192 protein-coding genes, 4 tRNA genes and 2 pseudogenes are annotated in these 226,076 nt (G+C 71.1%); 115 read left to right on the top strand and 83 right to left on the bottom strand.

What is annotated here, in order from left to right; all coding sequences use genetic code 11:
- Window positions 1-151: 151 nt before the first annotated feature.
- The 7 genes from ACZ6SQ_RS19860 (at window position 152) to ACZ6SQ_RS19830 (ending at window position 8,374) form a co-directional block, all read left to right on the top strand.
- Window positions 152-811: an SCO family protein gene (locus ACZ6SQ_RS19860; protein WP_469563580.1), complete on the top strand. Its 660-nt coding sequence runs from the start codon at window positions 152-154 to the stop codon at window positions 809-811.
- A complete protein-coding gene (locus tag ACZ6SQ_RS19855) occupies window positions 808-1,263 on the top strand; it encodes a copper chaperone PCu(A)C (RefSeq protein WP_469563577.1) in 456 nt (151 codons plus the stop codon). The genes ACZ6SQ_RS19860 and ACZ6SQ_RS19855 overlap by 4 nt, the downstream gene beginning before the upstream one ends.
- Before the next feature lie 13 nt (window positions 1,264-1,276).
- Window positions 1,277-3,250 (top strand): copper resistance CopC/CopD family protein, encoded by a 1,974-nt coding sequence (locus tag ACZ6SQ_RS19850; protein WP_469563574.1) that lies wholly within the window; start codon window positions 1,277-1,279, stop codon window positions 3,248-3,250.
- 6 nt (window positions 3,251-3,256) lie between these two features.
- Entirely contained in the window at window positions 3,257-4,546 is a 1,290-nt protein-coding gene (gene efeB, locus ACZ6SQ_RS19845; RefSeq protein WP_469563570.1) for an iron uptake transporter deferrochelatase/peroxidase subunit, read from the top strand.
- 113 nt (window positions 4,547-4,659) lie between these two features.
- Window positions 4,660-5,592, top strand: coding sequence for a prephenate dehydratase (gene pheA / locus ACZ6SQ_RS19840; RefSeq protein ID WP_469563568.1), 933 nt, complete (start codon window positions 4,660-4,662; stop codon window positions 5,590-5,592).
- Window positions 5,593-6,296: 704 nt separating this feature from the next.
- Window positions 6,297-7,574: a serine--tRNA ligase gene (serS, locus tag ACZ6SQ_RS19835; RefSeq protein ID WP_469563566.1), complete on the top strand. Its 1,278-nt coding sequence runs from the start codon at window positions 6,297-6,299 to the stop codon at window positions 7,572-7,574.
- Window positions 7,571-8,374 carry an HAD family hydrolase gene (locus tag ACZ6SQ_RS19830; protein ID WP_469563563.1) on the top strand — a complete coding sequence of 268 codons (804 nt, stop codon included), beginning with the start codon at window positions 7,571-7,573 and terminating at the stop codon, window positions 8,372-8,374. The genes serS and ACZ6SQ_RS19830 overlap by 4 nt, the downstream gene beginning before the upstream one ends.
- A gap of 328 nt (window positions 8,375-8,702) precedes the next feature.
- Here ACZ6SQ_RS19830 and ACZ6SQ_RS19825 read toward each other — a convergent pair.
- The 5 genes from ACZ6SQ_RS19825 to ACZ6SQ_RS19805 all read right to left on the bottom strand — a co-directional run bounded on the left by ACZ6SQ_RS19825 (window position 8,703) and on the right by ACZ6SQ_RS19805 (window position 12,623).
- Window positions 8,703-8,787 (bottom strand) — tRNA-Ser (locus ACZ6SQ_RS19825).
- Between the two features lie 265 nt (window positions 8,788-9,052).
- The gene (locus ACZ6SQ_RS19820; RefSeq protein ID WP_469563560.1) at window positions 9,053-9,772 is read right to left on the bottom strand and encodes an ABC transporter permease subunit; all 720 of its coding nucleotides are present in this window, start codon (window positions 9,770-9,772) and stop codon (window positions 9,053-9,055) included.
- 10 nt (window positions 9,773-9,782) lie between these two features.
- Complete coding sequence (locus tag ACZ6SQ_RS19815; protein WP_469563557.1) at window positions 9,783-10,694, bottom strand: ABC transporter ATP-binding protein; 912 nt, start codon at window positions 10,692-10,694, stop codon at window positions 9,783-9,785.
- The gene (locus ACZ6SQ_RS19810; protein WP_469563554.1) at window positions 10,691-11,599 is read right to left on the bottom strand and encodes an ABC transporter permease; all 909 of its coding nucleotides are present in this window, start codon (window positions 11,597-11,599) and stop codon (window positions 10,691-10,693) included. Before ACZ6SQ_RS19810 ends, ACZ6SQ_RS19815 begins: the two co-directional genes overlap by 4 nt.
- Window positions 11,589-12,623 (bottom strand): ABC transporter ATP-binding protein, encoded by a 1,035-nt coding sequence (locus tag ACZ6SQ_RS19805; RefSeq protein ID WP_469563597.1) that lies wholly within the window; start codon window positions 12,621-12,623, stop codon window positions 11,589-11,591. Before ACZ6SQ_RS19805 ends, ACZ6SQ_RS19810 begins: the two co-directional genes overlap by 11 nt.
- Before the next feature lie 423 nt (window positions 12,624-13,046).
- Here ACZ6SQ_RS19805 and ACZ6SQ_RS19800 point away from each other — a divergent pair, with 423 nt between their 5' ends.
- The 5 genes from ACZ6SQ_RS19800 (at window position 13,047) to ACZ6SQ_RS19780 (ending at window position 18,271) form a co-directional block, all read left to right on the top strand.
- A complete protein-coding gene (locus ACZ6SQ_RS19800; RefSeq protein ID WP_469563552.1) occupies window positions 13,047-13,889 on the top strand; it encodes a M24 family metallopeptidase in 843 nt (280 codons plus the stop codon).
- Window positions 13,890-13,891: 2 nt separating this feature from the next.
- The gene (locus ACZ6SQ_RS19795) at window positions 13,892-15,643 is read left to right on the top strand and encodes an SDR family oxidoreductase (protein WP_469563548.1); all 1,752 of its coding nucleotides are present in this window, start codon (window positions 13,892-13,894) and stop codon (window positions 15,641-15,643) included.
- A 225-nt stretch (window positions 15,644-15,868) separates the two neighbouring features.
- Window positions 15,869-16,417, top strand: coding sequence for an RNA 2'-phosphotransferase (locus ACZ6SQ_RS19790; RefSeq protein ID WP_469563546.1), 549 nt, complete (start codon window positions 15,869-15,871; stop codon window positions 16,415-16,417).
- A gap of 234 nt (window positions 16,418-16,651) precedes the next feature.
- A complete protein-coding gene (locus ACZ6SQ_RS19785; RefSeq protein ID WP_469563543.1) occupies window positions 16,652-17,095 on the top strand; it encodes a hypothetical protein in 444 nt (147 codons plus the stop codon).
- A gap of 231 nt (window positions 17,096-17,326) precedes the next feature.
- Entirely contained in the window at window positions 17,327-18,271 is a 945-nt protein-coding gene (locus tag ACZ6SQ_RS19780; protein WP_469563540.1) for an HAD-IIB family hydrolase, read from the top strand.
- A 105-nt stretch (window positions 18,272-18,376) separates the two neighbouring features.
- On the opposite strand, the gene ACZ6SQ_RS19775 is transcribed toward ACZ6SQ_RS19780, so the two are convergent.
- The 4 genes from ACZ6SQ_RS19775 to ACZ6SQ_RS19760 form a co-directional block, all read right to left on the bottom strand.
- A complete protein-coding gene (locus ACZ6SQ_RS19775; protein WP_469563538.1) occupies window positions 18,377-19,420 on the bottom strand; it encodes a M23 family metallopeptidase in 1,044 nt (347 codons plus the stop codon).
- Window positions 19,421-19,653: 233 nt separating this feature from the next.
- The gene (cydD, locus tag ACZ6SQ_RS19770) at window positions 19,654-23,172 is read right to left on the bottom strand and encodes a thiol reductant ABC exporter subunit CydD (RefSeq protein WP_469563534.1); all 3,519 of its coding nucleotides are present in this window, start codon (window positions 23,170-23,172) and stop codon (window positions 19,654-19,656) included.
- 70 nt (window positions 23,173-23,242) lie between these two features.
- Window positions 23,243-24,250, bottom strand: a complete 1,008-nt coding sequence (gene cydB, locus ACZ6SQ_RS19765; RefSeq protein WP_469563531.1) for a cytochrome d ubiquinol oxidase subunit II — start codon at window positions 24,248-24,250, stop codon at window positions 23,243-23,245.
- A gap of 20 nt (window positions 24,251-24,270) precedes the next feature.
- Window positions 24,271-25,779 (bottom strand): cytochrome ubiquinol oxidase subunit I, encoded by a 1,509-nt coding sequence (locus ACZ6SQ_RS19760; protein WP_469563529.1) that lies wholly within the window; start codon window positions 25,777-25,779, stop codon window positions 24,271-24,273.
- A 209-nt stretch (window positions 25,780-25,988) separates the two neighbouring features.
- Here ACZ6SQ_RS19760 and ACZ6SQ_RS19755 point away from each other — a divergent pair, with 209 nt between their 5' ends.
- A complete protein-coding gene (locus tag ACZ6SQ_RS19755; RefSeq protein ID WP_469563527.1) occupies window positions 25,989-26,384 on the top strand; it encodes a cyclophilin-like fold protein in 396 nt (131 codons plus the stop codon).
- A gap of 43 nt (window positions 26,385-26,427) precedes the next feature.
- Here ACZ6SQ_RS19755 and hisC read toward each other — a convergent pair whose 3' ends face one another.
- Entirely contained in the window at window positions 26,428-27,507 is a 1,080-nt protein-coding gene (gene hisC, locus ACZ6SQ_RS19750) for a histidinol-phosphate transaminase (protein WP_469563524.1), read from the bottom strand.
- Window positions 27,508-28,023: 516 nt separating this feature from the next.
- Here hisC and ACZ6SQ_RS19745 point away from each other — a divergent pair.
- The 3 genes from ACZ6SQ_RS19745 to ACZ6SQ_RS19735 all read left to right on the top strand — a co-directional run bounded on the left by ACZ6SQ_RS19745 (window position 28,024) and on the right by ACZ6SQ_RS19735 (window position 31,675).
- On the top strand, window positions 28,024-29,136 hold the full coding sequence (locus ACZ6SQ_RS19745; protein WP_469563521.1) for a LacI family DNA-binding transcriptional regulator: 1,113 nt from the start codon (window positions 28,024-28,026) through the stop codon (window positions 29,134-29,136).
- 384 nt (window positions 29,137-29,520) lie between these two features.
- Window positions 29,521-30,618 (top strand): metallophosphoesterase, encoded by a 1,098-nt coding sequence (locus ACZ6SQ_RS19740; RefSeq protein WP_386387052.1) that lies wholly within the window; start codon window positions 29,521-29,523, stop codon window positions 30,616-30,618.
- Between the two features lie 193 nt (window positions 30,619-30,811).
- Window positions 30,812-31,675: a hypothetical protein gene (locus ACZ6SQ_RS19735; protein ID WP_469563519.1), complete on the top strand. Its 864-nt coding sequence runs from the start codon at window positions 30,812-30,814 to the stop codon at window positions 31,673-31,675.
- A gap of 95 nt (window positions 31,676-31,770) precedes the next feature.
- On the opposite strand, the gene thiC is transcribed toward ACZ6SQ_RS19735, so the two are convergent.
- Window positions 31,771-33,573 (bottom strand): phosphomethylpyrimidine synthase ThiC, encoded by a 1,803-nt coding sequence (thiC, locus tag ACZ6SQ_RS19730; protein WP_469563517.1) that lies wholly within the window; start codon window positions 33,571-33,573, stop codon window positions 31,771-31,773.
- A gap of 241 nt (window positions 33,574-33,814) precedes the next feature.
- Here thiC and ACZ6SQ_RS19725 point away from each other — a divergent pair, with 241 nt between their 5' ends.
- Window positions 33,815-35,401, top strand: a complete 1,587-nt coding sequence (locus tag ACZ6SQ_RS19725) for a YibE/F family protein (protein ID WP_469563514.1) — start codon at window positions 33,815-33,817, stop codon at window positions 35,399-35,401.
- A gap of 86 nt (window positions 35,402-35,487) precedes the next feature.
- Here ACZ6SQ_RS19725 and ACZ6SQ_RS19720 read toward each other — a convergent pair whose 3' ends face one another.
- The 4 genes from ACZ6SQ_RS19720 to ACZ6SQ_RS19705 all read right to left on the bottom strand — a co-directional run bounded on the left by ACZ6SQ_RS19720 (window position 35,488) and on the right by ACZ6SQ_RS19705 (window position 37,828).
- Window positions 35,488-35,925, bottom strand: coding sequence for an SsgA family sporulation/cell division regulator (locus tag ACZ6SQ_RS19720; protein ID WP_356689220.1), 438 nt, complete (start codon window positions 35,923-35,925; stop codon window positions 35,488-35,490).
- A 98-nt stretch (window positions 35,926-36,023) separates the two neighbouring features.
- Entirely contained in the window at window positions 36,024-36,926 is a 903-nt protein-coding gene (locus tag ACZ6SQ_RS19715; protein WP_469563511.1) for an IclR family transcriptional regulator, read from the bottom strand.
- Between the two features lie 206 nt (window positions 36,927-37,132).
- Complete coding sequence (locus ACZ6SQ_RS19710) at window positions 37,133-37,345, bottom strand: DUF5326 family protein (protein WP_389324147.1); 213 nt, start codon at window positions 37,343-37,345, stop codon at window positions 37,133-37,135.
- Window positions 37,346-37,510: 165 nt separating this feature from the next.
- Window positions 37,511-37,828, bottom strand: coding sequence for a cupin domain-containing protein (locus ACZ6SQ_RS19705; RefSeq protein WP_386387085.1), 318 nt, complete (start codon window positions 37,826-37,828; stop codon window positions 37,511-37,513).
- Between the two features lie 58 nt (window positions 37,829-37,886).
- Between ACZ6SQ_RS19705 and ACZ6SQ_RS19700 the strand changes: the two genes are divergently transcribed.
- The 5 genes from ACZ6SQ_RS19700 to ACZ6SQ_RS19680 all read left to right on the top strand — a co-directional run bounded on the left by ACZ6SQ_RS19700 (window position 37,887) and on the right by ACZ6SQ_RS19680 (window position 41,605).
- Window positions 37,887-38,264, top strand: coding sequence for a phage holin family protein (locus ACZ6SQ_RS19700; protein WP_469563508.1), 378 nt, complete (start codon window positions 37,887-37,889; stop codon window positions 38,262-38,264).
- A gap of 5 nt (window positions 38,265-38,269) precedes the next feature.
- Entirely contained in the window at window positions 38,270-38,761 is a 492-nt protein-coding gene (locus ACZ6SQ_RS19695) for a low molecular weight protein-tyrosine-phosphatase (protein ID WP_469563505.1), read from the top strand.
- Window positions 38,758-39,900 (top strand): cystathionine gamma-lyase, encoded by a 1,143-nt coding sequence (locus ACZ6SQ_RS19690; RefSeq protein ID WP_469563502.1) that lies wholly within the window; start codon window positions 38,758-38,760, stop codon window positions 39,898-39,900. The genes ACZ6SQ_RS19695 and ACZ6SQ_RS19690 overlap by 4 nt, the downstream gene beginning before the upstream one ends.
- Before the next feature lie 227 nt (window positions 39,901-40,127).
- Complete coding sequence (locus tag ACZ6SQ_RS19685) at window positions 40,128-41,033, top strand: LysR family transcriptional regulator (protein WP_469563500.1); 906 nt, start codon at window positions 40,128-40,130, stop codon at window positions 41,031-41,033.
- A gap of 89 nt (window positions 41,034-41,122) precedes the next feature.
- Window positions 41,123-41,605, top strand: coding sequence for an NUDIX domain-containing protein (locus ACZ6SQ_RS19680; RefSeq protein WP_386387073.1), 483 nt, complete (start codon window positions 41,123-41,125; stop codon window positions 41,603-41,605).
- A 36-nt stretch (window positions 41,606-41,641) separates the two neighbouring features.
- Here the strand turns inward: ACZ6SQ_RS19680 and ACZ6SQ_RS19675 are convergent, their stop codons facing one another.
- On the bottom strand, window positions 41,642-42,265 hold the full coding sequence (locus tag ACZ6SQ_RS19675) for an HAD family hydrolase (RefSeq protein WP_469563497.1): 624 nt from the start codon (window positions 42,263-42,265) through the stop codon (window positions 41,642-41,644).
- A 230-nt stretch (window positions 42,266-42,495) separates the two neighbouring features.
- Here ACZ6SQ_RS19675 and ACZ6SQ_RS19670 point away from each other — a divergent pair, with 230 nt between their 5' ends.
- Complete coding sequence (locus ACZ6SQ_RS19670) at window positions 42,496-43,362, top strand: GNAT family N-acetyltransferase (protein WP_469563494.1); 867 nt, start codon at window positions 42,496-42,498, stop codon at window positions 43,360-43,362.
- A gap of 129 nt (window positions 43,363-43,491) precedes the next feature.
- On the opposite strand, the gene ACZ6SQ_RS19665 is transcribed toward ACZ6SQ_RS19670, so the two are convergent.
- Window positions 43,492-44,700: an MFS transporter gene (locus ACZ6SQ_RS19665; protein WP_469563493.1), complete on the bottom strand. Its 1,209-nt coding sequence runs from the start codon at window positions 44,698-44,700 to the stop codon at window positions 43,492-43,494.
- 137 nt (window positions 44,701-44,837) lie between these two features.
- On the opposite strand from ACZ6SQ_RS19665, the gene ACZ6SQ_RS19660 reads away from it, so the two are divergent.
- Complete coding sequence (locus ACZ6SQ_RS19660) at window positions 44,838-45,296, top strand: MarR family winged helix-turn-helix transcriptional regulator (RefSeq protein ID WP_469563490.1); 459 nt, start codon at window positions 44,838-44,840, stop codon at window positions 45,294-45,296.
- 9 nt (window positions 45,297-45,305) lie between these two features.
- The gene (locus ACZ6SQ_RS19655) at window positions 45,306-45,758 is read left to right on the top strand and encodes a GNAT family N-acetyltransferase (RefSeq protein ID WP_469563488.1); all 453 of its coding nucleotides are present in this window, start codon (window positions 45,306-45,308) and stop codon (window positions 45,756-45,758) included.
- Between the two features lie 84 nt (window positions 45,759-45,842).
- Here the strand turns inward: ACZ6SQ_RS19655 and ACZ6SQ_RS19650 are convergent, their stop codons facing one another.
- Window positions 45,843-47,228, bottom strand: coding sequence for a serine hydrolase domain-containing protein (locus tag ACZ6SQ_RS19650; RefSeq protein WP_469563485.1), 1,386 nt, complete (start codon window positions 47,226-47,228; stop codon window positions 45,843-45,845).
- Between the two features lie 342 nt (window positions 47,229-47,570).
- Here ACZ6SQ_RS19650 and ACZ6SQ_RS19645 point away from each other — a divergent pair, with 342 nt between their 5' ends.
- On the top strand, window positions 47,571-48,137 hold the full coding sequence (locus tag ACZ6SQ_RS19645) for a dihydrofolate reductase family protein (protein ID WP_469563482.1): 567 nt from the start codon (window positions 47,571-47,573) through the stop codon (window positions 48,135-48,137).
- 90 nt (window positions 48,138-48,227) lie between these two features.
- On the opposite strand, the gene dnaB is transcribed toward ACZ6SQ_RS19645, so the two are convergent.
- Window positions 48,228-49,697, bottom strand: coding sequence for a replicative DNA helicase (dnaB, locus tag ACZ6SQ_RS19640; RefSeq protein WP_389324180.1), 1,470 nt, complete (start codon window positions 49,695-49,697; stop codon window positions 48,228-48,230).
- Between the two features lie 459 nt (window positions 49,698-50,156).
- On the opposite strand from dnaB, the gene ACZ6SQ_RS19635 reads away from it, so the two are divergent.
- Complete coding sequence (locus ACZ6SQ_RS19635) at window positions 50,157-51,494, top strand: MATE family efflux transporter (RefSeq protein WP_469563478.1); 1,338 nt, start codon at window positions 50,157-50,159, stop codon at window positions 51,492-51,494.
- Window positions 51,495-51,836: 342 nt separating this feature from the next.
- On the opposite strand, the gene rplI is transcribed toward ACZ6SQ_RS19635, so the two are convergent.
- From rplI to rpsF, 4 genes are all read right to left on the bottom strand, one after another.
- Window positions 51,837-52,283, bottom strand: coding sequence for a 50S ribosomal protein L9 (gene rplI, locus ACZ6SQ_RS19630; protein ID WP_386377860.1), 447 nt, complete (start codon window positions 52,281-52,283; stop codon window positions 51,837-51,839).
- Between the two features lie 18 nt (window positions 52,284-52,301).
- On the bottom strand, window positions 52,302-52,538 hold the full coding sequence (rpsR, locus tag ACZ6SQ_RS19625) for a 30S ribosomal protein S18 (RefSeq protein ID WP_003949403.1): 237 nt from the start codon (window positions 52,536-52,538) through the stop codon (window positions 52,302-52,304).
- A 57-nt stretch (window positions 52,539-52,595) separates the two neighbouring features.
- A complete protein-coding gene (locus tag ACZ6SQ_RS19620) occupies window positions 52,596-53,195 on the bottom strand; it encodes a single-stranded DNA-binding protein (RefSeq protein ID WP_469563475.1) in 600 nt (199 codons plus the stop codon).
- A gap of 77 nt (window positions 53,196-53,272) precedes the next feature.
- Entirely contained in the window at window positions 53,273-53,563 is a 291-nt protein-coding gene (gene rpsF, locus ACZ6SQ_RS19615) for a 30S ribosomal protein S6 (RefSeq protein ID WP_004985983.1), read from the bottom strand.
- Window positions 53,564-53,842: 279 nt separating this feature from the next.
- Here rpsF and ACZ6SQ_RS19610 point away from each other — a divergent pair, with 279 nt between their 5' ends.
- From ACZ6SQ_RS19610 to ACZ6SQ_RS19600, 3 genes are all read left to right on the top strand, one after another.
- Window positions 53,843-54,154 (top strand): hypothetical protein, encoded by a 312-nt coding sequence (locus ACZ6SQ_RS19610; protein WP_469563473.1) that lies wholly within the window; start codon window positions 53,843-53,845, stop codon window positions 54,152-54,154.
- A 314-nt stretch (window positions 54,155-54,468) separates the two neighbouring features.
- Window positions 54,469-55,590 carry a peptidoglycan bridge formation glycyltransferase FemX gene (gene femX, locus ACZ6SQ_RS19605; protein ID WP_386377864.1) on the top strand — a complete coding sequence of 374 codons (1,122 nt, stop codon included), beginning with the start codon at window positions 54,469-54,471 and terminating at the stop codon, window positions 55,588-55,590.
- 110 nt (window positions 55,591-55,700) lie between these two features.
- Window positions 55,701-56,732, top strand: coding sequence for an alanine racemase (locus ACZ6SQ_RS19600; protein ID WP_386377866.1), 1,032 nt, complete (start codon window positions 55,701-55,703; stop codon window positions 56,730-56,732).
- 260 nt (window positions 56,733-56,992) lie between these two features.
- On the opposite strand, the gene ACZ6SQ_RS19595 is transcribed toward ACZ6SQ_RS19600, so the two are convergent.
- A complete protein-coding gene (locus tag ACZ6SQ_RS19595; protein ID WP_469563470.1) occupies window positions 56,993-58,537 on the bottom strand; it encodes a glycosyltransferase family 87 protein in 1,545 nt (514 codons plus the stop codon).
- 119 nt (window positions 58,538-58,656) lie between these two features.
- Window positions 58,657-61,353 carry a transglycosylase domain-containing protein gene (locus ACZ6SQ_RS19590; RefSeq protein WP_469563467.1) on the bottom strand — a complete coding sequence of 899 codons (2,697 nt, stop codon included), beginning with the start codon at window positions 61,351-61,353 and terminating at the stop codon, window positions 58,657-58,659.
- A gap of 384 nt (window positions 61,354-61,737) precedes the next feature.
- Here ACZ6SQ_RS19590 and ACZ6SQ_RS19585 point away from each other — a divergent pair, with 384 nt between their 5' ends.
- From ACZ6SQ_RS19585 to ACZ6SQ_RS19570, 4 genes are all read left to right on the top strand, one after another.
- On the top strand, window positions 61,738-62,421 hold the full coding sequence (locus tag ACZ6SQ_RS19585; protein WP_469563465.1) for a PadR family transcriptional regulator: 684 nt from the start codon (window positions 61,738-61,740) through the stop codon (window positions 62,419-62,421).
- 44 nt (window positions 62,422-62,465) lie between these two features.
- Entirely contained in the window at window positions 62,466-63,548 is a 1,083-nt protein-coding gene (locus ACZ6SQ_RS19580; RefSeq protein WP_386377870.1) for an inositol-3-phosphate synthase, read from the top strand.
- Window positions 63,549-63,628: 80 nt separating this feature from the next.
- On the top strand, window positions 63,629-64,891 hold the full coding sequence (locus ACZ6SQ_RS19575; RefSeq protein ID WP_469563461.1) for an MFS transporter: 1,263 nt from the start codon (window positions 63,629-63,631) through the stop codon (window positions 64,889-64,891).
- 119 nt (window positions 64,892-65,010) lie between these two features.
- Entirely contained in the window at window positions 65,011-65,493 is a 483-nt protein-coding gene (locus ACZ6SQ_RS19570; RefSeq protein ID WP_389324208.1) for an LppU/SCO3897 family protein, read from the top strand.
- A gap of 126 nt (window positions 65,494-65,619) precedes the next feature.
- On the opposite strand, the gene ACZ6SQ_RS19565 is transcribed toward ACZ6SQ_RS19570, so the two are convergent.
- Window positions 65,620-67,062: a CCA tRNA nucleotidyltransferase gene (locus ACZ6SQ_RS19565; RefSeq protein WP_469563458.1), complete on the bottom strand. Its 1,443-nt coding sequence runs from the start codon at window positions 67,060-67,062 to the stop codon at window positions 65,620-65,622.
- Window positions 67,063-67,370: 308 nt separating this feature from the next.
- Here ACZ6SQ_RS19565 and ACZ6SQ_RS19560 point away from each other — a divergent pair, with 308 nt between their 5' ends.
- The 7 genes from ACZ6SQ_RS19560 (at window position 67,371) to trxA (ending at window position 77,327) form a co-directional block, all read left to right on the top strand.
- The gene (locus ACZ6SQ_RS19560; protein ID WP_469563456.1) at window positions 67,371-69,773 is read left to right on the top strand and encodes a DUF6049 family protein; all 2,403 of its coding nucleotides are present in this window, start codon (window positions 67,371-67,373) and stop codon (window positions 69,771-69,773) included.
- A 44-nt stretch (window positions 69,774-69,817) separates the two neighbouring features.
- Entirely contained in the window at window positions 69,818-72,097 is a 2,280-nt protein-coding gene (murJ, locus tag ACZ6SQ_RS19555) for a murein biosynthesis integral membrane protein MurJ (protein WP_469563453.1), read from the top strand.
- Between the two features lie 118 nt (window positions 72,098-72,215).
- Window positions 72,216-73,913 (top strand): protein kinase family protein, encoded by a 1,698-nt coding sequence (locus tag ACZ6SQ_RS19550; RefSeq protein WP_469563450.1) that lies wholly within the window; start codon window positions 72,216-72,218, stop codon window positions 73,911-73,913.
- Between the two features lie 18 nt (window positions 73,914-73,931).
- Entirely contained in the window at window positions 73,932-74,660 is a 729-nt protein-coding gene (sigM, locus tag ACZ6SQ_RS19545; RefSeq protein WP_469563447.1) for an RNA polymerase sigma factor SigM, read from the top strand.
- Window positions 74,657-75,730: a hypothetical protein gene (locus tag ACZ6SQ_RS19540; RefSeq protein WP_469563444.1), complete on the top strand. Its 1,074-nt coding sequence runs from the start codon at window positions 74,657-74,659 to the stop codon at window positions 75,728-75,730. Before sigM ends, ACZ6SQ_RS19540 begins: the two co-directional genes overlap by 4 nt.
- A gap of 263 nt (window positions 75,731-75,993) precedes the next feature.
- Window positions 75,994-76,956 carry a thioredoxin-disulfide reductase gene (gene trxB, locus ACZ6SQ_RS19535; protein WP_469563442.1) on the top strand — a complete coding sequence of 321 codons (963 nt, stop codon included), beginning with the start codon at window positions 75,994-75,996 and terminating at the stop codon, window positions 76,954-76,956.
- 38 nt (window positions 76,957-76,994) lie between these two features.
- Entirely contained in the window at window positions 76,995-77,327 is a 333-nt protein-coding gene (trxA, locus tag ACZ6SQ_RS19530; protein WP_356689252.1) for a thioredoxin, read from the top strand.
- Between the two features lie 90 nt (window positions 77,328-77,417).
- Here trxA and ACZ6SQ_RS19525 read toward each other — a convergent pair whose 3' ends face one another.
- From ACZ6SQ_RS19525 to rpmH, 9 genes are all read right to left on the bottom strand, one after another.
- Window positions 77,418-78,035, bottom strand: coding sequence for a GNAT family N-acetyltransferase (locus ACZ6SQ_RS19525; RefSeq protein WP_469563439.1), 618 nt, complete (start codon window positions 78,033-78,035; stop codon window positions 77,418-77,420).
- A gap of 310 nt (window positions 78,036-78,345) precedes the next feature.
- Window positions 78,346-79,446 carry a ParB/RepB/Spo0J family partition protein gene (locus ACZ6SQ_RS19520; protein WP_469563437.1) on the bottom strand — a complete coding sequence of 367 codons (1,101 nt, stop codon included), beginning with the start codon at window positions 79,444-79,446 and terminating at the stop codon, window positions 78,346-78,348.
- Window positions 79,443-80,516 (bottom strand): AAA family ATPase, encoded by a 1,074-nt coding sequence (locus ACZ6SQ_RS19515; protein WP_389324238.1) that lies wholly within the window; start codon window positions 80,514-80,516, stop codon window positions 79,443-79,445. The genes ACZ6SQ_RS19520 and ACZ6SQ_RS19515 overlap by 4 nt, the downstream gene beginning before the upstream one ends.
- Before the next feature lie 304 nt (window positions 80,517-80,820).
- Entirely contained in the window at window positions 80,821-81,537 is a 717-nt protein-coding gene (rsmG, locus tag ACZ6SQ_RS19510) for a 16S rRNA (guanine(527)-N(7))-methyltransferase RsmG (protein ID WP_386377890.1), read from the bottom strand.
- 126 nt (window positions 81,538-81,663) lie between these two features.
- Window positions 81,664-82,176 (bottom strand): Jag family protein, encoded by a 513-nt coding sequence (locus ACZ6SQ_RS19505; protein ID WP_469563434.1) that lies wholly within the window; start codon window positions 82,174-82,176, stop codon window positions 81,664-81,666.
- A 15-nt stretch (window positions 82,177-82,191) separates the two neighbouring features.
- On the bottom strand, window positions 82,192-83,463 hold the full coding sequence (gene yidC / locus ACZ6SQ_RS19500; RefSeq protein WP_469563431.1) for a membrane protein insertase YidC: 1,272 nt from the start codon (window positions 83,461-83,463) through the stop codon (window positions 82,192-82,194).
- A gap of 3 nt (window positions 83,464-83,466) precedes the next feature.
- Entirely contained in the window at window positions 83,467-83,829 is a 363-nt protein-coding gene (gene yidD, locus ACZ6SQ_RS19495) for a membrane protein insertion efficiency factor YidD (protein WP_469563428.1), read from the bottom strand.
- Window positions 83,826-84,197 (bottom strand): ribonuclease P protein component, encoded by a 372-nt coding sequence (rnpA, locus tag ACZ6SQ_RS19490; RefSeq protein WP_469563426.1) that lies wholly within the window; start codon window positions 84,195-84,197, stop codon window positions 83,826-83,828. Before rnpA ends, yidD begins: the two co-directional genes overlap by 4 nt.
- 21 nt (window positions 84,198-84,218) lie before the next feature.
- On the bottom strand, window positions 84,219-84,356 hold the full coding sequence (gene rpmH, locus ACZ6SQ_RS19485) for a 50S ribosomal protein L34 (protein WP_016644655.1): 138 nt from the start codon (window positions 84,354-84,356) through the stop codon (window positions 84,219-84,221).
- A gap of 399 nt (window positions 84,357-84,755) precedes the next feature.
- On the opposite strand from rpmH, the gene dnaA reads away from it, so the two are divergent.
- From dnaA to ACZ6SQ_RS19425, 12 genes are all read left to right on the top strand, one after another.
- On the top strand, window positions 84,756-86,744 hold the full coding sequence (gene dnaA, locus ACZ6SQ_RS19480; protein WP_469563423.1) for a chromosomal replication initiator protein DnaA: 1,989 nt from the start codon (window positions 84,756-84,758) through the stop codon (window positions 86,742-86,744).
- A gap of 1,151 nt (window positions 86,745-87,895) precedes the next feature.
- Window positions 87,896-89,026, top strand: coding sequence for a DNA polymerase III subunit beta (dnaN, locus tag ACZ6SQ_RS19475; RefSeq protein WP_386377898.1), 1,131 nt, complete (start codon window positions 87,896-87,898; stop codon window positions 89,024-89,026).
- 197 nt (window positions 89,027-89,223) lie between these two features.
- Complete coding sequence (gene gnd / locus ACZ6SQ_RS19470) at window positions 89,224-90,099, top strand: phosphogluconate dehydrogenase (NAD(+)-dependent, decarboxylating) (protein WP_469563418.1); 876 nt, start codon at window positions 89,224-89,226, stop codon at window positions 90,097-90,099.
- A 71-nt stretch (window positions 90,100-90,170) separates the two neighbouring features.
- Window positions 90,171-91,292, top strand: a complete 1,122-nt coding sequence (gene recF / locus ACZ6SQ_RS19465; protein WP_469563415.1) for a DNA replication/repair protein RecF — start codon at window positions 90,171-90,173, stop codon at window positions 91,290-91,292.
- Window positions 91,293-91,326: 34 nt separating this feature from the next.
- Window positions 91,327-91,854, top strand: coding sequence for a DciA family protein (locus tag ACZ6SQ_RS19460; RefSeq protein WP_469563412.1), 528 nt, complete (start codon window positions 91,327-91,329; stop codon window positions 91,852-91,854).
- A 612-nt stretch (window positions 91,855-92,466) separates the two neighbouring features.
- Complete coding sequence (gene gyrB / locus ACZ6SQ_RS19455; RefSeq protein ID WP_469563409.1) at window positions 92,467-94,536, top strand: DNA topoisomerase (ATP-hydrolyzing) subunit B; 2,070 nt, start codon at window positions 92,467-92,469, stop codon at window positions 94,534-94,536.
- A 42-nt stretch (window positions 94,537-94,578) separates the two neighbouring features.
- The gene (gene gyrA, locus ACZ6SQ_RS19450) at window positions 94,579-97,170 is read left to right on the top strand and encodes a DNA gyrase subunit A (protein WP_469563406.1); all 2,592 of its coding nucleotides are present in this window, start codon (window positions 94,579-94,581) and stop codon (window positions 97,168-97,170) included.
- 18 nt (window positions 97,171-97,188) lie between these two features.
- Entirely contained in the window at window positions 97,189-97,929 is a 741-nt protein-coding gene (locus ACZ6SQ_RS19445; protein WP_469563404.1) for a DUF3566 domain-containing protein, read from the top strand.
- Window positions 97,930-98,017: 88 nt separating this feature from the next.
- Window positions 98,018-98,091: transfer RNA gene (locus ACZ6SQ_RS19440), tRNA-Ile, on the top strand.
- A gap of 403 nt (window positions 98,092-98,494) precedes the next feature.
- Window positions 98,495-102,424, top strand: a complete 3,930-nt coding sequence (locus tag ACZ6SQ_RS19435; protein WP_469563401.1) for an NACHT and WD repeat domain-containing protein — start codon at window positions 98,495-98,497, stop codon at window positions 102,422-102,424.
- Window positions 102,425-102,666: 242 nt separating this feature from the next.
- Entirely contained in the window at window positions 102,667-103,080 is a 414-nt protein-coding gene (locus tag ACZ6SQ_RS19430; RefSeq protein ID WP_469563396.1) for a hypothetical protein, read from the top strand.
- 67 nt (window positions 103,081-103,147) lie between these two features.
- A complete protein-coding gene (locus ACZ6SQ_RS19425) occupies window positions 103,148-103,336 on the top strand; it encodes a ferredoxin (RefSeq protein WP_389324282.1) in 189 nt (62 codons plus the stop codon).
- A gap of 41 nt (window positions 103,337-103,377) precedes the next feature.
- Here the strand turns inward: ACZ6SQ_RS19425 and ACZ6SQ_RS19420 are convergent, their stop codons facing one another.
- Both ACZ6SQ_RS19420 and ACZ6SQ_RS19415 read right to left on the bottom strand, forming a co-directional pair.
- Window positions 103,378-104,139, bottom strand: a complete 762-nt coding sequence (locus tag ACZ6SQ_RS19420; protein ID WP_469563393.1) for a glycosyltransferase family 2 protein — start codon at window positions 104,137-104,139, stop codon at window positions 103,378-103,380.
- Between the two features lie 662 nt (window positions 104,140-104,801).
- Window positions 104,802-105,344, bottom strand: coding sequence for a DUF6344 domain-containing protein (locus ACZ6SQ_RS19415; RefSeq protein ID WP_469563390.1), 543 nt, complete (start codon window positions 105,342-105,344; stop codon window positions 104,802-104,804).
- 360 nt (window positions 105,345-105,704) lie between these two features.
- Between ACZ6SQ_RS19415 and ACZ6SQ_RS19410 the strand changes: the two genes are divergently transcribed.
- Entirely contained in the window at window positions 105,705-105,833 is a 129-nt protein-coding gene (locus ACZ6SQ_RS19410; RefSeq protein WP_003999697.1) for a DLW-39 family protein, read from the top strand.
- A gap of 221 nt (window positions 105,834-106,054) precedes the next feature.
- The gene (locus ACZ6SQ_RS19405; protein WP_469563595.1) at window positions 106,055-107,338 is read left to right on the top strand and encodes a hypothetical protein; all 1,284 of its coding nucleotides are present in this window, start codon (window positions 106,055-106,057) and stop codon (window positions 107,336-107,338) included.
- Between the two features lie 89 nt (window positions 107,339-107,427).
- On the opposite strand, the gene ACZ6SQ_RS19400 is transcribed toward ACZ6SQ_RS19405, so the two are convergent.
- Entirely contained in the window at window positions 107,428-109,074 is a 1,647-nt protein-coding gene (locus ACZ6SQ_RS19400) for a serine/threonine-protein kinase (protein ID WP_469563387.1), read from the bottom strand.
- Window positions 109,075-109,320: 246 nt separating this feature from the next.
- The gene (locus tag ACZ6SQ_RS19395) at window positions 109,321-109,869 is read right to left on the bottom strand and encodes a helix-turn-helix domain-containing protein (protein ID WP_389324297.1); all 549 of its coding nucleotides are present in this window, start codon (window positions 109,867-109,869) and stop codon (window positions 109,321-109,323) included.
- Between the two features lie 181 nt (window positions 109,870-110,050).
- Between ACZ6SQ_RS19395 and ACZ6SQ_RS19390 the strand changes: the two genes are divergently transcribed.
- A tRNA-Ala gene (locus ACZ6SQ_RS19390) sits at window positions 110,051-110,123 on the top strand.
- 214 nt (window positions 110,124-110,337) lie between these two features.
- Here the strand turns inward: ACZ6SQ_RS19390 and ACZ6SQ_RS19385 are convergent.
- Window positions 110,338-111,087 carry a DUF5324 family protein gene (locus ACZ6SQ_RS19385; protein ID WP_469563384.1) on the bottom strand — a complete coding sequence of 250 codons (750 nt, stop codon included), beginning with the start codon at window positions 111,085-111,087 and terminating at the stop codon, window positions 110,338-110,340.
- 273 nt (window positions 111,088-111,360) lie between these two features.
- On the opposite strand from ACZ6SQ_RS19385, the gene ACZ6SQ_RS19380 reads away from it, so the two are divergent.
- Together ACZ6SQ_RS19380 and ACZ6SQ_RS19375 are read left to right on the top strand one after the other, a co-directional pair.
- Complete coding sequence (locus ACZ6SQ_RS19380; protein ID WP_386377918.1) at window positions 111,361-111,888, top strand: peptidylprolyl isomerase; 528 nt, start codon at window positions 111,361-111,363, stop codon at window positions 111,886-111,888.
- Window positions 111,889-112,049: 161 nt separating this feature from the next.
- The gene (locus tag ACZ6SQ_RS19375) at window positions 112,050-112,928 is read left to right on the top strand and encodes a rhomboid family intramembrane serine protease (RefSeq protein ID WP_469563379.1); all 879 of its coding nucleotides are present in this window, start codon (window positions 112,050-112,052) and stop codon (window positions 112,926-112,928) included.
- A 268-nt stretch (window positions 112,929-113,196) separates the two neighbouring features.
- Here ACZ6SQ_RS19375 and crgA read toward each other — a convergent pair whose 3' ends face one another.
- Window positions 113,197-113,451 (bottom strand): cell division protein CrgA, encoded by a 255-nt coding sequence (gene crgA, locus ACZ6SQ_RS19370; protein ID WP_389324309.1) that lies wholly within the window; start codon window positions 113,449-113,451, stop codon window positions 113,197-113,199.
- Window positions 113,452-113,591: 140 nt separating this feature from the next.
- Here crgA and ACZ6SQ_RS19365 point away from each other — a divergent pair, with 140 nt between their 5' ends.
- The 6 genes and pseudogenes from ACZ6SQ_RS19365 (at window position 113,592) to ACZ6SQ_RS19340 (ending at window position 117,719) form a co-directional block, all read left to right on the top strand.
- A complete protein-coding gene (locus ACZ6SQ_RS19365; protein WP_469563376.1) occupies window positions 113,592-114,371 on the top strand; it encodes a DUF881 domain-containing protein in 780 nt (259 codons plus the stop codon).
- A 19-nt stretch (window positions 114,372-114,390) separates the two neighbouring features.
- The gene (locus tag ACZ6SQ_RS19360) at window positions 114,391-115,059 is read left to right on the top strand and encodes a class E sortase (protein WP_469563373.1); all 669 of its coding nucleotides are present in this window, start codon (window positions 114,391-114,393) and stop codon (window positions 115,057-115,059) included.
- Between the two features lie 15 nt (window positions 115,060-115,074).
- Window positions 115,075-115,273: pseudogene (locus ACZ6SQ_RS19355) on the top strand (hypothetical protein).
- Window positions 115,270-115,908: an aminodeoxychorismate/anthranilate synthase component II gene (locus tag ACZ6SQ_RS19350; RefSeq protein WP_469563370.1), complete on the top strand. Its 639-nt coding sequence runs from the start codon at window positions 115,270-115,272 to the stop codon at window positions 115,906-115,908. The pseudogene ACZ6SQ_RS19355 and the gene ACZ6SQ_RS19350 overlap by 4 nt, the downstream one beginning before the upstream one ends.
- Window positions 115,839-116,930 (top strand): class E sortase, encoded by a 1,092-nt coding sequence (locus ACZ6SQ_RS19345; RefSeq protein WP_469563368.1) that lies wholly within the window; start codon window positions 115,839-115,841, stop codon window positions 116,928-116,930. Before ACZ6SQ_RS19350 ends, ACZ6SQ_RS19345 begins: the two co-directional genes overlap by 70 nt.
- A 36-nt stretch (window positions 116,931-116,966) precedes the next feature.
- A complete protein-coding gene (locus tag ACZ6SQ_RS19340) occupies window positions 116,967-117,719 on the top strand; it encodes a class E sortase (protein WP_469563365.1) in 753 nt (250 codons plus the stop codon).
- An 80-nt stretch (window positions 117,720-117,799) separates the two neighbouring features.
- On the opposite strand, the gene pknB is transcribed toward ACZ6SQ_RS19340, so the two are convergent.
- From pknB to ACZ6SQ_RS19310, 6 genes are all read right to left on the bottom strand, one after another.
- A complete protein-coding gene (pknB, locus tag ACZ6SQ_RS19335) occupies window positions 117,800-119,794 on the bottom strand; it encodes a Stk1 family PASTA domain-containing Ser/Thr kinase (RefSeq protein ID WP_469563362.1) in 1,995 nt (664 codons plus the stop codon).
- Between the two features lie 171 nt (window positions 119,795-119,965).
- The gene (locus ACZ6SQ_RS19330) at window positions 119,966-121,435 is read right to left on the bottom strand and encodes a peptidoglycan D,D-transpeptidase FtsI family protein (RefSeq protein WP_469563359.1); all 1,470 of its coding nucleotides are present in this window, start codon (window positions 121,433-121,435) and stop codon (window positions 119,966-119,968) included.
- Entirely contained in the window at window positions 121,432-122,868 is a 1,437-nt protein-coding gene (locus tag ACZ6SQ_RS19325) for an FtsW/RodA/SpoVE family cell cycle protein (RefSeq protein ID WP_469563356.1), read from the bottom strand. The genes ACZ6SQ_RS19330 and ACZ6SQ_RS19325 overlap by 4 nt, the downstream gene beginning before the upstream one ends.
- Before the next feature lie 27 nt (window positions 122,869-122,895).
- Window positions 122,896-124,440: a Stp1/IreP family PP2C-type Ser/Thr phosphatase gene (locus tag ACZ6SQ_RS19320; RefSeq protein ID WP_469563353.1), complete on the bottom strand. Its 1,545-nt coding sequence runs from the start codon at window positions 124,438-124,440 to the stop codon at window positions 122,896-122,898.
- Between the two features lie 140 nt (window positions 124,441-124,580).
- A complete protein-coding gene (locus tag ACZ6SQ_RS19315; RefSeq protein ID WP_386377929.1) occupies window positions 124,581-125,096 on the bottom strand; it encodes an FHA domain-containing protein FhaB/FipA in 516 nt (171 codons plus the stop codon).
- A gap of 10 nt (window positions 125,097-125,106) precedes the next feature.
- Window positions 125,107-125,988: an FhaA domain-containing protein gene (locus ACZ6SQ_RS19310; protein WP_469563349.1), complete on the bottom strand. Its 882-nt coding sequence runs from the start codon at window positions 125,986-125,988 to the stop codon at window positions 125,107-125,109.
- Window positions 125,989-126,504: 516 nt separating this feature from the next.
- On the opposite strand from ACZ6SQ_RS19310, the gene ACZ6SQ_RS19305 reads away from it, so the two are divergent.
- The 4 genes from ACZ6SQ_RS19305 to ACZ6SQ_RS19290 all read left to right on the top strand — a co-directional run bounded on the left by ACZ6SQ_RS19305 (window position 126,505) and on the right by ACZ6SQ_RS19290 (window position 130,070).
- Window positions 126,505-126,591, top strand: a tRNA-Leu gene (locus ACZ6SQ_RS19305).
- A 409-nt stretch (window positions 126,592-127,000) separates the two neighbouring features.
- The gene (locus ACZ6SQ_RS19300) at window positions 127,001-128,404 is read left to right on the top strand and encodes a DUF2252 domain-containing protein (protein WP_469563593.1); all 1,404 of its coding nucleotides are present in this window, start codon (window positions 127,001-127,003) and stop codon (window positions 128,402-128,404) included.
- A gap of 213 nt (window positions 128,405-128,617) precedes the next feature.
- Window positions 128,618-129,604, top strand: coding sequence for a hypothetical protein (locus ACZ6SQ_RS19295; protein ID WP_469563589.1), 987 nt, complete (start codon window positions 128,618-128,620; stop codon window positions 129,602-129,604).
- A gap of 136 nt (window positions 129,605-129,740) precedes the next feature.
- On the top strand, window positions 129,741-130,070 hold the full coding sequence (locus ACZ6SQ_RS19290) for a rhodanese-like domain-containing protein (protein WP_469563586.1): 330 nt from the start codon (window positions 129,741-129,743) through the stop codon (window positions 130,068-130,070).
- Window positions 130,071-130,147: 77 nt separating this feature from the next.
- Here ACZ6SQ_RS19290 and ACZ6SQ_RS19285 read toward each other — a convergent pair whose 3' ends face one another.
- The 6 genes from ACZ6SQ_RS19285 to paaA form a co-directional block, all read right to left on the bottom strand.
- The gene (locus ACZ6SQ_RS19285) at window positions 130,148-131,284 is read right to left on the bottom strand and encodes an acyl-CoA dehydrogenase family protein (protein ID WP_469563346.1); all 1,137 of its coding nucleotides are present in this window, start codon (window positions 131,282-131,284) and stop codon (window positions 130,148-130,150) included.
- Window positions 131,285-131,400: 116 nt separating this feature from the next.
- A complete protein-coding gene (locus tag ACZ6SQ_RS19280) occupies window positions 131,401-132,465 on the bottom strand; it encodes a 2Fe-2S iron-sulfur cluster-binding protein (protein ID WP_469563344.1) in 1,065 nt (354 codons plus the stop codon).
- On the bottom strand, window positions 132,465-133,013 hold the full coding sequence (gene paaD, locus ACZ6SQ_RS19275; RefSeq protein WP_469563341.1) for a 1,2-phenylacetyl-CoA epoxidase subunit PaaD: 549 nt from the start codon (window positions 133,011-133,013) through the stop codon (window positions 132,465-132,467). Before paaD ends, ACZ6SQ_RS19280 begins: the two co-directional genes overlap by 1 nt.
- Entirely contained in the window at window positions 133,007-133,759 is a 753-nt protein-coding gene (paaC, locus tag ACZ6SQ_RS19270) for a 1,2-phenylacetyl-CoA epoxidase subunit PaaC (RefSeq protein WP_469563339.1), read from the bottom strand. Before paaC ends, paaD begins: the two co-directional genes overlap by 7 nt.
- Window positions 133,756-134,043 (bottom strand): 1,2-phenylacetyl-CoA epoxidase subunit PaaB, encoded by a 288-nt coding sequence (gene paaB, locus ACZ6SQ_RS19265; RefSeq protein ID WP_356689295.1) that lies wholly within the window; start codon window positions 134,041-134,043, stop codon window positions 133,756-133,758. Before paaB ends, paaC begins: the two co-directional genes overlap by 4 nt.
- The gene (gene paaA / locus ACZ6SQ_RS19260; protein ID WP_469563336.1) at window positions 134,040-135,056 is read right to left on the bottom strand and encodes a 1,2-phenylacetyl-CoA epoxidase subunit PaaA; all 1,017 of its coding nucleotides are present in this window, start codon (window positions 135,054-135,056) and stop codon (window positions 134,040-134,042) included. The genes paaB and paaA overlap by 4 nt, the downstream gene beginning before the upstream one ends.
- A gap of 538 nt (window positions 135,057-135,594) precedes the next feature.
- Here paaA and ACZ6SQ_RS19255 point away from each other — a divergent pair.
- The 3 genes from ACZ6SQ_RS19255 to ACZ6SQ_RS19245 are packed head-to-tail and all read left to right on the top strand — an operon-like array spanning window position 135,595 to window position 138,456.
- Entirely contained in the window at window positions 135,595-136,386 is a 792-nt protein-coding gene (locus ACZ6SQ_RS19255; protein ID WP_469563333.1) for a DUF5819 family protein, read from the top strand.
- Entirely contained in the window at window positions 136,383-137,684 is a 1,302-nt protein-coding gene (locus ACZ6SQ_RS19250; RefSeq protein WP_469563330.1) for an HTTM domain-containing protein, read from the top strand. The genes ACZ6SQ_RS19255 and ACZ6SQ_RS19250 overlap by 4 nt, the downstream gene beginning before the upstream one ends.
- A 10-nt stretch (window positions 137,685-137,694) precedes the next feature.
- On the top strand, window positions 137,695-138,456 hold the full coding sequence (locus ACZ6SQ_RS19245; RefSeq protein WP_469563328.1) for a TrmH family RNA methyltransferase: 762 nt from the start codon (window positions 137,695-137,697) through the stop codon (window positions 138,454-138,456).
- Window positions 138,457-138,458: 2 nt separating this feature from the next.
- On the opposite strand, the gene paaN is transcribed toward ACZ6SQ_RS19245, so the two are convergent.
- Window positions 138,459-140,150, bottom strand: a complete 1,692-nt coding sequence (gene paaN / locus ACZ6SQ_RS19240; RefSeq protein ID WP_469563324.1) for a phenylacetic acid degradation protein PaaN — start codon at window positions 140,148-140,150, stop codon at window positions 138,459-138,461.
- A 160-nt stretch (window positions 140,151-140,310) separates the two neighbouring features.
- Here paaN and ACZ6SQ_RS19235 point away from each other — a divergent pair, with 160 nt between their 5' ends.
- The 3 genes from ACZ6SQ_RS19235 to ACZ6SQ_RS19225 all read left to right on the top strand — a co-directional run bounded on the left by ACZ6SQ_RS19235 (window position 140,311) and on the right by ACZ6SQ_RS19225 (window position 142,884).
- Window positions 140,311-141,828: a 3-hydroxyacyl-CoA dehydrogenase gene (locus ACZ6SQ_RS19235; protein ID WP_469563321.1), complete on the top strand. Its 1,518-nt coding sequence runs from the start codon at window positions 140,311-140,313 to the stop codon at window positions 141,826-141,828.
- On the top strand, window positions 141,825-142,415 hold the full coding sequence (locus ACZ6SQ_RS19230) for a TetR/AcrR family transcriptional regulator (protein WP_469563318.1): 591 nt from the start codon (window positions 141,825-141,827) through the stop codon (window positions 142,413-142,415). The genes ACZ6SQ_RS19235 and ACZ6SQ_RS19230 overlap by 4 nt, the downstream gene beginning before the upstream one ends.
- 148 nt (window positions 142,416-142,563) lie before the next feature.
- Window positions 142,564-142,884 carry a hypothetical protein gene (locus tag ACZ6SQ_RS19225; RefSeq protein WP_469563315.1) on the top strand — a complete coding sequence of 107 codons (321 nt, stop codon included), beginning with the start codon at window positions 142,564-142,566 and terminating at the stop codon, window positions 142,882-142,884.
- Between the two features lie 16 nt (window positions 142,885-142,900).
- Here ACZ6SQ_RS19225 and ACZ6SQ_RS19220 read toward each other — a convergent pair whose 3' ends face one another.
- The gene (locus ACZ6SQ_RS19220; RefSeq protein WP_386378106.1) at window positions 142,901-143,383 is read right to left on the bottom strand and encodes an Lrp/AsnC family transcriptional regulator; all 483 of its coding nucleotides are present in this window, start codon (window positions 143,381-143,383) and stop codon (window positions 142,901-142,903) included.
- A 188-nt stretch (window positions 143,384-143,571) separates the two neighbouring features.
- On the opposite strand from ACZ6SQ_RS19220, the gene pdhA (ACZ6SQ_RS19215) reads away from it, so the two are divergent.
- The 5 genes from pdhA (ACZ6SQ_RS19215) (at window position 143,572) to ACZ6SQ_RS19195 (ending at window position 149,624) form a co-directional block, all read left to right on the top strand.
- Entirely contained in the window at window positions 143,572-144,717 is a 1,146-nt protein-coding gene (gene pdhA, locus ACZ6SQ_RS19215) for a pyruvate dehydrogenase (acetyl-transferring) E1 component subunit alpha (RefSeq protein WP_469563312.1), read from the top strand.
- Window positions 144,714-145,718 carry an alpha-ketoacid dehydrogenase subunit beta gene (locus ACZ6SQ_RS19210; protein ID WP_389324384.1) on the top strand — a complete coding sequence of 335 codons (1,005 nt, stop codon included), beginning with the start codon at window positions 144,714-144,716 and terminating at the stop codon, window positions 145,716-145,718. Before pdhA (ACZ6SQ_RS19215) ends, ACZ6SQ_RS19210 begins: the two co-directional genes overlap by 4 nt.
- On the top strand, window positions 145,718-147,190 hold the full coding sequence (locus ACZ6SQ_RS19205) for a dihydrolipoamide acetyltransferase family protein (protein ID WP_469563309.1): 1,473 nt from the start codon (window positions 145,718-145,720) through the stop codon (window positions 147,188-147,190). The genes ACZ6SQ_RS19210 and ACZ6SQ_RS19205 overlap by 1 nt, the downstream gene beginning before the upstream one ends.
- 176 nt (window positions 147,191-147,366) lie before the next feature.
- Window positions 147,367-148,284 carry an NTP transferase domain-containing protein gene (locus tag ACZ6SQ_RS19200; RefSeq protein WP_469563306.1) on the top strand — a complete coding sequence of 306 codons (918 nt, stop codon included), beginning with the start codon at window positions 147,367-147,369 and terminating at the stop codon, window positions 148,282-148,284.
- Window positions 148,281-149,624, top strand: coding sequence for a molybdopterin molybdotransferase MoeA (locus ACZ6SQ_RS19195; protein WP_469563303.1), 1,344 nt, complete (start codon window positions 148,281-148,283; stop codon window positions 149,622-149,624). The genes ACZ6SQ_RS19200 and ACZ6SQ_RS19195 overlap by 4 nt, the downstream gene beginning before the upstream one ends.
- A gap of 87 nt (window positions 149,625-149,711) precedes the next feature.
- Here ACZ6SQ_RS19195 and ACZ6SQ_RS19190 read toward each other — a convergent pair whose 3' ends face one another.
- The gene (locus tag ACZ6SQ_RS19190) at window positions 149,712-150,785 is read right to left on the bottom strand and encodes a potassium channel family protein (protein ID WP_469563300.1); all 1,074 of its coding nucleotides are present in this window, start codon (window positions 150,783-150,785) and stop codon (window positions 149,712-149,714) included.
- Window positions 150,786-150,938: 153 nt separating this feature from the next.
- Here ACZ6SQ_RS19190 and ACZ6SQ_RS19185 point away from each other — a divergent pair.
- Window positions 150,939-151,586, top strand: a pseudogene (locus ACZ6SQ_RS19185) (potassium channel family protein); the annotation flags it as partial.
- A 44-nt stretch (window positions 151,587-151,630) separates the two neighbouring features.
- Here ACZ6SQ_RS19185 and ACZ6SQ_RS19180 read toward each other — a convergent pair.
- Together ACZ6SQ_RS19180 and ACZ6SQ_RS19175 are read right to left on the bottom strand one after the other, a co-directional pair.
- The gene (locus ACZ6SQ_RS19180; protein ID WP_469563297.1) at window positions 151,631-152,479 is read right to left on the bottom strand and encodes an ABC transporter permease; all 849 of its coding nucleotides are present in this window, start codon (window positions 152,477-152,479) and stop codon (window positions 151,631-151,633) included.
- Window positions 152,476-153,495 (bottom strand): ATP-binding cassette domain-containing protein, encoded by a 1,020-nt coding sequence (locus ACZ6SQ_RS19175; protein WP_469563294.1) that lies wholly within the window; start codon window positions 153,493-153,495, stop codon window positions 152,476-152,478. Before ACZ6SQ_RS19175 ends, ACZ6SQ_RS19180 begins: the two co-directional genes overlap by 4 nt.
- Before the next feature lie 202 nt (window positions 153,496-153,697).
- Between ACZ6SQ_RS19175 and ACZ6SQ_RS19170 the strand changes: the two genes are divergently transcribed.
- Window positions 153,698-154,699, top strand: a complete 1,002-nt coding sequence (locus ACZ6SQ_RS19170) for an NAD(P)H-quinone oxidoreductase (protein WP_469563291.1) — start codon at window positions 153,698-153,700, stop codon at window positions 154,697-154,699.
- A gap of 274 nt (window positions 154,700-154,973) precedes the next feature.
- Here ACZ6SQ_RS19170 and ACZ6SQ_RS19165 read toward each other — a convergent pair whose 3' ends face one another.
- Window positions 154,974-155,675: a hypothetical protein gene (locus ACZ6SQ_RS19165; RefSeq protein ID WP_469563288.1), complete on the bottom strand. Its 702-nt coding sequence runs from the start codon at window positions 155,673-155,675 to the stop codon at window positions 154,974-154,976.
- 143 nt (window positions 155,676-155,818) lie between these two features.
- Between ACZ6SQ_RS19165 and ACZ6SQ_RS19160 the strand changes: the two genes are divergently transcribed.
- Window positions 155,819-156,355, top strand: a complete 537-nt coding sequence (locus ACZ6SQ_RS19160; protein ID WP_469563284.1) for a bacterial proteasome activator family protein — start codon at window positions 155,819-155,821, stop codon at window positions 156,353-156,355.
- A gap of 123 nt (window positions 156,356-156,478) precedes the next feature.
- Here the strand turns inward: ACZ6SQ_RS19160 and ACZ6SQ_RS19155 are convergent, their stop codons facing one another.
- On the bottom strand, window positions 156,479-158,131 hold the full coding sequence (locus tag ACZ6SQ_RS19155) for a protein kinase domain-containing protein (protein ID WP_469563282.1): 1,653 nt from the start codon (window positions 158,129-158,131) through the stop codon (window positions 156,479-156,481).
- Window positions 158,132-158,473: 342 nt separating this feature from the next.
- On the opposite strand from ACZ6SQ_RS19155, the gene ACZ6SQ_RS19150 reads away from it, so the two are divergent.
- The 4 genes from ACZ6SQ_RS19150 (at window position 158,474) to ACZ6SQ_RS19135 (ending at window position 164,285) form a co-directional block, all read left to right on the top strand.
- A complete protein-coding gene (locus tag ACZ6SQ_RS19150; protein ID WP_469563280.1) occupies window positions 158,474-160,042 on the top strand; it encodes a protein kinase domain-containing protein in 1,569 nt (522 codons plus the stop codon).
- Between the two features lie 631 nt (window positions 160,043-160,673).
- Entirely contained in the window at window positions 160,674-161,861 is a 1,188-nt protein-coding gene (gene pdhA / locus ACZ6SQ_RS19145; RefSeq protein WP_386384563.1) for a pyruvate dehydrogenase (acetyl-transferring) E1 component subunit alpha, read from the top strand.
- 2 nt (window positions 161,862-161,863) lie between these two features.
- Window positions 161,864-162,844 (top strand): alpha-ketoacid dehydrogenase subunit beta, encoded by a 981-nt coding sequence (locus ACZ6SQ_RS19140; RefSeq protein WP_469563275.1) that lies wholly within the window; start codon window positions 161,864-161,866, stop codon window positions 162,842-162,844.
- 10 nt (window positions 162,845-162,854) lie between these two features.
- Window positions 162,855-164,285: a dihydrolipoamide acetyltransferase family protein gene (locus ACZ6SQ_RS19135; protein WP_469563273.1), complete on the top strand. Its 1,431-nt coding sequence runs from the start codon at window positions 162,855-162,857 to the stop codon at window positions 164,283-164,285.
- A gap of 95 nt (window positions 164,286-164,380) precedes the next feature.
- Here ACZ6SQ_RS19135 and ACZ6SQ_RS19130 read toward each other — a convergent pair whose 3' ends face one another.
- A complete protein-coding gene (locus ACZ6SQ_RS19130; protein WP_469563270.1) occupies window positions 164,381-165,292 on the bottom strand; it encodes a D-alanyl-D-alanine carboxypeptidase family protein in 912 nt (303 codons plus the stop codon).
- 184 nt (window positions 165,293-165,476) lie between these two features.
- Between ACZ6SQ_RS19130 and ACZ6SQ_RS19125 the strand changes: the two genes are divergently transcribed.
- Window positions 165,477-166,127, top strand: a complete 651-nt coding sequence (locus ACZ6SQ_RS19125) for a GntR family transcriptional regulator (RefSeq protein ID WP_386384571.1) — start codon at window positions 165,477-165,479, stop codon at window positions 166,125-166,127.
- Window positions 166,124-167,425: an MFS transporter gene (locus ACZ6SQ_RS19120; RefSeq protein WP_469563267.1), complete on the top strand. Its 1,302-nt coding sequence runs from the start codon at window positions 166,124-166,126 to the stop codon at window positions 167,423-167,425. The genes ACZ6SQ_RS19125 and ACZ6SQ_RS19120 overlap by 4 nt, the downstream gene beginning before the upstream one ends.
- 245 nt (window positions 167,426-167,670) lie before the next feature.
- Here ACZ6SQ_RS19120 and ACZ6SQ_RS19115 read toward each other — a convergent pair whose 3' ends face one another.
- Window positions 167,671-168,495 carry a maleylpyruvate isomerase family mycothiol-dependent enzyme gene (locus tag ACZ6SQ_RS19115; protein ID WP_469563264.1) on the bottom strand — a complete coding sequence of 275 codons (825 nt, stop codon included), beginning with the start codon at window positions 168,493-168,495 and terminating at the stop codon, window positions 167,671-167,673.
- Between the two features lie 185 nt (window positions 168,496-168,680).
- Here ACZ6SQ_RS19115 and ACZ6SQ_RS19110 point away from each other — a divergent pair, with 185 nt between their 5' ends.
- Window positions 168,681-169,499, top strand: coding sequence for a carbon-nitrogen family hydrolase (locus ACZ6SQ_RS19110; RefSeq protein WP_469563261.1), 819 nt, complete (start codon window positions 168,681-168,683; stop codon window positions 169,497-169,499).
- 123 nt (window positions 169,500-169,622) lie between these two features.
- Here the strand turns inward: ACZ6SQ_RS19110 and ACZ6SQ_RS19105 are convergent, their stop codons facing one another.
- Window positions 169,623-170,117 (bottom strand): LURP-one-related/scramblase family protein, encoded by a 495-nt coding sequence (locus ACZ6SQ_RS19105; RefSeq protein ID WP_469563258.1) that lies wholly within the window; start codon window positions 170,115-170,117, stop codon window positions 169,623-169,625.
- Window positions 170,114-171,112 (bottom strand): GlxA family transcriptional regulator, encoded by a 999-nt coding sequence (locus ACZ6SQ_RS19100; protein WP_469563256.1) that lies wholly within the window; start codon window positions 171,110-171,112, stop codon window positions 170,114-170,116. Before ACZ6SQ_RS19100 ends, ACZ6SQ_RS19105 begins: the two co-directional genes overlap by 4 nt.
- Window positions 171,113-171,164: 52 nt before the next feature.
- Here ACZ6SQ_RS19100 and ACZ6SQ_RS19095 point away from each other — a divergent pair, with 52 nt between their 5' ends.
- A complete protein-coding gene (locus ACZ6SQ_RS19095) occupies window positions 171,165-171,557 on the top strand; it encodes a cupin domain-containing protein (protein WP_469563254.1) in 393 nt (130 codons plus the stop codon).
- 21 nt (window positions 171,558-171,578) lie between these two features.
- Here the strand turns inward: ACZ6SQ_RS19095 and ACZ6SQ_RS19090 are convergent, their stop codons facing one another.
- The 3 genes from ACZ6SQ_RS19090 to ACZ6SQ_RS19080 all read right to left on the bottom strand — a co-directional run bounded on the left by ACZ6SQ_RS19090 (window position 171,579) and on the right by ACZ6SQ_RS19080 (window position 175,168).
- Window positions 171,579-171,824, bottom strand: a complete 246-nt coding sequence (locus tag ACZ6SQ_RS19090) for a DUF6458 family protein (RefSeq protein WP_469563251.1) — start codon at window positions 171,822-171,824, stop codon at window positions 171,579-171,581.
- Window positions 171,825-171,911: 87 nt separating this feature from the next.
- A complete protein-coding gene (locus ACZ6SQ_RS19085; protein ID WP_469563248.1) occupies window positions 171,912-173,210 on the bottom strand; it encodes a M18 family aminopeptidase in 1,299 nt (432 codons plus the stop codon).
- 131 nt (window positions 173,211-173,341) lie between these two features.
- Window positions 173,342-175,168, bottom strand: a complete 1,827-nt coding sequence (locus ACZ6SQ_RS19080; RefSeq protein WP_469563245.1) for an acyl-CoA dehydrogenase — start codon at window positions 175,166-175,168, stop codon at window positions 173,342-173,344.
- 153 nt (window positions 175,169-175,321) lie between these two features.
- Between ACZ6SQ_RS19080 and ACZ6SQ_RS19075 the strand changes: the two genes are divergently transcribed.
- The 3 genes from ACZ6SQ_RS19075 (at window position 175,322) to ACZ6SQ_RS19065 (ending at window position 178,333) form a co-directional block, all read left to right on the top strand.
- Window positions 175,322-175,795, top strand: coding sequence for an SseB family protein (locus tag ACZ6SQ_RS19075; RefSeq protein WP_469563243.1), 474 nt, complete (start codon window positions 175,322-175,324; stop codon window positions 175,793-175,795).
- 330 nt (window positions 175,796-176,125) lie between these two features.
- The gene (locus ACZ6SQ_RS19070; protein ID WP_469563240.1) at window positions 176,126-177,106 is read left to right on the top strand and encodes a pirin family protein; all 981 of its coding nucleotides are present in this window, start codon (window positions 176,126-176,128) and stop codon (window positions 177,104-177,106) included.
- A 132-nt stretch (window positions 177,107-177,238) separates the two neighbouring features.
- Window positions 177,239-178,333, top strand: coding sequence for an AI-2E family transporter (locus ACZ6SQ_RS19065; protein ID WP_469563237.1), 1,095 nt, complete (start codon window positions 177,239-177,241; stop codon window positions 178,331-178,333).
- On the opposite strand, the gene ACZ6SQ_RS19060 is transcribed toward ACZ6SQ_RS19065, so the two are convergent.
- A complete protein-coding gene (locus ACZ6SQ_RS19060; protein WP_469563235.1) occupies window positions 178,267-180,426 on the bottom strand; it encodes a SpoIIE family protein phosphatase in 2,160 nt (719 codons plus the stop codon). The two genes, ACZ6SQ_RS19065 and ACZ6SQ_RS19060, sit on opposite strands and share 67 nt — an antisense overlap.
- A 175-nt stretch (window positions 180,427-180,601) precedes the next feature.
- Between ACZ6SQ_RS19060 and aspS the strand changes: the two genes are divergently transcribed.
- Window positions 180,602-182,365 (top strand): aspartate--tRNA ligase, encoded by a 1,764-nt coding sequence (gene aspS, locus ACZ6SQ_RS19055; RefSeq protein WP_469563232.1) that lies wholly within the window; start codon window positions 180,602-180,604, stop codon window positions 182,363-182,365.
- Between the two features lie 113 nt (window positions 182,366-182,478).
- Window positions 182,479-183,405, top strand: coding sequence for an intradiol ring-cleavage dioxygenase (locus ACZ6SQ_RS19050; RefSeq protein WP_469563230.1), 927 nt, complete (start codon window positions 182,479-182,481; stop codon window positions 183,403-183,405).
- A gap of 71 nt (window positions 183,406-183,476) precedes the next feature.
- On the opposite strand, the gene ACZ6SQ_RS19045 is transcribed toward ACZ6SQ_RS19050, so the two are convergent.
- From ACZ6SQ_RS19045 to ACZ6SQ_RS19030, 4 genes are all read right to left on the bottom strand, one after another.
- Window positions 183,477-186,593 (bottom strand): FG-GAP repeat domain-containing protein, encoded by a 3,117-nt coding sequence (locus ACZ6SQ_RS19045; RefSeq protein WP_469563226.1) that lies wholly within the window; start codon window positions 186,591-186,593, stop codon window positions 183,477-183,479.
- 88 nt (window positions 186,594-186,681) lie between these two features.
- Window positions 186,682-187,047, bottom strand: coding sequence for a PH domain-containing protein (locus ACZ6SQ_RS19040; RefSeq protein ID WP_386384602.1), 366 nt, complete (start codon window positions 187,045-187,047; stop codon window positions 186,682-186,684).
- Window positions 187,048-187,144: 97 nt separating this feature from the next.
- Window positions 187,145-188,857: a methionine--tRNA ligase gene (gene metG, locus ACZ6SQ_RS19035; protein WP_469563223.1), complete on the bottom strand. Its 1,713-nt coding sequence runs from the start codon at window positions 188,855-188,857 to the stop codon at window positions 187,145-187,147.
- Window positions 188,858-188,990: 133 nt separating this feature from the next.
- Window positions 188,991-190,577: a VWA domain-containing protein gene (locus ACZ6SQ_RS19030; RefSeq protein ID WP_469563221.1), complete on the bottom strand. Its 1,587-nt coding sequence runs from the start codon at window positions 190,575-190,577 to the stop codon at window positions 188,991-188,993.
- 256 nt (window positions 190,578-190,833) lie between these two features.
- Here ACZ6SQ_RS19030 and ACZ6SQ_RS19025 point away from each other — a divergent pair, with 256 nt between their 5' ends.
- Window positions 190,834-192,909, top strand: a complete 2,076-nt coding sequence (locus tag ACZ6SQ_RS19025; protein WP_469563218.1) for a PhoX family protein — start codon at window positions 190,834-190,836, stop codon at window positions 192,907-192,909.
- A 79-nt stretch (window positions 192,910-192,988) separates the two neighbouring features.
- Here the strand turns inward: ACZ6SQ_RS19025 and ACZ6SQ_RS19020 are convergent, their stop codons facing one another.
- Complete coding sequence (locus tag ACZ6SQ_RS19020; protein WP_469563216.1) at window positions 192,989-194,926, bottom strand: FUSC family protein; 1,938 nt, start codon at window positions 194,924-194,926, stop codon at window positions 192,989-192,991.
- 520 nt (window positions 194,927-195,446) lie between these two features.
- The gene (locus ACZ6SQ_RS19015) at window positions 195,447-196,217 is read right to left on the bottom strand and encodes an alpha/beta fold hydrolase (RefSeq protein WP_469563213.1); all 771 of its coding nucleotides are present in this window, start codon (window positions 196,215-196,217) and stop codon (window positions 195,447-195,449) included.
- A gap of 75 nt (window positions 196,218-196,292) precedes the next feature.
- Here ACZ6SQ_RS19015 and ACZ6SQ_RS19010 point away from each other — a divergent pair, with 75 nt between their 5' ends.
- Entirely contained in the window at window positions 196,293-197,642 is a 1,350-nt protein-coding gene (locus tag ACZ6SQ_RS19010) for an aminotransferase-like domain-containing protein (RefSeq protein ID WP_469563211.1), read from the top strand.
- Here the strand turns inward: ACZ6SQ_RS19010 and ACZ6SQ_RS19005 are convergent.
- Complete coding sequence (locus ACZ6SQ_RS19005) at window positions 197,542-198,441, bottom strand: hypothetical protein (protein WP_469563208.1); 900 nt, start codon at window positions 198,439-198,441, stop codon at window positions 197,542-197,544. The two genes, ACZ6SQ_RS19010 and ACZ6SQ_RS19005, sit on opposite strands and share 101 nt — an antisense overlap.
- A 199-nt stretch (window positions 198,442-198,640) precedes the next feature.
- Here ACZ6SQ_RS19005 and ACZ6SQ_RS19000 point away from each other — a divergent pair, with 199 nt between their 5' ends.
- Window positions 198,641-199,225, top strand: a complete 585-nt coding sequence (locus ACZ6SQ_RS19000; RefSeq protein WP_469563205.1) for an SH3 domain-containing protein — start codon at window positions 198,641-198,643, stop codon at window positions 199,223-199,225.
- Between the two features lie 100 nt (window positions 199,226-199,325).
- Here the strand turns inward: ACZ6SQ_RS19000 and ACZ6SQ_RS18995 are convergent, their stop codons facing one another.
- Complete coding sequence (locus ACZ6SQ_RS18995) at window positions 199,326-199,763, bottom strand: hypothetical protein (RefSeq protein WP_469563202.1); 438 nt, start codon at window positions 199,761-199,763, stop codon at window positions 199,326-199,328.
- A 571-nt stretch (window positions 199,764-200,334) separates the two neighbouring features.
- Here ACZ6SQ_RS18995 and ACZ6SQ_RS18990 point away from each other — a divergent pair.
- Together ACZ6SQ_RS18990 and ACZ6SQ_RS18985 are read left to right on the top strand one after the other, a co-directional pair.
- Window positions 200,335-201,444: a PP2C family protein-serine/threonine phosphatase gene (locus ACZ6SQ_RS18990; protein WP_469563200.1), complete on the top strand. Its 1,110-nt coding sequence runs from the start codon at window positions 200,335-200,337 to the stop codon at window positions 201,442-201,444.
- A 75-nt stretch (window positions 201,445-201,519) separates the two neighbouring features.
- Window positions 201,520-202,614 (top strand): hypothetical protein, encoded by a 1,095-nt coding sequence (locus ACZ6SQ_RS18985; protein ID WP_469563198.1) that lies wholly within the window; start codon window positions 201,520-201,522, stop codon window positions 202,612-202,614.
- On the opposite strand, the gene ACZ6SQ_RS18980 is transcribed toward ACZ6SQ_RS18985, so the two are convergent.
- Complete coding sequence (locus ACZ6SQ_RS18980) at window positions 202,599-204,848, bottom strand: YncE family protein (protein WP_469563195.1); 2,250 nt, start codon at window positions 204,846-204,848, stop codon at window positions 202,599-202,601. The two genes, ACZ6SQ_RS18985 and ACZ6SQ_RS18980, sit on opposite strands and share 16 nt — an antisense overlap.
- A 202-nt stretch (window positions 204,849-205,050) precedes the next feature.
- Here ACZ6SQ_RS18980 and ACZ6SQ_RS18975 point away from each other — a divergent pair, with 202 nt between their 5' ends.
- Window positions 205,051-205,899: a helix-turn-helix domain-containing protein gene (locus ACZ6SQ_RS18975; protein WP_469563192.1), complete on the top strand. Its 849-nt coding sequence runs from the start codon at window positions 205,051-205,053 to the stop codon at window positions 205,897-205,899.
- A complete protein-coding gene (locus ACZ6SQ_RS18970; protein WP_469563188.1) occupies window positions 205,859-206,053 on the top strand; it encodes a DUF397 domain-containing protein in 195 nt (64 codons plus the stop codon). Before ACZ6SQ_RS18975 ends, ACZ6SQ_RS18970 begins: the two co-directional genes overlap by 41 nt.
- 243 nt (window positions 206,054-206,296) lie before the next feature.
- Here the strand turns inward: ACZ6SQ_RS18970 and ACZ6SQ_RS18965 are convergent, their stop codons facing one another.
- Window positions 206,297-207,628, bottom strand: coding sequence for a M64 family metallopeptidase (locus tag ACZ6SQ_RS18965; protein ID WP_469563186.1), 1,332 nt, complete (start codon window positions 207,626-207,628; stop codon window positions 206,297-206,299).
- A gap of 153 nt (window positions 207,629-207,781) precedes the next feature.
- On the opposite strand from ACZ6SQ_RS18965, the gene ACZ6SQ_RS18960 reads away from it, so the two are divergent.
- Window positions 207,782-209,125: a helix-turn-helix domain-containing protein gene (locus ACZ6SQ_RS18960; protein WP_469563184.1), complete on the top strand. Its 1,344-nt coding sequence runs from the start codon at window positions 207,782-207,784 to the stop codon at window positions 209,123-209,125.
- Between the two features lie 4 nt (window positions 209,126-209,129).
- Here ACZ6SQ_RS18960 and ACZ6SQ_RS18955 read toward each other — a convergent pair whose 3' ends face one another.
- Window positions 209,130-209,891: a hypothetical protein gene (locus ACZ6SQ_RS18955; protein WP_469563182.1), complete on the bottom strand. Its 762-nt coding sequence runs from the start codon at window positions 209,889-209,891 to the stop codon at window positions 209,130-209,132.
- A gap of 382 nt (window positions 209,892-210,273) precedes the next feature.
- Between ACZ6SQ_RS18955 and ACZ6SQ_RS18950 the strand changes: the two genes are divergently transcribed.
- Window positions 210,274-211,236: a nucleoside hydrolase gene (locus tag ACZ6SQ_RS18950; RefSeq protein WP_469563179.1), complete on the top strand. Its 963-nt coding sequence runs from the start codon at window positions 210,274-210,276 to the stop codon at window positions 211,234-211,236.
- A gap of 210 nt (window positions 211,237-211,446) precedes the next feature.
- Complete coding sequence (locus tag ACZ6SQ_RS18945) at window positions 211,447-212,094, top strand: hypothetical protein (protein WP_469563176.1); 648 nt, start codon at window positions 211,447-211,449, stop codon at window positions 212,092-212,094.
- A gap of 22 nt (window positions 212,095-212,116) precedes the next feature.
- Here ACZ6SQ_RS18945 and ACZ6SQ_RS18940 read toward each other — a convergent pair whose 3' ends face one another.
- Window positions 212,117-213,241, bottom strand: a complete 1,125-nt coding sequence (locus ACZ6SQ_RS18940; RefSeq protein WP_469563174.1) for a M24 family metallopeptidase — start codon at window positions 213,239-213,241, stop codon at window positions 212,117-212,119.
- A 732-nt stretch (window positions 213,242-213,973) separates the two neighbouring features.
- On the opposite strand from ACZ6SQ_RS18940, the gene ACZ6SQ_RS18935 reads away from it, so the two are divergent.
- Genes ACZ6SQ_RS18935 through ACZ6SQ_RS18925 form a run of 3 tightly spaced genes read left to right on the top strand, consistent with a single transcriptional unit; the run spans window position 213,974 to window position 217,219 of the window.
- Window positions 213,974-215,431 (top strand): APC family permease, encoded by a 1,458-nt coding sequence (locus tag ACZ6SQ_RS18935; protein ID WP_469563171.1) that lies wholly within the window; start codon window positions 213,974-213,976, stop codon window positions 215,429-215,431.
- Window positions 215,428-215,868 (top strand): hypothetical protein, encoded by a 441-nt coding sequence (locus tag ACZ6SQ_RS18930; protein ID WP_469563168.1) that lies wholly within the window; start codon window positions 215,428-215,430, stop codon window positions 215,866-215,868. The genes ACZ6SQ_RS18935 and ACZ6SQ_RS18930 overlap by 4 nt, the downstream gene beginning before the upstream one ends.
- A gap of 7 nt (window positions 215,869-215,875) precedes the next feature.
- Window positions 215,876-217,219 carry a M20/M25/M40 family metallo-hydrolase gene (locus tag ACZ6SQ_RS18925; protein WP_469563165.1) on the top strand — a complete coding sequence of 448 codons (1,344 nt, stop codon included), beginning with the start codon at window positions 215,876-215,878 and terminating at the stop codon, window positions 217,217-217,219.
- 420 nt (window positions 217,220-217,639) lie between these two features.
- Here the strand turns inward: ACZ6SQ_RS18925 and ACZ6SQ_RS18920 are convergent, their stop codons facing one another.
- Window positions 217,640-218,143 (bottom strand): hypothetical protein, encoded by a 504-nt coding sequence (locus ACZ6SQ_RS18920; protein WP_469563163.1) that lies wholly within the window; start codon window positions 218,141-218,143, stop codon window positions 217,640-217,642.
- Window positions 218,144-218,310: 167 nt separating this feature from the next.
- Here ACZ6SQ_RS18920 and ACZ6SQ_RS18915 point away from each other — a divergent pair, with 167 nt between their 5' ends.
- Window positions 218,311-219,363: an aldo/keto reductase gene (locus ACZ6SQ_RS18915; RefSeq protein WP_469563583.1), complete on the top strand. Its 1,053-nt coding sequence runs from the start codon at window positions 218,311-218,313 to the stop codon at window positions 219,361-219,363.
- A 141-nt stretch (window positions 219,364-219,504) separates the two neighbouring features.
- Complete coding sequence (locus ACZ6SQ_RS18910) at window positions 219,505-220,422, top strand: Dyp-type peroxidase (RefSeq protein WP_469563160.1); 918 nt, start codon at window positions 219,505-219,507, stop codon at window positions 220,420-220,422.
- Here the strand turns inward: ACZ6SQ_RS18910 and ACZ6SQ_RS18905 are convergent.
- Entirely contained in the window at window positions 220,400-220,816 is a 417-nt protein-coding gene (locus ACZ6SQ_RS18905) for a luciferase domain-containing protein (protein WP_469563156.1), read from the bottom strand. The two genes, ACZ6SQ_RS18910 and ACZ6SQ_RS18905, sit on opposite strands and share 23 nt — an antisense overlap.
- 164 nt (window positions 220,817-220,980) lie before the next feature.
- Between ACZ6SQ_RS18905 and ACZ6SQ_RS18900 the strand changes: the two genes are divergently transcribed.
- The 5 genes from ACZ6SQ_RS18900 to ACZ6SQ_RS18880 all read left to right on the top strand — a co-directional run bounded on the left by ACZ6SQ_RS18900 (window position 220,981) and on the right by ACZ6SQ_RS18880 (window position 225,027).
- Window positions 220,981-222,885, top strand: coding sequence for a protein-arginine deiminase domain-containing protein (locus ACZ6SQ_RS18900; protein ID WP_469563154.1), 1,905 nt, complete (start codon window positions 220,981-220,983; stop codon window positions 222,883-222,885).
- 123 nt (window positions 222,886-223,008) lie between these two features.
- Window positions 223,009-223,410, top strand: coding sequence for a sortase-dependent protein (locus ACZ6SQ_RS18895; protein ID WP_469563151.1), 402 nt, complete (start codon window positions 223,009-223,011; stop codon window positions 223,408-223,410).
- A gap of 17 nt (window positions 223,411-223,427) precedes the next feature.
- Entirely contained in the window at window positions 223,428-224,060 is a 633-nt protein-coding gene (locus ACZ6SQ_RS18890) for a class F sortase (protein ID WP_469563150.1), read from the top strand.
- A gap of 45 nt (window positions 224,061-224,105) precedes the next feature.
- Complete coding sequence (locus ACZ6SQ_RS18885; RefSeq protein WP_386386751.1) at window positions 224,106-224,597, top strand: RNA polymerase sigma factor; 492 nt, start codon at window positions 224,106-224,108, stop codon at window positions 224,595-224,597.
- Window positions 224,581-225,027, top strand: coding sequence for a hypothetical protein (locus ACZ6SQ_RS18880; RefSeq protein WP_469563147.1), 447 nt, complete (start codon window positions 224,581-224,583; stop codon window positions 225,025-225,027). The genes ACZ6SQ_RS18885 and ACZ6SQ_RS18880 overlap by 17 nt, the downstream gene beginning before the upstream one ends.
- Window positions 225,028-225,036: 9 nt before the next feature.
- Here ACZ6SQ_RS18880 and ACZ6SQ_RS18875 read toward each other — a convergent pair whose 3' ends face one another.
- Window positions 225,037-225,765, bottom strand: coding sequence for an SCO2400 family protein (locus ACZ6SQ_RS18875; protein ID WP_469563144.1), 729 nt, complete (start codon window positions 225,763-225,765; stop codon window positions 225,037-225,039).
- Window positions 225,766-226,076: the final 311 nt, after the last annotated feature.

Raw genomic sequence — 226,076 nt, 5'->3', positions numbered from 1 at the left:
TCTCGGGACTCCTCCGTTCCCCCGGACCCCCCCTCTCCCGGGGGGGGGGACACACCCCCCCCCCGCCGGCCGGACACCGAACCTCGGTGCGCGCCGGGACGGCCAACGCCCCGGCGCGCACCGGAGCACCTCACCTCCGGGACATCACTCCATGCACTCCAAGCGCAAGAAGCAGCTCGCAGCGGCAGCGCTCCTCGCCGCCGCCTCCCTGACCCTGTCCGCGTGCGGCGGGGGCGACGACGGCGCCTCGCCCGTCTCCGTGGTCTCCGAGGAGACCGGCTCGGACAAGGCCGCCACCGTTCTCGACAAGCCGTTCGAGAAGCCGGACATGATCCTGACCGACACCACGGGCAAGGAGTACGACTTCCGCAAGGAGACCCAGGGGCGGCCGACGCTGGTCTACTTCGGCTACACCAACTGCCCCGACGTCTGCCCGCTGACGATGAGCAACATCGCCGTCGCCAAGAAGTCGCTGTCCAGGGCCCAGCAGGACGCGCTGCGGATCGTCTTCGTCACCACCGACCCCGAGCGCGACACCCCCGAGGCGCTCGGCAAGTGGCTCAAGGGCATCGACCCCCAGGTCGTCGGCCTGAGCGGCGACTTCGCCACCATCCAGGCCGGGGCCCGCACCCTCGGTATCTCCATCGACGCGCCGAAGAAGGAGAAGGGCAAGGTCGTCTCCATGCACGGCACCCAGGTCATCGCCTTCTCACCGAAGACCGACGCCGGCTACGTGCTCTACGGCGAGGACGCCACCGTCGACGACTACACCGCGGACCTCCCGAAGCTGATCGAGGGAGCCAAGCCGTGAGGCGTGCCGTTCCGGTGACCGCGTTCGCCCTGGCCGGTGCGTTGGCCCTGGCCGGCTGCGGCGGTGGCGACGAGGGCTCCTCCGGCGCCGAACTGTCCGTCAGCGGTGCCTACATGCCCCAGCCGGTCTCCGACATGGCGGCCGGGTTCCTGACCATCGCCAACGACGGCGACAGCGGCGCGCGCCTGACCTCCGTGACCAGCGACCTCGGCGAGGTCACCGTCCACGAGACCAGCGGACAGGCCATGCGGGAGGTCTCCTCCCTCGACGTGCCCGCGCACGGCTCGCTCGTCCTCGAGAGCGGCGGCAGCCATCTGATGTTCGAGGGCCTCGCCGATCGGCCCGAGGAAGGCCAGACCGTCTCCGTCACGCTGCACTTCAGCGGTCTCGACCCGGTCGAGGTCGACCTGCCGGTGAAGCCGGCGACGTACCGCCCCACGTCCGGGAACTGAGGGAGGGATCACCGTGGCGCACACCGTCACCCCGCGCGTCCGCACGCTGGTGCTGCTGCTCCTGGCCGTCGCCGGCGCGCTGCTCGCCGGTGCCGCACCGGCCTCCGCGCACGCCGCGCTCACCGGCAGCGACCCCGGGCAGGGGACGGTGGTCGAGCAGGCGCCCCGGCAGGTCTCGCTGACCTTCTCCGAGGCCGTCTCCTTGACCGGCGACTCGCTGCGCGTGTTCGACCCCAAGGGCGAGCGGGCGGACAACGGCAAGGCCTCGGGCAGCGGCGGCACGACGTACGCCGTGGCACTGCACTCGGGGCTGCCCGACGGCACCTACACGGTGACCTACCAGGTCGTCTCCGCCGACAGCCATCCCGTCTCCGGCGCCTTCACCTTCTCGGTCGGCGCGCCCTCCGCGACCACCGTGTCCGTCGACCAGGCATCGGGCGACGGCCCGGTCGGCCGGCTCTACGGGCTCGGCCGCTATGTGTCGTACGCCGGGTTCATCGTGCTGGTCGGCGGCTGCGCCTTCGTGCTGGCCTGCTGGCAGCGCGGTTCCGGTGTGCGCGCGGTGCAGCGGCTGGTGGTCTCCGGCTGGGTCGCGCTGACCGCCGCGACGCTCGGGCTGCTGCTCCTGCGCGGCTCGTACACCACCTCCTCGAAGGTCGCCGACGTCTTCGACCTGGAGCTGCTCGGCCAGGTCCTCCAGACCAAGACCGGTGCCGCGCTGGTGTCACGGCTGCTGCTGCTCGCGGCCGGGGCCCTCTTCATCGCCGTCCTGTTCGGGGCGTACGACAAGAGGGAGGGGCAGGAGAAGCGGGACCTGGCGTTGGGGCTGGCGATCGGCGGCGGTGCCGTGGCCTCCGGTCTCGCGGCGAGCTGGGCGATGGCCGAGCACGCCTCCAGCGGGCTCCAGCCCGGCATCGCCATGCCGGTCGACATCGTCCATCTGCTGGCCGTGGCCCTCTGGCTCGGCGGACTCAGCACGGTGCTGGTCGCGCTGTACCGGGCGCCCGCCGACACCCCGCTGGACGCGACCGCCGTGCGCCGCTTCTCGCGGCTCGCCCTCGGCTGTGTGATCGCCCTGGTCGCGACCGGCACCTACCAGGCGTGGCGGCAGGTCGGCACCTGGCCGGCGCTGACCGGGACGCGGTACGGCCAGTTGCTGCTGGTGAAGCTCGGGGTCGTGGCGGTGCTCGTCGGCATCGCGTGGCTCTCACGGCGGTGGACGTCCCGGCTGGCGGAGCCGCCGGTGGAGACGGCCATCGCGAAGAAGACCGTGCGGACGGGTGCGGGGGCGGCGGCCGACACCGACGCCGACACCGACGCCAGCGCCGAGCCGGGCTCCGGGGGCTCCGGTACGTCGGGGTCCGAGGGCTCCGGCACGTCGGGGTCCGAGGGATCTGACTCCGGTACGACCCCCGCGCGGGCAGCGCAGCTCGCCCGGCAGCGGGCCGCCGAGGAGAGCGCGCGGCGCAAGCAGGCACGGGACGCCGACCCGCAGCGGTCCGGACTGCGCCGCTCGGTGCTGGCCGAGGCGTCCGTCGCCGTCGTGGTGCTCGCCGTGACCACGATGCTGACGTCCACCGAGCCGGGCCGCACCGAGGAGGAGGCCAAGGCCGCCACCGCCGCGGCCGCGGCCGCCCCGACGTCCGGCGCGGTCACCCTGGACATGCCGTTCGACACCGGCGGCGAGGACGGCAAGGGCCTGGTACGCGTCGAACTCGACCCCGCCCGGGTCGGCGGCAACGAGATGCACGTCTATGTGGAACGGCCCAACGGCCGCGCCTTCGACGTCCCCGAGGTGAAGCTGTCCTTCACCCTGGAGTCCCGGGACGTGGGCCCACTGCCCGTCGTGCCGGACCACATCACCACCGGACACTGGTCGGCCAGCGGGGTGCAGATCCCCATGGCCGGGGACTGGACGGTCGCCGTGACCGTGCGGACCTCCGACATCGACCAGACGACCGTCGACAAGAACGCGAAGATCGGCTGAACCACCATGGCTGACCATTCCCTTCCCGAGGCCCGGACCTCCGAGGAGAACCCCGCCGCCCCGGCGTCCCCGGCCGACGGGGGCGTCTCTCGGCGCACCCTGCTCGCCACCGCGGGTGCCACCGGGCTCGCGCTCGGTGCGGCGGGCGGTGCCGTCGGGTACGCGGCGGCGCCGGCGGAGGCGACGCCGCTCACCTCGGTCGGCGCCGGGGAGGCGATGTTTCACGGGAAACATCAGCCGGGCATCACCGACGCCCTCCAGTCCTGCGGCCATCTCGTCGCCTTCGACCTGGCCCCCGGGGCGGGACGCAGGGAGGCCGCCGCGCTGCTGCGCCGCTGGTCGGACACGGCCCGGCGGCTGATGGCGGGCGGGCCCTCGGCCCAGGAGGACACCGGCATCGCGCTGGACGCGGGCCCCTCGTCCCTGACGGTCACCTTCGGCTTCGGACACAGCTTCTTCGGGCGTACGGGGCTCCAGCAGCAGCGCCCGGTGTCCCTGGACCCGCTGCCCGACTTCTCCTCCGACCAGTTGGACAAGGCGCGCAGCAACGGCGATCTGTGGGTGCAGATCGGCGCGAACGACGCCCTGGTCGCCTTCCACGCCCTGCGCGCGATCCAGAAGGACGCGGGGGAAGCGGCCCGGGTGCGCTGGCAGATGAACGGCTTCAACCGGTCGCCGGGGGCCACCGCGCACCCGATGACCGCCCGCAATCTGATGGGCCAGGTCGACGGCACACGCAATCCCCAACAGGCCGAGCCCGACTTCGACCGGCGGATCTTCGTGCCCGCCTCGGGCGCCAAGGACCCCGCGTGGATGGCGAACGGCTCCTACGCCGTCGTCCGCCGTATCCGCATGCTCCTGGACGACTGGGACGGGCTGTCCGTCAAGGCGCAGGAGGATGTCATCGGGCGGCGCAAGGCCGACGGGGCGCCGCTGTCCGGGGGCTCGGAGACGGCCGAGATGGACCTGGAGAAGACCGACGCCGAGGGGAACCTGGTCGTCCCGATCGACGCGCACGCGCGGATCAGCCGGCCCGACCAGAACGGCGGCGCGGCCATGCTGCGGCGCCCGTTCTCCTTCCACGACGGCATCGGCGCGGACGGGGTCCCGGACGCGGGGCTGCTGTTCGTCTGCTGGCAGGCCGATCCGCTGCGCGGCTTCGTGCCGGTGCAGCGCAAGCTGGACCGGGGGGACGCGCTCTCGCGGTTCGTCCGGCACGAGGCGAGCGGGCTGTTCGCGGTGCCGGGCGGGGCGGCGGAGGGGGAGTACGTGGGACAGGGGCTGCTGGAGGGGTGAGAGGGGCGGGCGGGGGCGCGACTCGGCAGCCTGCCGAGTTTCAAACCACCCTCAAGAGTGGTCGTCATGAGACGGGCACGCCTGAGGCGCGGGCGGCCATTAGGGTGAGGGACATGCCAGCGAGCTATGCGTATCTCGGCCCCGAGGGCACCTTCACCGAAGTCGCCCTGCGGACGCTCCCGGAGACGGCGACCCGGGAGCTGGTCCCCTATGTGTCCGTGCAGTCTGCGCTGGACGCGGTGCGCACCGGCGAGGCCGAGGCCGCGTTCGTGCCGATCGAGAACTCCGTCGAGGGCGGTATCACCACCACCCTGGACGAGCTGGTCGCGGGCGCGCCCCTGATGATCTACCGCGAGGTGCTGCTGTCGATCACCTTCGCGCTGCTGGTGCGGCCCGGCACGAAACTGTCGGAGATCAAGACGGTTTCGGCCCACCCGGCCGCCCAGCCGCAGGTGCGCAACTGGCTGAAGAAGAACCTCCCGGACGCCCAGTGGGAGTCGGCCGCGTCCAACGCGGACGCCGCCCGGCTGGTCCAGGAGGGCCGGTACGACGCCGCCTTCGCCGGTGAGTTCGCGGCGGCCCGCTACGGCCTCGAGGCCCTGGAGACCGAGATCCACGACGCGGAGAACGCCCAGACGCGCTTCGTGCTGGTGGGACGGCCGGCCAGACCCGCCGCGCCGACCGGGGCCGACAAGACCTCCGTGGTGCTGTGGCAGCGCGACGACCACCCCGGTGGACTGCGCGACCTGCTCGGCGAGTTCGCCACCCGCGGCATCAACCTGATGCTGCTCCAGTCCCGGCCGACCGGGGCCGGCATCGGCAACTACTGCTTCTGCGTCGACGCAGAGGGCCATATCTCCGACCGGCGGGTGGCCGAGGCCCTGATGGGGCTGAAGAGGATCTGCCTGGAGGTGCGGTACCTGGGCTCGTACCCGCGGGCCGACGTGGAGATCGCGGATGTGAGCCCGCCGCGGCTGGGGACCTCGGACACGGAGTTCGTCGAGGCGGCGGACTGGGTGGCTCGCTGCCAGGACGGCCGCTTCTAGGCGCACGTTCTCAGCGCACGCCGGGGGCGCTCGGGGGAACGGTCGCCGGGCTGTCTCGCCTCGGGGTGGCCCGGGCCGAGTCACGTGCCGAGTTGTCCCGCCACAGGGCTCTGGACGGTTTTCGGCCGATCACACCTGTCGTACCTGCGCATTTTCGTTATCCACAGGAGTTATCCACAGGTCCGCTTCTCGACCTGTGCACAAGTCGACAACGAAGTGCCATGCAGTCGACAAATCGCCCTGGAGCGACCAACTGTGTCCACCAGGGCGTAAGTCACCCTTCGTCCACGCGTTTCCTTTGATCAATCCTTTGGGGCGACGCATTTCCACTCGAAGGTGGGCTCAATGACGGTTCTCCCAGGGAATCGCAGGGAGCGGCAAAGCGTTCCGGAGTGATCAATTCCGGCATCCACAGATCTTCCACACAGCCTGTGGATAACTTTTCACGGCTGTGGATCGCTGTGGACAACGCGGGCCGGCGAGGGCTCCAAGTCCCGTTCTCCACAAGGGATTCCGGTCAACAGGACGCACCTCACATGCCTCGTCCCGGGGAGTGAGACACTTTTCCATTGACACGCCTCGACGTCTAACTCCGCCGGTCGAGATCATGCGACACAGAGGGCAATTCCCCCATAACGGTACGTACTCCACAGCGCGGAATAGTGAGTCGTGGGCCGTCACCGCGCACCGGTAGCCTTGAGCGCGTGATTGACCTTCGCCTGCTCCGTGAGGACCCCGACCGTGTGCGCGCGTCCCAGCGCGCCCGTGGAGAGGACGTCGCGCTCGTCGACGCTCTCCTGTCTGCCGACGAGCGGCGCAGGTCGTCCGGCGTCCGCTTCGACGAGCTGCGCTCCGAGCAGAAGTCGCTCGGCAAGCTGATCCCCAAGGCCACGCCCGAGGAGCGCGCGGAGCTCCTCCAGAAGGCCGAGCAGCTCAAGACCGACGTCAAGGCCGCCGAGGCCGCGCAGAACGAGGCCGACGAGGAGACCAAGCGGCTCGCCCAGTCCCTCGGCAACCTCGTGCACCCGGACGTCCCGGTCGGCGGCGAGGAGGACTTCGTCGTCCTGGAGACGCACGGCACCATCCGTGACTTCGCCGCCGAGGGCTTCGAGCCCAAGGACCATCTGGAGCTCGGCGAGGCCCTCGGCGCCATCGACGTCGAGCGCGGCGCGAAGGTGTCCGGCTCGCGCTTCTACTATCTGACGGGTGTCGGCGCCCTGCTGGAGCTGGCCCTGGTCAACGCGGCGATCGCGCAGGCCACCGAGGCCGGGTTCATCCCGATGCTGACCCCCGCGCTGGTCCGCCCGCGCGCCATGGAGGGCACCGGCTTCCTCGGCCAGGCCGCGGAGAACGTGTACCACCTGGAGAAGGACGACTACTACCTGGTCGGCACCTCCGAGGTCCCGCTCGCGGCCTACCACATGGACGAGATCCTCGACGCAGGCCAGCTGCCGCTGCGCTACGCGGGCTTCTCCCCGTGCTTCCGCCGCGAGGCCGGCACCTACGGCAAGGACACCCGCGGCATCTTCCGCGTCCACCAGTTCGACAAGGTGGAGATGTTCTCGTACGTCGCTCCCGAGGACGCCGAGAACGAGCACCAGCGGCTGCTGGAGTGGGAGAAGCAGTGGCTGACCGGCCTGGGGCTGCCCTTCCAGGTCATCGACGTCGCCTCCGGCGATCTGGGCGCCTCCGCCTCCCGCAAGTACGACTGCGAGGCGTGGATCCCGACCCAGGGCAAGTACCGCGAGCTGACCTCGGCCTCCAACTGCGACAGCTTCCAGGCCCGCCGCCTGTCGGTGCGTATGCGTGACGGCAAGCAGGTCAAGCCGCTGGCCACGCTCAACGGCACGCTGTGCGCCGTCCCGCGCACCATCGTGGCCATCCTGGAGAACCACCAGCAGGCCGACGGCTCGGTGCGCGTGCCCGAGGTGCTGCGGCCCTATCTCGGCGGCCGCGAGGTGCTGGAGCCGGTGTCCAAGTGACCACCGGGTTCCCCTACCGGCTGATCGCCACCGACCTCGACGGAACGCTGCTGCGGTCCGACGAATCGGTCTCCGGGCGCACCCGTGAGGCGCTCGCCGCGGCCACCGCGGCGGGCGCCGCCCACATCGTGGTGACCGGGCGCGCGGTGCCCTGGACCCGGCACATCCTCGACGACCTCGGCTATCAGGGCCTCGCGGTCTGCGGCCAGGGCGCGCAGGTGTACCACGCCGGGGAGCACCGGCTGCTGACCTCGGTGACCCTGGACCGGCAGCTGGCCGGGGTCGCCCTCGCGAAGATCGAGGCCGAGGTCGGTCCGCTGTATCTGGCCGCGAGCCGGGACGGACTGGACGGCGAGGTCCTGGTGGGCCCGGGGTACGCGCTCACCGGCGCGCTGCCCGCGATGCCGTTCAGTGACGCGGCGGACCTGTGGGCGGCGCCGCTGAACAAGATCTACATACAGCATCCTTCGCTGTCGGACGACCAGCTGGTGGAGGCGGCCCGGCGCGCGGCGGGCGGGTTCGTCACCGTCGCCCTGGCGGGTGCGGGGATCGTGGAGCTGCTGCCGCTCGGCCTGTCCAAGGCGACGGGGCTGTCGCTGGCGGCCCGGCGGCTCGGCGTCAAGGCCGCGGACACGGTTGCCTTCGGCGATATGCCGAACGATGTGCCGATGCTGGGGTGGGCCGCGTGGGGTGTGGCCATGGCCAATGCGCATGACGAGCTGAAGGCTGTGGCCGACGAGGTGACCGCGTCCAACGAGGAGGACGGGATCGCCGTGGTCCTGGAGCGTCTGCTGGGCTGAGGCCGTCGTGACGGTGCGGGCCGTGGTCGCCTTTTGCGCAGTTCCCCGCGCCCCTGAGGGCTGGCGCCGTCCTTAGGGTGCGGGTCGTGGTCGCTTCTTGCGCAGTTCCCCGCGCCCCAAGAAGGTGCAGCTCCTCGTACCCCGAGGGCGCTCGCGTGCCTCTAGGGGCGCGGGGAACTGCGCGATCAGCCGACGATCACCCGCGCATGCCCACGCACAGGAACCCGCGCCTCGCGGCACAGTTCCTGGCCCCCTCCGAGGGCGATCGGGGTAGGCGCACTCACACCGTGGCCGAAAGTCCTGCTCAGTCCCAGTGACAAACGTCTTGCGGAGGATGCACGGATCGAACGTGCGCGGGGTTGCCCCCGACCACGGCTTAGCAAGCCGGTGCCTTGCCACTCGGCCAATCCTCCGGGAGGGCGGCCTCACGCGAAGTGGGATTCGCGTGCTCGAAGCGGCCGCCCGGGCAGCTTGCGCACGGCGGGCTCGGACGGAGGGGTAACTACTCCGGAGCCTGCCGCGAGCTGCCCTGTGGGGAACTCGACGGACTGTCGTGCATGGACATCGTCGTGCTCCTCCCCAGTGCGTGACGCCGGTGGCGCGCAGCTCGCGCCCGGCGTGGACACATCCACTGTGCCGGGACGGCGAGTTGCGCGCCACCGAATTACGAGGGGCTGGTCACTCCTCGCCCGCGAGGGTCAGCGAGCGCAGCTTCTGGCCGGCGTACCAGGTGGCGAGCACCGTCACCGCGACCAGCAGCACCGTGGCCGTGGTCAGGCCGACGTCGGAGGTGACCAGGTCACCGCCCGCGACCTTCTGGGCCACGGCCAGGGACCACTGCTGCACGCTGAGGGTCCGGGCGCCGGGCACCAGGGAGCCGAACAGGGCCTCCCAGACGAGGGCGTAGACCAGGCCGAAGACCACCGCGTGCCGGGAGACCGTGCCGAGCAGCAGGAACACGGCGGCGTAGGCGATGGAGGAGACCAGCGCGGCGACCGTGTAGGCGACCGCGATCTGCTGGCCGTTGCCGTTGAGGATGAACCCGGCGACGAAGGTCGGCAGTGCCGAGAACACCATCGTCACGGCGATCGCCACGATCAGCTTGGTGAAGATGATCGTGGGCCGCTTCACCGGCTTGGACAGGAGATAGACGACCGAGCCGTCGTCGATCTCCGGGCCGATCGCGCCCGTGCCCGCGATGACGCCGATGATCGGCACCATCGTGGCCAGTGCCAGTCCGCCGAGCAGGTCGGAGGCCGTCTGGTCGTCCGCTCCCGCGAGGCCGCGCACCACCACCGAGATGGCGATGAGCAGCAGCGGGAGCGCGCCGAGGATGAGGGCCCGGCGCCGGCCGAGCAGGGCCCGGTAGGTGAGTCGGGCGACTGTGGGGTCGTACATCTTCGGCCTCCTACGCCGCGACCAGGTACGAGAAGACGGACTCGAGGGACTCGTCGGACGGTGAGACCGTCAGCAGCCGAATGCCGTTGTCCCGGGCGACCTGCGGGAGCAGGGTGGTGAAGCGGCCGAAGTCGACCGCCTGGACGCGCAGCGCGCCCTCGGCGACGTCGACCTCGATGCCGGCCGTCGAGGGGTCGGCGATCAGCGCGGCCGCGAGGGCGCGGTCGTCGCTGGAGCGCACCAGGTAGCGGTGTGGGCGGTCGGTCATCAGCCGGCGGATCTTGCGGAAGTCGCCGCTGGCCGCGTGCCGGCCCGCCACGACGACCTCGATGTGCCAGGCGAGCTGTTCGACCTCTTCGAGGATGTGGGAGGAGAACAGCACCGTGCGGCCCTCGTCGCCCATGCGGCGCAACAAATCCATCAGCTGCATGCGCTGGCGCGGGTCCATGCCGTTGAACGGCTCGTCGAGCAGCAGCAGCGAGGGGTCGTGGACCAGGGCCGAGGCCATCTTCACGCGCTGGCGCATGCCCTTGGAGTACGTGGAGATCTTGCGGTCCTGGGCGTACTCCATCTCGACCGTGGCGAGCGCCTTCTGGGCGGCCTTGTCGCCCAGGCCGTGCAACTCGGCGTTGGCGACGACGAATTCGCGTCCGGTGAGGAAGTCGTACATCGCCTCGCGCTCGGGGACGATGCCGATGTGCCTGTAGATGGCCTCGTTGCGCCAGACGGGCTGTCCGTCGAGGGTGACGGAGCCGGTGGAGGGGGCGAGGAAGCCGCCCATCATGTTGATGAGGGTGGACTTCCCCGCGCCGTTCGGGCCGAGCAGGCCGGTCACGCCGGGGCCGATGCTCATGGTGATGTCGTTGACGGCGACCACGTTGCCGAACCAGCGGGAGACGTGGTCGATCTGGAGCGTGGTCACAGGCCCACCTTCTTGTAGCGGCGGATCAGGAGGCCGTAGCAGGCGGCGATCAGGCCGAGGACGACCAGGACGTAGACCGCGCCCTCGCCGTGGGAGGGACCGACGCCTCCGGGGAAGGAGGAGGGGGCGCCGAGGAACGCCGACTGGACTCCGTCGATGAGGGTGACCGGTGAGAAGAGACCGATCCAGGCGATCGCGCCGGAGCTGTCCTGGAGCTCGGCGATGCCCTGGAGGGCGGAGACCGCGCCGTAGGAGATGGTGAACACCGCGATGACGGCGGCGATGCCGAAGCCGCGGCGCGGGGTGACGGAGGCGATCACCAGGCTGAGCCCGGCGAACAGCAGCGAGAGCAGAGTCACGGACACGAGTCCCTGCGCGAATCCCTTGGTCTGGTCGGCGAAGTCGAGCTTGGCCAGCAGCGCGCCGATGTAGAGCACCAGCACCGGGGCCGCCGTGAGGATGAACAGCGCCGAGGCCAGGGCGGCGAACTTGGCGCGGACGTAGTCGGCGGTCTCGATCGGCCGGGAGAAGTAGAGCGGGACCGTCTTGAAGCGCAGGTCGCGGGAGACGGACTGGGGGGCCTGGGAGGCGACGTACAGGCTGATGACGGCCTGGAGGAAGATCGCGTACTCCGTGTAGCCGACCGGGAGCTTGCTGGCCTTCGTGGCGACCGCGACGGCCACCATGATGGCGGCGGGCACGCACATGACCACGAACAGCAGCATCGGCAGCACCTTGGACTTCACCGAACGGCCGAGGCCGTAGGAGCCGCGCAGGGACTGCGAGTACAGCGAGCGGGTGGCGTAGGCGCGGCCCAGGCGGGGGCCGTCGTAGTGACGGTAGCCGATGTTGTGGATACGGGTCTGGTCGCCCGGGGGTGCCGCCAGGGGGTGTTCAGCTGCCATGGCCGACGGCCTCCTTCGGCTGCTTGTCGCCGTGCCCGCCCGCGGGCGCGGTGGTGTGTTCGTGGGCGTGTCCGCCGGCCTGCTCGTCGCGGTGCTCGTCGGCGGAGGAGAAGACCTCCGCGATGTGGTGCCTGCGCTGTTCCATGCGCACCAGGCCGAGACCGAGGTCGGCGACGGTGTCGCGGACCAGGTCGTAGGTCTCTTCGCCCTGCGCGGTCAGCAGCAGGACGTGGCCGGCGCCGGGCAGGCCGCTGCCGTCCTGGACGGTGACGCCACGGGCGTGCAGCGCCTCGCGCATCGCCCGGGTGCCGTCGGGGTGCGCATCGGAGTCGGTGACCTCGACGGCGAGCGTGGTGGTGGTCTGGGTGAAGTCGGTGGTGGAGCTGGAGCGCAGGAGCTTGCCGCCGTCGACGACGACGACGTGGTCGCAGGTGCGCTCCAGTTCGCCCAGCAGGTGGGAGGTGACCAGGACCGAGATGCCGAAGTCGGTGTGGATTCGGCGGATCAGGCCCAGCATGTCGTCGCGGCCGACCGGGTCCAGGCCGTTGGTCGGCTCGTCCAGGAAGACCAGCTGCGGGTCGTGGACGAGGGCCTGGGCCAGCTTCACGCGCTGCTTCATGCCGGTGGAGTAGCCGCCGATGGGACGGTAGCGCTCCTCGTACAGGCCGACATGGCGCAGGGTGTCCGCGGTGCGTTCACGCGCGGCGGCGGGCGGCAGACCGGACATGCGCGCCATGTGCACGACGAACTCGGTGGCCGAGACGTCGGGCGGCAGGCAGTCGTGCTCCGGCATGTAGCCCACGCGCTCGCGGATGGCGGCGCCCTCGGTGGCGACGTCGAGGCCGAGCACGGAGGCACGGCCCTCGCTCGCCGGGGACAGACCCAGCAGGATCTTGATCAGGGTGGACTTGCCGGAGCCGTTGGCTCCGACGAGTCCGGTCACACCGGCTCCGATGTCCACGGACAGCCGGTCGAGCGCGGTCACCCGGGGGAACCGCTTGCTCAGGCTTTCGGTCGCGATCACAGTCACGTCTACGAAGGTAGTGACGCGGACCACGCCGGTCGTCAGACTCCAGAGCAGTCTTGACGTCAGCCTCCAGTCGTACGGGAGGCCCGGGGTCCCCCTGAGGTCGGGCCAGGGAGAACCCTGAGGCGGGCCCTCCGCGGGGGCGGGCCGGGCCTTGGGCGACGGCTCGCGAACGGGGGTGAAGGCCGGTCGTCCGCACGGTCCGCGGCCGAGGGTGCCGCCCCCAGCCGTCCGCACGCTCCGCGACCCGGGGGCGCCGCCCCCAGCCGTCCGCACGCTCCGCGACCCGGGGGCGCCGCACGGTCGTCCGCACGGCCTGCGACCGCCCTATTGACGCCGACTCTAACAAGGTGCGAGATTCGGCGGTGTCAAGTTACGGACACGTACCGCAGTCGATGGGCTCGGGTGGGACGGGGCGGCATGACGACGGCAGTGGCAGACGGGATATCCGCGGAGCTGCGCGGATTCAGGACGGTGCAGCGGCTCGCCTACGAGTGCGCCGAAGCGGTGGCGGCGCAGCTGAAGCCTGGCGTCACCGAGCGTGAGGCCGCGCGCATGCAGCGGGAGTGGCTGCGCGAGCGGGGTGTACGGGACTGGTTCCATCTGCCCTTCGCCTGGTTCGGCGACCGCACGGCGTTCGCGGGCTTCCGCATCCCGCTCCAGTTCTTCCCGACCAACCGGGCGCTGGAGCCGGGGATGCCGTTCATCCTCGACATGGCCCCGGTCTACGAGGGCTTCACCGCGGACATCGGCTACTCCGGCTCGCTCGGCCTCAACCCCGTGCAGAACCGGCTGATGGACGACCTCCGGGCACACCGCGAGCTGATCCTGCGCGAGGTGCGCGAACGCCGCTCGCTGCGGGAGATCTACGAGGACGTGGACCGGCTGATGGTCGGCCAGGGCTACGCCAACCGGCACCGCGCCTACCCCTTCGGCGTGATCGCGCACAAGGTCGACAAGGTCACCCCTCGCCGGTTCTCCCCGACGGTGTTCGGCTTCGGCACGCAGTCCCTGAAGGGCCTCGCGGCCGACGCGCTGCACGGCCACCGGGAGGGCTGGTCCCCGCTGTGGTCGCCATACCGCTTCTCCGACCATCCGCCGCAGCCGGGGCTGTGGGCGGTCGAGCCCCATCTCGGATTCCGGGGCACCGGCGCGAAGTTCGAGGAGATCCTCGTCGTCACCGACTCGCGGGACCCCGAGGAGAGCGCCTTCTGGCTGGACGACGATCTGCCGCACGTGCGGCGCTGGGCGGAGGAGAAGTGAGCATGCTCCAGGGTGCGCGGGAGCGCCGGGTACGGACCGGCGGCGTCGAACTGTGCGTCGCCGAACTGGGTGACGCGCAGGCCCCGACGGTGGTGCTCGTGCACGGCTACCCGGACAGCAAGGAGGTCTGGTCCGAGGTCGCGCCGCGCCTGGCCCAGAACTTCCACGTGGTGCTCTACGACGTCCGCGGCCACGGGCGGTCCACCGCTCCGGAGCCGCTGCGCGGGGGCTTCACGCTGGAGAAGCTCACGGACGACTTCCTGGCGGTCGTGGACGCGGTGAGCCCCGGCCGGCCGGTGCACCTGGTCGGGCACGACTGGGGCTCGGTGCAGTCCTGGGAGTTCGTCACGGTCAAACGCACCGAGGGCCGGATCGCCTCCTTCACCTCGATGTCCGGCCCGTCCCTGGACCATTTCGGGCACTGGATCAACAACCGTCTCAAGCGCCCCACCCCGCGCCGGGTCGGCCAACTCCTCGGCCAGGGCGCCAAGTCGTGGTACGTCTATCTGCTGCACACCCCCGCCCTGCCCGAGCTGGCCTGGCGCGGTCCGCTGGGCAGGAGCTGGCCCGGCATCCTGCGGCGGCTGGAGAAGGTGCCGGGCGGCAACTACCCCACCTCATCACTGCCTTCGGACGCGGCGCGCGGCGCCTGGCTGTACCGGGACAACGTGCGCGCACGGCTGCGCAGGCCCCGCCCGGACGCGTACGCCCACGCGCCCGTGCAGCTCATCACGCCGCTCGGCGACGCCTTCCTCTCCGAGCGCCTCTACGACGAACTGGAGCTGTGGGCACCGCAGCTGACCCGGCGCACCCTGCCGGCCAAGCACTGGGTGCCCCGCACCCGGCCCGAGCAACTGGCCTCCTGGATCACCGAGTTCGTGTCGGGCATCGAGGGCGGCCGTACCGAACTCGCGCCGACCGGGCGGCACTTCGAGCGGTTCGGCGGGCAGCTCGTGCTGGTGACCGGTGCGGGCAGCGGCATCGGCCGGGCCACGGCGTTCGCGTTCGCCGAGGCGGGCGCGCGGATCATCGCCGTCGACCGGGACACCGAAAGCGCGGTGCGCACGGCCGAGTTGGCGCGACTGGTGGGCGCGCCGGGGGCCTGGGCGGAAACGGTGGACGTGTCCGACGCACAGGCCATGGAGAAGCTCGCCGAGAAGGTCCTGCTCGAACACGGCGTCGTGGACGTGCTGGTGAACAACGCCGGGATCGGGCTGTCCGGCTCTTTCTTCGAGACCACGCCGGAGGACTGGAAGAAGGTCCTCGACGTCAACCTGTGGGGTGTGATCCACGGTTGCCGTCTCTTCGGGCGGCAGATGGCCGAGCGCGGGCAGGGCGGACACATCGTGAACACCGCGTCCGCCGCCGCGTTCCAACCCTCGCGCGCGCTGCCCGCCTACAGCACCTCCAAGGCGGCCGTGCTGATGCTCAGCGAGTGTCTGCGCGCCGAACTCGCGGGCCAGGGAATCGGGGTGAGCGCGATCTGCCCCGGCCTGGTGAACACCAACATCACCTCCACGGCTCGGTTCGTCGGCGTGGACGAGGCGGAGGAGAAGCGGCGGCAGAAGAACTCCTCGCGTCTGTACGGACTGCGCAACTACCCTCCGGAGAAGGTCGCCGAGGCGATCCTGCGGGCCGTCGTGCGCAACGACGCGGTCGTGCCGGTGACCCCCGAGGCACGTGGCGTGCACGCCTTGTCCCGTTTCGCACCTGGCGTGTTGAGGCGTCTGGCACGGGTGGAGCCGCGCCTGTAGGGGCGAACGTGCCTGGTGGGGAGGCTGTTTCATCAACAGGTGTGGACGGCTGACGGGTTCGCCAAGTTACGTGCTTGTTAAGCAACTTGGCGAACTACCGCAAAAACCACAGTGGTTGTCCACATATCGGCGAACTGGGCTGTGGATAACCGCTGTTGCTTGTGGATCAAACCTCGGCCCGGAAAGAAAGTGCGGGAGAGTCGCCCGCTCGGCATGCTGGGTCGCATGGACGAAAGACGCACCGTGAAGGTGTCGAAGTACCTCTCCAAGCATCTGCGTCATCAGCCGGAGCGGATCGGGCTCACCCTCGACGACGGCGGCTGGGTGGAGATCGAGACTCTGATGACGGCCGCCGCCGGGCACGGGTTCCCCTTCTCGCGCGAGGAACTGGACCACGTGGTGGCCGCCAACGACAAGAAGCGCTTCGCCGTCGAGGGCACCCGGATCCGCGCCAGCCAGGGCCACAGCGTCGACGTGGACCTGGGCCTGCCGCCGGCGACCCCGCCGCCGTATCTGTACCACGGGACCGTGGCCCGCAATCTGGACGCGATCCGGGCGCAGGGGCTGCGGCCGATGAACCGCCATGACGTACATCTGTCCGTGGACCGGGAGACCGCCACGCGGGTCGGTGCCCGCCGGGGGCGGCCCGTGGTGCTGACGGTGGACGCGGGCGCCATGCACCGGGACGGCCATGTCTTCCACGTCAGCGCGAACGGGGTGTGGCTGACGCAGGCCGTGCCGCCGGGGTATCTGCGGTTCTCCGAGTCGCGGTGAGCGGTGGCGGGGAGACGTCGTGAGGAGGGGTGCCCGCGCGGAGGGGGGTCGCGCGGAGGTAGTGGGGCCGTTGGGCTGCGGCTGAGCGCGCGCCGGGCTGTGGCTGTGACCGGCAGGGCCGTGGCTGAGCGCGGATCGGCTGTGGCTGGCGCGGGCCCGGTCGAGAAGCAGCGCCTGGCCGAATCAGTGTCGCGCCGCTGTGCCGGGGCGCATACACCCGGCATGATCACTGGTATGGACCATTTGCCCACCACCGAGGCGGCCGTCGCCGCCCTGCGGGCCATCGCCGACGAGTACGCCCGCGAGATCGAGGTCACCCACGACATAGGCGCCGACCAGACCTCCCGGCGGACGACCGCGGGTGTCGGCGTCACCACCGACGCGGACGGCTCGCTCCCGCACGAGGCCCATGTCGAACTGGGCGGCCTCCCCGTCGTCAGCGTGCGGCTCTACCCCGAGGACGACGCGCTGATCACCGTGGACGGGGTGGAGTGCCCCGACGTCGACCGCGACGACGTGCCCGCTTTCGTACGCGCCCTCTACGACGGACGGGCCTGGGTCAGGACCCGGCGGTTCCCCCCGGGAGACTTCCTGATGGTCCCGCTGCCGGGCGACCGGGTGCACAAGGAGTTCGTCCTCGTGGGGCTCACGCCTTGGCTGGCCGCCCGCGCGCGGTGACCTCGCGGGGGTGCGCGGCGACCCCGCAGAGCGTGCGGCGACCTCGCAGGGCGCGCAGTGACCTCGCGGAGCGTGCGGTGACCTCGCGGAGCGTGCGGTGACCTCGCAGGGCAGGCGGTGACCTCGTGGGGTGGCGGCCGAGCCGGACAGCCTCGGCAAGCCGGACCGGCGCGGCGGCCCGGGAGCCCGCACCGCCCAGATGTGCGGACCGCCGCACGCCCGTGCGGGCATATGCGCGAGAATGGCCGGGTGACCTCAGCGACGCGACAGCCCGAGCCCCCGGCCTCCTCCCCGCTCTCGACCTCGCTCGACGCCATATCGCCCGGTCGGGCGGGCGCCCCGGTCGTCCGGCCGCGACTGATCGCCACCGACCTCGACGGCACGCTCCTGCGCGACGACAAGTCGGTCTCACCGCGGACCGTGGCCGCGCTGGCCGCCGCCGAGGAGGCCGGTATCGAGGTCTTCTTCGTGACCGGCCGCCCGGCCCGCTGGATGGACGTCGTCAGCGACCACGTCCACGGCCACGGCCTGGCCATCTGCGGCAACGGCGCCGCCGTGGTCGACCTGCACGGCGGCCCCGGCGCCCACCGCTTCGTCAAGGTGCGCGAGCTGGCCCGGGGGAACGCCCTGGACGCCGTACGACTGCTGCGGGACGCCGCGCCCGGCACGATGTACGCGGTCGAGCAGACGTACGGCTTCAACCAGGAGCCGGACTACCCGAAGCTGCACATGGAGATCCCGGACACCCTGGCACCGGCCGAGGAGCTGCTCGGCCAGGACACGCCCGGCGCCGGCGAACCCGTGCTGAAGATCCTCGCCTTCCACCCCACGCTCGACCCCGACGCGTTCCTCACCCTGGCCCGCCTCGCGATCGGCGACCGCGCGAACGTCACCCGCTCCAGCCCCAGCGCCCTGCTGGAGATCAGCGGCCCCGGCGTCTCCAAGGCCAGCACCCTCGCCCTGTGCTGCGCCGAGCGCGGCATCTCGCACGAGGAGGTCGTGGCCTTCGGCGACATGCCGAACGACGTCGAGATGCTCACCTGGGCCGGCCGCTCCTACGCGATGGGCAACGCCCACCCGGACGTGATCGCCGCGGCCTCGGGCCGCACGGTCGCCAACAACGAGGACGGGGTGGCCGTGGTGATCGAGGAACTCCTGGCGCAGGCCCAGGCGTAGGCGGCCCGCCGGGGCCCCGCGCATCCGGTCCGCCCAGGTCCGCGGCCCGGCTCCCGAGCGGCGCCGCCGGCCCGCCGCGCCGCCCCGCCCGGCCCGGCCCGGCCGTCACAGGTTCACCCCGCGCGCGGCCAGCCACGGCACCGGGTCCACCCCGGAGCCCAGCTCAGGGGTGACCCGGACCTCGAAGTGCAGATGCGGGCCGGTCGAGTTCCCGGTCGTGCCGGACTGGCCGATCCACTGCCCGGCGCCCACCCGCTCGCCCTCGTCCACGGCGACCGAGGCCAGGTGGGCGTACTGCGTGTAGTAGCCGCCGGGATGTTCGACGAGCACCTGGATGCCGAAGGCGCCCCCGCAGGACACGGCCGCCACCCTGCCGTCGCCGACCGACCGCACCGGCGTGCCGATGGGCACCGCGAAGTCCTGCCCCGTGTGCCGGTTCGCCCAGCGGTCGCCGCCGCTGCCGAAGCCCGCCGACAGCTCGTACGTCTCCACCGGCGCGACCCAGCCCCGGGTGGCCGTGGCGGGCGGCTGTTCGAGCCTGACCGCGCCCCGGCAGCTGCCCGCGAGGGCCGACGCGTCCGCCTCCCCCTGGAGCCTGGAGCGGGCCTCCTCCAGCTTCGCCTCGATGGTCTGCTTCAGGGCGGCCAGTTCGCTCCTGCGCTTCTCCAGGTCCTGCCAGGCCGCCGCGGTCTTCGCCTCGTCGGCCGCGAGGCGCCGCTCGGCGCGCCGGTTCTTGTCGACCGCGTTGTCGAGCGCCAGGTTCGCCTGGGAGAACACGTGCTGACCGCGCATCAGCTCCTCCGGACTGCCCGCCAGCACGATCTGCGCGGCGACCGGGAGCCCGCCGCCGTCGCGGTACTGGGCGCGCGCGATCCGTCCCAGGTCCTCGTGCAGCACGGCGATCTCGCTCCGCCGGCGGTCCAGCAGTTCCTCGTAGTGCCGCGCCAGGGCCCGCTGCCCCTCGGCCGCCCGCCGCCCGTCCTCGTACTGCCGGGTGGCCACGGCAGCGTCCGCGTACAGCCGGGCCACCTGCGCCGCCGTGCTGTCGGCGGCACCGCCGGAGTCGGAGGCCGCGGGACGGGCGGCGAGGACGGCGCCCGCGATCAGCAGCACCGGAACGATCAGAGGGTGACGGCGAGGTGAGGGCATGTCAGTGATCGTGACCCCGGCCCCCGCCCCGAGTCCTGTTCAAGTCGTACGGCTGGGGGACGCATTGCTGCGAACGGGGTGATGGGGCGTCACCGCGCCGAGTCGCCGGGGCGCTGGGGCTTCGGGGGTGCTGCGGTTGCCGCGGCGCTGGGGCTTCGGGGGTGCTGCGGTTGCCGGGGCGCTGCGGTCACCGGGGCGCCGGGGTGGTCCACGGCCCCCCGCCGCCCTCGCGCCTACAGCGTCGCCACCGCCAGGGACTCCGTGGCCGCCTCCCGCTCGGCCATCGCCCGCAAGGGGCCCGCCACGGCGGCCAGTTCCGCGAAGCCGCCGCGCTGGACGACCTGCCCGCCGGCCAGCACGATCACCTCGTCCACGTCCCGCAGTCCGGCCAGCCGGTGCGTGATCAGCAGCGTCGTCCGGCCCTCGGTGGCGGCCAGCAGGTCCGCGGTCAGCGCGTCCGCGGTCGGCAGGTCGAGATGCTCGGCGGGCTCGTCGAGGACCAGCACGGGGAAGTCGGCGAGCAGCGCACGGGCCAGCGCCAGCCGCTGCCGCTGCCCGCCGGACAGCCGGGCCCCGTGCTCCCCGACCAGCGTGTCGAGCCCGTCCGGCAGGCCCTCGACCCAGTCGAGCAGCCGCACCCGGGCCAGCGCGTCGCGCAGCTCGGCGTCGGTGGCCCCGCGCCGGGCCAGCAGCAGGTTCTCCCGTACGGAACTGTCGAAGAGGTGCGCGTCCTGCGCGCACAGCCCCACGAGCCGCCGTACGTCGTCGCCGTCCAGCGCATACGCGTCCACACCGCCGAGCGTGTACGAGCCCATGTCCGCGTCCAGGAAGCGCAGCAGCACCTGCGCCAGCGTGGTCTTGCCGGAGCCGGACGCCCCCACCACGGCCACTCTGCGGCCCGGTTCCAGGCGCAGGTCCAGCCCGGCCAGCGCCGCCCTGTCCTGTCCGGCGTGCCGTGCGCCCAGGTCCATGAGGACGAGCGGGAACGGCGAGGCGGGTGCCTGGCGCGGCCGCTCCGGCTCACGCACGGGCTCGGGGGTGTCCAGCACCTCGAAGACCCGCTCGGCGCTCCTGCTCACCCGCTGCCGGAACTGCACGGCGAGCGGCAGCCCGAGCACGGCCTCGAAGGCGGCCAGCGGGGTCAGCACGACCACGGCCATGGCCACGCCGCTCAGCCGCCCGTCGGCGACCGCCTGCGCACCCACCAGCGCGGCCCCGGCCACGGTCAGCCCGCAGACCAGCGCGGTCAGTCCGTCGCCGAGGGCGGTCGCCGCGGCCGTGCGCGAGGCGATCCGGGTGAGGTCCCGGTCCGCCTCCCGGGCCTCGGCGGTACGGCGGGGCAGGGCACCGGCGACGGTGAGCTCCGCGGTGCCGGACAGCAGGTCGGTCACGCGGGTGGCGAGCACGCCCCGGGCGGGGGCGAGCCTGCGCTCGGCCCGGCGGGCGACCGCGCCCGTGGCCAGGGGCACCCCGGCCCCGGCCGCGAGCAGTCCGGCCGCCAGGACCGCGCCGGCCTCCGGCAGCAGCCAGGCCGTGAAGCCCACGGACAGCGCGGACACCAGCGTCGCCGCCCCGGCGGGCAGCAGCCAGCGCAGCCAGTAGTCCTGAAGGGCGTCCACATCGGCGACGAGACGGCTGAGCAGATCGCCGCGGCGGGTGTCGCGCAGTCCGGCGGGTGCCAGCCGCTCCAGACGCCGGTACACCGCGACCCGGGTGTCGGCCAGCATCCGCAGCACGGCGTCGTGCGACACCAGCCGCTCCCCGTACCGGAACACCGCCCGTCCGATGCCGAAGGCGCGCGTCGCCGTCACGGCCACCATCAGATACAGCACCGGCGGCTGCTGCGAGGCGCGGGAGATGAGCCATCCGGAGGTCGCCATGAGCCCGACGGCACTGGCGAGGGCGAGGCTGCCCAGCAGCAGGGCGAGGGCGAGGCGGCCGCGCCGGGGGCCGGACAGGGCACGGACCCGGTCGAGGACATGCGTCGTGGGGCGGCTCGACGGGGCGGCGGCCGCCCGCTCCGGAGCCGGCGTGTGCTCGGGCGTCTCGTCGTCGGCGGTGCGGGCCGCCGGGGTCGTCGCCGTGGTCCGCTCCCGGGGCGCTCCCACGGGCTCCTGAGGGGCCTCCAGCCGTACGACCCGGTCGGCCACCGCCAGCAGCGCCGGCCGGTGCACGACGAGCAGGACCGTACGCCCGGCGGACAGCCGCCGCACCGCGGCCACGATCTCCGCCTCGGTCTCCCCGTCCAGGGCGGCCGTCGGCTCGTCGAGCAGCAGCACGGGACGGTCGGCGAGGAACGCCCGTGCCAGCGCGAGCCGCTGCCGCTGCCCGGCCGAGAGCCCGGCCCCGTCCTCACCGAGCACCGTCGCGGCACCGAGAGGCAGCGCGTCCACGAACTCCAGCGCCCCGGCGTCCCGGAGAGCCTGCCGTACGGCCGTGTCGTCGGCGTCGGGACGGGCGAGCCGGACGTTGTCCGCGATGGTCCCGGCGTAGAGATGCGGCCGCTGCGGCACCCACGCGACCCGGGTCCGCCACTGTTCCAGGTCGGTCCCGGCGAGGTCCGCCCCGCCGATCCGCACCCGTCCGGCGGTCGGCCGCACGAACCCCAGCAGCATGTGCAGCAGCGTCGACTTGCCCGCGCCGCTGGGTCCGACGAGCGCCACGGTCTCGCCGGGACGCACGGTGAGGGTGACGTCGGTGACGGCGTCCGCCGTCCGGCCGGGGTAGCGGACCCGGACCCCGTCGAGGTCGAGCGAGAGCGCCCCCGCGGGCGCGGGTCCGGTGCCCGCGTCGGGTACGGGCGTCTCCAGGACCTCGAAGATCTCCTCGGCGGCGGCGAGCCCCTCCGCCGCCGCGTGGTACTGCGCGCCCACCTGCCGCAGCGGCAGATAGGCCTCGGGGGCGAGCACGAGGATGACCAGCCCGGTGTACAGGTCCATCTCGCCGTGCACGAGTCGCATGCCGATCGTCACGGCGACCAGGGCCACCGAGATCGTGGCGAGCAGTTCCAGCGCGAAGGAGGACAGGAAGGCGATCCGCAGGGTCCGCATGGTCGCCTGGCGGTACTCGCCGGTGATGCGCCTGATCGACTCGGCCTGGGCCTTGGCCCGGCCGAACACCTTCAGCGTCGGCAGTCCCGCGACCACGTCCAGGAAGTGGCCGGACAGCCGGGACAGCAGCCGCCACTGACGGTCCATGTGCGCCTGGGTGGCCCAGCCGATCAGCATCATGAAGACCGGGATGAGCGGCAGGGTGCCGACGATGATCGCGGCGGACACCCAGTCCTCGGTGACGATCCGGGCCAGCACCGCCACCGGAACCACCACCGCGAGCCCCAACTGCGGCAGATAGCGCGAGAAGTAGTCGTCGAGGGCGTCCACGCCCCGCGTGGCGAGCGCGACGAGCGATCCGGTCCGCTGCCCGCTCAGCCAGCCGGGACCCAGCCGGACCGCGCGCTCCAGCAGCCGCCCCCGCAGCTCAGACTTCACGGCCGCGCTCGCGCGATGGGCCGCCATCTCGGTCAGCCAGGCGATCGCCGACCGGCCGACCGCGACGGCCACGAGCAGCAGCAGGGGAGTGCGCAGTTCACCGACCGACAGCCCGCGCTGGAAGGCGCCGACCACGACCTCGGCGATGAGCATCGCCTGGGCGATGACGAGCACCGCTCCGACGGTCCCCAGGGCGACGACCGCCGCCAGGAACAGCCGGGTGGCGCGTGCGTGGCGGATCAGACGCGGATCGATCGGTTTCACGTGAAACATGCCCTTCGGTCCAGAGAGGGTGTTTGACGGTGTTTCACGTGAAACACCCTCCCGGGCGGACTCAGTGCGAGGCCTCGACAGCGATGTGGTGCGTGCCGATGCGCTTGCGGAACACCCAGTACGTCCACCCCTGGTAGAGCAGGACGATCGGCGTGGCGACGGCCGCGCACCAGGTCATGATCTTCAGGGTGTAGGGGCTCGACGAGGCGTTGGTGACGGTCAGGCTCCAGTCCTCGTTGAGCGAGGAGGGCATGACGTCCGGGAAGAGGGACAGAAAGAGCATTGCCACCGCGGCCACGATGGTGACGCCGGACAGGGCGAACGCCCATCCCTCACGCCCGGCCCGGACCGCCGCGAGCGCGGCGACCAGCGCGGCGACCGCCACGATCAGCGCGACCAGGCTCTCACCGTCACCGCTGTCGACCTGGGTCCACACCAGGAAGATCAGCGCGGCCACGGCGGCCACGAGCCCGACCTTCAGCGCCAGCGCCCGCGCCCGCTCACGGATCTCGCCGACGGTCTTCAGCGCCGTGAACACCGCCCCGTGGAAGGTGAACAGGGTGAGCGTCACCAGGCCGCCGAGCAGCGCGTAGGGGTTGAGCAGGTCCCAGACGTTGCCGACGTACTCCATGTCGGCGTCGATCTTCACACCGCGCACGATGTTGCCGAAGGCGACACCCCACAGGAATGCGGGGAGCAGCGAGGTCCAGAAGATCGCCGTCTCCCAGTTGCGCTGCCAGTTCTCCTCGGGCCGCTTGGCCCGGTACTCGAAGGCGACACCCCGGACGATCAGGCAGACCAGGATGAGCAGCAGCGGCAGATAGAAGCCGGAGAAGAGGGTGGCGTACCACTCCGGGAAGGCGGCGAAGGTCGCGCCGCCCGCCGTGAGGAGCCAGACCTCGTTGCCGTCCCAGACCGGGCCGATCGTGTTGATCAGCACCCGCTTCTCGAGCCGGTCGCGGGCCAGCAGCTTGGTGAGGATGCCGACCCCGAAGTCGAAGCCCTCCAGGAAGAAGTAGCCGGTCCACAGGACGGCGATCAGGACGAACCAGACGTCGTGCAGTTCCATGACTGTGCAGCTCCCTCGGCCTAGTACGAGAAGGCCATCGGCTTGTCGGCGTCACGGGGGTCGCCGCCGATCTTCTTGGGCGGGTTGAGATCGGCCTCGGTGAGCTCGGGCGGGCCGGCCTTGATGTACTTCGCCAGCAGCTTGACCTCGACGACCGCGAGGATCGCGTACAGGGCGGTGAAGACGATCATCGAGGTGAGCACCTCGCCCTGGGACACATGGGGGGAGACCGCGTCACGCGTCCTGAGCACGCCGTAGACGACCCAGGGCTGACGGCCCATCTCGGTGAAGATCCAGCCCCAGGAGTTGGCGATCAGCGGGAAGGCCAGGGTCCAGATCGCGATGCGCCAGTACCACTTGGTGAGCTTCGGGCCGAGGGCCTTCTTGCGGAACAGCACCAGGTTCGGCACCTCGTCCTCACCGGTCCGCAGCGCCTGTGGGAGCAGGAACCTCTTGCGGGTCAGCCAGAGTCCGACCAGGCCGATCGTGAACGACGCCATGCCGAAGCCGATCATCCAGCGGAAGCCCCAGTACGCCACCGGGATGTTGGGCCGGTAGTCGCCGGGCCCGTACTTCTCCTGCTCGAGCTTGTTGATGTCGTTGATGCCGGGGACGTACGAGGTGAAGTCGTCCTTGGCCAGGAAGGACAGCAGGCCGGGGATCTCTATGGCGACCTTGTTGTGGCCGGCGTCGACATCGCCGTAGGCGAAGACGGAGAAGGGCGCGGGTGCCTCGCCGTCCCACAGCGCCTCGGCGGCGGCCATCTTCATGGGCTGCTGCTCGTACATGATCTTGCCGAGCACATCGCCGCTGACCGCGGTGAGCAGACCGCCGATGGCGACGGTGACCAGGCCGAGCCGCAGCGAGGTCCTCATCTCACGGATGTGCCGCTTGCGCAGCAGATGGATGGCGGCGATGCCGACCATGAAGGCGCCACCGGTGAGGAAGGCGGCGGAGAGGGTGTGGAAGGCCTGGGCGAGCGCGGTGTTCTGGGTGAGGACGTGCCAGAAGTCGGTCAGCTCCGCCCGGCCGCGCTCCTCGTTGATCCGGTAGCCGACCGGGTGCTGCATCCACGAGTTGGCCGCGAGGATGAAGTACGCGGACAGGATGGTGCCGATCGACACCATCCACATGCAGGCCAGATGGATCTTCTTGGGCAGCTTGTCCCAGCCGAAGATCCACAGACCGATGAAGGTGGACTCGAAGAAGAAGGCGATGAGCGCCTCGAAGGCGAGCGGTGCGCCGAAGACGTCACCCACGAAGCGCGAGTAGTCCGACCAGTTCATACCGAACTGGAACTCCTGCACGATGCCGGTGACGACACCCATCGCGATGTTGATCAGGAAGAGCTTCCCCCAGAACTTGGTCGCCCTGAGGTACTTCTCCTTCTCCGTCCGCACCCACGCGGTCTGCAGTCCGGCCGTGAGGGCGGCCAGCGAGATCGTCAGCGGAACGAACAGGAAGTGGTAGACGGTGGTGATACCGAACTGCCAACGCGCCAGAGTCTCGGGCGCCAAAGCCAATTCCACGTCGTCGTCTCCTTACTCGCCGTGGACACAGCGGCAGTTTGCCCCTTTTGTCTCGCACATCATCGGAGCAACCGGGACACGCTTGTGAACGCGTTCACATTCACAAGCAATTATGACGCACTGATTTTCGGACCGAACAGGGGGGTCCCTCCTTGACCGGAAGGTCGACCTCTTGGCGGCAACTTCAACATCTTGTTGAATTGCCGGCCATGCAGACACAGCCCGCTTCGACACGCATACGGATCTCCTGGCCCGCGGGTCATCTCACCGCGAGCCTCGACGACACCCCGACCGCAGAGGCCCTCGCCAAGGCCCTGCCCCTCGTCTCCACCGCCGCCACCTGGGGCGAGGAGGTCTATTTCGACACAGGTGTCTCGGCTTCACGTGAAACCGGCGCCCGCCAGGTCGTCGACCCGGGCACGGTCGCCTTCTGGACCGACGGCGACGCCCTCGCGCTCCCCTACGGACCGACGCCGATCTCCCGGGGCGAGGAGTGCCGTCTCGCGAGCCCCTGCAACGTCCTCGGCCGCCTCGAAGGCGACCCCCGTCTGCTGGCCACGGTCCGCGACGGGGACCCGATCCGGGTGGAACGCGTCGAGCCGTGACCGCCCTCGATTTCCGGGCGGTCACGGCTCGACAGAAACGGCCTCAGATCTCCTTGCGGAAGCCTTCCGCCGTCTTCAGGAAGATGTCGTTGCCCTCGACCTCACCGATCGTGACCCGCACACCCTCGCCGAGGAACGGCCGGACCACGACCCCCGCCTGCTCGCAGGCGGCCGCGAACGCCGCGGTGCGCTCCCCCAGCCGCATCCACACGAAGTTGGCCTGGGTGTCCGGCACCGTCCAGCCCTGAGCGCGCAGACCGTCGACCACACGTGTGCGCTCGCAGACCAACGAGCCCACCCGGCCGAGCAGTTCGTCCTCCGCCCGCAGCGAGGCGACCGCTGCGTCCTGGGCGAGCTGGCTGACGCCGAAGGGAACCGCCGTCTTGCGCAGCGCCGCCGCGACCGGCTCATGGGCGATGGCGAACCCGACGCGCAGGCCGGCCAGACCGTAGGCCTTGGAGAAGGTCCGCAGGACGCAGACGTTCGGCCGGTCCCGGTACAGCTCCACACCGTCGGGCACATCGGCGTCCCGGACGAACTCGCGGTAGGCCTCGTCGAGCACGACCAGCACATCGCCGGGCACCCGGTCCAGGAACCGCTCCAGCTCGGCCCGCCGCACCGCCGTCCCGGTGGGGTTGTTGGGGTTGCAGACGAAGATCAGCCGGGTCCGCTCGGTGATCGCCTCCGCCATCGCGTCCAAGTCGTGCACATCACCGGACGTCAGCGGCACCTGGACCGAGGTCGCGCCGCTGATCTGCGTGATGATCGGGTACGCCTCGAAGGACCGCCAGGCGTAGATCACCTCGTCGCCGGGGCCGGAGGTGGCCTGGATCAGCTGCTGGGCGACACCGACGGAACCGGTGCCCGTGGCCAGGTGCGTCACCGGCACCCCGAAGCGCTCGGCCAGCTCCTCCATCAGACCGGTGCAGGCCATGTCCGGGTAGCGGTTGAAGGCGGTGGCGGCCGCGGTGACGCTCTCCATCACACCCGGCAGCGGGGGATAGGGGTTCTCGTTGGAGGACAGCTTGTACGCCACCGGCCCTCCGGCCGCGGCGGGCTTGCCCGGCTTGTAGGTGGGGATACCCGCCAGCTCGGCGCGCAGCTTCGGGCTCGTCTCGCTCACCGCAGTCCTCCTCGCGATCACCGGCGGACCGTCCGCACCGCCGGCTTCCAATGCTTCTCACCTTAAGAGGATTCGGCCCGCGTGCGTATGGGGCAGCGCACACGTCCTGCACCTCGTGCGGCTCCCCCGTGCCGCCGCTCCGCCCCGTTCCGCCGCCCCGCCCTCGGTGCGAGGCGGGCTCGCCCGCCCCCGACCGGCGCGCCACACACGTCACACCGACAACAGGGGCATCATCGGAGGAAGGCGCACGAATCGGGGGCGCGCCGTACATATATCTATGCGCCGGTAGCTTGCGCCGTGGCGCGCATCCCTCGTGAAGGTGAGTTGAGACCTCTTCGAGACATCAGGCAGTTGGCAGGCGGGCGCGCGCCGACAACCCACGTACCACAGGAGAACCCGCTAACTCCCTTGCTTTCAAAGGGAATTAGCGTGAGATCGCCTTGCAGAAACGTGCCTGTCAACAGGTGCATATGCGTCCGCACTACCCCACCGCATGAGCCCTACTATCGGCTCGCCATGACAGCAGCAGGGAAGCACCAGGTGAGCCGCGCGGAAACCTCACGCCGAGGCAGCCGTCCGGGACGGGCGGGCATCAGAGACGTGGCCGCCGCGGCCGGGGTCTCCATCACAACCGTGTCCGACGCCCTCAACGGCAAGGGCCGGCTCCCCGACGCCACCCGCCGCCATGTCCGCGAGGTCGCCGACCGGCTGGGCTACCGCCCCTCGGCCGCCGCCCGGACCCTCCGTACCGGCAAGTCGGGACTCATCGGCCTGACCGTGACGACCTACGGGGATGAACCTTTCACCTTCACCGAGTTCGCGTACTTCGCCGAGATGGCCCGCGCCGCCACCTCCGCCGCCCTGGCCCGCGGATACGCCCTCGTCATCCTCCCCGCGACCTCCCGCCACGACGTGTGGTCGAACGTGGCCCTGGACGGCACGGTCGTCATCGACCCCTCCGACCAGGACCCGGTCGTCAGCGAACTGGTCCGCCAGGGTTTACCGGTCGTCTCCGACGGCCGCCCGGCCGGCTCGCTCCCCGTCACCGCCTGGGTCGACAACGACCACGAGGCCGCCGTCCTCGGCATCCTCGACCACCTCGCCGACGCCGGGGCCCGCCGTATCGGCCTGCTCACGGGCACCACGACCGACACGTACACGCATCTGTCCACCACCGCCTATCTGCGCTGGTGCGAACGCGTCGGCCAGGACCCGGTCTACGAGGCCTACCCGGCACACGACCCCTGCGCCGGCGCCGTCGCCGCCGACCGGCTGCTCGCCCGCCCCGACCGCCCCGACGCGGTCTACGGCCTGTTCGACCCCAACGGCACCGACCTGCTCGCCGCCGCCCGCCGCTACGGGCTGCGCGTCCCCGAGGACCTGCTGCTGGTCTGCTGCAGCGAGTCCACGGTCTACGCCAACACCGAGCCGCCCATCACCACCCTCTCGCTCAAGCCCCGCCGCATCGGCACGGCCGTCGTCCAGCTCCTCATCGACGCCATCGAGGGCGTGGAGTCGGACCAACCGGTCGAGCAGGTGATACCGACCGAACTGATCGTCCGTACGTCCTCCCAGCGCCGCCCGACCCGCCGCACGGTCAGCCCGCCGCGCTCCCCCGACCAGGGGTGAGCGGCGGGGCCGCCTCCACGCCACGCCGGACCGGCTCCCCGGACCCGCCGAAAGCCCAACCGTCACCGCCACCGCACCCCGCTCCAGGGGGCCGGAACGAGACGCTCAGGGCGCCGAGAGGGAGCCGATCCGGCCATGCTCCGCTCACGGAACGAGGCCGTCCGCTCTCGCACCGCCCACGGCATGACCCGAAACGCGGCTCCGCGGCAGCCGTCACCGGGACGAAGGTCGGCCCAATTGGGGCGAAAGGCGCGGTGAACCTGAGTACTCTTCCGATTCACCACCCCTGGGTCATCACACGGCACGATCCGCATTCCTATGATGGGCCCACGGCACCGCGGGCCGCTGCGACCAGGCAGTCCGACCGGGTGCAGATGCGGCGCGATGGTGGAGGGGTCGATGACTCAGGGGGCCGGTCAGGGACCCGAGGTGGAGCGCACGGCGACGGTGCGCGACTTCCGGGTGCCCGCGTATGTCCACGAGACCGGTCCGCGTCCCGCGCAGGGCTCCCACCCCGCCGGTGATGCCGCCCCCGCGGCCGAGCCGCTCGACTACCCGGAGGGTTACACCCCCACTCAGCGCGATCTGCCTGTCATCAATCGGGGTGACACTCTCCAGGTGACCGTGGACCCCGCACCCGCGGTCGTCGAGCGTCCCGCCACCGGCCCCGGCCCGCTGTTCGTGGTCGGCGACGTGCACGGCTATCTCGACGAGCTGCTCGCCGCCCTGCGGGAGAAGGGCCTGATCGACGCCTCCGGCCAGTGGTGCGCCGGCACCGCCCGGCTGTGGTTCCTCGGCGACTTCACCGACCGCGGTCCGGACGGCATCGGCGTCATCGACCTCGTGATGCGGCTGTCCGCCGAGGCCGCCGCGGCCGGCGGCTACTGCAAGGCCCTGATGGGCAACCACGAACTGCTGCTCATCGGCGCCAAACGGTTCGGCGACACCCCCGTCAACTCCGGCGCGGGCACCGCCACCTTCCAGGCGGCCTGGCTGCTCAACGGCGGCCAGAAGACCGACATGGACCGCCTCCAGGACCACCACCTCCAGTGGATGTCCCGCCTCGACGCGATGGAGGAGGTCGAGGGCCATCTCCTCGTCCACTCCGACACCACCGCCTACCTCGACTACGGCGCCTCCATCGAGGAGGTCAACGACAACGTCCGCGAGGCCCTCACCCGCAACAACGCCGACGAGGTCTGGGACCTGTTCCGCAAGTTCACCAGGCGCTTCTCCTTCCGCGACGAGGGCGGCGACGCCGTGCGCTCGCTGCTGGACGTCTACGGCGGCACGCGCATCGTCCACGGCCACAGCCCCATCCCCTACCTCCTGGGCGAGGTCGGCTCGGAGGAGGGCGAGGACAGCGGCGGCCCGACCGTGGAGGGCCCGCACGTCTACGCGGGCGGCCTCGCCATCGCCATGGACGGCGGAGTGACCATGGCCGGAAAGCTGCTGGTGCAGCAACTTCCCCTGGATAAGTAAGCGTTCACCGGGCAGGCGCCCCCAGGAGCGCGCTCGGGGAACGGCCGCGCCGGCCAGGACCCAATTTCTGCAAACCCCCTGTCACCGGCCACCGTCGCCGCTCTACCATCGGCTTATCCGTAGCAGGCTCCCCTCCGTTTCTGCCCGACGGCTCGTCAGCGTGCGAGCCCCAAGCCCTACGGAGCATCGGGGGATGCACATGAACAGCGTTCCGCAGCACCTGCTGAGCGAGGACCGCCAAGAGTACGAGCGGATCCTCGATGAGGCGCTGCGCTCCGCCCCACACCGTCCCGAACTGGCCGCTGTCGGTCAGCGGCTCAACCCCGAGCAACTGCGCACGATGGCCCTCAACGCCACCGCGCTCATCACGGCCGCTGCGGCGACCGAGTACCAGCACTATGTGAAGGTCCGCGAGGAACTGCGCCGCCCACCGTCCACCACGTCCTCCGTGCGCGAGTCCGGCTCCGCCGATCAGGGCACGGGCACGGTGGGCCTCGCCTCCTCCATGGGCGAGGTCGCCGAGACCGCCGGGGCGGGAGCCGTCGCCGTCGTCGCGGTCCTGGCACCGGTCCTCGCCGGAACGGCCGCCGTGATCTTCCTGCTCGTCGGCTACCTCCTGAAGATGCTCGAACCGGACCGGGCGTTCGCCGAGACCATGCTCACCACCGGCTGGGTGTTCGGTGCCGTCACCGCCGTGGCGATCCTCGTCGCCGGCGCCGGCCTGCTGCTCACCGCTCTGCGCAACAGGCCCTCACTGGAGACCGGCCCCTACGGCGAGCCCGACGGAGAGGTGGAACGGGCCAGGCAGGCCTGGCGCGAAGCTCTCCTGGAGCGCGGCATCCTGCCGTTCCTCCAGGACGCGCTCAGCACCGCGCGCCCGGTACGCCTGCCCCGCACCACCTCGTCGGCGCCCACGAGCCGTATGCCGCACCTCGGTTACGGCCGGCCGGGCTTCACCAGCCCCGGTGAAGGCTCCACCACGGGCACCCGTCCGAGCTACACAAGCCCGGACTTCACGAGCCCCGACTTCGGCGGCCCCGAGCACCAACCGGACTGACCGGCTTGCGCCCCCACCCAGGGGGCCCAAGCCGAACCCGGCCGGCGGCCCGCCCGGTCGACGGCCCGCCCGACCCGTCCGCGATCAGCCGTCGATCAGTCCGCGATCGGCAGGTACACCCTGTTGCCCGCCGCCGCGAACTCCTTCGACTTCTGCGCCATGCCCTCTTCGATCTCCCCCTTGCTCCCACCGTGCTCACGGCGGATGTCCTGAGAGATCTTCATCGAGCAGAACTTCGGCCCGCACATGGAGCAGAAGTGGGCCGTCTTGGCCGGCTCGGCCGGGAGGGTCTCGTCGTGGAACTCCCGGGCCGTGTCCGGGTCGAGGGCCAGGTTGAACTGGTCCTCCCAGCGGAACTCGAAGCGGGCGTCGGAGAGGGCGTCGTCCCACTCCTGGGCGCCGGGGTGCCCCTTGGCGAGGTCGGCGGCATGGGCCGCGATCTTGTAGGTGATGACGCCAGTCTTGACGTCGTCACGGTTGGGCAGGCCCAGGTGCTCCTTGGGCGTGACGTAGCAGAGCATGGCCGTGCCCCACCAGGCGATCATCGCGGCGCCGATACCGGAGGTGATGTGGTCGTAGGCCGGAGCGATGTCCGTGGTCAGCGGGCCGAGCGTATAGAACGGAGCTTCATCGCAGATCTCCTGCTGAAGGTCGATGTTCTCCTTGATCTTGTGCATCGGGACGTGCCCGGGGCCCTCGATCATCGTCTGCACATTGAAACGCTTGGCGATCCGGTTGAGTTCCCCGAGCGTCCTCAACTCCGCGAACTGCGCCTCGTCGTTGGCGTCCGCGATCGAGCCGGGCCGCAGGCCGTCCCCGAGCGAGTACGTGATGTCGTAGGCCGCGAGGATCTCGCAGAGCTCCTCGAAGTTCTCGTACAGGAAGCTCTCCTTGTGGTGCGCCAGGCACCACGCCGCCATGATGGAGCCGCCGCGCGAGACGATGCCCGTCTTGCGGTTGGCGGTCAGCGGCACGTACGGCAGACGGACGCCCGCGTGGACGGTCATGTAGTCCACGCCCTGCTCGGCCTGCTCGATGACCGTGTCCTTGTAGATCTCCCAGGACAGTTCCTCGGCCCTGCCGTCGACCTTCTCCAGCGCCTGGTACAGCGGCACCGTGCCGATGGGGACGGGGGAGTTGCGCAGCACCCACTCGCGGGTGGTGTGGATGTTGCGGCCGGTGGACAGGTCCATGACCGTGTCGGCGCCCCAGCGGGTCGCCCAGGTCATCTTCTCCACCTCCTCCTCGATGGAGGAGGTCACCGCGGAGTTGCCGATGTTGGCGTTGACCTTCACCAGGAACCGCTTGCCGATGATCATCGGCTCGATCTCCGGGTGGTTGATGTTGGCCGGCAGTACGGCCCGGCCCGCCGCGATCTCCTCCCGCACCACCTCAGGAGAAACGTTCTCCCGGATGGCCACGTACTCCATCTCCGGTGTGATCTCGCCCCGGCGGGCGTACGCGAGCTGGGTGACGGCCTGGCCGTCCCGTCCGCGGCGCGGCAGCCGGGGGCGGCCCGGGAAGACCGCGTCGAGGTTGCGCAGCCCGCCTCGCGGCGAGGTGTGCCGCAGCCCGTCGTCCTCGGGGCGGACCGGGCGGCCCGCGTACTCCTCGGTATCGCCGCGCGCGATGATCCAGTTCTCCCGCAGCGGCTGAAGGCCCCTGCGGACGTCCGTATCCACGGATGGATCGGTGTACGGGCCGGAGGTGTCGTAGAGCGTGACCGCCCGGCCGTTGGTGAGATGCACCTGACGGACCGGCACCCGCATGTCGGGGCGCGAGCCCTCGACATACGCCTTGTGCCAGCCGATGGACTTCCCGGCCTCGCCGCTGTCGTCGCCGTCGGAGACGGCGGAGATCTGCGCGGAGGCAGGCGTGCGTACGTCCTTGCTGGTCATGAGACCTACTCCCTACGCCGGCATTACCCGGTAACAGGTTCGGCGGTCGACGCAGCGGTCACCGTCTGCCGGAGTTTCGTGTGGAACGACACATGTTCCACGTGAAACATCGCGTAGACGGAGGTCAGCGCCCTCTCAGCCCGGTGCTCCGAGCTCCCGCGTGTACAAAGGTGTCCCCACGCTAGCGTCACTTCGGGCGCGGTGAACAGGGGGCCCCCGCCGTTCTTGCGATGATCGGGCGGTGACCACACCGCAGCAGCCTCCGTTTCCACCGCCCGAACCCCGCCGCCACAGGCCCGTTGGCGACCCAGGCCCCGGTTCCGGTAGAGGGCAGGGGACGGGTCCAAGGGGTGGACACGGCGACTCGCATGGGCAGATGGACGCCCATGGGCACGGGGACCCGCACGGACACGGGAACCCCCCTGGGGGCGGGAGCTCCCACGGGGGCGGGCACGAGCCGTCACTGGGCGGCGGACACGGGTCCTCGCACGGCGGTGGACACGGGTCCTCGCACGGCCACAGTCACAGCCATGGGCCGGCCGCCCCCGTCTCCCGGCATCTGCGGAAGGTGATCGCCGCGATCCTGGTCCCGTTCGCCGCCGCGGTCGTGGTGGGCCTGGTCGTGTTGTGGCCCGGCGGTGCGCCCGCGCACGAACGCACCGGCGTCGGCTTCGACCGGCAGACGGAACAGGCGACGGTCACCAAGGTCGAGCCGGTCGACTGCAAGACGGCCGGTGTCTCCGGCGTCCCGCCGACGGGCGACACCTCCACCGCCGAGGGCTCCTCGGCGGTGCAGCAGGCGAACGGCGACTGCAAGAAGGCGACGATCCGGGTCGACACCGGCGAGAACACCGGGCGCACCTTCACCGAGATCGTCCAGCCCGACCAGTCGCGACAGCTGCACGAGGGCCAGGAGGTCGTGGTCGCCTACGAGCCCTCCGCGCCGCAGGACCTTCAGTACTCGGTCGCCGATGTGAACCGGCGGCTGCCCCTCACCGTGCTCGCCGGCATCTTCGCGGTCGCTGTCGTGCTCGTGGGCCGGATGCGCGGTGTGATGGCGCTGGTGGCGCTGGCCTTGAGCTTCATGGTGCTCAACTTCTTCATCCTGCCCGCGATCCTCCAGGGCTCGAACCCGCTGGTCGTGGCGGTCGTCGGAGCGAGCGCCATCATGTTGATCGCGCTGTATCTCTGCCACGGCCTGTCCGCGCGGACATCGGTGGCCGTCCTCGGCACGCTGATCTCGCTGCTGCTGATCGGTGTGCTCGGGTCGTGGTTCATCGACTGGGCCGCGCTGACCGGCAACACGGACGACAACACCGGTCTGATCCACGGGCTGTATCCGTCGATCGACATGAGCGGTCTGCTGCTCGCGGGCATCATCATCGGCTCGCTCGGTGTGCTGGACGATGTGACGGTCACGCAGACCTCGGCGGTCTGGGAACTGCACGAGGCCAACCCGACGATGGGCTGGCGCGGCCTGTACCGCGCGGGCATCCGTATCGGCCGCGACCACATCGCGTCCGTGGTGAACACCCTCGTCCTCGCCTACGCGGGTGCGGCGCTGCCGCTGCTCCTGCTGTTCTCCATCGCGCAGAGCAGTGTGGGCGCGGTCGCCAACAGCGAGCTGGTGGCGGAGGAGATCGTGCGCACACTGGTCGGCTCGATCGGTCTGGTGGCCTCCGTTCCGGTCACGACCGCTCTGGCCGCGCTGATGGTCGCCGCCGACCGCCCCGCTCCGTCCTCCGTCGGCGCCGGCGCCGGCGAGTCGGCGACGGGACCCTCACCCGTCGCCGCACGGTCCGGCCGGGGACGCCGCCGCAAGCGGTAGGGAGCCCGCTCTGCCCGTCGGGCGGGCCGGCTCCGGAAAACAGCGCCCCAGGTGAAGCGTTCCGGCACCTCAGCGGCCGTGACGCTTCACCCCGCGCTCTGCTCCTCGGCCAGGATGCGGTCCAGCGCCTCGTCGAGGTGCGCGTCGAAGTCGGCGAGGGAGGTCTCCTGGCCGAGCGGCACCAGCTTGTCCGTGCGGTCGAGGAAGGCCACCAGCGGCGCCGTCGAGGAGCGGAACAGTGCCTGGTCACTGCCCACCTGAAGCCGGATCAGCACCTCGCCCAGCGACTCCGGCTCGACGGGCGCGACCCTGACGTCTCCCTCGCCGCTCGGCCGGCCCACGCCGTCGATGAGCAGCTCCCGCCCGAACGCCCAGGTCACCGGGGCATCACCGGGCAGATGGAAGGTCAGTCGCACGGCATACGGATCACAGGTCTCGTAGCGCAGCTCCACCGGGATCCTGAACGAGAGCTCCTCGGAGACGAGAAAGCTCATCATGACCTCTGCCTGCACCGACTCGCGCATCGCCTACCCCGTCATTTGCCGTCGACTGGCCGGGAATGATCCCTTGATCCTGGTGGCATCTTGCTCAACGTGCACACCAGATCACAAGGAGTGAGTTTTCAGATACTGATAGAGATCGCCAGCGACCCCAGAAGGCGCCCGACCTCGCTCTGCAGTTGCCGTGCCGCGGGGATCAGCCGTCCGGCCTGCTGGGCGGGAAGCGAGAGGGCCATCGTGGCGGCCGTACTGCCCATCGTGATCGGAATCGCCGCGCAGACCGTGCCCAGCGCGTACTCCTGACGCTCGATCACGGGGTCCATCCGGCCCATCCGGTCCAGCCTGCGCAGCAGACCCCCCTGGTCACGGATGGTGTACGGAGTGATGGACTGCACCGGGTAGCGATCGAGATGGTCGCGGCGGTCCTGCGGGGCCAGCTGGGACAGCAGACACTGGCCGATGGCGTGGGCATGGCCGGTCTCGCGGAAGTCGGCCCATTCCTCCACGGCGGGGTTGGCCGGGGTGTCCGAGACGCAGACGACCTCGATCTCGCCGTTCCGGTACACCGCGTAGTACACCGGGACACCGATCGAATCCCGCCATTGCGCGAGAGCCTCGACCATCGTGCTGCGACGTTTCTGCTGCTCACCGCTGCCGGACAGCCGTTCCGCCGCCTCGCCGAGGAAGAACAGGCCCTTGTCCCGGCGCAGATATCCCTCGTGCACGAGGGTGCGCAGCAGGTGGTAGGCCGTAGGCAGGGCCAGGCCGGTCTCACGGGCCAGTTGCTTGGCGGGAGCGCCGTGTTCGTGTCCGGCGGCGCTCTCCAGCAGACGCATCGCCCGCTGCACCGAGCTGATCAGGGTCGTGGTGACCGGGTGCGGGGGCCGCGCGCCCGGGGGCACCGGCTGTTCGGGCGGCCGGGTCAGGGAGCCGACGGGGGCCGCGCGCCCGGGTGGCCGGGCGAGGGTTCCGGTCGGGACGGGGGGTGCGTGGAGGTCAGCGGGGGCGGTGTCAACCGTGGCCAAGGGTCACTCCCGAAGCGCGAGGGTGCTGCCCGTGCCGGGGAACACGGGAGGGGTGTACGGGGGTGTACGCCGGTCGCGGGGGCGTCCCCGCGTCGAGTTCCGGACTCTAACGGCCTGTCACCGCTCCATGACGCCCTGCCCGCAAAACTTCCCTCGCCCGAGGGAACCGGTGGTTGCCGCTTGCCGCCCACCGGCTCCCCTTGCCGTCACCAGTCGCCGCGTGAGGAGGAGCTCGACGTGAACTTCCGTACGACGTAGATGAGTCCGCCGACCAGGGCCACGAAGATCAGCAGCTTGAACAGGAGGCCGATCACGAAGGAGACGACGCTCGCTATCAGACCGCCGAACACCACCAGGGCGATGACCGGCACCGCGACCCACTTCACCCACCACGGCAGACCCGCGAAGATCTCTCGCATCGCCCTAGCCCTTCTCTCCTGTCCCACGGGGCTCTGTTCGCCCTCCGGGTTCTCGGTATGTCCTGCCCTCGATGCTAGGGCGGACAGGGGGTCCGGCGGGGCCCTCGCATCCCTGCTCCTCCCCTGACCGATCCCCTAGGGAACCCGGGGGTCCGGGATCAGGGATCAGCTCTCCGGAGGCGAGAAGACGACAAGAACCCGCAGGTCCTCGCTGATGTGGTGGAACTTGTGGGCCACCCCGGCAGGCACGTAGACGACGCTGCCGCGCGCCACCTGGGTCGTCTCCAGGCCCACGGTGATCGAGGCACGGCCGCTGACGACGAAGTACACCTCGTCCTGGTCGTGCGGGCGCTGTGGGTCGTGCTCGCCCGCGTCGAGCGCGTAGAGCCCCACCGACATGTTCCGTTCCCGCAGGAATTGCAGGTAGGCGCCTTCGTTGGAGGCGCGCTCCGCCTCCAGTTCGTCCAGCCGGAATGCCTTCATCGCTTTGTGGCCCTCACGCCCCTGCTCGTAACGGATCTCGTCTGCCACGATCAGACACATGATGAATTTCGTAGTCAAGACGATCGCCAACGCGGGCGCCCTGGCGGTCGCCGTGTGGCTGCTCGACAAGATCACCCTCACCGGTGACAGCACGGGCAAGAAGATCGGCACCCTGTTGCTCGTGGCCCTTCTCTTCGGCCTGGTGAACTTCCTGGTCAAACCAGTGGTGAACCTGCTGAGCCTGCCGCTGATGGTTCTCACGCTCGGCCTGTTCACCCTGGTCGTGAACGCGCTGATGCTGCTGCTGACGTCGTGGCTGGCGGACCAGTTCGACCTCAGTTTTCACGTCGAGGGATTCTGGACGGCCGTGCTGGGCGGTCTGATCATCTCGATCGTGTCCTGGGCGCTCAACGTCGTTCTGCCTGACGGAGACTGAGCCCCATGACCTACCGCGTCTGCTTCGTCTGCACGGGCAACATCTGCCGGTCCCCGATGGCCGAGTCCGTCTTCCGCGCGCGGGTGACGGAGGCCGGGCTGGACGGCGAGGTCGAGGTCGACAGCGCCGGCACGGGCGGCTGGCACGAGGGCGATCCGGCCGACCCGCGCACCGTGGCCGTCCTCGAGGAGCACGGCTACGACAGCGGCCACTCGGCCCGGCAGTTCCAGGCCTCCTGGTTCTCCCGGCTCGACCTGGTGATAGCCCTGGACGCCGGCCATCTCAAGGCCCTGCGCCGGCTCGCGCCGACCGGGCACGACGCGGAGAAGGTACGACTGCTGCGCTCCTACGACCCCGCCGCCGACGACGACCTGGACGTCCCGGACCCGTATTACGGGGGCATGGACGGTTTCGAGGAGTGCCTGGAGATGGTGGAGGCGGCGAGCACCGGCCTGCTCGCCGCCGTCCGGGAGCGCCTGGAAGGACATCCGGCATGAACGACGCGGGGCCCGCGGCACAGGGCGACGGCACGCGCGCGGTACGGGCGGGGCTGCCGGAGCCGGTGAAGTACGAACCGACCCTGCCGGGGCCGGTCTTCGCCGCGCACTTCCATCTGCCGGGCGAGCCGACGGGCCCGTACACCTACGGCCGGGACGAGAACCCGACCTGGACCCATCTGGAACGGGCGATCGGCGAGCTGGAGGCGCCTGGGCTGGACGGCGTGGAGACGCTCGCCTTCGCCTCCGGGATGGCGGCGGTCTCCGCGGTGCTGTTCTCGCAACTGCGCGCCGGGGACGCCGTCGTCCTGCCAGGCGACGGCTACCAGGCGCTGCCGCTAGTCCGTACCCAGCTGGAGGCTTACGGCATCGAGGTGCGCACCGCGCCCACCGGCGGGGACGCGCAGCTCGACGTCCTGGACGGGGCGAGGCTGCTGTGGATCGAGACGCCGTCCAACCCGGGACTGGACGTGTGCGACATCCGGCGCCTGGCCGAGGCGGCGCACGCGCGCGGCGCGCTGGTGGCGGTCGACAACACCCTCGCCACGCCGCTGGGGCAGCGTCCGCTTCACCTGGGCGCCGATTTCGCGGTGGCGAGCGGGACCAAGCAGCTCACCGGGCACGGCGACATCCTGCTCGGTTATGTGACGGGCCGCGCGGGCGAGGCGATGACGGCGGTACGGCGCTGGCGCAAGATCGTCGGGGCGATCCCGGGCCCCATGGAGGCCTGGCTCGCCCACCGTTCGCTCGCCACACTCGCCCTGCGTGCCGAGCGGCAGAGCGCCACTGCCCTCGCCGTCGCCGAGACGCTCCGCGACTGGCCCGAGGATCTCGGCGTGCGCTATCCGGGGCTACCGGACGACCCCTCGCACACGGTCGCCGCGCGGCAGATGCGGCGGTACGGCTGCGTGGTGTCCTTCACGCTGCCCACGCGCGCACGGGCGGAGCGCTTCCTGGAGGCGCTGCGGCTCGTGGACGACGCGACGAGTTTCGGGGGCGTACGGTCCACGGCGGAACGGCGCGGGCGCTGGGGCGGCGACGCGGTGCCGGAGGGCTTCGTACGGCTCTCCGTCGGCGCGGAGGACCCGGAGGACCTGGTGGCCGACGTACGGCGGGCGCTGAGGAAGTCGGCCGAGTAGTGCGTCGGGCGGATGCCTGTGCGGTCCCGGCTACGTCGAACGGACGGTCCGAGCCTCCCCCCTCGTGGCTCGGACCGTCCTCGGTTCTGCGCGCGAAGAACCGCGCGAACAAGGCTAGTTGACTCTGTGTCAGTGTCCAATCACGGTAGCGACAGCGACCTATCGACATATTTATAGTTGGGCCCTGCCCAAGGCCTGCGAAGGGCGGAGAAGGGGAGGGGCACGCCATGGATCTGGCCTTGCTGCGCACGTTCGTCACCGTGCACCGGGCCGGTTCCTTCACGCGTGCCGCCGCGCTGCTGGGTCTGTCCCAGCCGGCCGTCACCTCCCAGATCCGCACTCTGGAGCGGCAGCTGGGCCGCCCCTTGTTCCTGCGGCAGGCGCGCGGGGTCACGCCGACGACGATCGGCGACGAACTCGCCCACAAGGCCGCGCCGCATCTCGACGCCCTGGTCGAGATCACCGAGAGCGGACTCGACGAGCAGTCCTCCCTGCGCACCCTGCATCTGGCCGGACCGCCCGAGTTCACGGCCGAACGGGCGCTGCCCGCCCTCGTGGAGCTGACCGGCGAGGACGGCCAGGGATTCGCCCTGCGCGTCTCCTTCGGGAACGCCGACGAGACCCTGGAAGGGCTGGCCGCCGGGCATCACGATCTGGCCATCAGCACGGCCCGGCCACGCGGCGCCCTGCTCACCGCGACTCCGCTGTGTGACGAGGAGCATGTCCTGGTGGCCGCTCCCCGCTGGCTGGAGGAGATCGGCCCCGGTGAGCCGCGGGTCAAGGACGCGTCCGCTCTGGAGAACCTCCCCGTCGTGGAGGTGCACGAGTCGCTGCCCTTCGTCTCCCGCTACTGGGCCTCCGTCTTCGACTGCCGTCCCGCAGCCGCGGGCACGGTGGTGGTCCCCGACCTCCGTGCCGTACTCACCTGCGCGGTCGTGGGCGCCGGTGTCGCGGTGCTGCCCCGCTATCTGTGCGCGTCCGCTCTGGAGCGCGGTGACCTGGTCGCCCTGCACGATCCCGCCATTCCGCCGCTGCGGACGTACTTCCTGGTCGTACGAACCGGGACGCTGGCGATGCCTCATATAGCCCGCGCGTACGAGGGGCTGCTGCACACCGCCGCCGACTGGTCCTGAGCGAGGTTCCCGCGGTCCGTCACACGGTGGGTTCGGCTGGTGACGTTTCGCGATGTTTCACGTGGAACCAGCGGGGCCACATTTCTCCCATGACCGTCCGACCCGTGGTCAAGCGCACCGCGCGCGCCGTCCTGCTGGACGGAGACGACCTGATCCTGATCAAGCGCACCAAACCCGGCGTCGATCCTTACTGGCTCACGCCCGGCGGAGGTGTGGAGCCGGAGGACCCGACCGTCGTCGACGCCCTGCACCGCGAGGTGCACGAGGAACTCGGCGCCAAGATCACCGACGTGGTGCCCTGCTTCGTCGACACCGTCGAGCACATCGGCGACGACGGCGGCGCGACCGGTGTGAAGGTGCAGCACTTCTTCGTCTGCCGGCTGGAGTCCATGGACCCCTCGCTGCGCCACGGCCCCGAGGTCGACGAACCCATCGGTGAGTACGAGATCGTCAGGGTGCCCTTCACCCGGGTCGGCATCGCCTCCGTGCATCTCGTGCCGCTGTCGCTGCGCCACTACCTGGACGGCAACATCGAGGGCGTGCGAGCGATGCACGCGCCAGATCTGGGCTGACCCGGTCCGTCGGCGTGCGCTAGCGGCGGCCCGCCGCTAGCGCACTAGCTCGTAGGCGTCCCACAGGTCCAGGCCCGCGTACGCGTGGGTCGCCAGGCCCGCCAGGTGATCGTCCGCGTTGACGGCGACGGACGTCGGCACAGCGGCGAACAGGTCCCGGTCCGACAGCGAATCGCCGTACGCGACGCACTCGGTCCTGCTCACGCCGAACTGCGCGCACAGCTGGTCCGCGACGACCACCTTGGCCGCCGCGCTCAGCGCTCCGGCCGGGTCCACGGGCTCGGTGAAGGGCACGGCCGGGAACCGGGACCCATGGGCCGCGTGGGCGCCCCAGCCCGTGAGCCGCTCCACGAAGAACGACGGGGAGAGCGAGACGACGGCGCAGTACTCGCCCCGGCTCCTGATCTCGGCCCACACCTCACGGATCCGGGCCAGCCACGGCGCGCCCTCGAAGGCCGCGGTCACCTGCACCGCGGTCAGTTCGGCCCAGAGCGCGTGCACCCGCACGGCGTACTCCGGCGGCCCGATGAGTCCGGCGGACATCGCGCGGTCGAGTTCCACGGTCTCGGCCTCGAGACCGAGCTGCCGGGAGATCTCCCGCGGCGCACTCGAGCCGTGCAGCAGAGTGCCGTCCATGTCGAACAGATGAAGGCGCGTCATGAACGCCGAGGCTAGTGGGTCCCAACGATCGGCGGTCCCGGCGAATGACGGTCTTGGACGCCCATTTCCTGGTGGCAGGCTGCTCGTCGACCGGCGTTCGCCGGTGTTTCACGTGAAACACCGCATAACAGCCGACCCACCGTGGGGTGCGCCACAGCGTGGCCAAAAGCGCGTACATCTCCACCGAAACAGGTGGACGCCGAGGGCCCCCGTCGGACAGCCTGACCTGCGTGCCGACACCTTCCCTCTCCGCTCTGCCCATTCGTCGTCTGACGCTGCGTGATCTCACCGCCTGCGCCGACTTGTCCGAGAACCGGGGGTGGCCGCGCGAGGAGCACAAGTGGGGCCTGCTCCTCACGGCCGGGAGGGGGTACGGCATCGACGACCCCGACGGCGGACTGGTGAGCGCCTGTGTCGTCACCGAGTACGGCCCCCAGGACCGGCCCGATCTCGCGGCCATCGGCATGGTCCTGGTGTCGGAGCGGTACGCCCGTCAGGGTGTCGGGCGGCGTCTGATGCGGCACATCCTCGCGGCCATGAGCACCACGCCCCTCACCCTGCACGCGACGCCCAACGGGCGCCCGCTGTACGAGGAACTCGGCTTCAAGGTCACCGGGCGCGCCGAGATGCTCCGAGGCGTCTTCCGCCCCGAGCCCGCTGCGGCGGACATCTCGACCCGGTCGGCCACCGCCGAGGACCTGCCCTCGCTGTTGCGCCTCGACGAGCCCGTCTTCGGAACCGACCGCACCCAGATGATCACCCGGCTGCCCGCGTTCGCCGATCTGCTCCATGTCGCCGAGGAGGACGGCCGGATCATCGGCTACGCCGCCGCCTGGCCCAACATGGAGACACATGTCGTGGGCCCGCTGATCGCCCGGGACACGGGCACGGCCAAAGCGCTGATCGCTTCGCTGGCGGCCCGCACCGACCGGCCCCTGCGCACCGACATCGACGTACGGCACGCAGAGCTCATCGACTGGGCCAAGCAGCGCGGGCTGGAGTCCGTCGCGTTCAACGCGGTCATGACCTACGGCATCGGGGAGCTGCCCGGCGACTGGAGCCGAAGGTTCGCTCCTCTGACGGTGGCCGCGGGCTGAGTCGACCGAGCCGTGAGCGCCGGTTCCCTGATGGGGACCGGCGCTCGGCGTCGGGGGCGATGCGTGTGCGTCGCTCGTCGGCGGCGCGGTGAGGGGTTCCCGTCGGAGGGAGTTGTCCGCCCGGCGGTGTCAGCCGTGGACCGCTGCGCGCTCCTGCGCGGGCACGGATCCGGCGACCACCGTGCTCGGCGCGCCACCGCGGCGCTCCAAGGCGGCGGAGAGGACGGCAAGGACCAGCGCCGCGGCGGCGAGGACGGCACCCACCCAGTTCGGGGCGGTGTAGCCGAGACCGGCCGCGATGACCATGCCGCCGAGCCAGGCGGACAGGGCGTTGCCGAGGTTGAAGGCACCGATGTTCATCGCCGAGGCCAGCGTGGGCGCACCGTGGGCCTGGTCCAGGACGCGCTTCTGGAGCGGCGGCACGGTGGCGAAGCCCAGCGCACCGATCAGGGCGATGGAGACGGCCGACAGGATCTTGTCGTGCGCGGTCAGCGTGAACAGGGCCAGGACCACCGCGAGGCCGGCCAGGGAGATGTACAGCATCGGCATCAGGGCCCGGTCGGCGAACCGGCCGCCCACGAGGTTCCCGACGACCATGCCCAGACCGAACAGGACCAGCAGCCAGGTCACCGAGCCCTCGGCGAAGCCCGCCACGTGGGTCATCATGGGCGCGATATAGGTGATGGCCGCGAACACGCCGCCGAAGCCGAGCACGGTCATCGCCATGGCGAGCAGCACCTGCACGTTCTTGAACGCGGCCACCTCGTGCCGCAGGCTGACGCCCTCCGGCTTGGGCATGTCGGGGACCAGCCGGGCGATGCCGAGAAGGCCGACGACGCCGAGCGCGGCGACGACGGCGAAGGTGACGCGCCAGCCCACGGACTGCCCGACGAGGGTGCCGAGCGGGACGCCGACGACATTGGCGACGGTCAGGCCGGTGAACATCATCGCGATGGCGCCGGCCTTCTTGTCGGGCGCGACCAGCTCGGCGGCCACGACCGCGCCGATGCCGAAGAATGCGCCATGGGCGAGCGAGGCGACGACACGGCCGATGAGCATCACCGAGAAGACGGGGGCCACCGCGGAGAGCAGGTTGCCCACGATGAACAGGCCCATCAGCACCATCAGCATCCGCTTGCGCGAGACCTTCGTGCCGAGCACCGTCATCAGCGGGGCGCCGAACATCACGCCCAGCGCGTAGCCGGTCACGAGGAATCCGGCGGTGGGGATGGAGACCCCGAAGTCTCCGGCGACCTCGGGCAGCAAGCCCATGATCACGAACTCGGTCGTCCCGATCCCGAAGGCCCCGATCGCGAGGGCCACAAGAGCGAGAGGCATGGGGTACACCTTCCATACGATTGCACGTGCGCTTTACGCGTCCACACAATACTTGCAGACGCCTGATATTTGCAAGCGCTGGATATTGCGTCCGTGCTCTACCCTGGAGACAGCCGCCCCGGAGGAGGAAAACGCCGATGACCGCGACAGACCCCGCGCTCACCGCCCTGGCCCAGGGCTGGTGCGCCCTCTCCCTGCTGCACGGGAAGATCGAGGCGCATGTCGAGCGCGCCCTTCAGTCCGGGCACGACCTCAGCGTGCGCGAGTACTCGCTGCTCGACGTGCTCAGCCGGCAGCACGACGGCGAGGGCGGCCATCTCCAGATGAAGCAGGTCGCCGACGCGGTCGTCCTCAGCCAGAGCGCCACCACCCGCCTGGTCACCCGGCTGGAGGACCGAGGCCTGCTGGAGCGCTATCTGTGCCCCACCGACCGGCGCGGCATCTACACCAACGTCACCCCGGCCGGGCTGGAACTCCTGGATGAGGCGCGGCCGACCAACGACGGCGCGCTGCGCGAGGCACTCGACACAGCCGCCGAGAACCCCGAACTGGCCCCGCTCGTCAGGGTCGTGGAGACGCTGAAGGTGCCCGCATAGGCTGCCGCCATGGCAGATCTCGAGATACGGCACGCGACGACCGAGGACATCCCCGCGATCGTCGCGATGCTCGCCGACGACCCCCTGGGTGCCCGGCGGGAGTCACCGGACGACCTGACCCCTTACCTGGCGGCGTTCGAACGCCTCGCGGCCGACCCGAACCAGCACCAGGTGGTGGCCGTGCGCGAAGGCCGCGTCGTGGGCACGCTCCAGCTCACCGTCATCCCCGGACTGTCCCGGCGCGGCGCCACCCGGTCGATCATCGAGGCGGTCCGGGTCCACGCCGAGGAGCGGGGAAGCGGCCTCGGGTCGCAGTTCATCGAATGGGCGGTCGAGGAGTCGCGGCGACAGGGCTGCCATCTGGTCCAGCTCACGTCGGACGCCTCGCGCACGGACGCCCACCGCTTCTACGAGCGGCTGGGATTCACCGGCTCGCACGTGGGCTTCAAGCTGGAGCTCTGACAGAGCGGCGGCTCTCCGGCCCAGGGCTGTGTTTCACGTGAAACACAGCCCCACCGTCATGAGCGGGTGGTGTCCCGGCCGCCCTCAGCCGATCCCCCGCCAGCCCTCCGGATCGACCCCACCGGGGACGTCGGCACCCTCGTCGTACGGTCGGCGGGTGAACACGAACGAAGCCAGGTCCAGATGGCTCACCGAGCCGTCGGGGCGACGCACGGCCCGCAGGGTCTCGCCGGCGTAGTAGCCCTCCAGCCCCGTCCAGGTGCCGTCGCCGTTCGCACGGAACCGTGAGCGGCGGCCCTGGCCCGACAACGGCCCGAGGGAGAGCAGCCCGTCGGCCGTCAGACGCAGCGCGAAGCCACTCGTCCCCCAGTACCACTGTCCGGAGAGCTCGAGCACGGCCGGATCGGCCTCCCGCAGCGGACGCCAGGGGTCGGGAATCCGGGGCTCGGCCTCGGCGACGATCCGGACGAGATCGGCGCCGACGGCCGAGATCACCGGGCCCGAGGTGCAGTTGGCGAGGACGATCGCGGCCACGTCGTCGGCGACGCTGATCGTGAGGTTCGCCAGGAACCCCGGCAGTGAACCCGAGTGCCCGACGAGCGTCCGCCCGTCGCGGTGCTGGACCTGGAGCCCGAGCCCGTAGGAAGCCCCGTCCGCGAGATCCGAGGCCTCGGCCGGTGCCGCCGGAGTGCGCATCTCCTGAAGGGTCCCCGCGCTCAGCACCCGCTCGTCACCCCGGGCAAGAAAGGCCGCGAACCGGGCCAGGTCTCCGCTGGTGGACCACAGTTGACCGGCCGGAGCCATCAGACCGAGGTCCTCCAGCGGCTCGGGCATCATCACATCGGCCCAGGGGTGGACCGCCCAGCCGCCCGCGTGCGGCGCCTGCGGCTGTCCGCTGGTCCGGGTCAGACCGAGCGGTTCCAGCACCTCGCGCCGCAGCACGTCCTCCCAGGGAGCCCCGCGCAGCTTCTCGACGAGCGAACCGAGCAGGGTGTAGCCGGGGTTGGAGTAGTGGAACCTCCGGCCCGGCGGGTGCAGGACGGGCCGCTCGCCCAGGACGTCGGACAGCTCGGGGCGCAGCGAGCCCGGCGTGCGCTCCCACCACGGCGAGGGCGTCTCCGCTGCCAAACCGCCGGTGTGGGCGAGCAGTTCACGGATCGTGGCCTCTCCGGCGCGGCTGCCCGGCAGGTGCTTCTCCAGCGGGTCGCCGAGGTCGAGCACGCCCTCGTCGCGCAGCCGCAGCACCAGCACCGCGGTGAAGGTCTTGGTGATCGAGCCGATCCGGTACTGCACGTCCTCGTCCGGGCCGTGCCCGTCGACGGAGGTCCGTGCCCCGTGCCACACGGCCCGGCCGTCCCGTACGACGGCCGCCACGAGGGAGGGAGCACGCCCCTCGGCCTGGGCGACGGCGACGCGGTGCAGCAGTGCCCGGCGCGTGGTAGGAAGCAGATCGTCCTGGGGTGGTGTCATGGGCCCAGTCCACCCGCCCGGAGGCCTCCCGTCGAGCCGGTTTCGCCCGGAGCGTGGCGCGGGCCGCCCCGCGTGCAGGGTCTCGCCGCTCGTGGCATGTCGATCTTGCGTGACCTGGGCGTTCCCGGCTGTCTCACGGCCTTGGCACCCGTGATCAGTGTCAAGCCCGTGGCATCTCCTCGCGAGGGCGAGGCCGAGATCAGGCGGCTTGCCCGAGTCGGCCGAGTACACCACGCTGAGCCCCGAGCACGAGGACTAACGGCGAGCCCGGATCGCGCACCGATGAGTTTCCCGCGCGGCGCTGGTCTGTACGCCGGACACCCACGGACGGAAGGCTGAGCCATGCGGAAACTGGTCTACGGCATGAACGTGACCCTGGACGGCTACATCGCCGCGGCCGGCGACGACATCGGCTGGGGTGGGAAGCCGAGCCCCGAGCTGTTCCAGTGGTGGCTCGACCACGAGCAGACGAGTGGCCTGTCGCTGTACGGGCGCAAGCTGTGGGAGACGATGAGCTCCTACTGGCCGACCGGCGACCAGCAGCCCGACGCCACCCCGGCGGAGATCGAGTTCGCTCGGAACTGGCGGGACACGCCGAAGGTGGTGTTCTCCTCGACGCTCGACAAGGTCGACTGGAACACCCGCCTGGTCACCGGCGACGCGATCGCCGAGATCACCCGGCTCAAGGCCGAGGACGGCGGCCCGATGAACATCGGCGGCGCGACGCTCGCCGGGGCGGCCATGCGCGCCGGGCTGATCGACGAGTACGTGATCGCCACCCATCCGGTCCTGGTGGGTGGCGGCACGCCGTTCTTCACCGCGCTGGACAGCTGGGTGAACCTGAACCTGGTCGAGACGCGGACGCTTCCCGAAGGCGTGGTCCTGACCAGGTACGAGACGAGGGGCTGAACAGCTTCCCGCTGGCTCACGGCTCATATGCCACACCTGGCCGTCACTCGTGAGATTCGGCCGCGAAATCCGAGGCCGTGCGAACTCCGCTCAGGTCTGCGCCATGTCCACGAAACGCGAGTAGTGGCCCTGGAAGGCGACCGTGATGGTGGCGGTAGGGCCGTTACGGTGCTTGCCGACGATGATGTCCGCCTCGCCCGCACGCGGCGACTCCTTCTCGTAGGCGTCCTCACGGTGCAGCAGGATGACCATGTCGGCGTCCTGCTCGATGGAGCCGGACTCACGCAGGTCGGACACCATCGGCTTCTTGTCCGTGCGCTGCTCGGGACCACGGTTCAGCTGCGAGAGGGCGATCACCGGGACCTCCAACTCCTTGGCCAGCAGCTTGAGGTTACGGGACATGTCCGAGACCTCCTGCTGACGGCTCTCGGAGCGCTTGGAGCCACCGGCCTGCATCAGCTGGAGGTAGTCGATGATCACGAGCTTGATGTCGCTGCGCTGCTTCAGGCGACGGCACTTCGCGCGGATCTCCATCATCGACAGGTTCGGGGAGTCGTCGATGTAGAGCGGCGCCGAGGACACCTCGGGCATCCGGCGGGCCAGACGGGTCCAGTCCTCGTCGGTCATCGTGCCGGAGCGCATGTGGTGCAGGGCGACGCGAGCCTCGGCGGACAGCAGGCGCATCGCGATCTCGTTGCGGCCCATTTCCAGGGAGAAGATGACGCTCGGCAGGTTGTGCTTGATCGACGCGGCGCGGGCGAAGTCCAGCGCGAGCGTGGACTTACCCATGGCGGGACGCGCGGCGATGACGATCATCTGGCCGGGGTGAAGGCCGTTGGTGAGGGAGTCGAGGTCGGTGAAGCCCGTCGGCACACCGGTCATCTCGCCGCTGCGCGAGCCGATCGCCTCGATCTCGTCGAGCGCGCCCTCCATGATGTCGCCCAGCGGCAGGTAGTCCTCGCTGGTGCGCTGCTCGGTGACGGCGTAGATCTCCGCCTGGGCGCGGTTGACGATCTCGTCGACGTCGTCGTCGGCCGCGTATCCCATCTGGGTGATGCGGGTGCCGGCCTCGACCAGTCGGCGCAGAACCGCCCGCTCGTGCACGATCTCCGCGTAGTACTCGGCGTTGGCGGCGGTCGGGACGGTCTGGACGAGGGTGTGCAGATACGAGGCACCGCCGACCTTGTTGATCTCGCCGCGCTTGGTGAGCTCGGCGGCAATGGTGATCGGGTCGGCCGGCTCGCCCTTGGCGTAGACGTCGAGGATCGCCTGGTAGATCGTCTCGTGGGCGGGCTTGTAGAAGTCGTGGCCCTTGAGGATCTCGACGACGTCGGCGATGGCGTCCTTGGACAGGAGCATGCCGCCGAGCACGGACTGCTCGGCGTTCAGGTCCTGGGGCGGCACCCGCTCGAAGGCAGGACCTCCCGAGCCCTCCCATTCACCGCGGTCGTGCTGCTCATCGCGACCGCGCGGCGCATCGCCGCGCCTGCGGGAGGCAGGCAGACGGTCGCCCGGCCCACTGTCGGCCCACGGGTCGTCCAAGGGCTCGGAAATGCTCACCGAGCCACCTCCTCCCGTCCGCCGAGCGGACCTCGCCATGCCCTCTTTTCTACGGCACGGCACCGACAAAACGAGAAGCCCAACTCCGTTTCTGGTGCGTCGGTTTTGTGTCGTTTGCACGGCCGACGAACGGAGCGGGCGCCGGACCACGGTAGGCCCTCGGGCACCGTCAGCCAATCTGGTTATCCACAGGCCATGTGGACGACCGGCCAGATGCTGTGGAGAACTCCGCGAAACCTGTGCACGACCCGGTGGACAGGCCTGTGAACAAGCCCCCATCAGTTCCGCCACCACAGCTCTGACCTGCCGATTTCCCGCCCACCGGCTGTGCAGAAGAAAAACTTTCCCGGTCAGCCCAAGATCAGGTCGAGCGCTGTGGGCAAGCACACCCACAGTGACGACAAGTAAGGGTCACTATTCAATTGCATCTCTTACCTGTGGACGATTACATTGGCGTTCATGACCCAGGCTCCCGCGCCCCCCAGGGCCACCCGGCGACAGCACGATCGCGAGATACTCGCGCTGGCCGTGCCGGCCTTCGGCGCGCTGGTCGCCGAGCCCTTGTTCCTGATGGCCGACAGCGCGATCGTCGGCCACCTGGGTACCGCCCAGCTCGCCGGCCTCGGAGTCGCCTCGGCCCTGCTCGCGACCGCCGTCAGTGTCTTCGTCTTCCTCGCCTACGCCACCACGGCCGCCGTCGCCCGCCGGGTCGGCGCGGGTGACCTCCAGGCCGCCATCCGCCAGGGCATGGACGGCATCTGGCTGGCGCTGCTGCTGGGAGCCGCGGTCATCGCCGTCGTCCTTCCCACGGCGTCACCCCTCGTCGACCTCTTCGGCGCCTCCCCGACCGCCGCACCCCACGCGTCCACCTACCTGATGATCTCCGCCCTGGGCATCCCGGCCATGCTGATCGTGCTGGCCGCGACCGGCGTGCTGCGAGGCCTCCAGGACACCAGGACGCCCCTCTACGTCGCCGTGGCCGGCTTCGTCGCCAACGCCGTCCTCAACGTGGCCCTGGTCTACGGCGCCGACCTCGGCATCGCGGGCTCCGCCTGGGGCACCGTCCTCGCCCAGTGGGGCATGGCGGCCGCCTACCTCGCCGTGGTGATCCGCGGAGCGAGGCGGCACGGCGCCTCGCTGCGCCCCGACGCGGCGGGCATCAGATCCTCCGCCCATGCCGGTGTGCCGCTGCTCGTGCGCACCCTCTCGCTGCGGGCGATCCTGATGATCGCGACCGCCGTGGCGGCCCGCCTCGGGGACTCCGACATCGCCGCCCACCAGATCATCGTGTCCCTGTGGGTCCTGCTCGCCTTCGCCCTCGACGCCATCGCCATCGCCGGACAGGCCATCATCGGCCGCTGTCTGGGCGCCGGGGACGCGCAGGGTGCCCGCGACGCCTGCCGCCGCATGGTGCAGTGGGGCATCGGGGTCGGCCTCGCGCTCGGCGTCCTGGTCGTCCTGGCCCGACCCGTCTTCCTGCCGCTGTTCACCAGCGACCCGGCCGTGACGGACACCGCGCTGCCCGCGCTCGTGATCGTGGCGCTCTCCCAGCCGATCTGCGGTGTGGTCTTCACCCTCGACGGGGTGCTGATGGGCGCCGGAGACGGCCCGTATCTCGCCTGGGCGATGCTGCTGACCCTGGCGGTCTTCGCCCCGGTCGCGCTGCTCGTCCCCGTCCTGGGCGGCGGACTCACCGCGCTGTGGGTCGCGATGACGCTGATGATGACCGTGCGCATGCTGACCCTGTGGCTGCGCGCCCGGTCGGGCCGGTGGATCGTCACGGGCGCGACGCGCTGACCTTTCCGTCGCGGCGTGACGCGCGACCCTGCTGTCCCGGGACGACGCACTGACCTTCCCGTTCCGGGAGGACGCGCTACCCGTCCCATCCCGGCGCGACGAGCCAGCCTGCCACTCCCGGTCGGCGTTTCGCCCGTCGGCCGATGTTTCACGTGAAACTTCCGGCCCACCCGGAGACGCCCTGCCCGGCCAGGGATGCCAGGACCGTCCGACCGGACGTGCCATGACCAATGGGGCGCCGCCCATGGCCGACTGGACACCACGAGGATCACCGCATGCGAAAGGGGCCGCACCCCATCGGGTGCGGCCCCTTTCTTCAGCTGTTCAAGCCGATCGCGGCGTTCAGCCCGCGACAACCTCGATGTTGACCTTGGCGGCAACCTCGGGGTGCAGACGCACGGACGTCTCGTGGGCGCCCAGGGTCTTGATCGGCGCACCGAGCTCGATGCGACGCTTGTCGACCTCGGGACCACCGGCGGCCTTGATCGCCGAGGCGACGTCGGCCGGGGTGACGGAGCCGAAGAGACGGCCGGCGTCGCCGGAGCGAACGGCCAGACGGACCTTCACGCCCTCGAGCTGGGCCTTGACAGCGTTGGCCTGCTCGATGGTCTGGATCTCGTGGATCTTGCGAGCGCGACGGATCTGCTCGACGTCCTTCTCGCCGCCCTTGGTCCAGCGGATAGCGAACTTCCGCGGGATCAGGTAGTTGCGAGCGTAGCCGTCCTTGACGTCGACGACGTCGCCCGCGGCACCGAGGCCGGAAACCTCGTGGGTGAGGATGATCTTCATGTTTCGGTCACCCTTCCCTTAGCGCGCGGTGGAGGTGTAGGGCAGCAGCGCCATCTCACGGCTGTTCTTCACGGCCGTGGCGACGTCACGCTGGTGCTGGGTGCAGTTGCCGGTCACGCGGCGGGCACGGATCTTGCCGCGGTCGGAAATGAACTTCCGCAGCATGTTCGTGTCCTTGTAGTCCACGTACGTGACCTTGTCCTTGCAGAAAGCGCAGACCTTCTTCTTAGGCTTGCGCACAGGCGGCTTCGCCATGGTGTTTCTCCTGTGTGATCAAGAAGTTTGGGTGCGGCCCGCCCCTGACCCGAGGGTCTAGAAGGGGGGCTCGTCCGAGTAGCCGCCGCCGTTGCCGGAGCCGGAGCCGGAGCCGCCGCCCCAGCCACCGCCGCCGCCCTGGTTGCCACCAGCGGGAGCGCTGGTCGCCCAGGGGTCGTCAGCGGGAGCGCCGCCGCCCTGCTGGCCGCCACCGGGGCCGCCGCCCCAGCCGCCGCCCTGCTGGCCGCCGCCACCGCCGCCGAAGCCGCCGCCACCGCCCTGGCCACCGCGGCCAGCGGTCTTGGTGACCTTGGCCGTGGCGCTGCGCAGGCTGGGCCCGACTTCCTCGACGTCCAGCTCGTAGACCGTGCGCTTGACGCCCTCACGGTCCTCGTAGGACCGCTGCTTCAGCCGGCCCTGCACGATCACGCGCATGCCTCGCTGGAGCGATTCGGCGACGTGCTCCGCCGCCTGGCGCCAGACCGAGCAGGTCAGGAACAGGCTCTCGCCGTCCTTCCACTCGTTCGTCTGGCGGTCGAAGGTGCGGGGAGTGGACGCGACACGGAACTTCGCGACCGCCGCACCGGAGGGGGTGAAGCGCAGCTCGGGGTCATCGACAAGGTTGCCGACGACCGTGATGACGGTCTCGCCTGCCATGGGGGAACCTCTCGGCGGGTTTACTGCTGGCTGCTTGCGGTACTACTCGAAACCCGAGATCAGCTGAGCGGGAGAGCTCAGTGGGTCTCGGGGCGGAGGACCTTGGTCCGGAGGACCGACTCGTTCAGGTTCATCTGGCGGTCGAGCTCCTTGACGACCGCAGGCTCGGCCTGCAGGTCGATGACCGAGTAGATGCCCTCGGGCTTCTTCTTGATCTCGTACGAGAGACGACGACGGCCCCAGGTGTCGACCTTCTCGACCTTTCCGCCGCCGTCACGGACGACAGAAAGGAAGTTCTCGATCAGCGGGGAGACAGCGCGCTCCTCGAGATCGGGGTCGAGGATGACCATCACCTCGTAGTGACGCATGTGGAACCCACCTCCTTTGGACTCAGCGGCCACGGTCGTTCCGTGGCAGGAGGGTTGTGATGCGTTGAGCAACAGTGCTCCGCCAGTAAAACAGCCACCACTGACAATCGGGGTTCTCGCGAGGAGACCCCCGGTCGGCGGGCTGGGCAGACACCGGTGCAGACGGTACAGAGTACCCGCACAGCGCTTCCGGTTGAAATCCGGCCTCTGGGACCGTCAATCTGTACACGTCGGGTGTGTATGGCGCTACGATGCGCCGCCTTCCGCAGGAGGTGCCCCATGGCACAGGCATTGCGACCCAACACCGGAGTCGGTTCCCTCTTCGCCACGGACGGCAAGTCCCATCCAGTCCAGGACACCCTGCTCGCGGTGACCCTGGTGCTCGGACTGGTGTCGTTCATCACGGCGCAGTTCCACAGCCTCCATCTGCTGAGCTCCTGGACCGGCCTGGTGGGGATCGGCACCGGCGCCTACGGGCAGTGGATCTCCGAGACCACGCGTGAGCGCTTCGGTCTGATCCTGGGCCTCGGTGCCAGCGCCGTCGGCTTCTTCCTCGGCATGGCCCACGGCGGCCTGTTCGGCGGATTCTGACCGGCACCGCCCTGTCGCGGACCTGACGGGCAGCTGCCCGTCGGCCGCCCGGAGGACCTGCCCTCACGGCCCGACCGGCCCCAGGGGCGGGTCCGTCCGAGGCGGAACATCGGCGTGCGCGGGCCACGGCATGATCGGTGCGGCGCCCTCTCCCAGGCGGCCCGTAGGGCGTGAGCAGGGGACGGACAGGGCCTGCGGCCGGGGCAAAGGTGCCGCACGCCCAGTCGGCCTGCTCGCCGGGCGCAGTAGGCTTCGGCGCGAGAGCCGGAGCCCCTGTACCCATGGGGACACACCAGCCCGAGGAGCGCCCCGACATGAGCCTGACCCTGAGGACCATCAGCCGCGAGCAGCATCTGGCATACATCCAGAGCCTGCCTGCGGCGAGCCACATGCAGGTCCCCGCATGGGCAGACGTCAAGGCCGAGTGGCGCTCGGAGAACCTGGGCTGGTTCGACGACCGGACCGGTGAGCTGGTCGGTGCCGGCCTGGTGCTCTACCGGCAGCTGCCGAAGATCAAGCGCTATCTCGCCTATCTCCCCGAGGGCCCGGTCATCAACTGGTTCGCGCCGAACCTCGACGACTGGATCCAGCCGATGCTGGCCCATCTCAAGCAGCAGGGCGCCTTCTCCGTGAAGATGGGCCCGCCGGTGATCATCCGGCGCTGGGAGGCGGGCTCGATCAAGGCGGGCATCCAGAACCCGGACGTGAAGCGGCTGCGCGACATCGAGGCCGACTTCATCGAGCCGCGTGCCTTCGAGGTGGCCGACAAGCTGCGCCGCATGGGCTGGCAGCAGGGCGAGGACGGCGGCGCCGGCTTCGGCGACGTACAGCCGCGCTACGTCTACCAGGTGCCGCTCGCCAACCGCTCCCTGGAAGAGGTCCACAAGAACTTCAACCAGCTGTGGCGCCGCAACATCAAGAAGGCCGAGAAGGCGGGCGTCGAGGTCGTCCAGGGCGGTTACCACGACCTGGAGGAGTGGCAGCGGCTGTACGAGATCACGGCCGTGCGCGACCACTTCCGGCCGCGCCCGCTGTCGTACTTCCAGCGCATGTGGACGGCCCTCAACAACGAAGACCCCAACCGCATGCGGCTGTACTTCGCCCGCCACAACGGTGTGAACCTGTCGGCGGCGACCATGCTGATCGTCGGCGGGCACGTCTGGTACTCCTACGGCGCCTCCGACAACATCGGCCGTGAGGTCCGGCCCTCGAACGCGATGCAGTGGCGGATGCTGCGCGACGCCTACGCGCTCGGCGCGAGCGTCTACGACCTGCGCGGCATCTCCGACTCGCTGGACGAGTCCGACCACCTCTTCGGTCTGATCCAGTTCAAGGTGGGCACGGGCGGCCAGGCCGCCGAGTACCTCGGCGAGTGGGACTTCCCCCTGAACAAGCTGCTCCACAAGGCGCTCGACATCTACATGTCGCGCCGCTGACCGAGCCTTTTCCTGTCGCGTCGCCGACCGCGCGTCACGCCGTTCGGTACCGTCGACAAGTCTTCTACCTCTGATACACCGCAGCCACGAGAAAGGTTCCGGGTCCCCCCATGGCGCTCACGCTCTACGTCGACACCGCGCGCTGGCGGGCGCACCACAAGCACGTGCAGGAGCAGTTCCCGGGACTCGTCCCGGTCTGCAAGGGCAACGGCTACGGATTCGGGCACGAACGGCTGGCGGAGGAGGCCACGCGGCTCGGCTCCGACGTTCTCGCCGTCGGCACGACGTACGAGGCCGCGCGCATCAAGGACTGGTTCGGCGGTGACCTGCTCGTGCTGACGCCCTACCGGCGCGGCGAGGAGCCGGTGCCGCTGCCGGACCGGGTGATCCGCTCGGTGTCGTCCGTGGATGGCGTGTACGGCCTCGTCGGCGCCCGTGTGGTCATCGAGGTCATGTCCTCGATGAAGCGGCACGGGATCAGCGAGCAGGACCTGCCCCAGCTGCACTCCGCCATAGAGAACATCCGCCTCGAGGGCTTCGCGATCCATCTGCCGCTGGACCGCACCGACGGCTCGGACGCCGTCGAGGAGGTCATCGGCTGGATGGACCGGCTGCGCGCGGCCCGGCTGCCGCTGCACACCATGTTCGTCAGCCACCTCAAGGCCGAGGAACTGGTCCGGCTCCAGCAGCAGTTCCCGCAGACCCGGTTCCGTGCGCGCATCGGCACGCGGCTGTGGCTGGGGGACCACGAGGCCACCCAGTACCGGGGCGCGGTCCTGGACGTCACCCGGGTCGCCAAGGGCGACCGCTTCGGCTACCGCCAGCAGAAGGCGGCCTCGGACGGCTTCCTGGTGGTCGTGGCGGGCGGCACGTCGCACGGAGTGGGCCTGGAGGCCCCCAAGGCGCTGCACGGCGTCATGCCGCGCGCCAAGGGCGTCGCCCGCGCCGGCCTCGCCACGGTCAACCGGAACCTTTCTCCGTTCGTCTGGGGCGGCAAGCAGCGCTGGTTCGCCGAGCCGCCGCACATGCAGGTCTCGATCCTGTTCGTGCCCGCGGACGCGCCGGAGCCGAAGGTCGGCGACGAGCTGGTCGCCCATCTGCGGCACACCACCACGCAGTTCGACCGGCTCGTCGACAGCTGAGCCGTACGGGCGGTAGCCCGCCGGGCGCCACGGGACCTCCGTCCCATCGCCAGGCGAGCCGCTCCCGCCCTCAAGCGGAAGGCCGGACGCAGACCTTCCACGCCCCGCGCACAGGGCTGGACGCGCCTTGCGGAGAGCCCGGCGCAGCGCTTCAGCACACACAGAAGGCCGTACGCGGAACTCCCGCGTACGGCCTTTTTCCTACGCCCGAGCGGCCGTCCACGGCCCGCTCAGGCCCTGTTCACCCAGACCCTGTTCGCTCAGGGCGAACGCTCGTCCGGGAGCCCCTTCGCGGGGCCGTCGGTCCTGTGGGCGGCGGGTCCCTCCGCCGTGCCCCAGGCCACCTGAGTCTCGGCGAAGTGTGCCGAGTACCGTGAGGAACGGGCCGCGGCGCCCAGGGCGATGACGTCCGGAGCGCCGTCGAGCACTCCGCCCGAGGGGTCGTCGTCGCCGTCCCGGCGCACCACGTCGCGCTCCGGCAGGAGGATGTCGCGGATCACGACGGCGCACAGGTAGAACGTGCCCGCCAGATGCACCCCGATCGCCCAGTGGTAGCCGTCGGTCGGCAGACCCTTGTGGGCGTCGCCGCTCGTCGTGTACGCGAGGTACATCCAGATGCCCAGGAAGTAGGCGACCTCGCACGCCTGCCAGATCAGGAAGTCCCGCCACTTGGGCCGGGCGAGCACTGCCAGCGGCACCAGCCACAGCACGTACTGCGGCGAGTAGACCTTGTTGGTGAGGATGAACGCGGCGACCATCAGGAAGGCCAGCTGGGCGAACCGGGGACGGCGCGGCGCCAGCAGCGTGAGGACGCCGACACCGGCAGCGCACAGCAACACCAGCAGCATCGCCAGGGTGTTGACGGTCTCGGTCTCCAGGGGGTCGTTGGAGTTCTGAGCCAGGATCAGCCAGAAGGACCCGAAGTCGACACCCCGCTCCTGACTGAAGCGGTAGAACTTCGACCAGCCGTCGAAGGCGAACAGCATCACCGGCAGGTTCACCACCAGCCAGGCGACGGCGGTACCGCCGAGTGCCTTGGCGAGGTCGCGCCATCTGGCCGCCCGTACGCACAGGACGAACAGGGGCCACAGAAGGAAGACCGGATACAGCTTGGCGGCCGTGGCGAGCCCCAGCAGGACACCGAAGGCCAGTGCACGCCCCCGGGACCACATCAGCATCGCCGCGGCTGTCAGAGCGACCGCCAGCAGGTCCCAGTTGATGGTGGCGGTGAGCGCGAAGGCAGGTGCCAGGGCGACCAGCAGTCCGTCCCAGGGCCGTCGTGCCTGGGTACGCGTGACGCAGACGGCGATGACCGCCGTGCACGCCATCAGCATCCCGGCGTTGACCATCCAGTACCACTGTTCCTGGTCCTGGATGCTGCCCGAGCCGGGCGTGAGCCAGGCGGCGACCTCCATGAACACACCGGTCAGCACCGGGTATTCGAGGTACTCCATGTCGCCGGGCAGCCGGTCGAAGTACGGCACGAGCCCGTCCGCGAAGCCACGCCCGTTGTACAGATGCGGAATGTCGGAGTAGCAGGCGTGCGTGTACTGGGTGCTGGCACCGAAGAACCAGCCGCCGTTGTAACAGGGCGCCTTCTGGACCAGGCCGAGGGCGAACATACCGATCGCCACGAGCGCGATGATCCGCACAGGGGTCCACCACGACGTCCCCAACAGGGCGTGCCGCCCCACTGGGCCGCCGATCAGCTCGCTGCCGTTCGCCGCTACCGAATCGGTCCGGGTCGGCGGCACCACGTCGGGCTGACGAGCTTGCGTTCCTTCTGCACTGGGCATGGGCCACATCCTGCCGTACAAGTCTGGGAAAACGACGAGGGCCGCCGCACCCGGTGGGTGCGGCGGCCCGATGTTTCACGTGAAACGCATGGTTTCACGTGAAACACCCATGCCGGACGAAACGGCTCCTAGCCGGTCGAGCCTCCGAAGAGGCCGCCCCCGTTTCCGTTCCCTCTGGTGTCGTCTGTGGGGGAGGCCGTCGGAGAGGAACTCACCCCGCCGTCCGTACCGCCGGTGTCCGTGCCTCCGACGTCGGTGCCACCGGTGTCGGTGCCGCCGGTGGTGGTGTCGTCGCACTTCCACCACTGGGTGCAGGTCTCGGAGGCCGTCGGCGTGGGCGACTTCTCCGGCTTCCCCTTGGTCGGGGTCGGGGTCGGGCTCGGCTCCTCCGTCTCGGACGGCGAGGGAGTGGGCGACGGCGTCGGCTCGGCGTTGACGACCTCACCGATGTCCTCGGGCGTCGGGAACTTCTCCGCCGGCTGGTTCTTGAGCGCCTCGGCCATGTAGTCGTGCCAGATCTCCGACGGGAACGAGGCACCGTGGATGGACTCCTGGTCACCGGTCCCGTACATCGGCAGGAAGGTACGGTTCTTGATCTTCTCGTCGTCCGGGTACCGGAACATGGTGATCGCGGTGGACAGCTGCGGGGTGTAGCCGACGAACCAGGCGGACTTGTTGTCGTCGGTCGTACCGGTCTTGCCGGCCACATCACGGCCGGGCAGCTGCGCGTTCGTACCCGTGCCCTTCTCGACCACGGTCTTCAGCACGTCCGTGACGTTGTCGGCGACCTTCGAGGTGAAGGCCTGCTTCGTCTGGACCTCGTGCTCGAAGACCGTGCCGTCCTTGCTGGTCACCTTGGTGACCGAGAACGGCTCGCGCTGCTTGCCGCTGGCAGCGAAGGTGGCGTACGAACCCGCCATACGGATCGCGCTGGGGTCGGAGATACCGATCGAGAACGACGGGAAGCCGGTGCCGGCGAGGCTGCTCTCCCGCAGCCCCGCGGCCATCGCCGCCTCCTTCACCTTGTCCAGGCCGACGTCCATGCCGAGCTGCACGAAGGCGGAGTTGGCCGACTTCTGCATCGCGTAGCGCAGGTCGATCTTGTAGTCCGGGGCGTCACCCAGCGACTCCCGGCCGTCGTTCTCCTGGAGCCACTCCTCGCCCTTCTCGTTCTGCCAGACCGACCGGTCGTAGTTCTCGATCTTGAGGTCGTTCTTGCCGCTGTACAGGCTCTTCGGGGAGACGACCGTGCGCTCGTCCTGGGCCTGCGTCTCACCGAGGTCGGGGTTCCGGACGCCCCAGGTCATGGCTGCCGCGAGCACGAACGGCTTGAACGTCGAACCGACCTGGGCACCGGTTTCGTCGGCGTTGTTGGTGAAGTGCTTGGTCGCGTCCACACCGCCGTAGGTGGCCTTGATGGCGCCGGTCGCCGGGTCCACCGAGGCGCCGCCGAACTGGACGTGGGTGTCCTTCGTCGGGCGCTTCTTGGGGTCGATGTTCTCCTTGCTGACCTTCTTGACCGCGGCTTCGAGGGCCTTGACCTTCTTCTTGTCGAAGGTCGTGTAGATCGAGTAACCGCCCTGCTGAAGCAGGTCCTGGTTGATGCCCGTCTCCTTGCTGTGGCTCACGATGTAGCCGTTGGCGAGGTCGACGAGGTAACCGATCTGGCCGCTGAGCGCGGTGTTGAAGCGCGGGTTCTGGATCTTGGGCAGCTCGGGGAACTTGGCGCGCTCGGCGGGGTCGAGGTGGCCGTACTCGACCATCTTGTCCAGCGTGTCCTGCTGCTGGCGCAGTGCGCGCTTCCTGTTCGCCTCGGGTGTGGCCGCCGAGTCGATGTTCACCGCGCCGGCCGGGTCGAAGTACGTGGCGCCCTTGAGCGTGGACGCCAGGAAGGCGCACTCGCCGGCGTCGAGATCGATGGCGTCCTTGTTGAAGTACGCGCGGGCCGCCGCCTGGATGCCGTAGGCGTTACGGCCGTAGTAGGCGGAGTTGAGGTAGCCCTCCATGATCTTGTCCTTGGAGACCGACGCGCCCACCTTGATGGAGACGAACAGCTCCTTGAACTTGCGGGAGACAGTCTGCGACTGGTCGTCCAGCATGGCGTTCTTCACGTACTGCTGGGTGATCGTGGAACCGCCCTGGGTGTCGCCGCCGCGCGCCATGTTGAACATGGCCCGGGCGATGCCCTTGGGGTCGATGCCGCTGTCGGTGCGGAAGGTCTTGTTCTCCTGGGAGATGACCGCGTTCTGCATCTCCTGCGGGATCTGCGCCAGGCTGATGATCTGGCGGTTCGTCTCGCCGCCCGTGGCCACCATCTCGGAGCCGTCGGACCAGTAGTAGACGTTGTTCTGCGCCGTCGCCGTCAGCTGCACGTTCGGGACGCTCACCAGGGCGTAGCCGACGCCTGCGATGGCGACCAGGCTGCCGAGGAAGGCCAGCGACAGGCCCGAGACGAGCTTCCACGACGGCACCCAGCGATGCCAGCCGTACTTGCCGGCCCGCGGGTAGTCGATGATCCGCTTGCGGCCGGTGTCCGCGACCCGGCCTCTGCCTCGCCCTGGACCGCCGGGTACAGGGGCGGCACGTCGGCCGCCCCGGCCGGGGTCGGGCGCGCGGCGGCGTCCCCCGCCCTGCGTCGCACGACGGGCCGCGGCGCGACCGCCGTACGTGCTCTCCTCGCCTCCCGACCCGTACGCGTCGGAAGGAGACCCGGTGGCGCCTCGCGGTGCCGCCCGGTGGCCGGAGGGCAGGCCGGACTGGCCGCGTCGGGCCGCGGCACGTCCGCCCTCCTGCGGCTGCGGCGGTTTGCGACGGTGCTCGCTCATCGAACGACTACTCCTAGGGCAGGCGCACCTCTGCGCGCCTGGAAACGGCGGCTGGTTTCCGGTCCCCCCGAAGTACGGACATGGTCGGTCCCGCATTCATCCGTACTGCACCGAGGACCACGACGCCCCCCGGCGTCACACGGTTCCCGGCGGTATGCATGCCGCACAGACTACGCACCGCCAAAACCCGCCTAGCCCAGAAGTTCACCCCAAATCAGGCAACTCGGCGCCGACGAATCAGTGATGTGACGCCGTTCACCCTTCCCCCTCTTGTCGCATCAGCAAGGCCGTTCTATCGTGCTGATGTATCGAGTCGATACATCAGCACGACATAAAGACCGTCACGGACCTCTTCACAGGGGTCGCAGCAGAGGGGAGGCGACGATGAGCCGGCGTTCCGGGATCCTTGAGTTCGCCGTACTCGGCCTGCTCCGCGAATCTCCGATGCACGGCTATGAACTGCGCAAACGACTCAATACGTCACTGGGTGTGTTCCGCGCGTTCAGCTACGGGACGCTCTACCCCTGCCTCAAGACGCTGGTCGCCAACGGCTGGTTGATCGAGGAGCCGGGGAGTGCGCCCGAGGACGCCCTCGCCGCCTCCCTCGCGGGCCGGCGCGCCAAGATCGTCTACCGGTTGACGGCGGAAGGTAAGGAGCACTTCGAGCAGCTGCTGTCGCAGACGGGGCCCGACGCGTACGAGGACGAGCACTTCGCCGCCCGCTTCGCGTTCTTCGGGCAGACCTCTCGCGATGTGCGCATGCGCGTGCTCGAAGGCCGCCGCAGCCGCCTCGAGGAGCGCCTGGAGAAGATGAGCGCCTCGCTCACACGCACCCGGGAACGCCTCGACGACTACACCCTTGAGCTCCAGCGCCACGGAATGGAGTCCGTGGAGCGCGAAGTGCGCTGGCTGAACGAGCTCATCGAGAGTGAGCGGGCCGGTCGGGACCTTCGTGGTTCCGCCACCGGGGAGCCCGCTCAGCAGGACACCACAACTGGAGCGACGGGCGGCCTGCCCCGGTCCGGGGAAACCCCCCGGTCGGATACGCCCGACGACACCGCCACGTGAAGCTCTCGCAAGGGCTTCACCGAAACACACAGGGAGCAACCGGAATGGGTTCGGTTCGCGTAGCCATCGTCGGCGTGGGCAACTGCGCCGCGTCGCTGGTGCAGGGCGTCGAGTACTACAAGGACGCCGACCCGGCGTCCAAGGTCCCGGGCCTGATGCACGTCCAGTTCGGCGAGTACCACGTCGGCGACGTGGAGTTCGTCGCGGCCTTCGACGTCGACGCGAAGAAGGTCGGCCTCGACCTCGCGGACGCCATCGGCGCCTCCGAGAACAACACCATCAAGATCTGCGACGTGCCGAACTCCGGCGTGACCGTCCAGCGCGGCCACACCCTCGACGGTCTCGGCAAGTACTACCGCCAGACCATCGAGGAGTCCGCCGAGGCTCCGGTCGACGTTGTCCAGATCCTCAAGGACAAGCAGGTCGACGTTCTCGTCTGCTACCTGCCCGTCGGCTCCGAGGACGCGGCGAAGTTCTACGCCCAGTGCGCCATCGACGCCAAGGTCGCCTTCGTCAACGCCCTCCCGGTCTTCATCGCCGGCACCAAGGAGTGGGCGGACAAGTTCACCGAGGCGGGCGTCCCGATCGTCGGTGACGACATCAAGTCGCAGGTCGGCGCCACCATCACGCACCGTGTCATGGCGAAGCTGTTCGAGGACCGTGGTGTGCGCCTGGAGCGCACGATGCAGCTGAACGTCGGCGGCAACATGGACTTCAAGAACATGCTCGAGCGTGACCGCCTCGAGTCCAAGAAGATCTCCAAGACGCAGGCCGTCACCTCGCAGATCCCCGACCGGGACCTCGGCGAGAAGAACGTCCACATCGGCCCGTCCGACTACGTCGCGTGGCTCGACGACCGCAAGTGGGCCTACGTCCGCCTCGAGGGCCGCGCGTTCGGTGACGTCCCGCTGAACCTGGAGTACAAGCTCGAGGTCTGGGACTCCCCGAACTCCGCGGGTGTCATCATCGACGCCCTGCGCGCCGCGAAGATCGCCAAGGACCGCGGCATCGGCGGCCCGATCCTGTCGGCGTCCTCGTACTTCATGAAGTCCCCGCCGGTGCAGTACTTCGACGACGAGGCCCTCGAGAACGTCGAGAAGTTCATCAAGGGCGAGGTCGAGCGCTAAAGACGCTCTTCTCTTCCTGGGCCAGAGGGTCCCCGAGGCATTGCGCCCGGGGACCCTCCCCGTATGTGAGGCTGTGCCTCATGGCCGTCGTACGTGATCTTCGGGTCCTGCTGCGCTTCGGGAACTTCCGGCGCCTGCTCGCCGTACGACTGCTCTCCCAGGGCGCCGACGGTGTCTACCAGGTCGGCCTCGCCACCTACGTCGTCTTCTCTCCGGAGAAGCAGACCTCCGCAGCCGCGATCGCCTCCGCGATGGCCGTGCTGCTGCTCCCCTACTCCCTGGTCGGCCCCTTCGCCGGGGTCCTGCTGGACCGCTGGCGGCGCCGCCAGGTGTTCGTGTACGGCAACGTGCTGCGCGCCGTGCTCGCCACGGTCACCGCGCTGCTGATGGTCAGCCAGGTCCCCGACTGGCTCTTCTACGTCTCCGCCCTGTGCGTCACCGCCGTCAACCGCTTCGTGCTCGCGGGCCTTTCGGCCTCGCTGCCACGGGTCGTGGACAGGGAGCGGCTGGTGATGGCCAACTCCCTGTCCCCGACGGCCGGCACGCTCGCCGCGACGGCGGGCGGCGGCCTCGCCTTCGTGGTGCGGCTGGGGGTCGTCGACTCCGACGCCGTCGTGGTGTTCCTGGGAGCCGGGCTGTACCTGTGCGGGGCGCTCGCCGCGCTGCGTATCCCCCGCGATCTGCTGGGCCCGGACGCCGGCCTGGTCCGGCCCGGCCTCGGGGCGGCCCTGTCCGGGACGGCCCGCGACCTGGCCGCCGGCATCCGGCACCTGGCGGCTCCGCCGCGCCGGGAGGCCGCCTGGGCGCTCGGTGCGATGACGCTCATGCGGTTCTGCTACGGCGCCTTGTCCGTGATGGTGCTGATGCTCTGCCGCTACGCCCTGACGTCCAGCACCGACGACGGGCTCGCCCTGCTCGGAGTGGCGCTCGGCCTGTCCGGGGCCGGCTTCTTCGCGGCGGCGGTGCTGACACCCTGGGCTGTGGGCCGGCTCGGGGCGGGCCGGTGGATCGCCGTGTGCGCCGCGATCGCCGCCGTGCTGGAACCCGCGCTGGGCCTGCCCTTCGCCACCGGCCCGCTCCTCGCGGCCGCCTTCGTCCTGGGGCTCACCACCCAGGGCGCGAAGATCTCCACCGACACCATCGTCCAGTCCTCGGTGGAGGACGGCTTCCGCGGCCGGGTCTTCTCCGTCTACGACGTCCTGTTCAACACCGCCTTCGTCGGGGCGGCGGGAGTGGCCTCGCTGATGCTCCCGCCCGACGGGCGCTCGGTACCCCTGGTGTTCACCGTGGCCGCCATCTACGGCGTCGTTGCGGTGGCTATGGCCCGTTTTGAACGCCGGTGAATGTCACGTACGTGCCACAGAGCCGCTCCCGCCTCCGCCGGTGTCAGAGGGGGCCGCTACCTTACGTGAGTCTTATCCGCTTCTTATGCGTGTCGCACCGCATCAAGGGGGACCCCCGCATGTCCACTCCGCCGTCTCAGGGCAACCCGTTCGCCCAGGGCCAGAACCCGTACGCCCAGAACCCGGCCGGCGCGCCGCAGCCGGGCCAGCCGGGTGTCCCGCCGCAGCCCTACGCCCCGATGCCCGGCCAGGGCGCCCCGGTTCCGCCGCCCGCCCCGGCCAAGCGCTTCAGCAAGAAGCTGCTGCGGATCGGTGGCTTCATCGTCGTCGCCATCATCATCGCCGTGGTCAAGTGGCAGTTCGGCAAGACCGACGCCGAGACCACGTCCGTGGGCTCCTGCCTCCACAACAAGGGCACGATGACGCAGGCGGACCTCGAGACGGTCGACTGCACCTCCGGCGACGCGGAGTACAAGGTGATCGAGAAGTTCGACGACACCAGCGACACCGACAAGTGCAACACGGTCAAGGAGACCGAGGTCGCGTACTACCAGACGGGTGAGGGCCACGACGTCGTCCTGTGCCTGAAGCAGGTCAAGTAAGGCAGAGGCCTCGCGACGGACGATGTTTCACGTGAAACGTCATCCGTCGCGAGGCTGAAGCAGAAGGGCGCCATGTTTCACGTGAAACATGGCGCCCTTCTCATGCCCGGGTTCTCATGCGCGGGTTCAGGCGTGCTGCTCCTTGGCCCACCACTCCTTGAGGGCCTCCGTCGCCGCTTCCGCTCCCAGTGGGCCGTGTTCCAGGCGGAGTTCCAGCAGCTGCTTGTAGGCGCGGCCGACAGCGGGGCCGGGCGGGACTCCGAGGATCTCCATGATCTGGTTGCCGTCGAGGTCGGGGCGGATCGCGTCGAGCTCCTCCTGCTCCTTGAGCTGCTCGATGCGCTCCTCCAGCCCGTCGTACGCACGCGACAGCGCGGCCGCCCTGCGCTTGTTCCGGGTGGTGCAGTCGGAACGGGTCAGCTTGTGGAGCCGGTCGAGCAGCGGCCCGGCGTCACGGACGTAGCGGCGGACCGCGGAGTCGGTCCACTCGCCGGTGCCGTAGCCGTGGAAGCGCAGGTGGAGCTCGACCAGGTGCGAGACATCCTTCACCAGCTCGTTGGAGTACTTCAGCGCAGTCATGCGCTTCTTGGTCATCTTGGCGCCGACCACCTCGTGGTGGTGGAACGAGACCCGGCCGTCCTTCTCGAAGCGGCGTGTGCGCGGCTTGCCGATGTCGTGCAGCAGCGCGGCCAGCCGCAGCGTCAGGTCGGGGCCGTCGGTCTCCAGCGCCATCGCCTGCTCCAGGACGATCAGCGTGTGCTCGTAGACGTCCTTGTGCCGGTGGTGTTCGTCCCTCTCCAGCCGCAGCGCGGGCAGCTCGGGCAGCACATGCTCGGCGAGCCCGGTGTCCACCAGAAGGGTCAGGCCCTTACGGGGATGGGCGGACAGGATGAGCTTGTTCAGCTCGTCCCGCACCCGCTCGGCGGAGACGATCTCGATGCGACCCGCCATCTCGGTCATGGCGGTGACGACCTCGGGGGCCACCTCGAAGTCGAGCTGCGCGGCGAACCGGGCCGCACGCATCATGCGCAGCGGGTCGTCCGAGAACGAAGCCTCCGGCGTGCCCGGCGTACGCAACACCCGCGCCGCGAGGTCGTCCCGGCCGCCGTGCGGATCGATGAACGTCTTCTCCGGCAGTGCGAGGGCCATCGCGTTCACCGTGAAGTCGCGCCGGACGAGGTCCTCCTCGATGGAGTCGCCGTACGCCACCTCGGGCTTGCGCGAGGTCCGGTCGTAGGCCTCCGACCGGTAGGTCGTGACTTCGATCTGGAAGCCGTCCTTCTGGGCACCGACCGTGCCGAAGGCGATACCGACGTCCCATACGGCGTCCGCCCAGGGCCGCACGATCTTCAGCACGTCCTCGGGGCGCGCGTCCGTGGTGAAGTCCAGGTCGTTGCCGAGCCGGCCGAGGAGCGCGTCCCGTACTGATCCGCCGACCAGGGCGAGCGCGAAGCCGGCCTCCTGGAAACGGCGGGCGAGGTCGTCGGCGACGGGAGCGACCCACTGCGGCTCGGTCACCGCGCGGTCGGGCTCCGGGGCAATGAGGTGGTCTTCGTTGGCATTCGGCACAACAGAAGAGGGTACGTGGCCCGAGCGCCCGGCAGCGCCCCGATTAAGGCGGGCCGACCCCCTCGGCGCACCCGTCGCGGACTCGTCGGCAGCGTCCCCGACGCCGGACCAAAGTGCCCGTTCATGGCATATGTGACGTATCGCAACGCAATCGGTATCCGCCCCGGCCAAGCGCCCATAACGAACGGCGAACGGTCGGGTGCCGATCTTGTGGACCAGTCCGCGGCACTTCCCCTCAGCGCGCATCGTTACCATGCGTGGACGCACATTGCGGCGACCACTGACGACGACGAGGGACGGACGAGCGCGTGGCCGAGGCGGCAGACTTCCCGGGGACCAGTCCCTCACCTGCCCGCCGTCTGCTGCGGCGCACCGGAGCCCTGCTCGCCGCCGCCCCGCTGCTGGCCGGTCTCGTCCAGCTGACCGCCGCCCCGTCCGCGCAGGCGACGGGCCGGACATCGGCGAAGGCGGTCTCCGGCTCCGGCACGGTCGCCGTCGCGCTGGACTCGCTCACCCCGTCGGTCCCGTCCGAGGACGACACCCTGACGGTCTCCGGGACCGTCACCAACAAGGGCAAGCAGACGATCACCAAGGCCCACCTGGACCTGGTGATCGGCCCGGAGATCGACACGCGCTCGGGGATCGACGACGCCTTCCGGCGCACCGGGTACACACCGGGCTCGGACGGCTCCGAGACCGGCGACGAGCAGAAGCTGCCCGCGCTCACCCCCGGTGTCGCGGAGGCGTTCAGCATCACCGTCCCCGTGGAGGACCTCGACCTCGGCGGCGCCGGCGTCTACCAGCTGGGCGTCAAGCTCTCCGGGGAGACGTCCGCTCAGCCCTGGGAGCAGGTCCTGGGCTTCCAGCGGACCTTCCTGCCCTGGCAGCCCGACGAGCCGGACACCACCACGCGTACGACGTTCCTGTGGCCGCTGGTCTCCGACGTCCAGATGACCGCGCAGACCGGCTCCAACGAGCGCCAGACGCCGGTCTTCCTCGACGACGACCTCACCGAGGACCTCTCGCCCGGCGGACGGCTGGAACAGCTCGTGGCGCTCGGCAAGGACCTCGATGTCACCTGGGTGATCGACCCGGACCTGCTGGCTTCCGTCGACGCCATGACGGAGACCTACGAGATCCAGAGCGGCAACGGCGCCACCACGCCGGGCCGCGGTCAGGGCGTCGCCAAGCGCTGGCTGGCCGACCTTCAGAACGCGGTCGCCGGCAAGGAGGTCGTCGCGCTGCCGTTCGGCGACACGGACCTGGCGTCCCTCGCGCACAACGGCACGAGCGTCTCCGGCTCGCTCAGCCACCTGAAGGAGGCCACGGAAGTCGCCGCCAGCACGGTGGAGACGATCATCCATGTGAAGCCGTCCACGGACTTCGCATGGCCGGTGAACGGCGCGGTCGACCCGTCGATCGTCAAGGTCGCCACCTCCGCGGGCGCCGACACGGTCATCGCGCGCAGCGACAGCCTCCAGGAGACCGGCGGGCTGTCCTACACGCCCTCCGCCCCGCGCCCGATCGGCGGCGGCACCACAGCGGTCGTCGCGGACGCCCGGCTGTCGACGGCCTTCCAGGGCGATCTGACGACGGCTTCGGCCGACACGCTCGTCGTGCAGCGCTTCCTCGCGCAGAGCCTCGCCCTGAACCTCCAGACGGACAAGCAGCGCAGCATCGTGGTGGCGCCGCAGCGCATGCCCAGCGCCAGCCAGGCCCGCACGATGGCGCAGGCGCTCACCGCGCTCCAGGGCGGCACGTGGAACGAGCCGCGGCCCCTCACGGACACCGCCGCGGCCAGGCCCGACCCGGGCGCCACCACCACCGTCCCCGGCGCCTCGGCCTACCCGAAGTCGCTGCGCCGGCAGGAGCTGCCGCGCAAGGCCTTCGAGCAGATCGCCACCACACAGGTGAAGCTCGACAACTTCGAGGTCATCCTCTCCGACGAGTCCCGTGTGGTGACGCCGTTCGGGCGGGCGATGAACCGCGCGATGTCCACGTCCTGGCGCGGCCACGCCGTGGCCGCGGCGAACTACCGCGACGGAGTGGAGCGGTATCTCGACGACCTCGCCGACCAGGTCAGCCTGATCGACAAGTCCGAGACCAAGCTCTCCGGGCGCAGCGCCACCATCCCCGTCACGGTCCAGAACAACCTGGTGCAGGACGTCGACCGCCTCGTCCTGCGGCTCACCTCCACCGCACCGAACCGTCTGGAGATCGGCGGCGAGGCCTACGACGAGCAGCCGGTCGCGGTCTCCGGCGGGCACAGCCAGTCGGTGAAGTTCACCACCTCCGCCAACGCCAACGGCCGCGTCACGGTGATCGCCCAGCTGTTCACCGAGGACGGCCAGGCCTACGGCGACCCGGTGACCTTCGACGTGAAGGTCACCGAGATCACGGCCACGGTCATGCTGGTCATCGGCGGCGGTGTGCTGCTGCTTGTGCTGGCGGGCTTCAGGATGTACACCCAGCGCAAGCGCGCCGCCGCCCGCGACGCCGAGGGCAGCGGCCCCGACGGTACGGACGAGCCCGCCGACGGCCCGGAGAACCCGGAAGGGCTCGAGGAACGTCTCACCGGACACACGGAGGAGACCGAGGAGTCGGACGCGCCTTCCGGGGCAGGGGAGCCGGAGCAGCCGAGTGACCCGACACCGGACACCGCAGCGGAAAACCCGGACCCGTCCGGCACGGGTGAGAGAGTGGACCGTTGAGGATGTCGTGGCCGGTGGGCCAGGGACGATGAGGTGGGGTAAGGATGAACGCGCCGTACGACGGTGACCGCGGTCAGGCCGTGGGCGGCTCGGGACACCCCGAGGGCCCACCGCCCGAGCACGGCCAGGTACCGCCGCAGCACCCCGCGGACATGTATCTCCAGGACGCCTACGACCAGGACCCGTACCGGGCCCAGGACCTCTCCGCCCAGGACCCGGTGTCCGAGGCCCTCTACGACCGCGCCGCGCACCCGCCGCCGCCCCCGGGCACGTACCCGCAGCAGCCGCTGTACGCACAGCCGCAGCAGCAGCCGTACGCGCCCGACCCGCGTGTGTGGGCGCAGACACCGGCCCCCGAGCCGGACGGCGCCACCCAGTACCTTCCCTACGGCGACGACCCGCGCACCACCGAGTACGTGGGCGTCGACGACCTGGTGACCCAGGCCGGCGAGCAGCAGCCGGACGCCTTCGCCCATCTCTTCCGCGACCAGCAGCAGGGCGGCGGCCGCCCGCACGAGCAGCCGGCCGTGCCCGGTCCCGCCCCCGTCCCGCACCCGGGCCAGTCCCCGGCGGCGGCCTACGGCGTGCCTCAGAACCAGGCTCCGGCCCCGCAGCAGTACCAGGCTCCCGTCCCGCCGCCCGCCCCGCCCGCCGAGCCGGTCCAGGCGCCCAGCGCCGCGGGGGGCCGCAAGGCCGGTCGCGCCGCTGGTCTGCTGAAGTCCAGCGCGGTGATGGCCGCGGGCACGATGGTCTCCCGGCTCACCGGGTTCATCCGCTCCGCGATGATCGTCTCGGCGCTGGGCCTGGTGCTCCTCGGCGAGTCCTTCCAGGTGGCGTACCAGCTGCCGACGATGATCTACATCCTCACCGTCGGCGGCGGCCTCAACTCGGTCTTCGTACCGCAGCTCGTGCGCGCGATGAAGGACGACGAGGACGGCGGCGAGGCCTACGCGAACCGGCTGCTGACGCTGGTCATGGTGATCCTCGGCGGTCTCACCGTCCTCGCCATGCTCGGCGCCCCGCTCCTGGTCCGCGCCCTGTCGAACCCGCTGGCCTCGGACCCCGCCGCGTTCGACGTCGCGGTCACCTTCACCCGGTACTTCCTGCCCTCGATCTTCTTCATGGGCGTCCATGTGGTGATGGGTCAGATCCTCAACGCCCGCGGCCGCTTCGGCGCGATGATGTGGACGCCGGTCCTCAACAACATCGTCATCATCGTGACGCTGGGCCTGTTCCTGTGGGTCTACGGCACCGCCGAGCACTCCGGCATCACCGTCGAGAACATCCCCGACGAGGGTGTGCGCCTGCTGGGCATCGGCATCCTGCTCGGCCTCGTCGTCCAGGCCCTGGCGATGATCCCCTACCTGCGCGAGACCGGCTTCAAGCTGCGCCTGCGCTTCGACTGGAAGGGCCACGGCCTGGGCAAGGCCGCGATGCTCGCCAAGTGGACGATCCTGTTCGTGCTCGCCAACCAGGCGGGCGCGCTGGTCGTCACGCAGCTGGCCACCGCCGCGGTCGTCGACACCAAGATCGAGGGCACCGGCTTCAGCGCCTACGCCAACGCCCAGCTCATCTGGGGCCTGCCGCAGGCCATCATCACCGTCTCCCTGATGGCCGCCCTGCTGCCGCGCATCTCCCGCTCGGCCGCCGAGGACGACGCGGGCGCCGTCCGCGACGACATCTCCCAGGGCCTGCGCACCACGGCCGTCGCCATCGTGCCGATCGCCTTCGGGTTCCTCGCCCTCGGCATCCCGATGTGCACCCTGATCTTCGGCTCCTCCGGTGCCCAGGCCGCCACGAACATGGGCTACATGCTGATGGCCTTCGGCCTCGGCCTGATCCCGTACTCCGTGCAGTACGTCGTCCTGCGCGCCTTCTACGCGTACGAGGACACCCGCACGCCGTTCTACAACACGGTCATCGTGGCCGCCGTGAACGCGAGCGCCTCCGCCCTGTGCTTCCTCCTGCTGCCGCCCCGCTGGGCCGTGGTCGGCATGGCCGCCTCCTACGGCGCGGCCTACGTCATCGGTGTCGGCGTCGCCTGGCGCAGGCTGCGCAAGCGGCTCGGCGGAGACCTCGACGGCGCGCGCGTGCTGCGGACGTACGCCCGCCTGTGCATCGCCTCGGTCCCGGCCGTGCTGCTCAGCGGCGCCGCCTGTTACGGCATCACCCAGACGCTCGGCCACGGCGCCGCGGGCTCGTTCGCCGCGCTGCTCGTCGGCGGTGCCGTCCTGCTCGGCGTCTTCTACGTCGCCGCCCGCCGGATGCGTATCGAGGAGCTCAACTCCTTGGTCGGAATGGTGCGCGGGCGACTGGGTCGCTGAAGCGGGGGAGGTACTCGCACAACCATCGTCCGTCCCTGTGTGTCGTGCACAGGGACGGACTGTGGGCACAATTGGATCGGCGTCGCACGACGCGCAACGGATGGGGAGGCAGACGACGGTGGCGGATCGGAGCAGGGCTGCCGTCGACGTGGCAGACAACAGCGGTGACAAGCCGCTGACCGCCGGGGCGGAGCAGGCGGACCAGTCCACGGCCGACGGGGTGGACCAGACCGGGGAGCGGGACACGGAGAGCACCGAGGCACAGGGGAGCGGCGGGACCGAGAGTCCCGCGAAGGCCTCACCTCCCGAACTGCACAGCGGTCACAAACTCGCCAGGCGCTACCGCCTCGAGGAGTGCGTCACCCGTCTGGACGGATTCAGCAGCTGGCGTGCGGTCGACGAGAAGCTCCGCCGTGCCGTCGGCGTGCACATCCTGCCCGCGGACCACACGCGTGCCCGTTCCGTGCTCGCCGCGGCCCGTTCCTCCGCCCTGCTCGGCGATCCCCGTTTCGTGCAGGTCCTCGACGCCGTCGACGAGAACGACCTGGTGTACGTCGTGCACGAGTGGCTGCCCGACGCCACCGAGCTGACCGCGCTGCTCGCCGCCGGACCGCTGGAGCCGCACGACGCCTACCAGTTGGTCAGCCAGATCGCCTCCGCCATGGCCGCCGCGCACCGCGAGGGCCTGGCGCATCTGCGCATCAACCCCAACGCCGTGCTGCGCACCTCGAGCGGGCAGTGGCGCATCCGCGGCCTCGCGGTCAACGCGGCGCTGCGCGGCGTCAGTTCCGACACTCCGCAGCGCACCGACACCGAGGCGATCGGCGCCCTGCTCTACGCCGCCCTCACCCAGCGCTGGCCCTACGAGAACGACGCCTACGGTCTGTCCGGGCTGCCCAAGGACGTCGGTCTGATCGCCCCCGACCAGGTGCGGGCCGGTGTGCACCGCGGACTGTCCGAGCTCGCCATGCGGGCCCTGGCCAACGACGGGGCGACCGCCTCCCGGCACGAGGCCGCGTGCACCACGCCGGAGGAGCTGGTGAAGGCGGTCGGCGAGATGCCGCGCATCCGCCCGCCGGAGCCGGCCTTCACCGCGCCGCCGGAGTATCAGCGCACGACCTACCAGCAGGGCACCTACGGCCGCCCGGCGCCGCACCCCGGTGCGACCCAGCCCGTGCCCGCCCCTCCGCCCCCGCTCCAGAGCGGCACCGGGCGGGTCCTGAAGTGGGCCGTGTCGGCCCTGCTCATCGCCGCCCTCGGCCTGGGCAGTTGGCAGCTCGCGGACGCGCTGATGGAGCGCGGCGGCGGCAAGTCCGACGACACGAACAAGACCCAGACGACGGACGGCGGCGACAAGAACAAGCCCAAGCCGCCCAGCGCGATCGCGATCCAGAGCGCCCGGGACTACGACCCGTTCGGCTCGGACCGTTCCGAGAAGCCCGAGAGCATAAGCAAGGTCTACGACAGTGAACCTGGCTCGTACTGGGAGACGGACTACTACCTGGGCTCGCGCTTCGGCAACCTCAAGTCCGGCGTAGGCGTCATCCTCGACCTCGGCAAGGTCCAGGAGGTCGGAAAGGTCTCCGTCACCTTCCAGGGGAACACCTCAGTCGAACTGCGCACCGCGAACGGCGACGCCGAGCCGGCGAGCTTCGAAGGCTTCACCAAGGTGGCCGACGGCACGGGCACCACAGTGGACCTCAAGCCGGGCAAGGCACTCAAGTCCCGTTACCTGCTGGTCTGGCTGACCGAGCTGCCCACGCAGTCGAACGGCCAGATCCGCGGCCGGGTGGTCGACATCAAGGTGACCGGCTGAGGAAGCGAGGGAGGGGGCGTGCACAGCGACCGGCAGGAACCGCCGGATGAGACCGACGAGGCCCTTCTGGCACGGCATGTCGCCGGGGACCCGGACGCCTTCGGCGAGCTCGTACGGCGGCACCGGGACCGGCTGTGGGCCGTGGCCCTGCGCACGCTGGGGGACCGGGAGGAAGCCGCCGACGCCGTGCAGGACGCCCTGGTGTCGGCGTACCGGGCCGCGCACACCTTCCAGGGGAAGTCCGCCGTCACGACCTGGCTGCACCGGATCACGGTGAACGCCTGCCTGGACCGGGCCCGCAAGGCCGCCTCCCGCAAGACCTCGCCGGTCGACGACACCGAGCGCCTGGAGCGGCTGCTGGAGCCGCACGAGTCCGCCTCGGCGCCCGCCGAGCGCAACGACCTGCACCGGCAGCTCATCGAGGCGCTCGGCACTCTCCCGCCCGATCAGCGCGCCGCCCTCGTCCTGGTGGACATGCAGGGCTACCCCGTCGCCGAGGCCGCCCGCATCCTCGACGTGCCGACCGGGACGATCAAGAGCCGCTGTGCCCGCGGCAGAGCGAGACTCCTGCCGCTGCTCACCCATCTGAAGCCGGAAAGCAACACCGACGGCGGAAACTCGGAGGAGGGGCGGAACCGGACGCAGGGGACATCCGTCCCACCCGCAGCGGGACCACGATCCAGTGGTCCCCACCATCCCGGGTCGAGCGACTCAGCCACAGTGAAGGGCGGAGGTGGGCGAGCGTGACTGCCACGACGGACACGGCCGGGCACCCGGACGTCGCCGAGATCTCCGACCTCACCGAGGGCCTGCTGTCCCCGTCCCGGAGCACGGAGCTGCGGCGGCACCTGGACGGCTGTGAGCTGTGTGCGGACGTCCACGCCTCGCTGGAGGAGATCAGGGGCCTGCTCGGCACCCTGCCGGGCCCGGTGCGGATGCCCGACGACGTGGCGGGCCGTATCGACGCGGCACTCGCGGCAGAGGCCCTCCTGGCTTCCACGGCCACGTCGGCCGGCTCCCCCGCCGAAACAGCCGACGCCGACGAGCCCTCTGGGCCGGCCGATCCCACCGCGGCGGACACGGCCGACCTCGCTGACGCAGACACCGAGCCGCCGACAGCAGAGCGGCCCGCAGCCACCGAAGAGGCTGCCTCCGTCAGCCAGCCCTCTCCCCTCGCGGGCGCCGCATCTCCCTCGACTCCCACCTCCGCGCGCGACAGCGGTCATGTTTCACGTGAAACTGCGGCCCCGGCCGGCCGACCCGCAGGCAGGCCCCGCGCCGCCACCGGCCCCGGCCGCAAGGACCGCCGCACCGGCAAGCGCAGGATCGCCGCTCTCGGGGCCGCCTTCACGGTGGCCGCTCTGGGGCTCGGCTCCGTCCTGCTGTCCTCGTGGGGCGGCGGCTCTCCCTCGAGCTCGCCCGGCCAGGAGGAGCAAGCCTCCATCGCCGACACCTTCGCCGCGGGAACGCTGGAGGGAAAGGTCGACGATCTCCTCGCCGCGCACGCGAGCGAGAGCAGCGGTGACAAGCGCACCCCGCAGAGCCTCGGTGTGGAGGGCGGCCCCTCCAGCGGGGGACCGCGTGTCCTGCAGCAGCCCGCGGTGCCCGACTGCGTCCGGCAGGGCATCGGCCGCACCGACCCGGCACTCGCCACCGAGCAGGGCGTGTACAAGGGACGCGACGCGCTGCTCGTCGTGCTCCCGGACGCCACCGACACCAGCCGGGTCAGCGTCTATGTCGTCGACTCTGGCTGTGTGGCCGAGGACTCCGCTGCCAAGGCCGAGGTGCTCTTCAAGGACACCTACGCTCGTCCCTGAGGCGGGCCCGCACCACAAGGGTCTGCGGCCCCAGGAGAGGGCGTGTGGCGCACATCAGCGGCGTGAGGCTGAGCCACCCTCCGCTCAGGGCATCGCACCCGCCCCTGAGCGGCACCTCGTCTCTTCTGTCACGGCTGTCTCGCCCCTTGGTGTGCCCGGACACAGTGGGAATGCGCGCCCCTTAGGATCCGTTGGGTGGGGTGAGAGTTCCGAGAGGGCTCCCACCGGTCGTACGACGCAGTCCAGAGACGAGGAATCAAGCCGTGAGCGACGTCCGTAACGTGATCATCATCGGCTCCGGGCCCGCCGGCTACACGGCGGCGCTCTACACCGCGCGCGCGTCGCTGAAGCCCCTGGTGTTCGAGGGTGCCGTCACCGCCGGCGGTGCGCTGATGAACACCACCGAGGTGGAGAACTTCCCGGGCTTCCAGGACGGCATCATGGGCCCCGAGCTCATGGACAACATGCGCGGCCAGGCCGAGCGCTTCGGCGCCGAGCTCATCCCCGACGACATCGTCTCCGTCGACCTCAGCGGTGAGATCAAGACCGTCACCGACACCGCGGGCACCGTCCACCGGGCCAAGGCCGTCATCGTCGCCACCGGCTCCCAGCACCGCAAGCTCGGTCTGCCCAACGAGGACGCCCTCTCCGGCCGCGGCGTCTCCTGGTGCGCCACCTGTGACGGCTTCTTCTTCAAGGACCAGGACATCGCCGTGATCGGCGGCGGCGACACCGCGATGGAGGAGGCCACCTTCCTCTCGCGCTTCGCCAAGTCCGTGACGATCGTCCACCGCCGTGACAGCCTGCGTGCCTCCAAGGCCATGCAGGACCGCGCTTTCGCCGACCCGAAGATCAAGTTCGTCTGGGACAGCGAGGTCGCCGAGGTCCAGGGCGACCAGAAGCTCGCGGGTCTGAAGCTGCGCAACGTCAAGACCGGTGAGCTCTCCGACCTTCCGGTGACCGGCCTGTTCATCGCGATCGGCCACGACCCGCGCACCGAGCTCTTCAAGGGCCAGCTGGACCTGGACGAGGAGGGCTACCTCAAGGTGGCCGCCCCCTCCACCCGGACGAGCCTGACCGGTGTCTTCGCCGCCGGTGATGTCGTCGACCACACCTACCGCCAGGCGATCACCGCGGCCGGCACCGGCTGCTCCGCCGCCCTCGACGCCGAGCGCTTCCTCGCCGCCCTCGCGGACGAGGACAAGGCCGAGCCCGCGACCGTCTGACCTCCACCCACCCCACGCACACCACAAAGGAGCCCCCTGTGGCCGGCACCCTGAAGAACGTGACCGACGATTCCTTCGAGCAGGACGTCCTCAAGAGCGACAAGCCCGTCCTGGTGGACTTCTGGGCCGCCTGGTGCGGTCCCTGCCGCCAGATCGCTCCGTCCCTCGAAGCCATCGCGGCCGAGCACGGCGACAAGATCGAGATCGTCAAGCTCAACATCGACGAGAACCCGGCCACGGCTGCGAAGTACGGCGTCATGTCCATCCCGACGCTGAACGTCTACCAGTCCGGTGAGGTCGCCAAGACCATCGTCGGTGCCAAGCCGAAGGCCGCGATCCTGCGCGACCTCGAGGACTTCATCGCCGAGTGATGTCTCGGATGTGAGGCGCTCCGCCGTTTCACGTGAAACATGAAGGGGGCCGGCCCAAGAGGGTCGGCCCCCTTCATGCTGCGCCGAGTGTCAGAGGGGACGCAGCACCGGTTCCTTCTGCACAGCTCCCAGCAGCCGGTCCAACGCCATCTCCACGTCTTCCTTCCAGGAGAGCGTGGTGCGCAGCTCCAGCCTCAACCGGGGGTGGGTGGGATGCTGCCGAACCGTCTTGAAGCCGACAGCGAGGAGATGGTCGGCAGGCAGCAGACAGGCCGGTTCCTTCCAGCGGGCATCCCCGAACGCCTCGATCGCCTTGAAGCCCCGACGCAACAGGTCCTTGGCGACGGTCTGCACCATCACCCGGCCCAGCCCCTGTCCCTGGTAGCCGGGAAGGATGAAGCTCGTCATCAGCTGGACGGCATCGGGGGAGACGGGACTCGTCGGGAACGCCGTGGAGCGGGGCACATAGGCCGGTGGCGCGTAGAGGACGAAGCCCACGGGGACGTCGTCGACATAGACGACCCTGCCGCACGATCCCCAGTCCAGCAGGACGGCGGAGATCCACGACTCCTTCTCCATGGCCGACGTTCCGGCACCTACCGCGGCTTCTCCGCTGACCGGATCGAGCTCCCAGAAGACGCACGAGCGGCAGCGCTGGGGAAGGTCTTGAAGGTTGTCCAGCGTGAGCGGTACGAGCCGACGCCCCATGAAGGCTGTTCCTCGCTTCCTTCGCCCGCGGCATCGCGGGCGGCAGTCAGAGCACTGTGTTCTCTGAACAGTTCGACGACGAATCCTCCAACGGCGCCCAGACCCAGTCCCGCGCTCACCAGTCCGGTCCGGCTCATCGTTCGCACGGCCTCCGCCTCCCCATGAGGTATCGCCAGGTGGATGCGCCTTTCCGATCGCATCGTATCGACCACGAGATTCACTCGATACCGACAGAAAGCAAAGAGCGAGCCGTGTTCCGGTACACACCGGACACGGCTCGCTCACCTGGCGTGCCCCACACTGGGGCGGCTCAGTCCTCCGTGTCGTCGGAGTCGCCGTCCAGCAGGCTCTTCTGCAGAACCGGCCCCTCGCCGGGAGCCAGCGTGCCGAGGATGCGCTCAAGGTCCTCCACCGAAGCGAACTCGACCGTGATCTTGCCCTTCTTCTGGCCCAGGTCGACCTTCACCCGGGTCTCGAAGCGGTCCGACAGACGGCCCGCAAGATCGGTCAGGGCCGGGGAGAGCCTCGCGCCCGCACGAGGGCCCTTGGCACGCGGAGCCTTCTGGGGCCGCGAGCCCATCAGGGTCACGATCTCCTCGACCGCACGCACCGAGAGTCCCTCGGCGACGATCCGGTGGGCCAGCCTGTCCTGCTCCTCCGCGTCCTCCACGGACAGCAGTGCCCGGGCGTGACCGGCGGACAACACCCCGGCCGCGACCCGCCGCTGAACGGTGGGCGAGAGCTTCAGCAGCCGCAGGGTGTTGGAGACCTGCGGACGGGACCGGCCGATGCGGTCCGCCAGCTGGTCGTGCGTGCAGTTGAAGTCCTTCAGAAGCTGGTCGTAGGCGGCCGCCTCTTCCAGCGGGTTCAGCTGGGCGCGGTGGAGGTTCTCCAGGAGGGCGTCCAGGAGCAGCTTCTCGTCGTCCGTGTGCCGCACGATCGCCGGGATGGCCTCCAGGCCGGCCTCACGGCAGGCCCTCCAGCGCCGCTCGCCCATGATGAGCTCGTAGCGGCCGGTGCCGACCTGACGGACGACGACGGGCTGGAGCAGACCGACCTCCTGGATGGAGGTGATCAGTTCGTGCAGGGCGTCCTCGTCGAAGACCTCACGCGGCTGGCGCGGGTTCGGTGTGATGGCTTCCAGCGGGATCTCGGCGAAGTGGGCTCCGATGGGTGCCGCGGGTGTCTCCACCGGGGCGGGCACCGGGAAGTCCTCTGTTTCACGTGAAACAGTCGGCAGCGTGGCCACCTTCGCCGCGGCCACTCCACGCTCGGCCGTCAGTACCGGCGCTGCCGCAGAAGCAGTGGAGCCGACGCTCCCCACCTCGTCGGCGGCCGGCGTCTTCTCCGTGGAGGCCGCGGGGATGAGTGCGGCGAGCCCTCGGCCCAGTCCCCTCCGTCGCTCACTCACTGGATCCCCTCCACCATGCTCGGGTTGTTCTGGGCGCCGATGTGGGCGCGGGTCGGGTCATAGCTGACGCCGACGCCCTTCAGCGCGATCTCTCGTGCGGCCTCAAGATAGGACAGCGCACCGCTCGATCCAGGATCGTAGGTCAGCACCGTCTGTCCGTAGCTCGGCGCCTCGGAGATACGGACCGAGCGAGGAATGCTCGTCCGCAGCACCTCGTCGCCGAAGTGGGTGCGCACCTCGTCCGCGACCTGTGACGCCAGACGCGTCCGGCCGTCGTACATGGTGAGCAGGATCGTCGACACATGCAGGGCGGGGTTGAGGTGCCCCCGGACCAGATCGACGTTGCGCAGCAGCTGTCCCAGGCCCTCCAGCGCGTAGTACTCGCACTGGATCGGGATGAGGACCTCCTGGCCCGCGACGAGCGCGTTGACCGTCAGCAGCCCGAGGGAGGGCGGGCAGTCGATGAGGACGTAGTCCAGCGGCTGCTCGTAGGCCTGAACGGCCCGCTCGAGCCGGCTCTCCCGTGCGACCAGGGACACCAGCTCGATCTCCGCGCCGGCCAGGTCGATCGTCGCGGGGGCACAGAAGAGGCCCTCGACGTCGGGAACAGGCTGGACGACCTCGGCGAGCGGTCTGCTGTCGACCAGGACGTCATAGATCGACGGAACGTCGGCGTGGTGGTCGATACCGAGCGCCGTGGAGGCGTTGCCCTGAGGGTCGAGGTCGATCACCAGCACCCGGGCGCCGTGCAGCGCCAGGGAGGCGGCGAGATTGACGGTCGTCGTCGTCTTGCCGACCCCGCCCTTCTGGTTGGCGACGACGATGTTCCGGGTCTGCTCGGGCCGTGGAAGACCCTCCCCGGCGCGTCCCAGAGCCTCGACCGCCAGTTGGGCAGCACGACCGATGGGGGTGTCGTCCATCGGGGGCGGTGTTTCACGTGAAACATCGTCCCCCAGCGACTCGGTACGGGGACCAGGGACCGGATCGGTCATCGGTCCCGCGATGTTGGCGTCGGACCGCAAGGATTCACTCTCCTCGACTTCAGGCTCGCAATGAACAGAGCCTCCCATGCCTTCGGGGTCGTGAACCAGTGAGGCCGGGGCTTGTGTGGAGAAATCCACCTCTGTGGACAACTCCGATCCCGCTTTGAGTGACCCGACAGGCCTGTCGAGCGAACCGAGAGGCTTACGTTCGCGAGGTTCGGCCGCGGCGCGGCCTCGACTGATGATGCCGTGCAGCAGTGAGCGACGTTTCACGTGAAACACGATGCACAGCGCCTGGGGCCGAACTGTCGCGACACTCCGTCATGTACAGGTTTGGCAGCTTGTGTGGAGTAGGCAGCCGCTTCTTTCGGGGCGGCTGCTCTCCGGGAACTCAGCGGCGTCGGCGCGTCCGCCCCGTACGGGCCGCCTTCGCCCGCTTGGCGGCGAAACGCACACCGCCCGGACTCTCTCCGACCTCCACACGCACGACCGTGGACAGCGGATCCACGACGCCCTCGCCGACGTGAAGGACGGACGTCCCCACGGCACCGAGCTTGCTCAGGGCGGTGGCCGAGCTCTTCAGCTCCTCCTCCGCGGTGTCTCCCTTGAGCGCCAGCATCTCGCCGTAGGGCCGCAGCAGCGGGATGCCCCATGTGGCGAGACGGTCCAGCGGCGCGACCGCACGGGCAGTGACGACATGGACCTGCGGCATCTTGCCCATGACCTCCTCGGCACGGCCGCGGACGACGGTGACATGGTCCAGGCCCAGCAGCTCCACGACCTCGGTCAGGAAGGTCGTACGCCGCAGGAGGGGCTCCAGCAGGGTGATCTTCAGGTCCTCGCGGACAAGGGCGAGCGGGATGCCGGGCAGACCGGCGCCCGAGCCGACGTCGCAGACCGTGACCCCCTCGGGAACGACCTCGGAGAGCACCGCGCAGTTCAGCAGATGCCGCTCCCACAGACGGGGCACTTCGCGTGGGCCGATCAGCCCACGCTGCACGCCCGCCTCGGCGAGCAGCTCCGCATACCGGACCGCGTCCGGGAAGCGTGCGCCGAACACCTCACGTGCCTGTTCGGGCGCAGGGGGAAGCTCCGCTGCCTCCGTCACGGGGGACCGTCCTTCCGTACCGCATCGGCGCGGCGGGCGCCGACACCAGAACCACCAGAACTATCAGGCTGACAAAATTCGGCCCCGTCTGCGCTACAGACGGGGCCGGTGGATCGTGCGGACCGATCAGGCGGGCAACACGACGACGAAACGCTGGGGCTCCTCGCCCTCGGACTCGCTGCGCAGCCCCGCGGCCTTGACCGCGTCGTGCACGACCTTGCGCTCGAACGGGGTCATCGGCTTCAGCTTCACCGGGGAGCCGCTGCTCTTTGCCTCGGCAGCGGCCTTGGCACCCAGCTCGGCGAGCTCGGTGCGCTTCTTGGCCCGGTAGCCCGCGACGTCCAGCATCAGACGGCTGCGGTCCCCGGTCTCCCGGTGCACGGCCAGACGCGTGAGCTCCTGAAGCGCCTCCAGCACCTCGCCGTCCCGGCCGACCAGCTTCTGCAGATCGCGCCCGCCCGCGTCACTGATGATCGAGACAGAGGCGCGGTCGCCCTCGACGTCCATGTCGATGTCGCCGTCGAGATCGGCGATGTCCAGCAGACCCTCGAGGTAGTCCGCCGCGATCTCGCCCTCCTGCTCCAGGCGGGTCAGGGTGTCTGCACCCTCGGCAGCGGCGGAGGTGGTGCCTTCCGTCACGGGATGGACTCCTTCTTACTTCTTGGACGGGGACTTGGGACGCTGCGGACCCTTGCGCTGCCCGGACTGAGCCTTGCTGCGGGTACCGGAGGCGGGCTTCGGCTCGGCCTTCTTCTGCGCGGCCGGGGCGGAGTCCTCGGGTGTGTCGGACGTCTCGGGCGAGCCGTCCTCGCCGGCCGCCTTGGCGGCACCCGACTGACGCTGCGACTTGGTCTGCCGCTTGGGCTGCTGGCGCTTGGCCGGAGCGGTGGACGTGGTCGTGGGCGTGCCGTCCTCGGTCAGGGTGGCGACGGCGCCCTCGCTCTTGATCACGGAGCCGTCGGCCTGGGCCGCCAGGCCCGCCTTGCCGAGGCCGTTGATGAACTTGCGCTCGTGGTCGTTGCGGTCCCGGCCCTTGGTGACGATGGCCTTGACGATGGCCTTCTCACGACGGTTGCGCGTCTTGCCGTGGTGCGAGATGTGCTTGTAGAGGCGCTCCAGGTAGGCGGCCTGGGCCTTGGAACCCGGGGTCGGGTTGTTGTGGATCACGTACATCTGCTGGCCCATGGTCCACACGTTGGTGGTCAGCCAGTAGACGAGAACACCGACCGGGAAGTTGATACCGAAGACGGCGAAGATGACCGGGAAGACGTACATCAGCATCTTCTGCTGCTGCATGAACGGCGTCTTCACGCTGGTGTCGACGTTCTTCGTCATCAGCTGGCGCTGCGTGTAGAACTGCGACAGCGACATCAGGACGATCATGACCGCGGTCACGATGCGGACGCTGGTCAGCGAGGCGTCCAGCGCGGCGACGTCGGAGGCGCTGTCGGTGAACTTCGCGGCCAGCGGGGCCCCGAAGATGTGCGCCTTCTGCGCGCTCTCCAGCAGGCTCTGGTTGATGACACCGACGGTGTCGCCGTTCGCGATGCTGTTGAGCACGTGGTACAGGGCGAAGAAGAACGGCGACTGGGCCAGGATGGGAAGGCACGAGGAGAGCGGGTTCGTACCCGTCTCCTTGTACAGCTTCATCATCTCTTCGGACTGGCGCTGCCGGTCGTTCTTGTAGCGCTCCTGGATCTTCTTCATCTCCGGCTGGAGCGTCTGCATCGCCCGGGTCGCCTTGATCTGCTTCACGAAGAGCGGGATCAGGCAGATCCGGATGACGATCACCAGGGACACGATGGACAGGCCCCAGGCCCAGCCCGTATCAGGTCCGAAGATCGCACCGTACAGGCTGTGGAACTGCACGATGACCCAGGAGACGGGTGTGGTGATAAAGCTGAAGAGGCTGGCAATCGTGTCCACTAATCATGCTCCTTGGGCATGGGACGAGGTCTCTGCGGCCGGGCTCGGCGGGCCGGAGGAATCAGGTCCGTCGATGACCGGTTCGGCGGCGGAGGGCCCGCCCTTGCGTGCGCGCCAGGCGTTGCGCAGCACTTCGTGCCACCGCGGGCGCTTGCGCGGCGGGACATGGTCCACGCCGCCCAGCGACCACGGGTTGCAACGAAGGATGCGCCAGGCGGTCAGGGCAGTGCCCTTGATCGCACCGTGCCGGTCGATGGCCGTGAACCCGTAGTGGGAGCACGACGGGTAGTACTTGCACACCGGCCCGAGCAGTGGACTGATCGTCCACTGGTACAGCTTGATCAGTGCCAGCAGCGGGTACTTCATCGCGCGCCCCCTCCCAGGACCCGCTCCAGGGCGGCGTCCAGGTCTCGGGCCAGGTGTTCGTGGTCCGCGCCACCCGCATCGGGCAGCGCTCGTACCACTACCAGGCTACCGGGGGGCAGGAGTGCCACCCGGTCACGCATGAGGTGACGAAGTCTGCGCTTGACCTTGTTGCGCACAACCGCGCCACCCACGGCCTTGCTCACGACGAAACCCGCACGCGTCGGAGGAGCGCTCTCCCCAGGCGCGTGCGGGTCCGTGGTACCGCTTCGAAGATGGACGACGAGAAGAGGGCGACCGGCCCTGCGTCCTCGTCGTACCGCGGTCGCGAAGTCCTCGCGCCGCCTCAGCCGGTTCTCGGTGGGCAGCACGACGGCATGACCTGACCGGGATCAGGCGGACAGTCGGGCGCGACCCTTGCTACGGCGGGACGCCAGGACGGCGCGGCCGGCACGGGTACGCATACGCAGCCGGAAGCCGTGGGTCTTCGCGCGACGACGGTTGTTCGGCTGGAAGGTGCGCTTGCTCACTCGGGGGCTCCAGAAAGAATCAGTAGTGGCGGGGTGCCGTCCTGGCTGTCACCGTGCGCCCACGAGTAGCTCGCGTTACGCCCGAGTGCACCGCTTTCCGATCACCTAGACGCGATCTGTGCCCATCGGAGGCAGGCGGCAGCAGCCATCGACAACTCGACCTGGTTACGGTACGCGCGGCTACGCCATCCGGTCAAACCAGGAGTCGGCGGGAGACACTGTCCACAGGCTGGGGACAACAACTTGAACCCTACCCGCCGCGCTGACTACCGTGGCTGGACTCCGATTCGTTCCCTTGTCACCCGCCCAGCGGGTTTGTACCTCCCGCCCCGCCCCGATCTACATCCCGATCCGTCCCGTGAACCACACATTCGTGGGACCTGTGAGAGAGCGTGCCCTGTGGCTGACGTACCTGCCGATCTTGCCGCAGTGTGGCCACGCGTACTCGAGCAACTTCTCGGTGAGGGCCGTGGGCAGGGTGTCGAGGCCAAGGACGAGCACTGGATCCGGCGCTGCCAGCCGCTCGCGCTGGTCGCCGACACCGCGCTGCTGGCCGTACCGAACGAGTTTGCGAAGAACGTGCTCGAGGGCCGCCTCGCGCCGATCGTGAGCGAGAAGCTGAGCCGTGAGTGCGGCCGTCCCATCCGTATCGCGATCACCGTGGACGACTCCATGGGCGAGGCGCCGGCGCCCCAACCGCCCGCCGCCCAGCCGCAGTCGCCCGCGCGGTACGACGAGCCCGACTCCGCGCCGTACGAGGGCTACGGCCGCCACCGCGCCGAGCCGCTGCCCGGCACCGGCGAGCAGCAGCACCCGACCGCCCGCCCGGCCTACCCGGCGGAGTACCAGCGCCCCGAGCCGGGCGCCTGGCCGCGCCCCGCGCAGGACGAGTACGGCTGGCAGCAGCCGCGCCTGGGCTTCCCGGAGCGCGACCCGTACGCCGAACGCGAACGCGACGGCTACACGGACCGCGACCCGTACGCGGACCGGGACAGGGACCCGTACGCCGAACGCGAACGCGACGCCTACGCGGACCGGGACCGTGACCGCGATCCGTACGCCTCGCCCTCCTCCCAGGGCGGCTACGGCTCGCAGGCCCGTGACACCTACGGCTCCTCCGCCCAGGACTACCGCGGGCAGGCGCCGGAGCGGCCGTCGTACGACCAGACGCGCGCCGAGTTCGACAAGGGACGCGGGGACTACGACCAGCGCGACGGCCGCCGCGAGCTGCCCGAGCCGCAGTCCGGCCCCGGGCCCGCCCACCGCGGCGGCTCCGGAGCCCCGGGTTCCGTCGGACCGTCCGGCGGCGGACCGCTGGGCTCCTCCCCCAAGCCGGCCGGCGGTCCGGGCGAGCCGACCGCGCGGCTGAACCCCAAGTACCTCTTCGACACCTTCGTCATCGGCGCGTCCAACCGCTTCGCGCACGCGGCCGCGGTGGCCGTCGCCGAGGCGCCGGCCAAGGCGTACAACCCCCTCTTCATCTATGGGGAGTCGGGGCTCGGCAAGACGCACCTGCTGCACGCGATCGGGCACTACGCGCGCAGCCTCTACCCGGGCACCCGCGTGCGGTACGTGAGCTCGGAGGAGTTCACCAACGAGTTCATCAACTCCATCCGCGACGGCAAGGGCGACAGCTTCCGCAAGCGCTACCGCGAGATGGACATCCTGCTCGTCGACGACATCCAGTTCCTGGCGGACAAGGAGTCGACGCAGGAGGAGTTCTTCCACACCTTCAACACCCTCCACAACGCCAACAAGCAGATCGTGCTCTCCAGCGACCGGCCGCCCCGGCAGCTGGTGACGCTTGAGGACCGGCTGAGGAACCGTTTCGAGTGGGGTCTGACCACCGACGTCCAGCCGCCGGAGCTGGAGACGCGTATCGCGATCCTGCGCAAGAAGGCGGTCCAGGAGCAGCTCAACGCCCCGCCGGAGGTACTGGAGTTCATCGCCTCCCGGATCTCGCGGAACATCCGTGAGCTGGAGGGCGCGCTGATCCGGGTGACGGCCTTCGCGTCGCTGAACCGGCAGCCGGTCGACCTGGGCCTGACGGAGATCGTCCTGAAGGATCTGATCCCGGGCGGTGAGGACTCGGCCCCGGAGATCACCTCCACGGCCATCATGAGCGCCACGGCGGACTACTTCGGGCTGACCGTCGAGGACCTGTGCGGCACCTCGCGCGGCCGCGCGCTGGTCACCGCCCGGCAGATCGCCATGTATCTGTGCCGGGAGCTGACGGACCTGTCCCTGCCGAAGATCGGCGCGCTGTTCGGCGGCCGGGACCACACCACGGTCATGCACGCGGACAGGAAGATCCGGAACCTGATGGCCGAGCGGCGCTCGATCTACAACCAGGTCACCGAGCTCACCAACCGCATCAAGGCCGGCTGAGCCCGCACAGACCGCCTCCAGGTCCACGGAGCCTCACACCGGGCGCTCCGGCTCAGACACGCCACCAGGTCCACGGAGCCTCACACCGGGCGCTCCGGCCCAGACACGCCACCCGGTCCGCACAGCCGGCACCGGGCACTCCGACCCCACACGCCTCCGGCGCCCGGCCCCTGCACCACCTTCCGGGGCCGGGCGCTCGGCCGCGCGTCCAGAGCCTCCGAGCCCTCGCAGCCCGCTCCAGGACCGCCTCACGCAGAGCCGTCCGGACGCTCGACGATGCCTCGGAAACGACCCTCACGACCCACCGGAAGCGCTCCAAGGGCGCCTCGGGAGCGATTCCCGGGGCGCCCTTCGTGTTTCCGCCGAGTCATTCACTGTTCGAATTCGAGCCGGGTTACGGCCACCCTCCACAGATTCGGCGACTTTCTTCCGTCCACACACTGGGGACTGTGGAGTTGTCCCGAACGGCATCCACAGCGGACCCTGTTGAAGGAACATCAGACCAGGTCACCTGCCTGTGGATTGGTGGATGAAAGTTCTCCACAGACTGTGGAGAACTCCTCCGTCCACAGCCTGTGCACAAGGTTTTCCACCGACAACCCACAGGCTGAGGCCGGTTGTCCCCAATGATTCCCGGCTTCTCCACATGTCTGTCCACTGTTCGGCAACCCGGAGGCCCCGCCCACCGGGTCGAGTGAAAGCCGTCACACGAAGTTGCCGGGTTGCCCTGTGGGAAAGATGGGTAAAGCTGGGGACGACGCTGGGGAGAACTCGCCCCACCCTGTGCATGGGGTGTGCAGAACTTTCTGTTCTCCACAGATGACCCCAGTTGTCCACCGCCTCCACCCACAGGGCCTGGGGACAAAATTTGGGCCCTGACCTGCGAAAACAGGGTTATCCACGGTATCCACAGGCCCTACTACTACTCCCGACTAGAGAGAGTCCGGGAATCGCTTTGAAGCGGGGCCTGTGCACAACTCGCTCTCCGGCGTCCGACCGTCCCTCGTCACGACTTGACCCCGAGGGGCGCCGACTGTCAGTGGCGTGCGTCAGACTGGTCCCCGGTGTCCTGCCCGTCCCAGTGGCCGGCGACACCGGGACAGCGACGAAGCAGGGCGGGAAGCGCCGGCAACAGCAGGAGGCGGCTTACGGTGAAGATCCGGGTGGAACGCGACGTACTCGCGGAGGCAGTGGCCTGGGCGGCGCGCAGCCTCCCGGCCCGTCCACCGGCGCCTGTCCTCGCCGGCCTCCTGCTGAAGGCCGAGGAGGGCCAGCTGAGCCTGTCGAGCTTCGACTACGAGGTCTCGGCACGGGTCAGCGTCGAGGCGGAGGTCGACGAGGAGGGCACCGTCCTCGTCTCGGGCCGGCTGCTGGCGGACATCTCCCGCGCCCTCCCCAACCGGCCGGTGGAGATTTCCACAGACGGTGTACGGGCGACCGTGGTCTGCGGCTCCTCGCGGTTCACGCTCCACACCCTGCCCGTGGAGGAGTACCCGGCGCTGCCGCAGATGCCGAACGCGACCGGCACGGTTCCCGGCGAGGTCTTCGCCTCCGCCGTCTCCCAGGTCGCCATCGCGGCCGGCCGTGACGACACGCTGCCCGTCCTGACCGGTGTGCGCATCGAGATCGAGGGCGACACCGTGACGCTGGCCTCCACCGACCGCTACCGCTTCGCGGTCCGCGAGTTCCTGTGGAAGCCGGAGAACCCGGACGCCTCCGCGGTCGCCCTGGTGCCCGCCAAGACGCTCCTGGACACCGCCAAGGCGCTCACCAGCGGCGACAGCGTGATCCTGGCGCTGTCCGGCTCGGGCTCCGGCGAGGGCCTGATCGGCTTCGAGGGCGCCGGCCGTCGTACGACGACCCGCCTGCTGGAAGGTGACCTGCCCAAGTACCGCACGCTGTTCCCGACGGAGTTCAACTCCGTCGCGGTGATCGAGACCGCGCCCTTCGTGGAGGCCGTCAAGCGTGTGGCCCTGGTCGCCGAGCGGAACACCCCGGTGCGCCTCAGCTTCGAGCAGGGGGTGCTGATCCTGGAGGCCGGTTCCAGCGACGACGCACAGGCTGTGGAAAGGGTCGACGCCCAGCTGGACGGCGACGACATCTCGATCGCCTTCAACCCGACCTTCCTGCTGGACGGTCTGAGCGCGATCGACTCCCCGGTGGCGCAGCTGTCCTTCACGACCTCCACGAAGCCCGCGCTGCTCAGCGGCAAGCCGGCGCTCGACGCGGAGGCGGACGACGCGTACAAGTACCTGATCATGCCGGTGCGCCTCAGCGGCTGAGCCTCCGTCGCCCGCGAGGGGTTGTCCACAGGCCGTGGGAAAAGTCCCCGGCCTGTGGGGAGAACTCGCAGGTGGGGCGGCGCCTGTGGGTGTTCGTATGAGCGGGTATGCCCACAGGTGTGCGTGACCGTCCGGGTTTAGGCTCGGACACAGGTACGAAGGTGCCTGCCACGCCACAGCAACCTAAGGAACAACTGATGGAGCTCGGTCTCGTCGGCCTCGGCAAGATGGGCGGCAACATGCGCGAGCGGATCCGCCGCGCGGGCCACACCGTCGTCGGATACGACCGCAACCCGGACCTCGCGGATGTCCACAGCCTGGAAGAGCTTGTGGGCAAGCTCAGCGCTCCGCGCGTCGTCTGGGTGATGGTCCCGGCCGGCGGGGCCACGCAGTCCACCATCGACGAGCTCGGCGAGCTGCTGGAGCCCGGGGACGTCGTCGTCGACGGCGGCAACTCCCGCTGGACGGACGACGAGAAGCACGCCGAGGAGCTGGCCGCCAAGGGCATCGGCTTCGTCGACTGCGGTGTCTCGGGCGGCGTCTGGGGCCTGGAGAACGGCTATGCGCTGATGTACGGCGGCGACGCGGAGAACGTCGCCAAGGTGCAGCCGGTCTTCGACGCGCTCAAGCCCGAGGGCGACTTCGGCGCGGTGCACGCCGGCAAGGTCGGCGCGGGCCACTTCGCGAAGATGGTCCACAACGGCATCGAGTACGCGATGATGCAGGCCTACGCCGAGGGATGGGAGCTGCTGGAGAAGGTCGACTCCGTGGAGAACGTCCGCGAGGTCTTCCGCTCCTGGCAGGAGGGCACCGTCATCCGCTCCTGGCTGCTGGACCTGGCCGTCAACGCCCTCGACGACGACGAGCACCTGGCCGGGCTGCGCGGCTACGCGCAGGACTCCGGCGAGGGCCGCTGGACGGTCGAGGCGGCGATCGACAACGCCGTGCCGCTGCCCGCGATCACGGCCTCACTGTTTGCGCGGTTCGCCTCCCGCCAGGACGACTCTCCGCAGATGAAGATGATCGCGGCGCTGCGCAACCAGTTCGGCGGCCACGCGGTCGAGAAGAAGTAGCACCCTCCCGGAGCATGTCTTCGGGAGCGGACAGGCAACACCGGGAAGCTGGGGGAGGTCGGCGAACGACCATGCACGTCACGCATCTGTCGCTGGCCGACTTCCGCTCGTACGCCCGGGTCGAGGTTCCGCTCGACCCGGGCGTCACCGCCTTCGTCGGGCCGAACGGCCAGGGGAAGACGAACCTCGTCGAGGCCGTGGGCTATCTCGCCACCCTCGGCAGCCACCGTGTGGCCTCCGACGCGCCCCTGGTGCGCATGGGCGCCGACCGGGCGGTGATCCGGGCACAGGTGCGGCAGGGCGAGCGGCAGCAACTGGTCGAGCTCGAGCTGAACCCGGGCAAGGCCAACCGCGCCCGCATCAACCGGTCCTCGCAGGTCAGACCCCGTGACGTGCTGGGCATCGTACGGACGGTGCTGTTCGCGCCGGAGGATCTGGCGCTGGTCAAGGGGGACCCCGGTGAGCGGCGGCGGTTCCTGGACGAGCTGATCACCGCGCGCTCTCCGCGGATGGCCGGGGTGCGCTCGGACTACGAGCGGGTGCTCAAGCAGCGCAACACCCTGCTGAAGACGACCGCGCTGGCCCGCCGGCACGGCGGACGGTCGATGGACCTGTCCACACTCGACGTGTGGGACCAGCATCTCGCGCGCGCGGGCGCCGAGTTGCTCGCGCAGCGCCTGGACCTGATCGCGGCGATCCAGCCGCTGGCCGACAAGGCCTACGAGCAGCTGGCGCCCGGAGGAGGTCCGCTCTCGCTGGACTACAAGCCGTCGGCGCCCGGCGAGGCCCACACGCGCGAGGACCTCTACGCCCAGCTGATGGCGGCGCTCGCGGAGGCGCGCAAGCAGGAGGTCGAGCGGGGCGTGACCCTCGTGGGACCGCACAGGGACGATCTCCAGCTCAAGCTCGGCCAGCTGCCCGCCAAGGGGTACGCCTCGCACGGCGAGTCCTGGTCCTACGCGCTGGCGCTGCGGCTGGCCTCCTACGACCTGTTGAGGGCCGAGGGCAACGAGCCGGTGCTGATCCTCGACGACGTGTTCGCCGAGCTCGACGCCCGGCGGCGGGAGCGGCTGGCGGAACTGGTGGCGCCGGGCGAGCAGGTGCTGGTGACGGCGGCGGTGGACGACGACGTGCCGCACGTGCTGACCGGCGCGCGGTACACGGTGTCGGGCGGGACGGTGGAGCGCGTATGAGCGTCCTGGTGCCCGCCTCGCGGGAGGTGCGCGGATGAGCGAGTCCGACCGGCCCAGGACGCCCGAGCCGTCCGGCGTCGACCTCGCGCGCGTGGCGCTGCGCGCCGCGAAGGAGGCGGCACGCGCGCGTGGGGACGCGGCCCAGCAGAAGAAGCAGGCGCGGCGCGGAGGACTGCGGTCCGGCGCCCGCGCCGACGGCCGGGACCCGATGGCGCTGGGCTCCGCGATCAACCGGCTGATCAGCGAGCGTGGCTGGGAGACGCCGGCGGCGGTGGGCGGTGTCATGGGGCGCTGGCCGCAGATCGTCGGTGAGGACGTGGCCAAGCACTGTGTGCCCGAGCGCTACGACGAGGACGAGCGGGTCCTGGTGGTGCGCTGCGACTCGACGGCATGGGCGACGAATCTGCGGCTGCTCGCGCCGACGTTGGTCGCCCGGCTGAACCAGGATCTCGGGCAGGGCGCGGTGCGGCTCCTGAAGGTCATGGGGCCCGGTGGCGGGCCCCGCCGGTACGGGCCGCTGCGGGCGCCGGGGAGCACGGGGCCGGGCGACACGTACGGGTGAGCGGCGGGTGCGCGGGTCCGCCTGCCGCTGTGGCCGGGCGGGTGCGGCCGCGTCGTGGTGGTTCGCGCAGTTCCCCGCACCCCTTCCTGGTGTCTGCGGCGTTGTATGGGGGGTTTGCGCAGTTCCCCGCGCCGCTGTCGAGGGCCGTGGTCGGGCGGGAGGTGGTGGCGTTGTGGCTGTTCGCGCTGTTTCTCGGGCCCGTTCCGGGGTGCCGGCCCACCCCTGTGGAGAGTGAGTGACGGACTTCACATCGCCGACTTGGCGGGGCCCGTTTTCGGCCGACTGCTCCGCTGTGCCGCGCAACCGCACGCGGGTGCGAATCCCGACCTGACCCGCGAGTAGCGAAGGGTTGACGGGTCGAAGCGCTGAATGGCTCCGTGAGCCTCTTGGAGCCCCCATCCGCATATCGGGAGTCCTCCGAGCCGGGTTCAGGGCGGCACATGCGGACTCAGGTACCGGCAAACCCCCATCAGTGTCAGTGCTACCGGTAGACTGGAAGACAATCCCGCCCCGCACAGTGGGGGACGCCCGGGAGAAGCTGAGCAACGCTGATCAAGGCTTACCAACGCAACATGCCGCAGCCGCTCCGGCAACCGCCGACGAGCTCGGCTCGTGCTGTGCCAGAAAGGGCGCTTCGTGGCCGATTCCGGCAACCCCAACGAGAACATCCCGTCCACCGAGGCCCCGGCCGGAGTTGCTGAGGCCTCAGGCACGGCGTACGACGCTAGCGCGATCACCGTCCTCGAAGGTCTGGACGCGGTCCGCAAGCGGCCGGGCATGTACATCGGCTCGACCGGTGAGCGCGGCCTGCACCACCTGGTGCAGGAGGTCGTCGACAACTCCGTCGACGAGGCGCTGGCCGGGCACGCGGACACGATCGACGTCACGATCCTCGCCGACGGCGGCGTGCGCGTGATCGACAACGGCCGTGGCATCCCGGTGGACATCCACCCCGTCGAGAAGAAGCCCGCCGTCGAGGTCGTGCTCACCGTGCTGCACGCGGGCGGCAAGTTCGGCGGCGGCGGCTACGCGGTCTCCGGTGGTCTGCACGGCGTCGGCGTCTCGGTCGTCAACGCCCTGTCCACCAAGGTGAGCGTCGAGATCAAGCGCGACGGCTTCCGCTGGACGCAGGACTACAAGATGGGCGTCCCGACCGCCCCCCTCGTCAAGCACGAGGCGGTCGAGGACTCCGGCACGTCGGTGACCTTCTGGGCCGACCCGGACATCTTCGAGACCACGGAGTACTCCTTCGAGACGCTGTCCCGGCGTTTCCAGGAGATGGCCTTCCTCAACAAGGGCCTGACCATCAAGCTCACCGACGAGCGCGAGTCGGCCAAGGCCACCTCGGGCGCCGACGAGGCGGGCGGTGACGAGAAGGCCGAGGTCAAGACCGTCTCGTACCACTACGAAGGCGGCATCGTCGACTTCGTGAAGTACCTCAACTCCCGCAAGGGAGAGCTGGTCCACCCCTCCGTCATCGACCTCGAGGCCGAGGACAAGGAGAAGCACCTCTCCATCGAGGTCGCGATGCAGTGGAACAGCAGCTACACCGAGGGCGTCTACTCGTTCGCGAACATCATCCACACGCACGAGGGCGGTACCCACGAAGAGGGCTTCCGCGCCGCGCTGACCAACCTGATCAACAAGTACGCGCGCGACAAGAAGCTGCTGCGCGAGAAGGACGACAACCTCACGGGTGACGACATCCGCGAGGGTCTGACGGCGATCATCTCGGTCAAGCTGAGCGAGCCGCAGTTCGAGGGCCAGACCAAGACCAAGCTGGGCAACACCGAGGCGAAGACCTTCGTGCAGAAGGCCGTCTACGAGCACCTCAACGACTGGCTGGACCGCAACCCGAACGAGGCGGCGGACATCGTCCGCAAGGGCATCCAGGCGGCCACCGCGCGCGTGGCGGCCCGCAAGGCGCGCGACCTCACCCGCCGCAAGGGCCTGCTGGAGACCGCGTCCCTGCCGGGCAAGCTCTCCGACTGCCAGTCGAACGACCCCACCAAGTGCGAGATCTTCATCGTCGAGGGCGACTCCGCCGGCGGTTCGGCCAAGTCCGGCCGCAACCCCGAGGTACAGGCGATCCTCCCGATCCGCGGCAAGATCCTGAACGTCGAGAAGGCCCGGATCGACAAGATCCTTCAGAACCAGGAGATCCAGGCGCTGATCTCCGCCTTCGGCACCGGCGTGCACGAGGACTTCGACATCGAGAAGCTCCGCTATCACAAGATCATCCTGATGGCGGACGCCGACGTCGACGGCCAGCACATTAACACCCTGCTGCTGACCTTCCTGTTCCGCTTTATGCGGCCGCTGGTCGAGGCCGGCCACGTCTACCTGTCGCGTCCCCCGCTGTACAAGATCAAGTGGGGCCGCGAGGACCTGGAGTACGCCTACTCCGACCGCGAGCGCGACGCCCTGATCGAGATGGGCCGCCAGCGCGGCAAGCGCATCCGCGAGGACTCCATCCAGCGCTTCAAGGGCCTCGGCGAGATGAACGCCGAGGAGCTGCGCGTGACGACCATGGACCAGGAGCACCGCGTCCTGGGCCAGGTCACCCTCGACGACGCCGCCCAGGCCGACGACCTGTTCTCGGTCCTGATGGGCGAGGACGTCGAGGCGCGCCGCCAGTTCATCCAGCGCAACGCCAAGGACGTCCGCTTCCTCGACATCTGAGTCGGTCTCAGCTGACCGCACCAGGAAGGATCCTCACCAGCAATGACCGACGAGAACACTCCCGTGACGCCGGGCGAAGAGGCACTCTCGCTGCGCGTCGAGCCCGTCGGGCTCGAGACCGAGATGCAGCGCTCGTATCTCGACTACGCGATGTCCGTCATCGTCTCCCGCGCGCTGCCCGACGTCCGTGACGGCCTCAAGCCCGTCCACCGGCGCGTGCTGTACGCGATGTACGACGGCGGCTACCGCCCCGAGCGCGGCTTCTACAAGTGCGCCCGCGTGGTCGGCGACGTCATGGGCAACTACCACCCGCACGGCGACAGTTCCATCTACGACGCCCTGGTCCGCCTCGCGCAGCCCTGGGCGATGCGGATGCCGCTCGTCGACTCCAACGGCAACTTCGGCTCCCCGGGCAACGACCCGGCGGCCGCCATGCGCTACACCGAGTGCAAGATGGCGCCGCTGTCGATGGAGATGGTCCGCGACATCGACGAGGAGACCGTCGACTTCACGGACAACTACGACGGCCGCTCCCAGGAGCCGACCGTCCTGCCCGCCCGCTTCCCGAACCTGCTGATCAACGGCTCCGCCGGTATCGCGGTCGGCATGGCGACCAACATCCCGCCGCACAACCTGCGCGAGGTCGCGGCCGGTGCCCAGTGGTACCTGGAGAACCCCGAGGCGTCCCACGAGGACCTGCTGGACGCCCTCGTCGAGCGCATCAAGGGCCCGGACTTCCCGACCGGCGCGCTGGTCGTGGGCCGCAAGGGCATCGAGGAGGCCTACCGCACGGGCCGCGGCTCGATCACCATGCGCGCGGTCGTCGAGGTCGAGGAGATCCAGAACCGCCAGTGCCTGGTGGTCACGGAGCTGCCGTACCAGGTCAACCCCGACAACCTGGCCCAGAAGATCGCCGACCTGGTCAAGGACGGCAAGATCGGCGGCATCGCCGACGTCCGCGACGAGACGTCGAGCCGCACCGGCCAGCGCCTGGTGATCGTCCTGAAGCGGGACGCGGTCGCCAAGGTCGTGCTGAACAACCTCTACAAGCACACCGACCTGCAGACGAACTTCGGCGCCAACATGCTGGCGCTGGTCGACGGCGTGCCGCGCACGCTGTCCCTGGACGCCTTCATCCGCCACTGGGTGCAGCACCAGATCGAGGTCATCGTCCGCCGTACGCGTTTCCGGCTGCGCAAGGCCGAGGAGCGCGCGCACATCCTGCGCGGTCTGCTGAAGGCCCTGGACGCCATCGACGAGGTCATCGCGCTGATCCGGCGCAGCGACACCGTGGACATCGCCCGGCACGGCCTGATGGACCTGCTGGAGATCGACGAGATCCAGGCCAACGCGATCCTGGAGATGCAGCTCCGCCGGCTGGCGGCCCTGGAGCGCCAGAAGATCATCCAGGAGCACGACGAGCTCCAGGCGAAGATCACCGAGTACAACGCGATCCTGGCCTCGCCGGTGCGTCAGCGGGGCATCGTCAGCGAGGAGCTGGCGGCGATCGTCGAGAAGTACGGCGACGACCGCAAGACCCAGCTGATCCCCTACGACGGTGACATGTCCATCGAGGACCTCATCGCCGAGGAGGACATCGTCGTCACCGTCACGCGCGGCGGCTACGTCAAGCGCACGAAGGCGGACGACTACCGCGCCCAGAAGCGCGGCGGCAAGGGCGTGCGCGGGGCGAAGCTGAAGGAAGACGACATCGTCGACCACTTCTTCGTCTCCACCACGCACCACTGGCTGCTGTTCTTCACCAACAAGGGCCGGGTGTACCGGGCCAAGGCCTACGAGCTGCCGGACGCCGGCCGGGACGCCCGCGGCCAGCACGTCGCCAACCTGCTGGCCTTCCAGCCGGACGAGGCGATCGCCGAGATCCTCGCGATCCGCGACTACGACGCGGTGCCCTACCTGGTCCTGGCGACCAAGGCGGGCCTGGTGAAGAAGACCCCGCTGAAGGACTACGACTCCCCGCGTTCCGGCGGTGTCATCGCCATCAATCTGCGCGAGCGCGAGGACGGCAGCGACGACGAGCTGATCGGCGCCGAGCTGGTCTCCGCCGAGGACGATCTGCTGCTGATCAGCAGGAAGGCGCAGTCGATCCGGTTCACCGCGACCGACGACGCGCTGCGTCCGATGGGCCGTGCCACCTCGGGTGTGAAGGGCATGAGTTTCCGCGAGGGGGACGAGCTGCTCTCGATGAATGTTGTTCGACCCGGTACGTTCGTGTTCACTGCCACCGACGGCGGGTACGCGAAGCGGACCCCTGTCGACGAGTACCGCGTCCAGGGCCGCGGCGGCCTCGGTATCAAGGCCGCCAAGATCGTGGAGGACCGCGGTTCTCTCGTCGGTGCGCTGGTGGTCGAGGAGACCGATGAGATCCTCGCCATCACGCTCGGCGGCGGTGTGATTCGTACGCGAGTCAACGAGGTCAGGGAGACGGGCCGTGACACCATGGGCGTCCAACTGATCAATCTTGGCAAGCGCGATGCCGTGGTCGGTATCGCACGCAACGCCGAGGCGGGGCGCGAGGCGGAGGAGGTCGACGGCGAGGATGCCGTGGACGAGACCGCCGAGGGCGCCACGCCCACCGGCACGGACGAGGGCGAAGCGCCCTCGGCCGAGTAGCACGAGGAGAGAGTCATCGTGAGCGGAGCCACGGGCGCCGGGTCGTCCGGTACGTCGGCCGGCACCCCGACCGGCACGGACGGCGCGGGCCGTGGCTCCGCCGCGCACGGCGTCAGCGGCGCGCACCACGCGCCCTCGTCCTCGTACGGCACTCATGGATCCCAGGGGGGAACTGTGACGGACACCCGAGGCCCGCACACCCAGCAGTACGCGGCTGGAGCGGGCCCGGCCGCACCCGGAGCCGATCCGCACGCGGGCTCCCCGCTGCCGGGCGAACGGCAGCCGCAGCAGCAGGCGGGGCCCTATCACCCGCCGCAGGCCTACCAGACCCAGGGCGGGGACACCGGCGGCGTGCGCCGGCCGCGCACCGGGGCGCGCACCACACCGCGGGTGCGCAAGGCCCGGCTGCGGGTGGCCAAGGCCGACCCGTGGTCCGTGATGAAGGTCAGCTTCCTGCTCTCCATCGCGCTCGGCATCTGCACCATCGTCGCCTCGGCGGTGCTGTGGATGGTCATGGACGCCATGGGCGTCTTCTCGACGGTCGGCGGCACCATCTCCGAGGCGACCGGGTCGAACGAGTCCAACGGCTTCGACCTGCAGTCGTTCCTGTCGCTGCCGAACGTCCTGATGTTCACGACGATCATCGCGGTCATCGACGTCGTCCTCGCGACGGCGCTGGCCACGCTCGGTGCGTTCATCTACAACCTGTCCGCAGGCTTCGTGGGTGGTGTGGAGCTGACGCTCGCCGAGGACGAGTGAGTCGCCGCAGGTAACCGATTTTGGGACTGCCCGGGTCGTGCGCTAATCTTCAGGAGTCAGCGCGCGGGACACACACCGCAAGCGCGGCGGGGCTATAGCTCAGTTGGTTAGAGCGCATCCCTGATAAGGATGAGGCCACAGGTTCAAATCCTGTTAGCCCCACAGATGCAGATCGGGCGTCTCCCCTACGGGAGGCGCCCGATCTGCGTTTACGGCTTGGACACCGACGGTGCCTCTCCATGCGAGTTCCACGTCACCCTCGCGGCGATTGCGGTGCGTCGGCGTCGGTCCGCTCTTCTGACCCGGTCCCCTCGTCCGGCACCGGTCCCTCCCCTCGTGGGGACCGCTGCCGGACGCGGGGATTCGAGTTCGACCCGGCCGGCGTGGATCGAGCGACCGCCCGCTCGCACCGTGGCTCTCGGGCGCGTTCGCGGGCGCAGCATGATCCTGCCTGCTGAGAACTGCCAGGAGGAGCGTCCGGTCTCCGGAACGGGGTTTTGTCGCAGGTCAGCCGTATAGAGTGAGTTTTCCGGTCCGGACGTCCAGACGCGGAGGGAAGCCAGGGGTGGACACCTTGAGTGGCGACTCAGGGGCGCGCACAGCCCTCGCCGAGCGTCTCGCCCTGCTCTACCGGGAGGCCGGCAATCCGCCGCTCAAGCGGGTGTCCGAGGCCGTCGCGCGCCTGCAGCGGGTCGACGAACGGGGGCGCCCGGTACGGGTCTCCGCCCAGCGGATCAGCGACTGGCGGCGCGCCCGGAACGTGCCCGCCCAGTTCGCCGCCCTCGCCGCCGTGCTGCACGTCCTGATACCCCAGGCGCGGCGCCTCAGGCCCACCCCCGTCTCTCCCGGCCTGTACGAACTGACGCAGTGGCAGCGGCTGTGGGAGCGCGCGCTGGCCGGTCCGGCCGCGCCCGCCGAGGAACCGGAGCCCCAGCAGGAGCAGCCCGTCTCCGGGGTGTGTCCCTACCGGGGGCTCGCGTCCTACCGGCGGCAGGACGCCCGCTGGTTCTTCGGCCGGGAGCGCAGCACCGCCGCGCTGGTCGCCCAGTTGCGCGAGGTGGCGGACGGCGGCGGCCTGGTGATGCTCGTCGGTGCCTCGGGGGCGGGCAAGTCCTCGCTGCTGAGCGCCGGACTCGTGCCCCTGCTGCGGGAGGACGCCGAGAACGCGCGCGAGGTCCTCCAGTTCGTGCCGGGCGCCGATCCACTGGCCGAACTGACCCGCCGCGTACCCGGGCTCGCCGACGTGCCGGAGCCGGACACCGAGGGCTTCGCCGAGGCCGTGCACCGGGCGGTGGCCGCGTGGGCCGGACCCGGTGAGCGGCCCGTCGTCATCGTGGACCAGTTCGAGGAGGCCTTCACCCTCTGCTCCGACGACCGCGTGCGGCGAACCTTCGTGCAGACCCTGCACGCCGCGGCCTCCCCCGGCCCCTCCGGCGGGACGGCGCCCGTCCTGGTCGTGCTGGGCATACGCGCCGACTTCTACGAGCAGTGCCTGCGGTATCCGGAGCTGGCCGACGCCCTTCAGCACCGGCACATGGTGCTCGGCCCGCTGACCACCGCCGAGCTGCGGGAGGCGGTCACGGGACCGGCGAAGGCGGTCGGACTGGAACTCGAACCCGGCCTCGCGGAGCTGATCGTCCGTGAGGTGAGCGCCGACGGCCCGCGCGGCGCGCACGACGCGGGCGTCCTGCCGCTGCTGTCGCACGCCCTGCTCGCCACCTGGCAGCGCCGCAAGGGCGGCAGGCTCACCCTGGCCGGCTACCGGGCGGCGGGCGGTATCCAGGGCGCGGTCGCCGCGACCGCCGAGCGGGCCTGGTCGGGGCTCGACCCGGCGGCCCGTACGGCGGCCCGGCTGCTGCTGCTCCGGCTCGTCCGGCTGGGCGAGGACACCCAGGCCACCCGCCGCCGCGGCACCCGGCGCCAGCTCGCCCAGGAGTCCACCGACCCGGGCAAGACCGAGGAGTCCCTCGAGGCGCTGGTCCGCGCCCGGCTGGTGACGCTGGACGCCGAGACCGTGGAGATCACCCACGAGGCGCTGCTGCACGCCTGGCCCCGGCTGCGCGACTGGATCGACGAGGACCGCACCGGCAACCTGCTGCGTCAGCGCCTGGAGGAGGACGGCAGGGCCTGGGAGGACTCCCGGCGCGACACCGCCCTGCTCTACCGCGGCTCACGGCTCGAGCAGGCCCACGGCTGGGCGAAGTCGTCCGGGGACACGCTGCTGACCCGCAGCGCGGTGGAGTTCCTGGCCGCCTCGGTACGGCTGCGCCGGCGCACGGTGTGGATCAGCCGGACCGCGGTGGCGGCGCTGCTCGTCCTCGCCGTCGTCGCGGTGGGCTCGGCGATCGTGGCCTGGCAGCAGCGCGACGACGCCGTGTTCGAGCACGTCCTGGCCGAGGCCGACCGCGTGCAGTACACCGACCCGTCGTTGTCCGCCCAGTTGGACCTGGTCGCCCACCGGCTGCGCCCCGGCGACGAGGGCACCGTCAACCGGCTGGTCTCCATCGTCAACGCCCCCCTCGCCACCCCGCTGGAGGGCCACAAGGGCGCCGTCTACCTGACCAGCTGGCGCTCCGACGGCCGTGTGCTCGCCACCGCCAGCTACGACCGGACCGTCCGCCTGTGGGACACCGCCGACCCGACCCGCCCGAAGCCCCTGGGCAAGCCGCTCACCGGGCACACCAGCTGGGTGAGCACGGCCGTGTTCGCCCCCGGCGGAGACGTCCTCGCCAGCGCGGCGGACGACGGCACCATCCGGATGTGGGACGTACGCGACCCCGCCCGCCCCCAGCCGCTGGGCTCGCCCGTGACCGGCCACGACGGCACGATCTACCTGCTCGCCTTCAGCCCCGACGGACGCACCCTGGCCGCCGCCACCGAGGACCGGGCCGTCCGTCTGTGGGATCTCGCCGACCCGGCCCGGCCGAAGCCGCTCGGCACGGTCACCGGGCACACCGAGGCGGTCCGCGCCCTCGCCTTCAGCCCGGACGGCCGTACGCTCGCCACCGGCGGCGACGACGACACCGTACGGCTGTGGGACATGGCCGACCGGCGGCGGCCCGAGGCGCTCGGCGGGCCGCTGACCGGGCACCGGGGGACCGTGCACTCGGTGGCGTTCAGCCCGGACGGGCGCACGCTCGCCTCCGGCAGCGGGGACGACACCGTCCAGTTGTGGGACGTTCCGGGAGCCAAGGCCCTCGGCGCGCCCCTGACCGGTCACACCGGGCCCGTGTGGTCGGTGGCGTTCAGCCCGGACGGGACGATGCTCGCGGCGGGCAGCGCGGACTCCACGGCGAGCCTGTGGAACGTGCGCAACCCTGCCTTCCCCTCGCAGGTCGGCGAGCCGCTCGCGGGCAGCAGCGGCGAGATGTACGCGGTGGGGTTCCGCCCCGACGGACGGACCCTGGCGACCGGAAGCGGCGACAGCAGGGTGCGGCTGTGGTCGATCCCCACCTCGGACATGATCGGCAGGATCGGCGCCTTCCGGCCGGACGGGCGGGTGCTGGCCACGTCCTCGCGCGACGAACGCGTACGGCTGTGGGACGTACGCCGGGCCGGGCGGCCCGTTCTGCTCGGTGAGCCGTTCCTGCCCGCCCGGGGCGACGCGCAGTCCCTCGCCTTCTCGCCCGACGGCCGGGTGCTGGCGGTGATCACCGGCAGCAGTGCCGTACAGCTCTGGGACGTCTCCGACCCCTCCCACCCGGTGCCGCACGGTCGCCCGCTCGCGCTGCACACCCGGTTCGCCGGGCCCGGCACGCTGGCCTTCAGCCCGGACGGCCGGACCCTCGCGACCGCCTACGAGGACCGCTCCCTGCGCCTGTGGGACGTCTCCGACCCGGCCCGTCCGCGCCCCTTCGGCGCACCCCTGACCGGGCACACCGGCTACGTCAACGCGCTCGTCTTCAGCCCCGACGGACGGGTGCTCGCCAGCGGTGGCGCCGACGGCGCGATCCGGCTGTGGCGGGTCGCCGAGCCGCGCCGGGCCGCCCAGCTGGGGAAGCCGCTGACCGGGCACTCAGGGCCGGTGAACGCCCTCGCCTACAGCCCCGACGGGCACACGCTGGCCGCGGGCAGCGACGACAACACCGTAAGGCTGTGGAACATCGCAGACCCGCTGCGGGCGGGCGCGCTGTCCGCCCTCAAGGGGCACAGCGAGGCCATCGTGTCGCTCACCTTCAGCCCGGACGGCCTGACCCTCGCCTCCGGCGGCAACGACGACACGGTCCGGCTCTGGGACGTGGCCGACCCGTCCGACGCCTCGGCGATCGGTCAGTCGATGAGCCCCAACGCCCGGACCGGCACCTTCCTGGCCTTCAGCCCTGGCAGCCACCTGCTGGGGGTCTCCAGCGGCACCGACACCGTGCGCCTGTGGGACCTCGACGTCGACACGGCCGTCCAGCGGATCTGCGCGGTCACGCGCGGGGTGCTGACGCCGGACCGATGGCGGGAGTACCTGCCGCGGCTGTCCTACGAGTCGCCCTGCGGGGAGCGGTGAGGCGCGTCATTGACAGCCTTGTTAGGGTTGTTGTCAGCCCGGTCGCTGGTGCATCCCCCGTCGCCAGCGATCGGGCCTTTTGCGTCCCGCGGCGAACGGAGCCGTCCATGGGACTGTGCATCTGAGGGCTCGTCAGTTACCTTCCGGGCAGTGCGGTCGGTGCCGTGCTTCTCGCGAAGGGGTGTGCCATGCCGATGCGTCCCCGCAGTCCGCAGCCCCCGGGTACGCCCCGGTGGGTTGCGATGTTCCACCGGCCCTCCGACGGTTCCTGGGCCGTGGGCGCCGAGTCGCCGTACCGGGCGCCCGTGCTCTACGCCGCCGGCCAGATGACCCAGACGCTCCGGGCCCGCGGTGACGAGGCCGCCGTGGAGCTGTGGGGCCCGGTGAGCGGAGAGTGGCGGAGGTTCACCGCGGAGGTGAAGACCCCGGCCGCGCCGGAAGCTCCCGAGGGCGACGCCGAGCCGTTGTTTCACGTGAAACATGTGGAGCGGATGGGCGACCGCCGTCAGCAGGTCCTGATGGCGGGGCTGGGCGGCGCGGGCCTGTACGACCTCACGCCTGAGGACCAGTCGGCCGTCGAGGCGCTCGTGGACCGGCTGGACGAGTCCACACTGCGGAGGGTCGCGCAGTGGCTGGCACTCGCCGGTGGCCGCTGAGCGCCGGTTCGCCGACCCAGGGCCTGGGCAGTCACCCCTCGTGGCCGTCCCAGGATCAGGAGCGCGCATGAAGGTGTCCATCGACCCGGAGCTCTGCTACGGCTCCAACGACTGCGCGTACCGGGTGCCTGCGGTGTTCACGGTCTCCGACGGCCTCGGTGCCGTGCTGCCGGGCCAGGAGGGCGCGGGGGAGGATCCGTCGGTGCGGGATGCCGCCGAGAAGTGCCCTTCACAGGCGATACGCATCGAGGGGTGAGCTCCCTGCCGGGGTGTGAGCTGCCCCGTGGAGGGGTGGGCCTACTCCGGTCGCCGCCAGCCCAGGTCCGTCAGGGCCAGCGCCCTCGCCTCCGCGACAGCCGCGCGGGCGGCCCGCTCGGCAGGGTCCACATGGGCCTCCTGGCCGGTCGCCTGACCGTCCCACTTGCGGTAGAGCAGTCCCACCTCGGCGGAGAACCACCCGCGGCTCACCGCGTCCAGAGCGAGCAGCAGGCCGGTGTCCTCCGAGGCGGGCAACGCCATCCAGCCGCCGAGCGCGAGCAACAGATCCCGTCGTACGCAGAGCGTGGCCGGGTGGACCGGGGCGCGGAAGTCGTGGGACTTCCAGTGGGCGAGGACCGTGCCGGGCGTGATCGGGCCCGGCTCGGGGTCGCCGGGGAAGCCCACGGTCGAGCCGTCGGGCAGGACGTCCAGGGCGCGCGAGGTGGCCCAGCCGATCGTGCGGTCGGCCTCCAGCGCGGCGAGGTCGCGGGCGAGCGCGCCCGGTGCGAGCCGGTCGTCGGCGTCGAGGACCTTCACATAGCTGCCGTCCGCGTGCGCCAGCGCGAGCGTGCGGGCCACACCGGGCCCGCCGGGGCGTCCCGGGCGGCCCTGGCGGAAGGTCACCCGGGGGTCGTCGGGCACATGCAGGGCGACGGTGTCCGTCCTGCCGTCCTCCTGGACCAGCCAGTGCCACTCCCAGCCCTGTGGCAGCTCCTGGGCGCACAGCGAGTCGTAGGCGTCCGGGAGGAAGCGGGCGGAGGGTGCGTGGACAGCGGTGAGGACGGTGACATGCCGGTTCACGGCGGCCTTCACCACCTTTCCGGATAGGTGGTGAACGCCGTCTCCGTACGGTTGCGGGGCAGGGTGACGCGGGAGAGGTCCACCGGGCGGTCATGGGCGGCTCGTCATGATCAGCCTACGGTTCCGGGAAGGACGTGCCGAGGGCGCCTCCCCGTTGAGAGGCGTTCCCTGCGTGGGGAGTTGGGCCGGAAGGTAGAGAACTGGTGCTCTGTGACCGCATGTTGCTCGACACTTGGCTTGCGCCCCGCTCTCTTCGCCTGAGAGCAGGGGCAGTTACGTCGAGCGGGCGCGGATGCGCTTGAAGGCCCGGACGCCGAAGGGTGCGGCCGGGCCTGCCCATGGGGGTGTGGTGCGCGGAGTCGTGCGCAGGGGCCGTACGCGCATGGCGTGCATGCGTGACGTACGCGGATGTCCTGCGTGATTCCGGTAGCCGTGACGGCATGGGCGCGTCACGGTGAGCGCGTCGTACTGATGGGCCGGGAGCGTGCCTCTGGGGGAGCGGTGGTGCTTCGATCTGCGGGGCCGGGCTGCCTGGGAAGGGGTGCGGCTTCGTTTCGGGGAGGCGGTGCTGCTTCTTTGCGTGAGGCGGGCATCCGGGGATGCCGTCCGGCTTCGTCCGGGGGGTGATCCTGCGAGGCAGGGCGTCTGCGGGGCCACGGCGGTCAGCGCTGGAGCGGGATCGTGGCGGTGACGGTGCCCTGGTGGCTGACGGTGGGGCCGGCGGGGCTGTCGGTACGGCCGATGGTGCGGCTGAGCGGGGAACCGCTGGTGGTGCCGGCCGCGGAGCCGCTGGAGTTGCCGACGGCGGAGCCGGGGGTGTTGCCGGCCGCGGAGCCGCCGTTCCGGCCGTCGGTGTGGCTGTCGGACTCTGGGCCAGTGGCGCAGGAATCGGTCTGCGGTGCGTCGGCTTCCTCGGTGTCCGTGAGCGGGAGGGTGCGGCAGCCCGGAGTCTTGCCATGGGCCTCGGCGCGGATGCGCTGCTTCATCGTGGGAGGCAGTGACCTGGCTTGGGACCAGGCCGCCCAGAGCGACATCGCCGCCGACGCCGCGAGCGGGGCGTCGGTGTTGCGGGCGCCCTCGTTCTGCGGTACTGACGCGGCCGAGGCCGTACCGGCGGTGGTGGTGACGAGACCGAGCGCCGTGCACAGCGCGAGGAAGGCGGTGACGAAGGCGGTCCACAGCTGCATGACCTTGTTCCGGGCCATGACACCTCACTTTCGGGTTGGGCGATTTGCGTACTTTCCTCATGATGTGTATGCGGGCTGCGAAGTGGTGGACCGACGCCCGGGGCGCGTCGATCGTCAGATGAACACCACCCGGATGGGCGCAGCGGCCCCGGAAAAGGCCTGGGAATGCCCGGGCTCGGATCGGAAGGTCAGTGGACGGGATGAAATGTCACGGTCCGTGGAGGTGTGATCACCCTCAGATCGCAATGGTGTCCGGCCGTCTACTGCGCTGTCCCGGAACGGAGTTGAGGCCCGGACACAGGTCACCGATCGATATCGGTCGGTGTGTATAGTCGGGCGCCAGAGGTCCCCTACGTCAACGAAAGACGAGGTCGCGCGGTGAAGAAGCTTCTCCTGGTCGCACTGGCCGCCATCGGCGGGCTCCTCGTGTACCGCCAGATCCAGGCGGATCGCGCCGAGCAGGATCTGTGGACGGAGGCGACCGACTCCGTGCCCACGGGTTCCTGAGTCCCAGAATTCAAGATTCCGAACAGACCCCGGCCGCCTGTGCGGTCGGGGTTTTGTGTGTCCGGGGCGCGCGGCAGGATGGGCCCCTGGCCGACGAGGAGGGGTGGCACGCGATGGGGCGGCGTACGGGCTGGTGGCCGACGAGGGCGGAACACGGCCGGCTCCCGGCAAGCGCACTCCCCCGCACGTTCTCGGCGGCACGCGCGCGCGTGGCCGCGTCGATGGTGTGCGTGGCCGCCGCTCTCGGCGCGCTGACCGGGACGTACGCGCAACCCGCCGCCGCGGCCGGGACCCCGGACGGCTACGCCTTCGCCGACGACGCCCTCCCCGTCACGGCGGCGCAGAGCACCACGGGCGCCGAGCGCCTGCGGCTGGGCGGCACCTACCGCAGCAGCGTGGCGGTCGCCACGCAGGCGTACTACCGCCTCGACCTCGACGCCGCCGCCGACGCCTATGTCGCGGCCACGGTGGTCCCGCCGCCGGGCACCTCCGTCACCACGCTCGACGGGATCAAGGTGTCGGTCCAGGACGTCGACGGCGGCGTCTGCGACCAGGACACCGAGACCTTCGGCAGCGTCCGCAGCGCCCGCCCGCTCACCGCGTGGGCCGTGCGGGAACTGACCTCCCGCCGCTCACGCTGCCAGGAGGCGGGGACGTACTACGTGGTCGTCGAGGCGGTGAAGTCCGACGACGAGGTGTTCGCGCCGGAGGAGTGGGAGCTGGAGCTGGTCACCGTGTCGGAGCCGAAGCTCGAGCGGTCCGGGGCCACCGAGGCGCCCGACTCCTGGAACTCCGCCCCGCCCTCCGGTCTGACCGGCGACCCCAGTCCCCGTACCGGCGGCGCGGGCTTCACACAGGCCACCCGCCTCGGCCAGGGCGTCTGGGAGGACGAGGTCCGGCCCGGACAGACCCTCTTCTACGAGGTGCCCCTGGGCTGGGGACAGCAGCTGTACGCCACCGCCGAACTGGGCAGCTCGCCCGGTGGGTCCGGTGCCACGGCCGGCGCTCTCGACCTGACCCTCTACAACCCGGTGCGCGGTCCGGTCGAGGACGAACGCGTCGGCTACTACGGGCGGCAGCAGTCCGCCGAACTGGACCCGCTGCCGCCGGTGGCCCACGAGAACCGGTTCGCCGTGTCCGACCGGATCAGCGGCATGCGGTTCGCGGGTTCGTACTACCTCGTCGTGCATCTCGCCGACCAGGTGGCAGAACGTTTCGGCGACGAGGCTCTCGGCCTCACCCTGCGCGTGCGCGTCGAGGGTGTGCCGCGCTCGGGGCCGGACTACGCGGGGGAGTCGGAGCCGAAGGGGCTGTTCGAGGCCGAGGGGGCGAGCGGGCTGCCCTCGCTGCCCGGGGGCGGTGGGTCGGGGACGGACACGGCCCGCGAGGCGACCGACGACGACACGGCGATGACGGCCCTCGCGGTGGGCGGCCTCGGCGGCGGCACCGCTCTGCTGGCGGGGCTGGGGATCTGGACGGTTGCGGCGCGGCGGCGGGCGGGGTAGGGCGCGTTCCGGGCGTCGCGCGGCTCGCGAAGCCGTCCAGATGTGTCAGCCGTCCAGATGCGTCCTGCCGTTCAGGTCTGCCGAACCGCTCAGATCCGCGTCAGCGCCCAGAAGCCCACGGCGTAGCAGACCAGCGCGAGCAGCAGGACCGGGACGGTCACGGCCGGGGGCGGCCCCGGGCGCCTACGGCGACGGCGGCGGTGCTGGCCGTCGCCGCGGGGAGCGGGGGCGGCCGCGGGCCGCGGATCCTCCTGCGCGGGAGTGGGCACCCGCGAGTCCCGAGCGGTGTACGAAGCAGTGGAGGCATCGCTGAGCGGCTGAGGGGCGAACGGGGCATGAGCGGGTTGGTGGGGCGTCCGCAAGGAGGGCGCCTCGGCGGGGAGGGGCGGGGCCGGGGGAGCCTGTGGGAGCTGATCCTCGCCGTGTATCCGCTGGTGACGGGGGTGGATGCCGGACGGCATGGGGGCCGGGGGACTGGTCGGTGCCTGCGGCCGGTGCTGGGCCGGGTCCGAGGGCTGAGGGAAGGGTTGCGGCCGGGAAGCCGTCACGGGAGGCGGCAGATGGAAGCTTCCCGTGTCCGACATGGAGACCTGAGCGGCGGACCCGCTGTCGTGAGAGCCGGAGGGCCGACCAGGGTCCGCCGACGGCCCACTGCCGGGCCGACCGGAGTCCGGCACCGACCCCAGGCCCTGACGGGGATCCCTCGGCACAGAGCCGGTGGAGCCGGTTGAGCCGGTGCCGCTCCCGCTCACAGGAGGAGCGGCCGGGGAAGCAGGGGGAGAACCGGCGGCGAGGCCGGCCCGGACCGTCGTCCCCGACGTGTCTCCCGACGGCTCCTCCACACCCGGCGCCCGCTTGAGCGGTCCAGTGGCTCCGAACCCCGAGGGCAGCGGCCCCAGTTGGTCGAAGATCTCGATCAGTTCGTCGTCGACTCCCGGCTCCGGCAGCAGCTCGGTCGCGGAGGCGAGTGCCTTGCGGGCTCCGTTGGCGGTGCGGAAGCGCGCCTGCGGGTCCGGCTGCAGCAGGGTCGCCACGATCTGCCACAGCGGCTCGGGAATGCCCTTGGGGGCGCCGGGTGTGCCATGGGCCGTGAAGTAGTCGACGAGGGCCTTGGTGTCCGGCTTGGCGCCCTCCAGGAGGTACAGCGCGACCAGGCCGACGGCGAACAGGTCGGACGGGAAGTCCGGCTCCGCGCCCAGGAGTTGTTCGGGGGCGAGATAACCGGGCGTGCCCACCACGAGGTTGGTCTCGGTCAGGCGTGGCTCGCCCAGCCGCATGGCGATGCCGAAGTCGGACAGCCGTAGCCGGGGGCGCCCGGTTCCGGTGGCCTCCAGCAGCAGGTTGGCGGGCTTGATGTCGCGGTGCACCACGCCCTCGGCGTGCACGGCGGCCAGGCCGGAGAGGAGCTGGTCGAGCAGCAGGGCGACGAAGGAGGGCGGCAGGGGGCCGTAGTCCCCGACGAGGCGGACCAGCGACCCTCCGGCGACCAGGTCCATCGTGAACAGGACCTTGTCGTCGTCGGCGGCCCAGCTGGCGGGAGCGAGGACATGGGGGTGATCGATCCGCAGCGCCTGCTCGCGGACGAACCGCAGCAGCGAGTGGGCATCGCGCTGCTGGAGCACCTTGGCGGCCACGTACCGGCGCCGACGATGGTCCCAGGCGCGCCAGACGGCGCCGACGCCTCCGCGTCCGATCGGGTCGGCCAGTTCGTACCGGCCGGCGAACACCTCACCCATCGCTGTGCGCTGCTCCTCCCCCTGCGCAGGACGTCCGCCCAGGCCCCCGAGATCCCTCGCTCCCCTTACTCCCCCGGCACTGCGCCGGTACTCCCCCGCGACCCGACCTCGTGGTCCGACCTCGTGGTCCGACCCCGTAGTCGGACCTCGTCGTCCGGGGCCGTCCTACCCGACGGCCCTCCGAAGCCGCCCTACCCGACGGCTGCGGGCCCGGCCGCCGCCCCCACGGCGCGCCGGGCCGGACGGTCAGTTCTGGTGGGACTGGTAGTGGGCGACGGCGTCGGAGGTGCGGCCGGCGCCGTAGACGCGGAGGAACTCGGCGAGCTCGGGGTGGGTGGGCGCGAGGGAGTCGGCGGCGTCGATGATGTCACCGGCGGCGGCGACGGAACGCAGCAGCGACTGGATCTCCCGGACGACGCGCTTGACGGTCGGGGCACCCGAAGTGCTGGTCGCCTGCGTCACGTTGCTCAGCACGGAGCCCCCTTGCGACTTCTTGATCTCGTCCATCCGCTCGGTGGCCTCGGCGGCGCTGACACTGCCGTCGGCGACCTGCGCGGCCAGCTCCTGGAGCAGCTGAACGCGCTGGACGACGGCAGGGTTGCCGATCTTCGCCCGCTGACCGCTCATCAGCTGCGACAGCATCGGTGCCGAGAGTCCCAGTACCCCCGCGAGACGAGCCTGGTTGAGCCCAAGATCGTCGATGAGCTTACGGAAGAGCGCCCCCAGCGGCTCCCCGTACCAGTTCCGCTGCAGTTCCCGCGCTCTCGCGGTGGCTTCCTGCTGTGCGGCGTCCATTGCGTCTCCCCATCGCTTCCCCAAGAACCGCGGTTCGCTGTAGCGAACCACGGTTGAGCATCTTACGGAGAGTGGTCGGCCACAGGGAGCCCCAATCTTTTTGCGAGATCCCGGGGGTGACCCGGTACTCTGGTCTGCGGCGCCTGCCGGTGCGAACGACTTCCGGCGGGGCGCTTGTCGCGGGGCCTTAGCTCAGTTGGTAGAGCGCTGTCTTTGCATGGCAGATGTCAGGGGTTCGACTCCCCTAGGCTCCACCCCGTACAACCCCTTCCACCTGCGGAAACGCGGTGGGAGGGGTTGTTTTTTCGTCCCCGGGCGACAAGTGCTTCGTCTCCGGGCACGAAGTGCGGGGCGGTGCGCGGCAGTTCCACGTGAGGCGGTTTCGGGCGAGGGTTCCACCCCCGGGAAACGGCGGAGCCGCCCGCGATGTCCCGCGGGCGGCTCACCGGCCGGTCGTTCCTCGGGGGCTCAGCGCCCGTCCTCCCGCTCGGCGGCCTCTTCCTCGGCCTCCTTGGCCTGGACCTCCGGGTCGAGGACGTCGCTGCCGTCCACGGACGTCAGGGGGCCGGACTCGGGGACCTCGGTCGCGGCGGGGGGCTCCACCAGCCAGTCCGGGTTGGACTGCTTGTCCCACCACTTCCAGGCGGCGAAGGCGGTACCCGCCAGCAGGCCGGTCACGGCGAGGAACTTCACCACGCGGCGGCCGCGGGCCCGGCGCTCGTGGTGCCGGATGACCTTGCGGATGTCCTCGGGCGTGACCTGGCCGCGCAGGGCGGCCAGCGTGGCGACGCCCCGGGCGGCCGCCTCGTCCCTCACGGGTCCGGCCGCGGCCACGGCCTGCTCGATCATCGGCCGGGAGTACTCGGCGGCCTGACGCGAGTACTCCGCGGCGTACTCGGCGGCCTGACGCGAGTACTCCGCGGCCTGCCGGGCGGCCACGCGCGCGCGTGCCGCCGCGTCCTGCGCGGCCAGGTCGACCTTGGGCGGCACATGGGTACGGGCTTCCGCGATACGGGGCGCGAGATGGGACTCGTACTGCACACGTGCCTGCTCGGCGGCCAGGGCGACCTTCGGCGCGATGCGTACGCGCGCCTCCTGCGCGTAGTGCGAGGCCCTCTCCTTGGCGGTGTCGGCGTAGGGCGCCACCACTTCCGCGGCGTGCAGCACGCTGTCCTTCGCCGAGCCGGTCGCGGCGCGCACGCTGTCGATGCGGGTCACGGGATCCTCCTCCTCGGTGGCGATACGTTAATTCGACTTTCCACCCTTTTACGGATCATGCCTGCTGGAGCGTCCTGCGGCATGTAGGGGCGGGCATTTGGGTTCCGATGAACATGATCGATCCCAACAAGGGACGAATGTGAGGCAACGGGGGCTTGTCGTCGACAATGCCACGGATTGCCCCGTCCCGCTGCGGAACACCGGGGGCGGGCGACGGACGGCGCCCGGCGTGCGAGGATCGGGGGGTCACAGAAAGACAACGGAAGGCAGATCGTGGCCGAGCAGCTCTACGCCACCCTCAAGACCAACCACGGCGACATCGAGATCCGGCTGTTCCCGGACCACGCGCCGCAGACGGTCAAGAACTTCGTCGAGCTCGCCCAGGGCGAGCGGGAGTGGGTCAACCCGGCCACCGGCGCGAAGTCCACGGACAGGCTCTACGACGGCACGGTCTTCCACCGCGTCATCAGCGGCTTCATGATCCAGGGCGGTGACCCGCTGGGCAACGGCACGGGCGGCCCGGGCTACCAGTTCGGGGACGAGTTCCACCCGGACCTGCGCTTCGACAAGCCGTACCTGCTGGCCATGGCCAACGCCGGCCCGGGCACCAACGGCTCGCAGTTCTTCATCACCGTCTCCCCGACGGCCTGGCTGACCCGCAAGCACACCATCTTCGGTGAGGTCACCGACGCGGCGAGCCAGAAGATCGTGGACGCCATCGCGGGCACCCAGACCAACCCGCGCACCGACCGCCCGCTGAACGACGTGGTCATCGAGTCGGTCGTGGTCGAGAAGCGCTAGGGCCTGCCCGGCGGACCCGAAGCCGGCCGGTGCCGGGCCCGTCGGGTCCGGCACCGGCCGCAGGGAACCATCGGCCCCGCTCGTCCGTAGGGATGGGCGGGGCTACTTTTACGACCTCAGACGACGACTCACGACCTCAGACGACGACCGAGGTGACATCGATGGAGCAGCAGGTGCCGGACGCGCAGCCCGTCCCGGTGTGCTATCGCCACCCGGACCGCGAGACCGGCGTGCGCTGCACCCGCTGCGATCGCCCCATCTGCCCCGAGTGCATGATCAGCGCCTCGGTGGGCTTCCAGTGCCCCGACTGTGTGCGGGGGACCGACGGGAGCGGCCCCGCCTCGCGGGCGACGGCTCCGCGCACGATCGCCGGCGCCACGATGGTGGGCGACACCCGCCTGGTCACCAAGATCCTGATCGGGATCAATCTCGCGGTCTTCATCGCGGTCCAGGTGTCGGACGAGCTGCTGGCGAGGCTGGTCCTGATCGGGTCCTGGCCGCCCGCCCCCTGGATGCCGACGGAGGGCGTCGCGGAGGGCGAGTGGTACCGGCTGCTGACCTCGGCGTTCACCCACCAGGACTTCTGGCACATCGGCTTCAACCTGCTGAACCTGTGGCTGCTGGGCAGCCAGGTGGAGGCGACCCTGGGCCGGGCCCGCTATCTCACGCTCTATCTGGTCTCCGGGCTCGCGGGCAGCACCGTCGCCTATCTGCTGGAGTCGCCGACCACGGCGACGCTGGGAGCCTCCGGTGCCGTCTTCGGCCTGTTCGGCGCCTACGGCGTCCTGATGCGCAGACAGAACTACGATCTGCGTCCGATGGTGCTGCTGCTGGCGATCAGCATGATCTTCGCCTTCAGTCCCGGCTCGAACATCTCCTGGCAGGCACATCTCGGTGGTCTGGTGGCCGGCGTCGTGATCACCTACGCGATGGTGCACGCCCCGCGGGAGCGGCGGGCGCTCGTGCAGTACGGGACCTGTGGGCTGGTGCTTGGCGTGATCGTCCTCGCCACCCTTTTGAGGACGCTCCAGCTCACCTGAGCGGCCTGTTGTCCACAGCCTGTCGCGGATCTTGTGCACAGTGTGCGGGAACAACTGTGCCCCCTGTAGCTGACCCGTGTTTCCGCAGGTCAGACAGGGGGCAAACAGGTTTTCGAGCCAACGATGACGCCGGTAGTTCCGTCACACCGGCGTCAACCTCGGAGAGGTTATCCACAGATCGTCTTTCTTTTCCCCAGCATGTGGACAGGTGCTGTGGATAACTCAGTGGATAGCCGTGGGCAGAGCTGCGTTCAGCCCCGCGCCGCCGTCACTTCCACTGGGTGGAGACGCCGAATCCGGCCGCGATGAACCCGAAGCCGACCACGATGTTCCAGTTGTCCAGGCTGTCGATCGGCAGCGAACCGTCGGTCACGTAGAAGACGACGATCCAGGCCAGGCCGATGAGGAACATGGCCAGCATGACCGGCGCGACCCAGGCGCGGTTGGTGAGCTTGATGGCCTGCGCCTGCTTGGAGGGCGGCGGCGTGTAATCGGCCTTCTTGCGGATACGTGACTTCGGCACGAGGGTCTCTCCTGTCGATGCGCTGCGTGGCCGCGCAGGGTTTGGGTCGGGCTCGGGGCAGCGTACAAGGGGACACTGAGTGCTCCCCCGGGCGTCAGTTAGCGTAGTGCTTCCGTGGCGCCTAAGGAGATAAGGGTACGTTGAGCAATTCTGCCGACTCCCCCCAGCCGGGATCCAGTCCCGACCGCCGAGGACGATTCCGTCCCGCGCGGGTGCTCACGGTCGCCGTCTTCGCGCTCGCGGGCCTCATTTTCTTCACCAGCTTCAATACGGCCAAGGGCACCAATATCCGCACGGACACGTCCCTGCTGAAGCTCTCCGACCTCATCCAGGAACGCAGCCACAAGAACGGCGAACTGGACGAGGCGAACGCCACCCTGCGCGACCGGGTCGACGCCCTCGCCGACGCCGACGACGGCAGCACCGAGGCCGAGGACGCCCGGCTCGCCGCCCTGGAGAAGAGCGCGGGCACCCAGAAGCTCAAGGGCGAGGCGATCACCGTCACCCTGAACGACGCCCCGCCGGACGCCACCGCGAAGCTCCCCGGCTACCCCGAGCCGCAGCCCGACTACCTGGTCATCCACCAGCAGGACCTCCAGGCGGTGGTGAACGCCCTCTGGCAGGGCGGGGCCAAGGGCATCAAGGTCATGGACCAGCGGCTGATCTCCACCAGCGCCGTGCGCTGCGTCGGCAACACCCTGATCCTCCAGGGCCGCGTCTACTCGCCGCCGTACAAGATCACGGCCGTGGGGGACCCGGAGAAGCTCCAGAAGGCGCTCGGCGCCAGCCCGGCGATCCAGAACTACATGGTGTACGTCAACGTCTACGGCCTCGGCTGGAAAGTGGAGGAGAACGGGACGGTGACTCTGCCGGGTTACTCGGGCACAGTGGATCTGCACTACGCCAAGCCCGTGGAGTGACTCCCCTCTGGAGGCGCCGGTGCGCGTCGTCGTGAGGACCGTCAGCGAGCTGTGCATCACCGCCGGCACCGTGATCGTTCTCTTCGTCGTCCACGTGCTGTTCTGGACCGGAGTACGGGCCGACGCCGCCATGGACGAGCAGATCGACCGGCTCCAGGAGCAGTGGGCCCGTGAGCCCGCGCACCCCGCCGGGAGCATCCCGGCCCCGAAGCCGTACGTGAACGGCCGCCCTTTCGCGATCATGTACATCCCCCGGCTCGGTTTCACGTGGAACAAGCCGGTCCTGGAGGGCACCTCCACCGAGACCCTGAAGAAGGGCCTCGGCCACTACGCGGCCACCACCCGGCTCGGCGGCAGGGGCAACTTCGCCGTCGCCGGGCACCGCCGCACCTACGGCGACCCGTTCAAGGACTTCCCCCGGCTGCGGCCCGGCGACGCGGTGGTCCTGACCGACGGGACGACCTGGTTCACGTACCGCGTCGACAAGGGGCCGTACCGCACACTCCCCACGGACGTGGCGGTCGTCGACCCGGTCCCGCGCAGTTCCGGCTACACCCGGCCCGGCCGCTACCTCACCCTCACCACCTGCGACCCCGAGTGGGGCCACAGCCACCGGCTGATCGTCTGGGCCCATCTCGACCGCACCGAGCCTGTGGACAACGGCGAACCGGAAGCCCTCCGCCGTTAATCTGGTGCGGGCGGCGTGAGTCAGGTGCCGTGGTACGGACGTAAGGGGCGGCATGTACGGCTGGATCTGGCGGCATCTGCCGGGCAACGCATGGGTGAGGGCGCTGATCTCGCTCGTGCTGGTGCTCGCGGTCGTCTACGTCCTGTTCCAGTACGTCTTCCCGTGGGCGGAACCGCTGCTTCCCTTCAACGATGTGACGGTGGACAACCAGTGAGCGCGCGCATTCTCGTCGTCGACAACTACGACAGCTTCGTCTTCAACCTCGTGCAGTACCTGTACCAGCTCGGCGCCGAGTGCGAAGTGCTGCGCAACGACGAGGTGTCCACCGCGCACGCCCAAGACGGCTTCGACGGCGTGCTCCTCTCGCCCGGCCCCGGCGCCCCCGAGCAGGCCGGCGTCTGCATCGAGATGGTCCGCCACTGTGCGGCCACCGGCGTCCCCGTCTTCGGCGTCTGCCTGGGCATGCAGTCGATGCAGGTGGCCTACGGCGGTGTCGTGGACCGGGCGCCCGAGCTGCTGCACGGCAAGACCTCGCCGGTCGAGCACGAGGGCAAGGGCGTCTTCGCCGGACTGCCCTCGCCCTTCACCGCGACCCGCTACCACTCGCTCGCCGCCGAACCCGCCACGGTCCCGGCCGAGCTGGAGGTCACGGCCCGCACCCACGACGGCATCGTCATGGGCCTGCGCCACCGGGAACTCCCGGTCGAGGGCGTGCAGTTCCATCCCGAGTCGGTGCTCACCGAGCACGGCCACCGGATGCTGGCCAACTGGCTGGTGGAATGCGGCGACCAGGGCGCGGTGGCACGGTCCGCGGGGCTCGCCCCGGTGGTGGGCAGGGCCACGGCGTGACCTCGGACTGGTACGGCTCGGAGGGGTACGCGACGGCGCAGGAGCCGTACGCGCCGTACCCGTCCGACGAGTCGTACCGGACGCCGTACGAACCGCCCTACGAGCCGCCGGCCGACGACGAGACCGTTGCGCTGCGGATACCCGGCGAATCCATGACGGCTCCTCTGCGGGCCTCGGAGACGGGTGGGGCGTCAGAACCTCCGACCGGGGGGCGAGCGGCCCGCAGAAAGGCCGCCAAGCGTCGCCAGGGGCGCCACGGAGGCAACACCCGCCCCTCCGGCACCGAGGAGGCGGCTCCCGGCCGGCCGATGTCCCGGGTGGAGGCACGCCGGCTCGCGCGGTCCCGCAAGCCCGGCCCGGCGGTGGTCGTCAGCCGGGTGGTCGGCGAGCTGTTCATCACCACCGGCGTGCTGATGCTGCTCTTCGTCACCTACCAGCTCTGGTGGACGAACGTCCGCGCCCACGCGCAGGCCGGTGACGAGGCCAGCGACCTCCAGCGGGACTGGGAGAACGGCAAACGCAACCCCGGCGTCTTCGAGCCCGGCCAGGGCTTCGCGATCCTGCGCATCCCCAGGCTGGACGTGGTGGTGCCGATCGCCGAGGGCGTCGACAACAAGAAGGTCCTCGACAAGGGCATGGTCGGCCACTACGGCGAGGGCGATCTGAAGACGGCGATGCCGGAGGCGAAGACCGGCAACTTCGGTCTGGCCGGACACCGCAACACCCATGGAGAACCGTTCCGGTACATCAACCGGCTGGAGCCCGGCGACCCGATCGTGGTCGAGACCCAGGACACCTACTACGTCTACAAGATGGCCTCGATCCTGCCGGTCACCCCGCCCAGCAACGTCAGCGTCCTCGACCCGGTCCCGCCGGGCTCCGGTTTCACCGCTCCGGGGCGCTACATCACCCTCACGACATGCACGCCGGAGTTCACCAGCAAGTACCGGATGATCGTCTGGGGCAAGATGGTCGAGGAACGGCCGCGCAGCAAGGGCAAACCCGATGCGCTCGTCAGATAGGTCGTCGGCCGGGCGTCAGTCGAGGGCGGGAGAACAGTGGCAGCGACCACCGAAGGCACCGAAGAGCACACCGGGACCGACCGTCCGGACCATGTCCCGGCCCCCCGCCGCGGGCCCGGTCCGATCGCCACGGCGGTCAGCGTCTTCGGTGAACTCCTCATCACCGCGGGCCTGATCCTCGGTCTGTTCGTCGTCTACTCGCTGTGGTGGACCAACGTCCTGGCCGACCGCAAGGCGGGCCGCGAGGGCGACAGGGTCCGCGACCACTGGGCCCAGGACGCCGGCCCCGGCGCCCTGGACACCAAGGACGGCATCGGCTTCCTCCACGTCCCCGCGATGGGCGGGGGCGAGATCCTGGTCAAGAAGGGCACCGCCGCGCAGCTCCTCAACGACGGGGTGGCCGGCTACTACACCGACCCCGTCAAGGCGACCCTCCCCACCTCCGGCCGCAACGGCAACTTCTCCCTCGCCGCCCACCGCGACGGCCACGGCGCCAAGTTCCACAAGATCGACCGGCTGCACGAGGGCGACCCGATCGTCTTCGAGACCAAGGACAAGTGGTACGTCTACAAGGTCTACGCGACCCTCCCCGAGACCTCGAAGTACAACGTCGCGGTCCTCGGCGCCGTCCCCCAGGAGTCCGGCAGGAAGAAGGCCGGCAAGTACATCACCCTGACGACCTGCACCCCCGTCTACACCAGCCGCTACCGGTACGTGGTGTGGGGCGAACTGGTCCGCGTCCAGAAGGTCGACAGCGAGCGCACCCCGCCCAGGGAACTGCTCGGCTGATTCCCGAGAGCACCCCGGACGGCACGGAGCCCCGGCCCCCCGTGAGGGGCCGGGGCTCCGTCGTGCGCGGACCGGTCCGGTCAGTCGAGGCCTCCGATGATGCCTCCGTCGCCGCTGCCCCCGCCGTTGTTCTGGCCGAAGTTGACGGTCGTCAGGGTGATCTGCGTCCCCGCCGGGTCCTCGGTCTTCTTGTCGGGCTTCGGGTCCTGGTCGATGACGAAGGCGGTGTCGCTGCCGTCGCTGCCGCCCGCGAACTGGATGTTCGTGAAGCCCGCCTGGTTCAGGATCTGCCGGGCCTCGGCGACCGTCCGGTTGCGGACGTCCGGGACCTGGATCTCCTGCTTCTTCTTCTCACCGATGTTGATCGTCACCGTCGAACCCGGCTCGACCTGCTGGCCGATCGCGGGAACGGTGTCGATCACCACGTTGACCTTGCTGTCGTCGTCCGTGGGGACGTTGACGCAGTTGCCCTGCAGGTTGTTGGCCTCCAGCTGGGCCTTGGCGGCGTCGCAGCCCTGGCCGGCGACGTTCGGGACGGTCGCCTGCTCCTTCTCCTTGGCGACGGTGAGCTCCACGGTCGAGCCCTTCTCCACCTCGTCGCCGAGCTCCGGAGTCTGCTCCAGGACCGTGTTCGCCTCCTCGGTGGACGACTCCTCGTACGTCACCTTGACGGTGAAGTTGTACTTGTCGTCCTCCAGGATCGACTTGGCCTCGTCCAGGCTCTTGCCGGTCACACTCGGCACGGCCACCTTGGGTGCGCCCGTGGACACCACGAGGGTGACCGTCGAGCCCTTGTCGACCTCGGTGTTCGCCTTGACGTCCTGCTCGCAGATCTTGTCCTTGGCCGTGTTCTCGCACGGTTTGGGGTTGAACGTGAGCTTGAGCGAGACGTTGTCGGCTTGTCGCTGGGCCTCGTCCTTCGTCAGGTCGACGAAGTTCGGGACCGTCGCCGTGCCGTTGTCGGCGCCGTTGCCGTTGAAGATCCACTTGCCGATGAGGATCGCGCCGACCAGGACCAGGACGGCCGCCACGACCAGCAGGATCGTGGAGTTGCTCGACTTCTTCTGACGCCGCCGGTCGGGGCGGTCGTCGTAGCCGAAGCCGCCGTCGTCCGGGTTCATCGGGGGCAGCATCGAGGTGGCGCCCGCGTCGGCCTGGCGCAGGGCCGTGGTCGGCTGGTCGTCCGGGTAGCCGCCGTAGCCGACCGCGCCCATCGCGGCCGTCGCGGCGACCGGCTGGCCGTCGAGGCAGGCCTCGATGTCGGCACGCATCTCGTCGGCCGACTGGTAGCGGTAGTTGGGGTCCTTGACCAGTGCCTTGAGGACGATCGCGTCCATCTCCGGCGTGATCTCGGGGTCGAAGACCGACGGAGGCTGCGCCTCCTCCCGCACGTGCTGGTACGCCACCGCGACCGGGGAGTCGCCCACGAAGGGCGGCCGGACCGTCAGCAGCTCGTAGAGCAGACAGCCGGTGGAGTACAGGTCGGACCGGGCGTCGACCTGCTCGCCCTTGGCCTGCTCCGGCGAGAGGTACTGCGCGGTGCCGATCACGGCCGAGGTCTGGGTCATCGTCATGCCGGAGTCGCCCATGGCGCGGGCGATGCCGAAGTCCATCACCTTGACCTGGCCGTTGCGCGTCAGCATGACGTTCGCCGGCTTGATGTCGCGGTGGACGATGTTGTTGCGGTGCGAGTACTCCAGCGCCTGGAGGATGCCGATGGTCATCTCCATCGAGCGCTCCGGCAGCAGCTTGCGGCCGCTGTGCAGCAACTCACGGAGCGTGGAGCCGTCGACGTACTCCATGACGATGTACGGGATCGAGACCCCGTCGATGTAGTCCTCGCCCGTGTCGTAGACCGCGACGATCGCGGGGTGGTTGAGCGAGGCGGCCGACTGGGCCTCCCGGCGGAACCGGGCCTGGAAGGAAGGATCGCGCGCGAGATCCGCGCGCAGCGTCTTCACCGCCACGGTGCGGCCGAGGCGCGTGTCATGCGCGAGGTAGACCTCGGCCATGCCACCACGGCCGAGCACCTGGCCCAGCTCGTACCGGCCGCCGAGGCGACGCGGCTCTTCCATAGCTACCTACCAGCCCTCTCCGTCGGGTCCCGGTCCGCACGCCTGTGCGGCCGGAGGCTGCCGTCCGGGCCTACCGTACCCGGCTCTCTTTGTGCGACCTGGCCAAGCCCGTCAACCCGATACAGGACCGGTATCGCAGCGTGCAACGATGTGAAGGGGATGTGCTCGGCATCACTTCTTGCTCTCGATGACCGCCTGCATCACATCCCGGGCGATCGGACCGGCCAGACCGCCACCCGAGATGTCGTCACGGTTGGCGGCGCCGTCCTCCACGACCACGGCCACGGCGACCGGCGCGCTGTCCCCGACCTTGGCGTAGGAGATGAACCACGCGTAAGGCTTCTCACTGTTGTTCAGGCCGTGCTGGGCCGTACCGGTCTTGCCGCCGACCGTGGCCCCGTCGATCTTGGCCTTGCCGCCGGTGCCCTGCGGGTCGTTGACGACGGACTCCATCATCTGCTGGAGCTTCTGCGCCGTCTCGGGGGAGACCGCCTGGGACAGCTCCTCGGGGTCGGTCGTCTCGATGGTGTCCAGGCTCGCGGTCTTGATCTGGTCGACCATGTACGGCTTCATCAGCGTGCCGTTGTTGGCGATGGCCGAGACGACCATGGCCATCTGGAGCGGGGTGGCCCGGTTGGAGGCCTGACCGATGCCGTCCATGGCGTTCTGCGGCCGGTTGTCCTCGGGGTAGATGCTCTCCGCGGCACGGACCGGGGTGTCCAGCTCCTTGTTGTTGTAGCCGAACTTCTCCGCCTGCTCGATCATCTTCTCGTTGCTGACGGAGTCCGCGAGCTTCGCGAAGACGGTGTTGCAGGACACCATGAGCGCGTACCGCAGGGTGGCGTTCTTGCACTCGCCGTGCTGGTTGGTCAGGTCGGTGCGGGTGTCCGGCAGCTCGTACGGGTCCGGGGTCTTGGTCTTGTCGTCGATGCCCGAGACGACGCCGTTCTCCAGGGCAGCGGCCGCGGTGACGACCTTGAAGGTCGAGCCGGGCGGGTAGACCTCGCGCAGCGCCCGGTTCAGCATCGGGTCGTCGGGGTTGTTCTTCTTCTGGGCGGCGTTCCAGGCCTTCTCGTCGTCGCCGGTGGTGCCGGCGAACTTCGAGGGGTCGTAGGACGGCGTGGAGACCAGCGCGAGGATCTTGCCGGTGGACGGCTCGATCGCGGCGACGGCGCCCTTCTTGTTGCCCAGGCCCTCGTAGGCGGCCTTCTGAGCGGCCGCGTTGAGGGTGGTGACGACGCTGCCGCCCTCGCGCTCCTTGCCGGTGAGCATGTCCAGGGTGTTGCGGAAGAACAGCCGGTCGTCGTTGCCGGTGAGGATGCCGTCCTCGAGCTTCTCCAGCTGGTTGGCGCCGAAGGCCTGCGAGGAGTAGCCGGTGACCGGCGCCCACATGGGGCCGTTCACCCAGGTCCGCTTGTACTTGAAGTCGCCGGACTCGTTCTCGACGGAGCCGGTGATCGGCTTGCCGTCGACGATGATGTTGCCGCGCGGGATGGAGTAGCGCGCGATGTTGACCCGGCGGTTGTTGTCGTCGGTGGCCAGCTCGTTCGCCTTGACGTACTGGAGCCAGTTGTCGCGGATGAGCAGCGTCAGGATGAGCAGCCCGCAGAAGATCGCGATCCGGCGCAGGGGCTTGTTCACGGGCGGACCACCTGGGTCATCTCGGCGTCGGGGTTCGGGGCGGGCGACGGCGCCGGGCGGCGCGCGGTGTCGCTGATTCTGAGCAGGATGCCGATCAGCGCCCAGTTGGCGATGACGGAGGAACCGCCGTACGCCAGGAAGGGCATCGTCATACCGGTCAGCGGGATCAGCCCCATGACGCCGCCCGCGACGACGAAGACCTGGAGGGCGAAGGCGCCGGACAGGCCGATCGCGAGCAGTTTGCCGAAGGGGTCGCGGGCGGCGAGGGCGGTGCGCACGCCGCGTTCCACGATCAGGGCGTAGACGAGCAGGATCGCCATCAGGCCAGCCAGGCCCAGCTCCTCGCCGAAGGTGGCGAGGATGAAGTCGGAGTTGGCGGCGAAGCGGATCAGCTCGGAGTGGCCCTGGCCCCAGCCGGTGCCGAGGGTGCCGCCGGAGCCGAACGCCCACAGGGCCTGCATGGCCTGCTCGGAGTGGCCGACCACACCCTGGCGGGAGAGCGTGTACTCGCGCATCGGGTCGAGCCAGGCGTCCACACGCTGCTGGATGTGCGGCTCGAAGGAGGCCACACCCACGGCGCCGACCGCGGACATCAGCAGACCGAAGACGATCCAGCTGGTCCGCTCGGTGGCGACGTACAGCATGATGACGAACATTCCGAAGAACAGCAGCGACGTACCGAGGTCGGTCTCGAAGACCAGGATGAGGATCGAGATCCCCCAGACGACCAGGATCGGGCCGAGGTCGCGGCCGCGGGGCAGGTACAGGCCCATGAAGCGGCGGCTGGCCAGGGCGAGCGCGTCGCGCTTCACCATCAGGTAGCCGGCGAAGAAGATCGCGAGGACGATCTTCGCGAACTCACCGGGCTGGATGGAGAAGCCGGCGACGGAGATCCAGATCTTGGCGCCGTAGATGTTCTGGCCGAGGCCCGGCACCAGCGGCAGCAGCAGCAGGAACACCGCGCCGAGCATGGAGATGTACGTATAGCGCTGCAGGACGCGGTGGTCCTTCAGGAAGATCAGCACCACGATGAACAGCGCGATGCCCATCGCCGTGTACAGCAGCTGTCGGGGCGCGGCCGTACCGGCCTGCCCGATCGACTGCAGCAGCTTGGACTGGTCCAGGCGCCAGATCGCGACGAGCCCGAGTCCGTTGAGCAGCGTGGCCAGCGGCAGCAGCAGCGGGTCCGCGTACGGGGCGAACTTGCGTACGACCAGATGGCCGACGCTGGCCAGCAGGCCGAGGCCGAACCCGTAGGCCAGCAGACCGGAGGGCACCTCGTCGTTGATGGCCAGGCCTACGTTGGCGTAGGCGAAGACCGGGATGACGACGGCGAACACGAGCAGCGCGAGCTCGGTGTTGCGCCTGCTGGGCGCTCCGATGGCGCCGATCGTGGACGTGTGGTGCGTCGACGTGTTGGTAGTACTGCTCATCGTGTGACGGGGCCTCTCACGGCTCGCCTACTGCTTACCGCAGAGCGAGACGACCTTCTGCTCTTCCTCCGACAGGCTCGGGCCGGGGCTGGGAGTGGTCGCGGTGGGGGACGTGGACGGGTCGGGGGTGGTGGCCGACGGGTTCGGCGATGACGAGGCCGACGGTGTCGGCGACGCCTTGGACGCGAACGAGGTGCGGGTGGTTCCCGTGGTGCCGCCGGCCTCGCCCTCGCCGGTCTTCGCGTTCTTCTCGCTCTCCGCGGCACGCCGCTCGGCGCTCTTGCGGCACGCGGAGGCCTGCACGGACAGCTCGTCGATTTTCGTCTGGGCGTTCTTCAGGCCGCCCTCGGCGATCGTCGCCTTCACTGCCTTCTGCTGGTAAGGCGGCAGGTACTTGAGTTCGATCTCGGGGTGGTCCTTCTCCACCTTCGACAGCGACACCCAGGCCAGGTCCTGGCTGATGCCGCGGTAGAGGGCGACGTGCTCGCCGTTGGTGCCGACGTAGTACTGGGTCTGCGTCCAGCGGTAGCCGCCGTACAGACCCGCTCCCACGACGGCCAGCGTGAGCCCGATGTAGACCGAGCGCTTCAGCCATCTGCGGCGGGGGCGCTCCTTGACGAAGTCGTCGTCGCCGAAACCGAAGCCGTCGGTGGGGATGAACCCGGTGATGTCGCCGGAGCCGGGCGGGCCGAACTCGCCGCCGCCCTGCTGCTGCCTGCGGCCGAGGCCGGAGGCGCGGCCGGCCGGCGTCTGCATGATGCCGTTGTCGTGCAGCTGGTGCTGGTTCTCGGCGACCGCGCCGACCACCACGGGGGCGTCGGAGATGTGGCCGGCGAGGGTGTCACCGGTGTCCAGGTCGAGGACGTCCGCGATGATCACGGTGATGTTGTCGGGCCCGCCGCCGCGCAGCGCGAGCTGGATCAGCTCGTGCACGGTCTCCTGCGGGCCCTGGTAGCTGGCGAGGGTGTCCTCGAGGGTCTGGTGGGACACCACGCCGGACAGGCCGTCGGAGCAGATCAGATAGCGGTCGCCCGCCCTGACCTCGCGGATCGACAGGTCGGGCTCGACATGGTCGCCGCTGCCCAGCGCGCGCATCAGCAGGGAGCGCTGCGGGTGGGTGGTGGCCTCTTCCTCGGTGATCCGGCCCTCGTCGACGAGGCGCTGCACCCAGGTGTGGTCCTGGGTGATCTGTGTCAGGACGCCGTCGCGCAGCAGATAGGCGCGGGAGTCCCCGACGTGGACGAGGCCGAGGCGCTGGCCGGTCCAGAGCAGGGCGGTGAGCGTGGTGCCCATGCCCTCCAGCTGGGGGTCCTCCTCGACCATGGAGCGCAGCTGGTCGTTGGCCCGCTGCACGGCGGCGCCGAGGGAGGTGAGCACGTCGGAGCCGGGGATGTCGTCGTCGAGGGCGACGATGGTGGAGATGGCCTCGGAGGAGGCGACCTCACCCGCGGCGGCGCCGCCCATGCCGTCGGCGATCGCGAGCAGCCGGGGACCGGCGTAACCGGAGTCCTCGTTGCCCTCGCGGATCATGCCCTTGTGCGATCCGGCGGCGAAGCGCAGTGACAGACTCATGCCCACCTCGCCCGTCGGCTCCGCATGCAGCCGGTCGTGTCGAGCCACACTGCCCACCCTCCGGTCGGGAGCGCGCCGGTGCCCGGGGTGCCGGTCTCCGCCGCGTGCTCGCTCCGCTCGCGCTCATTCATGATGTAGCACTACTTCCGCAGCTCGATGACGGTCTTGCCGATGCGGATCGGCGCACCCAGCGGAATCGGTGTGGGGGTCGTCAGCCGGCCGCGGTCGAGGTAGGTGCCGTTGGTGGAGCCCAGGTCCTCGACGATCCACTGACCGTCCCGGTCCGGGTAGATCCTGGCATGGCGGCTGGAGGCGTAGTCGTCGTCCAGCACGATCGTGCTGTCGTGCGCACGGCCCAGCGAGATGGTCTGCCCCTGCAGGGCGACGGTGGTGCCGGTCAGTGTGCCTTCTGTCACCACCAGCTTGGTGGGAGCGTTACGGCGGCCCCGGCCGCCCGCGGGTGCGGGCTGCTGGCGCTGCTGGGGCGGCGCCTGGCGGGCAGCCTGCTGCTGCCGCCCGGCGTCGCGGCGCGATCCGCGCTGGGTGACGCGCGTACCGAACAGGTCGCTGCGGATGACCTGAACGGCCACGATCACGAACAGCCACAGTACGGCCAGGAAACCCAGCCGCATGACCGTGAGGGTCAGCTCTGACATTGCCCCCGGATCACCCTTCGGCTTGCCTATAGATAACGGTGGTGCTGCCCACGACGATCCGCGAGCCGTCGCGGAGCGTAGCGCGGGTGGTGTGCTGCCCGTCCACCACGATGCCGTTGGTGGAGCCGAGATCCTGGACAGTCGAGGGCGTTCCGGTCCGGATCTCGCAGTGCCGTCGGCTCACGCCGGGGTCGTCGATCCGTACATCGGCCTCGGTGCTGCGGCCCATCACGAGCGTGGCGCGGGAGATCTGGTGGCGGGTGCCGTTGATCTCGATCCAGAAGCGGGTGCGTCCGCCGGCCGCGGGGCCGGCGGGGGCGCCGCCGTGCCGCGGTCCGGCGGGCGGCTGCGGGGCGGGGGCGGGCTGCGGATAGCCGTAGCCGCCGGCCCGGGCGCCGGGCGGCGGTGCCGCCGGCATCGGCGGGGCGCCCGCGGGGGCGCCTCCCGGCTGCGGGTATCCGTAGCCGCCGGGACGCTGGTTCGCGGCAGGGGCGCCGGGCGCCGGGGCCTGGCTGCTGGAGGAGGCGAGGGTGCGGCTGCGAACGCGGTACAGGCCGGTGTCGAGGTCCTCGGCCTTCTCCAGGTTGACCTTGATCGGTCCCATGAAGGTGTAGCGCTGCTGCTTGGCGTAGTCGCGGACCATGCCGGCGAGCTCGTCGCCGAGCTGCCCGGAGTACGGGCTGAGCCGCTCGAAGTCCGGTGTGCTCAACTCCACGATGAAGTCGTTCGGCACGACGGTCCGGTCGCGGTTCCAGATGGTCGCGTTGTTGTCGCACTCGCGCTGGAGCGCGCCGGCGATCTCCACGGGCTGGACCTCGGACTTGAAGACCTTGGCGAAGGTGCCGTTGACCATGCCTTCGAGACGCTGCTCGAAACGCTTCAGGACTCCCATGAGGCACCTCCTCTGTCGCTGTCGTCCTGCCTGCTGCTGCTTCTTGCCTGGCTGTTTCCTACCGGTACTGCTTACTGATCGTATCCACGCACCGGTGGATCGGCTGGTTCCCCCTGGTGAACCGGCCGACCGGTGTCATCAGGTGTCGTCCGGCGACCGTCCCGAGCCGACCCGGGTGGTGCCCGGGGCCGCTTGTCGCTGTCCGCGGTGCCGACTGGTTGCCGACGCCTCCGACAGTTCCCCCCGCGGGGCCCGTTCGAACTCCGCCGGGCTCCGCTTCTGCCATGGATCGTAGAGGCGGCCCCGGACCAGTGTCCCGCACGTGGCTGTGCTCGCGGTCCTGCTCCTGTGAGGACGGGGTGGACCGGTACAGGGTTGATACGTGCCACTGCCTGCCCCGGGCGGCCCCTGGGGGCGGGGGAAAGGGATGTGAATCCATCCCGTCCAGCGTGCTAATGTTCTGCATGTCGGAAGGCGCCGCACCGAGAAGCACCGGGGCCCGAGGACACACCCAATGCGCGGGTGGCGGAATAGGCAGACGCGCTGGATTCAGGTTCCAGTGCCCGCAAGGGCGTGGGGGTTCAACTCCCCCCTCGCGCACCAGACGAGACGGTCGTCATCGTGAAAACGATGGCGGCCGTTTTGCGTTGGGCTTCTTGTCGTGGTTGTCCGGGGTGGGATGCCGACAGGGTCCGGGCCGTGGTGTGCCTGGGGGCGGGTCCTCGCGATGGGGCACGTTCGTGACGGGGCGGGTTCCTGGCAGGGCGCGTTCGTAGCGATGGCCGCACGGGGGCCGCAGGTGAAGCCCGCTTCGCGGGAGCCGTGTTCGTGTGATGAAGGCCACGGGCGGGCGGGGCGTTGTCCACAGGGTGGCAGGCCACGGTGCGGACGGGTGGAGTTGTCCACAGGGTCTGACGTGTTTCGGCCACCGGCTGTACGGTTCGGGCCTGATTGATGTTCATGTCGATGCGGCGCGGCGGGTACGCGTCCGCGGAGTGCGGGGGAGGCGGTCCTGGTGGCCGACGGTGCGGAGCGGCGACTGCCGCGGGTGCGGGGGTTCGCCGAGTGGCCGGGCGCGGGATCGCCCCGTGAGGAGGGCAAGGAACTGCGCCGCCGGGTGCCGCGCGACGCACACGCCCTCCTCGACCTCGACGGCTCCCGGCCGGACGCGCTCGGCGCCGTGGCGGAGTCCAGCCGCGGCCGTCTGCCCGAGCTGGCGCCGATAAGGGTCGGCAGGATGGCGGCCACCCCGTTCGCCTTCCTGCGCGGCTCGGCGGGCCTGATGGCCCATGACCTGGCCCGCACTCCCATGACCGGGATCCGCGCCCAGATCTGTGGCGATGCCCACGCCGCCAACTTCGGCCTGTACGGCGACGCCCGCGGCGGCCTGGTCATCGACCTCAACGACTTCGACGAGACCGTCGTCGGCCCCTGGGAGTGGGACCTCAAGCGGCTCGCCGCCTCGCTCGTGCTCGCGGGCCGGGAGGCCGGCGCCGACGAGGACACCTGCCGCAAGGCCGCCCGCGACGCCGCCGGCGCCTACCGGCGCACCATGCGGCTGCTCGCCAGGCTGCCCGTGCTGGACGCGTGGAACGCCATCACGGACGAGGAGCTCGTCTCCCACACCGACGCCCACGACCTGCTCGGCACCCTGGAGCGGGTGATGGAGAAGGCGCGTGCCAACACCAGCGGGCGCTTCGCGGCGAAGGCGACCGAGCCCGCCCCGGACGGTGGACGCCGCTTCCAGGACGCCCCGCCCGTGCTGCGGCGGATCCCGGACGCGGAGGCCGCCGCGGTGGCCGCCTCCCTCGGGGACTACCTCGGCACGCTCTCCGAGGACCGCCTGCCGCTGCTCGCCCGGTACGCGGTGCAGGATGTGGCCTTCCGTATCGTCGGCACCGGCAGCGTGGGCACGCGTTCCTACGTCGTGCTGCTCCTCGACCACCGCGGGGAGTCCCTGGTCCTCCAGGTGAAGGAGGCCCGTCCGTCCGCGCTGCTGCCGCATCTGGCCGCCGCCGGCCTGGAGGCGCCCACCGCCGGGCACGAGGGCCGGCGGGTGGTGCTCGGGCAGAAGCGCATGCAGGTGGTCAGCGACATCCTGCTGGGCTGGACCACCGTCGACGGCCGGGACTTCCAGGTGCGGCAGTTCCGCAACCGCAAGGGCAGCGTCGACCCGGCCGCGCTCGCCGCCGACCAGGTCGACGACTACGCCCGGATGACCGGCGCCCTGCTCGCCCGCGCCCACTCGCACAGCGCCGACCCGCGCCTGGTCGCCGGGTACTGCGGGAAGAACGAGGAGCTGGACGAGGCGATCGCCACGTTCGCCGTCGCCTACGCGGACCGCACCGAGGCGGATCACGCGGAGCTGGTGGCCGGGGTCCGCGCGGGGCGGATCGCCGCGGAGATGGGGGTCTGAGGTCGTGGCGGGTCCTGCGGAGTCAGGAGTCAGGAGTCTGAGGTCGTGGTGGGTCCTGCGGGGACGGGGGTTTGAGGTCGTGGCGGGTCCTGCGGTTCGCACGTTTCGGGAGGTCGTCCAGCCGTGTCCTACGCTGGTCGGGTGACGAGCTCGGAAGCTGAGCAGGGTGAGGGCAACGTGGCCGGGGTGACCGGGGCGGTGCCCGAGGGTGGTGTGCCGGGGTCCGGCGACGGGTCCGCGGAAGCGGGTGGCGGCCCGGGGGCCGGGGAGGGCTCGCAGGGCTCTTCGGCCAGCCAGGTCCCGCCTGAGCCTCAGGGTGCGCCGGAAGCGGCCGGCTCTCCGGGCGCGCAGGACTCCAGCGCCGAGCAGGGCCCGCCGGCCGCCGCGCAGGCCTCGTCGGGCTCCGCGCAGGCCTCGTCGGGCTCCGAGTCGCCCGAGGAGCGGCTGGATCGGGCGGTGCGGGCGGCCGAGCAGGCGCTGATCGAGTTCGAGATCGCCGTGGAGACCTTCCGCATCGAGGTCGAGAACTTCTCCCGGCTCCACCACCAGCGGCTCGGCCCGATGTACGCCCGGCTCGAGGAGCTGGACGCCCTCATAGCCGAGGCGCGCGCGGCCCGTACCCAGGACCCCGAGGACCTGCGGGTCGCCCAGGAGCTGCGGGCCCGGGTGCTGCCCATGCCCAGCGTCGAGGAGCTGTTCCACGGCTGGATGGACGGGGACGGGCTGTTTCCGGAGGCCACAGCGATGCTGACCGGTCAGGCCGTGCAGCCGCCCGCGCGGGTGCGCCCCAGCGAGGAGGCCCGCAAGCTCTACCGCGAGCTGGCCCGCAAGGCGCATCCGGACCTGGCGCAGGAGGAGGGCGAGCGCATGCGGCGTGAGGAGTTCATCACCCGTGTGAACTCCGCCTACGCCCGCGGCGACGTGGCGCAGCTGCGGCAGCTGGCCGAGGAGTGGGCGCAGGGCCCCGCGCCCGTGGACCGCGGCCCGACCCGCAGCGAGGAGCTGTACGCCCGCCTCGACTGGCTGGCCCGGCGCAAGGAGATGCTCTCCGTGATCGCCAAGGAGCTGGAGGAAGGCGCGATCGGCGCGATGCTCCGGCTCGCCCCGGACGACCCGGACCGGCTGCTGGACGAGATCGCCGAGCAGCTGCTGACGGAGGTCGCCAAGCGGGAGACGGAGCTGGCCGGGCTCCAGGGGTAGGGGCCGCGGCTCCACCGGGGGGCTTCGGCCGGTGGGCGTCGGCCGACCGACGGTGGCCGGTCGGCGGTGGGCGGATCGCGGGCCTACGGTGCTTCGGCCGAGGTCGGGTAGCGTCGGGGGCATGAACTTCGGAGGAGTGCCCACAGTCGAGGTCACGGACCTCAAGGACGACGACTTCCTGCTGGACGTCCGTGAGAACGACGAATGGCAGGCCGGTCACGCCGAGGGGGCGCTGCACATCCCCATCAGCGAGTTCGTGGCCCGCTACGGCGAGCTGACCGAGGCCGCGCCGCAGGACGGCCGGGTCCATGTGATCTGCCGCTCCGGCGGGCGTTCGGCGCAGGTCGCCATGTATCTGGTCCAGCAGGGCATCGACGCGGTGAACGTGGACGGCGGCATGCAGGTGTGGGCGGCCGTGGGCCGGCCCGTCGTGACGAACGAGGGGCAGCCCGGGTTCGTCCTGTGATTTCGGGTCAGGGGCGGCTCGGGTCGGCGCTGTGAGCCGCCCCGGGGTCGCTCCCGTCTCCGTGGCCTGTCCTGCGGTCAGCCGCTGAGGGGGTGGGCCGCCAGCAGGTCTCCCAGGGCGTCCTCGTGGGCCGCCGCCGGGCCGAGCGACAGTTCCAGGTGCTTGGCCCAGGCGTGATAGCGGTGCAGGGGGTAGTCGACGTCCGCGCCGAAGCCGCCGTGCAGGTGTTGGGCCGTCTGCACCACGCGTCGCACTCCCTCCGACGCCCAGATCTTCGCGACGGCCACGTCCCCGGACACCGGGAGCGCGCCCGGCGTCCCTGAACCGAGCCGCCAGGCTGCCTGCCAGAGGGTGACCTCCATCGCGCGCAGGTCGATGTAGCGGTCGGCGGCCTGCACGGCGACCGCCTGGAACGTGGCGAGCGCATGCCCGAACTGCTCGCGTGTGCCGGTGTAGTCGGCGGTCATCCGCAGCACCCGTTCCCCGAGGCCCAGCGCCAGGGCGCAGGTTCCGGTGGCCAGCAGCTCGCGCAGCCACTCCCAGGCCCCGTCCGCCGTCACCACGCATCGCCGCGGCAGACGTGCCGAGTCCAGCCGCAGTTCGCCGAGGCGTTCGCCGGTCGTGGAGATCTGCTCGGCGAGGGTGGTTCCGGGGTGGCCGTGCGGGACCAGGGCGAGGACGCTGCGGCCGCTGCCGGTGTGCGCGGGCACGAGAACATGGTCGGCGTCGAACGCCCACGGCACCGCCGTCTGCACGCCGTCCAGCACCCATTCCGGCCCGTCCGGGCGTGCGGTGACGGCCAGTTCGGCCGGGTCGTGGCCGGTACGGCCGTGCGCGGCGACGGTCAGCACGACCTCGCCCCGGCCCGTTCCGGCGAGCAGCCCGGACGTCAACTCCGGTTCGGCGTGCGCCTGGAGGGCGGCGGCGGCCGCACAGCTCTCCAGCAGGGGGACGCGGGCCAGCACCTTCGCGGACTCGCGCAGCACCCCGCACAGCGTGACGGCGTCCAGGCCCGCTCCGCCATGCGTCTCGTCCAGCAGCAGGCTCAGCAGATCCGCCTCGGCCAGCCTGGCCCACAGCTCCCGGTCGAAGCCCTCGGCGACGGCGCCCCTGGTCAGCGAGGGGCTGGGCACGGAGTCGGGCGCGACGCCGGCGAACACCCCGCGGGCCGCCTCGGCGGCCGCCTCCTGCTCCTCGGTGAAGGTGAAGTCCACGGTCCTGGCCTCCCGACGACTCCGCCGGCCCGGCACGGCTGCCGGACCTGACGGGGCGTCAAGATAGAACAGGTTCTAGGAGAAGGGAATGCCGAGTCCTCAGCGGTCTCAGCGTCTCAGCGGTCGAAGTCCAGCTCCACCTTCTCCGTCGCCGGGTGCGACTGGCAGGCGAGGACGTATCCGGCGTCCGTCTCCTCCGGCTCCAGCGCGAAGTTGCGGTCCATGCGGACCTCGCCGGAGACGAGGAAGGCCCGGCAGGTGCCGCAGACCCCGCCCTTGCAGGCGTAGGGCGCGTCGGGGCGGTTGCGCAGCACCGTGTCGAGCAGGGACTCGCCGTCCTGCACCGGCCAGGTGCCGCCGCGGCCGTCGAGCCGAGCGGTCACCGTGCTGTGCGCGGGGGCGGCGATACGGGCCTTCGGGGCCTCGCCGTTGTCCACGTGGAAGATCTCCTCGTGGATCCGGGTGCGGGGCACGCCGAGGCCGCGCAGCGTCTGCTCGGCGCCCTGCACCAGGCCGTACGGCCCGCACAGGAACCAGCCCGCGACCTCGTCCACCGGCAGCAGCGCGGGCAGCAGCCCGGTCAGCCGCTGCCGGTCGAGCCGGCCGGTGGGCAGCCCGGCCTGCTGCTCCTCCCGGGAGAGGACCGTGACCAGCTGGAACCGCTCGGGGTAGCGGTCCTTCAGGTCGGCGACCTCTTCCAGGAACATCGTCGAGGCGGCCGTGCGGTCGCCGCGTATCAGGCAGAACCGGGCTCCGGGCTCGCGCGCCAGCAGGGTGGAGACGATCGACAGCACGGGGGTGATCCCGCTGCCGCCGACGATCGCCGCGTACAGTCCGGGCGCCGGGTCGAGGGTGAAACGGCCGGCCGGGGTCATGACCTCCAGCTCGTCGCCGATGTTCACCTCCTTGAGCGCGTACGTCGAGAACGCGCCGCCGTCCACCAGGCGCACGCCGACCCGCAGGGTGCGGGGGCCGTCGTCACCGGGTGCGGGGGCGGGGGCGCAGATCGAGTACGTCCGCCGGATCTCGGCCCCGTCGGCAAGCCGTCGCAGCGCCAGATGCTGGCCGGGCGCGAAACGGTAGGCCTCGCGCAGCTCCGGGGGCACGGCGAAGGTGAGGGCCACGGAGTCGTCGGTGAGCTGGTCGACCGCGGCCACCGGGAGCGTGTGGAAGCGGGCCATCACAACTCCTTGAAGTGGTCGAAGGGTTCACGGCAGTCGAGGCAGCGGCGCAGGGCCTTGCAGGCCGTGGAGGAGAAGCGGGTGAGCAGCTCGGTGTCGGCGGAGCCGCAGTGCGGGCAGGTCACGGGCTCCGCACCGGGGTCGGGCTCGGCCGCCGTGGGGGCCGCGGTGCGGGTCGCGCCGAGGGTCAGGGCCACCGGCCCGGCGTCGTGAAGCGCCCGCGGGGGCGCGATGCCGAACTCCCGGAGCTTGCGACGGCCTTCGGCCGATATGTCGTCCGTGGACCAGGCCGGCGCGAGCACCGTGCGGACCGTGACCTCGCGCATCCCGTGCGCGTGCAGCACCCGTTCGATGTCGGCGGACATGGTCTCCAGCGCCGGACAGCCGGTGTACGTCGGGGTCAGCTCGACCTCGACCGCGTCCGCGCCGCGCAGATGCACGGCACGCAGTACGCCCAGCTCCTCCAGGGTGATTACGGGGAGCTCGGGGTCGGGCACCGATCCGGCGAGCGCGAGCAGCTCGGCCTCCAGCGGGGTGACGGTCACCATGACGCCCCCGGGTGGCTGCGGTGCAGGTGCTGCATCTCGGCGAGCATCCGGCCGAACGACTCGGTGTGCAGGCCCTCGCGGCCCGCTCCGGCCGCCCAGGCTCCGGTGCGCGGGCCCTCGGGGACGGTCAGGGTGGCCTCGCGCAGCACGTCCTCGACGGCGGCGAGCCAGGCCGCCTCCAGGGCCTCGCGGTCCACGTCCAGGCCTTCCACCGGGCGGAACATCTCGCCGGTGAACCGCCACAGCGCCTGACAGGCCCGCTGCATGCGCTCATGGCTGACGTCGGTGCCGTCGCCCAGGCGCAGGGTCCACTGCCGGGCGTGGTCGCGGTGGTAGGCGACCTCCTTGACGGCCTTCGCGGCGAGCGGGGCGAAGGGGCCTTCGCCCGCGGCCAGTTCGGCGTACAGCAGGTGCTGGTAGGTGGAGAAGTACAGCTGGCGGGCGATGATGTGCGCGAAGTCGCCGCCCGGCTGCTCCACCAGCTGCAGGTTGGTGAAGGCGCGCTCCTCGCGCAGGTAGGCCAGTTCGTCCTCGTCGCCCGCCATCGACAGCAGCACGCGCGCCTGGCCGAGCAGGTCGAGCGCGATGTTGGCGAGGGCGACCTCCTCCTCCAGGACGGGGGCGTGGCCGATGGTCTCGCCCAGGCGGTGGGAGAGCACGAGGGCGTCGTCGCCGAGGGCGAGGGCGGCCGTGACGGCGCTGGTGACGGTCGCCTCGGGGGTGACGGTCGTCTCGGAAGCGGTCACAGGTGCTTCACCCCCTCCGGGATCTCGTAGAACGTCGGGTGCCGGTACGGCTTGTCGGCGGACGGCTCGAAGAACGGGTCCTTCTCGTCCGGTGAGGACGCGGTGATCGCCGACGAGGGCACGACCCAGATGGACACGCCCTCGCCGCGCCGGGTGTACAGATCGCGGGCGTTGCGCAGGGCGAACTCCGCGTCCGGTGCGTGCAGGCTGCCGGCGTGGGTGTGGGAGAGGCCTCGGCGCGAGCGCACGAAGACCTCCCACAGGGGCCAGTCGGTGGTGCTCATGCGTGCGTCTCCTCGCGCTCACCGATGTGCTGGGTGCTGTGCTTGGCCGCGTAGGCCGCGGCCGCGTCCCGGACCCACGCGCCTTCGTCGTGGGCCTGCCTGCGCTGGGTCAGGCGCTGTTCGTTGCACGGGCCGTTGCCCTTGAGGACGTCCCAGAACTCCGTCCAGTCGATGGCGCCGAAGTCGTGCTGTCCCCGCTCCTCGTTCCACTTCAGGTCCGGGTCGGGCAGCGTCAGGCCCAGGGACTCGGCCTGGGGGACGCAGATGTCGACGAAACGCTGGCGCAGCTCGTCGTTGGAGTGACGCTTGATCTTCCACTCCATCGACTGCGCGGAGTGCTGCGACTCGTCGTCGGGCGGGCCGAACATCATCAGGGACGGCCACCACCAGCGGTCGACCGCGTCCTGCGCCATCGCGTGCTGCTCCGGGGTGCCGTTGCTCAGCGCCAGCAGCGCTTCGTACCCCTGGCGCTGGTGGAACGACTCCTCCTTGCAGACCCGGACCATCGCGCGTGCGTACGGCCCGTAGGAGGCGCGGCACAGCGGCACCTGGTTGGTGATCGCGGCGCCGTCCACCAGCCAGCCGATCGCGCCGACGTCCGCCCAGGTCAGGGTGGGGTAGTTGAAGATCGAGGAGTACTTCTGGCGGCCGCTGTGCAGCTTGTCGAGCAGCTCGTCACGGCTGGTGCCGAGCGTCTCGGCCGCGCTGTACAGATACAGCCCGTGGCCCGCCTCGTCCTGGACCTTGGCCATCAGGATCGCCTTGCGGCGCAGCGAGGGCGCGCGGGTGATCCAGTTGGCCTCCGGCTGCATGCCGATGATCTCGGAGTGCGCGTGCTGCGCGATCTGGCGCACCAGGGTCGCGCGGTAGGCGTCCGGCATCCAGTCGCGCGGCTCGATGCGCTCCTCCGCGGCCACGGCCGCGTCGAAGGCGCGCTGGTACGCCTCGTCGGTGCCGCCGGGGCCTTGCTGCTCCGGTGTACGGGCCGTCTGGTGCGCGGCTGCTGTCGCCATGAGGTCCCCTCGACCACGGGCTCTGCCCTGAGCCTCTCCCGACCGATCGTTCGGTCCGTGCGATTCCATGGTGGGACGGGCGCCGTAAGGTGTCAACCGTTGTGGATAACCCGTCCGGGGTCGCAGGTCCGTCGTGGGTCCCCGCCGGGGGCTGCGCCGGGACGGTCGGGCTGAGTACCGTTCCGCGTGCGAGTGCCGGGGGACGGTCCGCGCGGACCTCTCGAGTCCGTCGGCCGCGGCGCTCGCCGCATCGACCGGGCCGGCGGCATCGGCCGTACCGCGAGTCGGCGCGGGTCGGCTCACGCGGGCGCGGGTGGTCGCGGGCAGTCGCAGGTATCTGACCGGCGGGGGATCGGGGAATCGGGGCGTGATGGACGCGCACGGCGCTAGGGACGCGGACGAGGGGCACGCGCCTGCCCTCGACGGACCGCCGGAGGACCGCCGGTCCGCGGCGGACGCTCGCCCTGCGACTCGAGCCGTTCCCGAGCCGGGGCCCGGTCCTGTGCCCGCCGCCGAACCCGAGCCGGTGCCGGAGCCCGTGTCTGTATCCGCTGCCGAGTCCGAATCGACGCCCGAGCCCGGGTCCGTACTCGCTGCCGAAGCCGAGTCGGTGCCCGAGCCCGGTTCCGTGCCCCTGCCCGCCGGGGTGCCGCCCGTCGGCTCCGTTCCCCGCGCTGGGGTCCGTACCGGGATCGCCGCGCTCTCCCCGCGCTACCAGGTCGGTGTCGCGCTGGCGCTCGCCGCTGTCGCCGTGGGGGTCTGTGTGCACCTGGGCATGGTGTTCCTGCACATCGCGCCGTCGAACACGCTCTCGAAGAAGCACGCCGACACGATCGACGACTGGGTGTACCCGGAGTTCGAGCAGAACTGGAAGCTCTTCGCGCCCAACCCGCTCCAGCAGAACATCTCCGTACAGGTGAGGGCGCAGATCAGCACGCCGGACGGCGGCAGGCGGCTCACCGGCTGGCAGGACCTGTCGGCGCAGGACGGCCGCGCGATAGACGGCAACATCTCGCCCAGCCACACGCAGCAGAACGAGCTGCGCCGGGCCTGGGACTTCTTCCAGTCGACGCACGACGCCGACAACCGTCCGGCCGGGGTGCGCGGAATGCTCGCCGAGTCGTATCTGCGGCGGATCGTGGTGCTGCGTCTGGAGCGCGCCGGCACGACCGGCCGGGGCGAGGCCGTCGAGCTGGTCCAGGTGCGCTCCAGCACGACGAACGTGCCGCCGCCGGAGTGGAGCGAGGAAGAGGTGTCGCTGAAGCCGACCCACCGGGTGCTGCCCTGGTGGACGGTGTCGCGGGACGAGGCGGAGGAGGTCGAGGGATGAACCGGTTCTCCCTGGCCGTCTCCGGCGCCATAGCCCGGGTCACCGAGGCGGCCCTCGGCCCGTACCAGGCGGCCGTGATCCGTATCGGCTTCGCCCTGACCTGGCTGCTGTTCCTGCTGCGCGAGTTCCCGCACCGCCATGAGCTGTACGGCCCCGACAGCCCGTGGAGCTGGGAGCTCGGGCAGCAGCTGGTCGACCTCAACCACGCGTTCACCGTGCTGATGTGGACGGACGGCAGGTTCTGGTTCGAGTCCGTCTATGTGCTCGCCGTGCTGTCCGCGGCGCTGCTGCTGGTGGGCTGGCGGACCCGGGCGATGTCCGTGGTGTTCATGGTCGGCGTGCTGTCGCTCCAGAACCGCAGCGTCCTGATGGGCGACGGCGGCGACAACGTGCTGCATCTGATGAGCATCTACCTGGTGTTCACGCGCTGCGGCCTGGTCTGGTCGCTGGACGCGCGCCGGGCAAGGCGCGGTGAGGCGGCACGCGCGCGTGGCACGGACGTCGTGGACCGCGCGGGGCCGGTGCTGTGGGGGCTGGCCGGTCTGGTGCTGGTCGTCGCGACCCTGGCCGGGAAGCTCGGCGACGACTGGATGCTGAAGGCGGCCGAGTCCGGCGGCGGCGGTGCGGCGGAGCGGGTGTGGATCTTCCTCGTCTCCGCGGTCAACGGCCCCGGCATGGTCCCGGCCCTGCTGTGGTCGGCGTGGGCGGCGCAGGGGCTGTGGTGGTTCGCCGTCCGCAGGGCCCGCACCGAGCAGCCACGCATCCTGCTGGACGTCGTGGCGAACATCCTGCACAACGCCGCCCTGCTGGTGATCATGGCCGAGGCGTGTCTGATCTACGCGACGGCCGGCTGGTACAAGGTCCAGGGTTCGCGCTGGCAGGACGGCACGGCGGTCTACTACCCGCTGCACCTCGACTACTTCTCCCCGTGGCCCGCGCTGAGCGGCGCGCTGTCCGCGAGCGCCACCATGCTGATGCTGGTGACCTACGGGACGGTGCTGGTCCAGGTCGCCTTCCCGTTCACCCTGCTCAACCGGCGGGTGAAGAACGTCCTGCTCGCGGTCATGATCACCGAGCACGCGGTGATCGCCGTGGTGCTCGGGCTGCCGTTCTTCTCGCTGGCCATGATCGCCGCGGACGCGGTGTTCCTGCCCACCGCGTTCCTGCGCCGGCTGGGCGCGCTCGCGGGTCGCGCGCGTGGCTGGCTGTTCCGCGCGGACCCGGGCCCGGCGCTGCCCGAGCGGCTGGTACGGAAGGTGCCGGAGCAGCCGGGGCCCTCACGGGTCACCCGCACGTAGGCTTCGGCGCATGAACGACCCCGTCGGCGCCTGGCGCCGCCTCGCCGAGGGAGACGCCCGCGTCCTGCTCGACGGCTTCCACGCCCTCAAGCACGCCCTGCGCTTCGGCGCCGAGGTCCCCGTCGCGGTGACCGCCGACCGGGCCGCCACGCTGGCCCTGGCCGACGAGCTGGCACCCGATGTGCGCCCGGCGCTGGAAGGGCTGCTGGCCGAGGTGCCGCAGGCGGTGTATGCCTCGCTGGTGCCGCGCCCGCACCCCACGGCCGTGGCCGCGCTCGCCGTACGGCCCTCGCGGGCGGGGCATCTGGAACGGCTCGCGCGCTCCTCGCGCACCGCTCCCGTGGTGCTGCTGGACCAGCCGCGCAACCTGGGCAACGCGGGGGCGGTGATCCGTCTGGCGGCCGGGTTCGGCGCGACCGGCGTCGTCACCACCGGCACCCTCGACCCCTGGCACCCCACGGTGGTGCGCGGCGGGGCGGGTCTGCACTTCGCGACCGCGGTGGAGCGACTGGAGGTGGCCGAACTGCCGCCCGGTCCGCTGTTCGCGCTCGACCCGGAGGGCGACGACATCCGGGGCGTGAAGCTCCCGGACGACGCCGTCCTCGCCTTCGGGTCGGAGCGCAGCGGCCTGTCCGCGGAGGTACGGGCGCGGGCGGACCACCTGGTGGCCCTGCCGATGCGCCCCCAGGTCTCCAGCTACAACCTCGCCACCAGCGTGGCCATGACGCTGTACCACTGGAGCCTGGGCGGCGCCCCGGACCTCCGCCCGTAGGCTCAGGCCTCCCGGCGCACCTCGACCACCCGGAAGCGGTTGGCGACGAACGCCCCGTCGCACAGGGCCGCGTTGGCCGCCGGGTTGCCGCCCGAGCCGTGGAAGTCGGAGAAGGCGGCGGTCTGGTTGACGTACACCCCGCCGGTGAGGTTGAGCGAGAGCTGCGCGGCCTCCTCCAGGCAGACCTCCTGCACGGCCTGCTCGACCTCGGCGTCGACGGTGTAGGCGCCGACGGTCATGGCGCCCTTGTCGCGGATCGTGCGCCGCAGCAGCTCCACCGCGTCGGTGGCGGAGTCGACGGCGACGGCGAAGGACACCGGGCCGAAGCACTCGTTCATGTAGGCGGCCTCGTCGTCCGGCTTGGCGCCGTCCAGCTTCACGATCACCGGGGTGCGCACGACCGCGTCCGGGAACTCCGGGTTGGCGACCTCGCGCGAGGCCAGCGCGACCTCGCCGAGGCCGGCGGCGGCCTCGAGGCGGGCCTTGACGTCCGGGTTGACGATCGCGCCCAGCAGCGCGTTCGCGCGGGCGTCGTCGCCGAGCAGGCCGTCCACCGCGCGGGCGATGTCGGCGGCGACCTCGTCGTAGGTCTTGGGGCCCTCGTCGGTGCGGATGCCGTCGCGCGGGATCAGCAGGTTCTGCGGGGTGGTGCACATCTGGCCGCTGTAGAGCGAGAGCGAGAAGGCCAGGTTGGAGAGCATCCCCTTGTAGTTGTCGGTGGAGTCCACCAGGACCGTGTTGACGCCGGCCTTCTCGGTGTAGACCTGCGCCTGGCGGGCGTTGGCCTCCAGCCAGTCGCCGAAGGCGGTGGAGCCGGTGTAGTCGATGATCCGGATCTCGGGGCGGGTGGCGAGGGTCTTGGCGATGCCCTCGCCGGGGCGCTCGGCGGCCAGCGCCACCAGGTTGGCGTCGAAGCCCGACTCGGTGAGCACCTCGCGCGCGACCTGCACGGTCAGCGCCAGCGGGAGCACCGCGCGCGGGTGGGGCTTGACCAGGACCGCGTTGCCGGTGGCGAGGGAGGCGAACAGGCCCGGGTAGCCGTTCCACGTCGGGAAGGTGTTGCAGCCGATGACCAGGCCGATGCCACGCGCGACGGGCGTGAACTGCTTGGTGAGCGCGAGCGGGTCCCGCTTGCCCTGCGGCTTCGTCCACTCGGCGGTGTCGGGGGTGCGCACCTGCTCCACGTACGCGTACGCCACGGCCTCCATGCCGCGGTCCTGGGCGTGCGGGCCGCCGGCCTGGAACGACATCATGAAGGCCTGGCCGGAGGTGTGCATCACCGCGTGCGCGAACTCGTGCGTCCGGTCGCTGATCCGCTTGATGATCTCCAGACAGACCGCCGCCCGCAGCTCCGCGCCCGCGTCGCGCCAGGCACGCTGTCCGGCCTTCATGGCGGGCAGCAGGACGTCGAGGTCCGCGTGCGGGTAGGTGACGCCGAGCTCGATGCCGTACGGGGAGACCTCGCCGCCGACCCAGTCGTCGGTGCCGGGCTGGCCGAGGTCCATGCGGGTGCCGAGGAGGGCGTCGAAGGCGGCCTTGCCCGCGGCCGCGTCCAGGCTGCCGTTCTCCCCGTAGGCCTTGGGATGCTCGGGATGCGGGGACCAGTACGCGCGCGTGCGGATCGCTTCCAGCGCCTGGTCGAGGGTGGGCCGGTGCTGGGCGATCAGCTGGTGCGCGGTGAGTTCGGCGGCCATGCGGGACCAACTCCTCGTGTGGAGAACTCTTCCTTGAGCTCGTGACCTGTCCCGAAGCATGGGCAGGGACAGGCGGTCAGAGTTAGAGTAACCGAACGATCGGTCGGTTCAAGGGGGACCGCCGCATCTGTGGAAAACCCCGTGCGGGAGGATCGCGCACATGACAGCACTCGACCTCGGCAGCCCTGTGGCAGTCGTCGGCACCGGCACCATGGGCCAGGGCATCGCCCAGGTCGCCCTGGTCGCGGGCCATCCCGTACGCCTGTACGACGCTGCTCCCGGGCGTGCCCGGGCGGCGGCCGACGCGATCGGCGCCCGCCTGGACCGGCTCGTCGAGAAGAGCCGGCTCGCCGCCGCCGACCGCGACGCCGCGCGCGCCCGCCTGGAGCCCGTGGAGGACATCGCCGGGCTCGCCGACTGCGGGCTGGTCGTCGAGGCGATCCTGGAGCGGCTCGACGTCAAGCAGGAGCTGTTCCGCGCGCTGGAGGACGTCGTCGCGGACGACTGTCTGCTGGCCACGAACACCTCGTCCCTGTCGGTCACGGCCATCGGCGGGGCGCTCGCCAACCCCGGCCGGTTCGTGGGCCTGCACTTCTTCAACCCGGCCCCGCTGCTGCCGCTGGTCGAGGTCGTCTCCGGGTTCGCCACAGACGTCACTTCTGCCACGCGCGCGTACGAGACCGCCCGGGCCTGGGGCAAGACGCCGGTCGCCTGCGCCGACACCCCCGGCTTCATCGTCAACCGCATCGCCCGGCCCTTCTACGCCGAGGCCTTCGCCGTCCTCGAGGCCCAGGGCGCCGACCCGGCCACCGTCGACGCCGTGCTGCGCGAGTCGGGCGGCTTCCGGATGGGCGCCTTCGAGCTGACCGACCTGATCGGGCAGGACGTCAACGAGTCGGTGACGCACTCGGTGTGGACGTCCTTCTTCCAGGACGTCCGCTTCACGCCCTCCCTCGCCCAGCGCCGCCTCGTCGAGGCGGGCCGGCTCGGCCGCAAGTCCGGACACGGCTGGTACGACTACGCCGACGACGCCGAGCGCCCCGAGCCGCACACGGCCGAGAAGGAGCAGCCGCCCGCCTACGTCGTCGCCGAGGGCGACCTCGGCCCGGCCTCCGAAGTGCTCGCGCTGATCCGCGAGGCGGGCATCCAGGTCCGCGAGGAGGAAGAGGACCACGGCACCCGCCTGGTGCTGCCCAGCGGCGGCCAGCTGGCCCTCGCCGACGGCCAGACCTCGGTCGAGTTCCGCGACGTCGTCTACTTCGACCTCGCCCTGGACTACCGCGCGGCCACCCGCGTCGCCCTGTCCGCCTCCCGGGACACCTCCCCGCAGACCCTCGGCGAGGCCATCGGGCTGTTCCAGGCGTTCGGCAAGAAGGTCAGCGTCATCGGGGACGTCCCGGGCATGATCGTCGCCCGTACGGTCGCCCGGATCATCGACCTCGCGCACGACGCCGTCGCCAAGGGCGTGGCCACCGAGGAGGACATCGACACCGCGATGCGTCTCGGCGTCAACTACCCGCTCGGCCCCTTCGAGTGGAGCCGCAGGCTCGGCCGGAACTGGGCGTACGCCCTGCTCGACGACCTGCATCTGCGGGACCCCTCCGGCCGCTACGCGCCGTCCCTCGCGCTGTACCGCCACGCGTACGCGTCCGACAAGCGGGAGGGGAGCACCTCATGACCACGGCCAGACGCGACACCTACACGCCCGAGACGCTGCTGTCGGTGGCCGTCCAGGTGTTCAACGAGCGCGGCTACGACGGCACGTCCATGGAGCACCTGTCCAAGGCGGCCGGCATCTCCAAGTCGTCGATCTACCACCATGTCGCGGGCAAGGAGGAGCTGCTGCGCCGCGCGGTGAGCCGGGCGCTCGACGGGCTGTTCGGCATCCTGGAGGAGGAGCACGCGCGCGCGGGGACCGCCGCCGAGCGCCTCGAGTACGTCGTACGGCGCATGGTCGAGGTCCTCATGGCCGAACTGCCGTACGTGACGCTGCTGCTGCGTGTGCGCGGCAACACCGGCACCGAGCGGTGGGCGCTGGAGCGGCGCCGCGAGTTCGACCACCGGGTCGCCGACCTGCTGAAGGCGGCCGCCGCGGACGGCGAGGTGCGCGGCGACGTGGAGGTGCGGCTCGCCACCCGGCTGCTCTTCGGCATGATCAACTCGATCGTCGAGTGGTACCGCCCGGACGGCCGCGGCGCCAGCGAGCGCGAAGTGGCGGACGCGGTGGTGCGGCTGGCCTTCGGCGGGCTGCGGCGCGAGGACTGAGTCCGGGCGCGGCGGCAGGGCGCGCGCCGAGCACACCGGCGCCCGGCGCCGGGGTCAGGCCCGAGTCCTGCCCTTGAGTACGCGCGCGTGCCGGGATGAGTACGCCACCCCATGACCCGGCCCGGCACGCGCTGATGGGGTGGGGGGCATGCCGCAGAACGCTGTGCGAACCGACTCCCCCGCCCGGGGCACCGCCCACCCCACCTGGTGGCGGGCGCCTCTCGTGGCCACCCTGGCCGGGCTGCCGTTCCTGGTGCTGGAGTTCCACTGGTTCCGGTCGCAGGACGGCCTCGGCTCGCTCGGGGGACTGTTCTACTGGTCGTCGGGCCTGCTCGTCCTCGCCTGGGTGCTGCCGCGCCGGCGGTCCCTGCGGACGCCGCGGATGCTGATCTCCGGTGCCGGGCTCGGCTGTGTGATGCTGCCGGTGCTGTTCGCGCTGGCGCTCGGCATGGCCATGAGTTCGGGCTGAGGACCGCCCCCGCGGTTCAGCCCTGCGGCTCCAGGTCCTCCTCCTCGAACACCAGCAGCGTGCGGCTGCTGAGCACCTCCGGGATCGCCTGGAGCCGGGTGAGCACCAGTTCGCGCAGCGCTCGGTTGTCGGAGGTGTGCACCAGCAGCAGGACGTCGAAGTCGCCGCCCACCAGGGCGATGTGGGCCGCGCCGGGCAACTGCCTGAGCTGCTCGCGCACCGTGCGCCAGGAGTTCTGGACGATCTTCAGAGTGATGTACGCCGAGGTGCCCTGGCCCGCGCGCTCATGGTTGACGCGGGCGCCGAACCCGCGGATGACCCCGTCCTCGACGAGCCGGTTGATACGGGCGTAGGCGTTGGCCCGGGAGACGTGGACCCGCTCGGCCACGGAACGGACGGAGGCGCGCCCGTCGGCCTGGAGCATCCGCAGGATGTCCTGGTCCACCGCGTCCAGCGGTCGCGCCGACGGAGGCGCGGCGGCGTCGGGTCCGTCGGCCATTTGTTCAGGTGCCATGTCCCCCCGCCTCCCTGTCATGGACGTACTGCATCCATCTCAGGCTGTGGAGAACCGTTTGTCCACAGCCTGGTGCCGCCTGTAGCCAAAATGTGCCGACGACCGAACAATCGGTAGGTGAGGCGCATCACAGGAGCTGCGTCTCCTAGTCGCTCCCACGAGGAGGTGCCGTCATGACGGTCATGGAGCAGCGGGGCGGGTATCGGCCGTCCCCGCCGCCCGCCTGGCAGCCCCGCACGGACCCCGCGCCGCTGCTGCCGGACCCGGAGCCCTACCGCGTCCTCGGCACCGAGGCGGCCGCCAAGGCCGACCCGCAGCTGCTGCGCCGGCTCTATGCGGAACTGGTGCGCGGCCGCCGCTACAACACGCAGGCCACGGCGCTCACCAAGCAGGGCCGTCTCGCCGTGTACCCGTCCAGCACCGGCCAGGAGGCCTGCGAGGTCGCCGCCGCGCTGGCACTGGAGGAACGCGACTGGCTCTTCCCGAGCTACCGCGACACGCTCGCCGTCGTCGCGCGCGGTGTCGAGCCGGTCGACGCGCTCACGCTGCTGCGCGGCGACTGGCACACCGGCTACGACCCGCACGAGCACCGGGTGGCCCCTCTCAGCACCCCGCTGGCCACCCAGCTGCCGCACGCCGTGGGCCTCGCGCACGCCGCCCGCATCAAGGGCGACGACGTCGTGGCGCTCGCCATGGTCGGCGACGGCGGCACCAGCGAGGGCGACTTCCACGAGGCGCTGAACTTCGCCGCCGTCTGGCAGGCCCCGGTCGTCTTCCTCGTGCAGAACAACGGCTTCGCCATCTCCGTCCCGCTCGCCAAGCAGACCGCGGCGCCCACCCTGGCCCACAAGGCCGTCGGGTACGGCATGCCGGGCCGCCTGGTCGACGGCAACGACGCCGCCGCGGTGCACGAGGTGCTGACCGAGGCCGTGCGCCGTGCGCGCGAGGGCGGCGGGCCGACCCTGGTGGAGGCGGTGACGTACCGGATCGACGCCCACACCAACGCCGACGACGCCACGCGCTACCGCGGCGACGCCGAGGTCGAGGCCTGGCGCGACCACGACCCGATCCTGCTCCTGGAGCGCGAGCTGACCGACCGCGGACTGCTCGACGAGCAGGCGATCGACGCGGCCCGCGAGAACGCCGAGACCATGGCCGCCGCCCTGCGCGAGCAGATGAACCAGGACCCGGTGCTCGACCCCATGGACCTCTTCGCCCACGTCTACGCCGAACCCACGCCCCAGCTGCGCGAACAGCAGGCCCATCTGCGCGCCGAGTTCGACGCCGAGGCCGACACCCAGGAAGGGACCGCGCGATGACCACCGTCGCCGTGAAGCCCGCCACCATGGCGCAGGCCCTCACGCGCGCGATGCGCGACGCCATGGCAGCCGACCCGTCCGTGCACGTCATGGGCGAGGACGTCGGCACCCTCGGCGGTGTCTTCCGCGTCACCGACGGCCTGGCCAAGGAGTTCGGCGAGGACCGCTGCACCGACACCCCGCTGGCCGAGGCCGGCATCCTCGGCACCGCCGTGGGCATGGCCATGTACGGCCTGCGGCCGGTCGTGGAGATGCAGTTCGACGCGTTCGCCTACCCGGCGTTCGAGCAGCTCATCAGCCACGTCGCCCGTATGCGCAACCGCACCCGCGGCCGCATGCCGCTGCCGATCACCATCCGCGTCCCCTACGGCGGCGGCATCGGCGGCGTCGAGCACCACAGCGACTCCTCCGAGGCGTACTACATCGCCACTCCGGGGCTCCACGTCGTCACGCCCGCCACCGTGCCAGACGCCTACGGCCTGCTGCGCGCCGCCATCGCCTCCGACGACCCGGTCGTCTTCCTGGAGCCGAAGCGGCTGTACTGGTCGAAGGACTCCTGGAACCCGGAGGACCCGCAGAGCGTTGAGCCGATAGGCCGCGCGGTGGTGCGGCGCACCGGCCGGAGCGCCACACTCATCACGTACGGTCCGTCCGTTCCGGTCTGCCTCGAAGCCGCCGAGGCCGCCCGGGCCGAGGGGTGGGACCTCGAAGTCGTCGACCTGCGCTCGCTGGTGCCGTTCGACGACGAGACGGTCTGCGCCTCGGTGCGCCGGACCGGGCGAGCGGTCGTCGTCCATGAGTCGGGCGGGTTCGGCGGACCGGGCGGGGAGATCGCGGCCCGGGTCACGGAGCGCTGCTTCCACCACCTGGAGGCGCCGGTGCTGCGCGTGGCCGGGTTCGACATCCCCTATCCGCCGCCGATGCTGGAGAAGCACCACCTGCCCGGCGTCGACCGGATCCTGGACGCCGTGGCGCGTCTGCAATGGGAGGCCGAGAGCTGATGGCACAGGTGCTGGAGTTCAAGCTCCCCGACCTCGGGGAGGGGCTCACGGAGGCGGAGATCGTCCGCTGGCTGGTGGAGGTCGGCGACGTCGTCGCCATCGACCAGCCGGTCGTCGAGGTCGAGACGGCCAAGGCGATGGTCGAGGTGCCCTGCCCCTACGGCGGTGTGGTCACCGCCAGATTCGGCGAGGAGGGCAGCGAACTGCCCGTCGGGGCACCGCTGCTGACGGTCGCCGTGGGCGCGTCCGCCTCCGACGGTCCGGCCGGGACACCGGGCGGACAGCCGGGCGGGGCCTCCTCCACCGGTTCCGGGACGGACTCCGGCCCCGCCGGCAGGGCGTCCGCGGCCTCCGGCAACGGCTCGGCCGAAGGCTCGGGCAACGTCCTGGTGGGCTACGGCACGAGCGCTCCCCCGGAGCGCCGCCGCCGGGTGCGCCGCCCGGCCGTCACCCCGGCAGCCGCCGCGGGCACGGCCGGTACGCCCGCCGCCACGTTCGCGGCCGACGCCCCCGTCGTCGAGACCGCACAGGGCGAGGGCCCCGTTCCGGTGATCTCGCCGCTGGTGCGCCGCCTCGCCCGGGAGAACGGCCTGGATCTGCGTGATCTCACGGGCTCCGGCCCCGAGGGCCTGATCCTGCGGGCGGACGTGGAGTACGCGGTGAAGGCGGCCGCCGCGCAGGGCCGCACCGCCCAACCGTCGGCCGGTCCGCACCCGCACGTGGCCGAGGCCGCGGCGAACGCGGCACCCTCCGCCGCACGGGTCCGCTCCTCCGCCACACAGGGCGGGGTCCGTGTGCCCCTCAAGGGCGTGCGCGGCGCGGTCGCCGACAAGCTCTCGCGCAGCCGGCGCGAGATCCCGGACGCCACCTGCTGGGTGGACGCCGACGCGACCGAACTGATGCGGTCGCGTGCCGCGATGAACGCCGCCGGCGGGACGAAGATCTCCCTGCTCGCCCTGCTGGCCCGGATCTGCACGGCCGCGCTCGCCCGGTTCCCCGAGCTGAACTCCACGGTCGACCTGGACAACCGCGAGATCGTCCGGCTGGAGCAGGTCCACCTCGGCTTCGCCGCGCAGACCGAGCGGGGCCTGGTCGTGCCCGTCGTCCGGGACGCGCAGGCGCGGGACGCCGAGGGCCTGACCGCGGAGTTCGCGCGGCTCACCGAGGCGGGCCGCGCGGGGACGCTCACCCCGGCGGAGCTGACCGGCGGCACGTTCACGCTGAACAACTACGGGGTGTTCGGGGTCGACGGCTCGACGCCGATCATCAACCACCCCGAGGCCGCGATGCTCGGCGTGGGCCGCATTATCCCCAAGCCGTGGGTGCACGAAGGCGAACTGGCGGTCCGCCAGGTCGTGCAGCTGTCGCTGACGTTCGACCACCGCGTGTGCGACGGCGGCACGGCGGGCGGCTTCCTGCGCTATGTGGCGGACTGCGTGGAACAGCCGGCGGTGCTGCTGCGCACCCTCTGAGGGGCGTCGCGCTCCGTCAGGCCTCGCGGGGGCGTTCCTGCGCCCCCGCGGGCCCCGCACCGGGGCGGCCGGTCTGCTGCCCGTCGGTGGCCCGGCCTGTCGCCCGGCCCACCGACGGGCTGTGGAAGGCCTCACCCGGATACCCGTGGGCCCCGGCGGGCCCGCATACTCAGGGGGTGACCGAGAGCGCCCCTTCCGACTCCGCGTACGACGCCGTCGTGCTCGCCGGAGGCGCCGCGCGCCGGCTCGGCGGGGCGGACAAGCCCGGAGTACGGGTGGGCGGCCGCGCGCTGCTCGACCGCGTGCTCACCGCCTGCGCGGACGCGGGGACGACCGTGGTCGTCGCCGATCCGCGGCCCACGGCCAGGGCCGTGCGCTGGGCGCGCGAGGAGCCGCCCGGAGGCGGACCGCTCGCCGCGCTGGACGCCGGGCTGCGGCCCGTCGGCGCGCCCTACGTCGCCGTGCTCTCCGCCGATCTGCCCTTCCTGCGGGAGGGAACCGTCCACCGGCTGCTCGCCGCGGCACGGGCGGGCGGCAGCGACGGAGTGCTGCTCAGCGACGCCGACGGCCGTGACCAGCCGCTGGTCGCGGTCTACCGGACAGCCGCCCTGCGCCACGGTCTGGCCGCCCTCACCGCCGAGCACGGCTCGCTCACCGGGCTGCCGCTGCGGCGGCTGACCGGCGGCCTCGGTCTCACCCGCCTCACCGACCCCGTCGCGGCCTTCGACTGCGACACCTGGGACGACATCGCCGCCGCCAGGGCCCGCATCAGGGAGCATGAGCACGTGTTGGACGAATGGATCTCCGCAGTCAAGGACGAGCTCGGCATCGACCTGGACGTCGACACCGGCCTCCTGCTCGACCTGGCCCGCGACGCCGCGCACGGCGTGGCCAGGCCCGCCGCGCCGCTGACCACCTTCCTCGTCGGCTACGCCGCCGCCCGCGCGGGAGGCGGCCCCGAAGCGGTCGCCGAGGCCTCCCGCAAGGCCGCGGCCCTCGCCCTGCGCTGGGCGCAGGAGGACGCCGACAGCAAGCCCGACGCCGCCCCCGGAACCTCCGACGCCGCCCCCGGAACCTCTGCGGACGCCGGATGACCGCGCGAGGCCTGGGACGGGACGCCGACGACTTCGACGTCGAGGAGGCCCTCGCCCTGGTGAAGCGGCCCAGCGGCACCGAAGCCGCCGTACTCCCGCCCGCCGCGGGCGGCGGCCCGCAGGCGCCGGAGCACCGGCACCGGGCAACTCCCTGGCCCGAGGCCCGGGCCGTCGCCGCGCGTGCCGCGCGCCGGGTCGTGCGCCGCGCCCCCGTGCCGGTGCCCCTCGACGCCGCGCTCGGTCTCGTCCTGGCCGAGCCGCTCACCGCCCTCACCGACCTGCCCTCCTTCGACACCTCGGCCATGGACGGCTGGGCCGTGGCCGGGCCCGGACCCTGGACCGTGCGCGACGAGGGGGTGCTGGCCGGGCACGCCGAGCCGATCCGCCTGGACGACGGGGAGGCGGTCCGGATCGCCACCGGCGCCCGCATCCCCCCGGACACCACCGCCGTGCTCCGCAGCGAGCACGGCCGCACCGACGACAAGGGCCGGCTGCACCCCACCCGCGAGGTGGCCCACGGGCAGGACATCCGGCCGCGCGGCCAGGAGTGCCGCAGCGGCGACCAGCTGCTGAGCGTCGGGACGCCGGTGACGCCCGCCGTGCTGGGCCTGGCCGCGGCCGCCGGATACGACACCCTCAACACCGTGCCCCGCCCCCGCGCCGAGGTGTTCGTCCTGGGCGACGAACTGCTCACCGAGGGCCTGCCGCACGACGGGCTGATCCGCGACGCGCTCGGCCCGATGCTTCCGCACTGGCTGCGCGCGCTGGGCGCCGAGGTCGTCGCCGTGCGCCGCCTGGGCGACGACGCGGAGGCCCTGTACAAGGCCGTCACCGCCAGCGACGCCGAGCTGGTCGTCACGACCGGCGGCACCGCGGCGGGCCCCGTGGACCATGTCCACCCCACCCTGCGCCGCATCGGCGCCGAGTTGCTGGTGAACGGCGTGAAGGTGCGCCCCGGCCATCCCATGCTGCTGGCCCGCACCAAGGAGAACCAGCACCTGGTCGGTCTGCCGGGAAACCCCCTGGCGGCCGTCTCCGGGCTTCTGACGCTCGCCGAGCCGCTGCTGCGCACCCTGGCCGCCCGGCCGGCCCCGGAGCCCTGGACGCTGCCCCTGCGGGACGCCGTACAGGGACATCCGCACGACACCCGGCTCGTCCCGGTCACCCTGCGCGCCGATCACGCCGTTCCGCTGCACTACAACGGCCCGGCGATGCTGCGCGGGGTCGCGGCATCCGACGCCCTGGCCGTCGTACCGCCCGGTGGGGCTCTCCGTGGGCAGGAGGCGGAGCTGCTGGAGCTGCCGTGGGCGACCACGGGGCTCGGTGTGTGTTTCACGTGAAACAGGGCGGAGTGCGGTGTTTCACGTGAAACACCGCCGACCCGGCGGGTTTCGCCTCAGGGGGCGGGCTTCCGGTTCCGCTCCGGTCTACTCCGGCTCCTCCACCGCGATGACGCGCTGCACGGTGACGACACGGTCGCCGGCCCGCAGCGGTGAGGCGCGTTCGTCGGCATAGTCCAGTACCTTGCGCCCGCGTACGACGGCCATGACCAGGTCGGCGCAGGCCGTGGGCGGCTGCCCTGCCTCGGTGGCGGTGACGGGCCGTTCGATGAGGTCGAGCCCGTTGCCGAGGGTCATCAGATCCTCCAGGGTCCGGGCCACGACCGGGCTGACCACCGAGACGCCGAGCAGCCGGCCCGCGGAGCTGGAGCTGGTGACGACGGTGTCGGCGCCGCTCTGCCGCAGCAGTGGCACGTTCTCGTCCTCCCGGGCCGCCACGACGATGGTGGCGTGCCGGTTCAGCTGGCGGACGGTGAGCGTGATCAGCGCGGCCGTCTCGTCGCGCTGCGGGGCCACGATCACCCGGGCCGCGGTCTGCGCCTCGGCCTTCAGCAGCGTGTCGGAACGGGTCGCGTCACCGGTCACGGACACCAGCCCGTCGTCCCCGGCCGCGGTCGCCGCCTTGCGCTGGACGTCCACCACCACGATCCGGTCCTTGGTCACGCCCTGGCCGGTCAGGGTCTGCACCGCGTGGCGCCCCTTGGTGCCGTAGCCGACGACCACGGTGTGGCCGCTGGTGCGCGAGCGCCAGCGGTGGATGCGGACCTGTTGACGGGTGCGTTCGGTGAGCACCTCCAGGGTGGTGCCGACCAGGATGATCAGGAACAGCACGCGCAGCGGCGTGATGATCAGGATGTTGATCAGCCGCGCGGAGTCGCTGACCGGCGTGATGTCGCCGTATCCGGTGGTGGAGAGGGTGACGGTGGCGTAGTAGGCCGCGTCCAGCAGGCTGACGCTGCCGTTGGAGTTGTCGTTGTAGCCGTCGCGGTCGGCGTAGACGATCAGTGTGGTGAGCGCCAGCACCCCCAGCGCGAGGGCCAGGCGCCGCAGCACCTGCTGGAGCGGGGGCAGGGCCGTGCCGGTCGGCATGACGATGGAGCGACCGGCCTCGGCGTCGTCGCGGGCCTCGGTGCGTGAGCGGTACCAGAGGGACCGGAACATGGAGAACCTGGTCAATTTGGTCGGTCGTCTCTCGTCATGCCTCATCGTGTGCCCCCACGTCGGTGATCGGTAAAACAATGCACCATGGTCGCGGGGCGGGCGCGTGCAGAGGCAGGCAACTCGTCCACCCGTGGAACAAGCCGAGGAGGCCCTGTGCGTGACCACACTGTCGTCGTGGGATTCGGTACGAAGGGACGTACCGCGATCCGGACCGTCTGCGCGGCGGGACTGCGGCAGAACCAGGTGGTCGTGATCGACCCGAGCGCCAAGGCCGTCGCCGCGGCCGCGGCGGAGGGCTTCGAGGCTGTGGCCGGGGACGCGACGCGCAGCGACGTACTGCGCCAGGCGGAGGTGCAGCGGGCCAAGAAGATCATCGTCGCGACCCAGCGCGACGACACGGCCGTCCTGGTCGTGCTCACCGCGCGTCAGCTCAACCCCGGGGCGACGATCGTGGCCGCGGTCCGCGAGGAGGAGAACGCCCCGCTGCTGCGGCAGTCGGGCGCGGACGAGGTCGTCACCGGCGCGAGCGCGGCCGGCCGGCTGCTGGGCATGTCCGCCCTCAGCCCCTTCGCGGGCCTGGTCATGGAGGACCTGATGCGCCAGGGCAGCGGTCTCGACATGGTCGAACGGCCGGTCACCAAGGCCGAGTCCGGGCGCGGCCCGCGCGAACTGGCCCAGCTGGTGGTGAGCGTCGTACGCGGGCACCGGGTGCTGGCGTACGACGACCCGGCCATCGGCGTGCTGGAGCCGACGGACCGGGTCGTGGTGATCGTGCGCGCCGAGGGCGGTGTACAGGGTTAGAGCCGCTGCCCGCCCGGCACGACAGGGCCCTTGCGGGTGCCGGGTCACTTGCGGTTGTAGAGCCGCATCGTGATCGGGCCGAAGACCAGCACGAACAGGGCGGCCCAGCCGAGCGTCCAGGCGAGCTCGGCGGCGGGCCACTGGCCGGCCATCAGCTCGCGCACGGAGGTGGCGAGATGGGTGATGGGGCTGTTGTTGACGAACGCCTGGAGCCAGCCGGGCATCGTGTGCGGGTCGACGAAGACATTGGACAGGAAGGTGAGCGGGAAGATCACCATCATGCTGACGCCCATCACCGACTTCTCGGAGCGCAGCATCAGCCCGAACATCGTCCAGATCCACGAGAACGAGAACGAGAAGACGATCAGCAGCGCCACCCCGGCGAGGACACCGGCGAACCCGCCGTCCGGGCGGTAGCCGAGGATCAGGCCGACCAGCAGCATCACCGCGGACGCGATCGTGTAGCGCAGGGCGTCGCCGAGCAGATAGCCGACCATCGTCGACGGCCGCCAGATGGGCAGGGACCGGAAGCGGTCGAAGACGCCCTTCTCGATGTCGGTGTTCACCGAGACGCCGGTGTACATCGTGATCATCACGACCGACATCACCAGGATGCCCGGCAGCAGGAACTGGATGTACTCCTTCGGCGACCCGGCCAGCGCCCCGCCGAACAGGTACGTGTACATCAGCACCATCATGATCGGGAACGCCGTGACGTCGAACAGCTGCTCCGGCACGTGCTTGATCTTCAGGATGGAGCGCCAGCCGAACGTCAGCGAGGCCGACAGGGCACTGGGCCGGGGCGGGCGTTCCTCGGCCACGAGCAGGGCGGCGAGCGAATCGGCCCTGACGGGGGCGAGTTCGCCGGTCTCGGTGGTGGTCGCGGTGCTCATGCCGCCGCCTCGCCTTCGGTGTCGTCGTCGGTGGTCCGCGCCTCGGTGGCGTGTCCGGTCAGGGCGAGGAACACCTCGTCCAGGCTGGGCTGGCCCAGGGAGAAGTTGTCGACGGTGATGCCCCCGCGGGCCAGCTCCGCGAGCGCGCGGGCGGCCTGCTCGGCGGCGCCCTGCCCGTTGTCCGCGCCCGCCCCGACCCGGGCCGTCAGGGCCACGGGGTCCGGTTCGAGCTGGACGTCCGCGTCCAGGGTCAGCCGCAGGACCTGCTCGGCCGCGGGCCGCTGGGCCGCGTCGCGCAGCCGCAGGTGGACCGAGCCGGCGCCGACGGAGGCCTTCAGCTCGCCCTTGGTGCCCTCGGCGATCACCTTGCCCCGGTCGATCACGGCGATCCGGGACGCCAGCTGGTCGGCCTCGTCCAGATACTGCGTCGTCAGCAGCACGGTGGTGCCCTGGGCGACCACGGCGCGCACGATGTCCCACACCTGGTTGCGGCTGCGCGGGTCCAGACCGGTCGTCGGCTCGTCGAGGAACAGCAGGTCGGGGGTGTTGAGGATGGATGCGGCGATGTCGATACGGCGCCGCATGCCGCCCGAGTAGTTCTTGACCTGCTTCCCGGCGGCCTCGGTCAGCCCGAACGCCTCCAGCAGCTGCGCGGACCGTTCGCGCGCGGCCTTCTTGTGATGGCCGAGCAGCCGGCCGAGCAGGACGAGGTTCTCCGTGCCGGTGAGGTCCTCGTCGACCGAGGCGTACTGCCCGGTCAGGCTGACCCGCCCGCGCACCTCGTCGGCCTCGCGCACGACGTCGTGGCCGAATACATGCGCCTCGCCTCCGTCGGGCCTGAGCAGGGTGGCGAGCATCTTGACCGTGGTGGTCTTTCCGGCGCCGTTCGGGCCGAGGACGCCGTAGACCGTGCCGGTCGGCACGGCGAGATCGACGCCGTCGACGGCCCTGGTCTCACCGAACGTCTTCACCAGGCCCGCGGTCTCGATGGCCAGGCCTGGGGTCTGCTGGCTCATGGTGGGTTGTCCTTCCGCGTACGTGGGCTACGCATGGGGAGACCTTTACCGTGACGCGAACTCATCGGTCGCGCACAGGGAAATTCGCGGAGTCCGGTCGAAGGGCGGAGGGGGACCGGGACCTCGGACGCAGGGCGGGCGGTCCGTGAAGCGGTGGGGGAAGGCGGGGCGTGGCCGGGGCGGACGCAGTAGCGTCCGTTTCATGTATGCGATCACGATTCCCGAACCTGGTGGGCCCGAGGCGCTGGTCTGGGCCGAGGTGCCCGACCCGGAGCCCGGGCCGGGCGAGGTGCTCGTCGATGTGACGGCCAGTGCCGTCAACCGGGCCGACATCCTCCAGCGGCGCGGCTTCTACGACCCGCCGCCCGGAGCGTCCCCCTACCCCGGGCTGGAGTGCTCCGGGCGGATCGCCGCGATCGGCACCGGTGTGTCCGGCTGGTCCGTCGGCGACGAGGTGTGCGCGCTGCTCTCCGGCGGCGGCTACGCCGAGAAGGTCGCCGTTCCCGCGGGCCAGCTGCTGCCCGTGCCCCGGGGCGTCTCCCTGACGTGGGCGGCGGCGCTGCCCGAGGTGGTCTGCACGGTGTGGTCGAACGTGTTCATGATCTCCCACCTGCGTCCCGGCGAGACGCTGCTCGTGCACGGCGGCTCCAGCGGTATCGGCACCATGGCCATCCAGCTGGCCAAGGCCGTCGGCGCGAGGGTCGCCGTCACGGCCGGTACGCGGGAGAAGCTGGAGCGGTGCGCCGAGCTGGGGGCGGACATCCTGATCGACTACAAGGAGCAGGACTTCGTCGAGGAGATCGCCAAGGCCACGGACGGGGTGGGGGCCGACGTCATCCTCGACAACATGGGGGCCAAGTATCTGGACCGCAATGTGCGGAGCCTGGCGGTGAACGGGCGGCTGGCCATCATCGGTATGCAGGGTGGTGTGCAGGGCGAGCTGAACATCGGGGCGTTGCTTCGGAAGCGGGCGGCTGTCACGGCGACGTCTTTGCGGGCTCGGCCGGTGGAGGAGAAGGCGGCGATCGTGGCGGCCGTGCGGGAGCATGTCTGGCCGTTGGTCGAGGGTGGGCGGGTGCGGGCTGTTGTCGACCGGGAGGTGTCCATGGACGATGCGGGTGCGGGGCATCGGGTGTTGGAGGGGAGTGGGCATGTGGGGAAGGTGCTGTTGGTAGTGCCGGGTCCTGCCGGGGCTGTTGGGTAGTTTCGGGTGCTTTGTCCTGCCGGGGCTGGCGGGGTGGTGCCGGGGGCTGACGGTGGGTGGGTGCGGCCGGGTTGTGGCTGGTCGCGCAGTTCCCCGCGCCCCTGAAGATTGCGCAGTTCCTCGCGCCCCTGGAGATTGCGCAGTTCCCCGCGCCCCTGAGGACGTGCGTAGTTCCCCGCGCCCCTGAGGAAGCTCGCTGTTCCTCGCGCCCCGGGAGATTGCGCAGTTCCCGGCGCCCCTGAGGACGGGCACAGTTCCCCGCGCACCTTGTGTGTCAGTCTCGGCGTAGGCGTAGGGCTATGAAGGCGAGGCCCAGGCCCAGGCCGATGAGGACCAGGCCGCTGCCCAGGGGGAGGATCTCCAGTACGGGCTCGGTGGGGATTGTGGCCTGGGGCGTCGCTGCCGAGGGGGGCCGGGCGGCCGGGGACTGCGGGGCGGTGGGGGGCACCGGGCCGGTGTCGGAGCCCTGCTCCTCCTCGGCCGGTTCCTCCTCGGCCGGTTCCTCGTCGGCGGCGGGGTCCTCCTCGGGGGCCTCCCGTCGGCCCGGGCGTTCCTGGCCCTCCCCGGCTCGGCTGCCGGCCCGGGTGGACTCGGCCTCGGGGGTCGGTTCGGTCGATTCGGCCGGTTCGGCCGGTTCCTCGGCGCGCGGGCCGGGGGCCGGGGGCCGGTGCGAGGGGCTGGCGGTGTGGGGGAAGGAGGGGGAGGGGAGGGCCGAGCCGTGGCGGTCGTCCCAGACGGGCGAGGCCGGGCCCCGGGCGGGAGGCGAGGCCGCGCCCCGCGGCCGATCGGGCCTGCCGCGGTCCGCGGAAGGACCCACGCCGTGCGTAGGCGTCCCGGACGCCACCGACTCCCGCGGTCCCGGCGGGCCCGCCGCGGCCACGCCGGGCGCGGCGTACACCCCGACACCGACCAACCCGGCCACCAGCACGACCGGTACCAGCCCCCGTACCCTCGTCCCCCACGGCCAACGGTTCACCCCCCTACCCTCACACCGCCGCCCCGCCCCGGCATGTCGGACTCCGCCACCCGAGCCCCCGAAGAATTGCCGCGGAAACGGTGGATCACCCCCCTCAGGGGGCACCACGATGATGAGCTGTACGGGTGCGAGAGAATGGCGGCATGGAGATGCCGAGGAACGAAAGGTCGCCGGAGAACCCGCAGATCCTGGTCGTGGGCCAGGACGGCATGGCGCTCAGCGGTGGCAACGGGGACGAGGACTCCCGCGAGATCCCGGTGACTGAGCAGGTCGAGCAGCCTGCCAAGGTCATGCGGATCGGCAGCATGATCAAGCAGTTGCTGGAGGAGGTGCGTGCGGCTCCCCTCGACGAGGCCAGCCGGGCCCGGCTGAAGGAGATCCACCGCAGCTCCGTGAAGGAGCTGGAGGACGGTCTGGCGCCGGAGCTGGTGGAGGAGCTGGAGCGGCTGTCGCTCCCCTTCTCGGACGGCTCGACCCCCTCCGACTCGGAACTGCGGATCGCGCAGGCGCAGTTGGTCGGCTGGCTGGAGGGTCTCTTCCACGGCATCCAGACCACGCTGTTCGCCCAGCAGATGGCCGCGCGGGCCCAGTTGGAGCAGATGCGCCGTGCCCTCCCGCCGGGCGTGGGTCACGAGGGCGACGAGCACACGGGCGGCCGCTCGGGCGGTCCCTACCTCTGAGCGACGGTCAGGACAACAGCCCCAGCCATCGAAAAGGCCCGGCCGCATCCCCGCGGCCGGGCCTTCCTTCACTTGGGCGCCGGAACCCCCGGCGGCAACCTCAGGAACCCGTCGGATTCAACTTCAGGAATCCGTCGGATTGCCCGTCGAGATGCTCAGCTGGATCTCGCCCGGGTTCTTGGGGTCGACGTCCGTGCCGGGGGCGGGGAACTGGTCCAGGACCGTGCCGTCGCCCCAGGTGTTGTTGTCGACGTCCTTCTTCTTCAGGTGCCAGCCCGCGGCCGAGAGGCACTCCCGGACGGAGGTGATGTCCTTGAACCGGAAGTCGGGGATCTTCACCTTCTCCGGGTCGTTGTAGGACTCCAGCGGCTCGGTGCACTGGGTCGAGTCGATGGTGCGGGAGGTGTCCGGCGGGCGGTAGCCCTCCTTCTGGGTGGCGGACGCGGAGGCGCTGGCCCCGCCGCCGCCCTTGCCCTCGTTCCCGCCGTCCCCGCCGTTCATCGAGATCGCGACGATCAGCCCGGCGACGGCGGCCACGGCGACCACGATCGAGCCGATGACCACCGAGCGGTTGCTCCTGCGGCCCCCGCCCGGCGCGGACGGGTGCGTCTGCGGGGTGATGTTGTACGGCGGCGGCGTCGACGCACCCGGCTGCGGCGCGTACCCGCCGGGGTGCGGCTGCTGGTAGCCGCCCTGGTGCGGATAGCCGTACGCCGGGGCAGGCGCCGGAGTCGGCGCCGGGGTGCTGTACGGGTTCACCGGCGACGGCTGGTACGGCGTCTGCACCGGCCCGCTCGGAGCCGGGGTCGCCTGGTCGACCGGCGGGAACACCGCCGAGCCCACGCCCGCGCCGCTCGCCGTAGGGGCGCCGGGGACGATGCTCGGCGCGGCCGCCTGGAAGGAGGCCGCGACACGCAGACACTCGTCACGCATGGCGACGGCTGTCGGGAACCGCTCGTTCGGGTTCTTCTTCAGCGCCCGGGTGATCAGCGCGTCGACGGCCGGCGGCAGCGCGCGGTTGATGGAGGACGCCGCCACCGGCTCCTCCTGGACGTGCGCGTACGCGATGGCCAGCGGCGAGTCCGCATCGAACGGCAGCCGCCCGGTGACCAGTTGGAACAGCATGATGCCGACCGAGTACAGGTCGGAGCGGGCGTCCACACCGCGGCCGAGGGCCTGTTCGGGCGAGAGGTACTGCGGGGTGCCGACGACCATGCCGGTCTGGGTCATCGAGGTGACCCCGGACTGCATGGCGCGCGCGATGCCGAAGTCCATGACCTTGACCACACCGCGCTTGGTCATCATCACGTTGCCGGGCTTGATGTCGCGGTGGACCAGCCCCATCTCGTGGCTGATCTCCAGCGCCGCGAGCACATCGGCGGTGACCTTCAGCGCCTTGTCGGCGGGCATCGCGCCGAACTGCCGTACGTCGTCGTCGAGCACGGAGCCGAGCGGGCGGCCCTCGACGTACTCCATGACGATGAACGGCGTCGTCATGCCGCCGACCTCGTCCTCGCCGGTGTCGAAGACGGAGACGATGTTGGTGTGCGTGAGCTTGGCCACGGCCTGCGCCTCGCGGCGGAACCGCTCGCGGAAGGCGGCCTCGCGGCCCAGTTCGGTGTGCAGCGTCTTGATCGCCACCTGGCGGTCCAGCACACTGTCGTACGCGAGGTGCACCGCGGCCATACCGCCCTGGCCCAGCAGGTCGCGCAGTTGGTAGCGGCCACCGGCGAGCGCCCGTGCCGTGTAACGGTCCTGTGCGCCGTCCTGGCTCATCGTTCTGCGTCCCCCATAGGCGCCGGCGACAGCGGCTGCTGTGCTCCCGCGTGATCGAAAACAGTTATTCCCGGCCAAGTCTGCCCCAGGGCACCGACACGTCAAGCTCGGTGCCCGTTCCGTGACCGTACGCGAAAGAAGCGTCGCGGAAGCGTTACAGCGCCCTCACGAGCAGTGCGCCGGATTTGCGCCACGGCTGGAAATCACGGTTTGATGACCGGTCCGTCTCCTGCCCAGGACGGCGCCATCTCGGACCGACGGATCGCGCGGAGGCTGTAGCGTGGCCGACGGAGACCGTAACAACACCGCGCGCACCGCGGGCAGAAACGACGGCGAGGACTGATGGCACAGCAGCAGCGCGCTCAGGGCCCGTCCGAACCCGAGGCGACTGGCGGCGGCATGTCGGACGCGCCGGAAGTCTGGGGCAACGGAGGGCTTGTCGGGGACGGCCGGTACCGGCTGACCGGCAGGCTAGGCCGGGGCGGCATGGCGGAGGTGTTCGCCGCCGAGGACGTACGCCTCGGCCGCACCGTCGCCGTCAAGCTGCTGCGCGCCGACCTAGCCGAAGACCCGGTCTCCAAGGCCCGGTTCACCCGTGAGGCACAGTCGGTCGCCGGGCTCAACCACCATGCCATCGTCGCCGTGTACGACTCCGGCGAGGACCAGGTGGGCGGCCAGGCCGTGCCGTACATCGTGATGGAGCTGGTCGAGGGCCGCACCATCCGCGACCTGCTGCTCAACGCCGAGGCGCCGGGCCCGGAGCAGGCCCTGATCATCGTGTCGGGTGTGCTGGAGGCGCTGGCGTACTCGCATCAGCACGGCATCGTGCACCGCGACATCAAGCCCGCGAACGTCATCATCACGCACAACGGCGCCGTGAAGGTCATGGACTTCGGCATCGCCCGCGCCCTGCACGGCGCGTCGACGACGATGACGCAGACCGGCATGGTCATGGGCACCCCGCAGTACCTGTCCCCGGAGCAGGCCCTCGGCAAGGCCGTCGACCACCGCTCCGACCTGTACGCGACCGGCTGCCTGCTCTACGAACTCCTCGCGCTGCGCCCGCCGTTCGTCGGCGAGACCCCGCTGTCGGTGGTCTACCAGCACGTCCAGGACATCCCGGTGCCGCCGTCGGAGGTCTCCGACGCCTCGCCGCCGGAGCTGGACGGCCTGGCGATGCGCGCGCTGGCCAAGGAGCCGGACGACCGCTTCCAGACCGCCGAGGAGATGCGCGGTCTGATGCAGTACGCCCTCCAGATGCTCTACGACCAGGGCGGCCACACCGGCACCTGGAACACCGGCCCGGTGGACATGCACGAGGGCCGGCACACCCCGGCCGGGGGCATGGCGGGCACGACGGCGCTGCCGCACCCGATGGACGGCGCGTCGGGCACCACACAGATCCCGCAGCCGATCATCCAGCCCTACGGGCGCGGCGACGACGGCGGCTTCGAGGGCCACGGCAACCGGGGCAGCGGCCGCGGCAAGCTGTGGATCCTGGCCGTCCTGGCGGTGATCGCCATCGCGGGCGGTGTCGCGCTGGCCGTGAAGAACGCCGGTGACGACGGGGGCGGCTCCGGCAAGCCCCCGTCGCCGACGGTCTCGCAGACCAAGGAAGAGGACAAGGCGACCGAGGAGCCGTCCGACGAGGCGACCGAGGAGCAGCCGACGGACCAGCAGACGGAGGACGACAACGGCGGCGGGGGCGGCTGGGACTACACCCCGACCCCGACCCCGTCGTGGACGCCTTCCGTCTCGGCCTCGACCTCGCCGACCGGTGAGCCGACGGACACCGAGCCGACGGACCCGGAGACGACCCCCGAGCCCACCGATGTCGAGCCGACCCCCGAGCCCACCGATGTCGAGCCGACGGGCACGGCCGGAGCGGACGCCGGCGGCGTCGCGGGCTGAGGCGGCACCGGGCGCCGGGCGGCACCCGCAGAGCACGGAAACGACGGGGCTCCACGCACACGCGTGGGGCCCCGTTCCGCTGTCCCGGTCCTCGCCGTTCCGCCGTCCGGGTCCCTGCCGACGGCGTCGGCCGAAGACCGTTCACCCGAACGGGTGCGACTCGTCCCGGCCCTGGTGGGAACGGATGTGCGCCCCTGATAAAAGGGGGAGCGAACTGCCGTCGGAACCGTACAAACAGACCGCCCCTATTTATTACCGACCGGTTGGTTCACCTCGGCTTCACTCCAAGAAGGCTCTTCCCGTGGCCCGGTTCACCGGGATAACGTGCCGTAGCTTCGGCCCCCTGCAAGGCTGTGACCAGGAGTTGTTCCCGGCATTCGCGATTTACTTGGAAATCCAAGCAAAATCGCAGGTCAGGAGGCGTTTCACAGAAATGTGGCGCACTGGGTAACGTGCTTTTTGCAGGGTGCTCGCCGGGGCACCTGTCACGCCTGTCCCCTACGAGCCGCACCCACCCCGTGCGCCCCGTAGGCCCCACAGGTGAGCCGCTCCCCCAGGCTCCTGAACGGAGCCGGGGGGACCCCCAGGCAGCCCGGCGAACCCGGGGAGCCGGACCGACGGAGGAGCACACGTGAGCGTGGAGAGCACTGCCGCGCGCAAGCCGCGAGGCGGCGCCGGAAGCAAGGCCGGCACCACCGCTACCAAGCGCACCACCCGCGCGAGCAGCAGGAAGAGCGACGAGCCCGAGCTCGTGCAGCTGCTGACCGCCGAGGGCGAGCGCGTCAAGAACGCCGAGTACGACAAGTACGTCGCCGGCATCACCCCCGAAGAGCTCCGCGGCCTGTACCGCGACATGGTGCTCACCCGACGCTTCGACGCCGAGGCCACCTCCCTGCAGCGCCAGGGCGAGCTGGGCCTGTGGGCGTCGCTGCTCGGCCAGGAGGCCGCCCAGATCGGCTCCGGCCGGGCGCTGCGCGACGACGACTACGTCTTCCCGACCTACCGCGAGCACGGCGTCGCCTGGTGCCGCGGGGTCGACCCGACCAACCTGCTGGGCATGTTCCGCGGCGTGAACAACGGCGGCTGGGACCCCAACAGCAACAACTTCCACCTGTACACGATCGTCCTCGGCTCGCAGACCCTGCACGCCACCGGCTACGCCATGGGCATCTCCAAGGACGGCGCGGACTCCGCGGTGCTCGCGTACTTCGGCGACGGCGCCTCCAGCCAGGGCGACGTCAACGAGTCGTTCGTCTTCTCGGCGGTCTACAACGCCCCGGTCGTGTTCTTCTGCCAGAACAACCAGTGGGCGATCTCCGAGCCCATCGAGAAGCAGACCCGCGTCCCGCTCTACCAGCGCGCCCGCGGCTTCGGCTTCCCCGGCGTCCGGGTCGACGGCAACGACGTCCTGGCCTGCCTCGCGGTGACCCGCGCGGCCCTGGAGCGCGCCCGGCGCGGCGAGGGCCCGACGCTGGTCGAGGCGTTCACGTACCGCATGGCCGCCCACACCACCTCCGACGACCCGACCCGCTACCGCCGCGACGCGGAGCGCGAGGCGTGGGAGGCCAAGGACCCGATCCTGCGCCTGCGGGCCTACCTGGAGAACGAGGGCCACGCCGACGCGGCCTTCTTCGAGGAGCTCGAGACGGAGAGCGAGGCGCTCGGCAAGCACGTCCGCGAGGTCGTCCGGGCCATGCCCGTACCGGAGCACATGGCGATCTTCGACAACGTGTACGCGGACGGGCATGCGCTCGTCGACGAGGAGCGCGCGCAGTTCGCCGCCTACCAGGCGTCCTTCGCGGGCGGAGAGGCCGAGTAATCATGGCTGTTCAGACACTTCCTCTCGCGAAGGCGCTCAACGAGTCGCTGCGCAAGGCCCTGGAGACGGACCCCAAGGTCGTCATCATGGGCCTGGACGTCGGCAAGCTGGGCGGAGTCTTCCGGATCACCGACGGCCTCCAGAAGGACTTCGGCGAGGACCGGGTCATCGACACCCCGCTCGCCGAGTCCGGCATCGTCGGCACCGCCATCGGACTCGCGCTGCGCGGCTACCGGCCGGTCGTGGAGATCCAGTTCGACGGCTTCGTCTTCCCGGCGTACGACCAGATCGTCACCCAGCTCGCGAAGATGCGGGCCCGGTCGCTCGGCGCCGTGAAGGTGCCGGTCGTCATCCGCATTCCGTACGGCGGCGGCATCGGCGCCGTCGAGCACCACTCCGAGTCCCCCGAGTCGCTCTTCGCGCACGTCGCGGGCCTCAAGGTCGTCACCCCGGCGAACTCCTCCGACGCCTACTGGATGCTCCAGCAGGCGATCCAGAGCGACGACCCGGTCATCTTCTTCGAGCCCAAGCGCCGCTACTGGGACAAGGGCGAGGTCGACACCGACGCCATCCCGGGCGAGCTGCACAAGGCCCGCGTCGCCCGCGAGGGCACGGACCTCACGCTCGCCGCGTACGGCCCGATGGTGAAGACCTGCCTGGAGGTCGCCGCCGCGGCCGCCGAGGAGGGCAAGTCCGTGGAGGTCCTGGACCTGCGCTCGGTCTCGCCGCTCGACTTCGACACCATCCAGGCCTCGGTGGAGAAGACCCGCCGTCTGGTCGTGGTCCACGAGGCGCCGGTGTTCTTCGGTTCCGGCGCGGAGATCGCCGCCCGGATCACCGAGCGCTGCTTCTACCACCTGGAGGCCCCGGTGCTCCGGGTCGGCGGCTACCACGCCCCGTACCCGCCGGCCCGCCTGGAGGAGGAGTACCTGCCGGGCCTGGACCGGGTGCTCGACGCCGTCGACCGTGCCCTGGCGTACTGAGGAGAGGGTCGTGACGACGATGACTGAAGCGTCCGTGCGCGAGTTCAAGATGCCCGACGTGGGCGAGGGACTCACCGAGGCCGAGATCCTCAAGTGGTACGTCCAGGTCGGTGACACCGTCACCGACGGACAGGTGGTGTGCGAGGTCGAGACCGCCAAGGCGGCCGTCGAACTGCCCATCCCCTACGACGGTGTCGTGCGCTCCCTGCACTTCCCCGAGGGCACCACGGTCGACGTGGGCACGTCGATCATCGCGGTGGACGTGTCGGGCGGGGCCGCTCCGGCCGAGGCCCCGGCGCCTGCCGCGGCTCCCGCCGCGGCGCCCGCTCCGGCCGCCCAGGACGAGGCCGCCGAGCCGCAGGGCCGCCAGCCCGTGCTCGTCGGCTACGGCGTGGCCGCCAGCTCCACCAAGCGCCGCCCGCGCAAGGGCGCGGAGGCTCCCGCGGCCAAGGTCCAGGCCGCCGTGCAGGGCGAGCTGAACGGCCACGCGCCGGTGGCTCCGGCCGTGCCCGCGCTCGGGCGTCCCCTGGCCAAGCCGCCCGTGCGCAAGCTGGCCAAGGACCTCGGCGTCGACCTGGCCACGGTCGTGCCGACCGGCCCGGACGGCATCATCACCCGCGAGGACGTGCACAGGGCGGCGGCCCCGCAGGTGGAGGCCCCGGCTCCGGCGGCGGCCCCGGCCGCGGCCCCCGTGGCGGCTTCCGTGCCCGCGCCCGCGCCGGCGGCGTCGTACGACACCGCGCGGGAGACCCGTATCCCCGTCAAGGGCGTGCGGAAGATGACCGCGCAGGCGATGGTCGGCTCGGCCTTCACGGCGCCGCACGTCACCGAGTTCATCACGGTCGACGTCACGCGCACGATGAAGCTCGTCGAGGAGCTCAAGCAGGACAAGGACATGCAGGGGCTGCGGGTCAACCCGCTGCTGCTGATCGCCAAGGCCCTGCTGGTCGCCATCAAGCGCAACCCGGACGTCAACGCGTCCTGGGACGAGGCGAACCAGGAGATCGTGCTCAAGCGGTACGTGAACCTGGGCATCGCCGCGGCCACCCCGCGCGGTCTGATCGTGCCGAACATCAAGGACGCGCACGACAAGACGCTGCCGCAGCTCGCCGAGGCGCTCGGTGAGCTGGTGTCCACCGCGCGCGAGGGCAAGACCTCGCCCGCGGCGATGCAGGGCGGCACCGTGACGATCACCAACGTCGGCGTCTTCGGCGTCGACACCGGCACCCCGATCCTCAACCCGGGCGAGTCGGCGATCCTCGCGGTCGGCGCGATCAAGCTCCAGCCGTGGGTCCACAAGGGCAAGGTGAAGCCGCGTCAGGTGACCACCCTGGCGCTGTCCTTCGACCACCGCCTGGTCGACGGCGAGCTCGGCTCCAAGGTGCTCGCGGACCTCGCGGCGGTCCTGGAGCAGCCCAAGCGGCTGATCACCTGGGCGTGAGCCGGTAGGCGGACACAGAGAAGGGGCCCGTCGCCGTGGAGGCGACGGGCCCCTTGTCGTGTGTGCCGTGCCGGTGACGCGAGTGCGTCAGGGCATCAGCTGATGCGGGCGTAGCCGTAGGTGATGAGCTTCTTCACGTCCGCGGTGCGGTTGGCCTCGGAGGAGGACGACAGGACCGCGCCGACCACCTGCTCGCCGTTGAGCGTGGCGGAGAAGACCAGGCAGTACTTGGCGTCGGGGCCGGAGCCGGTCTTGACGCCGAGCGTGCCGTTCCAGCCGAGCAGGGTGTTGGTGTTGTTCCAGGGCGCCATCGTGCGGGTGGAACCGGAGCTGGTGATCGTCTTCGCCGTGTACGACTTCGTCTTCACGACGGCCCGGAACGTGGCGCTCGTCATCGTGCTGCGGGCGAGCTTCGTCAGGTCGCGCGGCGTCGAGTAGTTGGCGCCGTTGCTCAGACCGTCGAACGAGTCGAAGTGTGTGTTGGTCATGCCCAGGGTCTTGGCCATGTTGTTCATCCGGGCGATGAAGTTCGCGGTGCGGGCCTTGACCGTGGTGCCGGTGCCGAACTTGTCGGCGAGGGCCATGGCGGCGTCGCAGCCGGAGGGCAGCATCATCCCGTACAGGAGCTGACGGACGCTGACCTTGTCGCCGACGATCAGGCGGGCCGACGAGGGGTAGCCCTCGGCGACCATGTAGTCGCTGACCTCTCGACGGATCGTCACCTTGGTGTCCAGGGTCACGCTCGTCGCCGGCGAGAGCCGTGAGAGCACGACCTTGGCCGTCATGATCTTCGTCGTGGAGGCGGTGAGCCTCTTGGTGTCGCCGTACTTCGTGTACAGCGTCGCGCCGGTCGCGCCGTTCATCACGAACCCGCCCTTGGCGGTGATCGTGGGCACGGTCACGGCCTGTGCGGGGGCGGCGGCGACCGCGCCCGCGGTGATCATGGCGCCGGTGGTGAGCCCGACCGTGATGGCTCTGCGGATCCGGGCGCCCGAAATGCTACTCATCAAGAGAATTACCCCGAATTTAGTGTCAAGTCTCTTTTGTCGTGGCCCCATTGGGAGGGGAAAACAGGGCCGCACGGATGAGACACGTGGGGGCAGTGAATGGTTGTGCTCCGGTTTCAGGGAATTCGGGTCCGCATCCTGGACGACGGTCCGCATGCGTACGTGTTGTATCTATCCTGTCGCCATGACCATGGCCGTGAAGCAACCCCCCGCCGCCGAACGCGTCTACAGTCACGTCAAACAGGGCGTCCTGGACCGCCGCTACGAAGGCGGCACGCTGCTCACCGAGGGCGAGCTCGCCGAGGCCGTGGGGGTCTCCCGCACCCCGGTGCGCGAGGCGTTGCTGCGGCTGGAGGTCGAGGGGCTGATCCGGCTCTACCCGAAGAAGGGCGCCCTGGTGCTGCCCGTCTCCGCGCAGGAGATCGCGGACGTGGTCGAGACCCGGCTGCTCGTCGAGGAGCACGCCGCGCGCAAGGCCGTCCCCGCGCCCGCCGGGCTGGTCCAGCGCCTGGAGGAGCTGCTCGAACGGCAGAAGCGGCAGGCCGCCGAGGGCGATCTGGCCGCCGTCGCGGTCACCGACCGCTGCTTCCACGCCGAGATCGTCCGCAGCGGTGGCAACGAGATCCTCTCCCGCCTCTACGACCAGCTGCGCGACCGGCAGCTGCGCATGGGCGTGGCCGTGATGCACTCCCATCCCGACCGCATCGCAAAGAACATCACCGAGCATCAGGAGATCCTCGACGCGCTGCGCGCCGGGGACGCGGAGGCCGCCGTCGAGCGGGTCCACCGGCACGTCGGCTGGTTCTCCCTGCTGGCCCGGGGAGAGGTGCGATGAGTGCCGTCGCACCCGCGCTGCCGGGCGACCCTCCCGGCGGGCGACGCGCCGTCGCCGTCTGGGGCGTCGGTGTCTCCGTCTACTTCGTCGCCGTCATCTTCCGTACCTCGCTGGGGGTCGCGGGCCTCGACGCGGCCGACCGCTTCGGTGTGAACGCCTCGGCCCTGTCGACGTTCTCGATCCTCCAGCTGCTGGTCTACGCCGGGATGCAGATACCCGTCGGCCTGCTCGTGGACCGGCTCGGCACCAAGAAGGTGCTCGGGCTGGGGGTGGTGCTGTTCACGGCGGGGCAGCTCGGTTTCGCCCTCTCCCCCTCGTACGGGACGGCGCTGGCCTCGCGCGCGCTGCTCGGGTGCGGGGACGCGATGACGTTCATCAGCGTGCTGCGGCTCGGCACGCGGTGGTTCCCCGCGCGGCGCGGGCCGCTGATCGCGCAGCTCGCGGGGCTGGTGGGGATGGCCGGCAACCTCGTCTCCACGCTGGTGCTGGCCCGGCTGCTGCACGAGGTCGGCTGGACGGCCGCGTTCGCCGGCAGCGCGCTGGCGGGCGTGGTGGTCCTCGCGCTGTTGCTGCTGTTCCTGCGGGACCACCCCGAGGGGCACGAGCCGGAGCCGCCGTCGCATCGGGGGAGCGCGTATGTGCGGCGGCAGATCGCGGCGTCCTGGCGGGAGCCGGGGACCCGGCTGGGGCTGTGGGTGCACTTCACCACGCAGTTCCCGGCGATGGTGTTCCTGCTGCTGTGGGGGCTGCCGTTCCTGGTCGAGGCGCAGGGGCTCGGGCGGGGGACGGCGGGGGCGCTGCTGACGCTCGTCGTGCTGTCCAACATGGCGGTGGGGCTCGTCTACGGCCAGATCGTCGCCCGGCATCACGGGGCGCGGCTGCCGTTGGCGCTCGGGACCGTGGGGGCGACGGCGCTGCTGTGGGCTGTGACGCTGTACTGGCCCGGGGCGGCGGCGCCGATGTGGCTGCTCGTGACGTTGTGCGCGGTACTGGGGGCGTGCGGGCCGGCGTCGATGATCGGGTTCGACTTCGCGCGGCCGGCGAATCCGCCGGAGCGGCAGGGGACGGCGTCCGGCATCACCAACATGGGGGGCTTCGTCGCCTCCATGACCACCCTGTTCGCGGTGGGGGTGCTGCTGGACGCGACGGGGGGCGACTACCGGGTCGCGTTCTCCGCGGTGTTCCTGCTCCAGGGGCTCGGGGTGTCGCAGATACTGCGGTTGCGGCGGCGGGCGGCTCTGCGGGAGCGGGAGCGGTTGGTTGCGAGCCGGGTGTCCTCAGTTCACGTCCCCGTGTGAGGCGGGGCGGCGCTGGTGCCGGGCCACCGGGGGCTCCGCCCCCGGACCCCCGGACCTGTGTCCGCCCACCGCCCGGAACTGGCGTCGGGGAGCACCCGGGGCTCCGCCCCGGACCCCGGGACCTTTGCTCGCCCACCGACCGGAACTGGCGTCGGGGAGTTTCCGGGGCTCCGCCCCGGGGCCTGTGTCCGCCCACCGCCCGGAACTCGCGTCGGAGTGGTGGGCTTCGACGCTCGCGTGACCCGTTACCTCGTCACCGTGAAGTTCGTCAGGATCGCCTTGGCCAGTTCCGGGTCGCCCTCCGCCTTGACGCGGTCGGCGACCGCCTCGGGGGTGACGCGGCCGCAGGCGAGGCGGACGAAGGTCTCCCAGTCGAGGGTGAAGGCGGCGGCGGGGCCGAGGGCGGGGGCGGTCTCCAGGGTGCCCCGGCCCTGGATGTCGACGCGGATCGTGCGCAGGAACTCGACCGGGCCGTGCACGTCGAAGACCACGGCCGAGCTGCGCGGCGCGTTCGCGCGCCCGGCGACGACGTCGGGCAGGGCCTCCAGCAGCAGGTCACGGGCGATGTGCGCGCCGGGGGAGTCGAGGTTGCCGGGGCGGCCGAGGGCGGTGCGCAGGTCCTGCTCGTGCGCCCACACCTCGAAGGCGTGGCCGCGCATGGCGTCCTCCAGCGTCAGCTCCGTGCCGAGCGGGCCGCGGACCTTGGTGCCGGGGTCGCGGGACTCGTTGCGCAGCTGGCGGTTGCGGCGGATGACCGTGTACTCCAGCTCGGCGGTCATCTCCGGCGCGGTGTGGTGACGGCGGACGTCGACCTGCATCTCCATGTACCGCTGGTGGTCGTTGGAGACGTGGAACAGGTCGCGCGGCAGCGTGTGGATCGGACGCGGGTCGCCGAGCATCTCGCAGTCCAGGCCGATGACATGGGAGACGACGTCGCGCACGGACCAGGCCGGGCACGGCGTGCGGCGGTTCCAGTCGGCCTCCACCAGCCCCTGCACGAGCTCGGATATCGCGTCGATGGAGTGGGTCCAGGCGTCGGCGTAGGGCTGGAGGGTGGGATGCAGACTCACGGAACGGGACCCCTCGGCGGTCGGAGCACGGGCAGGTTATGGCGGCGTTGCCAGTGGGAGGTGGCGGCGGCTGTCGGCGGGTGTCTTGAGACGTTAAGTTACGCTGCTCCGAGGCACCCCGGCAGTGCTTTCGTGTGACGATCGTAGGCCCGAGTGGACAACTCGAATGCCAGGACGGTGGTACTGTGCGCGCTTCCCTTCTCCAGATCGCCGTAGACGAGGGCGAATCGGTCGCCGCCCGCCGGGAACGGGTCGCCGCGCTCGTGCGGGAACAGGCCGGAGCCGACCTCGTGGTGCTGCCGGAGCTCTGGACCACCGGGGCGTTCGCCTACGAGGAGTTCGGGAGCGAGGCCGAGCCGCTGCACGGGCCGACGTACGAGGCCATGGCGAAGGCGGCGAGCGACGCGGGTGTGTGGCTGCACGCGGGCTCCGTCCCCGAACGCGGCACCTCCGCCCCAGGCTCGGCCGAGGACGAGGGCCCGCTCTACAACACCTCGCTCGTCTTCGCGCCGAACGGCGACCTGGCCGCCGTGTACCGCAAGATCCACCGCTTCGGCTTCGACAAGGGCGAGGCCGTGCTGATGAGCGCGGGCGGGGAACTGGTGACGGTCCGTCTGCCGGAGACGACCCTGGGCGTGGCGACCTGCTACGACCTCCGCTTCCCGGAACTCTTCCGCGGGCTCGTCGACGCCGGTGCCGAGACGCTGGTCGTCCCGGCGGGCTGGCCGGAGCGGCGGCGGGCCCACTGGACGCTGCTGGCGCAGGCGCGGGCGGTGGAGAACCAGGCGTTCGTCCTCGCCTGCGGAACGGCCGGGACGCATGCCGGGGTCCCGCAGGCCGGTCACTCGATCGTGGTCGACCCCTGGGGCGAGGTGCTCGCGCAGGCGGGGCCGGACGAGGAGATCCTCACCGTGGACCTCGACATGACGAGGGTGACGGCGACCCGGGAGCAGTTCCCGGCCCTGAAGGACCGCGTCCTCGGCCTGGAGCCGCCCCGCCGCTGAGCCCGGACGGCCGGCCGCCGGACCGGCTCCCCGCTGTCGGACCGGCTCCCCGCTGTCGCCGGACCCTGGCTCCGCGCCGCCGGACCCTGGTTCCCCGCGAGCCGGGCGGGTCGGCCCCTCCGTTCAGTCCCCCCGTTCCTTCTCCGCCAGGTGGATCACGCACACCGCCACCGCGATCAGCAGCGTCGGGTCGGCGTCCTCGCGCACGACGTCCACGCCGTAGGTGTCGCGGACGTGCAGCCATCTGCGGGAGATCACGGCCAGCAGCTCGCCGTCGTACTCGATCGCGAACTCGCGGTCGGCGATGCGGCCGCTGACGTCGAGCTCGGTGGAGCCGTCCGCGAGGGAGACGCGGTAGTGGTTGCGCAGCAGGGAGAGCCGTTTGCGGCGGATCGTGGCGAGCGGCTCGCCGTCCCGCTCGATGACCATGGTGTCCCGGAGGGCGAACATCTTCTGCCGGATGTCGATCAGCACCCGCCCCTCGGTGTCCTTCACCTCGAACGTGTCCCGCAGGCGCATCGCCTTGCCGTCGACGAGGAACACCCTGTTGCCGTGGTCGTCCTCGATCCAGTAGTCCTCACCGAAGCCGAGCAGCCGGTCGCGCACGAGAAATCTCATGTCACGAGGGGTTCCCCCGCGGCCGGTCCGAAACGCCGCCGGTAGGCCGAAGGGCTGAGCCCCGTCTCGCGCCGCACGTGCGCGCGCAGGTTCGCGGCCGTGCCGAGGCCGCTCTCGCGGGCGACCACGTCCAGCCGCTCCTCGCCGCGCTCGATGAGACGGCAGGCCAGGGTGACCCGCTCCCCCGTCAGCCAGGCCAGCGGCGTCGTGCCGAGCTGGGCCTGGAAGCGGCGGTGCAGGGTCGCGGGGGAGACCGCGGCGCGGGCGGCCAGGTCCGCCACGGTCAGCGACTCGCCCAGGCGCTCCTGCGCCCAGGCCAGCAGCGGGGCCAGGGACTCGTCGCGGATCTGCGGGACCGGGCGCTCCACGAACTGGCGCTGCCCGCCGTCCCGGTGCGCGGCGAAGACCAGCCGCCGGGAGACGGCGTTGGCGATCTCGGCGCCATGGTCGCGCCGCACGACGTACAGCCCGAGGTCGAGCGCGGCGGCGCTGCCCGCGGCGGTGAGGATGTCGCCCTCGTCCACGAAGAGCACGTCGGGCTCCAGCCGTACCCGCGGATGCAGCGCGCGGAAGGCGTCGGCCCACATCCAGTGCGTGGTGGCCCGGCGCCCGTCGAGCAGTCCGGCCTCGGCGAGCGCGAAGCTGCCCGTGCAGAAGCTCAGCAGCCGTGCCCCGCGCGCGTGGGTGCGGCGGATGGCGTCCAGGACGGCCGCGCCACGCGGTACGACGTTGTCGGGCCGGCCCGGTACGACGAGGGTGTCGGCGGTGTCCACGGCGTCCAGTCCCGCGGTGCCGGTCATCGTGAAGAAGCCGTGGTTCATGCGCACGGACCGGGTCGGGGTGCACAGCGTCACCTCGTACAGCGGTCCGGGCAGCCCCAGTTCGGGCCGGGGCAGTCCGAACAGCTCGGTGGCGACGCCCACTTCGAAGGGGTTCGTCCCCTCGTCGACGATCACCGCGACCCGGTGCGGAGACTGAGAGGATCCTTGCGCCATATGCGATTACTAGCACTCGCGGCGGCCGCGCACCAGGGGTCAGGATCGGGTCATGACCGACGAACCCGTATCCCTGGCCGCCGCCCTCGCCTCCTTCTCGCAGGTGTGGAGCCCGCGCATCGTCACGACCGTCAACGACTACGACGTCCGGGTCGCCAAGGTCGAGGGCGAGCATCTGTGGCACGTCCACGACGACACCGACGAGTTCTTCCTCGTCCTGGCCGGCGAACTGCACATCGCCCTGCGCGAGGAGGCGGGCGAGCGCACGGTGAGACTCCCGCGAGGTTCCGTCTTCACCGTGCCGCGCGGCACGGAGCACAAGCCCTACGCGCCCGTGCCCACCGAGATCCTCCTCCTGGAGCCCACCGGCACGTCCACGGTCGGCGACCGCCACGAGGAGGTCCCTGACCATGTGGACGCGACGACCGGGCACGCGCTCGGCTGACGCGCGCGCCGCCCGGCCGGCTCACACGCCGTAGCCGTCGCTGTAGCCGTGGCGGCGGTGCGGGTCGTCCTCGACCACCGGTGTCGCCGGCGGCACCACCACCCGGCGGCGCCGGGCGATGCTGCTGAACGTCGAGACGCCGATCAGGCCCACGGCCATGAGGATGACCCCGACCACGTCGAGGTTCACCCCCTTCATGTCCCAGTCCGTCGCGAACGTGAGGATCGCTCCCACGGCGATCAGGATGATGCAGCCTCCGAGGCCCATCCCACCTGCCTCCCTCCCAGACATGCCCTGTGTGTTCGAAGGGTCCGGGTACCCGGACCCTTCGATCGAACACCTGGGAGGGGCGGATCAGCCTTCCAAAAAGGCCGTCAGAGCCCGCGTCAGGAGCGCGGGGTCCTGCGTGCCGCACAGTTCACGGGCGCTGTGCATGGAGAGGATCGCCACGCCGATGTCGACGGTGCGGATGCCGTGCCGGGCGGCCGTGATCGGGCCGATCGTGGTGCCGCAGGGCATGGAGTTGTGCGAGACGAAGGTCTGGAAGGGCACGCCCGCTCTCTCGCACGCCGCGGCGAACACCGCGCGGCCCGAACCGTCGGTGGCATAGCGGTTGTTGACGTTCACCTTGAGGATGGGGCCGCCGTCGACCTTGGGGTGGTGCGTCGGGTCGTGCCGCTCGGCGTAGTTGGGGTGCACGGCGTGGCCCGTGTCGGAGGAGAGGCAGACGGTGCCGGCGAAGGAGCGGGCCCGGTCCTCGTAGGAGCCGCCGCGGGCGAAGACCGAGCGCTCCAGGACCCCGCCGAGCAGCGGGCCGTCGGCGCCGGTGTCGGACTGGGAGCCGTTCTCCTCGTGGTCGAAGGCGGCCAGCACCGGGATGGAGGTGAGGTCCGCCCCGCTCGCCGCGGCGGCCGTCAGGGAGGTGACACCGGCGTGCACCGACAGCAGGTTGTCCATCCGCGGACCGGCCAGCAGCTCGCGGTCGCGGCCGAGGTAGGCGGGCGCCTCCACGGAGTGCGTCATCAGGTCCCAGCCGACGACCTCGCCGGCCGGGACGCCGGCCTCCTGCTCCATGAAGGCGATCAGGTCGCCGTCGCGGACGGCGTCGCCGAGCCCCCACACCGGCTGGAGGTGGCGCTGCTTGTCGAGCTTGAGCCCCTCCGAGGTCACCGACCGGTCCAGGTGGACCGCCAGCTGCGGCACCCGCATCAGCGGCCGGTCCACGTTGACCAGGCGCGTGGAGCCGTCCCGCAGGGTCAGCCGGCCGGCCAGGCCCAGATCGCGGTCGAGCCAGGAGTTCAGCAGCGGCCCGCCGTAGATCTCCACGGCCACCTGCCGCCAGCCGAACGACCCGGTGTCGGGCTGCGGCTTGACCCGCAGGTTGGGCGAGTCGGTGTGCGCGCCGACGATCCGGAACGGCGTGTGGGGCGCCGCTCCTTCGGGGACGTACCAGGCGACCACGGCGCCGCCGCGCGTGACGTACTTGCCGCCGCTCGTGCCGTCCCAGGCGTCCGTCTCCGCGACCTGGCGGAACCCTGCCTTCTCCAGCCGCTCGGCCACGCTCGCCACGGCGTGGTACGGCGTCGGGCTGGCCGTGAGGAAGGCGATGAGGTCGTCGGTGTGGCTGCGGTCGCTGCGGGGGGGTTGGGTCATGGGTTCACCTTAACGACGGACAAGGGCCCGCTCCCCTTGTTGGGGAGCGGGCCCTCGTCAGGACGTGGACCGACTGCCGGACGTGTCCGGACAGATCGGAAAGGCCAGGCCGGAACCGGCCCGTCGAGTCCCTAGAACGCGGCCTCGTCGAGCTCCATCAGGTCCAGCTCGACGTTCTCGGAGATCTTGCGGGCCAGGGTCACGCCGGGCAGGACGTTGGCCGCGAAGAACTTCGCCGCCGCGATCTTGCCGGTGTAGAAGGCCTTGTCCTTCGCGGAGGCCGACGCCAGCTTCTCGGCGGCCACGGCCGCGCCGCGCAGCAGCAGGTAGCCGACGACCACGTCACCGCAGGCCAGCAGCAGGCGGGTGGTGTTCAGACCGACCTTGTAGATGTTCTTGACGTCCTGCTCGGTGGCGGCGAGGTCGGTGAGCATCAGGCCGACGATGGCCTCCAGCTCGACGGCCGCCTTGGCCAGGTGCTCACGGGCGCCGGCCAGCTCGTCGCCGCCGGTGCCGACCGCGAGGAACTTCTTGATGTCCTCGGCCAGGCCGTTCAGGGCCGCGCCCTGGTTGCGGACGATCTTCCGGAAGAAGAAGTCCTGGCCCTGGATCGCCGTGGTGCCCTCGTAGAGGGTGTCGATCTTGGCGTCCCGGATGTACTGCTCGATCGGGTACTCCTGGAGGAACCCGGAGCCGCCGAAGGTCTGGAGCGACTGGGCGAGCTGCTCGTAGCCCTTCTCGGAGCCGTAGCCCTTGACGATCGGCAGGAGCAGGTCGTTCAGCGCGTGCTCGGTCTTGGCGTCCTCGCCGTTCGCCTCCTTGACCGCGATCGCGTCCTGGACGGAGGCGGTGTGCAGGACGAGGGCGCGCATGCCCTCCGCGTACGCCTTCTGCGTCATCAGCGAGCGGCGCACGTCGGGGTGGTGCGTGATGGTGACCTTGGGCGCGGCCTTGTCCATGAAGTTCGCCAGGTCGGGACCCTGGACGCGCTCCTTGGCGTACTCCAGGGCGTTCAGGTAGCCGGTGGAGAGCGTGGAGATCGCCTTCGTGCCGACCATCATGCGGGCGAACTCGATGATGCGGAACATCTGGCGGATGCCGTCGTGCTTGTCGCCGATCAGCCAGCCCTTGGCGGGGTGGCGGTCACCGAACGTCATCTCGCAGGTGTTGGAGGCCTTCAGGCCCATCTTGTGCTCGACGTTGGTGGCGTAGGCGCCGTTGCGCTCGCCCAGCTCGCCGGTCTCGAAGTCGAACAGGTACTTCGGGACGAGGAAGAGGGACAGGCCCTTGGTGCCGGGGCCGGCGCCCTCGGGGCGGGCGAGGACGTAGTGGAGGATGTTCTCCTCCATGTCGTGCTCACCGGAGGTGATGAAGCGCTTCACGCCCTCGATGTGCCAGGAGCCGTCCTCCTGCTGGACCGCCTTGGTGCGGCCCGCGCCGACGTCCGAACCGGCGTCCGGCTCGGTGAGGACCATGGTGGAGCCCCAGGTCTTCTCGACGGCGATCCGGGCGATCTTCTTCTGGACCTCGTTGCCCTCCTCGAAGAGGATGTTGGCGAACGCCGGGCCCGAGGAGTACATCCACACGGCCGGGTTCGAGCCCAGGATCAGCTCCGCGTACGCCCAGATCAGCGACGGCGGGGCGGTGGTGCCGCCGATCTCCTCGGACAGGCCCAGACGCCAGTACTCCGAGTCCATGAAGGCCTTGTAGCTCTTCTTGAAGGACGGCGTGACCGGCGCGGTGTTGGTCTCCGGGTCGAAGACCGGCGGGTTGCGGTCGGCGTCGGTGAACGACTCGGCCAGCTCGTTCTCGGCGAGCCGCGTCAGCTCCTCCAGAACGCTCTTGGCGGTGTCGGTGTCCATCTCCTCGAACGGGCCGGTGCCGTACAGCTTGTCGCGCCCGAGTACTTCGAAGAGGTTGAACTCGATGTCGCGGAGATTCGACTTGTAGTGCCCCATGGCGACGGCTCCGTAGAGGGATCGGCGAGGCACTGACTCCTCGCGACTGATTCACGTACCAGCAAGTGTCTACGATGATGCTACCCGCCAGTAATAAGACGCAACCCCCATGGGGCCGAGTGTGAGAAGGGTCTACTCGGTACCCTTGCGCCCATGTACGGATACGGCCAGCCGATGGACGGGGGCGCTGCCCAGCAGCAGTACGCCACGCCGCAGCAGCAGATGCCCGGCCAGTACGGGCAGCAGTCGCCGCTGTACCCCGAGCCGTCGCCGCCCTCCCTCGCCGACGCGGTGCGGGCCTTCACCACGGGCCAGGTGGCCGCGGAGGACTTCCAGCAGGTCTTCGCGACTTCGAAGGTCTACTGCCCGCGCGGCGACAACCCTGGCTTCCTCGCCCTGCACAACACCCAGCAGCCGGTGATCCCCATGTTCACCTCGCTGAAGGAGCTGCGCCGGTACGCGGGCAAGGAGTCCAAGTACTTCGTCATCACCGGCGCCGAGGTGATCGACCTGCTCCCCACCGGCTACGGCTTCGTCCTCGACATGGAGGGCGAGCACCGGATGGTGTTCGACGCCAAGGCCGTGGAGCAGATGGTCGAGTTCGCCATGCGCCGGATGTACGGCTGACGGCGATCGTCCGCCGTTCCGTCCCGCCTCTGCAGGGCGGCCCATGATCCGTGCCCTCGCTGCCGGAACCGGCCCTGTGGGGGCGTTTCCCGCCGTTCTGCGACGGGCGGTGCGCGGGGCGCCGGGCGGCAGCACGGGCGCGCCCCGTCTTCACGCCGGCGCCTCGCAGCGCCTCTTCCCCGTGCCGTGGGAGGCGCGGGGGCCGAGCCGAGCGCCGTCGAGTATCGGCCTGACCGGGTGCCCGGAGGGAATTCCCTCCGGGCATTCTTCGTTCCGAGGTGGCAGGAAGTTCAACAGTCAACTAAAATCGAAGCACAAGGAGGTACCGACATGCCTGCAGTGACCGTCGAGAACCCGCTGCTTCTGCCCCGCGTGGCCGCGCCGGGCGAAGCCGTGGCACGTCCCGTGCTCGCCGTCACCACCGCGCCGAGCGGCTTCGAGGGCGAGGGCTTCCCGGTGCGCCGCGCGTTCGCCGGGATCAACTACCGCCATCTGGACCCGTTCATCATGATGGACCAGATGGGTGAGGTGGACTACGCGCCGGGCGAGCCCAAGGGCACCCCCTGGCACCCCCACCGTGGCTTCGAGACCGTCACCTACATCATCGACGGCATCTTCGACCACCAGGACTCCCACGGCGGCGGTGGCACCATCACCAACGGCGACACCCAGTGGATGACGGCCGGCTCGGGCCTCCTCCACATCGAGGCGCCGCCGGAGCACCTGGTGATGTCGGGCGGCCTCTTCCACGGGCTCCAGCTGTGGGTGAACCTGCCGGCGAGCGACAAGATGATGGCCCCGCGCTACCAGGACATCCGCGGCGGCAGCGTCCAGCTGCTCACCTCCCCGGACGGCGGCGCGCTGCTGCGCGTGATCGCCGGCGAGCTGGACGGGCACGCCGGTCCGGGCGTCACCCACACCCCGATCACCATGATCCACGCCACCCTGGCGCCGGGCGCGGAGATCACCCTGCCCTGGCGCGAGGACTTCAACGCGCTGGCCTATGTGCTCGCCGGCCGCGGCTCCGTCGGCGCCGACCGCCGCCCGGTCCACCTCGGCCAGACCGCGGTCTTCGGCCCCGGCTCCTCGCTGACCGTCCGCGCCGACGAGAAGCAGGACTCCCACACTCCGGACCTGGAGGTCGTCCTGCTGGGCGGCAGGCCGATCCGTGAGCCCATGGCCCACTACGGCCCGTTCGTGATGAACACCCAGGACGAACTCGTCCAGGCCTTCGAGGACTTCCAGAAGGGCCGCCTCGGCACCGTTCCCGCGGTCCACGGCATGGACGAGAAGGGCCCCGCCGACGCCTGACCGGCCGCCGGGAGCACCAGGGTCCGGGGCGCGGTCGCTCCGGACCCGGGCGCCTGACGTCTCGTCAGTCCCCTTCACCCGGGCGGGCCGTCCGCGCAGGACAGCCCGCCCATGGCGTGATCCGCTGGGAGGATGCCGGACTCCGCAGCCCTGCTGCCCCGCCCCGCCCGCCGGGTCGCCGCCTGGTGCGCGCTCGTCCTGCTGGTCGCGGGCGTCGGCTGGGTCGGCGTGCGGCTGTGCGTGGAGCTGAAGACGGCCGTGGTGCCCGTGCTGCTCGCGCTGCTCGGCACCGCCCTGCTCCGGCCCCTCCACCGGCGGCTGGTCAAGGCGCATGTGCACCGGTCCCTGGCCGCCGCGCTGACCTGTGTCGCCGTGGTGGCCGTCGTCGGCGGCGCCGTCTACATCGTCGTCGCCGCGCTCATCGACTCCGGCGAGCAGATCACCGCCTCCCTCAGGGACGCGGCCGAGTCGATCGCCGAGCACTTCGGGGCGGCCGGCACCTCGCTGGACGACATCGCCTCCAACGCCCGCGGTCTGCTGTCCCGCTTCGGCAGCACCGCGGCCTCCGGGGTGATCAGCGGGGTCAGCGTGGTCGGCGAGACCATCGCCATGGCCGTGCTCGCCCTGCTGCTGGTCTTCTTCTTCCTGCGCGACTCCCACAAGGCCGCCGCCACCCTGCGCTCCCTCGCCCCGAGGGGCGGCGGGGACGTGCTGGAGGCCATGGCGCGGCGGGCCTTCCAGGCCGTCGAGGGGTTCATGCGCGGCACCACCCTGATCGCCCTCATCGACTCCGTCTGCATCACCGTGGGGCTGCTCGTCCTCGACGTGCCGGGCGCGTTCGGGCTCGGCGCGCTGGTGCTCGTCGGCGCCTACATCCCCTACCTCGGCGCGTTCATCTCCGGGGCGGTGGCCGTGCTGGTCGCGCTCGCCGACCGGGGCCTCGTGATCGCGCTGTGGGCGCTCGGTGTGGTGCTCGCGGTGCAGGTGCTCGAGGGGCACGTCCTCCAGCCGGTGATCCAGAGCAGGACCGTGCAGATGCATCCGGCGGTCGTCATGGTCACCATCACCGCGGGCGCCTCCGTCGCCGGCATCCTCGGCATGCTGCTGGCCGTGCCGGTCACGGCCGCGGCCTTCGGCGTGCTGCACGAGCTCCGGGCGCGCTACGCGCCGGGGAAGCCGTCGGACCCCCCGGACTCCCCGGGCTCGCCGGAACCGTCGCCCTCGTAGAGGTCGAACCAGATGCTCTTGCCCTCGCCGCGCGGCGCGACGCCCCACGCGTCGGCGAGCAGCTCGATCAGCACCAGACCGCGTCCGGAGGAGGCCAGCTCGCCGGGGTGGCGCTTGTGCGGCAGGTCGTCGCTGGTGTCGGTGACCTCCACCCGCAGCCGCCGCCGGTCCTGCCCGGTGACCTCGGCGACCAGCAGCGCGTCGGCGTCGGTGTGCACCAGGACGTTGGTCAGCATCTCCGACATCAGCAGGACCGCCGAGTCGAGCTGGTCCTGGGAGGCCCAGTCGTGCAGCAGGTCCCGCAGATGCCGGCGGGCCACCGCGATCCGCTCCGGCTCGGCCTGCGCCACGGTCAGCATGGTGCGCCGCACCGGAGCCCGTACGGCCACGGCGTCCCCGCACCCGCAGCCCTCGCCCTGGCGGCACAGCAGCAGGAAGGCGATGTCGTCCTCGCGCCGGTCGGCCAGCGGGCCCGTGGTGTGGTGCGAGGACGGCCCGTGCACGGCCTGCACCAGGAGGTCGGCCAGCTCGTCCAGGTCGCTGTCGTGCTCCTCCAGGATGCGGCGGATGCGGGTCCAGCCGGTGTCCAGGTTGTGGCCGCCGGTCTCCATCAGGCCGTCGGTGCAGATCATCATGATCTCGCCCGGCTCCAGGGCGAGCCGGGTGGTCGGGTAGTCGGTGTCCGGGTCGATGCCCAGCGGCAGCCCGCCCGCGGTGGCCCGGACCAGGACCGTGCCGTCCGGCATCCGGATCACCGGGTCCAGATGGCCCGCGCGGGCCGCCTCCACCATTCCGGTGACCGGGTCCACCTCGACGTAGAGACAGGTCGCGAAGCGCACATCGGCGGGGTCGTCGCCGGTGTGGCCGATGCCGTGCAGGAAGCGGGAGGCGCGGGAGAGCACGGCGTCGGGGCGGTGTCCCTCCGAGGCGTACGCCCGCAGCGCTATCCGCAGCTGCCCCATCAGCCCGGCCGCCCGCACGTCGTGCCCCTGGACGTCTCCGATGACCAGCGCGATCCGCCCGTTGGGCAGCGGGATCAGGTCGTACCAGTCGCCGCCCACCTGGAGGCCGCCGCCGGTCGGGATGTAGCGGGCCGTCACGGACATGCCCGGGATCTCGGGGCCCAGGGTGGGCAGCATCGAGCGCTGGAGGCCGTCGGTCAGCTCCCGCTCGGACTCCGCGGCCCCGGCGCGCGACAGGGCCTGGGCGAGCATCCGGGCCACCGTCGTCAGCACCGAGCGCTCGTCCGGGGTGAAGGCCACCGGGTAGGTGAAGGCGGCCATCCAGGCGCCGATCGTGCGCCCGGCGACCGTCAGCGGCAGGAACGCCCACGACTGGCGGCCGAACTGCTGGGCCAGCGGCCAGGTGAGCGGATAGCGGCGCCCGTACTCGTCGGGGGAGGGCAGATAGACGGCCCGGCCGGTGCGCACCACGTCGGCGGCCGGGTAGGCGGTGTCCAGGGACATGTGCGCGAAGGGGCCCTCGTCGCCGGGCCGGTGCCCGTGGTGGCCGATGACCGTCAGCCGGTCGCCCGAGACGCCGAACACCGCCAGCCCGTCCGGGGAGAACCCCGGCATCGACAGCGCCGCCGCCACCCGCAGCACCTCGGCGGTGGACCGGGCCTCGGCCAGCGCCCGGCCCGCGTCCAGCAGGAACGCCTCGCGCGAGCGGCGCCAGTCACCGGTGACGGTGCTCCGGTTCACCGAGGTGCCCGGCAGCGGCTCGGTGACCTCCTGGAGGGTGCCGATCAGCTCGTAGGCCCGTTTCTGGCGGTCGAAGGAGGGCTTGGAGCGGCTGCGGACGATCCGGACGATCCGGCCCTGCTCGTCCATGATCCGGATGCGGACCTCGGCGAGGGTGCTCTCGGCGGCCGCGAGCTGCACGACGCCGGTGATCTCGTTCCAGTCCACCGGATGCAGCCGGGCCCGCACCTGGGGCTCGGTGAGCGTCGCCTCCTCGGCGGGCAGGCCGAGCAGCCGGGCGGCCTCCGCGTCCAGTCTGACCAGGCCTGTCGACGTGTCCCAGTGCCACAGGCCGGTCGCAAGAGAGGCGAGAACCTGCTCCACGGCGGGCAGGGGCTCACCAGTGCGCATTGCCCCACTTTAGGAAAGGGTGTTCGCATCCTGCCACCGAAGAGGGTTCCGGCCGCCCGTCGCGCACCTCCCGCACCCCGCCCCTAATAGGGGAAGCCGATCTTCGCGTGCCCGGTACCCTGGGTGTGTTTCACGTGAAACATGCCCCCGATCCACGAAGGCTGGATGAACGACGATGCATCGGTACAGGTCCCACACCTGCGGCGAGCTCCGCGCCTCTGACGTCGGCACCGACGTCCGGCTGAGCGGCTGGCTGCACAATCGGCGCGACCTGGGCGGCATCCTCTTCATCGATCTGCGCGACCACTACGGCATCACGCAGCTGGTCGCCCGTCCCGGCACCCCGGCGTACGAGGCCCTGGACAAGATCTCCAAGGAGTCGACCCTCCGTATCGACGGCAAGGCCGTCTCCCGCGGCGCCGACAACATCAACCCCGAGCTGCCCACGGGCGAGATCGAGGTCGAGGTCGGCGAGGTCGAGCTGCTCGGCGCGGCCGCCCCGCTGCCCTTCACGATCAACGCCGAGGACGGGGTCAACGAGGAGCGGCGCCTGGAGTACCGCTTCCTGGACCTGCGCCGCGAGCGCATGCACCGCAACATCATGCTGCGCACCGCGGTCATCTCCGCGATCCGCCACAAGATGACGGCGCTGGGCTTCAACGAGATGGCGACGCCGATCCTGTCCGCCACCTCCCCCGAGGGCGCCCGCGACTTCGTCGTGCCCTCCCGCCTGAACCCGGGCAAGTTCTACGCCCTCCCCCAGGCCCCGCAGCAGTTCAAGCAGCTGCTGATGATCTCCGGCTTCGACCGCTACTTCCAGATCGCGCCCTGCTTCCGCGACGAGGACGCCCGCGCCGACCGCTCGCCGGGCGAGTTCTACCAGCTCGACGTCGAGATGAGCTTCGTCGAGCAGGAGGACGTCTTCCAGCCGATCGAGCGGCTCATGACCGAGCTGTTCGAGGAGTTCGGCGGCGGCCGCCACGTCACCTCGCCGTTCCCGCGCATCCCGTTCCGCGAGTCGATGCTGAAGTACGGCTCCGACAAGCCGGACCTGCGCGCCCAGCTGGAGCTCGTCGACATCACCGACGTCTTCGAGGCCAGCGAGTTCAAGGCCTTCGCGGGCAAGCACGTGCGTGCGCTGCCGGTGCCGGACGTCTCCGCCCAGCCCCGCAAGTTCTTCGACCAGCTCGGTGACTTCGCGGTCTCCCAGGGCGCCAAGGGCCTGGCCTGGGTCCGTGTCGGCGAGGACGGCGCGCTGTCCGGCCCGATCGCCAAGTTCCTCACCGAGGAGAACGTCAAGGTCCTCACCGAGCGCCTCGGCCTGGAGGCCGGTCACGCCGTGTTCTTCGGCGCGGGCGACTTCGACGAGGTCTCGAAGATCATGGGCGCGGTCCGTGTCGAGGCCGCCAAGCGTGCCGGGCACTTCGAGGAGGGCGTCTTCCGGTTCTGCTGGATCGTCGACTTCCCGATGTACGAGAAGGACGAGGACACCGGCGCCATCGACTTCTCGCACAACCCCTTCTCCATGCCGCAGGGCGGCCTGGAGGCCCTGGAGACCCAGGACCCGCTGGACATCCTCGGCTGGCAGTACGACATCGTCTGCAACGGCGTCGAGCTGTCCTCCGGCGCGATCCGGAACCACGAGCCCGAGATCATGCTCAAGGCCTTCGAGATCGCCGGCTACGACCGGGAGACCGTCGAGGAGAAGTTCGCGGGCATGCTGCGCGCGTTCCGCTTCGGCGCCCCGCCGCACGGCGGCATCGCCCCCGGCGTCGACCGCATCGTGATGCTGCTGGCCGACGAGCCGAACATCCGCGAGACCATCTCCTTCCCGCTCAACGGCAACGCCCAGGACCTGATGATGGGCGCGCCGACGGAGCTGGAGGAGGCCCGGCTGAAGGAACTGCACCTGTCGGTGCGCAAGCCGCAGGCGAAGTAGGGCGACCGCGAAGGCGCCCCGGACCTGGGGTCCGGGGCGCCTTCGCGTTTCCTGGGCCCGTCCTCAGCCCTCGCTCATGCCGCTGACAGGGGGCGTGCCTAGCTTCGCTTCCCATGACGCGAACCCCTGCACACAAGAAGAGCGTGACCCGTCGCAAGGTCGTCGTGGCGGGCGCGGGCGCCGCGGTCGCGGTCGGCGTGGGAGGCACACTGGCGGCGGGCGCCTTCGCCGGCGAGAGCGGCGGCCCGGACGACGCCGCGAAGGGCTCCGGCAGCGGCGAGACCTGCTACCGGCTCACCTCCGAGACCACCGAGGGCCCCTACTACATCGACGCCGACAAGATCCGGCAGGACATCACCGAGGACAAGGAGGGCATCCCGCTGACCCTCCGGCTCAGGGTGATCGACGCCGAGACCTGCGAACCGGTCGCGAACGCGGCCGTCGACGTCTGGCACTGCGACGCGCTCGGCCTCTACTCCGGCTACGAGAGCCTGTCGACCGGCGGCGGGGGCGGCACCCCGCCCTCCGGGGCGCCCACCGACCTGCCCTCCGGCGCGCCCACGGGCGAGCCCCCGTCGGGCGCACCCTCCGGCGGGCCCTCGGGCGGCACCGGCGGCGGCATCCACGAGCAGCCCACCGACGACAAGCGCTACCTGCGCGGCACCTGGAAGACCGACAAGCACGGCCGGGTCACCTTCAGGACGGTCTTCCCGGGCTGGTACCGGGGCCGTACGGTCCACATCCACACCAAGGTGCATGTGGACGGTGAATGGACCGGCTCCGGCTACGAGGGCGGCCACACCTGCCACACCGGCCAGTTCTTCCTCGACGAGGAGTCCGTGCTGGCCTCCGCGAAGGTCGCCCCGTACTCCACCAGCACCACCGAGCGCACCACGCTCAGCGAGGACACCATCTACGACCAGAGCGGCACCACGGGCGGCCTGCTCAAGCTGAAGTACGACAAGAAGAACATCGCCCGGGGAGTCGTCGGCTCCCTCACCATGGGCGTCGACCGGGATGCGACGAACGACGGCACCTGAGCCGGTGCGTCCGGCGGCACGCGGTGAACCGCGCGCCGCCGGACCGGGGCGCCGGACGCCCGTCCCGATCTTCAGGAGAGGGACTTGTAGGCGCTCCAGCCGGTGCCGAGCTTCACGCCCGCCGAGAACGTGCCCCTGCCGGTGCCGGAGTGGCGCCACAGGGTGCCGCCGGTGTCGCGGGCGACGAGGTCGGCGTTGCCGTCGTCGGTGAGGTCGCCGACGCCGACCACGACGTTGTAGGCGCCGCCCCAGCTGGCGGAGAGCTTCACCCGGGCGCCGAAGGTGCCGTTGCCCCTGCCGTCGTAGCGGTAGAGGGCGTTGGTCTTGTCCTGCGCGATCAGGTCGACCCGGCCGTCCCCGGTGACGTCGCCGACGCCCACGACCTTCTTGTAGGTCCGCCAGTCCGAGTAGAGGAGCACCGCGGTGGACAGCTTGCCCGTGCTCAGGCCCTTGTACAGGTACACCGCGCCCGTGCTCGCCTTGCGGGCGATCACGTCCGGGAGGCCGTCGCCGCTGACGTCGCCGGGCGAGGTGAGCATGTCGAACGTCGTCCAGCCGCCGGTCGCCAGCGTCGTGTACGGCGTCGACGTCCTGGGCGCCGTGTTGCAGCCCGGCTTGTACAGCCGCAGGGCCCCGCTGCTCAGCCGGACGAGGACGTCGTTGCAGCGGTCGCCGCTCAGATCGCCGAAGGGGACGGCCGTGACGGTCGAGGGCCAGCCGGTGGCGGTCGTCCGCTCCCCGACCCTGCCCGTGCCGGTGCCCGCGTGGAAGGTCAGGGCACCCGAGGTGGTGAGGGTGAGCAGGTCGCCGCGGCCGTCGGGGCCGTCGGCGCTGACGAAGTCACGGCGGACCGGCATGCCCCCCTGGAAGAAGACCTTGCCCGTGGCCACCGTGGTCGCGGCGGTGCTTCCGACACCGGTCGCCCTGAGCGTCCAGGTGGCCCAGCCGTTGGGGAAGCGGAGCCCGTTCGTCGCCAGGCCGTTCCACCGCGCGGAGACATGGGCCGCGGTCGCTCCGCCGGTGAACGTGCGGGTGGCCTTGCCGTTCGCGCCGCTCTGGACGGAGGTGAAGGCCAGGGACCAGGAGGTGACCGGACGCGACAGCAGCCAGTCACCGGTCCACGGCGCCGCGTTCGACGGCTGCGCGTAGGACGCGGTCTCGGCGCGGAAGGCCGTGGTCGCGGACGGCGCGATGCCGGTGGTGACGACCTGCGTGCGCTCGTAGTCGTCGAACCAGGCGACCAGGCCCGTGTACTCGTCGACCGTCCAGCGGTAGCGGCGGTCCACGGGCAGCCCGCTGTCGGGCAGGCCGGAGGCGATGACGCGGGTCGCGCCGGTGGCCGCCTCCGTCAGGACCAGCTCGTCGGCCGCGTGGTCGTGGCGGACGGTGAAGCCGTCGCCGAGCAGCACGTCACCGGGGGCGACGGCCCTGGCCGTACCCGCCTTGGTGTCGTACACGCCCGCCGAGGCGGTCCCGCACGCCCAGTACACCCAGCGCCCCGCCGCCTGGAGTTCGCTCGGCACACAGGCCAGGCCCGGGACGGTCACGGTGGTGAGCGTCTTCATCTCGACGAGGCTGTACGAGGAGAGCTTGCCGAGGGTACTGGGGCTCCACAGGGTGGGGCCGTTCAGGGCGGCGGCGCGCACCGACCGCTTCACCAGCTGGCCGTAGCCGAACCGGCCGACGTACTGCGTGGGTGTCGCGCCGCCCGAGTTGTAGACGGCGTAGTCGTCGGAGACGTCGACGATCGCGCCGCCCCGCGTCCCGTAGTCCAGGTTGTGGCCGCCGAGGGCGCGCAGGCGGTCGTCGCCGCCGTTCTCGCCCTCGTCGGTGCCGCCGTTGGTGTCGAGGTACACGTCCTCGCCGTCGAGGCCGCCCCACAGCGCCGAGCAGGTGGTGCCGGGGTACGGGCAGACGGGCTCGTACATCGCGCCGCTCTCCGTGGCGGCGGAGGCCGTCAGCACGGTGGAGCCGTCGGTGGAGAGCGTGCGCACGGACGAGGTGTCCGCGGTGGTGCTCGCCGGGTCGTCCTCGGCGACGCGCAGGCTGCCGCGGCTGAGGGCGATGCCGGTCTTGGTGTTCTCCAGGGCCGGGGACCGGTACAGCTTCTCCAGCTTCAGCGTCCCGTCCGCGGCCTGGGTCACGCGCTGGACCCACCGGTCGGTGATGGCCGTGCCGCCGCTGACGAGCGCCTCCCCGTCACCGCCCGCGAGGGCGTACTCGCCGACGCTCGCCAGCAGGGTCTGCTTCACGGACGGGTCGGTGAGGTTCACCGCGAGGAGTCGGGTGACGGTCGGGCTCACATAGCGCGGCAGCAGTACCCAGTCGCCGACCAGGACCGGTTCGCCGTCGAGGCCGCTGGACAGCTCGGGCACCTCGACCTGCTGTTCCGGTGCGGCGAGGTCGTTGCGGGACTTCAGGTGCAGATAGCCGCTGTAGGTGTCGTACCAGCCGACGCGGTCCTCGTTCATCACGGTCTTGGGTATGTACGAGGTGTCGGTGAACGCCGTGGTGGCCACGGCCGTCTCGACGTCGATGTAGGCGAGCCCGTAGTTGCCGTCCGCCACGAGCACTCCGGAGGAGTCCGCGGCGCGTACGTCCGTGCTCCGCACGCTCGTCGATTCACCGCCGACGGGGCGGGTGCGCCAGGCGCCGTCGACCTCGTCCAGCAGGGCGGAGGTCGTGAGGATCGTGTCGCCGGCGAGGGCACGGTAGTAGCCGTGGTCCTGGGCGTTCCACTCGACGGTCCTGGTGGTGCCCGTGGCCGGGTCCCACAGCGTGGCCTGTGCGTCGGACGCCGTCCTCGGCAGCGCGACCGTGTCGCCGTCCGAGCCGTACCAGGCGTCGCGGCAGGCCGAGTCGACGGTGGCGCAGGCGGTGTCCGGCGTGTAGACGCCGGACGCCTCCCCGACCGTGACGGTGCGGCCCGTGGCGTAGTCGGTCCACAGCAGGCCGTCCTTGCCCGCATGGCGGTGCAGGAAGCCCGAGTCGCCCACGACGTAGGGGCGTTCGGTACGTGCGGCGGTGGTGCTGGGATCGGTGAGTGTGATCCCGGTGGTGCCGGCGGCGGTCTCGGCGGCCTCGCCGTCCTCGGACGAGAGGACGAACAGGGACGACGCGGCCACCGCGACCACCAGCGAACAGACGGCGGCGGCCTGGCCGCCCCGTCTCAGGGCGTGTCTGCCCACGTGAGAACCCTCCCCGCGAGAGTCTCCGCTCTCGCACAAGTGGGCGAATCCTAACGCGGGCCTGCACCACCGGGACCGACGGCCGTGACTACCGCGCGACGTACTGCGTGAGGATCGCCTGGACCTCGTAGATGTCGACGCCCTTGGTGAAGGTCTTGGTGATCGGCAGCTGGGTGCCGGAGACCCAGATCTTCAGCTCGGCATCGAGGTCGAAGGTGCCGGCCGTCTCCACCGCGAAGTGCGTGATGCTGCGGTACGGGATCGAGTGGTACTCGACCTTCTTGCCGGTGATGCCCTGCTTGTCGACCAGGATCAGACGGCGGTCGGTGAACAGGATGGTGTCACGGATCAGCAGGTAGGCGGCGTGCACCGTCTCGCCCTGCCCGAGCAGCTTGGCGTAGTCCTGCGCGGCCTGGGCCGGGTCGATCGGGTGTGCGTTGCCGAAAAGCGCCATGGAAAGAGGGACCCCCCACTCGATGTCACCCGGCCTCGGTCGGCCGGGGTGATCATGGTCAGATATACCTGGTGGGTGAGGGGTCCGAGAAGGGCTGTTACGCGGCTGTTTCCCCGCCGAAGCGCTCCTTGTACGCGGCGAGGTCGTCGTCCGTCAGCTTGGCGAACATGACCGGCGGCACGGTGAAGGGCGTCCCGGCCGGGACGGAGGACAGGGACTTCGCCTCGTCCTGGGAGACCCAGGCCGCGGTGTCGTCGGCGAGGGAGAAGGCCTGGCGCATGGCCGCCGCGGTCGTCGGGACGAAGGGCTCGGAGACCACCGAGTAGAGGTGGATGAGGTTCATCGCCGTGCGCAGGGTCAGGGCCGCGGCGTCCTGGTCGGTCTTGATCTCCAGCCAGGGGGCCTTCTCCTCCAGGTAGGAGTTGCCCGCCGACCACAGGGCGCGCAGCGCCGCCGCCGCCTTGCGGAACTGGAGGGCCTCCATCTGGGACTCGTACTCGGCGAGCAGCCGGGCGATCTCCTCGCCCAGCCTGGCCTCCGCCTCGCCCGGCTCGCCGCCCGCGGGGACGTCGTCGCCGAAGCGCTTGCGGGAGAAGGACAGCACGCGGTTGACGAAGTTGCCGAGGGTGTCGGCGAGGTCCTTGTTCACCGTGGCCGTGAAGTGCTCCCAGGTGAAGGACGAGTCGTCCGACTCCGGGGCGTTGGCGATGAGGAAGTAGCGCCAGTAGTCGGCGGGCAGGATCTCCAGCGCCTGGTCGGTGAAGACGCCGCGCTTCTGCGAGGTGGAGAACTTGCCGCCGTAGTACGTCAGCCAGTTGAAGGCCTTGACGTAGTCGACCTTCTTCCACGGCTCGCGCACGCCGAGCTCGGTGGCCGGGAACATCACCGTGTGGAACGGGACGTTGTCCTTCGCCATGAACTGGGTGTACCGGACGTCCGTGTCGACGTCGTACCACCAGGACTTCCAGTCCCCGCCCGTGGCGTCGGCCCACTCCTTCGTCGCGCCCAGGTACTCGATCGGGGCGTCGAACCAGACGTAGAAGACCTTGCCCTCGGCGGCCAGCTCCGGCCAGGTGTCGGCCGGGACGGGGACGCCCCAGTCCAGGTCGCGGGTGATCGCGCGGTCGTGCAGGCCCTCGGTCAGCCACTTGCGGGCGATGGAGGAGGCCAGCTGCGGCCAGTCGTCCTCGTGGCGGGCGACCCAGGCCTCGACCTCGTTCTGCAGCTCGGACTGGAGCAGGAAGAGGTGCTTGGTCTCCCTGACCTCGAGGTCCGTGCTGCCCGAGATCGCCGAGCGGGGGTTGATCAGGTCGGTCGGGTCCAGCACGCGGGTGCAGTTCTCGCACTGGTCGCCACGGGCCTTGTCGTAGCCGCAGTGGGGGCAGGTGCCCTCGACGTAGCGGTCCGGCAGGAAGCGGCCGTCGGCGGGCGAGTAGACCTGACGGATCGCCCGCTCCTCGATGAAGCCGTTCTCCTGGAGCTTGCGGGCGAAGTGCTGGGTGATCTCGCGGTTCTCCGCGCTGGAGCTGCGGCCGAAGTAGTCGAAGGCCAGCGCGAAGCCGTCGTAGACCGCCTTCTGCGCGTCGTGCGCCTGCGCGCAGAACTCCGCGACCGGGAGGCCCTGCTCCTTGGCGGCCAGCTCGGCGGGGGTGCCGTGCTCGTCCGTCGCGCAGATGTACAGCACCTCGTGGCCGCGCTGGCGCAGGTACCGGGAGTACACGTCCGCCGGGAGCATGGACCCCACCATGTTGCCCAGGTGCTTGATCCCGTTGATGTACGGAAGGGCGCTGGTGATGAGGTGTCGAGCCATGCCGGCTGCTCCCAGGTCGGTTGTTTTGCGAACCTTGAAATCGTAGCCGAAACGGGTGGGCCGCCCGCTTCCCGTTCTGAGGGGTGGGAAGGGGCGGCCGCGGGGGTTGTCCGGGGTGGTTCCGGGGGGTGCCTTACGGCTTCCAGCCGGCCAGTACGCCGGTGTAGAGCTCGGCGTCCGTGAGCTCCCGGGGGGTCGGGCCGGCGTGGAAGAACGAGGTGTTGGCCGTCTTCAGCTTGCGGAGGTAGTCGAAGGCCTTGTTGTCGTGCTCGCCGAAGGCGACGAAGGAGAAGAAGACATCGGGGTGGTTCTTCCCGGCGTCCGTGAGCGCCTGGGTCGCGGGGGTCTTCGCGTCCGGGGCGCCGTCGGTCTGGAAGACGACCAGGGCGGGCGTGGTGGGGGCGGTCTTCGCGCGGTGCGCGAGGACGGCTTCCACGGCGGCGTGGTAGCTGGTGCGGCCCATGCGGCCGAGGCCGGCGTGGGTGTCGTCGACCTTGGTCTCGTGGTCGGCGAGGGTGAGGTCGGTGGTGCCGTCGAGTTCGGTGGAGAAGAACACGACGTGGACCGTGGCCTCGGGGTCGAGGTGGGCCGCGAGGGCGAGGGTCTGGTCGCCGAGGGCCTGGGCGGAGCCGTCCTTGTAGTAGCCGCGCATGGACGCGGAGCGGTCGAGGACGAGGTAGATCTTGGCGGTGGTGTCCGTGAGGTGGTGTGCGGTGAGGGTGGTGTGGGCGGTGTTGTAGGCGGTGAGGAGGGTTTTGGGGATGTCGGGGGTGTCCGCCGGGTCCGCTGCCGCGGGCTGGGGGGTGGGGGTCGGGTCCGCTGCCGCGGGGGTGGGCTCTTCGGCCTCGGCCGTGGGTGCCTCGGCTTCGCCTTCGGCCGGGTTTTCGTTCCCACCCGCACCACCCGTGCGGGTCTCGTCATCGGCTTCCTGTGGCCCCTGTGCCTCGTCCTCGCCGTCGGCGGCCGTCGGCTCCGGGGTCGTCTCCTCCGCCTCCACCACTGCCACGATCTCGGACAGCGCCTCGAGGTCCGGCTCGAACTCGGCCTCGGGCTCGGGGGTGGCCTCGGGGGCGGGGGCCTCGGCTGCGACCGGCTCCTCGGCCGCGACGGGCTCGGGCTCCTCGACGGCGACGGGCTCGGCCACCGGCTCCTCGGCGACGGCGGGCTCCGGCTCCTCGGCGACGACGGGCTCGGGCTCTGCGGCTACGACCGGCTCCTCGGCTACGACCGGCTCCGGCTCCTCGACGGGCTCCTCGGCTACGACCGGCTCCGGCTCCTCGACGGCGACGGGCTCGGGCTCTTCGGCTACGACGGGCTCGGGCTCGGTGGCCGGCTCCTCGGCGACGACCAGCTCCTCGGCCGCGACCGGCTCCGGCTCCTCGACGGGCTCCTCGGCTACGACCGGCTCCGGCTCCTCGGCCGCGGCGGGCTCGGGCTCGGTGGCCGACTCCTCGGCGGCGGCCGGCTCGGGGGTCTCCGCCGGCTGTGGGTCCGTTGGCTTGGGGACCGTTACGTTGTCGAAGGCCGCGGACACCAGTTCGTGTTCCGAGGCGTCGGTGTCGGCGTCGGTGTCCGTGTGGGACTCCGGGGCCGTGCGGGGCTCGGGGACCGTGGGGGTCTGGGGGGTGGCCGGCTGCGTGGGGGTCGCGTTCTCGGCGTCGGCGGTTTCGGGTTTGCGTGACCGGCCGAATGCGTTCCGCAGGAGAGTGAGAATGCCCATGAGTGCAACCCTTCGCGCGAGTTGATGCCCGTTAGATCCCTGGCCAGGACGGACACGTAAGGTTAGCGGGACCGCGTGGGGATCTTGGGGAGGGGCGTACCCCATCCCGGCGGCGACGCGCGCCGGAGTGCGCCGGTTACTCCAACTGCCGTTCGGATGTGTCGCGTTCACCGCTAGTTCACTCTGAGTCCCTGCGCGCGCACAAACGTGCTCCTAGCGTCCACGCTGAATCCAAGGGGAAGCCAGGGGAGACCAAGTGCGCATCCAGCTGCCGATCATCAGGACCAACGACTCGCATGCGGGTGGGCGCTCTGCCCTCACCTGCCGATTCCGCTGCGGCGACGCCTGTTTCCATGAGGCGCCGAACGCCAGTTCGAATGAATACCTCGGTGATGTCATCGCCGGGGCCCTCAGCCGCCGCTCGGTGGTGCGCGCCGCCGCCGTGGTCACCGCGGCCGCCGCCACCGGTACCGTCATCAGCACCGCCGCCGCGCCGCGGGCCACCGCCGCCGAGGGCGTCGGCGCCGCCCACGAGGGGCACTCGACGGCCCGTGGCGCGCGCGGTCTGCGCTTCACCCCGGTCGCGCCGAACACCGCCGACCAGGTCACGATCCCCGAGGGCTACGAGCAGAACATCGTGATCCGCTGGGGCGAGCCCATCCTGCGCGGTGCGCCGGCCTTCGACCCGGCCAAGCAGACCGCCGCGGCGCAGGCCGGCCAGTTCGGCTACAACTGCGACTACCTGGGCCTGCTGCCGCTGCGCGGGGAGCCCGGCCGCCAGATCCTCGTCGCGAACCACGAGTACACCGACGAGATCCTGATGTTCGCCGGGTACGACGCCGCGAACCCGACCGAGGAGCAGGTCGAGATCGCCTGGGCCGCGCACGGCCTGTCGGCCGTCGTCGTCGAGGGCAACCGCCGTGACGGAAAGCTCGTCCCGGTCACCCGGCACCCGCTGAACCGCCGTGTCACCGCCACCACCGAGTTCCGGCTGACCGGCCCGGCCGCCGGTTCGGACCTGCTGAAGACCTCCGTCGACCCGACCGGCACCAAGGTCCTCGGCACGCTCAACAACTGCGCGGGCGGCGAGACGCCCTGGGGCACCACCCTGCACGGCGAGGAGAACTTCAACCAGTACTTCGCCAACGGCACCCGCGCCACCGACAAGCGCTACGGCCTGAACGCCGCCGCCTCCGAGCGCAAGTGGGAGCGTTTCGACAAGCGCTTCGACGTCGCCCAGGAGCCCAACGAGCCGCACCGCTTCGGCTACGTCGTCGAGTTCGACCCGTACGACCCGGAATCCACCCCGCGCAAGCACACCGCGCTGGGCCGCTTCAAGCACGAGGGCGCGACCGTCCGCCTCACCGACGACTGCCGTCCGGTCGTCTACACCGGCGATGACGAGCGGTTCGACTACTTCTACAAGTTCGTCGGTTCCAAGAGGATGAAGCACGGTTCGTCCCGTTCCGCGCGCGAGCACAACCTCTCGCTGCTCGACGAGGGCACCCTCTACGTCGCCAAGCTCACCGGCGACTCCCCGGCGATCGAGATCGACGGCACCGGCAAGCTCCCGAACGACGGCGAGTTCGACGGCTCCGGCGAGTGGATCCCGCTGGCCACCGCCACCAGGGACGGCGCGGTCTCGCACGTCGACGGCATGACCGCCGAGGAGGTGTTCGTCTTCACCCGTCTCGCCGGTGACAAGGTCGGCGCGACGAAGATGGACCGCCCCGAGGACATCGAGCCGAACCCGGTCACCGGCAAGGTGTACGTGGCGCTCACCAACAACACCCGCCGCGGCACCGCCGGCTCCGCCCCTGTGGACGAGGCCAACCCGCGCATCGGCAACAAGCACGGTCACGTCCTGGAGCTGACCGAGCGCTGGAACCGCGCCGACAGCAAGTCGTTCGGCTGGAAGCTGTTCCTGGTCGCCGGTGACCCGAACGACCCGGCCACCTACTTCGCGGGCTTCCCGAAGGACCAGGTCAGCCCGATCTCCTGCCCGGACAACGTGGCCTTCGACCCGCACGGCAACCTGTGGATCTCCACCGACGGTGCCCAGCTCGGCTCGCACGACGGCCTCTTCGGCGTCGCGACCCGCGGCACGCGCCGGGGTGAGCTCAAGCAGTTCCTGACCGTGCCGAAGGGCGCCGAGACCTGTGGCCCGATCGTGCAGGACCGCCGGGTGCTCGTCGCCGTGCAGCACCCGGGCGAGCTCGACGGCGCCACCGCCGAGAAGCCGCTGAGCGCCTGGCCGGACGGGCCCGGCAAGATCAACCGTCCGGCCGTCGTCGCGGTCTACCGCAAGGACGGCGACGACATCGGTGTGTGACGGCCACAAGGCCGGGACCGGTCGGTGACGGCCGGGACCCGTCCGTGACGGCCGGTGGCCGGGAGGCCGGGGGCTGAGGTCAGCGCGGTGACGCGATGGCCCTCGCCGCCGCCACCTCCTGGCGCAGCGGTTCCAGGACGCTGTCCGCCGGGCCCGTGAGGTCCGTGCGGACGGCGACCAGGATCTCCGCCTCGCGCACTCCCTCGGACAGCTCCCGCAGCTGACGGGCGACCTGCGTGATCTCCGCCTGCGACGGCGGCGCGGCACCGTGCCGGACACGGACCCGCGCCGCCGTCGTCGCGTCCACGATCCGCTCCACGGCGACCACCAGCGGCCACCAGGCCGACGCCCGGCGCCCGGTGGGCGGGGGTTCGGTCAGCGCGCGCTGGAACTCCGTGCGGATCACCGACAGGTCGCGGTAGAGGCGGCGGCGCATCCGGGCCCGGCCCGCGGGATCCCTCGTCTCGCCGAACGCCGCCTCCACATAGCGCGCGGTGTCCGCCACGGCGTCAGCGAGCCGGTCGCCGACCCGGGTGTGCCAGCTCTCCGGCCACAGCAGATAGCCCACGACCAGCGCGATCGCGCAGCCCATCAGGGAGTCCACCAGCCGGGGCAGCAGCAGGTCGGTGCCCTGGTGGTTGAGGCTGTCCGACAGCAGCAGGATCACCGGAGTGATGGCCGCGGTCTGGTAGCCGTAGCCGCGCGGGGTCAGGGCGGGGATCAGCGGGGCCAGCACCAGCATCACGGGTACGTCCCACCAGCCGCGCGGCACCTGGGAGAGCACGGCCGCCGCGACCACCAGACCGCCGACCGTGCCGAGGGCGCGCAGCAGTGCGCGGGAGAACACCGAGCCGAAGTCCGGCTTGAGGACGAAGGTGATGGTCAGGGCCACCCAGTACGAGCGCGGTACGGCGATGATCGACACCAGTACCTGGGCGATCCCGATGCACAGCGCGAGCCGCAGGCCGTAGCGCCAGGAGGCGGCCGAGAGCATCACGTCCCGTGCGCCGCGCGCCGCCCGTACGCGCAGGCCGGCCGGGCGGCCGAGCCGGTCGTCGATACCGCGCAGGTCCACGTCCGGGGAGGTGACGACCTCGGCGGTGTGCCGCAGCGCGTGGTCGACGGCCCGGCTGGTCTCGTCGTCGGGTCCGGGCAGGCCGAGGCCTATCGGCCCGTTGTAGCCGGTCCTCACGGCCTCGGCGAGGTGGCGTACGGCCTGTGGGACCTCCGGCGGGAGCGGCTTGCCGCGCAGGTGGGCGGCCGGGGCGGCCTCCATGACCGGGGTGACCGCGTTGAGCTGGGCGAGCAGGCGGGTCAGTTCGGGGCTGCGGCCGTGGTGGCGGGTGCGGCGGGCGAGGACGAGGTCGTAGGCCTGGTTCATGGACTGGGTGACGGTGTGCCGGGCGTCGTCGTAGCCGTCGGTGCCGCAGGCGGCGAGCAGGTCGGCGACGGTGCGGTAGGTGTCGGCGACGGCGGCCCGTTCGGGCACTCCGGAGCGGAGCGGCCAGGCCAGCAGGGCGAGCGCCAGTACCAGCAGGCCGCCGCCGGTCACCAGTACGGGTGCCAGCCACCACTCGCCCGGCATCGGCAGGCCCGCGCCGACGACCGCGTTCAGCAGCAGCAACAGGCCTGACACGGAGGCGACGGCGCCGATCGTGGAGATCATCCCGGAGACCAGGGCGATGGCGGTGACGGCGGCGACGGCGACCCAGCCGTGGCCGTAGGCGAGGGCGCCGAGGGTGATGCCGATGGCGCCGAAGGCCTGGGGGACGGCGATGTTCAGCAGGCGCATGCGGTAGGCGTCTGCGGTGTCGCCGATGACGCCGGAGAGGGCGCCCATGGAGGCGAGTGCGCCGTACTCCGGGTGGCCTGCGGCCAGGCCGATGGCCAGGGGCAGGGTCATGGCGATCGCTGCTCGGGCCATGGCGGGTTTGTTGGGTGGGGGGACGGGTTGCGTCCGCAGGTTTCGCACGAGCCAGTCCGGTGGGGTGAGGCCGATGCTGAACTCGCGCGACATGCGCTCATTATGTGCCGGGTGAGCTTCTGGCCAGGGGGTGCTCCCCCCGCCCCTGGGGTGGTGCGTTGTCGGGTGCGGCGCCGTTGTGGCCGTTCGCGCCCACGCGGCGGAGCCGCACATGGATACAGCCCCGCGCCCCTAAAAGCTTTGCGCTGTTCCCCGCGCCCCTGGGGTGGTGCGTTGTCGGGTGCGGCGCCGTTGTGGCCGTTCGCGCAGTTCCCCGCGCCCCCAAAAGCCTTGCGCTGTTCCCCGCGCCCCTAAAGGCTTTGCGCAGTTCCCCGCGCCCCTGAAAGACGCGCAGTTCCCCGCGCCCCCAGAACCTGCGCAGTTCCCCGCGCCCCCAGAACCTGCGCAGTTCCCCGCGCCCCCAGAACCTGCGCCGTTTCCCGCGCGCCTGAAGGTCCGTGCCGCTGACGGTCTTGTGGTGGTCCTGGTGTTCCATGAGGGGGTGTCGTGAGGTGCCCGAAAGGGGCGCGGGGAACTGCGCGAGCGGCCACGGACGGCCCGCAGCCGATGTCGGTCAGGGGTTGTCCGCTCGGGTCAGTAGGTCGGCCAGGGCCTTGTTGAAGGCTGTGGGGGTTTCCAGGGTGGGGAGGTGGGCTGCGTGGGGGATTACTCGGAGGGTGGCGTCGGGGAGGGTGGGGGCGTCGGGGAGGGGGGTGTAGGTGTCGTCGGCACCCACCACGACCAGGGAGGGGATGGTGGTCCGCGCGAGGAGCGGGCGATAGTCGGGCCGCTCCGCGCGGCCGCGCAGCGCCGCGGCGGCACCACGAGGATCCGTCGCGGTCATCATGCGGTGGACATGCGCCTTGACGTCGGCGTCGGCGTAGGGAGCGACCATCCGCTCCAGCACCTCGTCGGCATACCCCCGCATCCCCTCCCGCAACAGCCGCTCGGCCATGGCGTTGCGCGCCACCCTGCCCTCGTCGGTCTCCGGCGCGGCGGTCGTGTCGGCGAGCAGCAGCCCCCGCACCCGGTCGCCGAACAGCTCCAGGCAGGCCATGGCGATCTGGCCGCCCATCGACAGCCCGCCCAGGACGAACGTGTCCACCTCCAGCTCGTCCAGCAGGTCCCGCACGTCCTCGGCGAACCGCGGCAGCGGGGTGATGCCCGGGACCACGGGTGAGGCCCCGTAGCCGCGCAGGTCGGGCGCGATCACCCGGCGCTCGGCGGAGAACGTCTCGATCTGCGGGGCCCACATCGTCCGGTCGAAGGGGTGACCGTGGATGAGGACGAGCGGGGTCAGGGCGGAATGGGGGCCTTTGTCGTCGAATGACAGGAAGGGTGCCATGTGTTCGACCCTAGGGTTCCCCGACTTCTCGGGGCAATAAGATCTTTGCCCTCGGTGCAATGTGAAGGGGGAGCCGTGCGCGAGGACTTCCGGCGGATCGCCGACCGTATCGCCGAGGACATCGCCTCCGGCCGGCTCGCCCCGGGCCGTCGGCTTCCCCCGCAGCGCCGTTTCGCCCGCCGCCACGGCATCGCCGCGTCCACCGCCGAGCGCGTCTACGGCGAACTCGCCCGCCGGGGCCTGGTGATCGGCGAGGTGGGCCGGGGCACCTTCGTGCGGGCCACGCCCCCGGCCCCGGCGGGCCGCGCCCTCACGGAGGCGGGGAACACGGCGGCCACGCCCGTGAACCTGGAGCTCAACTACCCTGCCGTGCCCGGCCAGTCCGAGCTGCTCGCCCCCGTGCTGGCGGAACTGTGCCGACCCGACGTGCTCGGCGAGGCGTTGCGGCCGGCCGGGGCGGGCGGGACCGGGGCGGCCCGGGAGGCGGTCGCCGCACTGCTGGCCGCGCCCGGCTGGCGGCCCGGGGCGGAGCGGGTGCTGTTCGCGGGCAACGCCCGGCAGGCCGTCGCGGCGGCGCTCGCCGCTCTGGTGCGCCCCGGGGGCCGGGTCGGGGTGGAGGAGCTGACGTATCCGCTGGTCAAGGAGATCGCGGAGCGGCTGGGCGTCGTGCTGGTGCCGCTCCCCCGCGACGACGAGGGCCTGTGCCCCGAGGCCCTGGCCGCCGCCCACCGGCGGACCCCGCTCTCCGCGCTCTATGTGCAGCCGACGCTGCACAACCCGACCTCGTTCACGATGCCGGACGCGGCCCGGCGCCGACTGGCCGCCAGGGTGGACGAGTTGGGCGTGCCGGTCGTCGAGGACCGGATCTGGTCGTTCCTGCGGCCCGGCGACACCCCGCTGGCCGCGTACGCGCCGCACCTCACACATGTCGTCGACGGCCTGTCCAAGCGGGTGGCTCCCGGGCTGACCGCGGGCTTCCTCGTCGTACCGCCCGGCCGGACCGAGTTGGTGTCGGCGGCGCTGCGGTCGGGCGGCTGGGGCGCGCCCCGGTTCGCGCTGGAGGCGGCGGTGCGGTGGATCGCGGACGGCACGGTGGAGCGGCTGGCCGAGGCCAAGCGGGCGGACGCGGCGGCACGGCAGCGGCTGGTCGCCGGGGAACTGGCGGGCTTCGCCGTACGGTCCGACCCGCACGCCTACTACGCCTGGTGGGAGCTGCCCGCGCCCTGGCGGGCGGACACCTTCACCGCGGCGGCCGCCGCGCACGGTATCGCCGTCACCCCGGGACCGGCCTTCGCCGTCGGCCCCGGCCGCACCCCGGACGCCGTCAGGCTCGGGCTCGCGTCGGCGCCTCGGGACGATCTGGCACGGGCGCTGCGGACGCTCGCCGCCGTCGCCCGGGGCGGACCCGGTCCGCGTAACGGGTGAGCCAGGTCAGCCCGGCGACCGCGAGGCCGAGGGCCAGCAGCAGCCAGGACACCGTGCGCAGGGTCCCGGTCAGGGCGTCGTAGACGGCCCCGGCCGCGGCCGAGGAGACCTCGGCGGGCAGACCGGTCACGGTCAGATGCCGCCCCACGGCCACCGCGACCCCGAGCAGCGCGCCGCCGAGCGCGGTGCCGAGGGCGGTCGCGGTGACCGCGCGGCGGCGGCAGGTGGCCACCGCGATCCCGGCGACGGCGAGTACGGCCGCGCTCAGCGGCAGCCAGAACGCGGCGATCTCCAGCACCCGCAACCCCTTCCGCATACCGTTCAGTTCGGCGGCCGGCAGTACGGCCACCTCCCGGTGCTCGACCGGGATGCGCCGGGCCAACGGCACGTGCTCGGACGTCAGTTGGTGTTTCACCCGGGCGGTGACCGGCGCGATGTCCACGGTGACCGGGCCGGTGCCCTCGCCGTGCAGGGCGCGAAGCACGGCGTCGTGCGCGGACCGGTTGGCCTGGTCCCAGCCCGCGCGGAAGGCCGCGGTGCCGGCGAACGACCGTACGGCGTCACGGAGATAGGACCGGGCTATGCCGGTGCCGGTCTCCCGGGCGAGGCCGTCCCCGACGGTGTCCGCGACGGCGTCCTGCACGGCCGGGTCCTCGGCCAGCGGCCCCATCGCGCGGACGTAACGGCCCGTGTCCGCCAGCCCGTACGCCGCCCAGGCCGCCAGCGTGCCGAACGGCAGCAGCAGACAGGCCAGGCCGACGAGGGCGGCGGAGAGGGCGGTTCGTACGCGGGGGGACACGTCTTCAAGCCAAGTCCCGCCCCGGGGGCGGCGCGAGCGGGGCGCGGCCGTACGGGTGCCGGGGTTCTGGCATATGCCGGACGGGCTTTCCCGGAAGCCCTCGAACACCCTCGAACGCGCTCCCAACTGGGCGTTCCCGCCTCCGGTGGAGGGTTCACCCGAACGGGTGTTTCCTGGTTCTGGGGAAAGGAGGTCGATCATGCGCACCACTCCGGCCCTGCGGACCCTGACCGCGGCCCTGCTCGCGGGTGGCACCCTCGCCGTCGCGGCGGCGGGCACCCTGGCGGCAGCGGCGACCCCACCGGCGTACGCCGACGGACAGCTCGGCGCACCCGGCGACGGATCGCACGATCCGATCTGGGGCACAGTCGTCTCCCGGACCGACCTCAATCTGAGGCAGGCACCCACCACCCACGCACCGGTCGTCGGCTCGCTCTCACCGGGCAGCCCGGACCGCGTCCAGTGCAAGGTCATCGGACAGAGCGTCAACGGAAACCCGTACTGGTACTGGCTCGTCGGCGCCCAGGCGTGGGCGACCGCGGCCTTCGTCGAGACCGACCGCCATCACGTGCCGACCTGCGCGGACCCCTGTCCGCGATGGAAGGACGGCGAGTGGACGAACTGGGACGACCCGTTCTGGAACGACTCCTGGAGCGCCTCGGGCTCCTCGTCGTGGAGCGTGTCCGGCACCGGCACCGGCACCGGTACCGGATCCGGGTCGTGGAGCGTGTCCGGCTCATGGAGCTGGAGCGTTTCCGGAGCCTCGTCGGGCGGCTGGGACTGAGTCCCGGTCACCTGGTGAGTGGAGGGATGAGGGAAACGTGGACCCCGGCGAATCCGCCGGGGTCCACGGCTCTCTCCGGAGCCGGACGGGGTGGACGGGGTCAGGAGACGCGATGGCCCTCGGCGTCCTCGTGCGTGTAGTAGCGGTAGAACACCACCGCGAACACGCTCGCCGTCACCCACAGCGACATCATGACCGAGCGCACGATGGACTCGCCGGTCTGTGAGTACAGGAAGCCGAAGGCGCAGCCCGAGAACGCCGCCCAGAGCACCGCGTGCAGCTCGCGCATCATCAGGGGGGCCACCGCCCGTACGGCGATCCAGGCCAGGGCGAACGCGGCGGTGCTGGCGAAGCCGAGCAGGACGTTCCAGCCGGTTACCGGGCCGCCGTCGCGGTTGATGGCCGCGACCCAGTAGCCGTACACGAGGCCTAGGCCTATGGGCAGGGCCCAGTGCATGATCTTGTGTGTGCGGACGCTGAACACGTCGGGGAGTCCGGCCGCGTTGTAGCCCGTGGGTGTGGGTGCCGCGTGAGCCATGAGAGCACTCCTCTCTCCTCGCCTACCAGAGCACACCTACGAAGCCCCGAAGGCAACTCGATGCGCCTGTCGCCTGCGTCCCCGGGAAGGTGCGTCGTCGGGTGCGGCCCCGTCGTGCCCGTCCGCGCAGTTCCCCGCACCCCTCAAAGGCCTGCGCAGTTCCCCGCGCCCCTCAAAGGCCTGCGCAGTTCCCCGCGCCCCTAGAAGCTTGCGCAGTTCCCCGCGCCCCTAAAAGCTTGCGCAGTTCCCCGCGCCCCTCAAAGGCTTGCGCCGTTGCCCGCGCCCCCAAGCGGAAACCCCGTCGTTCTCCGCGCTTCTGGAAAGGTGCAGCTTCTCGCGCCTCCGAGGGCGCTCGCGCACCTTTAAGGGGCGCGGGGAACTGCGCGACCAGCCCACGATCACCCGCACATGCCCATGCACAGAAGTGATGCACAGAAGTAAGTGGGAAAGTCACCGTCGCCCGCGGTCGCGGGATGCGGGGGGTGCGGGGGCGTGTTTCGCTGGGGCGGTGAGCGGTGACGGCGGGCGGCGCCTGCTCGACCGGTATCCCCGGCCCGGGCGAAGAGACGCCGTGCACCGCCACGAGCTCCTGCGCATCGGCGACCGCAGCGTCGCCTGGATCCCCCCGCTGATCCTGCTCGTCGCCATCGTCGCCGTCGACTACCGGACCCCCCGCGACTTCCGGATCATCTCCTGGCTGGTGCTGGTGCCCGGCATCGCCGCCGCGATCTGCGGACTGTGGGGCACCGTCGTCTACGCCGTGCTCGCCCCGGCCGTCTACCTGCTCGCCGACACCGCGCTGCCCGGCCAGTACCAGGCCGGCATGGCCGACTTCGTGCTCGCCGCGCTCGGCGGCATCCTCGCCATGGCCGCCTGCGCGGTCCGGGTCCGCGGCGAGCGCCGCATGGTGCACATGCGGGACATCGCCGACGCCACCCGCCGCACGGTGCTGCGCCCGCTGCCGCCCGGCTTCGGCGGCCTCGACCACGCCTTCGTCCACCTCGCCGCCGACACCGACGCCCGCGTCGGCGGCGACTTCTACGACATCCAGCCCGGCCCGCACGGCACCCGTGTGTTCCTCGGGGACGTCCAGGGCAAGGGCCTGGCCGCGGTGGACGTGGCGGCCGCGCTGCTCGGCACGTTCCGCGAGGCCGGCTACCACGAGGCGGACCTGTGCACGGTCGCCGACCGCCTGGAGATCCGGATGATCCGCCACCGCGCCCGCCTCGCGGCCCTCGGCGACCCGGAGGGCGACCGCTTCGCGACCGCGGTCCTGCTCGGCTTCCCCGACGACGCCCCGGACACGGTCGACGTGATCGTCTTCGGCCACGACCCCCCGCTGATCGTCGGCCCCCAGGGCGTACGCGCCCTGCCGCCCGGCGACACCCTCCCCCTCGGCCTGGCCGAGCTCGGCCTCAGGGCCGGCCCGCCGCCCGTCAACCGCGTGCCCCTCGGCCCCGGTGAGACTCTGCTGATGACCACCGACGGCGTCACCGAGGCCCGCGACCGGCACGGCGTCTTCTACCCGCTCGGCGAGGAGGTCGAGGGGGCCGTGGCCGCCGACCTCCGGGCCGTGGAGCCCCGCCGCCTGGTGGTCCTCGTCCGGGACGGGACGCTGCGTCACTGCGGCGGCAGACTGGCCGACGACACCACGGTGTTCGCGGTACGGCGGCTGAGGTAGGAGCCTCGCCGCGAACGCCCTGTGTCGCGACCCGTTACGGTGTGGAACCGGTACGTGATCTACAGGGAGGCGACCATGCCCGGAACCGTGCTGCTGCTCGCGGCCTCACCGGTGGGCCGGGGCAGACTCGTGGACGCGGCCTCGGTGCTGCCGGTCCTCGCGGCCGTCGCGCCCGCCGTGCTCGCGGGCACGGACACCGCGAACGTCGTCGAACTCGCCGACCCGCTGGACCCGCAGGCCGTGCTGACCCGGCTGCGCGCCGCCGCGGCCGCCCCGGGCCCGCTCACCGTGTTCGTCAGCGGCCAGCTCCAGCTCGACCGCCGTCAGCACCTGCCCCATCTGGCCCTCGCCCGCACCACCCCTGCGACCGTGCGCTACACGGCCCTGCCCTGGCACTGGTTCCGGGAGGAGCTGCGGCTGCGGACGCCCGGGACCACGACCCTGGTCCTCGATCTGCACGCGGACGCCGAGACCTGGGAGCGGCTCGGGGAGCACCCGCTGGACTGCGGCCGCGGCACGGCGGTGTACGGGCGGCTCGCCCCGCCGCCGGGCAGACGGACCGTGGCACGGCCCTCGTACATGAGGGCCGTGGCGACCGTGCTGCGCAGTGGTCTTCGGCCGCCGCTGGAGCGGCTGCACGAGGAGGCGCTCGCCCGGGTGGCCGCCGAGGGCGAGACCGTCGGGACGGTGCTGACCGCGCCCGCGCCCGCCGCCCCCGGTGATCCGCACCTGGCGCTCACCGACGCCGTACGGGCCGGGCGGCACGCGGAGGCCGACGCGCTGGCATCCGGGTGGGAGCAGACGGCCGTACGGGCGCACGGGCCCGGGTCGGCGGAGGCGCTGCACTGGACGGAGGTGCGGGCCGATCTGGCGATGCTGGCCGGGGACCCGGTGCGCAGCTGCCGCACCTGGCTGGCGGTCGCCGCCGCGCGGCTCGCGGCCGGGCAGGCGCCGGACGCGCCGGCCGTAGAGGCGGCGGCCGACCGCGCCCACCACCAGTGGGGCCGTATCGACGACGGAGCGCGGGCCCGTGAACTCGGACCCGCGCTCGCGGAGTTGCGCTCCAGGGTGCCCGGCCGCAGACAGGGCGCCCTGGAGGACGTGCGCGGGAGGCTCAGTCGGCTGGAGCCGGTGGTGCCGCCGCCCGCCGCGGTTCAGTTCGTGAAGTAGAAGTACTTCCAGGCGCCGTGGGTGGTGGAGTTGACCGAGTCACCCGAGGAGCCGTTGATGTACGACGAGCGGGCCCGCAGGCGCCAGCCGGTCTCGTGCGGGCCGAGCAGCTCGACCTTGGAGACACCGGTGGAGCTCAGCTCGAAGTAGTAGCTGTTCGCGTCGTACCACTTGCCCTGGTAGTAGATCTCGAACGCCAGCTTCTGCTGACGGCCGGGGTACCGGGACATGACCGTGGTGAACAGCGGGTTCCTGTTCTTCTTGTAGTAGTGGTAGGTCTGCCCCCACACGGCCTGCTTCTTGTAGTAGCCCGTGAGGCCCAGCGAGACCCGCACCTTGGCGCCGACCGTGCTGCTCACCGAGCGCGGCTTGTAGCGGGAGTCGCCCGCGAACCGAGCGGTGATCCGCGCGTCGCGGGTCATGTCCAGGACGACCGAGAGGTTGCCGCTGGAGTTGACCGTGCCGGACCTGACCAGACGGTTGGGCTTGTCGGCGCCGAACGGGTCGGCCCAGATCTCGACCTTGCGGTTCTTGTACGTGGTGCCGAGGTGCGCGGTGAAGCGCACGTCCGCGCCGTACGAGTACACCCTGCCGTTGTTGTTCAGCGTCAGCGACGGGGTGGCCCGGGAGACCTCGACGCTGTCCGTGGCGGAGGCGGCGAGGTGGGTGGTGTCGCCGGCGTACGTCACCTTGTAGCTGACCCGGGCGCCGGAGAGCGGGGTGTCCGTGAAGGAGAACTTGCCGCCGGTGCCGAGGAGCTTGGTGCCCAGGGACTTGCCGTTCGGGGACTCCATGTCCGTGCGCACGACCGTGAGCGGCGTGCCCGCGGGCAGCCTGGACGCGGAGACCAGCGTGCCGCTGACCGTGAGGGGCTTGGCACGTGGGGCCGTCGTCGGGACGTTGACCGTCGCCGTCGTCGGGTACTTGCGCGGCTCGTCGATACGGCGGAAGCGGGTGCTGTCGCTGTTCCCGGTGAGCACGAACAGCTTGGTGCCGTCGGTGGACCAGTTCAGCTGGTGGCCCCACTCGGGCATCCACTGGTGGGTCAGGTTGCGCACGCTGGCGGGCCCCGCCGGGCCACCGCTGAAGACGTACGTGTCACCGAGGTCGTCCACGTCGCGGACGGTCGCGGCGACCGTGCCGTCGGGCGCGACGTCGACCATCAGCGGCTGGTCCTTGGTGGGGTAGGTGCGCACCACGGACAGGTCGGACAGCTTGTACTCGGTCACCGCGCGGGAGCCGGGGCCGGCGACCACGATGGACTGGCCGTCCGGGGTGAGCGCGGCGTCGCGGTGGAAGCCGCCCGGAGTGGCGGAGCGAAGGATCGCCGGGGTGCCCGTGGCGACGTCGTAGACGACGATCGGCGCGGAGCTGATGCCGCCGTCGAGCGCGACGAGCGTGCCCGCGTTGTCCGGGTCGGCGTAGAGCATGGGCGGGGTGGACCAGTTGTAGCCGCCGTCGAGGCCGAGACGGACGGTGGGCGCCACGTCGTCGCCCTCGGCCTGCGCGGCCAGGGCCTGCGGCTCGGACGGGGGGTCCGTGGGGTCCGTCGGGTCCGGGGTCTCGGTCGGCGTCTCGGTGTCCGTCGGAGCCGGGGTCTCGGTGGGCTCCGTCGGGGTGTCCGTCGGTGACGGCGGGTCCGTCGGCTCGGTCGGGGTGTCCGTCGGTGACGGCGGGTCCGTCGGGGTGTCGGTGGGCGTCGGCGGCTCGGTCGGCTCTGTCGGAGTGTCCGTCGGCGTCGGGGTCACCGTCGGCTCCGGCGTCGGAGGCGTCTTCGGGATCAGGTCGACCGCGCCGAGACCGGAGTCCCACCCGTCGCCGTAGCCGAACCAGATCGTGCCCTCGGTGTACGCGACGGTGGACGGGACGGTGCCGGTGCCCGTCGGGTACTCGGCGGTGAGGGCGAGTGACGCGGTGTCGATGGCGACGATCTTGTCGGCGCCCTGCACGGCCGCGTACAGCGTCTTGGCGTCCGGCGTCAGCACCATGTCGCGGACGCCGGGCAGACCGGTGAACGTCTTGAGGACCGTGCCGGAGTAGTTGGTGACGACGATCCGGTTCTCGTACCGGTCGCTGAAGAAGATGTGCTGGTGGACGCCGTCCACGACGCTGTCGTCGGCGTCCTTCACGGCGACCGGCCGGTCCGTGTCGGCGATGGCGGGCGTCGAGGTGAGGACAGCGGAACTGAAGAGGACCGCCAGGGCGGTGGCGGCCGGGAGAGTGCGGATGCGCACGCTGGTTCCCCCCGGAACAAAAGAAAGGTGGGCCTCGCGGCGGTTGTCGAGCGGCCGTTGTGCGCGCTCTGTGTGCCGCGTGTGGCGATTGAGCGAAGAGTAAATGATGACGCTGACATCGAATCCCTCGGGGGAGCGTCGGGCAACAGAATTTCTGGGATTCCCGTGAACTCAGGGGAGTTGTCTCGTTACGCTGGGCTACATGGTTCACGTGCGCGAACTCGACCCGAACGCCTCGCCGTTGGACTACTTCGGCTATGAGCTCCGCAGAAAGCGGGAGGAAGCGGGACTTACGCTGAAGGAGCTGGGCGGCGTTCTCTTCTGTACGGGGTCTTTGATCGGCCAGATCGAGACGGCCGCGAAAGTTCCGCAAAGGGAGTTCGCCGAACGGGTGGACGCGGCGTTGATGACCGACGGGTTCTTCTCGCGGCTGGTGGGGCTGGTTCTGCGGAGTCAGTTGCCGAGTTGGTTTCAGCCGTTTGCCGAGTTGGAGGCGAAAGCAACCTATATCTCTACGTACCAGTGTCAACTGGTCTACGGACTCCTTCAGACGGAGGAGTATGCGCGAGCGGTCCTGGGTGTGGAGCAAGGCGAGCGGCTCGACGAGATGGTCGCCGCACGGCTGGAACGCCAGCGCGCATTGCGGCGCCAGCAGCCGCCGGTGCTGTGGACGGTACTGGATGAAGCTGTGCTGTACAGAGAGATTGGTGGCGCTGAGGTAATGCGGGGGCAACTCGCTCACCTGTTGAACCTCTTCGGCAACCCGTGGCTGGAGTTGCAGGTGCTGCCCTTCTCCGTCGGGGAGCACACCGGAATGATGGGCTCCTTCACCCTCCTGCGCTTCGACAACCACCCGGATCTGCATTACACCGATCGCTACGACGAGGGCCACATGACGGCCAACCCGGAAGTCATCAAGGCGCGTTCGGTCGGTTACGCTCGCCTCCAGGCCGAGGCACTCTCTCCGAGGGAGTCTCGGGCTTTGATCACACGCGTGATGGAGGAACGCTATGGGAAGCAGCCAGAAACTGACGCGCGCCCAGTGGCGTAAGTCTTCGTACAGCGGAAGCAACGGCGGTGAATGCCTGGAAGTCGCCGAAAAGCCCGATGCCGTCGCCGTGCGCGACTCCAAGAACCCCGCTCACGGCACCCTGTCACTCTCCCGCGAGGCCTGGCACGCCTTCGTGGACTCCGTGGTCGACTGAGGCCGCCCGCGCCGGGACGGCACTCGCGGCCGTGATCAGCGCGACCGCGGCGACGATCGCGGCGGCGAACGCGCGCGCGAGCCGCGCCGGTGGGCGTCCGTAGCGTTCGGTGGAGCGGTAGAGCACGGCAACCTCGCAATACAGCGACGGGTTAAGCCCCCTTAATGCGCTCCCCAACCTAGGGGGTTCCGGAGCCCGACCGGAAGAGGGAAATTCCGGCCGGACTCCACCGGGACTCCGGCGTCAGCGAAGCAGCCAGGTCAGGGAGTTGGCCGCGGACGCGAGTGCCGACGGGTCGCGCAGGGACGCCGACCTGTCGGTGACCGTGGCCCTGATGGTGTGCGGGCCGCGGCCCCGGACGCCCAGTTCGGCCGGAGTGACCGAGAGGTCGTTCGTCGCGCGGTCGACGCGCTTGCCGTCTACGTACCAGGTGAGGCGGGGTGCGGCCAGGCCGGTGAGCGGGGCGAGGCCGACGGTGAGGCGGGTGCCCCGGGATATGGGGGCCGAGGTCGGGGTGCGGGACGTCAGCGTGTCGGCGTGGGCGTAGAAGCCGGCGATCATCGCCTCGCGGCCGACGAGGTTGAACTCCGTCGAGGTCAGCGTCCGCATGATCGAGGTGTCGGTCGGGCGGAAGACGCCGGTCTCGTAGTACCCGCCGCCCTCGTACGTGCCGACGGCCGAGCCGGTCGGGTCCTGCTCGCCCACCCAGCGGTACCATTTGGTCGTGCCGAGGTCGCGGTGGGTGGAGAGGTTGATGTCGGGGGCCTCGGGTTCGGGGTAGGCGCCGTAGCCCGCGTACTGGTACTCGTCGGCCAGATTGCCTATGGAGTGGCCCAGTTCGTGCGCGCCGATGAGGTAGGAGCGCTCGTTGTCTGAGGACATCGTGGCGATGCCCCGGTAGGTCGCGCCGTCCGGGGGCGTGGTGAAGGTGTAGCCCGCGCCGCCGTACTTCGTGGAGTTGGCGATCACGAAGACGATGTCGGCGGCCGGGGCGCGGTTCGCCAGGCCGGTCACCGCGTCGGTGTCCACGCAGAGCAGGCGCTCGATCTCCTCGCAGAAGAAGTACGAGCCGAGGGCGGTGTCGCGGGTGACGTCGGCGGTGGGGTCGCCCGAGACGCCGGAGACCGGGGAGGCGGCCTCGACCAGCCAGATGTTGAACAGTCCGCGGTAGCTGCGGTACGGCTCGATCGCGAGGATCGTGTCCAGTGAGCGCCGGGCGTCCTCGGTGAAGTCGCCCTGCTCGGAGGCGGTGTAGCCGTCGCCGATGACGACGAGGTCCAGGCGGGCGCTTGTGGGGCCGGTCCGCTGGAGCGGTGTCACCGGTGCGGTGGTGGCGGGGGCGGCCGTGCGATGGGCGCTGTCCCGTACCTCGATGTGGCGGGGCCGGGCGTTCGGGCCCGCGAAGTACTCCACCTCGTGGGTCTCCGCCCGGACCTGCGGGCGGACCTGTGGGCGGGTCTCGCCGCTGGGCGCGGCCTGGGCGGCCGGGGCCGAGCCGGCCGCCAGCAGGGCCGCCGTCGCCGCCAGTCCCGCGCCGAGCGAGGTCAGCCAGCGTTTCCTTGCGTCTCCGGTCACCGCAACCCCTCGAAAGCAGTCGATTAACTGTGCTTAAGTGGCTGATTAAGTTAGGGGGCGACGGGGACAACGCACAAGGGTGGAAGGAGAGTTGGGGCCGCTTGATCGTCAAGGGGAGTGGTGATAAGCGCACTTGCTGGCATGATGAGCCACATGCCTGAGCGGGACGATCCCGAGACCATCGGTCGCCGTGTGCAGCAACTGCGCCGTGAACGCGGGCTGACCCAGAAGCAGTTGGCCGAACCCGCGTACACGCCCGCGTACATCTCCACCCTGGAGGCCGGGCGCGTGCGGCCCTCCGACGACGCCCTGCGTCATCTCGCCGAGCGCCTCGGCGTCGGCTTCGAGGAGCTCGCCACGGGGCGCCCCGCCCGGCTCGCCACCGATCTGCGGCTGCGGCTCACCGAGGCCCAGCGCACCCTGGCCGAGGGCGAGGCCGACGAGGCAGCCGCGCTCTACACCGCGCTGCTGGCCGAGGCCGGGTCGCACGCCCTGGTGGAGGAGCAGGCCACCGCCCTGCTCGGACTCGGCGAGTGCGGCCTGGACACCGGGGACATCGTCGCCGCCCGCGAGCACTTCGAACGCGCCGAGCAGGTGCTGGGCGGGCGGCCGCTGCCCGCGCGGGTACCGGCGCTCAGAGGCCGCGCGGTCGCCCACTACCTCGCCGGTGAACTCCGCTACGCCGTCTACCTCCTGGAGTCCACCCTCGACGAGCTGAACCGGGGCGGACTGCACGATCCGGACGCCCTGCTGCTGCTCTACACCGGGGTCATCGCCCCGTACATGGACATGGGCGCGCACGCCCGTGCCGCGCAGGCCGCCGAGTTCGCGCTCGCGCTGGCCCCGCGGGCGGGCGATCCCGCGCTGGTGGCCCGGATGCACCGGTCGGTCGCCCGGACGCTGCTGGCCGAGGGCCGGGTCGCCGAGGCGGACGCCTCACTGGCCAAGGCCGCCGAGATGTACCGGCAGCTGAAGATTCGCACCGAGCTGGCCAACTGTCACTGGATGCGCGGCTACGTCTGCGCCCAGAACGGCGAGCTGGAGAAGGCCGAGGCCGAGCTGCGGGCCGCGCAGGAGATGCTCGCCTCGCAGCGGTCCGCCCTCTACAGCAGCCAGGTCGCCGTGGAGCTGGCCGACGTGCTGCACCGGCGCGGGCGCTCCGAGGAGGCCGGGGAGCTGCTGCGCACGGTGCTCGGCGACCTGTCCTCGGAGCGGGGTGCCGTGCACGCCGCCGCCGCGCACCGGCTGCTCGGCATCATCGCCGAGGACGCCCGGGACACCGAGGCCGCCGAGGAGCACTACGTCCGCGCGCTGAGCCTGCTGGAACGGGCCGGGGCGGCCGGGGATCTCGCCGATCTGTGCCGGCTGCTCGGGGACCTGCTGCGGCGCACCGGCCGGGTCGAGGCCGCCCTCGACGCCTACCGCACCGGCCTCGGCCATCGCACGGCCCCGGGCACCACGACCCTGGGGCCCGCGCCCGCCCAGCCTCCGCTGTGACGCGTCAGACCTGGACGCGGCCCTGGCGGCGGACCTCCGCCAGCCGTTGCGCGCCGAGGTGCAGCGCCGCCTCCAGCGCCTCGGGCGGTACCTCGCCCAGGCCGCCGGTGGTGACCGTGAACGCGTCCTCGCCCACCCTGACCGCCGCCGCGAGCACGGTCAGGGTGACCCATTCGCCGTCGCTCTCCTCGCTGACCGTCACCAGCAGGCCCTGACGCGCGTCCCCCACCTCCGGCAGCGCGATCTCGTCGACCGTCACCGACAGCTGGGTGGCGCGCGAGGAGGTCGCCGTGAAACGGCCGCACTTCTGCGGCAGGGCGCCCAGCCAGGTCAGTGCCCGGTCCAGTTCGGCGGGGGGTCTCGCGGTGACCTGGTGGCGCAGCTGGGCCTCGTCCCAGCCGTCGTCCAGGCCGACCGCCGCGCGGGCCGGGGCGCCGAGCAGTTCGTCCGTGTACAGCGCGTCCAGCAGGCGTCCGCAGTCCGGCTGCGTGGCCGTCGCCTTCAGGAACGCGTCCCGCCAGGTCGCCGCGCCCTGTGTCGGTGCCCAGGGTTCGCCCAGGTCCGCCTCGGTGATCAGGGCGGCCTGGGCCTGGGCCGTCGTCAGGGCGGGGGGTTTGGCGGCGGGTGGGTTCGTGGCTTGGGCGGAGGTGGGCGCCGCGGGTTTTTTCGGGGGGGTGTCGGGGGTGGGGGTGGTGCAGGCCGTTGCGGCCAGGGCTGTGCCCAGCAGGGAGGCCAGGAGGGTGTGCGGGATCAGTCGGCGGGTCATCGGGGGTGCCTCCGGGGGGACTTGCGGCGTCTTTGGATCAACGGCACCACCGCCTTGGCCGGGCCACCAGCGCGGCGACCCGTCCGGGTGAGCGGCTTCGCCTCCGGCTGGGGTACGCCGCCGACGGCGGGTGGCCGCCCACGTGGCCCAGTGCGGCTGGCCCGTACCCGTTCGCGCAGTTCCCCGCGCCCCTAAAAGCTTTGCGCAGTTCCCCGCGCCCCTTGGGAGGTGCGTTGTCGGGTGCGGCCCCGTCGTGGCCGTTCGCGCAGTTCCCCGCGCCCCCAAAAGGGAGGGGCGCGGGGAACTGCGCAAGGCCTTTTGGGGTGCGGGGGAGGGTGGGGTGTGGGGGAATGGGGGGTGTGATGGTGGGAGGAGAGGGATTGTGGGTGGGCTGAGGGTTCCGGTGATCATCGACTGCGACACCGGCGTGGACGACGCACTCGCGCTGCTGTTCGCCGTACGCCACCCCGGAATCGACCTGCGGGCAGTCACCTGCGTCGCCGGCAACACCGACGTGGACCGCGTCGTCCACAACACCCTCGTCGTGCTGGAGCAGGCCGGCGCCCCCGACATCCCCGTCGCCAGAGGGGCCGCGAGGCCACTGCTGGAGCCACCCCGCTCGGCACGCCACGTGCACGGGGAGGACGGCATGGGCGACCTGGGCCTGCCCGCACCGGCCAGGACCGCCGTCGACCTGGACGCCGTCACCCTGCTGCGCCGCGAGATCCTCGCGTCCCCGAGCCCGGTCACCCTCGTCCCCACCGCTCCGCTGACCAACATCGCGCTGCTGCTGCGCACCCACCCGGAGGTCACCCGCAACATCGAGCGCATCGTCTTCATGGGCGGCGCCGTGGCCTGCGGCAACGCCACCCCGGTCGCCGAGTTCAACGTCTGGCACGACCCGGAGGCGGCCGCGATGCTGCTCACCGCCGGCGTGCCGATCACCATGTACGGGCTGGACGTCTTCCAGCGCGTCCTGGTCCCCGGCCCGGACGTACGACGGCTGCGGGCGAGCGAGGAGCCGGGCGCACGGCTGGCGGGCGAGCTGCTGTCCCACCGCCCCGCCACCCCCGACGAGGACGGCGACGACCCGGCGGGCGGCATCGGCGACGCGGGCGCGGTGTGCGCGGTCGCCGACCCGGCCGGCCTCACCACCCGCCTGCTGCCCGTCGAGGTCTCCCTCGCCCCCGGCCCCACCCGCGGCCAGACCGTCGTCGACCGCCGCCCCCGCCCCGGCGAGGCCGAGATCCACGGCGGTGGCCGCGAACAGGCCCTGATCGACGTGGCGTTGGACGTGGACGTGCAGCGCTACGTCGAGCTGTACCTGTCGACGGTGGAAGGCTGAGCGAGGGCTGGGCAACGGGCCGGTTCGGGGCCGGCTGCCACCACTGGGCCGTTTTGATCGTCTTGGTCCTCGGTGACGACGTCGCCGCGGGGGGACGTCGACAGGGGAACCCCCGGCAGGACCGGCCGCGGGAGCCAGGAGCTCCTCCGGACCGCCAGGGATACGGGGGACCCGACAGCCGTGCGCTCGACACCATTCACTCACCGTGACGTGGCGCGACCGGCCGTGGCCGCGCTGGCGTTCGCGACGGTCGCCGCCGCCGTCGTCCTCGGCCGCCCCGGCCTGACCACCGTGGTCGGCTGCGGCTACGGCAGCGAGCCCTGGCCCTCGCAGACGGCCGGGGACTGGGTGACGTACGCCGACCATGTGGTGGTGGCCTCACCGGCCGGCGAACGGGACACCGGACGCCAGGACTACGCCGAGGGCCCGGTGGCGTACACCGTCGACCGCCTGGTCTCCTTCCGCACCGACGGTGTCCTGTGGAGCACCGAACGCCCCCGCCGCGCGATCGGCCGCGACTTCGACATGGTCGCCCCGGGCTGGCGGGTTCCGAGGGCCACCGGCGAGCGGATCGAGGCGAACAGCGGTGACGCCCCGCGCCTGGAGACCGGCCACGCCTACCTCCTCGCCCTGCGCTGGGACGAGGGCGGCTGGACCGTCCTCGGCGAGGGCGCCGCCGTGCCGTTCGACGACGGGGTCGCGGGCCGCGGCGAGTGGTGCGGGCGCGTCCTGACGGAGGAGGAGGTGGCCGGTGCCGAGCGGTTCTCCCGCAAGGACGACCGGAGCCTGGAGAAGGCCCTGCTGGGCCGCGGGGAGGCGGCGGTCAGCAGGGAACTGGCGCGGGCGGAGGGCAGATGAGGCCCCGGCGGCCGAACGGGACTCAGTTCACCAGCGCCATCGCGTGGTCGGTGTCGTTCAGACGGCGGCCCCCGTCCTCGGTGCACGTCACGATGTCCTCGATACGGACGCCGAACCGGCCGGGCAGATAGATGCCGGGCTCGATGGAGAAGCACATGCCGGGGACGAGAGGCTGCTCCTCCCCCTCGACCATGTACGGCGGCTCGTGCGTGGTGACGCCGATGCCGTGGCCGGTGCGGTGGATGAAGTACTCGCCGTAGCCCGCCTTCTCGATCACCGCGCGGGCCACCCGGTCGATCAACTGGCAGGCCACGCCCGGCCGTACCGCCTCGAACGCCGCCTGCTGGGCCTCCTCGACGATGCCGTGGACGCGGCGCTCCTCGCCGGTGGGCTCGCCCACGTGGACCGTGCGGGTGGTGTCCGAGCCGTAGCCGTCCAGCAGGCCGCCGAAGTCCAGGACGACCATGTCGCCGTCCTCGATGACCCGGTCTCCGGCCTCGTGGTGCGGGTTGGCGCCGTTCGGCCCGGAGCCGACCACCGTGAAGTCGACCTGCTCGTGGCCGTGCTCGCGCAGCAGCCGCGCCAGGTCGGCGGCCACGTCGGTCTCCCGGCGCCCGGCGAAGCGCAGCGACAGCAGCTCCCGGTACGTGGCGTCGGCCGCCGCGCCCGCCGCCGCCAGCCGTGCCACCTCGTGCTCGTCCTTCACCGCGCGCAGCATCGGCAGGGCCATGGTCAGGGCGCGGTACGACGTCATCGGCAGGGCCTCCTGGAGGCCGAGCAGATGCAGCGCCCAGGCCGAGTCGGAGACGCCGTAGCGGGCGCTGGGGCGCAGCAGGCCGGCCGCGGCCGCGTAGGGGTCCTGGCCGTCGCGCCAGTCCGTCATGCGCAGCGCGCTCGTGCCGGACGCGGCCTCGGCGTCGGGGCGTTCCAGCGCGGGCACCAGCAGGCGGGGTTCGGCTTCGGGGGTGAGGACGAGGAGGGTGAGACGCTCGGTGATCGCGGTCGGCTGGTACCCGCACAGCCAGACCATGTCCGGCCCCGGCGTCACCAGCAGTCCCGCCAGGCCCGCCTCGGCCGCGTCGTGCGCGGCGCGCGCCATCCGTTCGGCGTAGTCCCGCTCGGTGAAGGGCGGGGGTGCGTCGGTCATGGTGTCGTCCCCTCGTCGGGCCGTCCGCGGTCGTCGCCCCGCGAGACGGTGCTCTCTCCATTGGACGGGCCTTTCTCGTCGGCCGCGCGCCCAAACGCCGCCGAACGGGTGAACCCGCGGTGCGGCCTTTCCCTTCCCCCGGCGCCCCCGACGCCGCCCTGTGGAGCCGAGGGGAGCGGCGTGGCTCGTGCGTGTCGTCTTCCGCGGGTCGTCCGTGGCCGTTCGCGCAGTTCCCCGCGCCCCTTTAGGAGCGGGGTGGCTTTCGCGCGTTGTCTTCCGCGGGCTGTCGGTGGCCGTTCGCGCAGTTCCCCGCGCCCCTAGGGGGTGGGTGGCTTGCGTCCGTTGTCGGGTGCGGGACTGTCGGTGGTTGCTCGCGCAGTTCCCCGCGCCCCTGAAGGCGGGCCGCGGTCGTCCGGCGGAGATGCGGGGGGACGGCGCTGTTTTTAGGGGCGCGGGGAACTGCGCAACGCTTTTGAGGGGCGCGGGGAACTGCGCGATCTTTTCGGGGGTGCGGGGAACTGCGCGGCGTTTTTGAGGGGCGCGGGGAACTGCGCGAACGGCCACGTGCGGGCCGCGGGGGAACTCGACGTGAGCCACCACATGGCTGTGGGGCATTCAGGGGCGCGGGGAACTGCGCGGAGCTGGGTCACTCGGATGGGTCGTCCGGGGGGTGGGGGGTGCGGGGGGAGATGACGCTGAGGGGAGCGTCAGACCCAGCAGAGGGAGGGCTCGATGGCGTCGATGGACGTCCCCGCGGGAACCGCGAAGACCGGCCAGGCCACAGCAAGGGCAGGTGCCCCACCCACCCTCACCTGGCTCACCCTGGCCCTGATGACGACCGCGTCCGTGGCCAGCCTCCGCGCCGCCCCGACGATGGCCGTCTACGGCCTGGCCTGCGTCTTCCTCTACCTGCTCCCCGCCGTCGTCTTCCTGCTCCCCACCGCCCTGGTCTCCGCCGAACTCGCCTCGGGCTGGAGCGGCGGCGTCTACCGCTGGGTCAGCGAGGGCCTCTCCAAACCGCTCGGCTTCCTCGCGGTGTGGTGCCAGTTCGCGATGACGATCTTCTACTACCCCAGCCTGCTGGCGTTCGTGGCCAGCACCATCGCCTACGTCATCGACCCCGCGCTCGCCTCCAACGGCGTCTACACCGCGATCGTCATCATGGTCCTGTACTGGACCGGCGTCTGGGTGTCCTCACGCGGCACCAAGGCCCTGGCCGGCCTGTCCAGCTGGGGCCTGGTCATCGGCACCCTGATCCCCGGCACCCTCCTGGTCGTCCTCGGCATGGTCTTCCTCGCCCAGGGCAACCCCTCCGCCGCCCCGATGACGGCGAGTCACCTGTTGCCCCAGTGGACCGGCCTCGCCAGCCTCGTGCTGATCGTCAACAACTTCCTGTCGTACTCCGGCATGGAGATGAACGCCGTGCACGTGTCCTCCCTCAAGGATCCGGCGAAGGAGTACCCGAAGTCGATGTTCCTGGCGATGGGACTGGTGCTGCTGATCTTCATCCTGCCCGCGCTGGCCATCAGCTGGGTCGTCCCGGCCCACCAGCTGAGCCTCACGGCCGGTGTGATGCAGGCGTTCGAGGCCTTCTTCGGGTACTTCCACATCGGCTGGATGACCCCGATCGCCGCGATCATGCTGATCTCCGCCTCGCTGGCCGGCATGCTCACCTGGCTCGCCGGACCGTCCAAGGGCCTGCTGGAGATCTCGCGGCAGGAGGGCTATCTGCCGCCTTTCCTCCAGCAGCTCAACAAGTACGGCATCCAGCAGAACATCCTGGTCACCCAGGGCGTCGTCACCTCGGTCATCGCCCTCGGATACGCGCTGATCCCGAACGTCTCCAGCGTCTACTGGATCTTCTCCACCATCACCACGCAGGTGTATCTCATCGTCTACCTGCTGATGTTCGCGGCAGCGGTCCGGCTGCGGAAGTCCCAGCCCGACCACCCGCGCGGCTACCGCGTCCCGGCCCTGACGCTGGTGTGCGCGGTGGGCCTGCTGTCCTCCCTCGCCGCGCTCGTCATCGGCTTCGTACCGCCCTCGCAGTTCGGCGGCAGCAGCGTGCTGTCGTACGTCGTGATCGTCGGCGGCGGCCTCGGGATCCTCGGATTCCTCATCCCCTGGGCGTTCCTGAAGTTCCGCAAACCGAGCTGGCGCACCACCACGGAGGGCGGTGAGCAGGCATGAGCCCGACCCGGTTCGCCTCCGAGCACAAGTGGATCTACATCGGCGCGATCGTGCTGCTCGTCGCGCTCGTCGTCATCGGGCTGATCCAGTACAGCAGCCTGCGGGCCACCAACGAGGCGCAGAAGAAGGCCAATCAGCTGGCCGGCAAGCTCGAGGACGCCGGGTTCCCGCGCCCCGACACCGACACCATCGCCCGCGCGCTCGGCACCGACGGCGGGCTGGCCTGCGAGGACCCGGGCAGCGCGCTGCGCTCGGCGCTGTGGAAGGTCGGCAACCTCGCCAACGGCGCCACCGGCCCCGGCATGCGCCCGGTCATCGCCGACACCCAGGTCGTGGCGGCCGAGCTGCTGGTGGTGTCGGTGTACTGCCCCGACAAGCTCGACGACGTCCAGGACGACGTCGACGACCTGAAGACCGACGACACGGTGAGGCGGTGACCGGACGATGACCGAACTCGCGCAGAAGATCGCGGAGTTGATGCCGCGGGCCAAGGAGGACCTCGCCGAGCTGGTCTCCATCCCGTCGGTCGCCGACCCGCGCCAGTACCCGCCGGAGGAGTGCCGGCGGGCCGCGCAGTGGGTCGCGGACGCCTTCGCCGAGGCGGGCCTCAGGGACGTCCACCTCGCCGAGACCCCCGACGGCAGCCACGCCGTCCTGGGCCATCGCCCGCCCCCGCCCGGTGCGCCGACCGTCCTGCTCTACTGCCACTACGACGTCCAGCCCCCGCTCGACGAGGCCGCCTGGACCACCCCGCCCTTCACGCTCACCGAGCGCGACGGCCGCTGGTACGGGCGCGGTGCCGCCGACTGCAAGGGCAACATCGTCATGCACCTCACCGCACTGAGGGCGCTCGGCGACGACATCCCGGTGGGCATCAAGTTCGTCGCCGAGGGCTCGGAGGAGCAGGGCACGGGCGGGCTGGAGGAGTACGTCACCCAGCACAGCGAGCAGTTCTCCGCCGACGCCCTGCTGGTCTGCGACACCGGCAACGCCGAGGTCGGCACGGGCACCGCCACGGTCTCGCTGCGCGGGCTGACCAATGTCGTGGTCACCGTCGACACGCTGCGTGGCGAGATCCACTCCGGCATGTTCGGCGGTCCCGCCCCCGACGCGCTGGCCGCGCTGATCCAGCTCCTCGCCACGCTGCGCGACCCGGAGACCGGGGCCACCCGTATCGACGGGCTGGACTGCGCGGGTGTGTGGGACGGCGTCGGTTACGACGAGGAGCAGTTCCGCGCGGACGCCGGGGTGCTGGACGGGGTGCGTCTGACCGGCACCGGCACGGTCGCCGACCGGCTGTGGGCGCGGCCGGCGGTCACCGTGCTCGGCATCGACTGCCCGCCGGTGGTCGGCTCGGCCGCCGCCGTGCCCGCGACCGCCCGTGCCCGGGTCAGTCTGCGGGTGCCGCCGGGCATGGACGTGGGTGTCGCGCGGGAGGCGCTTTCCAGGCAGCTGACCGGGGCCGCGCCGTGGGGGGCGCGGGTGACCGTGGAGACGGAGAGTTCCGGCTCGCCGTTCCGTGCGGCGACCGACGGGCGTGCGTATGCGGCGCTGGGCAGGGCGATGGAGTCGGTGTACGGCAAGCCGCTGGCGTTCCTCGGGCAGGGTGGGTCGATTCCGCTGTGCAACGTGCTGGCGGCGGCGTATCCGCGGGCGGAGATCATTCTGATGGGGGTGGAGGAGCCGCGGTGTCTGATCCATGCGCCGAACGAGAGCGTCGATCCACGCGAGATCGAGCACATGGCGCATGTGGAGGCCCTGTTCCTCCACCACCTCGCCCACCCCTGACCCCACCCGTTCGCGCAGTTCCCCGCGCCCCCAAGAGATGCGCAGTTCCCCGCGCCCCTCAAAGATTGCGCAGTTCCCCGCGCCCCTAAAGACGCGCAGTTCCCCGCGCCCCCAATAGATGCGCAGTTCCTCGCGCCCCTCAAAGATTGCGCAGTTCCTCGCGCCCCTAAAGACGCGCAGTTCCCCGCGCCCCCCAAGAGACGCGCAGTTCCTCGCGCCCCTGGAGGCGACGGTCCGCTCAGGGGCGCGGGGAACTGCGCGACCAGCCACGCACGGTCCGCAGGGGTACGACGGCCTGTTCCGGGGGCGCGGGGAACTGCGCAATCTTTTGGGGTGCGGGGGAATGCCCGGGCTTAGAGGGGCGCGGGGAACTGCGCAGAGTTTTCAGGGGCGCGGGGAACTGCGCGAAAGAGGGGTGGGTCAGTAGCGGACTGCTCGGGCTACCTCGGTTTTTACGGGGCCCGAGAGGTCACGGTTGCTCGTGGCGGTCGCCTCACCCGTCTCCCCGGAGGCCACGTCGGCCACCGTGACCACCACCGTGTCGAGCAGATTGCCCCCGGAGTCGGTGAAGTTCACCTGCACCGCGAAGGACTTCGTGGAGCCCGCCGTGTTGTCCGCGTTCACCCCAACCGTCGCCTTGCCGGAGGCATCCGTCCGCGGCGCGTCCAGCCGCACGTCCCCCTTCACATCCGCCCCGCCCGTGATGTCGTCCAGCTTCTCCCCCGCCTCCGCGGTCGCCGACGCCAGCGACTCCGGGATCTGGGACGCCGCGGACGCCACCTCGGAGGCCGCCGACTGCACGGCGGACGCCGCCTTGCTGACGGTCGACGAGGGGCTGTCGTCGTCCGAGCAGGCCGTCACGGCCGTACCGACGAGCAGGACCAGCGCGGCACCGGCCGCCCGGCGGGTCAGGGAACCCGGCATGTCGCCTCCAAGGGTGCGGAAGAGTCCCCTCCAGTGAAGTCCGCCGCGCACCCCGCCGCATGCCGGGACCGCCGTACGGCGCACCGCCCGGCCGCCTCGGCGGCCGGCCGACGCCGAAATCCCTGGACCTGGAGTGCGCTTCAGCGCCTACCGTGCCCCGTATGAGCATGCGTTATCGCCCACTGGGGCGCACGGGGATCGAAGTCAGCACCTACTGCCTGGGCACCATGATGTTCGGCTCGGTCGGCAACGGCGACCACGAGGACGCGGTCCGCGTCGTCCACGCCGCGCTGGACGCGGGCATCAATTTCGTCGACACGGCCGACATGTACTCCGCGGGCGAGTCGGAGACCATCGTGGGCAAGGCCCTCAAGGGACGCCGGGACGACGTCGTCCTCGCCACGAAGGTGCACTTCCCCATGGGTGAGGGCCGCAACAGGAGCGGCAACTCCCGGCGGTGGATCACCCGCGCCGTGGAGGAGAGCCTGACCCGGCTCGGCACCGACTGGATCGACCTCTACCAGGTGCACCGCCCGGACGCGACGACGGACGTCGAGGAGACCCTCGCGGTGCTCGGCGATCTGCAGCGCCAGGGCAAGATCCGCACGTTCGGCTGCTCCACGTTCCCGGCCGAGGAGATAGCGGAGTCCCACCATGTCGCCGAGCGCCGCGCCCTGCCCCGCTTCCGCACCGAGCAGCCGCCCTACTCGCTGCTGGCCCGCGGAGTGGAGCGCTCGGTCCTGCCGACCTGCTCCCGCTACGGCATGGGCGTCCTGACCTGGGCGCCGCTGGCCTCCGGCTTCCTGTCGGGCAGGTACCGCAAGGGCGGTCCCGTCGACCTGTCCTCCGGACGTGCGGCCCTCACCCCCGGCCGGTTCGACCCCGCCCTGCCGGAGAACGCGGCCAAGCTGGAGGCCGTGGAGCAACTGGTCGCCGTGGCAGACGACCTCGGCTGCACCCTCCCCGAACTCGCCGTCGCCTTCCCGCTGGTGCACCCGGCCGTCACCTCGGTGATCCTGGGCCCGCGCACGATGGACCAGCTCAAGGGGCTGCTCGCCGGGGCCGAACTGACCCTGACCGACGAGGCCTTGGACCGGATCGACGCGATCGTGCCCCCGGGCACCGACCTCTACCGCGCGGACGGCGCGTGGCAGCCGCCGTCGCTCACGGACAGGTCGCAGCGCAGGCGCGCGGAGGCGGACCGCCCCGCGGGCGCCTGAGCGAACGGGGCACGGGTGCGCCCCCGTGCCCCACTCCCGCAAAGCCCCCGCCCGCCTCTAGGGTCGTAGCCAGGGGAAAGGCCGCGAGGCGGCACACCGGGCGGAATGCCGAAGACGGCGAGCACAGCAGAGGGAGACCGTATGTCGCAAGCGCAGCCAGTCCTGGACCCACCCACCTCCGCGGCGACGTTCCTCATAGTCACCGTCAAAGAGGGCGGCGAGCCCCAGACCCGCACGCTGCTGTCGGAACTGGCGTCCCTGACGCGAGCCATCGGCTTCGGTCACCCCACCGCCCGCCTCACCTGCGTCGCGGGCATCGGCTCGCTCGCCTGGGACCGGATCACCGCGGGCGCCCCCCGCCCCCCGGCCCTCCACCCGTTCCGCGAACTCGCGGGCCCGCGTCACCGTGCCGTGTCCACCCCGGGCGACCTGCTCTTCCACATCCGCGCCGAGCGCCAGGACCTCTGCTTCGCCCTCACCACGGAGATCCTCAAGGGACTGTCCGACCTGGTGACCGTCGAGGACGAGGTACAGGCGTTCTCCTACCTCGACTCCCGCAACCTCCTCGGCTTCGTGGACGGCACCGAGAACCCGGTGGGCCCGGTCGCCTCCGAAACGGCCCTGATCGGTGTCGAGGAACCGGGCTTCGAGGGCGGCAGCTACGCCGTCGTGCAGAAGTACCTGCACGAGGTGGACGCCTGGGACAAGCTCAGCGTCGAGGAGCAGGAACAGGCCATCGGCCGCACCAAGCTGACCAACCTGGAGATCAACGCCCCCGGCTCCCACGTGAAGGTGAACACCCTCACCGACGCGGACGGCAACGAGCGCCGCATCCTGCGCGGAGCGATGCCCTTCGGCCGCCCGGGGCACGGCGAGTTCGGCACGTACTTCATCGCCTACGCCCGCGACCCGGAGATCACGGAGACGATGCTGAGGCGGATGTACCTGGGCACGGCGGAGACCGGGCCGGACCCGCTGCTGGACTTCTCCCGCGCGGTCACCGGCACGCGGTTCTTCGTGCCCTCGGCGACGTTCCTCAGCGACCTGCCCGCCGCCTGAGCGGCTCCGCGGCGGCGGCCGGCTGGCGGGGCAGCACGGTCACCCGGTGCAGATTGCAGCCGCTCGCCGCGGCCCGCGGCACATCGGTCTGCTGGGCCTTGAGGGCGACGCTCACGAGGCTCAGCAGCAGATCCACGTCCGCGTCGCAGTCGAGGTGCACGGTCACCCAGCGTGAGCCCGGCACCAGCCGGATCGCCGTGGAGGCCCCGAAGTTGGAGGCGAGGCGTCCGATGGTGCGGTCGGTGAGATGGAGGTCGACGTCGTGGCCGGTGTGGAAGTGGACGATCTCGCCGTACGAGGAGCGAAGCGCATGGCCCGTACCACAGGTGGCCGGACCCGGAGAGAGGTCGGGCCAGACCGTGAGGCACTCCCGGGCGCGCTGGGCCGGAGTCATGGCTCCATGGTTGCTCTCTTACTCGTCATACACCAGAGGTTGAGCGCACCGTAACCCGGCCGTGAGCTACAACCCGTGTGCCGATTGGCCGGATCCGTACACAACGCACCGCGTCCCCTCGCCCTCTTCCCCGGTGGCAACCGTGGAAGAAAGGACGCGACAAGGTGCGTACAAGACAAGCCGGACGGGTGGTTCTCGCCCTCACCGCGGCGACGGCGGTGCTCGCGCCGCAGGCCCCGGCCCAGGCGGCGGAGCCGCCCCGGATCGACCTGCGGGCGGACGTGGACCGCGACGGGACGGTCGACCTCACCGGCGTCACGGACGAACAGGGCGAGGACACCTGGTCCGTCGGGCGCGGAGCGCTGTTCCTGCCCAACATCGACGACGACTCGCGGCGTTGCCGGCCCCCGGCCGCAGGCACTCCCGACTCGGCACTCGCCCGCTGCAACGACGCCGCCGACGGCAAGGTCAACGGCACTGCGGACGCCGCCGACCTGGCCCGGGTACGGTCCGTGGCCGCCACCGGCCTGTCCGACGACGCCACCGGCAGCGTCCGCGTGACCACCGGCAACGGGCACGTCAGGGTGTTCCTCAAGCGCGCCGGCGCCTGGACACCGGTCACCACGGCGACCCGGCTGACCGCCCAGGAGCTGCGCGCTGGCGCGGAGTTCGGCGTCGAGGGCAAGGACGTGATCCGCGACAGCGGCGTCTGGGACGGACGCGCGGTGATCCGGCTGACGGTCACCTCCGCGGACGGCACCGCCACCGACGAGGTGACCCTGCGCGCGGCCCCGCTGCTCACCCACCACAACCTCCAGAACACCCAGCGGGTCCTGGTCACCGAGGTCCCCGGCAACGACTCCTACGCACGCAGCCAGCAGCAGTTCGTCAAGGGCCTGGTGCGCCAGGTCGAGGCGGCCGGGGTGACCGCGCCGGTCGTCAAGTTCCGCCAGTACGGCGACGTCTGGGCACAGGACTTCGTCGAGCCGGCGTACGTCGGCATGACCGGGCCCGGCGGGCGCCCGCAGACGATACGGGTGATGCTGCGCTCGGCGCAGGACCGGCCCGCCGGGCGGGAGCTGTACAGCAGGCTGCGCGGCCCCGGCACCGGTGTGGTGCAGGCGCGCGGGCGGGACATGCGCGGCTGGGAGACGCTGAACTCCTTCGGCAACCTGGAGACCATCCCGCCGTACACCCAGGGCGGCCGCTCCTACCCGGCCGGCCGGATCATCATGGGCCGGCGCGAGAGCGGCAACGCGCGGCCCTCGCGGGAGATCCGCACGCTGCTGCGCTCCCAGGGCCTGCAGAACCCGCTGCTGCTGGACACCTCCTGGCTGCACGTCGGGCACGTCGACGAGTTCGTGCAGTTCCTGCCCGCCGACACCCCGCGCGGCTGGCGGATCGGGATCGCCGACCCGCAGGCCGGACTCGACCTGCTGCGCAAGGCCAAGCGCGAGGGCCACGGCGGCACCCGGATGTTCTCGGTGAAGGCCGGCAACGGGATGCTGCCGCCCCAGGAGACCGTCGCGCAGGCCCTCGCCTCCCGGCACCTGGTGTCCGACAACACCATGGCCGCCGAGCGCATCCGGGCGAACCTCGACATCCTCAAGCGGGAGACCGGCGTCACCGACGACGAGATCGTCCGGGTGCCCGCCCTGTACACCCGGGGCATCGTGGGCGATTCGGCCGGTACCCGGATGCCCCTGCTGCGTCGCGTCGGCGGCACCGTCGGGGACGGGGTGCGCGACCACGGCCAGCAGGGCCTGCTCGCCCGCGACGGGGCGGCCGCCGCGCCGGTCGTCGCCACCAGCGCCTACGTCCCGGGCGCCGTCAACGGCATCCTGCTCGCGCGCGACCGCTACCTCGCCCCGCGCCAGTGGGGGCCGGTCATCGGCGGCAAGGACATCTTCACCACGGCCGTGACCGCCGCCTACCGCAAGGCCGGCATCAAGGTCTCGTACATCGACGACTGGTACACGTACCACCTCGGCATGGGTGAGGTGCACTGCGGCACCAACACCCTGCGGGACACCTCGGCGCCGTGGTGGGGCGCTCCGGCGGCCCGCTGATCCGGTCCGCCCACTCCTCGCGGGCCTTTGCCGTCTCTTTACAACCCGGCAGGGGCCCGCGTCGTCTCTCCGCTCGATCCGTCACCGAGGTCGTCACCGACCACGACGAAAGAGAGCGAAGCGATGCGACGAACCGTGCTGGGTGCCCTGGCCGTGGCCTGTGCCGCCGTACTGGCGGGAGGCGGCGCCGCCTTCGCGGACAGCTCCCCGTCCCCCGTGCCCACCCTGCCGCCGAGCGAGAGCGCCAACGGCGGGGGCGGCAGCGGCATGCCGAGCGCCCAGCCCACCGCGATGCCCTCGCCCAGCGAGAGCGCCGTGCCCTCCGCCGCGCCCTCCCCGGTGCCGACCGAGGCGCCGGGCGGCGGCCAGGTGTCCGTCGTGCCGAGCGGCGCACCCGACACCGGTGACGTCTCCACGGCCGGGTCGAACGGCGGCGCCACGGCCGCGGGCGCGGGCGCGGCGGTGCTCCTCGCGGGCGGCGCGGCCGTCCTCGTCGTACGGCGCCGGCGGGCGACCGGGGCGTGAACCGGCTCGTCCGGCGCGTGAACCCGCTCGTCCGGGGCGCGTTGACCGCCGCGGCCGTGACCGCGCTGCTCGCGGGCTGCGGGGGCGGCGGCACGGAACCGGGCGGCGCGGGAGCCACGAAGGCCTCCGGGGCGGGGTCCGGGTCCGGGGCCGAGGGCGGGTCCGGGGGCGCTGCCGCCGTACGGCCCTCCGCGCGCTCGGAGCCGGTGCGGCTGCGCGTCCCCGCCGCCGGGGTCGACACCCCGGTCATGAGCCTCGGGCTGGCCGCGGACGGCGGTGTGCAGGTGCCGCCGGTGACCGAGCACGACCGCGCGGGCTGGTACCGGCACTCCCCGACGCCCGGGCAGAAGGGCCCGTCGGTCCTGCTCGGCCATGTCACCGTCGGCCCCTACGGCGACGGCGTCTTCCGCCGCCTCGACCGGCTGCGGCCCGGCGACCGGATCGAGGTCACGCTCGCGGACGGCCGCACGGAGGTCTTCGCGGTCGACGCGGTCCGCACGGTCCGCAAGGCCGAGTTCCCCGTACAGGACGTCTACGGCGACACGGCCCGCCCGGAGCTGCGGCTGATCACCTGCGGCGGTCCGCGCAGCGGGGGCGAGTACCGGGACAACGTCATCGCGTTCGCGACCCTGGCGTCCGGCACCCCCTGATCCCACCGGCATCCTTCCCCTGTGCCCTCACGACCCTGGAGAGCGTTGAAACGGTCCCGCGACGAGGCGGCGTCGGAGCTGTTCGCCGCCCTGTACCCGCGTCTCGCCGGCTGGTGCCGCCGTCTCGTCGACGACGACGGGACGGCGCACGAGATCGCCTCGGAGGCGTTCACCCGGCTGTGGGCGCGCTGGACGAAGGTCGACGAGCCGCGCGGTTTCCTCTACGTCACCGCGGCCAACCTCGTCCGGGACCACTGGCGCAAACTGGAGCGCGAGCGCAGGGCCGTCCGCCGGGTCACCCACGAGGCGGCGGTGGCGGGGCCGGTGGAGCAGTCCGATCCGTCCGTGCGGCTGCTGGTCCAGTCGCTGCCGGACCGGCTGCGCACCCCGATCCTGCTGCACTACTACGCTGACATGCCGATCCGGGAGGTGTCCGTGCTGACCGGGCGCAAGGAAGGGACCGTCAAGGCCGATCTGCACGCGGCCCGCGAACTGCTCCGCGTCCACCTGAGGAGAAGCCTTGACCACACGCTTTGACGGCGAGGACGACCTCGGCGGCCCGGACGACCCCCTCACCGTGCTCCTCGGCCCGCCCGCCGGTCATCTCGCCCCGCCCCCGGGGCACTTCGAGAAGGTCCGCCGCTCGGCGTCGCGCCGACGGCTGCTACGAACCTCGGCGGGGGCGGCCCTGACCTGCGCGGCCCTCGCGCTCGGCGCGCTGCCCCTGTACTTCACGGGCTCGGACGCCCCGGCGCGCCCGGCTCCGCCGCTGGCCCCGCCGCCGGCGACCGGTTCGCCCACCCCGTCGGACGGGTCGGCGCCGCCGGTGACCGGCCGGCCTTCCCCGGCTCCGTCGGTGCCGCCGTCGGAGCAGCCGGGTTCGGGTTCTGGTTCGGGCATGGTCAGCCCCACGCCGACGGCGATGGCTCCGATGCCGACTCCTACGCCGACGTCGGCACCGCGCTGACGGTCGGTGTCAGCCCAGGCAGAGCACCAGTACGCAGAGCTGCGTGGGCGAGGCGGCGGCCGGGGTGCTGTCGTCCTCGGGTGCCTCGGGTGCCTCGGGCGGGGTGGTGGGGTCGGCCGGCTGTTGTTGTGCGGGCGTGCTGCTCGCGCGCCGCTCGGGGACGGTGACCACCGCCGAGGGCAGTCCCGTGCTCTCCGGCCGGGGAACGCTCGTCGCCGACGGCCGTGAAGCCGGGGCCACCGTCCGCGGAGCCGCCCTCTGCACGGTGCGCGGTGCGCTCGACGTGGCCTCGTGCGGTACCGGCTCCGTGGCCTCGGGCCGGGGCGCGCGGCGCGTGGCCGGCGGTACGGCGGCGGGGCCGGGGTTCTCCGGCGCCTGCGCCTCCACCCCGCCCATGGGGCGGTTGTCGGGCGCCTCGGCCGCCTGGGCGCGGTCGGGTGCGTGGCGGTTCGCCGCGGTGAACGCCAGTCCGCCGCCGACCAGCGCCACGGCCGTCGCGACCGCCGCGCGCCGCTTGTTCTTCTTCCACCTGGCCAACTGCCGCCGCCGCGCGGCGCGTCCGGGGGGTGCGGACGGTGCGACGGCGGGGGGCGTCGGGGCCGGGGCCGGCTCGGGCGGGGGCGCCGGGGTGGTGCGGGTGATGGTGGCCGGCGGGGCTATGTCCGGCGCGTAGGCGCCGCAGCCGGGGCACACCAGGGCGCCGTTGAGGTGCCGTCGGCAGGTGGAGCAGTAGTCCATGGCGGTCTTCCTCGCACGGTGATCGACGGCCAGCCACGCTAACGAGGCGCTCCGCGCGGTGTGTGCAGGCCGTGTGCCGATCCCCACCCCAAACGTAAAAATCCCGTGCCCCACCCCCACGGCGGCCCGCTCGCGCAGTTCCCCGCGCCCCTAAAAGGCCTGCGCAGTTCCCCGCGCCCCTAAAGCAGGGCGTGCGTCCCTCAGGAAGGCAGCTGGCCACCGACCTAAGGGGCGCGGGGAACTGCGCGACCAGCCACGGGAGACCCGCACTCGCTAACGCGCGCGAGCCACCCACCCCCTAAGGGGCGCGG

Source organism: Streptomyces sp. NPDC048600, assembly GCF_055587025.1.
This window is presented reverse-complemented; position numbering and strand designations above follow the sequence as displayed.

Coding starts and splice junctions, on each gene's coding strand:
- ACZ6SQ_RS19100 (WP_469563256.1), bottom strand. CDS start 171,112: ATGGCGCAAGGATCCTCTCAGTCTCCGCACCGGGTCGCGGTGATCGTC.
- pdhA (WP_469563312.1), top strand. CDS start 143,572: ATGACGGTCATGGAGCAGCGGGGCGGGTATCGGCCGTCCCCGCCGCCC.
- ACZ6SQ_RS19030 (WP_469563221.1), bottom strand. CDS start 190,577: ATGGGCATTCTCACTCTCCTGCGGAACGCATTCGGCCGGTCACGCAAA.
- ACZ6SQ_RS19600 (WP_386377866.1), top strand. CDS start 55,701: ATGGCGCTCACGCTCTACGTCGACACCGCGCGCTGGCGGGCGCACCAC.
- ACZ6SQ_RS19705 (WP_386387085.1), bottom strand. CDS start 37,828: ATGAAGGCATTCCGGCTGGACGAACTGGAGGCGGAGCGCGCCTCCAAC.
- ACZ6SQ_RS19660 (WP_469563490.1), top strand. CDS start 44,838: ATGACCGCGACAGACCCCGCGCTCACCGCCCTGGCCCAGGGCTGGTGC.
- ACZ6SQ_RS19695 (WP_469563505.1), top strand. CDS start 38,270: ATGACCTACCGCGTCTGCTTCGTCTGCACGGGCAACATCTGCCGGTCC.
- ACZ6SQ_RS19015 (WP_469563213.1), bottom strand. CDS start 196,217: ATGGCACCCTTCCTGTCATTCGACGACAAAGGCCCCCATTCCGCCCTG.
- ACZ6SQ_RS19415 (WP_469563390.1), bottom strand. CDS start 105,344: ATGGCCCGGAACAAGGTCATGCAGCTGTGGACCGCCTTCGTCACCGCC.
- paaN (WP_469563324.1), bottom strand. CDS start 140,150: ATGGCCGCCGAACTCACCGCGCACCAGCTGATCGCCCAGCACCGGCCC.
- ACZ6SQ_RS19230 (WP_469563318.1), top strand. CDS start 141,825: ATGACCACGGCCAGACGCGACACCTACACGCCCGAGACGCTGCTGTCG.
- metG (WP_469563223.1), bottom strand. CDS start 188,857: ATGGCTCGACACCTCATCACCAGCGCCCTTCCGTACATCAACGGGATC.
- gnd (WP_469563418.1), top strand. CDS start 89,224: ATGGAGCTCGGTCTCGTCGGCCTCGGCAAGATGGGCGGCAACATGCGC.
- ACZ6SQ_RS19220 (WP_386378106.1), bottom strand. CDS start 143,383: ATGGCCGACGGACCCGACGCCGCCGCGCCTCCGTCGGCGCGACCGCTG.
- ACZ6SQ_RS19635 (WP_469563478.1), top strand. CDS start 50,157: ATGACCCAGGCTCCCGCGCCCCCCAGGGCCACCCGGCGACAGCACGAT.
- ACZ6SQ_RS19800 (WP_469563552.1), top strand. CDS start 13,047: ATGACGACGGCAGTGGCAGACGGGATATCCGCGGAGCTGCGCGGATTC.
- ACZ6SQ_RS19680 (WP_386387073.1), top strand. CDS start 41,123: ATGACCGTCCGACCCGTGGTCAAGCGCACCGCGCGCGCCGTCCTGCTG.
- femX (WP_386377864.1), top strand. CDS start 54,469: ATGAGCCTGACCCTGAGGACCATCAGCCGCGAGCAGCATCTGGCATAC.
- ACZ6SQ_RS19790 (WP_469563546.1), top strand. CDS start 15,869: ATGGACGAAAGACGCACCGTGAAGGTGTCGAAGTACCTCTCCAAGCAT.
- ACZ6SQ_RS19710 (WP_389324147.1), bottom strand. CDS start 37,345: ATGCGAGAGATCTTCGCGGGTCTGCCGTGGTGGGTGAAGTGGGTCGCG.
- ACZ6SQ_RS19425 (WP_389324282.1), top strand. CDS start 103,148: ATGAAGGTGTCCATCGACCCGGAGCTCTGCTACGGCTCCAACGACTGC.
- ACZ6SQ_RS19245 (WP_469563328.1), top strand. CDS start 137,695: ATGAACGACCCCGTCGGCGCCTGGCGCCGCCTCGCCGAGGGAGACGCC.
- ACZ6SQ_RS19310 (WP_469563349.1), bottom strand. CDS start 125,988: ATGGGAGTCCTGAAGCGTTTCGAGCAGCGTCTCGAAGGCATGGTCAAC.
- ACZ6SQ_RS19195 (WP_469563303.1), top strand. CDS start 148,281: ATGACCGCGCGAGGCCTGGGACGGGACGCCGACGACTTCGACGTCGAG.
- ACZ6SQ_RS18915 (WP_469563583.1), top strand. CDS start 218,311: ATGCGTTATCGCCCACTGGGGCGCACGGGGATCGAAGTCAGCACCTAC.
- ACZ6SQ_RS19280 (WP_469563344.1), bottom strand. CDS start 132,465: ATGGCCCGCTTCCACACGCTCCCGGTGGCCGCGGTCGACCAGCTCACC.
- ACZ6SQ_RS19140 (WP_469563275.1), top strand. CDS start 161,864: ATGGCTGTTCAGACACTTCCTCTCGCGAAGGCGCTCAACGAGTCGCTG.
- ACZ6SQ_RS19610 (WP_469563473.1), top strand. CDS start 53,843: ATGGCACAGGCATTGCGACCCAACACCGGAGTCGGTTCCCTCTTCGCC.
- ACZ6SQ_RS19320 (WP_469563353.1), bottom strand. CDS start 124,440: ATGAGTCTGTCACTGCGCTTCGCCGCCGGATCGCACAAGGGCATGATC.
- ACZ6SQ_RS18910 (WP_469563160.1), top strand. CDS start 219,505: ATGTCGCAAGCGCAGCCAGTCCTGGACCCACCCACCTCCGCGGCGACG.
- ACZ6SQ_RS19065 (WP_469563237.1), top strand. CDS start 177,239: ATGCCGGACTCCGCAGCCCTGCTGCCCCGCCCCGCCCGCCGGGTCGCC.
- ACZ6SQ_RS18905 (WP_469563156.1), bottom strand. CDS start 220,816: ATGACTCCGGCCCAGCGCGCCCGGGAGTGCCTCACGGTCTGGCCCGAC.
- ACZ6SQ_RS19075 (WP_469563243.1), top strand. CDS start 175,322: ATGTACGGATACGGCCAGCCGATGGACGGGGGCGCTGCCCAGCAGCAG.
- efeB (WP_469563570.1), top strand. CDS start 3,257: ATGGCTGACCATTCCCTTCCCGAGGCCCGGACCTCCGAGGAGAACCCC.
- paaD (WP_469563341.1), bottom strand. CDS start 133,013: ATGGTGACCGTCACCCCGCTGGAGGCCGAGCTGCTCGCGCTCGCCGGA.
- ACZ6SQ_RS19085 (WP_469563248.1), bottom strand. CDS start 173,210: ATGACCCAACCCCCCCGCAGCGACCGCAGCCACACCGACGACCTCATC.
- ACZ6SQ_RS19225 (WP_469563315.1), top strand. CDS start 142,564: ATGCCGCAGAACGCTGTGCGAACCGACTCCCCCGCCCGGGGCACCGCC.
- ACZ6SQ_RS18930 (WP_469563168.1), top strand. CDS start 215,428: ATGAGCCCGACCCGGTTCGCCTCCGAGCACAAGTGGATCTACATCGGC.
- ACZ6SQ_RS19020 (WP_469563216.1), bottom strand. CDS start 194,926: ATGTCGCGCGAGTTCAGCATCGGCCTCACCCCACCGGACTGGCTCGTG.
- ACZ6SQ_RS19690 (WP_469563502.1), top strand. CDS start 38,758: ATGAACGACGCGGGGCCCGCGGCACAGGGCGACGGCACGCGCGCGGTA.
- ACZ6SQ_RS19175 (WP_469563294.1), bottom strand. CDS start 153,495: ATGAGCCAGCAGACCCCAGGCCTGGCCATCGAGACCGCGGGCCTGGTG.
- ACZ6SQ_RS19170 (WP_469563291.1), top strand. CDS start 153,698: ATGTATGCGATCACGATTCCCGAACCTGGTGGGCCCGAGGCGCTGGTC.
- ACZ6SQ_RS19105 (WP_469563258.1), bottom strand. CDS start 170,117: ATGAGATTTCTCGTGCGCGACCGGCTGCTCGGCTTCGGTGAGGACTAC.
- ACZ6SQ_RS19665 (WP_469563493.1), bottom strand. CDS start 44,700: ATGCCTCTCGCTCTTGTGGCCCTCGCGATCGGGGCCTTCGGGATCGGG.
- ACZ6SQ_RS19405 (WP_469563595.1), top strand. CDS start 106,055: ATGGTGTGCGTGGCCGCCGCTCTCGGCGCGCTGACCGGGACGTACGCG.
- ACZ6SQ_RS19060 (WP_469563235.1), bottom strand. CDS start 180,426: ATGCGCACTGGTGAGCCCCTGCCCGCCGTGGAGCAGGTTCTCGCCTCT.
- ACZ6SQ_RS18920 (WP_469563163.1), bottom strand. CDS start 218,143: ATGCCGGGTTCCCTGACCCGCCGGGCGGCCGGTGCCGCGCTGGTCCTG.
- ACZ6SQ_RS19180 (WP_469563297.1), bottom strand. CDS start 152,479: ATGAGCACCGCGACCACCACCGAGACCGGCGAACTCGCCCCCGTCAGG.
- ACZ6SQ_RS18960 (WP_469563184.1), top strand. CDS start 207,782: ATGCCTGAGCGGGACGATCCCGAGACCATCGGTCGCCGTGTGCAGCAA.
- ACZ6SQ_RS19090 (WP_469563251.1), bottom strand. CDS start 171,824: ATGGGCCTCGGAGGCTGCATCATCCTGATCGCCGTGGGAGCGATCCTC.
- ACZ6SQ_RS19685 (WP_469563500.1), top strand. CDS start 40,128: ATGGATCTGGCCTTGCTGCGCACGTTCGTCACCGTGCACCGGGCCGGT.
- ACZ6SQ_RS18875 (WP_469563144.1), bottom strand. CDS start 225,765: ATGGACTACTGCTCCACCTGCCGACGGCACCTCAACGGCGCCCTGGTG.
- ACZ6SQ_RS19125 (WP_386384571.1), top strand. CDS start 165,477: ATGACCATGGCCGTGAAGCAACCCCCCGCCGCCGAACGCGTCTACAGT.
- ACZ6SQ_RS19430 (WP_469563396.1), top strand. CDS start 102,667: ATGTTCCACCGGCCCTCCGACGGTTCCTGGGCCGTGGGCGCCGAGTCG.
- ACZ6SQ_RS18940 (WP_469563174.1), bottom strand. CDS start 213,241: ATGACCGACGCACCCCCGCCCTTCACCGAGCGGGACTACGCCGAACGG.
- ACZ6SQ_RS19820 (WP_469563560.1), bottom strand. CDS start 9,772: ATGTACGACCCCACAGTCGCCCGACTCACCTACCGGGCCCTGCTCGGC.
- pknB (WP_469563362.1), bottom strand. CDS start 119,794: ATGGAAGAGCCGCGTCGCCTCGGCGGCCGGTACGAGCTGGGCCAGGTG.
- yidD (WP_469563428.1), bottom strand. CDS start 83,829: ATGAAGTACCCGCTGCTGGCACTGATCAAGCTGTACCAGTGGACGATC.
- ACZ6SQ_RS19325 (WP_469563356.1), bottom strand. CDS start 122,868: ATGAGCAGTACTACCAACACGTCGACGCACCACACGTCCACGATCGGC.
- ACZ6SQ_RS19160 (WP_469563284.1), top strand. CDS start 155,819: ATGGAGATGCCGAGGAACGAAAGGTCGCCGGAGAACCCGCAGATCCTG.
- ACZ6SQ_RS19235 (WP_469563321.1), top strand. CDS start 140,311: ATGACAGCACTCGACCTCGGCAGCCCTGTGGCAGTCGTCGGCACCGGC.
- ACZ6SQ_RS19155 (WP_469563282.1), bottom strand. CDS start 158,131: ATGAGCCAGGACGGCGCACAGGACCGTTACACGGCACGGGCGCTCGCC.
- ACZ6SQ_RS18985 (WP_469563198.1), top strand. CDS start 201,520: ATGCCCGGAACCGTGCTGCTGCTCGCGGCCTCACCGGTGGGCCGGGGC.
- ACZ6SQ_RS18995 (WP_469563202.1), bottom strand. CDS start 199,763: ATGGCTCACGCGGCACCCACACCCACGGGCTACAACGCGGCCGGACTC.
- ACZ6SQ_RS18925 (WP_469563165.1), top strand. CDS start 215,876: ATGACCGAACTCGCGCAGAAGATCGCGGAGTTGATGCCGCGGGCCAAG.
- ACZ6SQ_RS19575 (WP_469563461.1), top strand. CDS start 63,629: ATGGCCGTCGTACGTGATCTTCGGGTCCTGCTGCGCTTCGGGAACTTC.
- ACZ6SQ_RS19050 (WP_469563230.1), top strand. CDS start 182,479: ATGACGCGAACCCCTGCACACAAGAAGAGCGTGACCCGTCGCAAGGTC.
- ACZ6SQ_RS19675 (WP_469563497.1), bottom strand. CDS start 42,265: ATGACGCGCCTTCATCTGTTCGACATGGACGGCACTCTGCTGCACGGC.
- ACZ6SQ_RS19745 (WP_469563521.1), top strand. CDS start 28,024: ATGACAGCAGCAGGGAAGCACCAGGTGAGCCGCGCGGAAACCTCACGC.
- murJ (WP_469563453.1), top strand. CDS start 69,818: ATGAACGCGCCGTACGACGGTGACCGCGGTCAGGCCGTGGGCGGCTCG.
- ACZ6SQ_RS19205 (WP_469563309.1), top strand. CDS start 145,718: ATGGCACAGGTGCTGGAGTTCAAGCTCCCCGACCTCGGGGAGGGGCTC.
- paaA (WP_469563336.1), bottom strand. CDS start 135,056: ATGGCGACAGCAGCCGCGCACCAGACGGCCCGTACACCGGAGCAGCAA.
- ACZ6SQ_RS19595 (WP_469563470.1), bottom strand. CDS start 58,537: ATGTGGCCCATGCCCAGTGCAGAAGGAACGCAAGCTCGTCAGCCCGAC.
- ACZ6SQ_RS19700 (WP_469563508.1), top strand. CDS start 37,887: ATGATGAATTTCGTAGTCAAGACGATCGCCAACGCGGGCGCCCTGGCG.
- ACZ6SQ_RS19130 (WP_469563270.1), bottom strand. CDS start 165,292: ATGAGTAGCATTTCGGGCGCCCGGATCCGCAGAGCCATCACGGTCGGG.
- ACZ6SQ_RS19585 (WP_469563465.1), top strand. CDS start 61,738: ATGAGCCGGCGTTCCGGGATCCTTGAGTTCGCCGTACTCGGCCTGCTC.
- ACZ6SQ_RS19150 (WP_469563280.1), top strand. CDS start 158,474: ATGGCACAGCAGCAGCGCGCTCAGGGCCCGTCCGAACCCGAGGCGACT.
- ACZ6SQ_RS19120 (WP_469563267.1), top strand. CDS start 166,124: ATGAGTGCCGTCGCACCCGCGCTGCCGGGCGACCCTCCCGGCGGGCGA.
- ACZ6SQ_RS19345 (WP_469563368.1), top strand. CDS start 115,839: ATGCGGCGACCAGGGCGCGGTGGCACGGTCCGCGGGGCTCGCCCCGGT.
- ACZ6SQ_RS19190 (WP_469563300.1), bottom strand. CDS start 150,785: ATGTTCCGGTCCCTCTGGTACCGCTCACGCACCGAGGCCCGCGACGAC.
- ACZ6SQ_RS19400 (WP_469563387.1), bottom strand. CDS start 109,074: ATGGGTGAGGTGTTCGCCGGCCGGTACGAACTGGCCGACCCGATCGGA.
- ACZ6SQ_RS19620 (WP_469563475.1), bottom strand. CDS start 53,195: ATGGCAGGCGAGACCGTCATCACGGTCGTCGGCAACCTTGTCGATGAC.
- rpsF (WP_004985983.1), bottom strand. CDS start 53,563: ATGCGTCACTACGAGGTGATGGTCATCCTCGACCCCGATCTCGAGGAG.
- aspS (WP_469563232.1), top strand. CDS start 180,602: ATGCATCGGTACAGGTCCCACACCTGCGGCGAGCTCCGCGCCTCTGAC.
- ACZ6SQ_RS19655 (WP_469563488.1), top strand. CDS start 45,306: ATGGCAGATCTCGAGATACGGCACGCGACGACCGAGGACATCCCCGCG.
- ACZ6SQ_RS19000 (WP_469563205.1), top strand. CDS start 198,641: ATGCGCACCACTCCGGCCCTGCGGACCCTGACCGCGGCCCTGCTCGCG.
- ACZ6SQ_RS19525 (WP_469563439.1), bottom strand. CDS start 78,035: ATGGGGCGTCGGCTCGTACCGCTCACGCTGGACAACCTTCAAGACCTT.
- ACZ6SQ_RS19590 (WP_469563467.1), bottom strand. CDS start 61,353: ATGAGCGAGCACCGTCGCAAACCGCCGCAGCCGCAGGAGGGCGGACGT.
- ACZ6SQ_RS19860 (WP_469563580.1), top strand. CDS start 152: ATGCACTCCAAGCGCAAGAAGCAGCTCGCAGCGGCAGCGCTCCTCGCC.
- cydB (WP_469563531.1), bottom strand. CDS start 24,250: ATGGAACTGCACGACGTCTGGTTCGTCCTGATCGCCGTCCTGTGGACC.
- ACZ6SQ_RS19315 (WP_386377929.1), bottom strand. CDS start 125,096: ATGTCAGAGCTGACCCTCACGGTCATGCGGCTGGGTTTCCTGGCCGTA.
- rpsR (WP_003949403.1), bottom strand. CDS start 52,538: ATGGCGAAGCCGCCTGTGCGCAAGCCTAAGAAGAAGGTCTGCGCTTTC.
- ACZ6SQ_RS19375 (WP_469563379.1), top strand. CDS start 112,050: ATGGAGCAGCAGGTGCCGGACGCGCAGCCCGTCCCGGTGTGCTATCGC.
- ACZ6SQ_RS19810 (WP_469563554.1), bottom strand. CDS start 11,599: ATGGCAGCTGAACACCCCCTGGCGGCACCCCCGGGCGACCAGACCCGT.
- ACZ6SQ_RS19720 (WP_356689220.1), bottom strand. CDS start 35,925: ATGCGCGAGTCGGTGCAGGCAGAGGTCATGATGAGCTTTCTCGTCTCC.
- gyrA (WP_469563406.1), top strand. CDS start 94,579: ATGACCGACGAGAACACTCCCGTGACGCCGGGCGAAGAGGCACTCTCG.
- ACZ6SQ_RS19250 (WP_469563330.1), top strand. CDS start 136,383: ATGAACCGGTTCTCCCTGGCCGTCTCCGGCGCCATAGCCCGGGTCACC.
- ACZ6SQ_RS19645 (WP_469563482.1), top strand. CDS start 47,571: ATGCGGAAACTGGTCTACGGCATGAACGTGACCCTGGACGGCTACATC.
- ACZ6SQ_RS19785 (WP_469563543.1), top strand. CDS start 16,652: ATGGACCATTTGCCCACCACCGAGGCGGCCGTCGCCGCCCTGCGGGCC.
- ACZ6SQ_RS18895 (WP_469563151.1), top strand. CDS start 223,009: ATGCGACGAACCGTGCTGGGTGCCCTGGCCGTGGCCTGTGCCGCCGTA.
- ACZ6SQ_RS19755 (WP_469563527.1), top strand. CDS start 25,989: ATGCAGACACAGCCCGCTTCGACACGCATACGGATCTCCTGGCCCGCG.
- ACZ6SQ_RS18955 (WP_469563182.1), bottom strand. CDS start 209,891: ATGACCCGCCGACTGATCCCGCACACCCTCCTGGCCTCCCTGCTGGGC.
- ACZ6SQ_RS19775 (WP_469563538.1), bottom strand. CDS start 19,420: ATGCCCTCACCTCGCCGTCACCCTCTGATCGTTCCGGTGCTGCTGATC.
- ACZ6SQ_RS19080 (WP_469563245.1), bottom strand. CDS start 175,168: ATGGGGCACTACAAGTCGAATCTCCGCGACATCGAGTTCAACCTCTTC.
- pheA (WP_469563568.1), top strand. CDS start 4,660: ATGCCAGCGAGCTATGCGTATCTCGGCCCCGAGGGCACCTTCACCGAA.
- ACZ6SQ_RS19650 (WP_469563485.1), bottom strand. CDS start 47,228: ATGACACCACCCCAGGACGATCTGCTTCCTACCACGCGCCGGGCACTG.
- ACZ6SQ_RS19795 (WP_469563548.1), top strand. CDS start 13,892: ATGCTCCAGGGTGCGCGGGAGCGCCGGGTACGGACCGGCGGCGTCGAA.
- ACZ6SQ_RS19395 (WP_389324297.1), bottom strand. CDS start 109,869: ATGGACGCCGCACAGCAGGAAGCCACCGCGAGAGCGCGGGAACTGCAG.
- paaB (WP_356689295.1), bottom strand. CDS start 134,043: ATGAGCACCACCGACTGGCCCCTGTGGGAGGTCTTCGTGCGCTCGCGC.
- thiC (WP_469563517.1), bottom strand. CDS start 33,573: ATGACCAGCAAGGACGTACGCACGCCTGCCTCCGCGCAGATCTCCGCC.
- ACZ6SQ_RS19210 (WP_389324384.1), top strand. CDS start 144,714: ATGACCACCGTCGCCGTGAAGCCCGCCACCATGGCGCAGGCCCTCACG.
- ACZ6SQ_RS19780 (WP_469563540.1), top strand. CDS start 17,327: ATGCGCGAGAATGGCCGGGTGACCTCAGCGACGCGACAGCCCGAGCCC.
- ACZ6SQ_RS19735 (WP_469563519.1), top strand. CDS start 30,812: ATGCACATGAACAGCGTTCCGCAGCACCTGCTGAGCGAGGACCGCCAA.
- ACZ6SQ_RS19515 (WP_389324238.1), bottom strand. CDS start 80,516: ATGGGAGGCTCTGTTCATTGCGAGCCTGAAGTCGAGGAGAGTGAATCC.
- ACZ6SQ_RS19580 (WP_386377870.1), top strand. CDS start 62,466: ATGGGTTCGGTTCGCGTAGCCATCGTCGGCGTGGGCAACTGCGCCGCG.
- ACZ6SQ_RS18935 (WP_469563171.1), top strand. CDS start 213,974: ATGGCGTCGATGGACGTCCCCGCGGGAACCGCGAAGACCGGCCAGGCC.
- ACZ6SQ_RS19040 (WP_386384602.1), bottom strand. CDS start 187,047: ATGGCGCTTTTCGGCAACGCACACCCGATCGACCCGGCCCAGGCCGCG.
- ACZ6SQ_RS19460 (WP_469563412.1), top strand. CDS start 91,327: ATGAGCGAGTCCGACCGGCCCAGGACGCCCGAGCCGTCCGGCGTCGAC.
- ACZ6SQ_RS19740 (WP_386387052.1), top strand. CDS start 29,521: ATGGTGGAGGGGTCGATGACTCAGGGGGCCGGTCAGGGACCCGAGGTG.
- rplI (WP_386377860.1), bottom strand. CDS start 52,283: ATGAAGATCATCCTCACCCACGAGGTTTCCGGCCTCGGTGCCGCGGGC.
- ACZ6SQ_RS19095 (WP_469563254.1), top strand. CDS start 171,165: ATGACCGACGAACCCGTATCCCTGGCCGCCGCCCTCGCCTCCTTCTCG.
- ACZ6SQ_RS18975 (WP_469563192.1), top strand. CDS start 205,051: ATGGTTCACGTGCGCGAACTCGACCCGAACGCCTCGCCGTTGGACTAC.
- ACZ6SQ_RS18970 (WP_469563188.1), top strand. CDS start 205,859: ATGGGAAGCAGCCAGAAACTGACGCGCGCCCAGTGGCGTAAGTCTTCG.
- ACZ6SQ_RS19070 (WP_469563240.1), top strand. CDS start 176,126: ATGCCTGCAGTGACCGTCGAGAACCCGCTGCTTCTGCCCCGCGTGGCC.
- ACZ6SQ_RS19570 (WP_389324208.1), top strand. CDS start 65,011: ATGTCCACTCCGCCGTCTCAGGGCAACCCGTTCGCCCAGGGCCAGAAC.
- recF (WP_469563415.1), top strand. CDS start 90,171: ATGCACGTCACGCATCTGTCGCTGGCCGACTTCCGCTCGTACGCCCGG.